The 192,641-nt window shown below is 61.4% G+C and carries 181 protein-coding genes, 2 rRNA genes and 2 riboswitches (2 of these 185 running past the window's edge); of the genes, 116 read left to right on the top strand and 67 right to left on the bottom strand.

Annotated elements, in window-relative coordinates; all coding sequences use genetic code 11:
* Positions 1–804: ribosomal RNA gene (locus tag AC097R_RS19310) — 23S ribosomal RNA — on the top strand; it begins 2,077 nt to the left of the window's first position.
* A 160-nt stretch (positions 805–964) separates the two neighbouring features.
* Positions 965–1,077 (top strand): 5S ribosomal RNA (rrf, locus tag AC097R_RS19305).
* A 147-nt stretch (positions 1,078–1,224) separates the two neighbouring features.
* Here the strand turns inward: rrf and AC097R_RS19300 are convergent.
* Together AC097R_RS19300 and AC097R_RS19295 are read right to left on the bottom strand one after the other, a co-directional pair.
* Positions 1,225–2,910: an AMP-binding protein gene (locus tag AC097R_RS19300; RefSeq protein ID WP_479599852.1), complete on the bottom strand. Its 1,686-nt coding sequence runs from the start codon at positions 2,908–2,910 to the stop codon at positions 1,225–1,227.
* A gap of 45 nt (positions 2,911–2,955) precedes the next feature.
* Positions 2,956–3,690, bottom strand: coding sequence for an FFLEELY motif protein (locus AC097R_RS19295; RefSeq protein WP_479599850.1), 735 nt, complete (start codon positions 3,688–3,690; stop codon positions 2,956–2,958).
* A gap of 115 nt (positions 3,691–3,805) precedes the next feature.
* Here AC097R_RS19295 and AC097R_RS19290 point away from each other — a divergent pair, with 115 nt between their 5' ends.
* The 8 genes from AC097R_RS19290 to AC097R_RS19255 all read left to right on the top strand — a co-directional run bounded on the left by AC097R_RS19290 (position 3,806) and on the right by AC097R_RS19255 (position 12,473).
* Positions 3,806–4,534 (top strand): N-acetyltransferase family protein, encoded by a 729-nt coding sequence (locus AC097R_RS19290; RefSeq protein ID WP_479599849.1) that lies wholly within the window; start codon positions 3,806–3,808, stop codon positions 4,532–4,534.
* A gap of 57 nt (positions 4,535–4,591) precedes the next feature.
* The gene (locus AC097R_RS19285) at positions 4,592–5,464 is read left to right on the top strand and encodes an HlyC/CorC family transporter (protein WP_479599847.1); all 873 of its coding nucleotides are present in this window, start codon (positions 4,592–4,594) and stop codon (positions 5,462–5,464) included.
* Positions 5,461–7,032: an apolipoprotein N-acyltransferase gene (gene lnt, locus AC097R_RS19280; RefSeq protein ID WP_479599845.1), complete on the top strand. Its 1,572-nt coding sequence runs from the start codon at positions 5,461–5,463 to the stop codon at positions 7,030–7,032. The genes AC097R_RS19285 and lnt overlap by 4 nt, the downstream gene beginning before the upstream one ends.
* A gap of 83 nt (positions 7,033–7,115) precedes the next feature.
* Positions 7,116–8,021, top strand: coding sequence for a glycine--tRNA ligase subunit alpha (gene glyQ, locus AC097R_RS19275; protein ID WP_479599844.1), 906 nt, complete (start codon positions 7,116–7,118; stop codon positions 8,019–8,021).
* An 11-nt stretch (positions 8,022–8,032) separates the two neighbouring features.
* Positions 8,033–10,192, top strand: coding sequence for a glycine--tRNA ligase subunit beta (glyS, locus tag AC097R_RS19270; RefSeq protein WP_479599843.1), 2,160 nt, complete (start codon positions 8,033–8,035; stop codon positions 10,190–10,192).
* Positions 10,189–10,737 carry a D-glycero-beta-D-manno-heptose 1,7-bisphosphate 7-phosphatase gene (gmhB, locus tag AC097R_RS19265; protein ID WP_479599841.1) on the top strand — a complete coding sequence of 183 codons (549 nt, stop codon included), beginning with the start codon at positions 10,189–10,191 and terminating at the stop codon, positions 10,735–10,737. The genes glyS and gmhB overlap by 4 nt, the downstream gene beginning before the upstream one ends.
* A gap of 53 nt (positions 10,738–10,790) precedes the next feature.
* Positions 10,791–11,534, top strand: coding sequence for a lysophospholipid acyltransferase family protein (locus tag AC097R_RS19260; protein WP_479599890.1), 744 nt, complete (start codon positions 10,791–10,793; stop codon positions 11,532–11,534).
* Between the two features lie 24 nt (positions 11,535–11,558).
* Positions 11,559–12,473, top strand: a complete 915-nt coding sequence (locus AC097R_RS19255; RefSeq protein ID WP_479599839.1) for a M48 family metallopeptidase — start codon at positions 11,559–11,561, stop codon at positions 12,471–12,473.
* Positions 12,474–12,531: 58 nt separating this feature from the next.
* Here the strand turns inward: AC097R_RS19255 and AC097R_RS19250 are convergent, their stop codons facing one another.
* The 3 genes from AC097R_RS19250 to AC097R_RS19240 form a co-directional block, all read right to left on the bottom strand.
* Positions 12,532–13,227 carry a glutathione binding-like protein gene (locus AC097R_RS19250; RefSeq protein WP_479599838.1) on the bottom strand — a complete coding sequence of 232 codons (696 nt, stop codon included), beginning with the start codon at positions 13,225–13,227 and terminating at the stop codon, positions 12,532–12,534.
* Positions 13,228–13,258: 31 nt separating this feature from the next.
* Positions 13,259–14,470, bottom strand: coding sequence for an MFS transporter (locus AC097R_RS19245; RefSeq protein WP_479599836.1), 1,212 nt, complete (start codon positions 14,468–14,470; stop codon positions 13,259–13,261).
* A gap of 93 nt (positions 14,471–14,563) precedes the next feature.
* Positions 14,564–15,625 (bottom strand): MBL fold metallo-hydrolase, encoded by a 1,062-nt coding sequence (locus tag AC097R_RS19240; RefSeq protein ID WP_479599835.1) that lies wholly within the window; start codon positions 15,623–15,625, stop codon positions 14,564–14,566.
* A gap of 105 nt (positions 15,626–15,730) precedes the next feature.
* On the opposite strand from AC097R_RS19240, the gene AC097R_RS19235 reads away from it, so the two are divergent.
* The 12 genes from AC097R_RS19235 to AC097R_RS19180 all read left to right on the top strand — a co-directional run bounded on the left by AC097R_RS19235 (position 15,731) and on the right by AC097R_RS19180 (position 29,272).
* Positions 15,731–16,177, top strand: a complete 447-nt coding sequence (locus AC097R_RS19235) for a MerR family transcriptional regulator (protein ID WP_479599834.1) — start codon at positions 15,731–15,733, stop codon at positions 16,175–16,177.
* Between the two features lie 45 nt (positions 16,178–16,222).
* Complete coding sequence (locus tag AC097R_RS19230) at positions 16,223–17,404, top strand: isovaleryl-CoA dehydrogenase (protein ID WP_479599833.1); 1,182 nt, start codon at positions 16,223–16,225, stop codon at positions 17,402–17,404.
* A gap of 4 nt (positions 17,405–17,408) precedes the next feature.
* On the top strand, positions 17,409–19,427 hold the full coding sequence (locus AC097R_RS19225; protein ID WP_479599832.1) for an LTA synthase family protein: 2,019 nt from the start codon (positions 17,409–17,411) through the stop codon (positions 19,425–19,427).
* Between the two features lie 8 nt (positions 19,428–19,435).
* A complete protein-coding gene (gene can / locus AC097R_RS19220; RefSeq protein WP_479599830.1) occupies positions 19,436–20,101 on the top strand; it encodes a carbonate dehydratase in 666 nt (221 codons plus the stop codon).
* A gap of 66 nt (positions 20,102–20,167) precedes the next feature.
* Positions 20,168–22,003, top strand: coding sequence for a bifunctional isocitrate dehydrogenase kinase/phosphatase (gene aceK / locus AC097R_RS19215; RefSeq protein ID WP_479599829.1), 1,836 nt, complete (start codon positions 20,168–20,170; stop codon positions 22,001–22,003).
* A 28-nt stretch (positions 22,004–22,031) separates the two neighbouring features.
* Positions 22,032–22,391, top strand: a complete 360-nt coding sequence (locus tag AC097R_RS19210; protein ID WP_479599827.1) for a 5-carboxymethyl-2-hydroxymuconate Delta-isomerase — start codon at positions 22,032–22,034, stop codon at positions 22,389–22,391.
* A 58-nt stretch (positions 22,392–22,449) separates the two neighbouring features.
* A riboswitch (TPP riboswitch) is annotated at positions 22,450–22,550 on the top strand.
* Between the two features lie 86 nt (positions 22,551–22,636).
* Positions 22,637–24,538, top strand: a complete 1,902-nt coding sequence (thiC, locus tag AC097R_RS19205; protein WP_479599825.1) for a phosphomethylpyrimidine synthase ThiC — start codon at positions 22,637–22,639, stop codon at positions 24,536–24,538.
* Positions 24,539–24,540: 2 nt separating this feature from the next.
* Complete coding sequence (locus AC097R_RS19200) at positions 24,541–25,587, top strand: FAD-dependent oxidoreductase (protein WP_479599824.1); 1,047 nt, start codon at positions 24,541–24,543, stop codon at positions 25,585–25,587.
* On the top strand, positions 25,584–25,811 hold the full coding sequence (thiS, locus tag AC097R_RS19195) for a sulfur carrier protein ThiS (RefSeq protein ID WP_479599822.1): 228 nt from the start codon (positions 25,584–25,586) through the stop codon (positions 25,809–25,811). Before AC097R_RS19200 ends, thiS begins: the two co-directional genes overlap by 4 nt.
* A gap of 133 nt (positions 25,812–25,944) precedes the next feature.
* A complete protein-coding gene (locus AC097R_RS19190) occupies positions 25,945–26,709 on the top strand; it encodes a thiazole synthase (protein WP_479599889.1) in 765 nt (254 codons plus the stop codon).
* Between the two features lie 79 nt (positions 26,710–26,788).
* On the top strand, positions 26,789–28,234 hold the full coding sequence (gene thiD / locus AC097R_RS19185) for a bifunctional hydroxymethylpyrimidine kinase/phosphomethylpyrimidine kinase (protein WP_479599820.1): 1,446 nt from the start codon (positions 26,789–26,791) through the stop codon (positions 28,232–28,234).
* A gap of 129 nt (positions 28,235–28,363) precedes the next feature.
* A complete protein-coding gene (locus AC097R_RS19180) occupies positions 28,364–29,272 on the top strand; it encodes a hypothetical protein (RefSeq protein WP_479599818.1) in 909 nt (302 codons plus the stop codon).
* 31 nt (positions 29,273–29,303) lie between these two features.
* Here AC097R_RS19180 and AC097R_RS19175 read toward each other — a convergent pair whose 3' ends face one another.
* Positions 29,304–30,782 (bottom strand): Do family serine endopeptidase, encoded by a 1,479-nt coding sequence (locus AC097R_RS19175; protein ID WP_479599817.1) that lies wholly within the window; start codon positions 30,780–30,782, stop codon positions 29,304–29,306.
* A 79-nt stretch (positions 30,783–30,861) separates the two neighbouring features.
* Positions 30,862–32,010 carry a hypothetical protein gene (locus AC097R_RS19170; RefSeq protein ID WP_479599816.1) on the bottom strand — a complete coding sequence of 383 codons (1,149 nt, stop codon included), beginning with the start codon at positions 32,008–32,010 and terminating at the stop codon, positions 30,862–30,864.
* A 145-nt stretch (positions 32,011–32,155) separates the two neighbouring features.
* Here AC097R_RS19170 and AC097R_RS19165 point away from each other — a divergent pair, with 145 nt between their 5' ends.
* From AC097R_RS19165 to AC097R_RS19015, 31 genes are all read left to right on the top strand, one after another.
* On the top strand, positions 32,156–33,337 hold the full coding sequence (locus AC097R_RS19165; protein ID WP_479599814.1) for an acetyl-CoA C-acyltransferase: 1,182 nt from the start codon (positions 32,156–32,158) through the stop codon (positions 33,335–33,337).
* 43 nt (positions 33,338–33,380) lie between these two features.
* Complete coding sequence (locus tag AC097R_RS19160) at positions 33,381–34,049, top strand: SDR family oxidoreductase (protein WP_479599888.1); 669 nt, start codon at positions 33,381–33,383, stop codon at positions 34,047–34,049.
* 24 nt (positions 34,050–34,073) lie between these two features.
* Entirely contained in the window at positions 34,074–35,204 is a 1,131-nt protein-coding gene (locus AC097R_RS19155; protein WP_479599813.1) for an acyl-CoA dehydrogenase family protein, read from the top strand.
* A gap of 90 nt (positions 35,205–35,294) precedes the next feature.
* Positions 35,295–36,056, top strand: coding sequence for a substrate-binding periplasmic protein (locus AC097R_RS19150; protein ID WP_479599812.1), 762 nt, complete (start codon positions 35,295–35,297; stop codon positions 36,054–36,056).
* 15 nt (positions 36,057–36,071) lie between these two features.
* Complete coding sequence (locus AC097R_RS19145) at positions 36,072–36,983, top strand: MBL fold metallo-hydrolase (RefSeq protein ID WP_479599811.1); 912 nt, start codon at positions 36,072–36,074, stop codon at positions 36,981–36,983.
* Between the two features lie 30 nt (positions 36,984–37,013).
* Positions 37,014–37,421 (top strand): YchJ family protein, encoded by a 408-nt coding sequence (locus tag AC097R_RS19140; RefSeq protein ID WP_479599810.1) that lies wholly within the window; start codon positions 37,014–37,016, stop codon positions 37,419–37,421.
* Complete coding sequence (locus tag AC097R_RS19135; RefSeq protein WP_479599809.1) at positions 37,418–38,068, top strand: HAD family hydrolase; 651 nt, start codon at positions 37,418–37,420, stop codon at positions 38,066–38,068. The genes AC097R_RS19140 and AC097R_RS19135 overlap by 4 nt, the downstream gene beginning before the upstream one ends.
* 51 nt (positions 38,069–38,119) lie before the next feature.
* Positions 38,120–39,742, top strand: coding sequence for a carboxyl transferase domain-containing protein (locus AC097R_RS19130; protein ID WP_479599808.1), 1,623 nt, complete (start codon positions 38,120–38,122; stop codon positions 39,740–39,742).
* Positions 39,743–39,745: 3 nt separating this feature from the next.
* On the top strand, positions 39,746–40,915 hold the full coding sequence (locus tag AC097R_RS19125) for an alpha/beta hydrolase family protein (protein WP_479599807.1): 1,170 nt from the start codon (positions 39,746–39,748) through the stop codon (positions 40,913–40,915).
* Positions 40,916–40,946: 31 nt separating this feature from the next.
* Positions 40,947–42,971 (top strand): ATP-binding protein, encoded by a 2,025-nt coding sequence (locus AC097R_RS19120; RefSeq protein WP_479599806.1) that lies wholly within the window; start codon positions 40,947–40,949, stop codon positions 42,969–42,971.
* A 20-nt stretch (positions 42,972–42,991) separates the two neighbouring features.
* Positions 42,992–43,921: a 2-hydroxyacid dehydrogenase gene (locus AC097R_RS19115; RefSeq protein WP_479599805.1), complete on the top strand. Its 930-nt coding sequence runs from the start codon at positions 42,992–42,994 to the stop codon at positions 43,919–43,921.
* Positions 43,922–43,936: 15 nt separating this feature from the next.
* Positions 43,937–44,845, top strand: a complete 909-nt coding sequence (locus tag AC097R_RS19110; protein WP_479599804.1) for a hydroxymethylglutaryl-CoA lyase — start codon at positions 43,937–43,939, stop codon at positions 44,843–44,845.
* A 9-nt stretch (positions 44,846–44,854) separates the two neighbouring features.
* The gene (locus AC097R_RS19105; protein ID WP_479599803.1) at positions 44,855–45,355 is read left to right on the top strand and encodes a YbaK/EbsC family protein; all 501 of its coding nucleotides are present in this window, start codon (positions 44,855–44,857) and stop codon (positions 45,353–45,355) included.
* Complete coding sequence (locus AC097R_RS19100) at positions 45,352–45,594, top strand: DUF1289 domain-containing protein (protein ID WP_479599802.1); 243 nt, start codon at positions 45,352–45,354, stop codon at positions 45,592–45,594. Before AC097R_RS19105 ends, AC097R_RS19100 begins: the two co-directional genes overlap by 4 nt.
* Positions 45,591–46,247, top strand: coding sequence for a 2-hydroxychromene-2-carboxylate isomerase (locus AC097R_RS19095; RefSeq protein WP_479599801.1), 657 nt, complete (start codon positions 45,591–45,593; stop codon positions 46,245–46,247). The genes AC097R_RS19100 and AC097R_RS19095 overlap by 4 nt, the downstream gene beginning before the upstream one ends.
* A 167-nt stretch (positions 46,248–46,414) precedes the next feature.
* Positions 46,415–48,175 carry an MFS transporter gene (locus AC097R_RS19090; protein ID WP_479599800.1) on the top strand — a complete coding sequence of 587 codons (1,761 nt, stop codon included), beginning with the start codon at positions 46,415–46,417 and terminating at the stop codon, positions 48,173–48,175.
* Positions 48,176–48,270: 95 nt separating this feature from the next.
* Complete coding sequence (locus AC097R_RS19085) at positions 48,271–48,432, top strand: hypothetical protein (protein WP_479599799.1); 162 nt, start codon at positions 48,271–48,273, stop codon at positions 48,430–48,432.
* A gap of 67 nt (positions 48,433–48,499) precedes the next feature.
* Entirely contained in the window at positions 48,500–48,976 is a 477-nt protein-coding gene (locus tag AC097R_RS19080) for a hypothetical protein (RefSeq protein ID WP_479599798.1), read from the top strand.
* An 87-nt stretch (positions 48,977–49,063) separates the two neighbouring features.
* Positions 49,064–55,219 carry an excinuclease ABC subunit UvrA gene (uvrA, locus tag AC097R_RS19075; protein ID WP_479599797.1) on the top strand — a complete coding sequence of 2,052 codons (6,156 nt, stop codon included), beginning with the start codon at positions 49,064–49,066 and terminating at the stop codon, positions 55,217–55,219.
* Positions 55,216–55,968: a hypothetical protein gene (locus tag AC097R_RS19070; RefSeq protein WP_479599796.1), complete on the top strand. Its 753-nt coding sequence runs from the start codon at positions 55,216–55,218 to the stop codon at positions 55,966–55,968. Before uvrA ends, AC097R_RS19070 begins: the two co-directional genes overlap by 4 nt.
* Positions 55,969–56,052: 84 nt before the next feature.
* Entirely contained in the window at positions 56,053–56,688 is a 636-nt protein-coding gene (locus tag AC097R_RS19065) for a DUF2239 family protein (protein WP_479599795.1), read from the top strand.
* A gap of 12 nt (positions 56,689–56,700) precedes the next feature.
* On the top strand, positions 56,701–58,080 hold the full coding sequence (locus AC097R_RS19060) for an MATE family efflux transporter (protein ID WP_479599794.1): 1,380 nt from the start codon (positions 56,701–56,703) through the stop codon (positions 58,078–58,080).
* A 94-nt stretch (positions 58,081–58,174) separates the two neighbouring features.
* A complete protein-coding gene (locus AC097R_RS19055; protein ID WP_479599792.1) occupies positions 58,175–58,945 on the top strand; it encodes a MipA/OmpV family protein in 771 nt (256 codons plus the stop codon).
* Between the two features lie 111 nt (positions 58,946–59,056).
* On the top strand, positions 59,057–59,539 hold the full coding sequence (locus AC097R_RS19050; protein WP_479599791.1) for a Spy/CpxP family protein refolding chaperone: 483 nt from the start codon (positions 59,057–59,059) through the stop codon (positions 59,537–59,539).
* A 6-nt stretch (positions 59,540–59,545) separates the two neighbouring features.
* Positions 59,546–59,845 carry a hypothetical protein gene (locus tag AC097R_RS19045; RefSeq protein ID WP_479599789.1) on the top strand — a complete coding sequence of 100 codons (300 nt, stop codon included), beginning with the start codon at positions 59,546–59,548 and terminating at the stop codon, positions 59,843–59,845.
* Positions 59,846–59,850: 5 nt separating this feature from the next.
* A complete protein-coding gene (locus AC097R_RS19040) occupies positions 59,851–60,546 on the top strand; it encodes a response regulator transcription factor (RefSeq protein WP_479599788.1) in 696 nt (231 codons plus the stop codon).
* Positions 60,547–60,569: 23 nt separating this feature from the next.
* The gene (locus tag AC097R_RS19035; RefSeq protein WP_479599787.1) at positions 60,570–61,901 is read left to right on the top strand and encodes a sensor histidine kinase; all 1,332 of its coding nucleotides are present in this window, start codon (positions 60,570–60,572) and stop codon (positions 61,899–61,901) included.
* A gap of 3 nt (positions 61,902–61,904) precedes the next feature.
* Entirely contained in the window at positions 61,905–62,618 is a 714-nt protein-coding gene (locus AC097R_RS19030) for an alpha/beta fold hydrolase (protein ID WP_479599786.1), read from the top strand.
* 69 nt (positions 62,619–62,687) lie between these two features.
* On the top strand, positions 62,688–63,119 hold the full coding sequence (locus AC097R_RS19025; RefSeq protein ID WP_479599887.1) for a PPC domain-containing DNA-binding protein: 432 nt from the start codon (positions 62,688–62,690) through the stop codon (positions 63,117–63,119).
* A gap of 7 nt (positions 63,120–63,126) precedes the next feature.
* Positions 63,127–64,167 carry a histone deacetylase family protein gene (locus AC097R_RS19020; protein WP_479599785.1) on the top strand — a complete coding sequence of 347 codons (1,041 nt, stop codon included), beginning with the start codon at positions 63,127–63,129 and terminating at the stop codon, positions 64,165–64,167.
* A gap of 48 nt (positions 64,168–64,215) precedes the next feature.
* A complete protein-coding gene (locus tag AC097R_RS19015; RefSeq protein WP_479599784.1) occupies positions 64,216–64,890 on the top strand; it encodes a hypothetical protein in 675 nt (224 codons plus the stop codon).
* Positions 64,891–64,908: 18 nt separating this feature from the next.
* On the opposite strand, the gene AC097R_RS19010 is transcribed toward AC097R_RS19015, so the two are convergent.
* The 4 genes from AC097R_RS19010 to AC097R_RS18995 all read right to left on the bottom strand — a co-directional run bounded on the left by AC097R_RS19010 (position 64,909) and on the right by AC097R_RS18995 (position 70,630).
* Positions 64,909–66,102: an MFS transporter gene (locus AC097R_RS19010; RefSeq protein ID WP_479599783.1), complete on the bottom strand. Its 1,194-nt coding sequence runs from the start codon at positions 66,100–66,102 to the stop codon at positions 64,909–64,911.
* Positions 66,099–66,932, bottom strand: a complete 834-nt coding sequence (locus AC097R_RS19005; protein WP_479599782.1) for an HAD-IIB family hydrolase — start codon at positions 66,930–66,932, stop codon at positions 66,099–66,101. The genes AC097R_RS19010 and AC097R_RS19005 overlap by 4 nt, the downstream gene beginning before the upstream one ends.
* Positions 66,933–66,956: 24 nt before the next feature.
* On the bottom strand, positions 66,957–68,909 hold the full coding sequence (locus AC097R_RS19000; RefSeq protein ID WP_479599781.1) for a bifunctional 2',3'-cyclic-nucleotide 2'-phosphodiesterase/3'-nucleotidase: 1,953 nt from the start codon (positions 68,907–68,909) through the stop codon (positions 66,957–66,959).
* 89 nt (positions 68,910–68,998) lie between these two features.
* On the bottom strand, positions 68,999–70,630 hold the full coding sequence (locus tag AC097R_RS18995; RefSeq protein WP_479599780.1) for a peptide chain release factor 3: 1,632 nt from the start codon (positions 70,628–70,630) through the stop codon (positions 68,999–69,001).
* Between the two features lie 17 nt (positions 70,631–70,647).
* Here AC097R_RS18995 and AC097R_RS18990 point away from each other — a divergent pair, with 17 nt between their 5' ends.
* The 4 genes from AC097R_RS18990 to metF all read left to right on the top strand — a co-directional run bounded on the left by AC097R_RS18990 (position 70,648) and on the right by metF (position 75,324).
* The gene (locus AC097R_RS18990) at positions 70,648–71,778 is read left to right on the top strand and encodes a substrate-binding domain-containing protein (RefSeq protein ID WP_479599779.1); all 1,131 of its coding nucleotides are present in this window, start codon (positions 70,648–70,650) and stop codon (positions 71,776–71,778) included.
* 46 nt (positions 71,779–71,824) lie between these two features.
* Positions 71,825–71,932: riboswitch (S-adenosyl-L-homocysteine riboswitch) on the top strand.
* A gap of 76 nt (positions 71,933–72,008) precedes the next feature.
* Positions 72,009–73,526: an adenosylhomocysteinase gene (ahcY, locus tag AC097R_RS18985; protein WP_479599778.1), complete on the top strand. Its 1,518-nt coding sequence runs from the start codon at positions 72,009–72,011 to the stop codon at positions 73,524–73,526.
* 12 nt (positions 73,527–73,538) lie between these two features.
* Positions 73,539–74,426, top strand: coding sequence for a TlyA family RNA methyltransferase (locus AC097R_RS18980; protein WP_479599777.1), 888 nt, complete (start codon positions 73,539–73,541; stop codon positions 74,424–74,426).
* A 43-nt stretch (positions 74,427–74,469) separates the two neighbouring features.
* Positions 74,470–75,324 (top strand): methylenetetrahydrofolate reductase [NAD(P)H], encoded by an 855-nt coding sequence (gene metF / locus AC097R_RS18975; RefSeq protein ID WP_479599776.1) that lies wholly within the window; start codon positions 74,470–74,472, stop codon positions 75,322–75,324.
* 30 nt (positions 75,325–75,354) lie between these two features.
* Here the strand turns inward: metF and AC097R_RS18970 are convergent, their stop codons facing one another.
* Positions 75,355–76,245, bottom strand: coding sequence for a 23S rRNA (adenine(2030)-N(6))-methyltransferase RlmJ (locus tag AC097R_RS18970; protein WP_479599775.1), 891 nt, complete (start codon positions 76,243–76,245; stop codon positions 75,355–75,357).
* 109 nt (positions 76,246–76,354) lie between these two features.
* On the opposite strand from AC097R_RS18970, the gene AC097R_RS18965 reads away from it, so the two are divergent.
* The 6 genes from AC097R_RS18965 (at position 76,355) to erpA (ending at position 80,734) form a co-directional block, all read left to right on the top strand.
* On the top strand, positions 76,355–78,040 hold the full coding sequence (locus AC097R_RS18965; RefSeq protein ID WP_479599774.1) for a serine/threonine protein kinase: 1,686 nt from the start codon (positions 76,355–76,357) through the stop codon (positions 78,038–78,040).
* A 176-nt stretch (positions 78,041–78,216) separates the two neighbouring features.
* Positions 78,217–78,687, top strand: a complete 471-nt coding sequence (gene rplM, locus AC097R_RS18960) for a 50S ribosomal protein L13 (protein WP_310344953.1) — start codon at positions 78,217–78,219, stop codon at positions 78,685–78,687.
* On the top strand, positions 78,684–79,076 hold the full coding sequence (gene rpsI / locus AC097R_RS18955; RefSeq protein ID WP_094477218.1) for a 30S ribosomal protein S9: 393 nt from the start codon (positions 78,684–78,686) through the stop codon (positions 79,074–79,076). The genes rplM and rpsI overlap by 4 nt, the downstream gene beginning before the upstream one ends.
* 88 nt (positions 79,077–79,164) lie before the next feature.
* On the top strand, positions 79,165–79,893 hold the full coding sequence (locus AC097R_RS18950; protein ID WP_479599773.1) for a DUF6776 family protein: 729 nt from the start codon (positions 79,165–79,167) through the stop codon (positions 79,891–79,893).
* A gap of 18 nt (positions 79,894–79,911) precedes the next feature.
* Positions 79,912–80,307 (top strand): bactofilin family protein, encoded by a 396-nt coding sequence (locus AC097R_RS18945; RefSeq protein WP_479599772.1) that lies wholly within the window; start codon positions 79,912–79,914, stop codon positions 80,305–80,307.
* A 61-nt stretch (positions 80,308–80,368) separates the two neighbouring features.
* Positions 80,369–80,734, top strand: coding sequence for an iron-sulfur cluster insertion protein ErpA (gene erpA / locus AC097R_RS18940; protein ID WP_310344961.1), 366 nt, complete (start codon positions 80,369–80,371; stop codon positions 80,732–80,734).
* A gap of 20 nt (positions 80,735–80,754) precedes the next feature.
* Here erpA and AC097R_RS18935 read toward each other — a convergent pair whose 3' ends face one another.
* A complete protein-coding gene (locus tag AC097R_RS18935; RefSeq protein ID WP_479599771.1) occupies positions 80,755–81,870 on the bottom strand; it encodes an anhydro-N-acetylmuramic acid kinase in 1,116 nt (371 codons plus the stop codon).
* A 16-nt stretch (positions 81,871–81,886) separates the two neighbouring features.
* Complete coding sequence (locus AC097R_RS18930) at positions 81,887–83,257, bottom strand: peptidoglycan DD-metalloendopeptidase family protein (RefSeq protein WP_479599770.1); 1,371 nt, start codon at positions 83,255–83,257, stop codon at positions 81,887–81,889.
* Positions 83,258–83,379: 122 nt separating this feature from the next.
* Here AC097R_RS18930 and tyrS point away from each other — a divergent pair, with 122 nt between their 5' ends.
* The gene (tyrS, locus tag AC097R_RS18925) at positions 83,380–84,624 is read left to right on the top strand and encodes a tyrosine--tRNA ligase (protein ID WP_479599769.1); all 1,245 of its coding nucleotides are present in this window, start codon (positions 83,380–83,382) and stop codon (positions 84,622–84,624) included.
* Between the two features lie 9 nt (positions 84,625–84,633).
* Positions 84,634–85,098 (top strand): D-aminoacyl-tRNA deacylase, encoded by a 465-nt coding sequence (gene dtd, locus AC097R_RS18920; RefSeq protein ID WP_479599768.1) that lies wholly within the window; start codon positions 84,634–84,636, stop codon positions 85,096–85,098.
* A gap of 243 nt (positions 85,099–85,341) precedes the next feature.
* Here dtd and ybeY read toward each other — a convergent pair whose 3' ends face one another.
* Together ybeY and AC097R_RS18910 are read right to left on the bottom strand one after the other, a co-directional pair.
* Positions 85,342–85,788 (bottom strand): rRNA maturation RNase YbeY, encoded by a 447-nt coding sequence (gene ybeY, locus AC097R_RS18915; protein ID WP_479599767.1) that lies wholly within the window; start codon positions 85,786–85,788, stop codon positions 85,342–85,344.
* Entirely contained in the window at positions 85,788–86,801 is a 1,014-nt protein-coding gene (locus AC097R_RS18910; RefSeq protein WP_479599766.1) for a PhoH family protein, read from the bottom strand. The genes ybeY and AC097R_RS18910 overlap by 1 nt, the downstream gene beginning before the upstream one ends.
* Positions 86,802–86,890: 89 nt before the next feature.
* On the opposite strand from AC097R_RS18910, the gene ruvA reads away from it, so the two are divergent.
* Entirely contained in the window at positions 86,891–87,463 is a 573-nt protein-coding gene (gene ruvA, locus AC097R_RS18905) for a Holliday junction branch migration protein RuvA (protein WP_477885596.1), read from the top strand.
* 51 nt (positions 87,464–87,514) lie between these two features.
* Here the strand turns inward: ruvA and AC097R_RS18900 are convergent, their stop codons facing one another.
* Complete coding sequence (locus tag AC097R_RS18900; protein ID WP_479599765.1) at positions 87,515–88,525, bottom strand: carbonic anhydrase; 1,011 nt, start codon at positions 88,523–88,525, stop codon at positions 87,515–87,517.
* 15 nt (positions 88,526–88,540) lie between these two features.
* Entirely contained in the window at positions 88,541–88,687 is a 147-nt protein-coding gene (locus AC097R_RS18895) for a hypothetical protein (RefSeq protein ID WP_479599764.1), read from the bottom strand.
* Between the two features lie 15 nt (positions 88,688–88,702).
* Here AC097R_RS18895 and ruvB point away from each other — a divergent pair, with 15 nt between their 5' ends.
* Together ruvB and AC097R_RS18885 are read left to right on the top strand one after the other, a co-directional pair.
* A complete protein-coding gene (ruvB, locus tag AC097R_RS18890) occupies positions 88,703–89,770 on the top strand; it encodes a Holliday junction branch migration DNA helicase RuvB (protein WP_479599763.1) in 1,068 nt (355 codons plus the stop codon).
* A 242-nt stretch (positions 89,771–90,012) separates the two neighbouring features.
* Positions 90,013–91,095 carry a S1 family peptidase gene (locus AC097R_RS18885; protein ID WP_479599762.1) on the top strand — a complete coding sequence of 361 codons (1,083 nt, stop codon included), beginning with the start codon at positions 90,013–90,015 and terminating at the stop codon, positions 91,093–91,095.
* Between the two features lie 9 nt (positions 91,096–91,104).
* Here the strand turns inward: AC097R_RS18885 and AC097R_RS18880 are convergent, their stop codons facing one another.
* The 8 genes from AC097R_RS18880 to AC097R_RS18845 all read right to left on the bottom strand — a co-directional run bounded on the left by AC097R_RS18880 (position 91,105) and on the right by AC097R_RS18845 (position 97,189).
* The gene (locus AC097R_RS18880; RefSeq protein WP_479599761.1) at positions 91,105–92,841 is read right to left on the bottom strand and encodes a lysoplasmalogenase family protein; all 1,737 of its coding nucleotides are present in this window, start codon (positions 92,839–92,841) and stop codon (positions 91,105–91,107) included.
* A 70-nt stretch (positions 92,842–92,911) separates the two neighbouring features.
* Positions 92,912–93,370: a hypothetical protein gene (locus AC097R_RS18875; protein WP_479599760.1), complete on the bottom strand. Its 459-nt coding sequence runs from the start codon at positions 93,368–93,370 to the stop codon at positions 92,912–92,914.
* Positions 93,371–93,393: 23 nt separating this feature from the next.
* Positions 93,394–94,044 (bottom strand): histidine phosphatase family protein, encoded by a 651-nt coding sequence (locus tag AC097R_RS18870; RefSeq protein WP_479599759.1) that lies wholly within the window; start codon positions 94,042–94,044, stop codon positions 93,394–93,396.
* Positions 94,044–94,634 (bottom strand): DUF4136 domain-containing protein, encoded by a 591-nt coding sequence (locus AC097R_RS18865; RefSeq protein ID WP_479599758.1) that lies wholly within the window; start codon positions 94,632–94,634, stop codon positions 94,044–94,046. The genes AC097R_RS18870 and AC097R_RS18865 overlap by 1 nt, the downstream gene beginning before the upstream one ends.
* Before the next feature lie 12 nt (positions 94,635–94,646).
* Entirely contained in the window at positions 94,647–95,603 is a 957-nt protein-coding gene (ttcA, locus tag AC097R_RS18860; RefSeq protein WP_479599757.1) for a tRNA 2-thiocytidine(32) synthetase TtcA, read from the bottom strand.
* A gap of 26 nt (positions 95,604–95,629) precedes the next feature.
* Positions 95,630–96,016 carry a dihydroneopterin aldolase gene (locus AC097R_RS18855; protein ID WP_479599756.1) on the bottom strand — a complete coding sequence of 129 codons (387 nt, stop codon included), beginning with the start codon at positions 96,014–96,016 and terminating at the stop codon, positions 95,630–95,632.
* Positions 96,009–96,410: a dihydroneopterin aldolase gene (locus AC097R_RS18850; RefSeq protein WP_479599755.1), complete on the bottom strand. Its 402-nt coding sequence runs from the start codon at positions 96,408–96,410 to the stop codon at positions 96,009–96,011. The genes AC097R_RS18855 and AC097R_RS18850 overlap by 8 nt, the downstream gene beginning before the upstream one ends.
* Positions 96,407–97,189 carry an SDR family oxidoreductase gene (locus AC097R_RS18845; protein ID WP_479599754.1) on the bottom strand — a complete coding sequence of 261 codons (783 nt, stop codon included), beginning with the start codon at positions 97,187–97,189 and terminating at the stop codon, positions 96,407–96,409. The genes AC097R_RS18850 and AC097R_RS18845 overlap by 4 nt, the downstream gene beginning before the upstream one ends.
* A gap of 75 nt (positions 97,190–97,264) precedes the next feature.
* Here AC097R_RS18845 and AC097R_RS18840 point away from each other — a divergent pair, with 75 nt between their 5' ends.
* The 8 genes from AC097R_RS18840 (at position 97,265) to AC097R_RS18805 (ending at position 105,819) form a co-directional block, all read left to right on the top strand.
* Positions 97,265–98,386 (top strand): class I SAM-dependent methyltransferase, encoded by a 1,122-nt coding sequence (locus AC097R_RS18840; protein WP_479599753.1) that lies wholly within the window; start codon positions 97,265–97,267, stop codon positions 98,384–98,386.
* A gap of 108 nt (positions 98,387–98,494) precedes the next feature.
* Positions 98,495–99,478 carry an ROK family protein gene (locus AC097R_RS18835; protein ID WP_479599752.1) on the top strand — a complete coding sequence of 328 codons (984 nt, stop codon included), beginning with the start codon at positions 98,495–98,497 and terminating at the stop codon, positions 99,476–99,478.
* Between the two features lie 176 nt (positions 99,479–99,654).
* Positions 99,655–100,905, top strand: coding sequence for an ABC transporter substrate-binding protein (locus AC097R_RS18830; protein WP_479599751.1), 1,251 nt, complete (start codon positions 99,655–99,657; stop codon positions 100,903–100,905).
* A gap of 96 nt (positions 100,906–101,001) precedes the next feature.
* Complete coding sequence (locus AC097R_RS18825) at positions 101,002–102,264, top strand: ABC transporter substrate-binding protein (protein WP_479599750.1); 1,263 nt, start codon at positions 101,002–101,004, stop codon at positions 102,262–102,264.
* Positions 102,265–102,269: 5 nt separating this feature from the next.
* Positions 102,270–103,148, top strand: coding sequence for a carbohydrate ABC transporter permease (locus AC097R_RS18820; protein WP_479599749.1), 879 nt, complete (start codon positions 102,270–102,272; stop codon positions 103,146–103,148).
* Positions 103,149–103,164: 16 nt separating this feature from the next.
* Positions 103,165–104,019, top strand: a complete 855-nt coding sequence (locus tag AC097R_RS18815; protein WP_479599748.1) for a carbohydrate ABC transporter permease — start codon at positions 103,165–103,167, stop codon at positions 104,017–104,019.
* 3 nt (positions 104,020–104,022) lie between these two features.
* Positions 104,023–105,096, top strand: coding sequence for an ABC transporter ATP-binding protein (locus AC097R_RS18810; RefSeq protein WP_479599747.1), 1,074 nt, complete (start codon positions 104,023–104,025; stop codon positions 105,094–105,096).
* A gap of 177 nt (positions 105,097–105,273) precedes the next feature.
* Positions 105,274–105,819, top strand: a complete 546-nt coding sequence (locus AC097R_RS18805) for a hypothetical protein (RefSeq protein WP_479599746.1) — start codon at positions 105,274–105,276, stop codon at positions 105,817–105,819.
* A 211-nt stretch (positions 105,820–106,030) separates the two neighbouring features.
* Here the strand turns inward: AC097R_RS18805 and AC097R_RS18800 are convergent, their stop codons facing one another.
* The 10 genes from AC097R_RS18800 to AC097R_RS18755 all read right to left on the bottom strand — a co-directional run bounded on the left by AC097R_RS18800 (position 106,031) and on the right by AC097R_RS18755 (position 114,783).
* Positions 106,031–106,294 (bottom strand): hypothetical protein, encoded by a 264-nt coding sequence (locus AC097R_RS18800; protein ID WP_479599745.1) that lies wholly within the window; start codon positions 106,292–106,294, stop codon positions 106,031–106,033.
* A 49-nt stretch (positions 106,295–106,343) separates the two neighbouring features.
* Positions 106,344–106,664 carry a hypothetical protein gene (locus AC097R_RS18795; RefSeq protein ID WP_479599744.1) on the bottom strand — a complete coding sequence of 107 codons (321 nt, stop codon included), beginning with the start codon at positions 106,662–106,664 and terminating at the stop codon, positions 106,344–106,346.
* A gap of 137 nt (positions 106,665–106,801) precedes the next feature.
* A complete protein-coding gene (locus AC097R_RS18790; RefSeq protein WP_479599743.1) occupies positions 106,802–107,539 on the bottom strand; it encodes a hypothetical protein in 738 nt (245 codons plus the stop codon).
* Between the two features lie 160 nt (positions 107,540–107,699).
* A complete protein-coding gene (locus AC097R_RS18785; RefSeq protein ID WP_479599742.1) occupies positions 107,700–107,954 on the bottom strand; it encodes a DUF1488 family protein in 255 nt (84 codons plus the stop codon).
* Positions 107,955–108,080: 126 nt separating this feature from the next.
* Positions 108,081–108,326, bottom strand: coding sequence for a hypothetical protein (locus AC097R_RS18780; protein WP_479599741.1), 246 nt, complete (start codon positions 108,324–108,326; stop codon positions 108,081–108,083).
* Between the two features lie 240 nt (positions 108,327–108,566).
* A complete protein-coding gene (locus AC097R_RS18775; RefSeq protein WP_479599740.1) occupies positions 108,567–109,943 on the bottom strand; it encodes a sensor histidine kinase in 1,377 nt (458 codons plus the stop codon).
* Positions 109,940–110,641 carry a response regulator transcription factor gene (locus AC097R_RS18770; protein ID WP_479599739.1) on the bottom strand — a complete coding sequence of 234 codons (702 nt, stop codon included), beginning with the start codon at positions 110,639–110,641 and terminating at the stop codon, positions 109,940–109,942. The genes AC097R_RS18775 and AC097R_RS18770 overlap by 4 nt, the downstream gene beginning before the upstream one ends.
* A 53-nt stretch (positions 110,642–110,694) precedes the next feature.
* Positions 110,695–111,978: a multifunctional CCA addition/repair protein gene (locus tag AC097R_RS18765; protein WP_479599738.1), complete on the bottom strand. Its 1,284-nt coding sequence runs from the start codon at positions 111,976–111,978 to the stop codon at positions 110,695–110,697.
* A 10-nt stretch (positions 111,979–111,988) separates the two neighbouring features.
* The gene (locus tag AC097R_RS18760; RefSeq protein WP_479599737.1) at positions 111,989–112,672 is read right to left on the bottom strand and encodes a glutathione S-transferase family protein; all 684 of its coding nucleotides are present in this window, start codon (positions 112,670–112,672) and stop codon (positions 111,989–111,991) included.
* A gap of 98 nt (positions 112,673–112,770) precedes the next feature.
* Positions 112,771–114,783: a lytic transglycosylase domain-containing protein gene (locus AC097R_RS18755; protein ID WP_479599736.1), complete on the bottom strand. Its 2,013-nt coding sequence runs from the start codon at positions 114,781–114,783 to the stop codon at positions 112,771–112,773.
* A 9-nt stretch (positions 114,784–114,792) separates the two neighbouring features.
* Here AC097R_RS18755 and AC097R_RS18750 point away from each other — a divergent pair, with 9 nt between their 5' ends.
* On the top strand, positions 114,793–115,392 hold the full coding sequence (locus AC097R_RS18750; RefSeq protein WP_479599735.1) for a 5-formyltetrahydrofolate cyclo-ligase: 600 nt from the start codon (positions 114,793–114,795) through the stop codon (positions 115,390–115,392).
* 49 nt (positions 115,393–115,441) lie between these two features.
* Here the strand turns inward: AC097R_RS18750 and AC097R_RS18745 are convergent, their stop codons facing one another.
* Entirely contained in the window at positions 115,442–115,870 is a 429-nt protein-coding gene (locus AC097R_RS18745; protein WP_479599734.1) for a TfoX/Sxy family protein, read from the bottom strand.
* 15 nt (positions 115,871–115,885) lie between these two features.
* Positions 115,886–116,794 carry a DUF6279 family lipoprotein gene (locus AC097R_RS18740; protein ID WP_479599733.1) on the bottom strand — a complete coding sequence of 303 codons (909 nt, stop codon included), beginning with the start codon at positions 116,792–116,794 and terminating at the stop codon, positions 115,886–115,888.
* 90 nt (positions 116,795–116,884) lie between these two features.
* Here AC097R_RS18740 and glmU point away from each other — a divergent pair, with 90 nt between their 5' ends.
* Positions 116,885–118,264, top strand: coding sequence for a bifunctional UDP-N-acetylglucosamine diphosphorylase/glucosamine-1-phosphate N-acetyltransferase GlmU (gene glmU, locus AC097R_RS18735; protein ID WP_479599886.1), 1,380 nt, complete (start codon positions 116,885–116,887; stop codon positions 118,262–118,264).
* An 11-nt stretch (positions 118,265–118,275) separates the two neighbouring features.
* Positions 118,276–119,016, top strand: coding sequence for a sensor histidine kinase (locus AC097R_RS18730; protein WP_479599732.1), 741 nt, complete (start codon positions 118,276–118,278; stop codon positions 119,014–119,016).
* Between the two features lie 96 nt (positions 119,017–119,112).
* Here the strand turns inward: AC097R_RS18730 and AC097R_RS18725 are convergent, their stop codons facing one another.
* Complete coding sequence (locus tag AC097R_RS18725; RefSeq protein ID WP_479599731.1) at positions 119,113–119,310, bottom strand: hypothetical protein; 198 nt, start codon at positions 119,308–119,310, stop codon at positions 119,113–119,115.
* Positions 119,311–119,514: 204 nt separating this feature from the next.
* Here AC097R_RS18725 and AC097R_RS18720 point away from each other — a divergent pair, with 204 nt between their 5' ends.
* Positions 119,515–120,477: a LysR family transcriptional regulator gene (locus tag AC097R_RS18720; RefSeq protein WP_479599730.1), complete on the top strand. Its 963-nt coding sequence runs from the start codon at positions 119,515–119,517 to the stop codon at positions 120,475–120,477.
* Here AC097R_RS18720 and AC097R_RS18715 read toward each other — a convergent pair.
* A complete protein-coding gene (locus AC097R_RS18715; RefSeq protein WP_479599729.1) occupies positions 120,463–120,945 on the bottom strand; it encodes an Lrp/AsnC family transcriptional regulator in 483 nt (160 codons plus the stop codon). The two genes, AC097R_RS18720 and AC097R_RS18715, sit on opposite strands and share 15 nt — an antisense overlap.
* A gap of 135 nt (positions 120,946–121,080) precedes the next feature.
* Here AC097R_RS18715 and glmS point away from each other — a divergent pair, with 135 nt between their 5' ends.
* The 9 genes from glmS to queC all read left to right on the top strand — a co-directional run bounded on the left by glmS (position 121,081) and on the right by queC (position 131,997).
* The gene (gene glmS / locus AC097R_RS18710; protein ID WP_479599728.1) at positions 121,081–122,976 is read left to right on the top strand and encodes a glutamine--fructose-6-phosphate transaminase (isomerizing); all 1,896 of its coding nucleotides are present in this window, start codon (positions 121,081–121,083) and stop codon (positions 122,974–122,976) included.
* Between the two features lie 93 nt (positions 122,977–123,069).
* A complete protein-coding gene (locus AC097R_RS18705; RefSeq protein WP_479599727.1) occupies positions 123,070–124,092 on the top strand; it encodes an iron ABC transporter substrate-binding protein in 1,023 nt (340 codons plus the stop codon).
* 7 nt (positions 124,093–124,099) lie between these two features.
* Positions 124,100–125,668, top strand: a complete 1,569-nt coding sequence (locus AC097R_RS18700) for an ABC transporter permease (RefSeq protein ID WP_479599726.1) — start codon at positions 124,100–124,102, stop codon at positions 125,666–125,668.
* Positions 125,665–126,732, top strand: a complete 1,068-nt coding sequence (locus AC097R_RS18695; RefSeq protein WP_479599725.1) for an ABC transporter ATP-binding protein — start codon at positions 125,665–125,667, stop codon at positions 126,730–126,732. Before AC097R_RS18700 ends, AC097R_RS18695 begins: the two co-directional genes overlap by 4 nt.
* Before the next feature lie 229 nt (positions 126,733–126,961).
* Positions 126,962–128,239, top strand: coding sequence for an NRAMP family divalent metal transporter (locus AC097R_RS18690; RefSeq protein WP_479599724.1), 1,278 nt, complete (start codon positions 126,962–126,964; stop codon positions 128,237–128,239).
* Between the two features lie 21 nt (positions 128,240–128,260).
* Positions 128,261–128,863, top strand: coding sequence for a DUF4337 domain-containing protein (locus tag AC097R_RS18685; RefSeq protein ID WP_479599723.1), 603 nt, complete (start codon positions 128,261–128,263; stop codon positions 128,861–128,863).
* A gap of 164 nt (positions 128,864–129,027) precedes the next feature.
* On the top strand, positions 129,028–130,473 hold the full coding sequence (locus AC097R_RS18680) for a DUF4139 domain-containing protein (RefSeq protein ID WP_479599722.1): 1,446 nt from the start codon (positions 129,028–129,030) through the stop codon (positions 130,471–130,473).
* 320 nt (positions 130,474–130,793) lie between these two features.
* The gene (locus AC097R_RS18675) at positions 130,794–131,138 is read left to right on the top strand and encodes a hypothetical protein (protein WP_479599721.1); all 345 of its coding nucleotides are present in this window, start codon (positions 130,794–130,796) and stop codon (positions 131,136–131,138) included.
* Between the two features lie 118 nt (positions 131,139–131,256).
* The gene (gene queC, locus AC097R_RS18670) at positions 131,257–131,997 is read left to right on the top strand and encodes a 7-cyano-7-deazaguanine synthase QueC (RefSeq protein WP_479599720.1); all 741 of its coding nucleotides are present in this window, start codon (positions 131,257–131,259) and stop codon (positions 131,995–131,997) included.
* On the opposite strand, the gene AC097R_RS18665 is transcribed toward queC, so the two are convergent.
* The 6 genes from AC097R_RS18665 to gspF all read right to left on the bottom strand — a co-directional run bounded on the left by AC097R_RS18665 (position 131,952) and on the right by gspF (position 139,172).
* On the bottom strand, positions 131,952–133,742 hold the full coding sequence (locus AC097R_RS18665) for an ABC transporter ATP-binding protein/permease (RefSeq protein ID WP_479599719.1): 1,791 nt from the start codon (positions 133,740–133,742) through the stop codon (positions 131,952–131,954). The genes queC and AC097R_RS18665 overlap by 46 nt on opposite strands.
* Positions 133,743–133,835: 93 nt before the next feature.
* Positions 133,836–134,066 carry a hypothetical protein gene (locus tag AC097R_RS18660; protein WP_479599718.1) on the bottom strand — a complete coding sequence of 77 codons (231 nt, stop codon included), beginning with the start codon at positions 134,064–134,066 and terminating at the stop codon, positions 133,836–133,838.
* 84 nt (positions 134,067–134,150) lie between these two features.
* Positions 134,151–135,428 (bottom strand): DUF1501 domain-containing protein, encoded by a 1,278-nt coding sequence (locus AC097R_RS18655; protein ID WP_479599717.1) that lies wholly within the window; start codon positions 135,426–135,428, stop codon positions 134,151–134,153.
* Positions 135,429–135,435: 7 nt separating this feature from the next.
* Positions 135,436–136,956 (bottom strand): DUF1800 domain-containing protein, encoded by a 1,521-nt coding sequence (locus tag AC097R_RS18650; protein ID WP_479599716.1) that lies wholly within the window; start codon positions 136,954–136,956, stop codon positions 135,436–135,438.
* 85 nt (positions 136,957–137,041) lie between these two features.
* The gene (locus AC097R_RS18645) at positions 137,042–137,947 is read right to left on the bottom strand and encodes a 5'-nucleotidase (protein ID WP_479599715.1); all 906 of its coding nucleotides are present in this window, start codon (positions 137,945–137,947) and stop codon (positions 137,042–137,044) included.
* Positions 137,948–137,954: 7 nt separating this feature from the next.
* The gene (gene gspF / locus AC097R_RS18640) at positions 137,955–139,172 is read right to left on the bottom strand and encodes a type II secretion system inner membrane protein GspF (protein ID WP_479599714.1); all 1,218 of its coding nucleotides are present in this window, start codon (positions 139,170–139,172) and stop codon (positions 137,955–137,957) included.
* A gap of 247 nt (positions 139,173–139,419) precedes the next feature.
* Between gspF and AC097R_RS18635 the strand changes: the two genes are divergently transcribed.
* The 3 genes from AC097R_RS18635 (at position 139,420) to AC097R_RS18625 (ending at position 143,778) form a co-directional block, all read left to right on the top strand.
* Positions 139,420–140,337, top strand: coding sequence for a lipase family alpha/beta hydrolase (locus AC097R_RS18635; protein WP_479599885.1), 918 nt, complete (start codon positions 139,420–139,422; stop codon positions 140,335–140,337).
* Positions 140,338–140,340: 3 nt separating this feature from the next.
* The gene (locus AC097R_RS18630; protein WP_479599713.1) at positions 140,341–141,315 is read left to right on the top strand and encodes a lipase secretion chaperone; all 975 of its coding nucleotides are present in this window, start codon (positions 140,341–140,343) and stop codon (positions 141,313–141,315) included.
* Positions 141,316–141,462: 147 nt separating this feature from the next.
* A complete protein-coding gene (locus AC097R_RS18625; RefSeq protein WP_479599712.1) occupies positions 141,463–143,778 on the top strand; it encodes an AbfB domain-containing protein in 2,316 nt (771 codons plus the stop codon).
* 71 nt (positions 143,779–143,849) lie between these two features.
* Here the strand turns inward: AC097R_RS18625 and AC097R_RS18620 are convergent, their stop codons facing one another.
* A complete protein-coding gene (locus AC097R_RS18620) occupies positions 143,850–144,407 on the bottom strand; it encodes a DUF4148 domain-containing protein (protein ID WP_479599711.1) in 558 nt (185 codons plus the stop codon).
* 201 nt (positions 144,408–144,608) lie between these two features.
* Here AC097R_RS18620 and AC097R_RS18615 point away from each other — a divergent pair, with 201 nt between their 5' ends.
* Positions 144,609–145,541 (top strand): LysR family transcriptional regulator, encoded by a 933-nt coding sequence (locus tag AC097R_RS18615; protein ID WP_479599710.1) that lies wholly within the window; start codon positions 144,609–144,611, stop codon positions 145,539–145,541.
* On the opposite strand, the gene AC097R_RS18610 is transcribed toward AC097R_RS18615, so the two are convergent.
* From AC097R_RS18610 to gspG (AC097R_RS18560), 11 genes are read right to left on the bottom strand one after another with little or no spacing between them, the layout of a single operon-like run.
* The gene (locus tag AC097R_RS18610; protein WP_479599709.1) at positions 145,538–146,926 is read right to left on the bottom strand and encodes a GspE/PulE family protein; all 1,389 of its coding nucleotides are present in this window, start codon (positions 146,924–146,926) and stop codon (positions 145,538–145,540) included. The two genes, AC097R_RS18615 and AC097R_RS18610, sit on opposite strands and share 4 nt — an antisense overlap.
* Before the next feature lie 8 nt (positions 146,927–146,934).
* Positions 146,935–148,395, bottom strand: coding sequence for a hypothetical protein (locus AC097R_RS18605; protein ID WP_479599708.1), 1,461 nt, complete (start codon positions 148,393–148,395; stop codon positions 146,935–146,937).
* A 28-nt stretch (positions 148,396–148,423) separates the two neighbouring features.
* Positions 148,424–150,490, bottom strand: coding sequence for a type II secretion system secretin GspD (gene gspD, locus AC097R_RS18600; protein WP_479599707.1), 2,067 nt, complete (start codon positions 150,488–150,490; stop codon positions 148,424–148,426).
* Between the two features lie 58 nt (positions 150,491–150,548).
* The gene (gspN, locus tag AC097R_RS18595) at positions 150,549–151,367 is read right to left on the bottom strand and encodes a type II secretion system protein N (protein WP_479599706.1); all 819 of its coding nucleotides are present in this window, start codon (positions 151,365–151,367) and stop codon (positions 150,549–150,551) included.
* A 16-nt stretch (positions 151,368–151,383) separates the two neighbouring features.
* The gene (gene gspM / locus AC097R_RS18590; protein WP_479599705.1) at positions 151,384–151,857 is read right to left on the bottom strand and encodes a type II secretion system protein GspM; all 474 of its coding nucleotides are present in this window, start codon (positions 151,855–151,857) and stop codon (positions 151,384–151,386) included.
* Complete coding sequence (gene gspL, locus AC097R_RS18585; RefSeq protein WP_479599704.1) at positions 151,854–153,038, bottom strand: type II secretion system protein GspL; 1,185 nt, start codon at positions 153,036–153,038, stop codon at positions 151,854–151,856. Before gspL ends, gspM begins: the two co-directional genes overlap by 4 nt.
* Positions 153,039–153,072: 34 nt before the next feature.
* Positions 153,073–154,035, bottom strand: a complete 963-nt coding sequence (gene gspK, locus AC097R_RS18580) for a type II secretion system minor pseudopilin GspK (RefSeq protein ID WP_479599703.1) — start codon at positions 154,033–154,035, stop codon at positions 153,073–153,075.
* On the bottom strand, positions 154,032–154,721 hold the full coding sequence (locus tag AC097R_RS18575) for a PulJ/GspJ family protein (RefSeq protein ID WP_479599702.1): 690 nt from the start codon (positions 154,719–154,721) through the stop codon (positions 154,032–154,034). The genes gspK and AC097R_RS18575 overlap by 4 nt, the downstream gene beginning before the upstream one ends.
* Positions 154,721–155,089 carry a type II secretion system minor pseudopilin GspI gene (gene gspI / locus AC097R_RS18570; RefSeq protein ID WP_479599701.1) on the bottom strand — a complete coding sequence of 123 codons (369 nt, stop codon included), beginning with the start codon at positions 155,087–155,089 and terminating at the stop codon, positions 154,721–154,723. Before gspI ends, AC097R_RS18575 begins: the two co-directional genes overlap by 1 nt.
* Positions 155,086–155,520, bottom strand: coding sequence for a GspH/FimT family pseudopilin (locus AC097R_RS18565; RefSeq protein ID WP_479599884.1), 435 nt, complete (start codon positions 155,518–155,520; stop codon positions 155,086–155,088). Before AC097R_RS18565 ends, gspI begins: the two co-directional genes overlap by 4 nt.
* A complete protein-coding gene (gene gspG, locus AC097R_RS18560) occupies positions 155,514–155,945 on the bottom strand; it encodes a type II secretion system major pseudopilin GspG (RefSeq protein WP_479599700.1) in 432 nt (143 codons plus the stop codon). Before gspG (AC097R_RS18560) ends, AC097R_RS18565 begins: the two co-directional genes overlap by 7 nt.
* A gap of 117 nt (positions 155,946–156,062) precedes the next feature.
* On the opposite strand from gspG (AC097R_RS18560), the gene AC097R_RS18555 reads away from it, so the two are divergent.
* The gene (locus AC097R_RS18555) at positions 156,063–156,659 is read left to right on the top strand and encodes a type II secretion system protein N (RefSeq protein WP_479599699.1); all 597 of its coding nucleotides are present in this window, start codon (positions 156,063–156,065) and stop codon (positions 156,657–156,659) included.
* Between the two features lie 45 nt (positions 156,660–156,704).
* On the opposite strand, the gene ilvA is transcribed toward AC097R_RS18555, so the two are convergent.
* A complete protein-coding gene (gene ilvA, locus AC097R_RS18550; protein ID WP_479599698.1) occupies positions 156,705–158,327 on the bottom strand; it encodes a threonine ammonia-lyase, biosynthetic in 1,623 nt (540 codons plus the stop codon).
* A 124-nt stretch (positions 158,328–158,451) separates the two neighbouring features.
* Between ilvA and AC097R_RS18545 the strand changes: the two genes are divergently transcribed.
* A complete protein-coding gene (locus AC097R_RS18545) occupies positions 158,452–158,901 on the top strand; it encodes an OsmC family protein (protein WP_479599697.1) in 450 nt (149 codons plus the stop codon).
* Positions 158,902–158,918: 17 nt separating this feature from the next.
* Here AC097R_RS18545 and coq7 read toward each other — a convergent pair whose 3' ends face one another.
* Positions 158,919–159,536 carry a 2-polyprenyl-3-methyl-6-methoxy-1,4-benzoquinone monooxygenase gene (gene coq7, locus AC097R_RS18540; RefSeq protein ID WP_479599696.1) on the bottom strand — a complete coding sequence of 206 codons (618 nt, stop codon included), beginning with the start codon at positions 159,534–159,536 and terminating at the stop codon, positions 158,919–158,921.
* A gap of 243 nt (positions 159,537–159,779) precedes the next feature.
* On the opposite strand from coq7, the gene AC097R_RS18535 reads away from it, so the two are divergent.
* Both AC097R_RS18535 and AC097R_RS18530 read left to right on the top strand, forming a co-directional pair.
* Complete coding sequence (locus AC097R_RS18535; RefSeq protein ID WP_479599695.1) at positions 159,780–160,754, top strand: porin; 975 nt, start codon at positions 159,780–159,782, stop codon at positions 160,752–160,754.
* A 303-nt stretch (positions 160,755–161,057) separates the two neighbouring features.
* Positions 161,058–162,140 (top strand): porin, encoded by a 1,083-nt coding sequence (locus AC097R_RS18530; protein WP_479599694.1) that lies wholly within the window; start codon positions 161,058–161,060, stop codon positions 162,138–162,140.
* A 120-nt stretch (positions 162,141–162,260) separates the two neighbouring features.
* On the opposite strand, the gene AC097R_RS18525 is transcribed toward AC097R_RS18530, so the two are convergent.
* Both AC097R_RS18525 and zwf read right to left on the bottom strand, forming a co-directional pair.
* Positions 162,261–163,109 carry a MurR/RpiR family transcriptional regulator gene (locus AC097R_RS18525; RefSeq protein ID WP_479599693.1) on the bottom strand — a complete coding sequence of 283 codons (849 nt, stop codon included), beginning with the start codon at positions 163,107–163,109 and terminating at the stop codon, positions 162,261–162,263.
* 70 nt (positions 163,110–163,179) lie between these two features.
* Complete coding sequence (gene zwf, locus AC097R_RS18520; RefSeq protein ID WP_479599692.1) at positions 163,180–164,646, bottom strand: glucose-6-phosphate dehydrogenase; 1,467 nt, start codon at positions 164,644–164,646, stop codon at positions 163,180–163,182.
* Between the two features lie 142 nt (positions 164,647–164,788).
* Between zwf and tal the strand changes: the two genes are divergently transcribed.
* Genes tal through AC097R_RS18500 form a run of 4 tightly spaced genes read left to right on the top strand, consistent with a single transcriptional unit; the run spans position 164,789 to position 169,206 of the window.
* Entirely contained in the window at positions 164,789–165,736 is a 948-nt protein-coding gene (tal, locus tag AC097R_RS18515) for a transaldolase (protein WP_479599691.1), read from the top strand.
* Positions 165,737–165,738: 2 nt separating this feature from the next.
* On the top strand, positions 165,739–167,307 hold the full coding sequence (gene pgi / locus AC097R_RS18510) for a glucose-6-phosphate isomerase (protein WP_479599690.1): 1,569 nt from the start codon (positions 165,739–165,741) through the stop codon (positions 167,305–167,307).
* Between the two features lie 10 nt (positions 167,308–167,317).
* Positions 167,318–168,559, top strand: coding sequence for a winged helix-turn-helix domain-containing protein (locus AC097R_RS18505; RefSeq protein ID WP_479599689.1), 1,242 nt, complete (start codon positions 167,318–167,320; stop codon positions 168,557–168,559).
* Positions 168,556–169,206, top strand: a complete 651-nt coding sequence (locus tag AC097R_RS18500; RefSeq protein ID WP_479599688.1) for an HAD family hydrolase — start codon at positions 168,556–168,558, stop codon at positions 169,204–169,206. The genes AC097R_RS18505 and AC097R_RS18500 overlap by 4 nt, the downstream gene beginning before the upstream one ends.
* Before the next feature lie 129 nt (positions 169,207–169,335).
* Here AC097R_RS18500 and groL read toward each other — a convergent pair whose 3' ends face one another.
* The 3 genes from groL to AC097R_RS18485 form a co-directional block, all read right to left on the bottom strand.
* Complete coding sequence (gene groL / locus AC097R_RS18495) at positions 169,336–170,982, bottom strand: chaperonin GroEL (protein WP_029707088.1); 1,647 nt, start codon at positions 170,980–170,982, stop codon at positions 169,336–169,338.
* 134 nt (positions 170,983–171,116) lie between these two features.
* Positions 171,117–171,407, bottom strand: a complete 291-nt coding sequence (groES, locus tag AC097R_RS18490) for a co-chaperone GroES (RefSeq protein WP_477885426.1) — start codon at positions 171,405–171,407, stop codon at positions 171,117–171,119.
* Between the two features lie 755 nt (positions 171,408–172,162).
* Entirely contained in the window at positions 172,163–173,146 is a 984-nt protein-coding gene (locus AC097R_RS18485) for a hypothetical protein (RefSeq protein WP_479599687.1), read from the bottom strand.
* 605 nt (positions 173,147–173,751) lie between these two features.
* Between AC097R_RS18485 and AC097R_RS18480 the strand changes: the two genes are divergently transcribed.
* From AC097R_RS18480 to AC097R_RS18470, 3 genes are all read left to right on the top strand, one after another.
* Complete coding sequence (locus AC097R_RS18480; RefSeq protein WP_479599686.1) at positions 173,752–175,146, top strand: hypothetical protein; 1,395 nt, start codon at positions 173,752–173,754, stop codon at positions 175,144–175,146.
* A gap of 91 nt (positions 175,147–175,237) precedes the next feature.
* Complete coding sequence (locus AC097R_RS18475) at positions 175,238–175,966, top strand: hypothetical protein (protein WP_479599685.1); 729 nt, start codon at positions 175,238–175,240, stop codon at positions 175,964–175,966.
* 153 nt (positions 175,967–176,119) lie between these two features.
* Entirely contained in the window at positions 176,120–176,719 is a 600-nt protein-coding gene (locus tag AC097R_RS18470) for a hypothetical protein (RefSeq protein WP_479599684.1), read from the top strand.
* Between the two features lie 192 nt (positions 176,720–176,911).
* On the opposite strand, the gene AC097R_RS18465 is transcribed toward AC097R_RS18470, so the two are convergent.
* Positions 176,912–177,268 (bottom strand): H-NS histone family protein, encoded by a 357-nt coding sequence (locus AC097R_RS18465; RefSeq protein ID WP_479599683.1) that lies wholly within the window; start codon positions 177,266–177,268, stop codon positions 176,912–176,914.
* Positions 177,269–177,692: 424 nt separating this feature from the next.
* Here AC097R_RS18465 and AC097R_RS18460 point away from each other — a divergent pair, with 424 nt between their 5' ends.
* The 12 genes from AC097R_RS18460 to AC097R_RS18405 are packed head-to-tail and all read left to right on the top strand — an operon-like array spanning position 177,693 to position 191,967.
* Positions 177,693–181,682 (top strand): Ig-like domain-containing protein, encoded by a 3,990-nt coding sequence (locus AC097R_RS18460; RefSeq protein WP_479599682.1) that lies wholly within the window; start codon positions 177,693–177,695, stop codon positions 181,680–181,682.
* 49 nt (positions 181,683–181,731) lie between these two features.
* Positions 181,732–182,679 carry an RHS repeat-associated core domain-containing protein gene (locus AC097R_RS18455; protein WP_479599681.1) on the top strand — a complete coding sequence of 316 codons (948 nt, stop codon included), beginning with the start codon at positions 181,732–181,734 and terminating at the stop codon, positions 182,677–182,679.
* Positions 182,676–183,320 carry an SMI1/KNR4 family protein gene (locus tag AC097R_RS18450; protein WP_479599680.1) on the top strand — a complete coding sequence of 215 codons (645 nt, stop codon included), beginning with the start codon at positions 182,676–182,678 and terminating at the stop codon, positions 183,318–183,320. Before AC097R_RS18455 ends, AC097R_RS18450 begins: the two co-directional genes overlap by 4 nt.
* Positions 183,320–183,748 (top strand): type II secretion system major pseudopilin GspG, encoded by a 429-nt coding sequence (gspG, locus tag AC097R_RS18445; RefSeq protein ID WP_479599679.1) that lies wholly within the window; start codon positions 183,320–183,322, stop codon positions 183,746–183,748. Before AC097R_RS18450 ends, gspG (AC097R_RS18445) begins: the two co-directional genes overlap by 1 nt.
* A 13-nt stretch (positions 183,749–183,761) precedes the next feature.
* The gene (locus AC097R_RS18440) at positions 183,762–185,030 is read left to right on the top strand and encodes a type II secretion system F family protein (RefSeq protein ID WP_479599678.1); all 1,269 of its coding nucleotides are present in this window, start codon (positions 183,762–183,764) and stop codon (positions 185,028–185,030) included.
* Positions 185,030–186,721, top strand: coding sequence for a GspE/PulE family protein (locus tag AC097R_RS18435; protein WP_479599677.1), 1,692 nt, complete (start codon positions 185,030–185,032; stop codon positions 186,719–186,721). Before AC097R_RS18440 ends, AC097R_RS18435 begins: the two co-directional genes overlap by 1 nt.
* On the top strand, positions 186,708–188,078 hold the full coding sequence (locus AC097R_RS18430; protein ID WP_479599676.1) for a hypothetical protein: 1,371 nt from the start codon (positions 186,708–186,710) through the stop codon (positions 188,076–188,078). The genes AC097R_RS18435 and AC097R_RS18430 overlap by 14 nt, the downstream gene beginning before the upstream one ends.
* Positions 188,079–188,119: 41 nt before the next feature.
* A complete protein-coding gene (locus AC097R_RS18425) occupies positions 188,120–188,695 on the top strand; it encodes a hypothetical protein (RefSeq protein ID WP_479599675.1) in 576 nt (191 codons plus the stop codon).
* Entirely contained in the window at positions 188,692–189,240 is a 549-nt protein-coding gene (locus tag AC097R_RS18420) for a hypothetical protein (protein WP_479599674.1), read from the top strand. The genes AC097R_RS18425 and AC097R_RS18420 overlap by 4 nt, the downstream gene beginning before the upstream one ends.
* Positions 189,237–191,096 carry a FecR domain-containing protein gene (locus tag AC097R_RS18415; protein ID WP_479599673.1) on the top strand — a complete coding sequence of 620 codons (1,860 nt, stop codon included), beginning with the start codon at positions 189,237–189,239 and terminating at the stop codon, positions 191,094–191,096. Before AC097R_RS18420 ends, AC097R_RS18415 begins: the two co-directional genes overlap by 4 nt.
* A complete protein-coding gene (locus AC097R_RS18410) occupies positions 191,093–191,584 on the top strand; it encodes a type II secretion system protein (RefSeq protein WP_479599672.1) in 492 nt (163 codons plus the stop codon). Before AC097R_RS18415 ends, AC097R_RS18410 begins: the two co-directional genes overlap by 4 nt.
* The gene (locus AC097R_RS18405; RefSeq protein WP_479599671.1) at positions 191,578–191,967 is read left to right on the top strand and encodes a type II secretion system protein; all 390 of its coding nucleotides are present in this window, start codon (positions 191,578–191,580) and stop codon (positions 191,965–191,967) included. Before AC097R_RS18410 ends, AC097R_RS18405 begins: the two co-directional genes overlap by 7 nt.
* A 617-nt stretch (positions 191,968–192,584) precedes the next feature.
* Here the strand turns inward: AC097R_RS18405 and AC097R_RS18400 are convergent.
* Positions 192,585–192,641, bottom strand: partial view of a hypothetical protein gene (locus tag AC097R_RS18400; RefSeq protein WP_479599670.1) — the 3' portion only. It continues 1,431 nt past the right edge of the window; the window shows 57 of its 1,488 coding nt (coding positions 1,432–1,488); its start codon lies beyond the right edge, outside the window; it ends in the stop codon at positions 192,585–192,587.

Genomic DNA, 192,641 nt, shown 5'->3' with positions numbered 1-192,641 from the left:
GAACAGATCTGTGTAGGATAGGTGGGAGGCTTTGAAGCGGTGCCGCTAGGTATCGTGGAGCCAACGTTGAAATACCACCCTGGTGTGTTTGAGGTTCTAACCTAGGTCCATTATCTGGATCGGGGACAGTGCATGGTAGGCAGTTTGACTGGGGCGGTCTCCTCCCAAAGCGTAACGGAGGAGTTCGAAGGTACGCTAGTTACGGTCGGACATCGTGATGATAGTGCAATGGCATAAGCGTGCTTAACTGCGAGACTGACAAGTCGAGCAGATGCGAAAGCAGGACATAGTGATCCGGTGGTTCTGTATGGAAGGGCCATCGCTCAACGGATAAAAGGTACTCTGGGGATAACAGGCTGATACCGCCCAAGAGTTCATATCGACGGCGGTGTTTGGCACCTCGATGTCGGCTCATCTCATCCTGGGGCTGTAGCCGGTCCCAAGGGTATGGCTGTTCGCCATTTAAAGAGGTACGTGAGCTGGGTTTAAAACGTCGTGAGACAGTTTGGTCCCTATCTTCCGTGGGCGCTGCAGATTTGAGGAAGCCTGCTCCTAGTACGAGAGGACCGGAGTGGACACACCTCTGGTGTATCGGTTGTCACGCCAGTGGCATTGCCGAGTAGCTAAGTGTGGAAGAGATAACCGCTGAAAGCATCTAAGCGGGAAACTCGTTTCAAGATGAGATCTGCCGGGGCCTTGAGCCCCCTAAAGAGTCGTTCAAGACCAGGACGTTGATAGGTCAGGTGTGGAAGCGCAGTAATGCGTTAAGCTAACTGATACTAATTGCTCGTGCGGCTTGACCCTATAACTTTGATCTACGAAAGTAGCTTGAAGGAAGTTATGCCAAGTTGACGCATTCAAAATCCTACCCGTGTACAAAATCACCGGTAGGTGTCGTAAAAGACAAGCTGATTAGCTCTATAAATTGGTCGCCTTGACCTAGTCAAGGTGGCAACAAGTTATGCCTGACGACCATAGCGACTTGGTACCACTCCTTCCCATCCCGAACAGGACAGTGAAACGAGTCAGCGCCGATGATAGTGCGGATTCCCGTGTGAAAGTAGGTCATCGTCAGGCTATTACAAGCCGAAAAAGCCCCACCTAAACAGGTGGGGCTTTTTTTTGTCTGTACGTTTTGAGTCTGATTCAACGCATATAAAAAAGCCTCGCATGGCGGCGAGGCTTTCAGTCGAATGGGCTCCAGCATCGCCCCGGCGTACGGCATTATTTCTCCGTGCGCAATTGCCTTCTCAGGATCTTTCCGACATTGGACTTGGGCAGCTCGTCCCGGAATTCGATGTACTTGGGGCGCTTGTAGCCTGTGAGATTGGCATCACAGTATTTCAGTACGTCCGACTCCGACAATGTTGGAGAGTTGCGCACAATGAACACCTTGATCGCTTCGCCCTGTTTGGCATCTGCAACACCGATCACCGCGCACTCCAGAACACCTTCACACAAGGAGATGACATTCTCCAGTTCGGATGGAAATACGTTGAAGCCGCTAACCAAGATCATGTCCTTGATGCGGTCCACGATGCGCGTGTAACCACGTTCGTCCATGATGCCCACATCGCCGGTGCGCAAGAAGCCATCGGCCGTAAAGGCCTTGGCATTCTCCTCAGGCTGTTGGTAATAGCCCGTCATGACGTTCGGTCCGCGGATACAGATTTCACCGGAAGAGCCCGGGGACAGGGAATTTCCCGCTTCGTCTTTGATGGCTATATCGATGCTGGGCAAAGGCAAGCCAATCGTTCCCGAGAACGCCTTGGAGTTCACGGGGTTGTTGGTACCGATTGCACAGGTTTCGCTCATGCCCCAGCCTTCCACCATGGGGCAGCCGGTAGTGTCCATCCAGTGCTTTGAGGTGCCTTCTGACGCTGCCATACCACCGGCCTGGGTGACACAGAGGTTGGAAAAATCCAGGGTTTTGAATTGAGGCTGTTGCAGTAACGCATTGAACAAGGTGTTCACTGCCGGCAGGATGTGGAAGGGACGCTTCTTCAACACCGCAACAAATTTGGAGAAATCCCGGGGGTTGGGGATCAGCGTCATGTGAGCGCCAAACCGTATGGACAGCATGCACAGACCGAGCGCGAAGATGTGATACAGGGGCAGGGCCGCGATCAGGTTGAGTTTGCTGGCATCGCCTACACGCAACAGCGCGGGTTTGAACCAGGCCTCTGACTGCAGAATGGATGCAACGATGTTACGGTGGGTCAACACGGCGCCCTTGGAGAGGCCGGTGGTGCCGCCCGTGTATTGGAGGAATGCGATGGAATCCATGCTGACCGACGCGCTGCTCAGACTCATCTTGCTGCCTTCTGCCAAGCACCGATTGAATGCCGTGACGGAGCGGCCGGCGGGCAAGGCGAACTTGTAGGCAGGAACCATTTTGGCCAAGTGTCGGATGGCGAAGGTGATCCAGTTGCCGTACCAAAAGCCGAGCAAATCGCCCATGGAGGCGACCACCACATGCTGGATCTGCGTGCGGTCGATCACTTCCTCCAGCGTGTGGGCGAAGTTCTCCAAGATGATGATGGTGCTTGCGCCAGAGTCTTTGAGTTGGTGCTCTAGCTCGCGCGCGGTGTAGAGCGGATTGACGTTTACACAGGTGTAGCCGGCGCGCAGAATGGCGGCCATGCTGACGGCAAACTGGGGGATGTTGGGCAGCATCAGCGCCACGCGTGCGCCAGGCTCAAGCCCTTTGCTTTGCAGCCACGCGCCAAACGTGCTCGACAGCTCATCGAGCTGGCCGTAGCTCATCCAGCGGTCCATGCAAACTGAAAATGGATTCTTGGCGTTGCGCCGGAAGGACTCTTCCAGCAGTTGGGTCAGCGACTTGAAAGGGGAGAGGTCAATCTCGTGGGGGACGTCGTCGGGGTAGCTCTTCAGCCAGATTTTTTCCATGGGTGCTCCTGTTCAAACCATTGTGCCGATGGCCGCACAAGGGGTTCACAGGGCTTTTCCTAGGCACTGGTGCAATTTGGTCTCGCAGGCGACAACCGGCGTGTTGAACAGGGCCTCTATCCAATGGGTTTCGCGCTGTGCGATGGTGTTGAGGAACTCGCGCGCTTGCGCACCCCTGCCACCCATGCCAGCGAAGGTATCAAAACCGGCTTCCAGAAAGGCTTGCAGCGAGGCCAGCCCGGCCACTTTGGCAGGGCCACGCATCATCCGCAAAGTCATGCGCAGGCCTGGGGTTCGCGTCAACCGGTCCAACTGCGCACCAATGTCCAATACCGCCTGTAGCTGCGCTTGCCTTACGGGCAGCGATGCCACGGAACGCCAGGCTTTGAGGTACCGGGGCACGTCGTCACCGCCTAGCGCACACCAGGCCTGTGCCATCATCAGGTCCAGAGCTTCGGTCTGGGCGTGCAACTCAGCCAACGCCACGGCCGTGGATACCACTTGCGCGGGAAAGAAGGTTTGTAACGCGCCCGCAATGCGCGCAAACTGTTGGTCCCGATCAGAGAAATCGCGCTCGCTGTACAACTCGTGCAGGAAGAAGTGGGTAGGTGCCGCGAAGGCCTTGGTGGCCAGCAAATCCCCATAGGTGCCCGCAAAACGCTGCGCCTGCAGCCGTTTGATGGCCTTCAGGCCTTGTAGCAGGCGGGTATCCCCCGCCGCTTCGCTACGCAGGGCGGCAACACGGTCCAGGGCGTGACGAATGGTGTCTGCGGCGGTCATAAGGTGTTCAATGAGCCCGAGTGTATCGGGCGGGATGGAGCCTCTCGCCGCGGGTAGGCTAGGGGCTTTACACGATTGAGGTGAAAATACTAGGGAAAACCCTTATATTCATGCCATGGTTGATACAAAAAGTCTGATCAGAGCTTCGTTGGAGGCTGGCCGCGAGTTTTTGCGCCCGCCTTCGGAATCTGACGACACCGGCACGCCCCGGGCTACCCCCACACTGGTGCCCATCCGTTCGCTGGGCGAAAACCACCGTGGGCGCATCGCCCTGCATTTGCTGGCCCTGGAGCCGCAGGACCGTTATCTGCGCTTTGGCCAGTGGACGCGGGATGAGCAAATCCACCAATACGTGAACGCGCTGGACTTTGAGCGCGACGAGATCTTTGGTATTTACAACCGCAAGCTCGAACTGCTTGCCGTGGCGCACCTGGCCTATGCCAAGGACCAGCGCTACGAGAGCTGTGCCGAGTTTGGTGTCTCCGTGCTGCCCGGCGCGCGCGGACGCGGCTATGGCGCGCGGCTGTTTGACCGCGCTGCCATGCACGCCAGCAACGATGGCGTGAGCCTGATGTTCATCCACGCGCTGACCGAGAACGCCGCCATGCTGAAGATCGCACGCAACGCCGGCGCGCGGGTGGAGCGGGATGGCTCGGAGTCCGAAGCCTACTTGCGCTTGCCCCCGGCGTCACTGGACTCGCGCATGACGGAAATGATTGAAGAGCAGATCGCGCAGACCGACTACCGGCTGAAGTCGCAGGCCAAAAGTTTCTGGAGTTTTCTGGCTGATATCCAGGAAATCCGCCGCAATGTGATTGATGCCAACCAGCGCAGTTCGCCCTGACATTCAAATCCGCTATCCTTAGCGCTCCGCAACCACGGCAGTTTCTGCCCTACACGAGTGTCCGACCCCCATCCCGCGCGTTTGTCTGATAAAGAGGATAAGCGCACCTTTCTCCAGAAACTGGCCGAATTCATCCACCCGGGCCCGGACTCCACGGCCGAGCTGATCGAGACGCTGGCCGAGGCGGAAGACAACAACATCATTGGCGCCGAGTCGCGGGTGATGCTGGAAGGGGTGATCCGGATGGCGGACATGACCGCTGGCGATGTGATGGTGCCCGCGACCCGCATGGACCTGCTGAACATCCAGGAGCCCCTGGATGCGCTGCTGCACATGGTCATCGACACTGCGCACTCGCGCTTTCCGGTGTTTGATGGGGAGCGCGAAAACATCATTGGCATCTTGATGGCCAAGGATCTTCTCAAGCTGCAGCGTGCCCCTGAGCTCAACATCCGTGCGCTGCTGCGCCCCGCCGTGTTTGTGCCCGAGTCCAAAGGCCTGAACGACCTACTGCGTGATTTCCGCGGTAACCGCAACCACCTGGCGATCGTGATTGACGAGTTTGGCCGCGTGGCCGGGCTGATCACCATTGAAGACGTGCTGGAGCAGATCGTTGGCGAGATCGAGGACGAATTCGACATTCCCGAAGACGAGGGCGATATCTTCGCCTTGGCTGACCGCACCTACCGCGTGAGCGGCGACACGCCACTGGAGCGCGTGAACGACGCCTTCTCGGTCACCCTGGCGGGCTCGGACCCCGAGAACCACTTCGACACCATTGGTGGCCTGATCGCCCACGAGATGGGCCATGTACCCAAGCGCGGCGAACGCCATACGCTGGGCGGCCTGGACTTTGTCGTGCTGCACACCAAGGGCGGCGCAGTCAAATGGTTCAAGGTGTCGCCTGTGCCCACCCACGCAGAGGCGTGAGCGCGCGACCTGCCATGTTTTTCCGGGTGCCGGATGCGCCCAGCGCCTTGCCATGGCTTGCTACGCTTTTCATAGCTGCTTGCGCACAATCGGCGGGGGTCTCCTGGCCATTTGATGTATTTTTTGCCAAAGGCACCACGCTGTGGTGGCTGCAGCTTGTAGCCCAAACGGTGCTGGTGGTTGCTGTGCTGCGGGCCCCGTCGGCGCGTGCCGCCGCCGGGCGCACCTGGTGGTTTGTCACCGTGTGGCTCAGCACCACGTTCTGGTGGCTGTTCATTGCCCTGCACACCTACGGCGGGCTGCCCGCACTGCTGGCCGTCGTCGCCATCGTGGCGCTGGCTGCCGCGCTGGGCCTGTACTACGCGGCTGCAGCCTGGGCGTTCTGGCGCTGGCGGCAGGTGCATCCCTTGGTGGCCGCGCTGGGCTTTGCCGCCCTATGGACCGCGGCGGAGCTGGCGCGCGGCACTTGGCTCACTGGTTTTGGCTGGGGCGCGGTGGGTTACGCACACCTGGACGGCCCGCTGGCCTGGTACCTGCCCTGGGTGGGCACTTATGGCGTGGGGCTGCTGGCGGCCTGGGGTGCGGCGTCCGTGGCGTTGTTGTCGTCGCGCCGTGGCTTGCTGAATTTCGGATTGGCGGCTTGCGTGTTCGCGCTCCCCCAGCTGGCTCCGTCGGGCTGGAACAACTGGACGCAGCCCAGCGGCATGCTGAGCGTGACCTTGCTGCAAGGCAATATCCCGCAGGACGAGAAGTTTGAGACGGGCAGTGGCGTACCCTTGGCCCTGCAGTGGTACGCCGAGCAACTGCAGCGCAGCAGCACGGCCCTGGTCGTGGCGCCGGAAACCGCCGTGCCCCTGTTGCCGCAGCAGCTACCTGAGGGTTACTGGTCTGCCCTGGAGCAGCATTTTGTGAATGGCAAGTCGGCCGCGATCATCGGCATTCCGCTGGGCAGTTACACCCAGGGCTATACCAATTCGGTGCTGGCTCTGACGCCCGGTCAGAAAGCCCCTTGGCGCTATGACAAGCACCATTTGGTGCCGTTTGGCGAGTTCATTCCGCCGCTGTTCAAGTGGTTCACCCGCATGATGAACATCCCGCTGGGCGACTTCAACCGCGGGCCCTTGGGCCAGCCGTCGCTGCCAGTGGCGGGCGAGCGCGTGGCGCCCAACATTTGCTACGAAGATTTGTACGGCGAGGAACTCGCCAGCCGATTCACCGACGCAGCGCTGGCGCCCACGGTGTTTGCCAACGTGAGCAACCTGGGTTGGTTCAACGACTCGGTGGCGCTAGACCAGCACCTGAACATCTCGCGCGCCCGGGCGCTGGAGTTTCAACGCCCCTTTGTGCGCGCCACCAACACGGGTGCCACGGCCATCCTGGACCACCAGGCCGTGGTGCAAAAAGAACTGCCACGCCTGACCCGTGGCGTACTGGTGGGCGAGGTGCAGGGCCGCACCGGCGTGACGCCCTTTGCCTGGTGGGCTGCGCGCTTTGGGCTGTGGCCCTTGTGGGTGGTGTGCCTGCTGCTGATCGCGGGCGCCTGGCGCTTGGGCCGTCGCACGCGCTAGGTGCCTGCAGCCCCGTAAAATGCGGGGTTTACTCGAACGAACGTTCTTGCCGCGGCACCCTGCCGCGCACCAGCCCACGCACCATGCTTACTTTTCAGCAAATTATTTTGAAACTGCAGTCCTATTGGGCTGACCAGGGCTGCGCCCTGTTGCAACCCTATGACATGGAAGTGGGCGCCGGCACCTCGCACACCGCAACCTTCTTGCGCGCCATTGGCCCCGAGCCCTGGAAAGCCGCCTATGTGCAGCCCAGCCGCCGCCCCAAGGACGGCCGCTATGGCGAGAACCCCAACCGCCTGCAGCACTACTACCAGTACCAGGTAGTCCTGAAACCAGCACCCAGCAACATCCTGGAGCTGTACCTGGGTTCCCTCGAAGCGCTGGGCTTTGACCTGAAGAAAAACGACATTCGCTTCGTCGAAGACGACTGGGAAAACCCGACGCTGGGCGCCTGGGGCCTGGGCTGGGAAGTCTGGCTCAACGGCATGGAGGTGACGCAGTTCACCTACTTCCAGCAGGTGGGTGGCATCGACTGCAAGCCCGCCACGGGCGAGATCACCTACGGGCTGGAGCGCCTGGCCATGTACCTGCAGGGTGTGGACAACGTCTACAACCTGACCTGGACCGACGGCCTGAGCTATGGCGACGTGTACAAGCAAAACGAGGTGGAGCAGTCCACCTACAACTTCGAGCACAGCGATGCGGACTTCCTGTTCACCGCGTTCAATGCGCACGAAAAGCAGGCCAAGCATCTGATGGAAAACCAACTGGCGCTGCCGGCGTACGAGCAAGTGCTCAAGTGCGCGCACAGCTTCAACCTGCTGGACGCGCGTGGCGCCATCAGCGTGACCGAGCGTGCCGCCTACATTGGCCGTATCCGCAACCTGGCGCGCAGCGTGGCGCAGAGTTATTACGAGAGCCGTGAGCGCCTGGGTTTCCCGATGGCGCCGCGTGCGTGGGTGGAACAGATGACGAAGAAGGCCGCGTGAGAGACATGACGATGACTAGCAAAAACCTTCTCGTTGAACTGTTTGTGGAAGAGCTGCCACCCAAGGCTTTGAAGAAGCTGGGTGAGGCGTTTTCGTCCGTGTTGGCGGATTCTTTGAAATCCCAAGGGTTGGCAAATTCGGACGCAGTGGTGACCCACTTTGCGTCGCCGCGTCGTCTGGCTGTGCACGTGACGGCTGTGGCCCCGCAGGCCGCAGACAAAGCCGTGTCGCAAAAGCTGATGCCCGTGGCCGTGGGTCTGGATGCTGCTGGCAACGCCACGCCCGCATTGCTCAAGAAGCTGCAAGCGCTGGGCGCCGATGCGTCGGCCGTCGCAGGCCTGAAGCGCGCACCCGATGGCAAGGCTGAAGCGCTGTTTTACGATAGCACCGTCAAGGGCGCGACCCTGGCCGAAGGTCTGCAAAAGGCCTTGCTGGACGCGATTGCCAAGTTGCCTATCCCCAAGGTCATGACCTACCAGCTGGAAAGCGGCTGCGAGCTGCCGGGCTGGAGCAGCGTGAGCTTCGTGCGCCCCGCGCACAGCCTGATTGCGCTGCACGGCGCCGACGTGGTGCCGGTGCAGGCTCTGGGCCTGCATGCGGGCAACAGCACGCAAGGCCACCGTTTTGAAGCGGCCGTCTCGCCCGTGGTGATCCCGGATGCCGATGGCTACGCGGCCATCCTGGCCATGGATGGCGCCGTGATTGCCAGCTTTGCCGATCGCCGCGCCGAGATCGTGCGCCAACTGGCCGCTGCGGCGGCCAAGGTGGGCGGTGGCTGCAAGCCGATTGATGACGACGCGCTGCTGGACGAAGTGACCGCACTGGTCGAGCGGCCCAATGTGCTGATCTGCGAGTTTGAAACCCAGTTTCTCGACGTGCCGCAGGAATGCCTGATCCTGACCATGAAGGCCAACCAGAAATACTTCCCGCTGCTGGACGCCAATGACAAGTTGACCAACAAGTTTTTGGTGGTGAGCAACATCAGCCCCGAAGACACGAGCTTTGTCATCGGCGGCAACGAGCGCGTAGTGCGCCCGCGCCTGGCCGATGCCAAGTTTTTCTTTGACCAGGACCGGAAAAAGACTCTGGCTTCGCGTGTCGAAGGTTTGGGCAAGGTGGTTTATCACAACAAGCTGGGCACACAAGGCGAGCGCGTGGAGCGTGTGCGTGCCATTGCGAAGGCCATCGCTCAACAACTGTTCGTCAACCAAGTGTCGAACCCAGAATGGTTCAAACATGTTGACCAAGCCGCGCAACTGGCCAAGACCGACCTGGTGACCGACATGGTGGGTGAGTTCCCCGAGCTGCAGGGCATCATGGGTGGCTACTACGCGCTCAACGACGGCCTGCCTGAAGCCGTGGCCCATGCGATCGAAGACCACTACAAGCCGCGTTTCGCCGGTGACAGCTTGCCGCGTAACGATGTGGGCGTGGTGGTGGCGCTGGCCGACAAGCTCGAAACGCTGGTGGGCATGTTTGGCATCGGCAACTTGCCTACCGGCGACAAGGATCCGTTTGCCTTGCGCCGCCATGCGTTGGGCGTGATCCGCATGCTGCTGGAGAAAGACCTGGGACTGGACGTGACACCACTCCTGCGCAACGCAGTGCCAGCCTTTGGCGACAAGATCGCCGATGCAACGGATCCTTTGGCTGACTTCATTTTCGACCGCCTGGCTGGCGCCCTGCGCGAGCAGGGTTACAGCGCGCAGGAGGTAGACGCCGTGCTGTCTCTGCGTCCGCAGCGTTTGGCCGACGTACCCAAGCGCTTGGCCGCAGTTCGCGCCTTCGCTAGCCTTCCCGAAGCCCCTGCACTGGCCGCTGCCAACAAGCGCGTGGGCAACATCCTCAAGAAGGCCGAAGGCACGGTGGAAACGTCGGTCAACGAAGCTCTGCTGGTCGAGTCAGCAGAAAAAGCCTTGTGGGACGCTCTCAAATCCGTGGTGATCAAGGCAAATTTGGCGTGGGACACAGGTGATTACGCTGCCAACCTGCAAGCGCTAGCTGCCCTCAAAACGCCTGTGGACGCGTTCTTTGAAGACGTGATGGTGAATGCCGAAGACCCTGCGCTCAAGGCCAACCGCCTCGGCCTGCTGGCGACCCTGCATGCCGCTATGAACCGCGTGGCCGACCTCTCCAAGCTCGCCGCCCAACCGGAACAAGGCCCGCCATGAAACTCTGCATCCTCGACCGCGACGGCACCATCAACATCGACAGTGCGGAGTTCGTCAAATCGCCCCACGAGTGGCGGCCACTACCCGGTGCGCTCGAAGCCATTGCCAAGCTCAACCACGCAGGCTGGCATGTGGTGGTGGCGACCAACCAGAGCGGTCTGGGCCGTGGCCTGTTTGACGTGGTGGCGCTCAACGCCATGCACGCCAAGATGCACACCATGCTGGCCGCGGTCGGCGGACGCGTTGACGCGATTTTTTACTGCCCGCATGCGCCCGATGACAACTGCCACTGCCGCAAGCCGGAGCCCGGATTGTTTGAGCAGATTGGCGAGCGTTTTGGTGTCGACCTGCGCGGTATGCCTGCCGTGGGCGACTCGGCGCGCGACCTGATTGCTGGCGCTGCCGTGGGCTGCGTGCCGCACCTGGTGCTGACCGGCAAGGCCGCAGCCTACAAGGGGCGTGAGCTGCCCGACAGCTTTCCCCCGGGCACCATCGTGCACGATGACCTGTCCGCCTTTGCCGACCACCTGGTGGCGCAGGCATGAGCGGCATGCCCCCCCTCTCCGGCGTGCCCGCGCAGAAGCGCCCCAATTGGCTGATGGCCGTGCTGCGTTCTTGCCTGCACATGCTGTGGATGCTGGTCACGGTGATGCCGTGGGCCATCATCATGCTGGTCGCGTCCATCCGCGTGCGCGGCAAGCCGCTGTGGTGGATGGCGGTGCGCTGGCTGGGCTGGGCCATTGGCGGCGCGCGCGTGCTGCTGGGCATTCGCACCCACGTGATTGGCTGGGAGAACCTGCCCACGGGCGACACGGCACCGGCCATTCTGTTGGTCAAGCACCAGTCCACCTTCGAGACGTTTTTGATGCCCACGCTGATGCCGCACCCGCTGGCCTATGTGTTCAAGAAAGAGCTGCTTTACGTGCCCTTCTTCGGCTGGGCCATGGGCCGGCTGGACATGGTCCACATCGACCGCAGCCAGCGCAACGAATCGTTTGCCAAGGTGGTGGAGCAGGGCAAGCGCCTGCTGGCGCAAGGCATCTGGGTCATCATGTTTCCTGAAGGCACGCGCATTCCGCGCGGGCAGGTGGGCACCTACAAGCTGGGTGGCACCCGCCTGGCCGTGGCCACCGGCGCGCCGGTGATTCCGGTGGCGGTGACCTCGGCCAAGTGCTGGCCGCGCAAGGCCTTCATCAAAACACCCGGTGTGGTGGAGGTGTCGATTGGCAAGCCTATTCCCAGCGAGGGGCGTGAGCCCAAAGAGCTGATGGAAGAGGTGCAGGCCTGGATCGAAGCCGAAATGCGCCGCCTGGACCCCGAGGCCTACGCGCCCCTGCGCTAGCGCCTGCCCGGCCCACCCAGCGCCATGCACCCGTTGCTACGCTACACCCTGGATCTCTTTGAGCCTTTTGGGGCTGTAGCCCCCGTCGCTCCTGCGCCAGCAGCTCCTAAAAACGTAGCAAGTCCGCAATCGAGCCAACCCTTTGTGGCGGGTCAGCCGCTGCACAACGCCATCGCCCCGGTGAACTATGCGCACCCCAAGGCCAACCGCGAGGCGCGGCTGGACGGTGCCGTGGTGGCCTACGCCTTTGCACGCGGCAAGCGCCGTACCATCGGCTTTGTGGTGGGGCCCGACGGCCTGAGCGTGCGCGCACCACGCTGGACGCCGCTGGTGGAGGTGGACGCGGCGCTGCAGGAAAAAGCCGGCTGGATTCTGCGCAAGCTGGACGAGACGCGCGAGCGCCAGACCCGCCAGGAGCATGCCCAGGTGGTGTGGCAAGAGGGCGCGGTGATTCCCTATCTTGGCAATTCCATTCGCATCGCACTGGATGGTGGTCACGGCTTTACCGCCAAGGGCGCGCAGCTGGACGCCGTGGCGCAGGACGACGGCGTCACCACCCTGCGCATCGCCCTGCCGCACACGGCCACCGAGGCGCAGATTCGCGATGCCGTGCAGGCCTGGCTCATGCGCCAGGCCAAGGCCAATTTTGTAGAGCGACTAGATCACTTTGCGCCGCAGCTGCAGGTGCGCTGGGCCAAGCTGAGCCTCAGCAACGCCGGCACCCGCTGGGGCAGCGCCAAGAGCGACGGATCCATCCGCCTGAACTGGCGCCTCATCCACTTCCGCCAAGCCGTGATCGACTACGTGGTGGCCCACGAACTGAGCCACCTGCGCGTGATGGACCACAGCCCCCGCTTCTGGGACACGGTGCGATCGGTGATGCCTGACTACGTGGAGCTGCGCGGCAGCTTGAAAGATCCGGCGATTCCCAAGTGGTGATGTTTGCTATGAAATCAGGAGCTGCCTGCGCATATTCCGCGGGGGCTAGGGGCTGTTTTTATTTGACGGTGCTCGCATCCTGCCCAAACAAAATCTTCTTGGCCGCCTCGTCCATGCCGGGGTTGCGGATGCCTTCGGCAATCGCATAGGCCTTGACCGTGGCGGGGCGGGCCGCTACGCGGGCAAACCAGGCGGCCAGGTGGGGGAAGTCTTCCAGCTTCTGGCCCTGGCGCTCGTACGGCACGACCCAGGGATAGCTTGCCATGTCGGCAATGCTGTACTCGCCGGCAATGTACTCACGGCCGTCGGCCAGTTGCTTGTTCAGCACGCCGTAGAGGCGTGAGGTTTCCTTGGTGTAGCGCTCGATGGCGTAGGGCAGCTTCTCGGGGGCGTATTGCGAGAAGTGGTGGTTCTGCCCGGCCATGGGGCCCAGGCCGCCCATTTGCCAGAACAGCCATTGCAGCGCCACGTTGCGGCCACGCAAGTCCTGCGGCACGAAGCGGCCAATCTTGTCGGCCAGATACAGCAGGATGGCGCCGGATTCGAACAGCGGGATCGGTGCACCGCCGTCGGCGGGCGACTGGTCCACGATGGCGGGAATGCGGTTGTTCGGCGCAATGGCCAGAAACGCGGGCTGGAACTGCTCGCCGCGGCCGATGTTGATGGTGTGCAGTTGGTAGGGCAGGCCGGCCTCCTCCAGAAACATCGTGATCTTGTGGCCGTTGGGCGTGGTCCAGTAGTACAGGTCAATCATGCGAAGCGCTCCCTTTGAAAGAGCGCAAACCTTAGCTGATTTGCTTTGGGCTTGCAGCGTCCCGCCCAATCCACAACACGGCCCCGCCGATCAGTCCCATGCCCAGCACCAGCACGGTGATCACGCCGCGCGCGTCCGCGCCCTGCGCACCCAGGCCTACCGCCAAGCCGGCCAAGGGCTGGGTCAGGTTGTTGAGCAGCACGACCACGCCGCTGGTTTTGCCAAAGTCTTGCGGCGGGATGATGCGCTGCCGACCGGCGCGGATGTAGACGCTAAACATCTTGTCAAACCCGATGACCAGCAAAAAACCCAGTGCATACACCGCGGGATGCACGGCCCAGGCCGTCATCAGCCCGCCCGCCAGCAGCAGGGTGTAGGACCACACGCCCAGTGCATGGCCACGCCAGTGCACACGCGCCACCCAGGCCAGTACCAGCACGGTGACCACCGCGCCTGCGGTTTGCAGTTGGGCGTATGCCGCATCACTTTGGGCCAGCAGGCCGGTCACCATGGCGGCGGCCGTGGCTTGCGTCACGCCCACCACCAGGTTGACGCCTGCAGCCAGCGCAATAAGCGGTTTGAGGCCGGGCAGCTGCACGATGTGGCGCAGAGCGGTGCGCAGCGGTACCCACCAGCTCTCACCCTGTGCGCTGCGGCCTTGGGGCAGGGCGCCGGTGTGCTGGCGCTGCCACCAGGCCAGCCCCGCATCGGCCAGCAGAAACAACAGGGCGCTGCAGCCCAGCACGCCTTGCCAGGGCCACAGCGCCAGAGCTGCGGCAGCCACGGCAGGGCCAGCCACCATGCCCAGTTGGTCGGCAATCTGGGCATGAGCTAGTACGCGCTCAAACCGCTCGCCGGTAAAGATGTGAGGCAGCAGCACCTCGCGCGCCATCACGCCCTGGGTGGTGAATACACCGCAGGCGGCTGACACCAGCACCAGTGCCACGAGCGCCGTTTGGCCATTCAGGGCAAAGCCCGCTGCCAGCCCGGCCGCACAGCTCAACGCCCGCAAGGCCTGGCTTTGGCGCAGCAGGCGCACGGGCGGGTGCCGGTCGCTCAGTACCCCGCAGATGGGGAAGGCGACAAAGCGGGTGAGCGTTTCCACAAAAAAAGCAATGCCGGTCCACGATGCGCTGCCGGTCTGCTGGTACACCACCAGCGGCACCAGAAACAGCAAGACCTGGTCAGCCAGGCGCGAGAGCAGCAAGGAGGCGTAGAAGGTAAGGCGGTGGGAGCGGGGCATGCCCTGCACTGTAGCGGCGGTGCGGGCTGCCGGCCGCACACTGCGGTGCGCTAGAGCGGCGTTCCGGTTTAGTAACTGACCAACGGTCGTGGGCTAGTGCGTTTCCACGGCAAACCGCAGTACACCGTCGTCTCCCCGCGTGCGCTGCAGTTGCCCCGCATACCAGAGCATGTGCAGGTGCGCCACTGCCTCACCCATGGCGAAGGTGATCTGGTGCAGGTCCAGCGCGCGCTTGAACAGCACGGGGATCACGTCGGCCGCGCTGCAGGGCTGTGCGGTGCAGGCCTCCAGCACCTCGGCCAGGCGGTCGCGGTGGTGGTCGTGCAGCTGCTGGATGCGTTCGTGCAGACCGGTGAAGGGCTTGCCGTGGGAGGGTAGTACCAGCGTGTCGGTGGGCAGCGGCAGAAATTTGTCGATGGAGTCCAGAAACAAGGCCAGCGCATTGGCCTCGGGCTCCTGTTCGTAGACGCTCACATTAGTGGAGATGCGTGGCAGCATCATGTCGCCGCCTATCAGCACGTTTAAGCCCTCGCAGTACAGCGCCATGTGCTCAGGCGCATGGCCGTAGCCACTGATGCAGCGCCAGGTGTGGGCGCCAATGCGCAGCGTCTGGCCATCCAGCAGGCGGTGGTACTGCTCGGGCACGGAGGGCACCAGGGACGGAAAGTAATTGGTGCGCGCTCGGATTTGCGCCACGGTGTCAGGATCGTTGAGGTCGTGCATGGCAAAGAAGTCGGCCGCACGTTCGCCGCCAAACGCCGTGGGGCCCATGCAGCCCCACTTGGCCACCTGGTAGTCCAGCGCGCTGATCCATAAGGGCACGTCCCAGCGCTGGCACAACCAGTGCGCCAGGCCGATATGGTCGGGGTGCATGTGGGTGACGATCACACGCAGCACGGGCAGGCCGTCCAGCTCGTTGGTGAAGATGTCTTCCCACTGGGCCTTGGCTTCGTTCTTATGGATGCAGCAGTCCACAATGCTCCAGCCCTGCACACCGTCGATCTCGTCGCGCAGCAGCCAAAGATTGATATGGTTCAGCGCAAACGGCAGCGCCATGCGGATCCACTTCACGCCGGGTGCGACCTCGATGCAACGGCCGCTCTCGGGCAGGGCGTCACCCAGGGGGTAGTGCAGGCGCTGTTCCAGGTCGTTCATAAGCCCCAATCGTTTTGCTTCATAATTGACGTTTACGTAAACGTCAACCTTGACGGCATTGTAGACAGGCACTGCCTGCCGCGGTGTCGCCATTTTTACCGCACCATGAGCACCACCTACAGCATCAGCGATCTGGCCCGCGAGTTTGACCTGACCACCCGTGCCATCCGGTTTTACGAGGATTTGGGCCTGCTGCAGCCCGAGCGCACGGGCCCCGGTGGGCGCAACCGCGTGTACAGCGGACGTGATCGTACCCGGCTGAAGCTGACGCTGCGCGCCAAGCGCCTGGGTTTGAGTCTGACTGAGGCGCGCGACATCATCGAGATGTACGACAGCCCGCGCGACACGGGTGCGCAGCTCAAGAAATTCCTGGACGTGCTGGCCGCCCACCGCAAGCAGGTGGAAGAGCAGATGGCCGACCTGCAGGCCAACCTGGACGAGATCAAGGTGCACCAGCGCGAGGCGCGTGCCCTGCTGCTGGCCAGCGAGAAAAAAGCGGCCGTGCCCGCGAGCAAGGCTGCCACCAAGACCACGGGCAAAAAAGCGGCCTGAGCCGCAGCCCCATTTCCCCCACAAGACCACCCGAGGAGACACACCATGAACAACTTACCCGGCCTGAACTTCCAACTCGGCGAAGACATTGATGCCCTGCGCGACGCGGTGCGTGAATTCGCCCAAGCCGAGATCGCCCCCCGCGCGGCCGAGATCGACAAGACCGACCAGTTTCCTATGGACCTGTGGCGCAAGATGGGTGACTTGGGCGTGCTGGGCATCACCGTGGGTGAGGAATATGGCGGTGCCAACATGGGCTACCTGGCGCACATGATTGCGATGGAAGAAATCTCCCGCGCGTCGGCATCCGTGGGTCTGAGCTACGGCGCCCACAGCAACCTGTGCGTGAACCAGATCAAGCGCAATGGCACGGACGCCCAGCGCGCCAAATACCTGCCCAAGCTGATCAGCGGCGAGCATGTGGGCGCCTTGGCCATGAGCGAGCCGGGGGCAGGTAGCGATGTGCTGAGCATGAAGTTGAAAGCCGAGGACAAGGGCGGCTACTACTTGCTGAACGGCAACAAGATGTGGATCACCAATGGGCCGGATGCCGACACGCTGGTGGTTTATGCCAAGAGCGAACCCGAACTTGGCGCGCGTGGCGTCACCGCTTTTCTGATCGAAAAGGGCATGAAGGGCTTTTCCATCGCGCAGAAGCTGGACAAACTGGGCATGCGCGGCAGCCACACCGGCGAGCTGGTGTTCAACAACGTGGAAGTGCCGCACGCCAACGTGCTGGGTCAAGTGAATGGCGGCGCCAAGGTGCTGATGAGCGGCCTGGACTACGAACGCGCGGTACTGACCGGTGGCCCGCTGGGCATCATGCAGTCCGTCATGGACAACGTCGTCCCCTACATCCACGACCGCAAGCAGTTTGGCCAGAGCATTGGCGAATTCCAGCTGATCCAGGGCAAGGTCGCCGACATGTACACCGTGTTGCAGGCCGGCCGTGCCTTTGCCTACACCGTGGCCAAGAACCTGGACCTGCTGGGCGTGGAGCACGTGCGCCAGGTCCGCAAGGATTGCGCCTCCGTCATTCTGTGGACGGCCGAAAAAGCCACCTGGATGGCGGGCGAGGGCGTGCAGATTTTCGGTGGCAATGGCTACATCAACGAATACCCGCTGGGCCGCCTGTGGCGCGATGCCAAGCTCTATGAAATCGGAGCGGGCACCTCGGAGATTCGCCGCATGCTGATTGGCCGGGAGCTGTTCGCTGAGACAATGTAGGGCTATGAACCCTGCCATTGCCCGCACCCTGACAACCCTTCTCCATGGTGCCCTGCGCGGCCTGCTGCGCGCTTGGGTTCTGGTCGTGCCGTTAGTCGTGGTGATGAGCCTGATCCGGTGGGGGCAACTGGCGTATTTCTGGCCCAGCGGTTACCACGCATCGGCCAGTGATCTCGCCGTGGTAGCACTGCAGGGATTCCGGTTTGACCTGAAGGTCAGCGCAATTGCCGGTTTTTTGCTCCTGCTGGTGTTCCCTTGGGCCTCGGGCAAGGCCTATGCGCGCATCGTGGCGGGGCTGGCGCTGCTCTATGTGATGCTGTCGCTGGTCAATCTGCACTACTTCGGCTTTTACAAGACCCCCATCGACTCGCTGGTGTTTGGCATCGTCGAAGACGACACCAACGCCGTGCTGCAAACCATCTGGCACGACTTCCCCGTGATCTGGACTCTGGTGCTGGCCGCAGCGCTGACGTGGGGTGCCATTGCGCTACACCGAGCGCTAGTGGGGTGGGTGCGGCCCGACGCTTTGCTGCAACCCCACCCTGCGCTCATCAAGATCGTGGTGATCGCCGTGGCGTTTTTCGCCCTGGTGTTCGCCGGCAAAGGCACCATCCGCGAGATGGCGCTGCAGCGCCAGCACTTGACCGTCACCACCTCGCAGTTTCTCAACGACATGGTGCCCAACGGCGTCATCGCCCTCAAATACGCGTGGGACAGCCGCCGCGAATCGCAAAACCTGTCTGACCCGCTAGTGGGCCTGAAGGCCATGGGCTTTGAGACCGCCCAGGCCGCTGCCCAAGCGCTGGGCCTGCCGCATGGCAGCGAGGCCGAGGTGAAAGCCTCGCTGTACCAGCACGACCCTATCCCCGCTGGCACGCCCAAGAAAAACCTGGTGTTCTTCCTCATGGAGTCGTGGAGCGCCGAGCCCATGCTCTACCAAAGCCCGACCTTCGATGTGCTGGGCCACATGGCACCTACGCTGACGGACCCCAGCAAGGCCTGCCACTTCTCCAACTTCGAATCCGCCCAGCCCGGCACCCACCCCTCGCTGGAGGCCATCCTGTTCTCCACGCCCATCACGCCGCTCACCATGGGTGACGCGGGCCGCAAGCCGCTGTCCTGGTCGGTAGCCCAGGTGGCCAAGCGCGCGGGCTATGACACCTTGTTTGTCACCTCGGCCCGCTCCGGCTGGCGCGACCTGAACCGCGTGCTGAAGATCCAGGGTTTTGACGAAGTCATTGACGCCAATAACCTGAAAGAGAGCTACCCCGATGCCGTGGTCGGTCTGTGGGGCGTGTGGGACAGCTATGTCTACAAGTACCTGGAGAAGCGCATGGCCGCGCAGCCCAAGGAGCGGCCGCTGTTCGTGTTTGTGCTCACCTCCACCAACCATCCGCCCTACGACCTGCCCAAGGACTACCAGCGCGTGCCGCTGGACATGAAGCAGTGGAGGGGCGAGACCAGCGAGGCCACGCTGGTGCCCAACCTGGACACCTACCGCTATGCGCACGACCTGCTGGGCGCGTTTGTGCAAGGGGTGCAGAAGGGCCCTTTCAAGGACAACACCATCGTTGCCGCCACGGGCGACCACAATGTGCGTTCCTTTGGCGTGTATGCCGACGCGCACCGCCGCTACCTGATGCGCCAGGTGCCCTTTGTGATTTGGGGCGATAAGTTGCAGTGCGGCAACCAGCTCACCCAGCCCGCCAGCCACCGCGACATGTTCAGCACCCTGTTCCCACTGGCGGGGATTGACGGCGGCTACGTGAACGCCGGGCGCAACCTGCTCAAACCGCTGCCCGCCCAGCCCGACCCGATGAATACGCCGCGCGGCCTGTTCTTCACGGGCGAAGCCCGCAACGCCCAGGGCATGTGGCAGCTGGGCAACCCCAAATCCTTTGTGTGCACCTCTGCGCACCTGGACAAAAACACGCCCTGCGAGTTCAACGCGCTGGACGATTTGCAGGAACGTGCCCGGTACGGACTTCTGGACTGGAATATTCGCGTCTCACTTAGGAAATAATCACGGCTATGACTGACAAACTCAACGACCTCTTTTCCCGCAACCGCGAATGGGCCGCCGAGATGGAGCGCAGCCGTCCCGGCTTCTTCACAGGGCTGGCCAACCAGCAAAAGCCCAAGTACATGTGGATCGGTTGCTCCGACAGCCGCGTGCCCGCCAACGAGATCATCGGCTTGGCGCCGGGTGAGATTTTTGTCCACCGCAACGTGGCCAATGTGGTGGTGCACTCCGATCTGAATGCGCTGTCTACCATCCAGTTCGCCGTGGAACGACTGAAGGTCAAACACGTGATGGTGGTGGGCCACTACGGCTGCTCGGGCGTGCAGGCTGCGCTGGAAGGCGCACGTATCGGCCTGGCTGACAACTGGCTGCGCCATATCCAGGACGTGCGGGACCGCCATCGCGACATCCTCGACGTCATCCCCGAACACAGCAAGGCCGCGGCCCTGTGCGAGCTCAATGCCATCGAGCAGGTGGTCAACGTGGCCCAGAGCACGGTGCTGCAAGACGCCTGGGCGGCCAACCAGGACGTGACGCTGCACGGTTGGGTCTACGGCGTGCACGACGGTCTGGTGCAAGACCTGCACATGACCGTGGGGCGCGAGGATGACCTCGCGCTGCTGTACCGCGAGGCCATCTCTGGCGTGCGCCTGGTGCCCCGACATCCAAGGTAAATAGGCCTCTGGCCCCCGTGAAATATGCGCGAGCAGCTATCAAAAACATAGTATCTGCTGCTCGCCATGTTCCCCACCCGCCTGGACTCCCCGCTCGCGCCCGACATCGCACGGGCGATGATGGATGGCTTCAACCGCCACTACCAGCTATTCCGCACCGAGAGCGCGCGCGCCAAGCACCGCTTTGAGACGGCCGACTGGCACGGCCAGCAGCGGGCCCAGCGCGAGCGCATCGAGTTTTACGACCTGCGCGTGAAGGAGTGCTCCAAACGGCTGGAGCGCGAATTCAAGGCGGGTGAACAAAGCATGGACGTGTGGCAGCAGATCAAGCTGCACTACATCGGGCTGCTGGTGAACCACCACCAGCCCGAGCTGGCCGAGACCTTCTTCAACTCGGTCACCACCAAGATCCTGCACCACAGCTATTTCCACAACGACTTCATCTTTGTGCGTCCCGCCGTCAGCACCGAGTACATCGAGAACCTGGTGTCCTCCGTGCGGCCCAACTACCGTCCCAGCTACCTCTGCTACTACCCCACGCAGGACGACGTGCAGGCCCAGCTGGTGCGCATGGTGCAGGACTTCGACCTGCGCGTGCCCTTTGAAGACCTGGCGCGCGATGCCCTGCGGGTGATGGAGGTAATGCGCGCCCAGCTGGGCGACGTGAAGCTGCGCGCCAACTTCCAGGTACAGGTGCTGTCCAACCTGTTCTTCCGCAACAAGGGCTGCTACATCATCGGCAAGCTCATCAACGGCTTTTATGAGCACGGTTTTGCACTGCCCGTGCTGCACGGCCCCAACGGCAAGCTGCGCATCGACGCCGCGCTGTTTGGCGAGGACGACCTGCTGCGCCTGTTCAGCTTTGCGCGCGCCTACTTCATGGTGGACATGGAGATTCCGAGTGCCTATGTGCAGTTTTTGCGCAGCATGATGCCGCGCAAACCGCGCAACGAGCTGTACAACGCGCTGGGGCTGGCCAAGCAGGGCAAGACCCTGTTCTACCGCGACTTTCTGCACCACCTGCAGCACAGCTCGGACAAATTCCGCATTGCCGCCGGCATCAAAGGCATGGTGATGCTGGTGTTCGACCTGCCCAGCTACCCCTATGTGTTCAAGGTCATCAAGGACCATTTCCCGCACCAGAAAGAGACTACGCGCGCGCAAGTTGAGGGCAAGTACCAGCTCGTCAAGCACCACGACCGCGTGGGCCGCATGGCCGACACGCTGGACTACAGCGAGGTGGCCTTTCCGCGTGCGCGCTTCAGTGACGAACTGATTGCCGAACTGCAGCAGTTCGCGCCCAGCCAGATCGAGATCAGTGACCGCGATGGCGACGGCCAGACCGAGGTCATCATCCAACACCTCTACATCGAGCGGCGCATGATCCCGCTCAATATGTTCCTGCAGGAAGCGTTTGATGCCGGCGGCGCCGACCCCGCCAACACCAGCCCGACCGCGCTGCGCGCCCGTGAGCAGATCACCCGCGCTGTCATCGACTATGGCTACGCCATCAAGGACATGGTGGCCGCCAACATCTTCCCGGGCGACATGCTGTGGAAGAACTTCGGCATCACGCGCAACAGCAAGGTCGTGTTCTACGACTACGACGAAATCGAGTACCTGACCGACTGCCACTTCCGCAAGGTGCCCGAGCCGCGTAACGAGGAGGAAGAGATGTCCGGCGAGATCTGGTACCGCGTCGGCCCCCACGACGTGTTCCCCGAAACCTTCGCGCCCTTCCTACTGGGCAACCCGCTGGTGCGCGAGGTCTTCATGCAGTACCACGCCAACCTGCTGGATCCGGTGTTTTGGCAGACGCAGAAGGAACGCATTGCGGCGGGCTATGTGCACGATGTGTTTCCGTATGAAAAAGAGAAGCGGTTTAGACTGCTCCCGCCCTAGTGCCTGTCGGGCCAATCCTGAAGAAAACATGCCACATCTCACCATTGAATATTCCGACAACCTGCCCCTGTTCGACGCCGACAAGGCGTTGATGGCATTGAACCAGTCGCTGGTTGCCTCTGGGCAGTTTGAAGAAATCGATATCAAGAGCCGCGCTGCGCGGCAGGGGACATTCCTGGTAGGCACTCAGCCAAAAGGTAGGGCGTATGTGCACGTCAAGCTAGCACTGTTGAGCGGTAGATCTGCAGAGACCAAGCACGCCGTGTCCCACAGCTTGCTCCACGCCTTGAACAGCCTTTGCGAGTGGCCTGTGGAGCTGCAGGTCCAGTTGTGCGTTGAAGTACAGGAGATCGAGCGGGCGTCCTACGCGAAGGCCAGCATCGGCTAACCGCCACGCTCATTTTTCGGACCCGGGCGAACCGTGGTTCGGCGCCTTGGCGTACACTCCGCCCTGCCCGGGGTGCGCAATGGTTGCGCTGAGATGGATACCGAACCCGCGAACTTGATCTGGTTCATACCAGCGTAAGAAGTGCAGCGCAGCCGACGGCCGAATGCCGTCCGGGCGGCGTCTTTTCTCATCAGTTTGCGGGGCAGGTGTCTTTTCTGTCTTCGGGTCTTAACCGGAGATATCCCGTGAACGCACCCGACAAACTCGCCCAGTTCATTCGCCTTACGCGCGAACCGCTTCCCGCCTCCACCAAACGCTACCTGCAAGGCAGCCGCCCCGACATCCAGGTGCCGCTGCGCGAAATCATGCAGAGCAATGGCGAGGCGATCACGGTGTACGACACCTCCGGCCCTTACACAGACCCGCGCGCCGATATCGACGTGCGCCAAGGCCTGCCGCTGGTGCGCCAGGGCTGGGTGGACGGCCGGGGTGACACCGAACTCTACGATGGCCGCAAGCCCTTCGCGTTGGATGACGGTCTGAAGAACGGCGAGACCGATGCACTGGCCGCCCTGCGCGCCCAGGCCGCCGGCCTGCAGCGCCAGCCACGCCGTGCACGCAGCGGTGCCAACGTGACGCAGATGCACTACGCCCGCAAAGGCATCGTCACGCCCGAGATGGAGTACGTGGCCCTGCGCGAAAACCAGAACCTGGAATGGCAGGCCCAGTACCTGGGCAACGCCGAGCGCGAAGCGCGCCTGGCGGGCAACAGCTTTGGCGCCAGCATCCCCAAGGTGGTGACGCCCGAGTTTGTGCGTGACGAAGTGGCGCGCGGTCGCGCCATCATCCCGGCCAACATCAACCACACTGAGCTGGAGCCCATGGCTATTGGCCGCAACTTCCTGGTCAAGATCAATGCCAACATTGGCAACTCCGCAGTGACGTCGAGCATCGAGGAAGAAGTGGAAAAGCTGGTCTGGTCCATCCGCTGGGGCGCAGACACCGTGATGGATCTGTCCACTGGCAAAAACATCCACACCACGCGCGACTGGATCGTGCGCAACAGCCCCGTGCCCATCGGCACCGTGCCGATCTACCAGGCGCTGGAAAAGGTGGGTGGCATTGCCGAAGACCTGACCTGGGAAATTTTCCGCGACACGCTGATCGAACAGGCCGAGCAGGGCGTGGACTACTTCACGGTGCACGCCGGCGTACGCCTGCCCTTCATCCACCTCACCGCGAATCGCGTGACTGGCATCGTCTCGCGCGGTGGCTCCATCATGGCCAAGTGGTGCATTGCCCACCACAAAGAGAATTTCATCTATACGCACTTCGATGAGATGACAGAGATCATGCGCGCGTATGACGTGAGCTACTCGCTGGGCGATGGCCTGCGCCCCGGCAGCGGCGCGGACGCGAACGACGAAGCCCAGTTTGCCGAGCTGCGCACATTGGGTGAACTCACGCACAAAGCCTGGCAACAGGACGTGCAGGTGATGATCGAAGGCCCTGGCCACGTGCCCATGCACATGGTGCAGGCCAACATGGCCGAGCAGCTCAAACACTGCGGCGAAGCCCCGTTCTACACCCTGGGCCCGCTGACCACCGACATCGCACCCGGCTACGACCACATCACCAGCGGTATTGGCGCCGCCATGATTGGCTGGTTCGGCACGGCCATGCTGTGCTACGTGACGCCCAAGGAACACCTGGGCCTGCCGGACCGCGAAGACGTGAAGGTCGGCATCATCACCTACAAGATCGCCGCCCACGTGGCCGATGTGGCCAAGGGCCATCCGGGCGTGCGGGCGCGCGACGACGCGTTGTCGAAAGCGCGCTTCGAGTTCCGCTGGATGGACCAGTTCAACCTGTCTCTGGACCCGGAAACCGCCAAGCAGTTTCATGATGAAACCTTGCCGGCAGAGGGTGCCAAGGTGGCGCATTTCTGCTCCATGTGCGGCCCCAAGTTCTGCTCGATGAAGATCACGCAGGAAGTGCGCGAGTACGCGAAAAACCTGGGTGTGAGCGAGGAGCAGGCGCTGCAGTCGGGCATGGATGTGATGTCCGATGAGTTCAAGAAGGTGGGCGGGGAAATCTACATCCCGATCAAACCTGTGCAGGCCAAAGCCGAAGACACCAAGGCCTGACCGTGACAGCGAAGCGCATCGGCATTGCCGGCGCGGGGGTGCTCGGGCGGCTGCTGGCGTTCACGCTCAGCCGCGCGGGCCACGCCGTGCAGGTGTTCGACCCCGCGTCCGGTCCCGGTCCGCGCGCCGACTCTGGTTCGCTGGCCGCGGGCTGGACGGCCGCAGGCATGCTGAGTCCGGTGGCTGAGTTGGAGCGTGCAGGGGCCGAGGTGTTTGCCCTGGGCCTGCGCTCCTGCGCGCTGTGGCCTGACATCGTTCAAAGCCTAGGGCAATCCGTGGACCTGCGCATGCAAGGCAGCCTGCTGCTGGCCCACCGCAGCGACGCCGGCGCCGCCCAGCGCGTGGTCGGGCTGCTGCAGGCCAAGGCGGATACGCCGTACCAGCCGCAACCCTTGACGCTGCAGCAACTGCGCGAACTGGAGCCCTCCGTCAGCGGCCCGGCACTGGCCTGGTTGCTGCCGTGCGAAGGGCAGATCCACCCGATTCAGGCACTACAGGCGCTGGCCACACAGGCTACCGCGCAGGGCGTCCAATGGCACTGGGGCTCGACCATCAGCGCGGTGGAGTCTGGCGCCTTGCAGGTGGGCGACGCGCAGCACCGCTTTGACCATGTCTTCGACGTGCGCGGTGTGGGCGCCAAGTCCGCGCTGCCGGTGCGTGGCGTGCGTGGTGAAGTGTTCTGGCTGCACGCGCCAGGCGTGCCGCTGCACCGCCCCGTGCGCCTGCTGCACCCGCGCCATTCGGTCTACCTGGTGCCCCGGCCCGGCGATGTCATCGTGGTCGGCGCCAGCGAGATCGAGAGCGAAGACCGCTCGCCCGTGTCGCTGCGCAGCACGCTGGAACTGCTGAGCGCCGCGCACAGCGCCATGCCCACATTGGCCGAGGCTCGCGTGCTGCACACCGAGACCAACCTGCGCCCCGCGCTGCCCGACAACCTGCCCGTGGTGCGCCACAGCGCAGGCACAACAGAAATCAACGGCCTCTTCCGCCACGGCTGGCTTATTGCCCCGGCCCTGGTGGAGCAGGCCCTGCAAGAGCTATCGCTATGAGCACCTCAGACACCGCACTGCACACCATCACCGTGGTGGTGAACGGCAACCCGGAAAGCACCACTGCCTCCAATCTGCAAGCCTGGGTAGAAGCGCGTGGCGTGCTGCCCGCGGCGGTCGCCACCGCCGTCAACGGCAACTTCGTGCCCCGCAGCCTGCGCGCCCAGCAGCCGCTGACGGAGGGCGACTTCATCTTGACCTTCCAACCTATTGAAGGAGGTTAACCAAATGTCCGCAACACAAAGAGACTGGGAGGCCGGGCGTTCTGCGCAGGTCAAGGAGGAGCCCGCGCAGCGGGCGGGGGACACGGAGCAAAGCGCTCAGGCCCCCTGTCGCCTCGATCAAAGCCAATGGCAAATAGGAGGCAGAACGCTAAGTAGCCGCTTCTTTCTAGGCACCGCCAGCTACCCGTCCCCGCAAATATTGCAGGACGCAATAGCTGCCTCCGGCGCACAGGTCGTCACCATGGGCCTGCGGCGTCAACTCGCCCACGGTGCCGAAGCGGGCGACTTCTTTGCACTCATCAAAGCCACTGGCGCCCACCTGCTGCCCAACACCGCCGGTTGCCACACCGCTCGCGAAGCCATCACCCTGGCCCACATGGCACGCGAGCTGTTTGACACCACCTGGATCAAGCTCGAAGTGGTGGGCGATGCGCACACCCTGCAGCCCGACCCGTTTGAGCTGCTGGCCGCTGCCACACAGTTGGTCAAAGACGGCTTCGAAGTCTTTCCCTACTGCATGGATGACCTGGTGAGCTGCCAGCGCCTGCTGGACGCGGGCTGCAACATCCTCATGCCCTGGGGCGCGCCCATCGGCTCGGGCCAAGGGCTGGTGAATCCCGGCGCGCTGCGCACGCTGCGTGCGCGCCTGCCGGGAGTGCCGCTCATCGTGGATGCGGGCATCGGCTCGCCGGCCGATGCGGTGCAGGCCATGGAACTGGGACTGGACGCCGTGCTGCTTAACAGCGCCGTGGCCCACGCGGTGGACCCGGTGCGCATGGCGCGCGCCTTCAAGCTCGGCATCGAGTCCGGTCGGCTCGCGTTTGAAGCCGGTGTCATGGCCCGCCAGGACATGGCCGTGGCTTCCACGCCTGTGGCAGGTCACCCCATTTTGCTCTGAGGTTGCTATGAAAAAAGAAGCTGCTCGCACAATGCCTATGCGGGCTAGAAGCACGTTGGGCGCTGAAGTTCGCCCGGTGATGCCTGAAAGCCGCCCCATTGTCTGGAGCATCGCCGGCTCCGATTCGGGCGCTGGTGCTGGCCTGCAGGCCGACCTCAAGGCGCTGCAGGCCTTTGGCGTGCATGGCTGCACAGCCGTGGCCGCCATCACCGCGCAAAACTCGGTGGCCGTCACCCGTGTGGAGCCGGTCAACGCCGAACTGCTGGATGCGCAACTGGCGGCGCTGGCGCAGGATATGCCGCCCCAAGCCATCAAGACCGGCCTGCTGGGCAGCGTGGACAACGTGCGCGTGGTGTGCCAATGGGTGGACCGCCTGCGCGCGCAGGGCCTGCCCTTGGCGCTGGTGGTAGACCCCGTTCTGGGTTCCACCACAGGCGCCAGCTTTGCGGGCGAGGCGTTGGTACAGGCCTATGTGCAGGAGCTGCTGCCACGCGCCACGCTGGTCACGCCCAACCGTGCAGAGGCCGAACGCCTGGGCCTGCGTGTGGGGCAGGCCTATGAAGTAGGGCGACCCTCGATGGTCATCACCGGTGGTGACGACGCGACAGCCAAGGGCTTGGCTAGCGACTGGTTCAGCAGCCCCCAGGCCTGCGGCTGGCTCAGCTTGCCGCGCGTGCAGACCCATCACCACCACGGCACCGGCTGCACCTTCGCGTCCACCGCCGCCGCCGCGCTGGCCGGCGGCTACTGCGTGGCCGACGCCGTGGTGCTGGCCAAGATGGCCACCACGCACGCGCTGCGCAACGCCTATGCCGCAGGGCAGGGCGCAGGCCCGGTGCAGGCGCTGCCGGACTTTGCGCAGCACGCCGACAACCTGCCTTGGCTGCAGGCGCAGCCCGGTGCGCAAAGCGCCTTCGCCGGCCTGAGCAACCCCGCCTTGGGCGTTTACGCCGTGGTCGATAGCGCCGCCTGGGTACGACGTGTGCTGGCCGCGGGTATCCGCACCGTCCAGCTGCGCATCAAGGACCCGGCCGAGCCCACACTGGCCGCGCAGATTCAGGAGTCGATCGCAGCAGCGCGCGCCACACCCGGCGCGCAACTCTTCATCAACGACCACTGGCAACTTGCCCTGGAGCATGGCGCCTACGGAGTGCATCTGGGTCAGGAGGATCTGGATACCGTGGACCTGGATGCCTTGCGACAAGCCGGTGTGCGCCTGGGCCTCAGCACCCACAGCTACTGGGAGGTGGCCCGCGCCTGGGCGCTACGGCCCAGCTACATCGCTTGCGGCCCCATCTTCGCCACGCAAAGCAAAGACATGCCCTGGATTCCTCAGGGGCTGGACAACCTGCGCTACTGGGCGCATGTGCTGCCGCTGCCTGTGGTGGGTATTGCGGGGATCGATGCCAGCAATGTGACGGAGGTTGCGGCCACGGGTGCTGCTAGCGCGGCGGTGATTTCGGCGATTACGAAAGCGGCCGCACCTGACCAGGCGTGCCTATCGTTAATAGCGGCATTTGGTTGATATCTTGCGTCGTATAGTGCTCGCTCAAAACATATCCAAGTAACAGGCGTTCATCCGTTCACCAACGCATGTCGCATGACTGATAAGTCGTTTTTAGACTTATTCTTTTGTGAAAGAAAGTCTTGAGAGATGCATCAACTGCGCGAAGTTACCTTTGAGGGGCACGTCTATCTTGATCATCACTACCCACCGGTCATTTGGAACATTGTTCGCGGTGGATTCAGTTCGGTGGATATGCTGCCCGAAAGCGAGCGCAATTTCGGTATTTCAATATCGTTGGCGTCAATGTTACAAAACTCTTCCGCAAATCGATTGGAAGCGGAACTTGCACTTGAAATAGCCAGACAGGCTGTCTCTCCCTCTAGTGTTTCCCGCTTGAAAGGGCTATTTGTCTTTGATGACGTCGAAAGCGTCTCTCAAATTTGGGAGAAGAACAGCTGGGGAACGCATTTCCAGACGGAATATCTGGCAGACGTTGGTGTCAACGCGCGAAATTCATCCAGAGTAGATGCAAATTGGATATCTGACGTGATAGCTGCGGATGGCTCTCTATTGCCAGAATGGTCGAACTCCGCAAAAAAATACTGGCTCGGATTACCCTACCCGTCCCGTGAGCCGATATGGGAGCGAATAGTTGAGGGCTCATTTTGTGTATGGTCCATGCACTCCAAATTGGCTGCTTTCAAAGAAATTCGGGCCATCTGGCCCGAGTCACTGGGGCTGCTTGCGCACAGCATTAATTGTTTCGGGGCAGGATCCTTAGATGGTCAGAGTTTTCCTGGGCTGACGGTGAATGATGGAGTGATAAGCGTCGAGTACTACCTGAGAATGGTGGATAGTTTGGATGGGGCGTTTGTTGATCGGCTATGGGATGAAATGGGTCGAAATCCAAAGAGATTTTCTGGCCATCCAGATCCCACGCGGATGAATTTACCTGACTTGACTGGCTATTCAGTGCACATTCCGGTAGACGAAAAATCAATAGCAGAGAGGATTTTGGCCACTCTGCATCGTATTCATGCCGGTTTCCCTCAGTGAGGCTAATGGACTACTCTCGCAATTTGACTACTCAGTGCTTGGGTTCAGCCGTCAGCTTCATCGCCACAAAATTCTTCTCCCCTCCATGCTGCACCAGCAGCGCCACCGACCCCTTGGCCTGTGCCAATAGCGTGCGGGCTTGCTCCACCGAGGTCACGGGCACATGGTTGATCGCCAGCAGGATGTCGCCCGGCGCAATGCCGGCCTTGTCGGCTTCTGGCTGCACGCCTTCCACCATCAAGCCATAGCGCGCATCGGCTGCGCGTTGCTCCACCGGCAACAGGGGGCGCACGGCCAGGCCGATGGGCGCAAGCACGGGGAGGTTGGGCATCGCGTTGGTTACGGATTTGCGCAGCGCGGGGTCATCCATGACGGCGCGGGTCTGCAGGGACTTGCCGTTGCGCAGCACGTCCACCAGCACCTGCTGGCCGGGCACGGCCATGGCCACCCACAATGGCAGGTCGTTGGCCGCCTCGATGGGGTGGCCATCAATGCCCACAATCACGTCGCCCAACTGTAAGCCGGCCTTGGCCGCTGCGCTGTCAGCGCGCACGTCCGCAATCAGTGCACCCATGGGCTTGGGCAGCTTGAACGCATCGGCCAATGCCTGCGTCACCTCTTGCGCCGAGACGCCCAACACGCCGTGCGATGCGTGGCCGGTGGCCACAATCTGGCGCTGTACCGACTGCGCCAGATCGATGGGGATGGCAAAGCTCAGGCCCTGGTAACCACCACTGCGCGTGTAGATCTGTGAGTTGATGCCCACGACCTCGCCGCGCGCATTGAACAGCGGGCCGCCGGAGTTGCCGGGGTTGATGGCCGCATCGGTCTGAATAAAGGGCACGGTGTAATCGTCGGGCAGGGTGCGGCTCTTGGCGCTGACCACGCCCGTGGTCACCGTGTTGTCCAACCCGAAGGGTGAGCCGATGGCCAGCACCCATTCGCCCACGCTCAGATCGGCCGGCTTGCCGATGGCGACGGTGGGCAGGTTGCTGGCTTCGATCTTCAGCACGGCCACATCGGTCTTGGCGTCGCTGCCCAGCACCTTGGCCGTGAACTCGCGCCGGTCCGTTAGCTTGACGATCACTTCGGTGGCATGCGCGATGACGTGGGCATTGGTCAGCACCAGGCCATCCGCACTGACGATGAAGCCCGAGGCGCGCGCGCTCACGGGTATCTGCATGCTGGCGCCAGTGGCGCCAAACTGCTCCTGGAATTTGCGCAGAAACAGCTGCGTGGGGTCTTCGCTGTCGGCGCCCTTGGCGTTGGTGTTGCTGTCCTTGCTATCGGCCGTGATGAGCCGCGTGCCGCTCACACTGATGTTGACTACGGCGGGGCCGTAGCGCTGCACGATCTGTGCAAAGTCGGGCGTGCCCAGCGTGCGTATGGCTGGCACTGGCGTTGTGGGGCTGGCGGTTTGTGCGTAGACCGTGGCCAGCAGGCAGGTGCTGGCGGCTGCAATAAGGAGGTGACGCGCAAGGCGCGGTAGAGAAGGGGAGAAGGCTTTCATGCAGCCCATGGTGCAGGCCACACATGAAGACGTGTATGCCGCGCGTGAAGCCGCGGTAAAGATGCCTAGGGTGGGCTGCTCAATGCGTGCGGCGCAGCAGGGCCCGGCCCAGGGCCCATTCCAGCACCGTGGCCGCCGCCATCAGTGCGGTACCCAGCAGCAGTACCCCGGTGGGCGTCCACTCCCGGATCAGCAGCCAGAACAAGCCCAGCGCCAGCAGGCGGAAGATGCCCAGCACCGTCTCGCGCACCACAATGCGGTCCGCCAGCGCACCGTGCAAGTCCATGGCGCGCTGGTTCAGCACCTGCTCACTGGCCTGCCAGAACGGCAGCACGCTGGCCAATAGCAACAGATGCAGCACATACAGCCCCGGGTGGAGCACGCTGGCCCCCAACAGCAGCTGGCCGCTGGCCATACCGACGCAGGCCAAACCCATCCAGCGCACGCGGTTGCCGCTGTGGCGCTTGCGCCGCAGCGCGAACAGGGCGGCCGCGCCCACCACCGTGGCCACGACGGACACCCAGCCATAGTGGCTGACCTGTCCCAATGCTTTGGAGGCGCCGCCAGCGCCCAGCACCATACCAATGCCCAGCATGCCGGACTCCAGAAAGTACAGCGGCAGGCAGGCCTTGAAGGCGGGCTGCTGCACCACGGCCAGCGGTTGCTCCCACTGCATCACCGGCGTGGCTGGCAGGCTGCGCGCGGCCCACAAGCAAGCCACGGTGGCCAGCACGGCATAGCTGCCATACACCGCCAGGGGCGCTTCGTCCATCAGGCTCAGCAGGGCGGACACCACCGCCGTGGTCAGCAGGCTGGCCACCACCCAGACTACAGTGACGTGGGCCGCGTAGCCATCGCGCTCGGTGTCTTGCAGTGCACTCAGCTCCAGCCAGTGGCGGGCCGCCCAGCTCCACCCCATAAAGCTGCCCATGGCCAGCGCCAGCACCATGGGCTGGCCATCGGCCCACCACAGGGCGATGGCGGGTACGGCAAAGCTCAGGCGCACTAACCGCTTGCCGCGCAGCCGCAGCGCACGCCCCAGCACAAAGGGGCTGAGGATGGACAGCATGGCAATGCCCAGCATCCACGCCGTGTACTGCACCGATGCGGCCATGCCGCCCTGGGTGTAGACCAGCAGCGCACCAAAACCGGCCAGGGTGGTAAACGCGCCCTGGAAGGCCACAAAGGGCAGCAGCTGGCGCTCTAGCGGGTGGAAGGTGGTGGACATGGCGGGGGAGGTTGCGGGGGAGATGGCAAGACGGGGGAAGACCCCGCATGCTACGTCCTGCCCAGACAAGGGTCTGGCACTTCTGTCACAATTGACGTTTACGTAAACGTCAATTGCGTTCAACCCCTGCCAACCGAGGAAGACCATGCCAGACACCATCGTGATCGTTAGCGCCGCCCGCACCCCCATGGGGGCTTTTCAGGGCGATTTCTCCAGCCTTTCCGCCCATGACCTGGGCGGTGCCGCCATCCAGGCCGCCGTGCAGCGCGCAGGCATCAGCCCGGAGCTGGTGACCGAAGTGCTGTTTGGTAACTGCCTGATGGCGGGCCAGGGCCAGGCGCCCGCGCGCCAGGCGGCGTTCAAGGGCGGCCTGCCCAAGAGTGCGGGCGCGGTCACCTTGAGCAAGATGTGCGGCTCCGGCATGCGTGCTGCCATGTTCGCGCACGACATGCTGCTGGCCGGCAGCCACGACGTGCTGGTGGCCGGTGGCATGGAAAGCATGACCAACGCGCCGCACCTGTTGCTCAAGGGCCGCAGCGGCATCCGCATCGGCCACGACCGTGTGATGGACCACATGATGCTGGACGGCCTGGAAGACGCCTACGAAGCCGGCCGCTCCATGGGCACCTTTGGCGAGGACTGCGCGGCCAAGTACAGCTTCACCCGCGAACAACAGGACAACTTTGCCACCGCCAGCGTGCAGCGTGCGCAGGCAGCTATCAAATCAGGAGCATTTGAGGCGGAAATCACCCCCGTGACCGTGAAGACCCGTGCCGGCGACGTGCAGATCAGCGTGGACGAAGGCCCCGGCAAGATCAAACTCGACAAGATCCCCACGCTCAAGGCCGCGTTCAAGAAGGACGGCACCATCACGGCCGCCAGCAGCAGCTCCATCAACGACGGCGCGGCCGCCTTGGTGATGATGCGCGCGGGCACTGCCGATGAACTGGGTTGCAAACCACTGGCCCGCATCGTGGCCCACGCCACCCACGCCCAAGAACCCAACTGGTTTGCCACCGCCCCCGTGGGCGCCACGCACAAGCTACTGGCCAAGGCCGGCTGGAAAGTGGAAGACGTGGACCTGTGGGAAATCAACGAGGCTTTTGCCGTGGTGCCCATGGCGCTGATGAAGGAGCTGAACATCCCCCACGACAAGGTGAACGTGAACGGCGGCGCCTGTGCGCTGGGCCACCCCATTGGCGCCTCCGGTGCGCGCATCATGGTGACGTTGATCCATGCGCTGCAAGCGCGTGGCCTCAAGAAGGGCGTAGCCACCCTGTGCATTGGCGGCGGTGAAGCGACCGCGCTGGCGCTGGAGTTGCTATAAGTTCAGTAGCTGCCTGCGCATATCGCACGCGGGCTAGGAGCCTATTTTGAATATATTTGTCATTGGCGCGTCGCGCGGTATTGGACTGGAGCTGGTACGCCAGTACCTGGCAGCGGGCGACCGTGTGATCGCCACGGCGCGCGACGAGGCCGGTCTGGCCCGCCTGCGCGATATGGGCGCCCAGGCCATGAAGCTGGATGTGGCCAACCCCGCCAGCGTCAGCGGCCTGAGCTGGCAGCTCGATGGCGAGAAGATTGACATTGCGCTCTATGTAGCCGGTGTCTATTCCAAGACCGGCGCGACGACACCGCCCACCCAGCAAGAGTTTGACCATGTGATGCACACCAACGTACTGGGTGCGATGCAGGCGATTCCGCAGGTGGCGCCCTGGGTGGAGGAGGCGAATGGCAAGTTCGCCTTCATCACCAGTGGCATGGGGCAAATTGGCGAAGTGGAGTCCAGCTTTGGTTGGACCTACCGCGTTAGCAAGGCGGCGTTGAACATGGCGGTGGCCGCGGCGCAAAACGACTACGCCAAGGCCACGTTCATCGCGCTGTGCCCCGGCTGGGTGCAAACAGACATGGGCGGCCCCAGTGCGTCGCTGACGGTGGAGCAAAGCGTGTCGGCAATGCGCAAGACGCTGTCCAAGATTACAAACAAAGACCGGGGCCGCTACCTGCACCACGACGGGCAGCCTTATGCGTCGTGGTGACCTCATGGTGAATCGGAGATTGATATGTTGTTGACCCAAGACCAGGAAATGGTGCGCGACGCGGTGCGCGACTTTGCACAAGCCGAGCTCTGGCCCAACGCCGCGAAATGGGACAAGGAGCACACCTTCCCCAAGGCCGCCCACCAAGGCCTGGCCGCGCTGGGCGCTTACGGCATCTGCGTGCCCGACCACCAGGGCGGCGCGGGGTTGGACTATGTGACGTTGGCCCTGGTGCTGGAAGAGATTGCCGCGGGCGACGGTGGCACCAGCACGGTCATCAGCGTGACCAACTGCCCGGTCAACGCCATCCTTATGAAATACGGCAACGCACAGCAGCACAAGCAGTGGCTGGAGCCGCTGGCGCAGGGGCAACTGCTGGGTGCCTTTTGCCTGACGGAGCCGCATGTGGGCAGCGATGCCTCCAGCCTGCGTACCACCGCCGTGCGCGATGGCGACGGCTACGTGATCAACGGCGTGAAACAGTTCATCACCAGCGGCAAGCATGGCGATGTGGCCATCGTCATCGCCGTGACCGACAAGGCTGCGGGCAAGAAGGGCATGAGCGCCTTTTTGGTACCCACCAACGCACCGGGTTATGTGGTGGCGCGCCTGGAAGACAAGCTGGGCCAGCACAGCAGCGACACCGCGCAGATCAACTTTGACAATTGCCGCATCCCCGCCGAGAACCTGATCGGCAAAGAGGGCGAGGGCTATGGCATTGCGCTGGGCGGGCTGGAGGGTGGGCGCATTGGCATTGCCGCGCAAAGCGTGGGCATGGCCCGCAGCGCGTTTGAGGTGGCCGTGGCCTACGCCAAAGAGCGCCAGAGCTTTGGTCAGCCCATCTTTAACCACCAGGCCGTGGGCTTTCGCCTGGCCGAATGCGCCACACAGATCGAGGCCGCGCGCCAGCTCATCTGGCACGCCGCCAGCCTGCGTGATGCGGGCCGCCCGTGTTTGAAGGAAGCTGCCATGGCCAAGCTGTTTGCCAGTGAAATGGCCGAGCGCGTCTGCAGCGCGGCCATCCAGACCCTGGGCGGCTATGGCTATGTGAGCGACTTCCCGGTGGAGCGCATTTACCGCGATGTGCGCGTCTGCCAGATTTACGAAGGCACGTCGGATGTTCAGAAAATCATCATCCAGCGCGCACTGGGATGACGGCAAAGGGTCTTCCTGCGCAGGGCTTGCACAGGGCGGCTGTTTGAGCGAGTATTTCCCCTTTGCAGGGGAGCGCGCCCAGGCGCGAAGATGATGTTCAACCGTCGGATTTGGTTCCTGGCCTGCGGCGTCTGCCTGTCGCTGGCCAGCATGGCACAAACCCCGGCGGAACTGCGTTTTTCGGGCGCCTCTGGCTGGTACCCGATCTTCCCCGCACAAGACAAAAAAATGGTGCTGCCCGCGCTGGGCCACGATGTGGCGCAAGAGCTGGCAAGGCGGCTGAACGTCAAAGCCAACTGGATCAAAGATGTGCCCTGGGCACGCCTGTGGGTGATGATGGACGATGGCGAGCTGGACCTGATTGTGGGCGGTGCCAACAACGCCGAGCGCAAGGAAAAATACCTGGTGCTGGAGCCCTTCATGACCAGCAGCTACCACGCCTATGTGCCCTGGGGCAAGCAGTTCAAGTTTGAAAAATTGGAAGACCTGCGCGGCAAGGCCGTGGCGCGCGGCCTGGGCTCCAAGTACGGCGACGAGTACGAAACCTTCCTCAAGGAAAGCAACTCCCCCGTACAGGACATCGGCGGTGGTGTGAAAGAAAACCTGTTCCCTATGCTGGCCGCGGGCCGCATGGACTACATCGTGCAAGACCCGGTGGACGCGAGCTATTGGCTCAAGCAAAACCACATAGAAGGCCAGTTCGTCCCCTTGCCCCGGCCCATCTGGACCTCGGACGTGTTCATCTTTCTGTCCAAAAAATCGCCTTGGGCCAAAGACGCGTCGCTGCTGCGCAAGACCCTGCAGGACATGAAGAAAGACGGATTTCTGGCCAGCGCATTGGCCAAGTACTGAAAGCCTTTTACCGACATGACATTGCCCGACAGCATCACCGTTTTTGAGCGCGGCTGGCTCTCCAGCAACAACATCCTGATCCGGGGCCGCGACAGCGCGGCACTGATCGACAGCGGCTACTGCACCCATGCCGAACAAACGCTGGCCCTGCTGGACGCCACGCTGGAAGGCCGGCCGCTGGACCTGCTGCTGAACACCCATTTGCACAGCGACCACTGCGGTGGTAACGCCGCGCTGCAGGCCCGCTACCCCGGGCTGCATACCCTCATTCCGCCCGGCCACGCCGAGTACGTGCGCGTGTGGGATGCCTATGCGCTGAGCTACACCCCCACGGGGCAGCAGTGCCCGCAGTTCCGCATGGAGGGCACGCTGCAGCCTGGCACAGAGACGCGTCTGGGTGATCTGCTCTGGCAGGTGCACGCCGCCCCCGGGCACGACCCGCATTCGGTCATCTTCTTCGAGCCCGCCAGCCGCACGCTGGTATCGGCGGATGCGCTGTGGGAGCGCGGCTTTGGCGTGGTGTTCCCCGAGCTGGATGGCGAGGGCGCGTTTGACGAAGTGGCCGCCACGCTGGACCTGATCGAGCACCTGAACCCCGCCACCGTGATCCCCGGCCATGGCGCGCCGTTTGCGGATGCGCCCGCGGCACTGGCGTTTGCGCGCCAGCGGCTGAATGGCTTTGTACAAAACCCCGCCAAGCACCTGCAGTACGCGGCCAAGGTGCTGCTCAAATTCAAGTTGCTGGAGGCCCAGCAGCTGGAGATGGACGCACTGCTGGCCTGGGCCGGGCGCGCACCCTTCTTCGCCTCCACCTTTGCCGCCGGTACGGCAGGGCTGGCCTTGGAAGAGGCCGCTGGCCAACTCGTCAAGGACCTGGTGCGCTCGGGGGCGGCCACGGTGCAGGGCTCGCTGGTGCTGAACGCCTGAACGCCGCGCCGCCAAGGCATGATGGCGGGCATGAAATCTCTGGACCCCCAAAAGCCGTGCCCCTGTGGCCGGTTGCATAACAAAAAGCCCGCGCCCTACGGCCAGTGCTGTGGCCGCTGGCTGGACACCGACACCTCCGCCCCTGATGCCGAAAGCCTGATGCGCAGCCGCTACAGCGCCTTTTGCCTGGAGCGCGCGCCTTACCTGCTGGCCAGCTGGCACGCCAGCCACCGCCCCGCCAGTATCGAATTTGAGCCCGGCGTGAAATGGCTGGGGCTGGAGGTGCGTAGCCACACGGTGCTGGACGCGACCCATGCCGAGGTGGAATTTGTGGCGCGCCAAAAGCCACTGGCTGGCCCCGCCGTGCGCCTGCACGAGCGCAGCCGGTTTGTGTTGGAAGGCGGCCGCTGGCTGTATGTGGATGGAGATGCCCTGTGAAGTTTGATGCCGTGTTGTTTGACTGCGATGGCGTGCTGGTGGACAGCGAGCCGATTACCAATAGTGTGCTGCGCGATATGTTGGAGGAGCAGGGTTGGTCCATGTCCCTGGCCGAGTGCATGCACCGCTTTGTGGGCAAGGCCGTGCTGGACGAGCGCGCCAGCATTGAGGCCCACACGGGCAGGCCGCTGACGCCGGAGTGGATGACCGAATTCCGCGCGCGGCGCAATGCGGCGCTGCAGGCCGATGTGGCGGCCATTGCCCATGTGCATGGCGCGGTGGAGCGCATCCACGCGGCCTACAGGGGGCGCATCGCCTGCGCATCAGGGGCCGACCTACCCAAGGTGCTGCTACAGCTGCGCAAGGTGGCGCTGCTGCAGTACTTTGAGGGCCGGGCCTTCAGCGGCCACGACACGCCGCGCTCCAAACCGTTTCCCGATGTGTACCTGGCTGCCGCCGCGGCGCTGGGTGTGGACCCGGCGCGCTGTGCCGTGGTGGAAGACACGCCCACGGGCATTGCGGCCGGTCTGGCCGCCGGGGCCACCGTGTTTGGCTACGCGCCGCAGGGCAATGCCGACGTCTTGCGCCAGGCCGGGGCGCACCAGGTGTTTGCCGATATGGCGGATTTGCCGGCGCTGTTGGTCTGAAATCTGCCACAATTGACGTTTACGTAAACGTCAATTCTTTTTGGGGTGTCCATGCCGGTTCTGGAATCCAAACTCAACCCCCGCTCTGCGGACTTTGTGGCCAACGCCACGGCCATGCGTGCCCTGGTGGCCGACCTGAACACCCAGATCAACAAAGCCGCGCTGGGCGGCGGTGAGGCCGCCCGCGCCAAGCACACGGCCCGCGGCAAGCTGCTGCCGCGCGACCGCGTGGGCATGCTGCTGGACCCCGGCACGCCATTCCTGGAACTGTCTCCACTGGCCGCGCTGGCCATGTACCCCGACCGCGATGGCACGGACAGCGCCCCCTGCGCCGGCGTGATCGCCGGCATCGGCCGCGTGAGCGGTGTGGACTGCATGATTGTGTGCAACGACGCGACCGTGAAGGGCGGCACCTACTACCCGCTGACCGTGAAGAAGCACCTGCGCGCGCAGGAAGTGGCGGCACAGAACAACCTGCCCTGCATTTACCTGGTGGACTCGGGTGGCGCCAACCTGCCGAACCAGGACGAGGTCTTCCCCGACCGCGACCACTTTGGCCGTATCTTTTTCAACCAGGCCAATATGAGCGCGCAGGGCATTGCGCAGATCGCCGTGGTCATGGGCTCGTGCACGGCAGGTGGTGCCTATGTGCCCGCCATGAGCGACGAGACCATCATCGTCAAGAACCAGGGCACCATCTTTCTGGGCGGTCCGCCGCTGGTGAAGGCGGCCACGGGCGAGGTGGTGACGGCGGAAGACCTGGGCGGTGGCGATGTGCACACGCGCCTCTCCGGTGTGGCCGACCACCTGGCGCAGAACGACCTGCACGCGCTGTCGCTGGCGCGTGAGGCCATTGCCCATTTGAACAAAAACAAGGTGCTAGCCCCTGCCACGCAAGCGCCGGTAGCTCCTAAATTTGCAGCAGACGAGTTGTATGGAGTGATCCCCACCGACACGCGCAAGCCCTTTGATGTGCGCGAAATCATTGCTCGCATCGTCGATGGCAGCGAGCTGCATGAGTTCAAGCCGCGCTACGGCACCACGCTGGTCTGTGGCTTTGCCCATGTGGAAGGCATGCCCGTGGGCATCATCGCCAACAACGGCATCTTGTTCAGTGAATCAGCGCTCAAGGGTGCGCACTTCATCGAGTTGTGTTGCCAGCGCAAGATCCCACTCGTGTTCCTCCAAAACATCACAGGCTTCATGGTGGGCCGCAAGTACGAGAACGAAGGCATTGCCCGCAACGGTGCCAAGATGGTGACGGCCGTGGCCACGGCCCAGGTGCCCAAGTTCACCATCATCATCGGTGGCAGCTTTGGCGCCGGCAACTACGGCATGTGCGGCCGCGCCTACAGCCCCCGCTTCCTCTGGATGTGGCCCAACGCGCGTATCAGCGTCATGGGTGGCGAGCAGGCAGCCAGCGTGCTGGCGACCGTCAAACGCGACGGCATTGAAGGCAAGGGCGGCGCCTGGAGTGCGGATGAAGAAGAGGCGTTCAAGGCGCCGATTCGCCAGCAATACGAAGTGCAGGGCCACCCCTACTTTGCGACGGCGCGCCTGTGGGACGACGGCATCATCGACCCCGCCGACACGCGCCGCGTGCTGGCGCTGGGTTTGTCGGCGTCGCTGAACGCGCCGATTCCGGATACCAAGTTCGGCGTGTTCCGGATGTAAGCCATGGGGCGTCTGCATTTCCGTTGGGTGGTCGCGCTGGTGGTGGGGATGGGCTGTGCCTGCGCGCTCGCTCAGACAGTGGCCCCCGCACCTGTCGAGGTACTGGCCAAGGACATGCGCGAAGAAATTCTGCGTACGCCGGTCACGGTCAAGGACATGTATGGCCGGCAGGAGACCAAGTCGCTGCCCATCACTGTGTACCGACCCCAGGGCGAGGGTCCGTTTCCGCTGGTGATCTTCAACCACGGCAGAGCCGTGACGGCCAAGCGCGCTACCCAGGGTCGTTCGCGCCCCGAGACCCTCGCCCGCTACCTGGTCGACAAGGGCTTTGTCGTGCTGGCGCCCACGCGCGTGGGCTACTGGGAAAGCTATGGCGACTTTGACCCCGAATTCACGGGCGCCTGTGGCAGCCCGCGGCTGGAGGCTGCGGCCCAGGCGGTGAGCGACCAGGTGCTGGCCACGGTGGCGTTGGCCAAGACCTTGCCCTATGTGGACACCAGCCGCTGGATCGTGGCGGGGCAGAGCGCGGGCGGTGCCGCGTCCGTGGTCACCGTGGCGCGTGCGCCAGCCGGGCTGCTGGGCGGCATCAACTTTGCGGGGGGCACGGGCGGAAACCCCGAAACCAGCCCGGGCAAACCCTGTAGTCCGCAGGCCATGGAGCGCTCTTGGGGTGACATGGCCAAGGGCGCCAAGGCTCCCATGCTGTGGCTGTACTGGCCCAATGACAAATACTGGGGTCCCGACGTGCCCAAGGCCTGGCACCAGGCTTGGGTGGCGGGCGGCGGCAACGCGCAGTTCGCCACCTTCGGGCCATCCGGCGACGAGGGCCACCATGGCCTGGACGAAGACATGGACCACTGGCTGCCCGTGGTGGACGGTTTCCTGCGCCAGCTGGGATTCACTGCGCCTGCCATCGTGGCGCGTCCGCCGCGCAGTGGCTTTGCGGATCTGCGAGATGTCGGCAAGGTGCCGGTGCGGGCGGATGGCCGAACCGCCTATGCCAAGTTTCTCGCGATGCAATCGCCGCGCGCATTTGCCGTGAGTGACCGGGGTGGCTACGGCTATGCCACGGGCGACTACGCCGTGGGACGCGCCTTGGGCAACTGCCGCCGCCATGTGCAGAACTGCACGCTGTACGTGGTGGACGATGACGTCGTCTGGCCTGGCAAATAACCGTCACCAAAAATACCCAAGAGAGACACGCATGTTCACCAAAATCCTCATTGCCAACCGTGGCGAAATTGCCTGCCGCGTAGCTGCCACCGCGCGCCGCCTGGCCATTCAAACCGTCGCTGTCTACTCCGATGCGGACGCCAACGCCAAGCACGTTGCCGCCTGTGACGAAGCCATCCACATCGGTGGCAGCGCGCCCAAGGACAGCTACCTGCGCTGGGAAAAAATCATTGCCGCGGCGCAGGCCACAGGCGCGCAGGCCATCCACCCCGGCTATGGCTTTTTGAGCGAGAACGAAGAATTCGCGCAGGCCTGCGCCAAGGCGGGGCTGGTGTTCATTGGCCCGCCCGCATCGGCCATCCTGGCCATGGGGCTGAAGGCCGAGTCCAAGCAGCTCATGGAGAAAGCCGGCGTGCCCCTGGTACCCGGCTACCACGCGGCCGACCAAGACCCCGCGCTGCTGCAGCGCGAGGCGGACCGCATTGGCTACCCCGTGCTCATTAAGGCCAGCGCGGGTGGCGGCGGCAAAGGCATGCGAGCGGTGGACAAGGCCGAGGACTTCGTAGCCGCGCTGGCCAGCTGCAAACGCGAGGCCATCAACAGCTTTGGCGACGACGCGGTGCTGATTGAGAAGTATGTGCAGCGCCCGCGCCATATCGAGATCCAGGTGTTTGGCGACACGCAGTGCAACTACGTGTACCTGTTCGAGCGCGACTGCTCGGTGCAGCGCCGCCACCAGAAGGTGCTGGAAGAAGCTCCGGCGCCCGGCATGACAGAAGCCTTCCGCCAGCAGATGGGCGAGGCGGCGGTGGCTGCGGCGCGCGCCGTGAATTACGTGGGTGCGGGCACGGTGGAGTTCATCGTGGAGCAGAAGCCCGATGGCAGCATGACCTTCTTCTTCATGGAGATGAACACGCGCCTGCAGGTGGAGCACCCGGTGACGGAGGCCATCACCGGGCAGGACCTGGTGGAGTGGCAACTGCGCGTGGCATCGGGCGAGCCGCTGCCGCTGCAACAGCACGAGCTGAAGATCCAGGGGCATGCCATCGAGGCACGCATCTGTGCCGAAAATCCCGACAACAACTTTTTGCCTGCCACCGGCATGCTGCAGGTCTACGGCCTGCCCGCACACGTGACGTTTGAGCGGGCCAGCCACGGCACGCGCGTGGACTCTGGCGTGCGCCAAGGAGACACCATCAGCCCGTTCTATGACTCGATGGTGGCCAAGCTCATCGTGCACGGAAGCACGCGTGAAGAGGCGCTGGCGCGCATGGATGCGGCGCTGGCGCAGACCCATATCGTCGGGCTGGCGACCAATGTGCAGTTCCTGCGCCACGTCACCACCAGCGCGTCCTTCGCCCAGGCCAATCTGGACACGGCGCTGATCCCGCGCGAAGCCGCCGTGCTGTTCCACCAGGACAAGGTGGGCCTGCCGCTGGCAGCTGCGGCGCTGGTGGCGAACACCTTGCAGGCCGAGCAGGCGCTAGCTGCGAAGCAAGACGCCCACGGCTGGCAAGACCCCTGGGCGCAGCGCGATGGCTGGAAGTCCCACGGCGCGCAGGTGCGCAGCTTTGCGCTGGAGTACGCGGGCGCACCACACACAGTGTTGCTCACGTCCGTGCGGGGCGGTGGCCTGCAACTGGCGGTGGCGGGCCAGACGCTGGCGTTGCATTGGGCCACGCAGGGCGACGCGCTGGACATCACGCTGGCGGACCAGCGTGCGCTGGTACGTGTGTATCGAAATGGCGATGTAGCCCACGTATTCACTGCGCAAGGTGCTACACAAATAGTAGCAATCGACGCGCTCGCCCACGCGGGCGATACCCAGAGCGAGGGTGGCCGGCTGACCGCGCCCATGCCGGGCAAGGTGGTGTCGTTTGCGGTGAAGGTGGGCGACGCGGTGACCAAGGGCCAGGCCCTGGCCGTGATGGAAGCCATGAAGATGGAACACACCATTGCCGCGCCCGCCGATGGCACCGTGGCCGAGCTGCTGTTTGCGCCCGGAGACCAGGTGACCGAAGGGGCTGAATTGCTGCGCCTGGAGACCGCGGCCTGACTTGCGGAGAGAATGGCCGCATGTCTTCTTTGAACGTTCTCTACTACTCGGCCGATATGGACGCGGCCTCCTGGATTCCCGGCCTGCAGGCGGCTTTGCCTGGGGCGTCGGTCACCCTGTGGGAGCCCGGCGCCCCCGCAGCGGACTATGCCGTGGTGTGGCGGCCGCCCCAACAATTGCTGGATGAGCAACCGGCCCTCAAAGCCATCTTCAACACCGGTGCGGGCGTGGATGCGCTGATGAAACTCAACCTTCCCCAAGGCGTGCCCGTGATCCGGTTGGATGACGCTGGCATGTCGGTGCAGATGGCTGAGTACGTGTGCCACACGCTGATCCGCCACTTCCGCGAATTCGATGGTTATGAGGCCGACATGGACCACGGCAAGTGGTCCTTCCGAAAGCCGCGTAGCCGACTGGACTACCCCGTGGGTGTGCTGGGCCTGGGTGTGTTGGGCGAGCGCGTGGCCAAGGCCGTGGCGCAGTTTGACTTCCCAGTGAACGGCTGGAGCCGCTCGCTCAAGGCGGTGCCCGGCATCCAGAGCTTTGCGGGCGCAGACCAACTGGACGCCTTTTTGGCCGCCAGCCGCGTGGTGGTGTGCCTGCTGCCACTCACGCCTGACACAGAAAACCTGCTGAACGCCGAGCGCTTGGCGAAGATCCGTACAGGCGGCTACCTCATCAACGTGGCGCGCGGCGCCCATGTGGTGGACGCGGACCTGCTCGCCGCCATCGACAGCGGCCACCTGGCCGGCGCCACGTTGGATGTGTTCCGCATCGAGCCGCTGCCCAAAGACCACCCGTTCTGGGCGCACCCCAAAATTACCCTCACGCCGCACACTTCCGCCCGCACGTTGCGCAGCGAGAGCATTGCTCAAATCGCCTTCAAGATCGGCGCGCTGCAGCGCGGCGAGGCCGTGGCGGGCCGCGTGGATGCGGTGCGCGGCTACTGAACCCGGAGACTCCCCATGGCATACCCCTCCCAAGTCAAGATCATCGATGTAGGCCCGCGCGACGGTCTGCAGAACGAGAAGCAACCCGTGCCCGCGGCCATCAAGGTGGAGCTGGTGCATCGCCTGCAGGATGCGGGGCTCAAGGACATTGAAGTCACCAGCTTTGTGTCCCCCAAATGGGTGCCACAGATGGCCGACAACGCCGAGGTGATGGCGGGTATCCAGCGCAAGCCGGGCGTGCGCTACTCGGTGCTCACGCCCAATATGCAGGGCTTTGATGCGGCCGTGCTGTCCCGGCCCGACGAGATCGTGGTGTTTGGCGCGGCCAGCGAGGCCTTCAGCCAGAAAAACATCAACTGCTCGATCGAAGAAAGCATTGAGCGCTTCCGCCCCGTGGCGGCTGCGGCCAAGGCGGCGGGCATTGCGGTGCGCGGCGCCATCTCCTGCGCCGTGGGCTGCCCGTACGAGGGCGAGATTGCGCCCGAGCGCGTGGCCCTGGTGGCACGCCTCATGAAGGACATTGGCGTCGAACATGTGGGCGTGGCCGACACCATTGGCGTGGGCACGCCGGTGAAGGTGCAGCGCGCGCTGGACGCGGCGCTGCAGCACTACAGCGTGGACCAGGTGTCCGGCCACTTCCACGACACCTATGGCATGGCGCTGGCCAACACGCTGGTGAGCCTGGAGATGGGCATCTGGCATTTCGACACCTCGTCCGCCGGCCTGGGCGGCTGCCCCTATGCCAAGGGTGCCACGGGCAACGTGGCCACCGAGGACGTGGTTTACCTGCTGCACGGCATGGGCATTGACACCGGCATTGACCTGGACAAGCTCATCGACGCCGGCAAGTTCATCAGCGACTTCCTGGTGCGCAAGCCGCATTCGCGTGCGGCCAATGCGCTGCTGACCAAGCGCCTGGGCTAGGGGCCAAGCATGTGTGGCGCTGAACTGTCTGCCCTGCCCGAAGGGGTGCAACGCGTGGCGGCTGCCCTGCAGGCGCAGAACCACCCGCATGGCCCGGTGATGCTGGACGGCGCGGCGCGCACCGCCCAGCAGGCGGCCGATGCGCTGGGCATTGCGGTGGGGCAGATTGCCAAGAGCATCATCTTCCGCCGCCTCGCCGACGACGTGGCCGTGCTGGTTGTCACCTCGGGTGACCGGCGGGTGGACGAGGCCAAGGTGGCCGCGCTGGTGGGGCCGCTGGGCCGTGCCAACGCCGCATTTGTCAAAGAGCGCACCGGGTTTTCGATTGGTGGGGTCAGCCCCATCGCTCACGCCACGCCCAGCGTGACGCTGATTGACCAGGATCTGTTTCGTTTTGACGAGGTGTGGGCCGCCGCAGGCCACCCGCATGGCGTGTTCAAGCTGGCGCCCCAGGATTTGCTGACCCTGGCCAACGCGCCGGTGGCCGACGTGGTGGAGGTGCCGGCATGAGTGCTATCAAAAGGCTAGCTACCCGCGCACTTTCCATAGGGGCTACAGCCGAAAATGTGCCTTCACCGTGCAGCTCGGTCTGCCGCATGGGCCCCAGCACCGGGCTGTGCGAAGGCTGTTTTCGCACGCTGGACGAGATCCGCGACTGGAGCGCCAGCACCGACGCGACCAAACAGGCTGTGTGGACGGCCATCGCCCAGCGCATCGCTGTGGCGCACCCCCAGGAGTTCCCCGCATGAAACAGATCACCTTCTACCTGGACTTCATCTCGCCCTACGCCTACCTGGCGTTTGAAGAGTTGCCGCTGGCGTTGCTAGGGCTGAGCTACCGCGTGACCTACAAGCCTGTGTTTTTGGGGGCGCTGCTCAAGCACAACGCGATGCTGGGCCCGGCCGAAGTGCCACCCAAGCGCCACTGGATTTACCGCCATGTGCAGTGGCTGGCCCACACCAAGGGCGTGGCGCTGGACATGCCGGCTTTGCATCCCTTCAACCCGCTGGGCCTGCTGCGCTTGGCCGTGGCCACGGATGCCGCTGGCCTGCCCAACCGCTATGTGTGCGAGACCCTGTTCCACCACGTCTGGCAAGGCGGCGCCGATGCCGCGGATGCCCAGCGCCTGGCCACGCTCACGCAGGCACTGACACCGGTGCAAGACCCGGCCGGTGCCGAGGTCAAGGCGCAGCTCAAGGCGCATGCGGACCAGGCCATTGCGGCCGGTGTGTTTGGGGTGCCTGCGTTTGAGGTGGATGGCAAAGTGTTCTGGGGGGTGGACGGGCTGCCCATGCTGCGCGCCTACCTCGATGGCGATGCCTGGTTCACCGACAGCGACGCTGACAGCCGCTGGAATGGGGTGCACGCCCATCCCTCGGGAATACCCTTGCGCGCTGGCTAAATTGCCGTGATGTGAAATGACCCTACAGGGTTAGACCTTAATCTGTCAGAGCCTAGTCAGTTTCGCGCAAGCCAGCGTTGGTTTCGCGTCAGAGCAGGGTCAGTGCTTACTCCAAGAATACGGCAAGCCTTCATGTCGGGGGCTGTACAACGATTGGAGACAAACACATGGCAACAACCGCCCCACGGCCGATGTCTGCGGAAGAGAAGAAAGTTATCTTCGCTTCCTCACTCGGCACCGTTTTTGAGTGGTACGACTTCTACCTGTACGGTTCTTTGGCAGCCATCATTGCCAAGCAATTCTTCAGTGGTCTGGACGAAGGCTCTGCCTTCATTTTTGCGCTGTTGGCGTTTGCTGCCGGCTTCATCGTGCGCCCCTTCGGTGCCATTTTCTTCGGCCGTTTGGGCGACATGATCGGTCGCAAGTACACCTTCCTGGTGACCATCCTGATCATGGGTTTGTCCACTTTCATCGTGGGTATCTTGCCCAACTACGCCTCGATTGGCGTGGCCGCTCCCGTGATCCTGATTGCCCTGCGCTTGCTGCAGGGTCTGGCGCTCGGTGGTGAGTACGGCGGTGCTGCAACGTACGTGGCGGAGCACGCACCGCACGGCAAGCGTGGTGCCTACACCTCCTGGATCCAGACCACAGCGACCTTGGGCCTGTTCCTGTCACTGATCGTGATTCTGGGTACACGCACGGCGATAGGCGAAGAGGCCTTTGCTGACTGGGGCTGGCGCATTCCGTTCATCGTGTCCATCCTGCTGTTGGGCGTGTCGGTCTACATTCGTTTGAGCATGAACGAATCGCCTGCCTTCACCAAGATGAAGGCCGAAGGCAAGACCTCCAAGGCGCCTCTGTCCGAGTCCTTCGGCCAGTGGAAGAACCTGAAGATCGTGATCCTGGCCCTGATCGGCTTGACCGCCGGCCAGGCCGTGGTCTGGTACTCCGGCCAGTTCTATGCCTTGTTCTTCCTGACCCAGGCGTTGAAGGTGGATGGTCCTACGGCCAACATCTTTGTGGCCGTGTCCCTGATCCTCGGCACACCGTTCTTTGTGATCTTCGGCTCCCTGTCTGACAAGATTGGCCGCAAGTGGATCATTTTGGGTGGTTGCGCATTGGCAGTAGTAACTTACTTCCCCGTGTTCACCGCACTGACCAAGGCTGCCAACCCTGACCTGGCCGCTGCACAAGCCGCTGCCAAGGTGACGGTCACTGCCGATCCTGCAGAGTGCTCCTTCCAGTTCAACCCCACTGGTACCAAGAAGTTCACTTCGACCTGTGACATTGCCAAGCAACGTTTGGCCAGCGCCTCCGTGTCGTATGACAACGTGGTGGCCGCAGCCGGTACGCCTGCTGTGATCAAGGTGGGTGAAACCGTGGTGAATGTGAAGTACAGCGCTGAAGACATCGCTGCTGCCAAGGCCAAGGCCGACGCCAAGCTGGCTGAGGTGTCTGCCGCCAACCCGGTGGATGAGAAGGCTGTCGCTGCTGCCAAGAAGTCGGTTGCCGACCTGGGCAACGAGAAGACTGCTGGCCCCACTTTGCTGGGTGCCAACCTGGGCGCGGCGCTGAAGGCCGCCGGCTACCCCACCAAGGCTGATCCAGCCAAAGTGGACAAGGTCATGGTGATCGTTCTGCTGACCTACCTGGTGCTGCTGGTGACCATGGTGTACGGCCCCATTGCCGCCATGCTGGTGGAAATGTTCCCCACACGTATCCGTTACACCTCCATGAGCCTGCCGTACCACATCGGTAACGGCTGGTTCGGCGGCTTGTTGCCCACTACTGCGTTCGCTATCGTGGCGCAGACCGGCAATATGTACAACGGCCTGTGGTACCCCATCATCATTGCGGGTGCAACCGTCGTCATCGGTGCCTTGTTCATCAAGGAAACCAAGGACGTGGACATTTACGCGAACGACTAAGTTGTTCGATTGACATTGAGTTAACGCCCCGGCCCTTCTGGCCGGGGCAATTTCCAAGCCCTCCTTGTGGGGGCTTTTTTTTTGAAAGAAATAGTATGTGGAAAATTGCAGTGGGTTTTGTGGTGTTTGCCGCAGTGGCCCTGTTCATCCTGAGCAAGGGTGGCGACATCGATATGAGTGGCGAGAAGCACGGCACCGAGGCCACGCACGCTGACGCCCCCGCCGCACCGGCCGCGGCCGCCAGCGCCGCCAAGTAGGGTTTACGTGAGGGGACAAACGCCACAAGCGCCCGCAAAACCCGGGCACGGACCCTAAAATGCCCGCATGAAATATGCAAAGACGGAGTCGGGGCAACAGGCGTTCAAGGAGCGCTCGCCCCTCTTCTCTGCAAAACAGCGCTCCACCTTCATCTTGTTCGACGGCAACAAGACGCTGGAACAGGTGTTGGCGGCCACCGCCGGCATGGGCGTAGTCGAAGCCGACGTGCAGCACATGGTGGAGCAGGGCTTTCTGGCGGAAGTCGCCCAGGCAGAGCCTGCACCAGCGGCCTCGGCCGAGATGATTCAAGACGCGGAAGACGCCGCAACGCCCCCCAGCAACCGCACCGCACAAGAGCGCTACAGCGATGCCAAGCCCATTGCCACCAAGCTCACCGCGGGCATGGGGCTGCGTGGTTTTCGTCTAAACCTGGCCGTGGAGTCTGCCGCGGGGTTTGACGACCTGTTGGTTTTGTTGCCCAAGATCCAGGAGGCCTTGGGCTCCAAAGCCTGCCGCGAATTGGAGCGCGCCCTGAAAGCGTAAGCAAAGGTATTTGCCAATTCCCCTCGACCCTGCCGGGCGGGGAAACCTCCCTAGAATGTCTCTCCTCCTCCAGAAGAGCATTCACTTATGTCCCAGGGAACCATCCGCATTCGCGGAGCGCGGCAGCACAACCTCAAGAACCTTGACCTGGACATTCGCACGGGCGAATTGACCGTAGTCACCGGGCCCAGCGGCTCGGGCAAGTCCAGCTTGGTGTTTGACACGCTCTACGCCGAAGGCCAGCGCCGTTACGTAGAAACCTTCAGCGCCTACGCGCGCCAGTTTCTGGACCGCATGGACAAGCCCGCTGTAGACAAGGTGGAGGGCGTGCCCCCGGCCATCGCCATCGACCAGACCAACCCCGTGCGCTCCAGCCGCTCCACCGTGGGCACGATGACGGAGCTCAACGACCACCTGAAGCTGCTGTTCTCCCGTGCCGGCAACCTGTTCGACAAAGACACGGCGCTGCCGGTGCAGCACGATACGCCCGAGACGATTTACGCCGAGCTGGTGCGCCGTGCGGTGGAAGCCTCGGGCCCTCGCCTGGTGCTGACGTTTCCGGTCGAGTTGCCTGCCACTACCACCCAAGAGGAAGTGACGCAGTGGCTCAGTGCCAGCGGTTTCACGCGGGTGCAGGCGGAGCGCGAGGTGGGTACGGTCAGCGGTCCGCGCAAGGTGCTCGATGTGGTGGCAGACCGCTTTCGCATTGACGGCGTGGAGAAGGCCCGCGTGCTGGAAGCCATTGAAGTCGCTTTGAAGCGCGGTAGCGGTCGGTTGAACGTTTATGTGTTAAATGAGGCTGCAGCCCCCGTAGACATTGCGCCAGCTGCTCCTGAAACTGTAGCGGCTGCGGCGCCCACGCTGTGGCGCTTCTCCACCGGCCTGCATTGCCCGCAAAGTGATCTGCGCTACACGGACCCGATTGCGTCCATGTTCAGCTTCAACTCCGCCGTGGGTGCCTGTGAAGCCTGCCGTGGCTTTGGCCGCGTCGTGGGGGTCGACTACGGGCTGGTGATTCCGAACGACAAGCTGACCCTGCGTGCGGGCGCCGTGAAACCTATGCAAACCCCCGCCTGGCAAGAGTGCCAGGACGACCTGATGCGCCATGCCGAGGCTGCTGGCATCCCACGCGATACACCTTGGTACAAATTAACCGAGGAGCAGAAGAACTGGGTCTACAAGGGCTCGCCCCACTGGAACGGCAAGTGGAACCAGCATTGGTTCGGTGTGGACCGCTTCTTTGAGTACCTGGAGAGCAAGGCCTACAAGATGCACATCCGCGTGCTCTTGTCCAAGTACCGCAGCTACACGCCATGTGGCACCTGTGGCGGTGCACGGCTGAAGACGGAGAGCCTGCTGTGGCGCATTGGCACCAAAGCACAGGCAGATGCCGTGTTGCCGCCATCCAAGCGCTTTATGCCCCAAGGCGTGAAGTGGACGCGCGCCCAGCTGGAGGCTTTGCCCGGGCTGTGTCTGCACGACATGATGCTGATGTCACTGGACAAGCTGAAGCGCTTTTTTGATTCGCTGCAGGTGCAGCTGGATACCCCCAACTCCGCGTTGTCAGCGGTGGCAACGTCCGAAGCCGAGCAGAAGACGCTCAAGCTTCTCTTTGAAGAAGTCGGCACACGCCTGAAGTACCTGTGCGACGTCGGCATTGGCTACCTCACGCTGGATCGCCAGAGCCGCACGCTCAGCGGCGGCGAAGTGCAGCGTATCAACCTGACCACGGCGCTGGGCACCTCGCTCGTTAACACCCTGTTTGTGCTCGACGAGCCCAGCATCGGCCTGCACCCGCGCGACATGAACCGCATCATCGTGGCCATGCAGCGCCTGCGCGATGCGGGCAATACGCTGGTGGTGGTCGAGCATGACCCGGCCGTGATGCTGGCCGCCGACCGCATGATCGACATGGGCCCCGGCCCGGGCGAGAAGGGCGGGCAGATTGTGTTCGACGGCACGACCGAAGCCCTGAAGGGTGCGGACACCATGACCGGTGCCTACCTGGGCGGCCGCAAGCAGGTGGGCATGGGTTTCAAGCGGATGGTGGCACCCAACACGCCGCGCCTGATTCTGGAAGGCGTGACCGAGCACAACCTGAAAAATGTGTCGGTGGAAATTCCGCTGCAACGCCTGGTCTGCGTGACCGGCGTGTCGGGCTCGGGCAAGTCCACGCTGATTCAGGACGTGCTGGCACCTGCGTTGCTGCGCCACTTTGGCAAGGCCACCGAGACACCCGGCGCACATACACGCCTGCTGGGTGCCGAGCAACTCAGCGAAGTGGTGTTTGTGGACCAGTCGCCCATCGGCAAGACCGCGCGCTCCAACCCCGTGAGCTATGTCGGCGCGTGGGACGCGATCCGCGAGCTGTTTGCAGGCGCGGCCCTGTCCAAGGAACGCAGCTACACGGCCAGCAAGTTCAGCTTCAACAGCGGCGATGGCCGTTGCCCGACCTGTGGTGGCTCGGGCTTTGAGCACGTGGAGATGCAGTTTCTGAGCGACGTGTACTTGCGCTGCCCGGACTGCGATGGCAAGCGCTACCGGCCCGAGATTCTGGAGGTGACGATTGAGCGCGGTACCGCAGGGCCCTCCGGTAGCCGCCGCCATGTGAACGTGGCCGATGTGCTGGACCTGACGGTCAGCGAAGCGGCCGACCTGTTCAGCGCAGACCGCGATGTGATCCGCGTGCTGCAACCCATTGTGGATGTGGGGCTGGAGTATGTGAAGCTGGGGCAACCCGTGCCTACGCTGTCGGGTGGTGAGGCGCAGCGCCTCAAGCTGGCCGGTTTTCTGGCGGAAGCCGCCAAGACCAGCAGTGCCAGCCGGCAGTTGGTGGCCAAGCGTGGTTCGCTGTTCATGCTGGACGAGCCCACCACGGGCCTGCACTTTGACGACATTGCCAAGCTGATGCGTGCGTTGCGCAAGCTGCTCGATGCGGGCCATTCGCTGGTGGTGATTGAGCACAACCTGGATGTGATTCGGGCTTCCGATTGGTTGATTGATTTGGGGCCTGAGGGAGGGGATGCCGGTGGCGAGGTGGTGGCGTATGGCACGCCAGAAGATTTGCTGCTGCATGCAACTTCGCATACGGGCAAGGCGCTGCGGGAGTATGCGGCGGCTATGGGGGTGGTGCATGAGGTGGCGGAGTCCTCTGCTGTGTACTCTTCACTTGCTGCGGCGGATGGGCTTGCGCCCAGTGCCTCATCTACTCGCTTCGCGATTAGCAAATCGGCACCGGGCACAAGCCCATCCACCTCCGAGGGCGGGCTCGCCTCCGGCATCGACACGTCGAATTCCATTCGCATCGTCAATGCCAAGGAACACAACCTGAAGTCACTGTCGGTGGACATTCCGCGTGGCAAGTTCAGTGTGGTGACGGGGGTGTCCGGGTCGGGCAAGTCCACGTTGGCGTTTGACATTCTGTTCAACGAAGGGCAGCGCCGTTATCTGGAGTCGCTCAACGCCTACGCGCGTTCCATCGTGCAGCCTGCGGGGCGGCCTGAGGTGGATGCGGTATATGGCATTCCGCCTACGGTGGCGATTGAGCAGCGGCTCTCGCGCGGCGGGCGTAAGTCCACCGTGGGTACGACCACGGAGGTCTGGCACTTCTTGCGCCTGCTGTACGTGAAGCTGGGCACGCAGCATTGCTACAAGGACGGCGCGGCGGTGGAGCCGCAGTCGGCAGACAGCATTGCTGCGCAGCTGCTGAAGAACTACCGTGGCCAACATATTGGGCTGCTGGCGCCGCTGGTCCAAGGCCGCAAGGGCGTGTACACCGAATTGGCAGACTGGGCGCGGCCGCGCGGCTATACGCATCTTCGCGTGGACGGCAACTTCCTGCCCACCACCAGCTTTCCGCGTATCGACCGATTCAAGGAACACAACATCGAGCTGCCGGTGGCGAGCCTGGATGTGACGCCCTCCAACGAGCCCGCGCTGCGCCAGGCGCTGGCCGATGCGCTCACGCATGGCAAGGGTGTGGTTTATGTGCTGAGCGACATCGATGGCCTGCGCGAGGCCATGGTGGCCGGCTCGCCTGCGGCGGGCATTGGCAAGGTGCAGGTGTTTTCCACCAAGCGCGCCTGCCCGGTGTGTTCCACCTCGTATGCCGAGTTGGATCCGCGCCTGTTCTCCTACAACAGCAAGCATGGCTGGTGCCCGGACTGCGTGGGCACCGGTGTTGCGCTGACCAAAGAGCAGCGCAAAGTGTTTGATGACTCCGTGAAGGACGACGACAACAAAGGCCGCGAGCAGACCTTTGCCGAGGCCGACATTGAAGACCTGCACGACGCGACTTGCCCTACCTGTAGCGGCACGCGCCTGAACGCCACCGCGCGCAACGTGAAGTTCGCTAATGTGGGTATCACCGACATTGCGCGCCTGAGCGTGACCGATGTGCGCAAGTGGGTGCAGACGCTGCAAGTGGCGGGTGGCATGACCACGCGCGAGGGTGACATTGCGCGCGACTTGGTGCCCGAGATCAAGAGCCGGCTGGAGTTTTTAGAAGAGGTCGGCCTGGGCTATCTGACGCTGGACCGTGGTGCGCCCACGCTCTCTGGTGGCGAGGCACAGCGCATCCGTCTGGCCGCGCAGTTGGGCAGCAATCTGCAAGGCGTGTGCTACGTGCTGGACGAGCCCACCATTGGTCTGCATGCGCGGGACAACAAGATTTTGCTGGGTGCCCTGCAGTCCTTAAGCGACAAGGGCAACACGCTGGTGGTGGTGGAGCATGACGAAGACACGATTCGCCATGCGGACCACATCATCGACATTGGTCCCAGCGCGGGCAAGCGCGGTGGGCGACTGGTGGCGCAGGGGTCGATTGAAGACGTGCAAAACGCAGCCGAGTCGCAGACCGGGCGTTACCTCTTGCATGCGATGAAACACCCCTTGGCCTTGCGCCGCTCGGTGTTTGCATTCGGTTCCGCCGATGACCTAGCCTCCCGCGCTGCGGCGGACGCCGAGGTGGCAGAGGGTGTAGCGACCAAACCAGCGAAGAAGTTGAGCGCCAAAGCGGCCAAGGCCGCGGTGGTGGCTGCGAATCTGGTTGCTAGTGCCAACGCCAATGCCGAGTTGGCGGACCGCACGCGTGTGGCGGCGGAGTACGCGGCCCTGGCCGATCGCTCCATGGCCAAGCTGTCGGTTGCTGCGGCCGGCGGCACCGCACCGCTGCTGGCGAAGATCGATTGGCTGACCGTCAAAGGCGCCAACCTGCACAACCTGCAAAACGTCACCGCCCACGTGCCCCTCAAGCGCCTGGTTGCCATCACTGGCGTCAGCGGCTCCGGCAAGTCCACGCTGGCGCGCGACGTGCTGTTGACCAACGTGCAGGTGGCCGTGCAGAAGCGCAGCACCAAGGCCGGCCGTGATGCGCTGGACGCGGGTGAAAAAATCCAATGGACGGGTTGCGAAGGCGTGGAAGGTTTCGAGACCGTGGACCGCGTGCTCGAAGTGGACCAAACACCCATTGGCAAAACACCACGCAGCTGCCCGGCCACCTACATCGGTTTCTGGGACACCATTCGCAAACTCTTTGCCGACACGCTGGAAGCCAAGGCGCGCGGCTATGCGTCCAACCGCTTTAGCTTCAACACCGGCGAAGGTCGCTGCCCCAGCTGCGAAGGGCAGGGCATCCGCACCATCGGCATGAGCTTTTTGCCCGATGTGAAAGTGCTGTGCGAAACCTGCAAGGGCGCCCGTTTCAACCCCGAGACACTGGCGGTGACCTGGCGCGGCAAAAATATTGGCGATGTGCTGCAGATGGAAGTGGACGAGGCGGTGGACTTCTTCGCCGCCATGCCCGTCATCGCCCACCCGCTGCAACTGCTGAAGGACGTGGGTCTGGGCTACCTCACGCTGGGCCAACCGTCACCTACCCTGAGTGGTGGCGAAGCCCAGCGCATCAAGCTGGTGACCGAACTCAGCAAAGTGCGCGACGATGTGGGCAAGCGCGGCAACAAGGCGCCGCACACGTTGTATGTGCTGGACGAGCCCACCGTGGGCCTGCACATGGCTGATGTGGAAAAACTCATCCATGTGCTGCACCGCTTGGTGAATGGCGGCCATAGCGTGGTGGTCATTGAGCACGACCTGGACGTCATCGCCGAAGCCGACTGGGTCATTGATCTGGGCCCGGACGGTGGCAACGGCGGCGGCCGTGTGGTGGCAGCTGCCAACCCCGAAGCAGTCGTGCAACTGGGTACCCATACGGGCAAGGCGCTGGAGGCGGTGTTGGCGCGATGAAGAGCGTGCGTCAACGTCTTCTGAAGCTAAGAGCCTTTGGCTTGATCGGATTTGCGCTGGCTGGTGTGCTGTTTTCTGCGGCTTGCTCAAAGGGTGGCAAGGACTCGCCTCCGGCAGCGGTTTCGCAGGGTGTTGAAAAAGTCGCACCCAAGGTCTGTATGGATGACTCTGAACTAAGCGCTTTCGGAACGCGCTTCGCGCGAAAGGATGTTTGGGACAAATTGCCTGATACCAAGACGCTAGGCGAAACCTTTGGGGACTACGCTTTGCAAGCAGTGGAGGTCACCAAGTTCGGCGTGATGGGTAGCTTAGGGTGGCACGAAGGCCCCAATGTTTGTGTTCAACATCGCGATGGCAAATTGTGGGCACAAGTGCTTGGCGCTGGAGATGCCAAGTGGGAAGGCCCTTTCATTGCGATCGACGCAAAGAGCGGTTTCGAGAGAGCCTATTTCAACCGTGTTTTTGGTGAGTCTTGCTACAAGACGGCGGATGCCGAGCAATGGTGCTTTGGTGACGGCACGATTCAAATTGGACAGCGTGTGCTGCAGGCGAAGATGCTTCTGGACCTAAGTGAGATGCCAGATTACGGCATCCCTGTCAGCGTTGAAGGCGAGCCCGTGGGATTCTGGATGTTTGTTCCTGTGCAGGGTGGATGGCATGTATTCAAAGATGAGGTCGTGACTCAAGAGGGCCATGTGGATATCGACCCTGAGCGATTCCCACCTTGGCGTGTACTCATGCCTAAGTAGCCAACGTTCGCGAAGGCGTCATGGCAGTTGCACTTTTAATTTACCCGGATATAATTTGCCAATCAATTAAATCCGGATAAATTTATGACATGGTTAGAGATGCCGTCTACGGCATTCGAAGGCAGCCGCTGCATTGCCAGTGGCACGTTGCGAGAGGTGGCATTGGCCACCAAGCCTGTGGTCGATGCTTGGGCCAGCAGCATCAGCCCGCCGCCCATCCTGATCTTTGAGGATGCGAGCAGCGAGGTGATCGAGCTGGACTGGCGCGGCACGTTGGCCGACTTTGCGGCACGGTTGGCCGCGCTTGACCCGGTGATGACCCAGGCCATGCCACCAGCGCCCGTGGAAGAGCCGCCTGCGGCGGCCGATGCACCGCGTGGACCAGGCAGGCCCAAGCTGGGCGTGTCGGCGCGTGAAGTCACGCTGTTGCCGCGCCATTGGGAATGGCTGGCGCGCCAGCCCGGCGGTGCCTCGGTTGCACTGCGCAAGCTGGTGGAAACCGCACGCCTGGCGTCTGAGACCAAGGACCGCGTGCGCCACGGCGGCGCCGTGACCTACAAATTCATGTCCACCATGGCCGGGCACGAGCCCGGCTTTGAAGAGGCCAGCCGTGCGCTGTTTGCCGGCGACCAAGCGGGCTTTGCTGCGCGCGTGGCGGCCTGGCCTGCCGATGTGCAGGCGCACCTGCTCAAAATATCAACCCACGCCTTTGCAGCGTGACCAGGGAGTCTTATGACCACAACCACAAGCACCCCCCCGCTGCGGACAGCAGCACCCCCCGCGCTCTGGAAAGGCTACCTGGCCTTTCTCGTGCCCATGATCATCAGCAACATCCTGCAGGCGCTGTCCGGCACGGTGAATAACATTTACCTGGGCCAGATGCTGGGCGTGAAGGCCATGGCGGCGGTGTCGGCGTTCTTTCCGGTGCTGTTCTTTTTGATTGCTTTCATGATCGGCCTGGGTGCAGGTGCCTCGGTGCTCATCGGCCAGGCGTGGGGCGCAAAAGAGCCTGAGCGTGTGCGCGCCATCACCGGCACTACGCTGACGGTGGGTATCTACTTCGGATTGTTTGTGGCGGTGTTTGGTGGCACGTTCACCGAATTCATCTTGCGCGGACTGGGCACACCGGCCGACATCCTGCCCGACGCCGTGGCCTATGCACGTATCAGCATGATCGCGGCGCCTGGCATCTTCGTCTTCCTGCTCATCACCTCCATGATGCGCGGCGTGGGTGACACCAAGACACCCCTCAAAACGCTGATCATTTCCACCGTGGTGGGGCTGGTGGTCACGCCGGCGCTGATCCAGGGCTGGTTGGGCCTGCCGCGCCTGGGCGTGTCCAGCGGCGCGTGGGCCTCTGTCCTGTCGTTCTTGATGGCGATTGCCTGGACCGCATGGCACATGCTGCGTGTGAACCATGCGATGGCCCCCAACGCGGCGTTCAGAAAACATCTACGCGTGGACCGCGCCATTCTGGCCAAGGTGCTGCGCATTGGCCTGCCTACCGGTTTGTCCATGATCACCATCTCGGTGGCTGAAATCGCTGTGCTGTTCCTCGTGAACCGTTTTGGGTCGCAGGCCACGGCCGCTTATGGGGCGGTGAACCAGATCGTGTCGTATGTGCAGTTTCCGGCGTTCTCGATTGCCATTGCGGCGTCCATTCTGGGGGCGCAGTCCATCGGTGCTGGGCGCACCCACCTGCTGGGTCAGATCGCCCGCACGGGGATCGTGTTGAACCTGCTGCTGACGGGCGCCTTGGTGCTGGTGTGCTACGTGTTTTCGCGCAGCATGCTGGGGTGGTTCATTACCGATATGGCGGTGGTGGATTTGGCCCAGACCCTGCTGCACGTCATGCTGTGGAGCGTCGTGATCATGGGCATGTCGATGGTGCTGTCCGGTCTGATGCGTGCCAGCGGCGTGGTGCTGTGGCCCACCGCCATCAGCATGTTTGCCATTGCCTGCGTCGAGGTGCCCGCGGCCTGGGTGCTGAGCCAGCGCTACGGTCTGAACGGTATCTGGGCGGCATACCCCATCACCTTCCTCGTGATGCTGGGCATGCAGACCGCCTACTACCGCTTGGTGTGGCGCAAGAAGCCCATCCGCCGCCTCTGAGCGCGTGAAATAAACCGATACAAACCGAAACTGCCCTGACACCCCGTGCCGGGCGGTGGCGGGCACCATCGCCTTCTTTTCTGAAAGTTTCCCCATGTTCCTCCGTGTATCCACCGTGCCCCTGTCGGCGCTGGCGTTGGCCAGTGCTGCGTTCATGCCCCTAGCCCACGCCCAACAGGCACCGAAAGACGGTGGCCGTGTTGGCCTGGCCGCCATTGGCACCTACGAGTACTCGGGCTCGGACGAAACGCGCAACCTGGTGTTGCCCGTGCTCGACTACGAGTGGGCCAACGGCTGGTTTGCCGGCTTCAACGGCGTGGGCCGCCAGTGGACCACGGGTGACCTGCAATACGGCGCCAAGCTCACCGTGGACCTTGGCCGGGAAGAGGGCCGCAGCACCGCACTGCGCGGGCTGGGCAATGTGGACCCCAGTGCCGAGCTGGGTGGCTTTGTGCGCTACGCCCTGGGCGGTGGTGTCGCCGCCAAGACCGGCCTGCGCGCAGGCTCTGGCGTGGGCAACAAGGGCGCGCTGTGGGATGTGGGGCTGGAGTTCGGCCGCCCGCTAGGTGCGGACTGGCGCGTGGGCGCCGGGCTGACGGTCACCTATGCCAACAGCGACTACCTGCAGTCCTACTACGGCGTGACACCCGCGCAGGCTGCCGCCAGTGGCTATGCGGTGTACACCCCCTCCGCCGGCCTGCGCGATGTGACGGCCAGGGTCTCGCTCACCTATCTGTTCACGCCGCGTGTGGCACTCACCGGCGTGCTCAGCCACACCAGCTTGATGGGCGATGCCAAAGACGCGCCCATGGTCCGTCGCACCAGTGCCGCGACGGGCTTGGTGGCATTGACGTACGCGTTCTAGGCCGCGACATAAAGCGAAACAAATCGCAACTGCCCTGACACCCTGTATCAGGCCTGCGCCGGCACCATTGCAGTCATCTTCAACACATCCTTCGGGATTCGAAAGGTCAGCATGAAACACTTCTTCCGCAGCACCCTTAAACGTACCCTCATCGGCGCACTGGGCGCCACCCTGCTTATCGGTGGCTTGTCCGCTTGCGGCCACCGTCCGCATGACTACGGCAGCAACATGAGTGCCGAGCAGTACGCACAAAAGCGCGACAAGATGGTCGACAAGGCCGCCAGCAAACTGGACCTGAACGAAGACCAGAAGAAGCGCCTGGCCACGCTGGGCGACAAGCTGTTTGAGCAGCGCACTGCGCTGATTGGCCAGACAAAAGACCCGCGTGCCGAGATCAAGGCCCTGGTGGCGGGCGACAAGTTTGACGCTGCCCGCGCCCAGACCCTGATCAACGACAAGACCGCAGCCGTGCAGGCCAAGAGCCCCGAGGTGATTGCCGCACTGGCCGATTTCTACAACAGCCTGAACCCTGCCCAGCAGCAAAAAGTGCGCGACTACATGGATGGTCGGGGTCACTGGTTCAACCGCGGATAAGCCACCATGGCCACAACTACCTTGAACGCGCTGGTGGCTCCGCTGCGGGCCTATGGCGCAGTGCTGTTCGAAGGATACGAGGAACCCCACGCCGAAGTGATGGCGCTGGTGTGGGGCCCGCGCTTTGACCGCGAGCACGCCCACACCCTGCTGGAGCGTCGCCCCGGTTACGTGCCGCAGGTGCTGCACACCGTGCAAAGTGCTGCCGACCAGTTTGACCAGCTGGCCGCCGAAGAGCAGCGGCGCGTGCGCCAACTGATCCTGCGCCACCGCAGCCGGTGGGACAATGCGCAGGCCACCCAATAACGCCTATGCACCGCATCCTGCTGATTGACGACGACACCCAACTGGGCCCGCCCCTGGCCGCCTACTTCGCGCGCTTTGACATGGTGCTGGAATGCGCCCTCAAGCCCAGCGAAGGGCTGGCTCGGCTGGCGCAGGGCGGGGTGGACGCTGCCATCCTCGATGTGATGCTGCCTGAGATGGATGGCTTCTCGCTGTGCCGCGCCATCCGCAAGGACAGCGACATTCCCATCATCATGCTCACCGCGCGTGGCGAGGTGATGGACCGTGTGGTGGGGCTGGAGCTGGGCGCGGACGACTATGTGCCCAAACCCTTCGAGCCGCGTGAGCTGGTAGCCCGGGTGCAAACCGTGCTGCGCCGCCGCCTGCCTGCAGTGGCCAAGCCGGTGGCGACGGACGCCAACACGTTTGTTTTCAACGGCCTGGTGGTCAACGGCACCACCCGCACCGTGCAGCGCCAGGGCGAGGCGGTGGACCTGACCAGCACCGAATTTGATTTTTTGTACTTGCTGGCGCGCGAGCCCGGCAAAGTGTTCAGCCGCGACGACATCCTGAACCAGCTGCGCGGCCATGAGGCCGAGCTCTACACCCGCGCGGTGGACATTGTGGTGAGCCGCCTGCGCAAGAAGCTGGAGCCGCTGGACTGCATCAAGACCCTGCGCAACGCGGGCTACACGCTGGCTCTGGCGGGCGCGGCCCCATGAGGCTTCACGGTTTCAAGGCGTGCATGCGCGCCAGCCGCCGCGCCAAAAAGGCGCTGGCCCATTCGCTGCGCGTACGCCTGGTGGCCATGTTTGTGCTGCTGGCCATGGCTATGGCCGCGTGCTTTCTGTTCGGCATGCAGTCGGCTTTGTCGGTGGGCTGGCGCGATGCGGCCAAACCTCTGGTGGTGGACTACATCGACAAGCTGGCCGCTGACATCGGCAATCCGCCCAGCATTGAGCGCGCACAGTCGCTGACGCAACGTTTGCCCCTCAGCGTGCGCATCAGTGGCCCGAATGTGAACTGGCGCAGCCATGTGGAATCCGAATACGGCCACGGCTGGATGGACGACAAACGCAGCCAGAGCGACGAGCTGCGCTTTTACGAGCGCACCACGGCCGACGGCCACCGCATCCAGTTTGGCGTGAGCGTGCAGGCCTGGCACGACCGGCCGCGCTTCATTGGCTGGGCCACGTTGGCTATTTTGCTGAGCCTTACCGCACTGGCCTATGTGCGCGTGCGCCGCATGCTGCGCCCGCTGGACGACATCCGCGCCGGCGCCCTGCGCTTCGGCCAGGGCGATTTTTCGCAGAAGATTGTGGTGCGCCACTTCCACCACCCCGATGAGCTGGGCGAACTGGCCCACACCATCAACACCATGGGCTCAGACATCCACCAGATGCTGGAGGCCAAGCGCACGCTGCTGCTAGCCATCAGCCACGAACTGCGCAGCCCGCTGACCCGCGCCCGCCTGAACACTGAGCTGCTACCCGAAACCGCCGAGGTGCAGCCCAGCCGCGAAGCCCTGCTGCGCGACCTGGCGCTGATGCGCGACCTGGTAACCGACCTGCTGGAAAGCGAACGCCTGGCCAACCCCCATGCGGCCCTGTACCGCGAGCCGGTGAACCTGGCCGCCCTGGTGCACGACGTGGTGTGCGAGCTGCAAGTGGCCCACGCCGCCGCACCCCATATCACCGTGGATGTGCAGGCCGGCTTGCCCAGCATGGCGCTGGACCCCACGCGCATCCGCCTGCTGGTGCGCAACCTGCTGGACAACGCATTGCGCCACAGCACCGGCGAGCCCGCCGCGCCGCAACTCAGCGTGCAGCGCCAGCCCAACGGCAGCATCGCCATCACCGTGCGCGACCACGGCCCCGGCGTGGCGGAGGCCCAATTGCCCAACCTGGGCCAACCGTTCTACCGGCCTGACGCCGCCCGCACCCGCGAAGGCGGTGGCGTTGGCTTGGGCCTGTACCTGTGTCGTCTGGTGGCGCAGGCGCATGGCGGAACCTTTGCCGTGCGCAACGCGCTGCCCGGGCTGGAAGTGCAGGTGGTCTTGCCAGACGCTACAGTCTGAGGCATGACCGACACCACCCTGGTTCTTCTCCCTGGCCTGATGTGTGACGCAGCGGTGTGGGCGCCGCAGGTGCAGGCGCTCGCATCCCACGCCACTTGCCATGTGCCGTCGTGGGGGCCGCTGGATACCCTCACCGCCATGGCCGAGCATGTGCTGGCCACCGCACCCGCGCGCACCTTTGTGCTGGCCGGCCACAGCATGGGCGGGCGTGTGGCGCTGGAAGTCATGCGCATGGCGCCCCAGCGCGTGGAGCGCCTGGCCCTGCTGGACACGGGCACGCCTGCATTGGCCGCAGGTGCAGCTGGCGCCAAAGAAAAGGACGGCCGCATGGCCCTGCTGGCGCTGGCACAAAGCCGCGGCATGCGCGCCATGGGCGCGCAGTGGGCCAGTGGCATGGTGCACCCCAGCGTGCTTGGCACCGCCTTGTTTGAACGAATTCTGGACATGCTGGAGCGCAGCAGCCCCGCGCAGTTCGCCGCCCAGATCCACGCGCTGCTGAACCGGCCTGACGCTGCGCCAGTGCTGCCCACCATCACTTGCCCCACGCTGGTCCTCACCGGCCGCGAAGACCTCTGGAGCCCACCCATCCAACACGAGGCAATCGCCAACACCATTCCCGGCGCCCAGCTGTGCATCGTGGATCAGTGCGGCCACATGAGCACCATGGAGCAGCCGGAGGCGGTGAACGCGGCGTTTGTCGCTTGGCTGGCAAGTTAAGGTGCTATTAAAAGAGAAGCTGCTGGCGCAATGAAGACGCGGGCTAGAGGCCAATTTGATATGCAACCCATAAGAACCTTCCCCATCCGTCTCACCCCAGGGCAAGACCTGCGTGCCGCATTGGAAGCCGCCGTGCAAAGCCAGAACTGCCGCGCAGCCTTTGTGTTGTCCGGCATCGGTAGCCTGTCCACGGCGGGCATCCGGCTGGCGGGCGCAGAGCAGCCCACGCGGCTAACCGAAAGCATGGAAATCCTCACGCTGTCTGGCACGGTAGCGGTGGATGGCGGCAAGACCAGTTCACATATGCACATGGCGATTTCCACCGCCACGGGCCAGGTGCTGGGCGGGCATGTGGCGCCGGGTTGCACCGTGCTCACCACGGCCGAGGTGCTGCTGGCCTTGCTGCCCGACTGGCAGTTTAGCCGTGAGCCGGACGCCCAAACCGGGTATGACGAACTGGTGGTGCGGCCGGCTGAACCGGACAAAGCTCCCTCACAATGAACACACCATGATCACTTTCTACAACCACCTCCACGCCCAGCACCAGGGCAAAGTCGAAATGTTTCGCGGCGCGCTGGTGCCGTGTTTTGAAGTGCCGGCGCGTGCCGACCATGTGCTGGCGGAGCTCAAGCGCCGCCAGCTGGGCACGGTGCAAAACCCGCACGCGTTTGACGACAGCGCGCTGACCGCCATCCACAGCCCGCGCTACCTGCACTTTCTGGCCACGGCCTGGGACCAGTGGGTGGCGCTGGACCCGGCCAACGCGGACAAGGACATCCTGCCCTCTGTGTGGCCCACGCGCACCTTCCGTACCGACATTGAGCCCGACAACTTTTCGGCCAAGGTGGGCTTGTACTCATACGACGCGGGTTCGCCGTTCACCAGTGGCACCTGGGTGGCGGCGCGTGCCGGTGCGCATTGCGCGCTCAGTGCGGCGCAGCAACTCGTACTGGGCGACCGCGCATCCTTCGCGTTGAGCCGCCCACCGGGCCACCACGCGGGCATGGATTTTTTTGGCGGCTACTGCTTCCTGAACAACGCCGCGCTGGCCGCGCAGCACTTGCGCAATGCAGGCATGAAGAAGGTGGCGGTGCTGGACGTGGACTACCACCACGGCAACGGCACGCAGGCCATCTTTTACGACCGGCCCGATGTGTTCTTCGCCAGCATCCACGGTGATCCGCGCACCGAGTACCCGTTCTACCTGGGCCATGCCGATGAAAAAGGGCAGGGCGCGGGGCTGGGCACCAACCTGAACCTGCCGCTGCCGCGCGGGACCGACTACGCCACTTGGGCGCAGGCGCTGGACACGGCGCTGGTAGCCATCCAGGCCTTTGGTGCCGAAGCGCTCGTGGTCTCCCTGGGCATGGACACCTTTGAGGGCGACCCCATCTCGGGCTTCACCCTGAAAAGCGATGACTACCTGCGCGTGGGCGAACGCCTGGCGAAGGCTGGTTTGCCCACGGCCTTTGTCTTCGAGGGCGGCTATGCGGTGGAAGAGGTCGGCATCAACGCCGTCAACGTGCTCCAGGGATTTACCGGCGATTAACAATTGCCCGACCGATGCCTCACCGCAGGCAAGCTAAGCTAGCGCCCCATGAAACGAGACATTTCCAAGTGGCTGGCCGCAGGCCTGCTGGGTGCGCTGCTCGCAGTGGCCGCCCCCGTGTCGGCGGCCACTCCCGCAGAACCCGCATCTTCCAGTCTGTTTACGGACGAATTGTCCGAACGGCTGGTGGCCGAATTCACGCCCTGGCTGGGCAGCCGGGAGGACACCGAGGCCCTGGTGAACACGCTGCGCAGCGGCCAGCCCACCCGCCCCAGCGGTGCGGCGGGCGTGGGCCCCGCCACTGGTGCCCTGGGCTATGGCGAAGCGCGCCTGGCGCTGAAGATGGCGCAGAGCACGCTGGCCCAGCAGGGCGTGCCCCAACCCAACACCGAACAGCTGCGCGCCGCCCTGCATGGCGGCGCGGCAGAGACACCTAGTGGGGTGCAAGAGTTGCCCGGGGTGCTGCCGCTGCGTGCCCAGGGTATGGGCTGGGCGGCCATCGCCCAGCGCTCCAATGTGCCGATCGAAGACCTGATGGTGCCGCCGCCGCGGCAGCCTCACCAGGCGCGCAGTGCCAAACACGGCAAGAAGCAGGGGCATGCGGGCAAGGGCAAGGCTTCCAAAAAGGCCACCGGCAAGACGTCTTCCAAGGGGGCCAAGTCTGGCACCAAAAAAACCGCCACCCACAAGGCAAGCCACCACAAGAAGAAGGCCCACGCCTAGGGCCAGCACGGTGGTGGCCTAGAACCTGCCCGCGCGTTGGGTGCGCAGCAGTGCTACCAAACCGATAGCAGCTACCGCAATGAGCACGAGGGGAAAGCCGATGTGGGGCGACCAGTCGATGAGCGCCCCCGATATGGCGGAGGCCACCAACCCGCCCAGCGTGTAGTTCAGCACCAGCACCGCGGTGCTGTTGACCAGCGCGATGCCCTGTTCGCGCGCACCAATGTCCGTCATGGACAGCGTGTACAGGCTGCTGCCCGCCGCGCCCAGCACGAAGACGATGGGCCATGCCAGCCAATGCACCTGCGCCACCAGCAGCAGCCCGCAGGCAGCCATCAGCGCGATGGCCACGCACACGGCCATCAGCGTGCGCCGCCCGCGCACCTTGTCGGTAAAGCGATCCGCCACCATGCCCACCGGAATGGCAATGATCGTGCTGCCCAGGCCGCTTACCGAAATCAACAGCGCGCCCGCCGCGGCACCCAGGCCCATGGCCAGCCCGTACAGCGGCAAGATAGAGGCCAGGCCCAGCTCAAAGAAGCCGCCGATGAAACCGGCCAGCATGATGATGGGGTGGCTGCGCACCGCCTGCCAAAGGCCTGCCAGCCCAACGCGTGCGTTGGCCGATTCGGCATGGGGCGGCACCACGGGAATCAGCGCCGTCCAGACCAGGCCCACGCTCAGCAGGGCAATTACCAAGCCCAGCGCAATGGGGCCGTCCGAGCCCACCCAGGCCAGCAGCGTGGGGCCGATGATGAAGGTGGCGCCCACCATGGTGGCGTAGATGCCGATGGTGCGGCCCAGCCGGTCCGGTGGGGAGAACTCGGCAATGAACGCTTCGGCAAGTACCCAGCGCAGCCCGCCTGCCACACCGGCCAGCAGCTCCAGCGCAAACCACAGCCACAGCGTGTCGGTGGTCAAGAAACCAATGGCCGCCAGCAGCGGCGCGGCCGATGCAAACCACATGGTTTTGCGCTGGCCCCATCGCCGGGTGAGCGCAGAGGCAAACGGTGTGACGATAAAGATGCCCAACCAGGTGGTGGCCGCAAACAGGCCGGCCACGGTGGTGGACACCTCGCGCTCTTTCAGCAGCACCAGCATCAGTGGCGAGAGCATGAACACGCCCGACAGCTGGAACAGCGTGGAACCAAACACGCTGAGCAGGCCCATCGGAGAGCCTGCGGAGCTGCGTTGTACGGTCGCGTCGCTCATAGGCCACGCGCCTGCAAAATCGCCTGCGCCACTTCGGCAAAGCCGGCGCCGCGCTCGGCCGTCGTCACATAGCCAGGCAGGTGGGCCAGCTGCGGCACAAAGCGCGCGATGTTGGCCACGCCCACGCTGTGCGTGAAGTGTTCAAACATGGCCTGGTCGTTGCCCGAATCGCCCACAAACACCCAGCGGTCCAGCTCACTGGGCAAGTCACGCCCCAGCAGTTCGCGCACAATCCAGCAGGCGCCCTGCCATTTGTTGAAGTCGCCAAAGCAGCCGTGGATGTGGATGCTGCTCACCGTCGTTTGCATGCCCGCGCGGCGCAACACGGCCAGCACTTTTTGCACGGTGTCGGGCGAGAGGCGTGCGAATTCGGCGTAGTCAAACGCCAGGTCGGTCTCGCGGCCCGCGCTGTCGCGGCTTAGCTGCACACCGGGCACTTCGGCCACCACCTGCGCGGCAATGGTCTGCATGCGGGCCTGGTTGGCGGCGCGGGTGGCTGCGTCCTGTTGATGCAGTTTTGATAGCGGCTTGCGCATATCCGACGGGGGCTGCAGGCCTTTTTGATGCACAAAGGCCACCGCGCCGTTCTCCGCCACCATGGCGTCCACGGGCCATGTCGCACCCTGCGTGCCGGCCATAAAGGGCTCGCACCAGCCAATGGGTCGCCCGGTGATGGGAATGACGACAAGGCCTTCCGCCTTTAGGTCGGCCAGCGCCTGCAGCGCATCAGGCGTGATGGCGCCGTCGGTGGTCAGCGTGTCGTCAATGTCGGTGAACACGCCCACCAGATGGCGGCGGGCTGCTTCGGGCCAGCGGGTCAGGGCTTGCATGCGTGCGTGGCTTGTTCTGTGGTGTTAGTCGGTCAATTCGTACAGGGCGGAGCCGTCGCCGTTGTCTTGCACCAGTTTGATGCTGGGGTGTTTATCCAGGAATTTGACCGCCGCGCTGCCGGAAAGAAAGCTGGGGTGCACGCCGGGGATGCGCGCAATGCGCCAGTTGGCGTCTGCGGACGGGTTGACGGTGTGGTTCGCCGCCAGCTTGTCCGACATGCGCAGGTATTCCACCAGGGCCTGGCGGTTTTCGTCGGGTGCATCCAGCACCATCTTGTCGGCCGTCAGACCAGGAAAGTTGCCGCCGCCGGATGCACGGTAGTTGTTGGTTGCGACCACAAAGCGTGCGGTGTCCACAATGGGTTTGCCGGCAAAGCGCAGGTCGCGGATGCGGTGGGCATCGGGGTTGGTGAGCTGGCCTTTGGCGTCGTAGCGCGCCGGTTGGGTCACGTCGATCTCGTACTGCACGCCATCGATCACGTCAAAGTTGTAGGACGGGAATGCATCGTTGATGAGCGGCTGGCGTGCCGGGCCCTGCGGGTCGATGCGCAGGAACTGGCCGGCCGACATTTCCAGCCATTCACGCACTTCCGCGCCAGTGATCAGCACGGCCTTGAGCGTGTTGGGGTAGACATAGAGGTCGGCCATGTGCTTGATGGCCAGGGGGCCGGCGGGAATGTCGGTGTAGTAGTTCCAACCTTGGCGCCCGCCCGCCTTGAACGGCGCTGCGGCCGAGAGCACTGGGTATTTTTCGTAGTCGGTGCCCTGCATGGCGCGCTTCACATAGGCGATCTGCGCGTTGGACACGATCTGGATGGACGGGTCGTCCGCCACCTGTGCGAAGTAGCTGTAGATGGGCGCACTGCTCACGGCCACCTTGTTGCGCACATAGTCCAGCGTGCGCTGGTGCTCCGTGGCAATGCGTTGCATCACCATGGGGTCTTCTGCCGCCAGTGATTGTTTGGCCGCGCGGTCAAAGATCGGGCGGATGGTGGCCTGGCTGCCCACCACCTTCCAGGCCCCACTGCTGTTGTCCAGCGTCAGGTCGATCACGCCGAGGTGGTCGCCCCAGCGGCCGGGCATGACGGCGGGCACACCGTTGATGGTGCCGCGCTCGATGTCCACCTTGGGATAGGCGGCAAAGGCCTTGCCTGGAAACTCCGCATGGGCATGGCCGAACAGAATGGCGTCGACCCCGGGCACTTCGGCCAGGCGCGACACGGCGTTTTCCGCAAAGCTGCCGACCTCACCCTTCTCGAACCCGGAGTGGGGAATGGCCACCACCAGTTGCGCGCCCTTGGCCCGCATCTCGGGCACATAGCGGCGGGCCATGTCCACCATGTCGCGTGTGACGACCTGGCCCTCTAGATTGGCCTTGTCCCACTGCATGATCTGCGGCGGCACAAATCCGATCACGCCCACGCGCAGCTGCTGCGCCTTGCCGCTGGCGTCCTTGAAGGTGCGGTCCAGCAGCACATAAGGGGTGAAGGCGTGGGTGGGCGTAGCGCTGTCCTGTTTGCCGTCCGCCAGCAGCACGTTGGCATTCACATAGGGGAAGCTGGCCCCGGCGATCGAGCGGCGCAGAAAGTCCAGCCCGTAGTTGAACTCGTGATTGCCCAGGTTGGCTGCGTCGTAACCCAGCGGGTTCATGACCTTGTAGGCAGGGTGCGTCTGGCCGGCCTGCAGCGGCGCCACGCGTGCCACCACATCGCCCAGTGGGTTCCCCTGCAACAGGTCGCCATTGTCAAACAAGAGGCTGTTCGGCACTTCGCTGCGCGCAGCCTTGATGAGGCTGATGGTGCGTGCCAGGCCGTACTGGTCGGTCGGTTTGTCCTGGTAGTAGTCGTAGCTCAGCAGGTTCATGTGCACATCGGTGGTCTCGAGGATGCGCAGCTTCAGTTGTTCGGCACCGGTGGCAGCGCCCAGGCTTGCAAGCAACAGCGCACTGACAAGGCGCAGGGAGGCGGGGAATGGCATGGGGTGCTCCTGTCCGGTGAAGCCATAAAAAAAGCCCGCTGGTACAGCGGGCTTTGGATCTTACTTCCGCCGGCGACGGGGCTAGCCCATTAGCCCGCGCTTTGCAGCGCCAAGCCCGCGTGCTCGCGCAGTGGGTGGAAGTGGATCTTGGGAAAGCGTTCTTGCGCCAGGCGCACGTCGTAGGGGCTGGTGCACAGGTAGGCCAGCGTGTCGGCCGCATCCTTGGCCATGCGCTGCGGGTAGGCGTAGACAAACTCGCGCAGTTCGGCCGGGGTGTCGGCGGTGATCCAGCGTGCGCCGGTGTACTGGCTGCCTTCCAGGCGGATGTCGGCGTCGTACTCGGCCTTCAGGCGGTGCTGCACCACTTCAAACTGCAACTGGCCGACGGCACCCAGCAGCATGTTGCCGCCCATCTCGGGGCGGAACACCTGGATGGCACCTTCTTCGCCCAGCTGGGCCAGGCCCTGTTGCAGCTGCTTGGTGCGCAACGGGTTTTTCAACACCACGGTCATGAACATTTCGGGCGCAAAGAAGGGCAGGCCGGTGTACATCAGGTTCACGCTGCCGTCGGTAATCGTGTCGCCCAATTGCACACCGCCGTGGGTGGTAAAGCCCACGATATCGCCCGCGTACGCCTCTTCCACCGCCTCGCGGCGCTGGCTCATGAAGGTCACCACGCTGGTGGGGCGCAGTTCTTTGCTGGTGCGCATTACTTTCAGCTTCATGCCCGGCGTGTACTTGCCGCTGGCCATGCGCACGAAGGCAATGCGGTCGCGGTGGTTGGCGTCCATATTGGCCTGCACCTTGAACACCACGCCGCTGAAGGCGTCGTCTTCGGGTTGCACTTCTTTCACCACGGGCTGGCGGTTCACCAGCGTGGTGCTGGTGCGGCTGCGCGGGCTGGGCGCCAGGTCCACCAGGGCGTCCAGCACTTCCATCACCCCAAAGTTGTTCACGCCCGAACCGAAGAACACGGGGGTTTGCTTGCCGGCCAAAAAGGCCTCCAAGTCCCAGGCGGGGGAGGCGCCGGTGGCCAGCTCCATGCTTTCCATGGCGGTGGTCCACTCGTGGCCAAAGCGCTGGGCCAGCGAGGCGGAGTCGTTCAATGGCACGGCATCAAAGTCCTGCGGGCGGCGTTCGCTTCCGGATTCAAACACCGTCATGGCCTGCGTGCGCAGGTTGACGATGCCGCCAAACAGCTTGCCCTGGCCCACGGGCCAGGTCATGGGCACGCAGGGCATGCCCAACTCGCGTTCGATCTCGTCCAGGATGTCCAGCGGCTCACGTACTTCGCGGTCCATCTTGTTCACAAAGGTGATGATGGGTGTGTCGCGCTGGCGGCACACCTCGATCAGGCGGCGTGTCTGCGCTTCCACGCCGTTGGCCGCGTCAATCACCATGAGGGCCGAGTCCACCGCGGTCAACACACGGTAGGTGTCTTCCGAAAAGTCCTTGTGGCCGGGCGTGTCCAGCAGGTTGATCACGTGGTCGCGGTAGACCATCTGCATGACGCTTGATGCCACCGAGATGCCGCGCTGCTTTTCAATTTCCATCCAGTCGGACGTGGCGTGGCGGCTGGCCTTGCGCGCCTTCACCGAGCCGGCAATCTGGATCGCGCCCGAGAACAGCAGCAGCTTTTCGGTCAGCGTGGTCTTGCCGGCGTCAGGGTGGGAAATGATGGCAAAGGTGCGGCGGCGGCGGGTTTCGGGGGCGTAGGTCACAGGGGGTCCAAGGTCGGGTGTGGGCAGCGCACAGGGGCGGGCCACCAGAGAGAAGCTCGGTATTTTACAGAGGGCGCCCGCAGCCTGCTTGCCCTTACACTCGCGCTCCAACAGCGAAACGAGCGGAGCAGCGTGTGAGCATCAAGCAACTGGCCAGTGCACTGGGGTTATCCACCTCCACGGTCAGCCGCGCCTTGAATGGCTACACCGATGTGAACGAGCAGACCCGCGAGCGCGTGCAGGCCATGGCGGCCACCATGGGCTACCGGCCCGATGCGGGCGCGCGTCGCCTGGTGCGTGGCAAGACCGATGCGGTGGGCATTGTCTATTCCGCCGCGGTGGAAAACCTGGGCAACCCGCAGTTCCTGGACATGGCCGATGGCCTGGGCGAACGCCTGCAAAGCAAACAGCTGGACCTGCTGCTGGCCGTGGCCAAGAATGAAACCGACCTGACGTTTTACGAGCGCTTGTTCCTGGGCGGGCGGGTGGACGCGGTCGTGGTACCCAACACCCGTGTGCACGACCCGCGCGTGGACTATCTGCTGGAGAAGGGCTACCCCTTTGTGGGCTACGGCCGCACGCATGCATGTGACGCGTACTCCTGGGTGGACTTTGACAACGACATGGGCAGCCGCCTGGCCGTGGAGCATTTGTTGGCGTTGGGCCACACGCGCTTTGCCTATGTGCACGCGCCGCTAGAGTTGAACTTTGCCTTCCAGCGCCACCGCGGTTTCATGGCCGCGCTGAAGGCACGTAACCTGGATTGCCCGGCCCACCACCGCGTGGGCGATGTGCAAGACCGGCGCAGCGGGCTGCAGGCGGTGCAGGCCCTGCTGGCCATGCACCCGCGGCCCACGGCCGTGCTGGTGGACAACAACCTGGGCGGCGTGGGCATCATCCGCGGGCTGATGGATGCCGGTTTGCGTGTGGGGCAAGACATTTCGGTCGTGGTGCATGGCGACATTCCGCAGGACACGTTGCTCACCGGCATGCCGGTGACCACGGTCACCCAGCCCACACCCCACACCACGGGCGAGGCGCTGGCGGACATGGTCTTCCAGGTGCTGCATGCGCCTGAAGACGGCCCCTACCACCTGCTGCGCCAGCCCGGGCTGCAGCTGGGCACCACCACCGGCCCGGTGCGATAAACCCCAAACTGTTGCCGCGGTCCGTGGCAACAGGCTAAAATGCGCCACTTCCGAGGAGCGTTGCAGCTCGCCTGATGCCCCCAGCGGCGCGGCGAGTGAGGCTCGGAAAACACGGCGTGCCCTGCGCTGTGCCTCCCAACGGCGCTCACCCACTGGTTTGTGTGCGGTGAGTTTTGCCTCTTGAATCCCCGCCCGCCAGTGTTTATTCAAATGAACTTTTGGAGTGAACCATGAGCGCTGTGTTGAAATTTTCCAAGACCCCCAAGGCTGTCAAGGCCGCCGTTAAATCCGTCGCCCCCAAGGCTGTGAAGGCTCCCGTGGCCAAGACCGAAGACTTCAAAATTGCCGACATCAGCCTGGCCGCTTGGGGCCGCAAAGAGCTGACCATTGCTGAGACCGAAATGCCCGGCCTGATGTCCATCCGCGAAGAGTTCGCCAAGGCCCAACCGTTGAAGGGCGCGCGCATCACCGGCTCGCTGCACATGACAATCCAGACCGGCGTGCTGGTCGAAACCCTGCAAGCCCTGGGCGCTGACGTGCGCTGGGCCTCGTGCAACATTTTCTCCACCCAAGACCACGCTGCAGCCGCTCTGGTGGCCGCCGGTACCCCCGTGTTTGCCCACAAGGGCGAGTCGCTGGAAGAGTACTGGGACTTCACCCACCGCATCTTCGAATTTGGACCCAAGGGCTCCAAGACCGAAGGCCCCAACATGATTTTGGATGACGGCGGCGATGCCACCTTGCTGATGCACCTGGGCGCCCGCGCCGAGAAGGACCTCAAGGTGCTGGCCAAGCCCGGCAGTGAAGAAGAAATCTGTCTGTTCAACGCCATCAAGGCCAAGCTGAAGGTGGACCCCACCTGGTACAGCCGCCGCCTGAAGGCCATCATCGGCGTGACCGAAGAAACCACCACCGGCGTGATGCGCCTGGAAGAAATGTCCGCCAAGGGCACACTGGCCCTGCGCGCCATCAACGTGAACGACTCTGTGACCAAGAGCAAGTTCGACAACCTGTACGGTTGCCGCGAATCCTTGGTGGACGGCATCAAGCGCGCCACTGACGTGATGATCGCGGGCAAGGTGGCCGTGGTCGCTGGCTACGGTGACGTGGGCAAGGGCTCTGCCCAGGCCCTGCGCGCGCTGTCTGCCCAAGTGTGGGTGACCGAGATCGACCCCATCAACGCCCTGCAGGCCGCGATGGAAGGCTACAAGGTCGTGACCATGGAATACGCCGCCGACAAGGCCGACATTTTCGTGACCACCACCGGCAACAAGAACGTCATCACTTACAAGCACATGGAGGCCATGAAAGACCAGGCCATCGTGTCCAACATCGGTCACTTTGACAACGAAATCGACGTCGCTTCGCTGGAAAAGCTGAAGTGGGAAGAGATCAAGCCCCAGGTGGACCATGTGATCTTCCCGGCCAAGGGCAAGAAGCCTGCCAAACGCATCATCCTGCTGGCCAAGGGCCGCTTGGTGAACCTGGGTTGCGGCACCGGCCACCCCAGCTTCGTGATGTCGTCCAGCTTTGCGAACCAGACGATCGCCCAGATCGAGCTGTTCACCAAGCCCAAGGAATACAAGGCCGGCAAGGTCTATGTGTTGCCCAAGCACCTGGACGAAAAAGTGGCCCGTCTGCACCTGAAGAAGGTGGGCGCCATGCTGACCGAACTGACCGACGAGCAGGCTTCGTACATCGGCGTCTCCAAAGCCGGTCCGTACAAGAAAAACACCTACCGCTATTAAGCCAAGGACTCCATGCGTATAGACCAACTGCTGGTACAGCGCGGGCTGGCCAGCACCCGCTCACAGGCGCAACGCCTGATCGCCGATGGCGTGCAGTGGCAGAAGATGGAAGCGGGCGGCGAGGTCTGGAAACGCGTGGTCAAGAATGGCGATGACGTGCCCGAGGACGCCCCCATCGAGCTGCTGGACGACTCCGAGGCACGCTATGTGTCGCGGGGCGGTTTGAAGCTGGAGGCCGCCCTCAAGCACGTGGGCCTGTCGGTGACGGGGCTGCGTTGCCTGGACGTGGGGCAGAGCACTGGTGGTTTCACCGACTGCCTGCTGCAAGCCGGTGCGGCCGCGGTGGTGGGGGTGGATGTGGGCAGTGCCCAGCTGCACCCCAGCCTGCGCGAGGATGCGCGTGTCTTGTGCGTGGAGAGCGTCAACGCCCGGACCCTGTCTGCTGCAGATTTGATAGCTGCTTATGCAGACAGCACGGGGGCTGATGGCCAATTTGACGTAGAAGAAGATGGCGAAACCTTCGAGGGCTTTGACGGTTCCGATGACAGCCGCGAGGAGGCCGACCTGGCCGCTTTGCCGCCCGAATTCGCGCCACCGTTTGACCTCTTGGTGGCGGATCTGTCCTTCATCTCGCAAACCCTGGTGCTGCCGGCGGCGGTGCCGTTGCTGCGCGAGGGTGGCACTTTGTTAACCCTGGTGAAGCCGCAGTTTGAACTGCAGCCCGGCCAGGTAGGCAAGGGCGGCATCGTCAAAGACCCGGACATGTACGCCATCGTCGAACAGCGCCTGCGTGAGGCCTGTGCCGAACTGGACCTGACGGTCACCGCGTGGTTCGACTCGCCCATTGAGGGTGGCGACGGCAACCGCGAATTTTTCATTTGCGCCCGCAAAGCGGGCTGAACGCAGGCCCCGCGTGTACGGGGCGTGTGAGATGGAGATGCTGATGTTTACCAACGACCGAATTCCGCTGAGCCTGGAATTCTTCCCCCCCAAAACGCCCGAAGGCGCGGAAAAGCTGCGGGGCGTGCGCCAGCAGCTGTATGCGCTGCGCCCCGATTTTTGCTCGGTCACCTTTGGTGCGGGCGGTTCTACGCAAGAGGGCACCTTCGGTGCGGTGCGTGAGATCCTGGCCGAGGGCGTGAGCGCGGCTTCGCACTTCTCGTGCATCGGTGCGACCAAAAACACGGTGCGCGAGCAGTTGGCCATCCTCAAAGCCATGGGCGTGAAGCGCCTGGTGGCTTTGCGTGGCGACTTGCCCAGTGGCTACGGTGCGGGTGGCGAGTTCCACTACGCCAGCGACCTGGTGGCCTTTATCCGCACGGAGACCGGCGATGACTTCCACATTGAAGTAGCGGCCTACCCTGAGGTGCACCCCCAAGCCAAGTCGCCGGCCCACGACCTGCAGGCCTTTGCCGCCAAGGTCAAGGCCGGTGCCAACTCGGCCATCACCCAGTATTTCTACAACTCCGACGCCTACTTCCGCTTTGTGGAAGAGGTGGATGCGCTGGGGCTGGAGGTGCCCGTGGTGCCCGGCATCATGCCCATCACCAGCTCCACGCAGTTGATGCGTTTCTCGGATGCGTCTGGAGCCGAAATCCCGCGCTGGATTCGCCTGCGCCTGCAAAGCTATGGTGACGATGTGGCCTCGATCAAGGCCTTTGGGCTGGAAGTGGTGACGGATTTGTGCGAGCAGCTGCGCGCCGGTGGCGCCCCCGCGCTGCACTTCTACACCATGAACCAGAGCGCAGCGACGCTGGCGCTGTGCCAAAACCTGGGGCTGGTGCCCACAGTGCAATAAGGCGAAATCGCTTTACCTAGAGAAGCGGCGTTAGCCGCCCGACTCCAGTGTGGACGTGGCATTGGCGTCTTGTTTGAGCAATTCCACCATCTGCGGCAAGGCGTCTTTCAATGCAGCTTTGAGGGTGTGGGGCGGGTTGATGAGGAACATGCCACTGGCCGGCAGGCCCGGGCGCACCATTTCACCTTCGGCGTCCTGCAGCAGCTTGCTGGACTTCACGGTCAGCGTGGCGTGCAGCCAGGACTTGCCCGATTTGTTGGCCAGGGTCTTGAGCTTTTTGGGCAGGTCATGTGCCTCGGGGCGCGGAATGATGGGGTACCACACGGCGTAGGTGCCGGTGACAAAGCGCACCATGGCATCTGCCACCATGGCCGTAACGCGGGCGTAGTCGTTCTTGACTTCGTAGCTGGGGTCGCACAGCACCAGCGCTCGGCGCGAGGGCGGCGGCAAAAACTTCTTCAGTCCTTCAAACCCGTCTTCGCGCAGGATGGCCACTTGGCGCCCCGCTTCGAGCTGGGCAATGTTGGCCATCAGGGTCTTGGTGTCGGTGGGGTGCAGTTCGAACAGCTTGAGCTTGTCGCGGTCGCGCAGCAAGCTCTGGATGATGAAGGGCGAGCCGGGATAAACGCTCCAGTGGTTAGTGCTGTTGAAGCCAGCCACCATGTCCACGTAGTCTTGCAGCGCGGGGGCAAACGGCGTGGCGGGCTTGGCGGCGACCAGTTTCAAAAAGCCCTGCGCGGCTTCCTCGCTGGTTTTGGCGAAATCGCCATCCAACCGGTACAAGCCGGCTCCCGCATGGGTGTCGAACACGTTGAGGGCGGTATCTTTTTGCGTCATATGACGCAACACCGCCAGCAATACGGTGTGTTTGAGGACGTCGGCATGGTTGCCGGCGTGAAAGGCGTGGCGGTAACTGAACATCCCCTATGATACCCACGCAAGGCCAGCCGCCACAGGGCGGGACGTTGGAAGCGCGGCCTGAAAATAATATTGTGTGGAGCCTGGAGCTCCTTCCTACTGTTGCCACTGCATGAGTGATACCACCTCCCAGCCCAGCGAGCCCTCGGCTTTGTCCCTGGGCCACATGGACGCATTGCCGCCCGGCACGATGCTGGGCGAGTTCGAGCTGCAGGCGTTGCTGGGCGTGGGTGGCTTTGGCATGGTGTACCGCGGTTACGACCACTCACTGCACCGCCCCGTGGCCATCAAGGAGTACATGCCGTCCGCACTGGTAGGGCGTGGCACCGATTTGTTGGTGTCGGCCCGCTCTACCGCCGACGCCAAGCCTTTCCACGCTGGTTTGCAGTCCTTCATTGCAGAGGCCCGCTTGCTGGCGCGCTTTGACCATCCTTCGCTGGTCAAGGTGTACCGCTTTTGGGAAGCCAACAACACGGCCTATATGGCCATGCCACTGTATGAGGGCATCACCCTCAAGGAAGCCCGCCGCCGCATGAGCGGCCCGCCTTCGGAAGAATGGCTGCGCCAGGTGCTGTGGTCGGTGCTGGAGGCATTGCGCGTGCTGCACGACAACGACACCCTGCACCGCGACGTATCTCCGGACAACATCTTTTTGCAGAACCTGGGCCCCCCGGTGCTGCTGGACCTGGGCGCCGCGCGCCGCGCGCTGATGGATTCCAGCCAAAAGCACACCGCCATCCTGAAGGTGAATTACGCGCCCATCGAGCAGTATGCCGATGCGCATGACCTGCGCGAGGGGCCATGGACGGATTTGTACGCCCTAGCCGCTGTGGTGCATGGCTGCCTGTGCAACGAGCCGCCGCTGCCCGCCACCTTCCGGGTGGTGCGAGACCGTATGCCCGCTTTTGCCCAAGTCGCCAAGACCGCAGAAACGCATTTTGGCCAGCTGTATTCGCAGGCGTTTGTAGAGGCCGTGGCGCGCGCCCTCACCATTGAGCCGGCGGGACGCCCCCAGAGCGTAGATGCCTTTGCACAGGAAATGGCGCTGCAGGTGCCAGCCGATATGGCGCGGTTCGACTGGCGCCTGGGTTTGGGGCCATCCATCACGCTGGAGGAGCGCGGAGTGGCCTCGGTGCCGTTGACTACTGCCTTGCTCACCACCCAGCCTGCTCCCCAGGCACACACCCAGCCACTGACCGCCACGACCTCGCGGGCAACGGCCAAAACGGTGCAGGTGACGCCAAGGCGCAAGCACAAACCCGAGGTCGCAGCGGCCGTCACGCCACGCAAGACGGCCCCCTCGGGGTGGTGGATTGCGGCTGTCGTGGCGTTGGTCGTCGGGGTGCTGGCAGCTGTCTTCACGGTAGGCATAGGCCATAAACCGACGCCCCAGGCGGCCATTGCGGAGCCGGAAAAATCCGAGGCACCAATGGGCATAGTGCCTGTAACGGAAGTTCCTGTTCCGTCAGCATCGCCTAGCGTCGGAGCCTCCGCTCCCACGTCTCGCAATGCACCTGTTGCAGTGGCCAAGCCTGCTACAGCGCCAGTCGCCACAGCGGTGGCCGGTGACAAGCCGGTCGTGGCCAAGCCCAGCCGAGTGGAGCCCAAGCCCCCCGTTCCCTCGGCACCCCTGGTGGTCCAAGCGCCGCCGGTCGAGCTGTGTGCCGATGCCACGGTCCTCACCAAAACCATGTGTGTTTACCGGGAATGCCAAAAGCCTGAGCACGCGCATTTGCCGGCTTGCATTGCCGACCGCAAGCGCTGGGAAAACCAGAACAACAAGTCCGTGCTCCCCTGAAAAAGGGCATATTTGCCGATTGGCGGGGCTTTTTGTATAATCGAGGGCTTCGCAGCGCTTTTGTGGCTCCGCGGCGAAGGCTTTTTACAAAGTACCCCCACCTAAGAGATTCCCATCAGAGGAACGCCGACCGTGGAAAAGAGCTCGCCAAACCAACTCCTTTTTAGGAAATTCTCATGTCTACTTTCAGCGCAAAACCCGCTGAGGTCGTGCACGAGTGGTTTGTGATTGACGCGACCGACAAGGTCCTCGGACGAGTAGCCAGCGAAGTTGCTCTCCGTTTGCGCGGCAAACACAAGGCCATTTACACGCCTCACGTCGATACCGGTGACTTCATCGTCATCATCAACGCAGCCCAGCTGCGCGTCACAGGGGCTAAAACCCTGGACAAGGTGTACTACCGTCACTCGGGTTACCCCGGCGGTATCACAGCCACCAACTTCCGCGACATGCAAGCCAAGCACCCCGGGCGCGCTTTGGAAAAAGCCGTCAAGGGTATGTTGCCCAAGGGTCCCCTGGGTTACGCCATGATCAAGAAGCTCAAGGTCTACGGTGGTGCTGAGCATCCCCATACCGCCCAGCAGCCCAAGGTTCTGGACATCGCTGGTATTTCTGCCAACGCAGTGAAGAGAGAGGCCGCCCAATGATTGGTGAATGGAACAATGGCACCGGCCGTCGCAAATCCAGCGTCGCCCGCGTGTTTCTGAAAAAAGGCTCTGGCCAAATCGTGGTGAACGGTAAGGCGATCGAAAAATTCTTCGGTCGTGCAACGTCCATCATGATCTGCAAGCAGCCCCTGCTGTTGACCAACCACGCTGAAACGTTTGACATCATGGTCAACGTCGCTGGCGGCGGTGAGTCCGGCCAGGCTGGTGCAACCCGCCACGGTATTACCCGCGCTTTGATCGATTACGACGCCACACTCAAGCCCGTCTTGAGCCAAGCTGGCTTCGTGACACGCGATGCGCGTGAAGTCGAACGTAAGAAGGTCGGCTTCCACGGCGCTCGCCGTCGCAAGCAGTTCTCCAAGCGTTAATCGCCGCAACATTGCGTTGCAAAGCAACAGCCGCCAGAGTGCAAATTCTGGCGGCTGTTGTCTTTTGGGCTGCTAGACTTCGCCCTCCATGAGATTCCGCCTCCTTCGCCGCCGCCTCACCATCAGTGCGCCACGCATGGCGGTACGCAGCGCATTGCCTTGGCCGTTTCGCTGGGCCATGCTGGCCATCGTGCTCGGTTTTTGCTCGGCCATCGGCCTGTGGGCATTTGAGTTTGGCAAAGACATTGCAGGGTTGGACAAAGGCTCCAAGGAAGAGCTGATGCAGCTGCGCACCGATGTCGCTACCCTGCGCGCCGAGTTGGCGGATGTTAAGACGGAGCGTGACCAGGCCCAGTCCATTGCCAACACTGCCGATACCCTGGTAACGACTGAGAAGGCTTCGCACGAAAAACTGCTAGCGCAGGTCAAGCAGCTGGAAGCAGAAAACCGGGGCTTGCGTGACGATTTGGGCTTCTTTGAAAAGCTGATTCCCGCGGGTGCTGTCGAAGGTTTGGCGATTCGCGGCCTGCAGGCGGAGCTCAGCGCGCCCGGAACGTTAAAATGGCAAGCGCTGGTCATGCAGCCGGGCCGCAATACGCAAGAGTTCACAGGTCGTTTGGAGTTAACTTTTGCGGGAACGGTGAATGGCAAACCCTGGTTCGCAACCTTGCCGGATGGGGCTATCCCCATCAAGATCAAGCAGTACGGACGTATGGAGGGCGAGTTGGCGCTTCCTCCTCAGGTGATTGTCAAAAGTGTGTCAGCGCGGGTTCTTGAAGGTTCTACGGTCAAGGCGACCCAGACCCTCAAGCTGTAGTGTTTACAGAGGTTCACCATGTTCAATAAGAAAAAGCAGCCCCCCATCAAGAGCCTGATTGCCGAGGGCACACAAATCGACGGCAATATGGCCTTTTCGGACGGCCTGCGGGTCGATGGCGTTATCGTGGGCAATGTGATGGCCAGTGATACCGTGGCCAGCATTCTGGTGATTTCCGATTCGGCCAGCGTGACGGGTGAAATCACCGCCGACCACATCATCATCAATGGCACGGTGAAGGGGCCAATTCATGCCCGCCACATGCTGGAGCTGCAGCCCAAAGCGCGCATCGAAGGGGATGTGGAATATGCCGCCCTGGAAATGCACCAAGGCGCCCTGATTGCGGGCCAGTTGCGCCCCCTGCTGGGCGCAGAAGAAAAGCCCACACTGAAACTAGCGGCAAATAACCAGTAAAAGAATTCCCGAGCGAATTCCTGTACTATTTGCAGCATCCTGATACCGACCGGAGTCCCCCATGAGCGCAGTTGCCGAAAACATCCAGACCGAAATGCCTTCCCCCATCCTGTTTACCGACAGCGCGGCGGCCAAGGTTGCGGACTTGATCGCCGAAGAGGGCAATCCTGACCTGAAGTTGCGTGTATTCGTGCAAGGCGGCGGCTGCTCTGGTTTCCAGTATGGCTTCACGTTTGATGAAATTACCAACGAAGACGACACCACCATGACCAAAAATGGCGTGTCCCTGCTGATCGACGCCATGAGCTACCAGTACCTGATGGGCGCAGAGATCGACTACAAGGAAGATCTGCAGGGTGCGCAGTTCGTGATCAAAAACCCCAACGCCACGTCTACCTGCGGCTGCGGTTCGTCTTTCTCGACCTGATGTCTGGCAAGCCCTGCGGTTTACGCAGGGTAAATTGCACCGAGTATGCGGGCGCCCTGGGCGCCCGTTACTTTTGGCAAGCTAGCCGTTTGATGCAAGCAAGCCTGGCGGGCCAACCAGGCAAAGGCGCTAGCCTCCACCTGCAGCGGGGGCAAGCCCCAAGCATCGGATGACTCTACGGCGCACCTTGGCAGGTGATGGGCCAGTCGCTGCATCAAATGGGTATTGAAGGCACCGCCACCACAGACCACCAGGGTATTGCACTGCGGTGCGACGTTGCGCAAGGCTTCGGCACACGACCGGGCCGTTAGCTCCGTCAACGTGGCTTGCACGTCTTGCGGCGAGACATCGGCCACCTCCGATAAACAACGTGCCAGCCACGCGGCATTGAACAAGTCGCGCCCCGTGCTTTTGGGTGGCGGTTTCGCGAAAAAGGGTTCATGGAGCAAACGCGCCAACAAGGCTGCGTGCACATGACCACTGGCAGCCCAGCGGCCAGTGTCGTCAAAGGCCTGCCCGGTGTGGGTCTGACACCAGCCATCCATCAGCGCATTCCCCGGACCACTGTCAAAGCCCCGCACGGGCGCATCGGCAGAGGGATCCAGCACCGTGATGTTGGAGATTCCTCCGATGTTCAGCACGGCCAGGGCGCGGCCGTCTTGCCCGAAAAAGGCTTGGTGGAAGGGGGGCACCAGTGGGGCGCCCTGGCCCCCGGCAGCGACATCGCGGCTGCGGAAGTCAGCCACCACGTCGATGCCACACAGCTCGGCCAGCAAAGCCGGCTGGTTCAACTGCAGGGTGTAGCCCGTGCCATCAAATTCTTGCGGACGGTGCCGCACGGTTTGTCCATGCGCGCCTATGGCTCGGACGGCGCTACGTGGGGTCTGGCTGGTTTGCAGCAAGTTGGCGACCACTTCGGCGTATACCCGCACCAAGCCGTTACCAGCCAGAGCGGCGCGGTGCAGCTCGTTGTCGGCCGCCGTGTTCAGTGCCAGCAGCTCTGCGCGCAGCACGGCGGGCAGCGGAGTGCTGCAGTGTTGCAGCACGCGCATGCGCCCTTGGGAAAAATCGGCCAGCACGCCGTCCACACCGTCCAGCGAGGTGCCGGACATCAGGCCTATAAATAGCTCGGACACAGCGGGGCGTGTGCGCTTACTCGGCGCTACCGGGGCGCAGCTGGGCCGCTGCGGCCAATTGGCTACGCATCGCGAGTGCGGCTTGGTCGAATTGGGGTTTGAGCGCCGCGGTGACGGGCACCGATTCGCTTTGGCGCGCAATGGTCAGCGGGTCGTGGTGTACGCCGTTGACGCGGAATTCAAAGTGCAGGTGCGGGCCTGTGGCCCAGCCAGTGGCGCCGACCGCCCCGATGTTCTGGCCCTGCGACACGCTCTGGCCTTTTTTGACGTTGATGCGGCTCAGGTGGGCATACACCGTGGTTTGGTTGTTGCGGTGCTTCACCATGATTACATTGCCAAAACCGTTTTGCACGCCGGCAAAGTCCACCACGCCATCGGCGACGGTGCGCACGGGGGTGCCGGTGGTGGCCGCGTAGTCCACGCCCAGATGGGCTTTCCAGGTTTGCAAAATGGGGTGGAAACGCATCTTGAAGCCGCTGCTGATGCGTGAAAACTCCAGCGGTGAGGCCAAGAAGGCGCGGCGCAGGCTTTCGCCGGACAGCGTGTAGTAGCTGCCCTTGGCTGGGCCGGCAACGGCAGCCGTGGGGTCGCGGAACCACATGGCCTGGTGGGCCTTGCCGGCGTTGACAAACTCGGCGCTCAGCACGCGGCCGGAGCGCAGGGGTTCGCCATCGCCTTCCAGCGTTTCGTACACCACGGAGAAGCGGTCACCCTTGCGCAGGGCGCGGTGGAAGTCGATATCGCCAGAGAAGATTTCGGCCATCTGCACGCCGATGGAGTCGGGCAGATGGGCATCGTCGGTGGCGGCAAACAGCGAGGTCTGGATCACGCCGCTGGCCAAGCGCGTGGTCGCCACCAGTGGCAGGGTTTCCAGCTGGGCCTTGAAGCCGGTGGCGTCCTTGGTCACGCTCAGGCGCTTGAAGGTGCCATCGTCGAGTGGACTCCAGCGCGCAGTGAGAGCGGTCAGACCCTGCAGTTCGTTCACTTCCGCCGTGACGTTGCGGCCCGCGCGGCCCAGCAACTGCTGCTGCACCTGGGGATTGGCACGCAAAAAGGCAGATGCTGCGGGGTCAAACACGCCCAGGCGCTTGAGCAGGCTGTCGGCGGTGTCGGTGGAGCGGGTGACTTCGGAGCGGTACAGGCGCATGGCCTGCTCGGGCAGCGTCAGGTCCAGCGGCGCTGCGGGCAGGGCCTGCACGGCCTCGACCACGGTGCGCACGGGCAAGTCGGCGGCATCGGGGGCCAAGGACGCTACGGCGAAGGTGGCGCCTGTGCCACCCACCAGGAGTGCGGCGATGGCGGCGGTGATGCGTTTGGGGTGGCGCTGGGCTAGGTCACGTGTGTACGCAAAGCAAGCCTCTACGGCTTGGGTCAATCCGTGTTTCAAAATCTGGAACTCCGATGGGTGGTGCGGCACGACTAAAATTCAGCCGCTGGCAACGAACACGTTGCAGGAGAGAGCCCGCAGTATAGCGGCGGCACCTCCCTCGGCAACCAGAAAAAACCCTTATGAATCAAGCCTCAAGCCCCTCTATTGTTGTAAGTGATCGTGTGCGCGAGGCCCTGGCGGTGACCCTGCGTGGTGTGGAAGAACTGCTCCCGCAAGACGAGTGGGTGAAAAAGCTCACCAAGTCGGAAGCCACCGGCACGCCGCTGCGCATCAAGCTGGGGCTGGACCCGACCGCGCCCGACATCCACATCGGCCACACTGTCGTCCTGAACAAGATGCGGCAATTGCAAGATCTGGGCCACACCGTGATCTTTTTGATCGGCGATTTCACCAGCATGATTGGCGATCCCAGCGGCCGCAACAGCACCCGCCCGCCGCTGACGGCCGAGCAGATCAAGGTCAACGCCGAAACCTACCGCGCCCAGGCCGACAAGATTCTGGACCCGACCAAGACCGAGTTACGCTACAACAGCGAATGGAGCGACCCGCTGGGCGCGCGCGGCATGATCCAGCTGGCCAGCCGTTACACCGTGGCCCGCATGATGGAGCGCAACGATTTTCACGACCGCTTCAAGGCCGGCACGCCGATCGCCGTGCACGAATTCCTCTACCCACTGATGCAGGGTTATGACAGCGTCGCCTTGAAGAGCGATCTGGAACTGGGCGGCACCGACCAGAAGTTCAACCTGCTGATGGGCCGCACGCTGCAGGCCGAATATGGCCAGGAGCCCCAGTGCATCCTGACCATGCCGCTGCTCGAAGGCCTGGACGGCGTCGAGAAGATGTCCAAGAGCAAGAACAACTACATCGGCATCTCAGAAGACCCGAACACCATGTTCGCCAAGGTGCTGTCTATCTCCGACGTGCTGATGTGGAAGTGGTACACGCTGCTGAGCTTCAAGAGTGAAGCCGAAATCGCTGCGCTGAAGGCCGAGGTCGACGGTGGGCGTAACCCCAAGGACGCCAAGGTGGCGCTGGCGAAGGAAATCACCGCCCGCTTCCACAGCGCGCAAGCGGCCGATGCGGCCGAGCAGGATTTCATCAACCGCAGCAAGGGTGGTGTGCCGGACCAGATCGACGAGATCACGTTGCCTTTGGGCGAAGGTGGCGCGGCGCTTGGCATTGGCGTCTTGCTGAAGTCCGCCGGCCTGGCGGCTTCCAGCGGTGAAGGCAACCGCCTGATCGATGGCGGCGGTGTGCGCATCGACAGCAACGTGGTGAGCGACAAGGGACTGAAGCTGGGTGCGGGCACCTATGTGCTCCAGGTGGGCAAGCGCAAGTTCGCCCGCGTGACCTTGGCCTGATCCCACGCGATGCTGGCTTTGGTGCAACGGGTGCGGCGCGCCCAGGTGACGGTGGATGAGGCGGTGGTCGGCAAGATTGGCCGCGGTCTGCTGGTGCTGATGTGTGCCGAGCAGGGCGATACCGAAGCACAGGCAGTCAAGCTTCTGGCCAAGCTGCTGAAGCTGCGCATCTTCAGCGACAGCGCGGGCAAGATGAACCTCGCAGTGCCCGATCTGGATGGTGCGGGCACGATGGGCGGCTTGCTGCTGGTGAGCCAGTTCACGCTGGCGGCGGACACCACTGGCGGTAACCGGCCCAGTTTCACGGGTGCTGCGGCGCCTGAAGACGGACGCCGACTCTACGACTACTTTGTGGCCCAGGCGCGGGTGGCGCACCCTATTGTGCAGACCGGCATTTTTGCGGCGGATATGCAGGTGGAACTGGTCAACGATGGGCCGGTGACCATTCCTATGCGGGTGGCGCCTGTTGCCTGATTGCTATTGATTTTGTAGCTGCTTGCGCAATATTGGCGGGGGCTAGGGGGTTGAAAGGCTTGTAAGTTTATGGGTTCGCGCGCGCGAGGGGACACCAACACACTAACCTTTGACGTTCGACGTTCTTGATACCCGCAGGAGTAGCCCCAGTGGGTGTTTTGCGCAGGTCAAGGAGGAGGCCGAAGGCCGGGGGACACGGAGCAAAGCGCCCACCGCGGCTGCTCCGGAGCGAACGCCAAAAACTCAGTACGGGTTCTTAAACCCCAGCCGAGCCATGATCTCCGTCTCGCGCAGCTCCATCACCTCCGCGTCCTCGTCCAGCTCATGGTCCCAGCCCTGCGCATGCAAGGTTCCGTGGACGATCATGTGGGCGTAATGCGCCTCCAGCGTCTTCTTCTGCTCCTTGGCTTCCTTGGCAATCACCGGTGCGCACAACACCAGATCGGCGGTCACCACGGGGTCTTGCGTGTAGTCAAAGGTCAGTACGTTGGTGGCGTAGTCCTTCTGGCGGTACTCGCGGTTTAGCGTCTGGCCTTCTTCCGCATCGACGATGCGCACGGTGATTTCGCCGTCCACTTCTAGCGTGTTGCGGATCCAGCGGATCACTTTGTGGCGCTTGAGCGCAGTGCGGTGTTTGTCGGCGTCTTTGAGCTTGCCGAATTGCAGGGAGAGAGAGAGTTCGGGCAGCATCAGCGGACCTTGGGTGTTCGGGTTTTGGGCAGGCCTACGCGGGGTAGTTCGGGTTCTGGTTCGGGGATGGCGATGCGCGGCAGGTCTTCCAGTCGTGCGGCATCGTAGGCGTCCACAATGCGGGCCACCAGCGGGTGGCGCACGATGTCGGCGCTGGTCAGGCGCGTGATGGCAATGCCGGGCGTACGGCGCAGGATGCGCTCAGCATCGACCAAGCCGCTCAGCTGGGTCTTGGGCAGATCGATCTGGCTCACGTCACCCGTGATGACCGTCTTGGTGCCAAAGCCCACGCGCGTGAGGAACATCTTCATCTGCTCGGGCGTGGTGTTCTGCGCTTCGTCCAGGATGACGAAGGCGTTGTTCAGCGTGCGTCCGCGCATGAAGGCCAATGGCGCAATCTCTAGCGCCTGGCGTTCGAAGGCCTTGTGCACTTGGTCATAGCCCATCAGGTCATAGAGCGCGTCGTACAGCGGGCGCAGGTACGGGTCCACCTTCTGGTTCAAGTCGCCGGGCAAAAAGCCCAGGCGCTCACCGGCTTCCACGGCAGGGCGCGTCAGCACAATGCGTTGCACTGCGGCGCGTTGCAGGGCGTCCACCGCAGCGGCCACGGCCAGATAGGTTTTGCCGGTGCCGGCGGGGCCGATGCCAAACGTGATGTCGAACTCGGCGATGTTGTCCAGGTAGACGGCTTGGTTCTGGCTGCGCGGCTTCAGATCGGCGCGGCGGGTGACCAGGCTGGGACCATCGGTCGCATCCATGCTGCCATCGCCGCTCAACATCAGTTGCACCGTGGACGGCTGGATGGGGCGGGCCGCGATTTCGTACAGCGCCTGCAGCATGTCCATGGCGCGCTGGGCCTTGAGCTTGGGGCCTTCGACCTTGAACTGCTCATGGCGGTGGGCGATGCGCACCTCCAACGCGACTTCAATCGTGCGCAGATGCTCGTCGGTGGGGCCGCACAGGTGGGACAGGCGCGTGTTGTTCAGCGGCGAGAAGGTGTGTCTGAGAATCAAGCTGATAATTCCGGGCGGGTGGAGCGTGAGCTAAGCCCCAATGATAGGCAACAAACTCGATTCACCCCAAGCACCGCAGGCACGCACCCATGATCGGCAAACTCACAGGCATCCTCAGCGACAAAAATCCCCCGCAGGTCATCGTGGACTGCGGTGGCGTGGGTTACGAGGTGCAGGTGCCCATGAGCACGTTCTACAACCTGCCAGCCGAGGGCCAGAAGGTCAGCCTGCTGACCCATTTTGTGGTGCGCGAAGACGCGCAAATCCTCTACGGTTTTGGCAGCAGCAGCGAGCGCGAGGCGTTTCGCGAACTCATCAAGATTTCGGGTGTGGGGCCGCGCACCGCGCTGTCGGTGCTGTCGGGCATGGATGTGGCGGACCTGGCGCAGGCGGTGACGCTGCAAGAAGCTGGGCGCCTGGTCAAGGTGCCGGGCATTGGCAAGAAGACCGCCGAGCGTTTGTTGCTGGAGCTCAAAGGCAAACTGGGCGCCGACATCGGCGCGCCACTGGGCGCGGCCAGCGATGCGCAGGCCGACATCCTGCAGGCGCTCCTGGCGCTGGGCTACAGCGACAAGGAGGCCGCGGCTTGCCTCAAGGCCTTGCCCAAGGATGTGGGGGTGAGCGATGGGATCAAGCTGGCGCTCAAATCATTGGCAAAATAGGCCACTAGCCCGCGTGGAATATGCGTGATAAGCTACTAAATCGATAGCGAATTATTGAGCCTCACGCACGGGGCGGCCGTTCAGCGCCTGCACGGGGCGGGCGTTGGCGGCGTAGAGCTGGGTGAACAGCTTGTACTGCGCGCGGCTGATTTGCATGGGCTGCTTCAGCACGGTCCACAGCACGCCCTCGGTACACGGCGGCGTGGTCAGCGAGCCCATGAACTGGTAGTAGCGCTGGTCGGTGGGGAGCAGCTCGTTGAGGTTGAGCAACTCGCGTGGCATGCGCACGCGGTCATTCACTTCCAGCGGCATATAGGTCCACACCTTGTCGATCAGCGGGTTGGCCACACCGGGTTCCAGCAGCACAGCCACCACGGCCAGTTGGCCGTCGTCGTTCTTGTGCACCAAGTGCGCCACCATGGCCGCACGCTTGCCGTTCACCTGTTCTTCGGAGGGTGTGTGGAAGTGAAACTGCAGCAGCTTGTAGCGCGTGCCGCGCACGGTGATGGTGTTGTCGCCCTGCACGTCCACCTGGATGGTGTGGCCGTTGTTGACCACGGTGCCGTTGCTGGCCGTGTAGTTGAACAGCAGTGGTTCTGCCGGGCCCTGCAGGGTGTTGCCGTCTTCGATGTTGATGGGGGACTGGCGCTTGCCCAGCGCGCAGACATTGAAGTCGGGCTTGAGCTTGCCCCAAGCCTGCGGCCCCATATCCCCTTCATAAGCCCAATGCACCTCGCCGCCATGGGTGTCCGCACCCATTTTGGCGGTCTGGCTGGCCATCGCGGCAGCACGGGCGGGTGTGCGGCGACTGGAGGAGGCTGCGCCCGCCGGCCCGGTACCGCTGACGGTGATGGTGAGTTTTTTCTTGGGGGCTACGCCCAGCGCGTCGCGCAATTGGTCGCCCACCTCCTTGGCGTTGGAGGCACTGCTGGCCTGGATATCGACGGCAGCGGGCTTTTTGGCCGCCGCGGGTTTGGTGGTGGGCACAGCGTCGTTGGCCCATACCGTGGCGGAGCCCAGCGCCAGGGCCAGCAGCAGAAAGTAGGGGGGGCGGGTGGGCATGGCTGGCGCTGCCTTTCAGTCGTGCAGAAACGTAAATCCAGGCCCGGGCGCGCCAGACAAGGAGGGGATATCTTGCATATCGGCACAGTGGCGGTGCTTCTTGAGCGCGGGCAGTGCCGCGCTATAGTGGGCACCCACCCCGGGTTTTGTGATTTTCTGCATGGATAGGCCTCTTTCGTGAGCATTCAGACCGACGATTTTTCTGTTCCACCCCCTGCCGCGCCGCGCATGGTGTCTGCCGCGCCGGTGTCCAGCAGCGAAGAGGCGATCGAGCGTGCGCTGCGCCCCAAGCTGCTGGACGAATACGTGGGCCAGGCCAAGGTGCGCGAGCAGCTGGAGATCTTCATTGGTGCGGCCAAAAAACGCAACGAGGCGCTGGACCACGTGCTGCTGTTCGGCCCGCCCGGCCTGGGCAAAACCACGCTGTCCCACATCATTGCGCACGAGCTGGGCGTGAACCTGCGCCAGACCAGTGGCCCGGTGCTGGAAAAGCCCAAGGACCTGGCGGCGCTGCTGACCAACCTGGAAAAAAACGACGTCCTGTTCATTGACGAAATCCACCGCCTGTCGGCCGTGGTGGAAGAAATCTTGTACCCCGCGCTGGAGGACTACAAGATCGACATCATGATCGGTGAAGGTCCCGCAGCACGCTCCATCAAACTCGACCTGCAGCCCTTCACGCTGGTGGGCGCCACCACCCGCGCCGGCATGCTGACCAACCCGCTGCGCGACCGCTTCGGCATCGTGGCGCGGCTGGAGTTTTACAGCTCCGAAGAACTGGGGCGCATCGTCAAACGCAGTGCGGGCCTACTGGGCGTGCCCATGGAAGAAGAGGGCGGGTTTGAAATCGCCCGCCGCTCGCGCGGCACGCCACGCATCGCCAACCGCCTGCTGCGCCGGGTGCGTGACTATGCCGAGGTGAAGGGCGACGGCACCATCACACTGGACATCGCCAACCGCGCCCTTGCCATGCTGGACGTGGACCCCCAGGGCTTTGACCTGATGGACCGCAAGCTGCTGGAAGCCGTGATCCACCGCTTTGATGGCGGCCCCGTGGGGCTGGACAACATTGCGGCCAGCATTGGCGAAGAGCGCGAAACCATTGAAGACGTGATCGAGCCCTACCTGATCCAGCAGGGCTACCTGCAGCGCACGCCGCGCGGGCGCATTGCCACGCTGGCGGCTTACCGGCATCTGGGCGTGACGGCGCCCGTAGCGCCAGCCGTAGACCTGCTGGGCGACTGAATCAGCGCCCGGCAACGGGTGCTTGACTCTGGAACTCCGCAGGCGCACGATGGTCCCAGGTCTATCCACCCTGGAGGTTGACCATGGACGCACTACCGACCCCAACGGAGTTGTTCCTACCCCGCACCCGCGGACCGTGGTCTGCGCCGGCAAGCCTTGCCCGGCCACCGGTATACAGGCCCGCGGGAACGTCAACCCGCGCTGACCGCGCGGCGCGCCGGCATTTGCGACGGGCGCTGTGGGTGGTTCTGTGTGTCGCGGCTGTGTTGGCGGGCATGGGCGTGCAAAGCCTGTACACGGCTGACCTGGCAGAGCGCCTGGAGCTGGCGCAAGCACGCGTGAACGATCTGGACCAAAACCTGCAGACTTTGCGGGCGCAAGCCTCCACACACGACGACGTGGAGTCGCTGCGCAGTGTCATGGGGCATGGCTTTGATGGCACGGCGGCCCGTGTCAGTGCGGTGGAGTCTGGCTCGGTGGCGCCCGTGGTGTCCCGGGTGGCCAATTCAGTGGCGCTGATTCAGGCGCGCTATGTGCTGATCGATCCGCCTACCGGCCGGCCTTTGCGGTTAGCAATGGCCAAGGGCAAACCACAAATGGGGGCTGACAACGAGCCTCGCCTCACGCTGGCCGGGCAAGGGCCTATCTACATGTTTCGCTCCACCGGCACGGCCTTTGTGGTGGATGCGCAGGGCACGCTGGTAACCAACCGTCATGTGGCCTTGCCCTGGGAGCAAGGCGTGGCGATGCATGCCATGCAGAGCTTTGGTGTGCGGCCCATGGTGTTGGAGTTGCGCGGTTTCTTGCCCGGTACGGTAGAACCCTTTGCCGTGTCGGTGGCGGGGGTCAGCACCACCCATGATCTGGCGCTGCTGCGTGGAACGGGTGCCGCCCTCACGGCGGAGCCGCTGACGATGTCCACGCTGGCGCCCTCGCCGGGCGACGCGGTGTTGGTACTGGGGTATCCCACGGGGCTGACGGCCTTGATCGCTCGGGCCGACAAGCGCTTTGTGACCGGCTTGCGCCAGCAGGCCGACATGAATGACCAGAAGGCGGCAGAGGCCTTGGCGCAGGCCGGGTTGATCCAGCCGCTGGTCAGCCGCGGCATCGTGGCCCAGGTGAGCGATGCTGCTGTGGTGCACGACGCCCAGACCACGTTTGGTGGCAGCGGCGGCCCGGTGCTCAATCTGCGCGGCGAGGTGCTGGCCATCAACCGATCGATCCTGGCGGGCTTTGGCGGCGCCAACATGGGCGTGCCAGTGGGGGTGGCCAGCGACATGCTGCTGGCCGAGAGCGAGGCCCGCAAGAAGGCAGAGCAGCCCTGAGGCCTTGGTTCAGTGGCGTTGTGTGCGTTGCACGTTGTGCACGATGAGCAATTGGGCCGCGTAGTAGGTCAGCAAAATCCAGAACGAAGCCAGTGGCACGGGTATGAGGAATTTGTTCACCGCAATCAGCGAGTCACTCAGCATGAACACGCACGCGCCCACGGCTACCCAGCGCGCGGCTGCATCACGTTGCGCGGTGGCGCGACCGATGGCCTGTGCCGCCATCAACGAAATCACGCAGACATAGGCCGCTACCGCCCCCTTGAGCACAGCGTCGCCCAGGCTGCCCCACAAGGTGGCGTACATCACCGCGCCAAAGGCCAGCACATAGACCAGCGCCGTACGGCTGGGGAACCAGGCCTGACCCTGGCGGAACAGTGCGATGTAAAACAAGTGCGCCATCAGGAACGCGGCCAGGCCGGGGATGAAGGTGTTGCCGGGCAGCATGAGGAACACGTCGCCTACCAGTGAAAACGCCAATGCACCGACCAGCAGCGCCGTAGATTTGGTGTCAAACAGGCCGCTAGCCCCCGTTGAATATGCGCGAGAAGCTACAAAAGCAATAGCAAGCACCATGGCTAGCGGTTTGGTGACGAGGTAGTAGGGCAGCAGGCCCATAGCCCCCAAGGTGGCGAGCGCTGCGGCCTCCACCACCAGCACCTCCAGCGCACCCAGGCGGTGCTGCATGAAGCGGCCCAGCGCCCACATGGCGGCCGAGAGGGCCACGCAGCCCGCGGCCGCGTCGGCAAAACTCAGCGAGTCGGCCACCCACAGGTAGCCAGCCACCGCGCCCAGCGCCAGCACAAACTGCAGGCTGGCAAACCATTGCTGGCCTCGGGTCAGCTGCGGGTCATAGGTTTGCACCTGGTCCAGGGTGAACGCAGGTTTTGGACGGGCGGCGGCCAGGTCTGGGGGTTGCCAGCCCGGTGGCTTGAACCAGATGCGCAGCTTGTCGGCCCAGCGCTGGGTGGCCCAACTGTCTTTGGCCAGGCCCCAGTAGACCTCGGCATTGGCCCACAGCGGGTCCCAGCTGTTGAGCGGGCCACGCGTTCCGTACACGCAGGGCTCCTTTTCTTCGGTGAAGGTGCCAAACCAACGGTCCCACAGCACCAGAATGCCGCCGTAGTTTTTGTCGATGTACGGGTCGTTCACCGCGTGGTGTACGCGGTGGTTGCTGGGGGAGCAAAACACGCGGTCAAACCAGCCCAGCTTGCCCACTTGTTCGGTGTGCACCCAGAACTGGTAGAGCAGGTCGATCAGGGCCACGATGCCAAAGATCAGCGGCGGCACACCGGCTACCGCCATGGGCAGGTAGAAGATCCAGCCGAAAAAGGTGCCACTGGAGGTCTGGCGCAGCGCGGTGGACAGGTTGTAGTGCTGACTCTGGTGGTGCACCACGTGTGCCGCCCAGAACAGCGCCACCACGTGGCCGGCGCGGTGCAGCCAGTAGTAGCAAAAGTCATAAAACACCAGTGCCAGCACCACGCCGTACCAGGTTTTCCAGAATTCCAGATCGGGATACAGCGCCACGACACCAAACACTGCGGTGTAAATGCCAATGCTGAGCACCTTGCTCAGCACCCCGCTGACCTGGCTCAGGATGCCCAGGCTGATGCTGTTGATCGCGTCGTTCAGCCGGTAGGCGCGCGCACCGGGCACGCGGGCGTTGGCGCGGCGGCTCCAGGCAAATTCCAGGGCGATCAGCAGCAGGAAAACGGGGGTGGCGAAAACGATGACTTTGCTCATTCTCGTATTTTTGCCGAGCAAGCGCTTGGTGCCGAGCGGGACAACCCTAGTCCGCCGTAGGGCGGGCTGACTAATTTGCGCGGAAATCGCGCCACTGCGCGCGCGTAAACCAGCCGCAGACAATCGCCAGTACGGCGTAGAACATCAGCGTGCCCCAGGCAATGTTGGGGTAGTCCCAGGCAAAGCCCAACACCGCGGTGACGCTGATGAGGAAGAGAAGACCCGAAAGCAGGGACCAAACCAGTGCCAACGCGCGCTCCACGCCGGAACGCAACGTCCCCATGGCCTGGTGCGTGTCTTGCCAGGCCTTCGCTGCATCGTCGAGCGGGCTGGCGTCTTGTGCGGCTAGGGCCTGCGCCACATTGGCATGGCTAGCCAGCGCGGCAAAGTCTCCACGTGCGGGCCGGGCGGCCCGCCTGCGCCACCAGAACACGAAAAACAGCAGGCCGATGGCTGCCACGATCATGGCTGCGTAGAGCAACTGGTCCTGCCAGGGGACCGAGGCGGCGTGCATCCAGTAGTGGCCCATTCGTGTGCTCCGTAGCGGGTGCTTTAGGCGGTAGATTCGTCCAGCGCGCTGTCGTCCAGGTGCCGGGTATCGGCCCAGCCCACCAGTGTGAGGGCATCAGGCGTCCACAGCAGGCGGTTGATGGCGGCATTGCCCAGTTCCCAGGTGCGCGCCGCATGCAGTTCTTGCTGGGTAGCCAGGCGGTAAAGGATGTCCATCACGCCGCCGTGTGCCACCAGCACGATGTGCTCGTCCAGGTGCTGTTGCGCAATCTCGTTCAGGGTCAGGGCCACACGCTCCCGCAGCTGCAGTGGTGTCTCTCCACCGGGGGGGGCAAAGTGGGGGTCGCGCTGGCGCCAGCGTTTGGATTCTTCGGGCCACTTTTCGGCAATGTCCGCCCAGGTCTGGCCCTCAAAACTGCCAAACCCGCGCTCGCGCAAACCACGGTGCAGCCGCACGGCACGGGCGTGGGGGTTGTGCGCATGGCGTGCAATGGCTTGGGCGGTGGTGTGGGCGCGTGCCAGGTCGCTGCTGTAGACATGGTCGATGGTTTCTTCCGCCAGCGCTGCACCCACGCGCTCGGCCTGCCACAGGCCCCGCTCGTTGAGCCCAATGTCCAGCTGGCCCTGGATGCGGGTGTCCACGTTCCAGGCGGTTTCGCCGTGGCGCACGGCGGTGATACGGGTGGCGGCCATCAGCGGTTGTCTTTGCCGGGTGCTGGCAACTCCACCACGACTTTGTGGGCGCCAGGTTGGGGGTAGTTTTTGAGGGCGGCTTCCAGCATGGGGGGCAGCAGGTTCAGCGTGTCGCCCCAGGGGCCTTCAAACACGGCCGACGTCTCATATGCCACCTGGCCGTTGGCGTTGTCGCGCAGCAGCAGGTGCACGCGGTGGCGCACCCACGGTGGGTCCAGTTCCATCAGCGGGCGCTCGTACCACAGGCCGTTGGTGCCCAGCACCAAGCCCACGCGGGGCGGGCGGGCGTAGGGGGTGCGCATGCCTTCCGCACCCACGCTCACCTGCACGAGGTAACGCGGGGCGGTGTCGCTGCGGTGCAGCCCCGCGTTGGCCAATGCCTCATCGGCCATGGCTTCGATGCGGTCCTGCACACCATTCGCGGCCTGCGACGGCAGGCGCTCAAACCGGTAACTGGCGCCGGTGACCGCAGGGGCGGTGCCGACAAAGCTCTGCACATCGCTGTCGATCATGCGCGACGTGGCGCAACCGACCAACAGCAATGCGACCAGAACGGGGCCCAAGCGGGCCAGAGCGGTGCGCAGTTGCATGATGACTCCTCGTTAAAGGCTAACCACTTGCAGACCCGGCAGGTTTGACAGTCCCGGCAATGCCGGCGCAGGGAATTCTTCTGCGTCAAACGCCTTGTCGCCATCCTCGTCAGCCACACCGGTCGTCGCAATGTTCTTGAAGTCGTGCTTGGTGTGGTCCATCAGGTGCGAGGGAACCACGTTTTGCAACGCCGTAAACATCGTTTCGGCCCGCCCGGGATATTGCTTCTCCCAGTCGCGCAGCATGTTGCCGATCTGCACACGCTGCAAGTTGGTCTGACTACCACACAGCGTGCACGGAATGATGGGGAACTGTCTGTGTGCTGCCCAACGAATCAGGTCCTTCTCTGCGACGTAGGCCAGGGGCCGAATGACGATGAATTCCCCGTTGTCACTGGCCAGCTTCGGGGGCATGCCCTTGAGCTTGCCGCCGAAGAACATGTTCAAGAAGAAGGTCTGCAACATGTCGTCGCGGTGGTGGCCCAATGCGAGTTTGTTGCAGCCGAGCTTGCGGGCTACGTTGTACAGAATGCCCCGGCGCAGGCGGCTGCACAGGCTGCACATGGTCTTGCCTTCGGGGATGTTCTTCTTGACGATGGAGTAGGTATCCTGCGTCTCGATGTGGTACTCCACGCCCAGGTTTTTCAGGTACTCGGGCAGGATGTGGTCGGGAAATCCTGGCTGCTTCTGGTCCAGATTCACAGCCACGATCTTGAAGTCGATAGGCGCGCGTTGCTGCATCTTCAGCAGGATGTCGAGCATGCCGTAGCTGTCCTTGCCACCGGACATGCATACCATCACGCGGTCGCCTTCCTCGATCATGTTGAAGTCCATGATGGCCTGGCCCACTTGTCGACATAGGCGTTTTTCGAGCTTGTGCGTTTCGCGCTCGATCTTCAGCTCTTTGTCCCGGTTGGACGCCGCATTTGTGGCCTCCGCGGTTTCATCTTCTACCCACACTGCACTCATAGTTTTCTCCATTGCACCATCCGCGCTCACCATTGGCCCGTTTCCATACGGATGGCCACTTCACAATCTTCAAAAATTTCCAGCTTCGCAATCTTCACGCGCACCCCCAGCACCCCCGGCAGTTGCATCAGGCGGTGCGAGAGTTTGCCAATCAGCGTTTCCAGCAAATTCACGTGCTCGGCCGTGCACTCGGCAATGATGATCTGGCGCACCTTGCGGTAGTCCAGCACATGGTTGATGTCATCGTCGTGCGGCAGCAGGGGCTGGGTGCCCAAGCTTAGTTCGGCATCCACCTGGATCGGCTGGGGCGCGGTTTTTTCCGACTCCAGAATGCCCAGGTTCGCGTCGAAACGCAGGCCCGTGAGGGTCAGGGTTTGGTGACCGGTGCTGGCCTTTATGCTCTCTTCACGCATTTACGCCTTTCATGCGAAATACTTCAACGCCTACGCCCGCACAGTCGGGGTACACATCGGGCTTGTGGGTGGACAGGCGCACCGCGCGCACCTGCGGGTGGGCCAGCAACTGGGCGGCCAAATCGTCGCACAGGGTTTCCTGCAATTCCACATGGCCCCGGGCAATGCGTGTGGCAATGACTTCGCGCACAAAGTCATAGTCCACCACCTCGGCCAGCTTGTCAGCCTTGGGCGTGGTGCTGGCGTACGGCACAAACAGCTCCACATTGAACACCAGGCGCTGGGTCACGCCCTTTTCAAAATCATGCGCCCCAATCTGCACCGGCACCACGTGGTCACGCAGGAACAGGCGGCGGCATTCCACGGCCAGGGAGTCAAACATGCGCTCGCTCATGGCGCGGCTCCGTTGGTGGCGGGCACCATGAACATCACGTCGCGCGCCAAAGGCACCAGGTGCTGTCCGTTGTCTACGGCAATGGTTACGCCGCTGATGCAGGGGTTCTGCGCCAGAAACACGCAGGTGGCGGCCACCTGGGCCGGGTCCAGCGCGCGCTGCATCAGGTTGACGCGTGCCGCCTGGTCAAAGTTGTCCTGGGTTTGCGGGCCGCTCAGAAACATCAGGCCTGGTGCCACGCCGCACACGCGGATGGCCGGTGCCAGCGCCTGGGCCTGCAGGGCCACGGCGCGCTCCAGTGCCAGCTTGGTCACGGTGTACGAAAAATAATCGGGGTTCAGGTTGAACACCTTCTGGTCCAGCACATGGATGATGCTGCGCGCACCGGATGTTTCCTGGGCATCGGTTTGCGCCATCAGGCTGGACAGCGACAAAGGCGCCAGCAGGTTCACCTCGATTTGGTGGCGGGCTCCGTCCACGTCCATGGCCTGGCCACTGTCGGGTTCGAAGCTGGAGGCGTTGTTCACCAGGCAGTGCAGTGGGCCGGATTGGGCTGCAATCTTCTGCACCATGGCGCGGCGGCTGTCTTCCTGGCCCAGGTCGGCCTGGATGGCATGCGCGGCGTGGCCCTGGGCGCGCAGGTTGGCGCACAGCGCCTGGGCCGCGTCGGCGCTGCGCTGGTAGTGGCACCATACCTCCCAGCCGGCTTGCGCAAACTGGGTGCAGAGCAACGCACCCAGGCGATGGGCGCCACCGGTGACGAGTACGCGTTTAAGCACCAAATAGTCCTTGAGCAGGGTGGGGATGAGGGGGCAAGATAATCCTTGGCTTTACCAAACACGAGACCGTTGTTCATGTTCACTGCCGAAAGCATTCCGGCCAGCCTGACCCGAATTATCGCGGATGCCATCGAAAAAGCCGGCGGATGGCAGGGTTTTGACGCGTTTATGGGCCAGGCCCTCTACACGCCGGGTCTGGGCTACTACGCCAACGGCCTGTCCAAATTCGGCCAGATGCCGCAGGGCCTGCGTGGTGCCGAGGGCGTGGCGGGGGCTGGCAGCGACTTTGTCACCGCGCCCGAAATGACGCCTCTGTTTGGCCAAGCGTTGGCGCGCCAGGTGGCGCAGGTGCTGCAGGCAACGGGCACCGACGAGGTCTGGGAGTTCGGGGCCGGCACGGGCGCCCTGGCCTCGCAACTGCTGGAGGCCTTGGGTGACCAGGTGCGCCGCTACACCATCGTGGACCTGTCCGATTCACTCAAAGAGCGGCAGCGCGCCGCCCTGGCGCCGTTTGGCGATAAGGTGGTGTGGGCCACGGAACTGCCCGCCGAGCTGCGTGGCGTGGTGGTGGGCAACGAGGTGCTGGACGCCATGCCCGTGCAACTGCTGGTGCGTAAGAGCGGCATCTGGCATGAGCGCGGCGTGGTGGCAGAGCAGGGCGCCTTGCAATGGAGCGATCGGCCCACGATGCTGCGGCCACCGGTGGAGATTGAGGGCGAGCACGACTACCTGACCGAAACGCACGCCCAGGGCGAAGCCTTTGTGCGTACCTTGGCTGATCGTCTGGTGCTTGGGGCAGTCTTGTTGCTGGACTATGGTTTCCCGGAGAGTGAGTACTACCATGTGCAGCGCCATATGGGCACGGTGATGTGCCACCGCGCCCACCAGAGTGATCCTGATCCATTGCAGGATGTGGGCCTGAAGGACATCACGGCCCATGTGAACTTCACCGGCATTGCGCTGGCCGCCCAAGACGCCGGGCTGGATGTGCTGGGCTATACCAACCAGGCCCATTTTCTGATCAACTGTGGCTTGGTCGAGGCCATGCAGGCCGCGCCACTGCCGGAACGCGTTGCCGCGCAAAAGCTGATTCTGGAACACGAGATGGGCGAGTTTTTCAAGGTGATTGCCTTGGGGCGCGGGGTGGAGGCCCCCTTATTGGGCTTTGCCCGCGGCGACAAAACCCACCGTCTGTGAGTGCCCGCCGCCCGTAACGGGGCTGTAACAGGGTGGGAGGCTTGCACGTTAGTATCAGCCGCCCGTTGTAATGACCTGCCGACGGCCCCTTTTTTGAACGAGACAACCATGCAAACAACCCCTTCGGAACTTTTGGTGAAACTGCCCCCTGGCGCGGCCCCGGTGGCTTGTGTGGACATTGGGGGCACCAAGGTCGCCGTCAATGTGGCCGACACCGAAGGTGTGCGTGGCAAGGTGTCGGAACCGACATGCAAGGAAGGCAATAACGACGCGCTGGCGCAGCAAATCATTCGCCTGATTGGTGAAAGCTGTGCACTGGCTGGCATTGCTGTGGCCGATATTTCTGCTGTGGGCGTGGCCACTTGCGGCCCGTTTGTGATCAACCAAGGCATGGTGGAATTGGCCGGCCCCAACATTTGCGGTGGCCTGGCTGGAAAGGCGCGTGGGCTCCCCAATGACTGGAACACTGCCCTGCTGGAAGCCCCGCTGAAGGCCGCCTTCCCCAATGTGCGGGTGGAAAACGACGGCGTGGGCGCGCTGGAGGCCGAGCGCCGCTGGGGGGCGCTGCAGGGGCTGGACAACTGCGCCTACGTCACCTGGAGCACTGGCATTGGCATGGGCCTGTGCGTGGATGGTCATATCCTGCGCGGCAAGAACGGCAATGCGGGCCACGCGGGCCATACCTTCGTGATCAGCAATGACGATGCCTTGTGCGGTTGCGGTCTGGTGGGGGACGTGGAAGGTCTGGTGGCCGGCAATGCCATCCCCCGTCGCTTCGGAGCCCAGGGTTTTTCAGATGCTGCTACGCTTTTTATAGCTGCTCGCGCAGGAGACGCGGGGGCTACAGCCATTGTGGATGATCTTTGTGCGGTGATGGGCCGTACCCTGTTCAACATGGTGGCCACATTGGACTTACAGCGCATCAGCGTGGGCGGCAGTGTGTTCTGGCACAACCGCGACTACCTGCTGCCCAAGCTGCAAAACTACCTCAAGGGCAAGCTCCCCGCCCTCACCAATGGGGTCGAAATCGTACCCGCCGGCCTGGGTGAAAAGGTGGGTGACTACGCCGCCTTGGCACTGGTGGTTCCCTGACATCTTGCGAGGGAGGGCGCCTTTTTGGGGCGACCTAGGGAAACTCCTAGTAGTTGAATGTTAAAAATTAATTAAAAATTAATTAATTCGAATTGGCATGGTGCTGGTCCGAATTCAACGTTGCTTCTGGCCCCCAGAGACCCGGGCCAGAAAGACAAAACTTTTTTGGAGACAAGATGTTGAAGCTTTCTAAACTCGCCACCGCAGTGGCACTCGTGGTTGCTGGTTCGGCCGCTGTGGCTGGTGAAGTGGAAGTCCTGCACTACTGGACATCCGGCGGTGAAGCCAAGTCGGTTGCTGAACTGAAGAAGATCATGCAAGCCAAGGGCCACGTCTGGAAAGACTTTGCTGTTGCTGGCGGCGGAGGTGACAACGCTGCAACCGTGCTGAAAAGCCGCGTCGTGAGCGGCAACCCCCCCGCAGCTGCCCAAATCAAGGGCCCTGGCATTCAGGAATGGGCAACCGAAGGCGTGTTGGCCAACCTGGACGCGACTGCCAAGGCTGAAAACTGGGACGCTCTGCTGCCCAAGGTCGTGGCCGACGTGATGAAGTACAAGGGCAACTACGTGGCTGCTCCTGTGAACGTGCACCGCGTGAACTGGATGTGGGCGAACTCTGCCGTGCTGAAGAAGGCCGGCGTGACGTCCACTCCCAAGACTTGGGACGAGTTCTTCAAGGCTGCTGAAGCAGTCAAGAAGGTTGGCCTGATCCCCGTGGCACACGGTGGCCAAAACTGGCAAGACTTCACCACCTTTGAGTCCGTGGCTCTGGGCGTAGGTGGCACCAAGTTCTACAACGACGCTTTGATCAAGCTGGACCAAAAGGCACTGACCAGCGCCACCATGACCAAGGTTCTGGAAACCTTCCGCAAGGTCAAGGGTTACACCGACGCAGCCGCTCCTGGCCGCGACTGGAACCTGGCCACTGCCATGGTGATCCAAGAGAAAGCCGCGTTCCAATTCATGGGTGACTGGGCCAAGGGCGAATTCACCGCTGCTGGCAAGGTTCCCGGTAAGGACTACATCTGCGCCGCTGCTCCTGGCACCGACAAGGCTTACACCTTCAACGTGGACTCGTTTGCCATGTTCAAGCTGAAGGACGCTGGCGCCCAAAAGGCCCAGGCGGATCTGGCTGCTTCCATCATGGGCACCGAGTTCCAGGAAGTGTTCAACCTGAACAAGGGTTCTATCCCTGTGCGTTTGAACATGAAGATGGACAAGTTTGACGATTGCGCCAAGGCTTCCGCCAAGGACTTCGTGGACACCGCCAAGACCGGTGGCCTGGTGCCTTCCGTCGCCCACGGCATGGCCATCAAGCCTGCTGCTGAAGGCGCGATCAAGGATGCCGTGTCCCAGTTCTGGAACGACGACAAGATCTCCATCGCAGACGGCGTTGCCAACATCGCCAAGGCAGCTGCCACCAAGTAAGTCACACTGACGCGCAAGCGTCAGCTGTTTCTAAAAGCCCCATCCCCGGTCGGGGGTGGGGCTGTTTTAAATTCAGGTTCCTGAAGGTGCCACTCCATGTCTATCCATTCCTCTTTGCGTTGCCTGTTGGCCGGGTTGGCCATGTGTGCTGGTGCGAGCCTGTGGGCTGGCGAGGTGGAGGTGCTCCACTACTGGACCTCTGGGGGGGAAGCCAAATCGGTGGCCGAACTCAAAGGCATGATGGCTGATCGCGGCCACAGCTGGAAAGATTTCACGGTAACGGGCGGTGGCGGGCAGAACGCCATGGCCGTACTCAAGCAGCGCGTGCTGGCAGGCAATGCCCCGGCAGCGGCGAACATCAAAGGCCCTGCCATTCAGGAATGGGCCGAGCTCAATGTGTTGACCAGCCTGGATGCCATGGCTTCCTTTGAGAAGTGGGACGAGGTGCTGCCCAAGGTGGTGGCCGACCAGATGAAATACAAAGGCCGCTATGTGGCCGTGCCGGTGAATGTGCACCGGGTGAACTGGTTGTGGGCCAACTCGGCCGTGCTGAAAAAAGCCGGCGTGGCATCCTTGCCCAAGACCTATGACGAATTTTTTGCCGCTGCCGACAAGATCAAGGCAGCCGGCTTTATTCCCGTGGCCCATGGTGGCCAGGACTGGCAGGACTTCACGGTGTTTGAGACCGTGGTGCTGGGCGTGGGCGGAGCGGCTTTTTACGACAAAGCGCTGGTCAAGCTGGACCGTGCGGCGCTGGCGAGCGACGAGATGCGCAAGTCCCTCGAAGTGTTTCGCCGCATCAAGAGCTACACCGATGACAAATCCTCTGGCCGCGACTGGAACGTGACCACCGAACTGGTGATCAACGGCAAGGCCGGTTTCCAGTTCATGGGTGACTGGGCCAAGGGCGAGTTCCTGGCCGCGGGCCAGACGCCGGGCAAGGACTTCACTTGCTCTGCTGCCCCCGGCACCGACAAGGCTTACACCTTCAACGTGGATTCGTTTGCCATGTTCCAGCTCAAGAGCTGGGAAGCGCAAAAGGCCCAGGGTTACCTGGCCTATCTGCTCATGGGTGAGAAATTTCAGGAGAAGTTCAATCTGCGCAAGGGCTCCATCCCCGTGCGCCTGGGCATGTCCATGGACAAATTTGACGAATGCGCCAAGACCTCGAGCAAAGACTTCGTGGCTACCTCGGCGGCCGGCACCCTGTTGCCTTCGGTCGCGCACGGCATGGCGCTGTCCTCGTCCAACCAGGCGGCTATGCGCGTGGTGGTGACCGATTTCTGGAATAACGACAAAGCCACGGTCAATGACACCGTGGGCAAACTGGTAGCGCTGAACTCTCCCAAGCAAAAATAGAACGTATGAAAACCTTTGAAAATGTACTCCCCAAGCTGGTGATAGCACCGGGCTTCGTGCTCGGCTTTGCTTTCATCTACGGCTTCATGATCTGGAACGGCGTGCTGTCGGTCACCGGCTCCCGCATGCTGCCCAATTACGAAGAATTTGTGGGGCTGGAGCAGTACGCGCGCCTGTGGGAGATGGACCGCTGGCTCGTGGCCCTGAAAAACCTGGGCATCTTCAGCGTGCTTTATGTGGGCGGCTCCATGGTGCTCGGCATGGGCCTGGCGATTTTTCTGGACCAGAAAATCCGTTTCGAAGGTGTGCTGCGCACCGTCTACCTGTACCCCATGGCGCTGTCGTTCATCGTGACTGGCACCGCCTGGAAATGGATCTTGAACCCCAGTCTGGGGCTGGAAAAATTGATGCACGACCTGGGCTGGACCAGCTTCCACTTCGACTGGCTGGTGCAGTCCGAGACAGCGATCTATTGCGTGGTGATTGCCGGCATCTGGCAGTCCGCAGGCTTTGCCATGGCCCTGTCGCTGGCCGGCCTGCGCGGCATTGACGACAGCATCATCAAGGCCGCCCAGATCGATGGCGCTTCGCTGCCTCGCATCTACTGGCGCATCATCTTGCCCATCCTGCGCCCCGTGGTGTTCTCCACCGTGTTGGTGCTGTCCCACTTGTCTATCAAGAGCTTTGACTTGGTGATGGCCCTGACCTCCGGTGGCCCCGGCTTCGCGTCGGATGTGCCTGCCACCTTCATGTATGTGATGAGTTTCACCCGCGGCCAGATTGGTCTGGGCGCTGCCAGCGCCACCATGATGCTGGCCACCGTGGCCGCCATTGTGGTGCCCTATCTCTACAGCGAATTGCGCGCCAAACCCCACGACCGCTAATTCACGACTGCCATTTATGTTGTCCAAAAATCTACCCCGTATCCTGATTTATGGCGTGCTGCTGCTCGCCGCTTTCTTCTTCCTGGCGCCGCTCTACGTGATGCTGGCCACCTCGTTCAAGGACGCTGAGCAAATCCGCTCTGGCAACTTGCTGAGCCTGCCCAACAGCCTGAACTTCGAGTCTTGGAAGCTCGCCTGGTCCACCGCCTGTACCGGCGTGGATTGCCGCGGCTTGCAGCCCTATTTCATGAACTCCATCGTCATGGCCGTGCCGGCCGTGTTGATCTCCACCGCCTGGGGCGCCATCAACGGCTACGTGCTGTCGATGTGGAAGTTCAAGGGCAGCGAAGTGCTGTTCGGTTTCATGCTGTTCGGCGTGTTCATGCCCTTCCAGGTGGTGCTGTTGCCCATGAGCCAGGTGCTCGGTTTCCTGGGCCTGTCCAGCTCGCTGGGCGGCCTGATCCTGGTGCACTGCATTGCAGGTTTGGCCGGTACCACGCTGTTCTTCCGCAACTACTACACCGCCATCCCGCGCGAGCTGGTGAACGCCGCACGCATTGACGGTGCAGGCTTCTGGCGCATTTTCTTCCGCATCGTGGTGCCTATGTCCACCCCCATCCTGATGGTGACGCTGATCTGGCAGTTCACCAACATCTGGAACGACTTCCTGTTTGGCGTGGCCTTCAGCGGCGCTGACAGCAAACCCATCACCGTGGGCCTGAACAACATGGCCAACACCTCCAGCAGCGTCAAAAGCTACAACGTCGACATGGCTGCGGCCGTGATTGCCGGTCTCCCCACCATGCTGGTCTATGTACTCGCAGGTCAATATTTTGTGAAAGGACTCACCGCCGGCGCGGTGAAAGGATAAAAAATGGCAGCTTCTCTTCAAATCGCAGGCATCCGCAAAGTTTTCGGCAAAGGTGAAAAAGCCGTCGAAGTTCTCAAGAAGATCGAAATTGACGTTGCCCCTGGCGAGTTCCTGATCCTGGTGGGCCCCTCGGGCTGCGGCAAGTCCACCCTGCTGAACATCATTGCCGGCTTGGAAGAACCGTCCGAAGGCGAATTGCGCATTGCCGGCAAAAACGTGGTGGGCGTGGCCCCCGCGCAGCGCGACATTGCCATGGTGTTCCAAAGCTACGCGCTCTACCCCACCATGAGCGTGGCCGACAACATCGGCTTCGCGCTGGAAATGCGCAAGGTGCCGCTGGAGCAGCGCAAGAAGCGCATTGCCGAAGTGGCTGCCATGCTGCAGATCGAGCATTTGCTGGACCGCCGCCCTGCGCAGCTGTCCGGTGGCCAGCGCCAACGCGTGGCCATGGGCCGTGCTTTGGCACGCGACCCCCAGCTGTTCCTGTTTGACGAACCGCTCTCCAACCTGGACGCCAAGCTGCGCGTGGAAATGCGTGCCGAAATCAAGCGCCTGCACCAGGTCTCCGGCATCACCAGCGTCTACGTGACGCATGACCAGATCGAGGCCATGACGCTGGGCAGCCGCATCGCGGTGATGAAGGACGGCATCCTGCAGCAAATTGGCACGCCCGACGACATCTACAGCCGCCCGGCCAACACCTATGTGGCAAGCTTCATCGGCTCGCCGACCATGAACCTGATCAAGGGCCATGTGGAGGCCGCAGGCGCCCAAGGCCGCTTTGTGTTCAACGGCAGCACCCTGCAACTGGACACCCCCGCCACGGGCGACGCCACCTTGGGCGTTCGCCCCGAGCACGTGCACCTGGTGGCCGACGCCTCTTGGCGCGGTGAGGTGATGGTGGTGGAGCCCACCGGCGCCGACACCTACGTGGTGGTGAAGACCGCCGCAGGTGACGTGACTGTGCGCACAGCCCCCAAGAGCCAGTGGAAAGCCGGCGACCAAGTGGGCCTGGAAGTCAGCGCCGCCAACGTCAATTGGTTTGGTACTGCGACAGGTGCGCGTCTGGAAGCCTAATTCAGCAGTCGAAAGACCAAAGCGCCGGGCTGTCCTTGTAGGGCAGCCCGGCGTTTTTTTATGTCTTTAAAAGACTGAAGACGGCATTTCGAACCTGCACCGTGCGCCGCAGATCTGCGGATAGACTTTGCTGCGTTCAGCACAGTGCTGACTGTCTTTTGCCGAGCCGCATCCACCATGAAATACCTTCGCCAGCTCCTTGTTCTTTTCGCCGCCGTCGCGTGCCTCCACGTTGGCGCGCAGACGACCAGCGCTGCGTCGCATGCCTCCATTGCGGCATCCAATGCGGCTGTTTTCAAGGCGTGCGCAGACGCTCCGGCCGTCAACGTGGCGTGTCCGCTGGATGCGACTTTCGGGCTTTTCAAGCTGGCTCCGAATAACGATGTGCTGGACTTCAAGGTTTCCAATACCATCCCTCTGGTGGTCAACCAAAACTACGGGTGGATCCTGAAACTCAACCAGATGACGGGCAAGGTCCGCGTTCTCGAACGCATGACATTGCCGCAAGCCCCGAAGATCTGGGGCACCGGTGGCCAGCCTTTCGGCACATCCGCGGATCGCAAGACGATGTCGCTGGATGTGACCCTGACGATTTACAACGGCACCATCTCCAAGTCTTGGGACGTGGCGAAGGGCGATCCTCCTGGCCACTACCTGATCAGCGCGTTCGTCGGAAATTCCGCACCGGTGCAGTTCGAGTTCGATGTGGTTGATCCGCGGTGACCAACCGCTGCAAACCTGTAGGTTGGGCATGTTTCTTATTACCGAATGCCGCGATCTCCACGACCTGAGCACACTCGAGAATCCTAACGCGCTGAGGCCGATCGTCCATCTCTCCGGCAGATATGCAAGCTCGGCGGTTTGTCGCGATCAAGCAAGATCGCGGCGTTCGCCGAGCTGCCGCTTTGCCGAGGCGTCTACAGACTGAAAGCGGTCATAGCCGTTTGGCATAGCGACTCAATATCCACAGCAACCAACAGGCCAATAGACTGACCAACAGAAAAACGCCAATTTCGCAGGCAATGGCTGTGGCGCCAAGTCCTTGATAGTCAGGGAGATCAGTGAGTTCTTGAACGCCATATTTTTGAAGAACACTCTGAACAAAAGTATCCCCTGCCAGAGTTGCACCCCAAAGCGCCAATGCTGTTCCGCTAAGCACAACAATAAAAACGCGGGCAATGAAAGCTACCTGCCTCATATGAATTCAGTACCTCAACAGACCGGCAGCGGTCATTCAGTCTAGAGAATCACTTCTGAACTGCCACCACAGGAGAAATTTCAAGCCGATGGTGCGGCTGAATTGGCCGGAATGAGCTCAATTCCTTCGTGCCAACAAAGAGCACGAAAGTGGGCTGCTCATCTGGGCCACCGTAACTGTAGATCGTTGTTCCTACCGGAATCAGTCCTTCTTGGCTTTGTTGTGATGCCAACAGGACAAGAGGCTCGGTTGTGACATAGCTGGAGCCTAGAAGTCGATGCTCCTGAAAAAGCTCGCCGGCTAAGAAGAGGAGTACTGACCAGACGACAAGAGCAGCTACTTGGATGGACCGACGAATTTTCATATTCATAAGGTAACTTAAGACTGAAAGCCGACTTCCATGTCGATCCGAAGCTGACACTCAAATATAGGTTTTACGTTTGAGGTAAGCCGCAGGTGTGAAGGGAACTAAAACGCCCCCTTGGGAGGTTCGATCAAATTTAGGCATCACTTACTTGCGGAGCCTGTTAATGCGGCCTCAAGTCGACCCCAATTTCCAGCATTGTGCAAGCGTTCACGTGCCTTTACGTATGGCGCTTCGTTCTGGGTGGTACGTCGCATTGGATCGGCACCAAGGCGCACCAATGCAGCAGTCGCCTTGATTGACTCTTCATCTGCAACCTGAGTTGTGTACTCGATTGCAAAGTGGCCTTCCGCTCCTTCCGCATTAACGTCGGCACCCTGCGATACAGCGATCTCAATACCAGGAACACACGTCGCCTTAGCTTGAGAGATCAAGAGGTGGTTGGAATTGGTAGCTCTGATGCCAAGACGCTCTAACTCGGCAAAAATTTGTGCCGCCTCCGCTGGATTGTTCCGGCAATTTGTCATTTTTTCAAAGAATTTATCAGGGAATCCTTTGCAAAGATTCGGCTTAGCTCCCTTTGCAACGAGCTCCTTGAAAATCAATGCATTGTTGAATGCGACAGCATGGATGAGGGGGCATTCGGATGGGTTTCCTATTGGAACGTTCGCGTTTTCACGCGTGACAGGCGAGTGGTCGCTGCGGCCACAATTTTCTCCTTGGAGGCGCAAAATAATTGGTGAGCCTCCGCAGCGCCCTCCCAACGCCTGGGTCTCCAAAAACAAAGTTCCATAAACAAGGATTGGCGCCCAGAACGGGGCAGAAAGAATGGCAGCTGCAATAGCAACCAGAATAATGATGGTCTGCGGTACCTTGCTCATCCTGCCGCCTAACGAATAATGTATGGAAGAGTTATCAACATCGTATCAAACGGAATCTTGCAGTGGGATGTCGGCTTCCGCCGCAAACGGGCGTTTGCCCGCGGCAAGTACAAGGTGCGCAAGGATGCGCCGCTGATTCCGTGGGGTGGGGGATGTGACTCTAAAAGTTTTCCAGTCGGAGAATGATCGGGTCCATGCTTGCATGGGACACATCCGTGTACTTCGCCGCGGTCTTTATCACCAGCAGGCGGAGCGATTCGAACGCCTCCAACAGAGCCTCGCCCTTCAAGCTCTCGACCTGCTTCAGGTCTTCCAAGGTTTCCCTGGACACCAAATACTTAAATTTTGTGCCGTTGGATGCACCGGTAAACGCGATGCCATCGGACCCGTCAATTCTGACGTTGGATATTTCCATGCAAGCCTCACCTTCAAAGCGCCAGTATGACAGCGCGACCAATTTCCGACACCAAGCTGGACCCGCGCCCATACATGTCCCTCAGCTTCCGCCGCTTTGCCGAGGCGTCTACAGACTGAAAGCGGACTAGCCAAAGAAATGTCTTTTAGCACCAAGGGCAATAAAAATAACTACGGTTAATCCGAGCAGTTGAAGTATCCCTTTGGCACTAACTGCGTATGCGGGCCGACTCTTTGCTTTGCGCTCCTTTTTAAAGTCGGAAAATGAAGCGAGGAGGTTTTTCTCGACCTCAATGAGAGCATCCACTTTGGCGCATTCATCAGGCTGGGCAGCTTCATCAAGCTCCACTCTTTGTTCTTCGAGTTTTGCCAAGCGTCTGCGTGAGTCTGCTATCGGCCCGGATAGAGGAAATATTGGCTTACTCATCGGTCGCGACATAACACAATGAAATAGTTCTGCTCGATATTCTGGACATTAGCGCTCCCTCCTTGAACGGTTTGCCGCTTTGTTGGCAACAGTATTCAGACGATTCTCTTTGGTCTACAAAGCTTTGAACATTCCCCATTCGGGTGGATTTCTCAACGGCCGCTTCCGCCGCAAAGCAGACTGCTATCACCCCTGCAGCGGCAACTGCAAGCTAATGGTCAACCCATGCGGCAGCGTAGTGCGCGCCGTGGCCGTGCCGCGGTGGCGTTGGGCAATCTCTGCCACGATGGACAGGCCCAGCCCGCAGCCGCCAGGTAGTTCGCTGGCGCGCCAGAAGCGCTCAAAGACCCGCTCCAGATGTTCCTGCGTCAGGCCGGGGCCGTTGTCTTCCACTTCCAGAAAACACAAGCCATCGCGCACCTCGGTGCGCAGGGTCACGTTGCTGCCCTTGCCTGCATAGCGCAGCGCGTTGTCGATCAGGTTGCTCAGCACTTCGCGCAGTAGCAGCTTGTCGGCCGGCACCACCACGGTGTCTTCGCCTTCGTAGCCCAGGTCCACGCCTGCCGTCATGGCGCGCGGTGTCCATTCGCGTGCCACCTCGCGCGCCAGCGCGGCAGCGTCTACCGAGTGGAGGGCCACCTCGGCCTCGGTGCGCGCCAGCGACAGCAGTTGGTGCACCAGGTGGGCACTGCGCTGGGCGCCGGTGTGCACCTTGGCCAGGCGCTGCTGCAGCGCTTCGGGGTCTTTTTCCTGCATGGCCAGCTCGGTCTGGCTAATCAGGCCCGCCAGCGGCGTGCGCAGCTGATGGGCGGCGTCGTTCAGAAAGCGTTTTTCCTGGCTCAGGCTGCGGCGCAGCGTGGTGAGCAACTGGTTCAGCGCATTGGCCAGCGAGTGCACTTCTTCGGGCGCCTGGGTCATCTCGATGGGCGAGAGGGATGCCGTGGTGCGGTGCGCCAGCTGGGCCTCCAGCCGCTCCAGCGGGGCCAGGCCGCGGCGGATACCCTCGTACACCAACACGCTGAGCACGGCGCCCAGCAGCAGCAGGGGGAACAGCACGTCGCGCACCAGCTCGCGCGCAATGCGCTGCTGCACCACCAGGCTCTTGGCCACCTGCACACGCATGCGCTGGTCGGTAAAGCCATCGCCGAAGCTCAGGTCCATGGACGCGACGCGCATGGGTTTGCCGTCCAGCACCACCTCGTAGAGCCGCGGCTCGTTGTCGGGCATGTAGAGGTCGGGCTGCATGGCAGGTATCTTGGTGTTGCCCAGCAAAAAGCTGCCGGGCGGCGAAGACACCATGTAGGCCACGCGGTCGCTGGGGTCCTGCTCCATGATGTCCTGCGCGGCGCGCGGAAAGTCGATCAGCAGGCCAGAACCCAAGGGCTTCACCTGGCGCGCCAGCGAACGCACGGATTGGGTCAGCGACTGGTCGATGGTTTTTTCGGCATAGGTCAGCGCCACCCGAAAGGCCAGCACCCCGCCCATGAGCCACAGCACCAGCTGGGGCAGCAGCAGCCACACCAGCAGCTGGCGCTTGAGCGAGAAGCGGCCCGTGGCGCTCATGCGCCGTCGGTTTCCAGCATGTAGCCCAGGCCGCGCACATTGCGGATGTTCAGGCCGCTGTCGGTCAGCTTGCGGCGCAGGCGGTGCACATACACCTCCAGCGCATTCGACCCCACGGCGGCGCCGTCTTGCGGCTGCGTTTGCCACACGGCCAGCACGTCTTCACGGCCCACCACCTGGCCCATGTTGTTCACCAGCAGCGACAGCAACGACCACTCACGCTGGGTCAGGTCCATGGGTTCCTCGCCCAGCCAGGCCAGTGGCAGCACCGGGTCCAGGCGCAGGTTGCCGTGGGTGCTGCTTTGCACCTCTAGCGAGCCGCCAAACGCTGGCAGGCGCGAGCGGCGCAGCATGGCCTGCAGGCGGGCCAGCAGCTCGGCCATGTTGAAGGGTTTGGTGAGGTAGTCGTCGGCGCCGGCGTTCAGGCCTTGCACGCGGTCGTCCACGCCATCGCGTGCGGTCAGCACCAGCACGGGGAGGGCGGTCAGCCGCTGGCGTATCCAGTGCAGCACGCTGATGCCGTCAATCAACGGCAAGCCCAGGTCCAGCACTACGCCGTCAAAGCGGTTGCCTTCCAGCAGGCTCTGGGCCTGCGCGCCATCGCTGGCGCTGCTCACGCTGTGGCCCGCGTGGACCAACTGCGCACACAGGCCGTCGCGCAGCAATTCGTCATCTTCAACAATCAGTAAATGGGCCATGGGCCGAGCATACCAAGGCAGCCGGCGCCACAGGGAGGGGGAAAGCGCGTGGTTTACAGACCTGCTGCCACGGCTTCCGTCCGTGCCGCCTGGATCATTTGGCCTATTTTTGGGCCGCTAGCCCCCGCAGATATTGCGCGAGCAGCTACCAAATCTGTAGCAACTGCCTGTGCGCGCTGCAGCGCGGCGGCCAGGCGGTCGGCCTGCGGGTAGGGGGTGTCCGTCATGCCCAGCCGGCCCTGCGCGTCGCACTGGCAGGCCTGCAGCACCTGGGCAAAGCGGGCAGGCTTGCGAAAGGCATCGCAGCGCTCCAGCAGGCGCACCACGGCCGCCGCATTCAGCTCGCCCGAACGGTGGATGTTGCCGTGCTCGCGCGCCACCACCTCGGCCAGCTCGGCGCAGTCGGTGGGCACGCGCAGGCGCTGACACAGGGTTTTGAGCAGGCGCACGCTGCGCTCCTCGTGGCCAATGTGGCGCGGCAGCACGTCCGCCGGGGTGGTGCCCTTGCCCAGGTCGTGGCCCAGGCAGGCAAAGCGCACGGCCAGCGATGCGCCCAGCTGGGCGGCGCGGTCCAGCACCAGCATGACGTGCACGCCGGTGTCCACCTCGGGGTGGTGCTGGGGGCTTTGCGGCACGCCCCACAGGCGGTCCAGCTCGGGCAGCAGTCGGGCGAGTGCGCCGCAGCTGCGCAGCACCTCGAACATTCGCGCGGGCTGGGCCTCCATGAGGCCGGTGGCCAGCTCTTGCCACACACGCTCGGGCACCAGGTGGTCCACCTCGCCCTCGGCCACCATGGTCTGCATCAATGCCATGGTCTCAGAAGCCACGGTGAAATCGGTAAAGCGAGCCGCAAAGCGCGCCAGCCGCAGGATGCGCACCGGGTCTTCGCGGAACGCGGGCGTTACATGGCGCAGCACGCGGCGGGCAAGGTCGTCCTGGCCGTGGAAGGGGTCTACCAGGGTTTGGGTATCAAATGGGCTGCTAGCCCCCGTGGAATGTGCGCGAGCAGCTATAGAATTAATAGTGAGGTCGCGCCGCGCCAGGTCCTCTTCCAGCGTCACGCCGGGTTCGGCGTGCACCGCAAAGCCGCGGTAACCAGGGGCGGTCTTGCGTTCGGTGCGGGCCAGCGCGTACTCCTCGTGCGTTTGCGGGTGCAGAAACACCGGGAAGTCGCGGCCCACGGCCACAAAGCCCGCGTCCAGCATGGCCTGCGGCGTGGCGCCCACCACCACCCAGTCGTGGTCTTTCACCGGCAGGCCCAAGAGCGCATCGCGCACGGCGCCGCCGACCAGGTAGGTCTGGCCGGGGATGGTGAGGGGCGGGCGGTCGGTGGGCATGGGCAGCCAGTCAGCGCGCCAGGCGGTAGGGCTCTTCAAAGTCCAGAAAGTCTTTTTCGGCCAGGGCTGCATCGGTCCAGGCCTTGACACCGGGCAGGGCCAGCACGCGGTCCACGTAGGCGGCTGCCTTGGGTGGCAGTGGCAGACCATAGGTTTTCAGGCGGGTGCAGACGGGCGCGAAGTAGGCATCGGCCACGCTGAACTGGCCAAACAGCAGCGGGCCGCCGTACTGGTCCAGCAGGCCTTCCCACATCGCAACCAGGCGTGCTACATCGGCACGCACGCCGGCCTTGTCGCGCCAGATCAGCGCGCCGGCGGTGGCCAGGTCGGCCTCCACGTTCATGGGGCAGTTGCCGCGCAGCGCGGTAAAGCCGGAGTGCATCTCGGCGCAGACGCTGCGGGCGCGGGCGCGAGCCGCCTTGTCTTGGGGCCAGAGCTGCTTGTCGGGGTAATGCTCGGCCAGGTACTCGGCAATGGCCAGCGTGTCCCACACGGCCAAATCGCCATCCACCAACAGCGGCACCTTGCCCGTGGGGGTGAGGTCACGCAGGGTAGCCTTGAACTGGGAGCTGCTGTCAAACGAGTCAAAGCGCACCATCACTTCGTCAAACGCAATGCCGGCCTGCGTGAGCAGCACCCAGGGGCGCATGGACCAGGAGGAGTAGTTTTTGTTGCCAATGTAGAGCTGGGGCATGGGTCACCTTGGTTGTGGGTCTGCCATCGTAAAAGACCCTGGCATTTTCATTGATGAAAAAAAGGGCGCCCATTGATGTGGGCGCCCTGGGCGCGGGTTCAGGGCAGTTCCAGGCCGGGGTCGGGTGTGGAGGTATCGCGCGGGCCCACGGTGCCCAAGCGTGCCTTGAGCGACTGGGGCTGGCCGGTGATCAGCGCGGCATACAGCGTGGTGTTGGCCAGCACCTTTTTCACATAGTCGCGGGTTTCGGTAAACGGCACGTTCTCGGCCCAGATGGCGGCTTCGACTGTCGGGCTGCCGGTTTGGCCGCGCCACAGGCGGGGGCGACCGGGGCCGGCGTTGTAGGCGGCGGCGGCCATGGCCATGGAGCCGCCAAAGTCGTCCAGCACCAGCTTGAGGTAGCCGGTGCCAATGGCGATGTTGGTGTCGCGGTCGGTGATCTGGTGGGCCTGGAAGTCGGTCAGGCCGATCTTCTTGGCGGTCCAGCGCGCGGTTGCGGGCATGACCTGCATGAGGCCAGAGGCGCCCACGCCCGATTTGGCGTCCATGATGAAGCGGCTTTCCTGGCGGATCAGGCCGTACACATAGGCGGGTTCCAGACCAATCATCTGGGTGCGGGCCATGACGGCAGACTTGAACGGCATGGGGAAGCGCTGCTCCAGGTCGATGACACCCTTGGTGCGCTCGCTGGTGTTGATGCAGCGGTCCCAGACTTCGTTTTTGCAGGCCAGGTCGGCAGCGGCCAGCAGGCCGCGGTCGTCCATGCCGCCGCGGGCGTGCAGGTTGGTGGTGTAGTTCCACTCGCGCACGCCCTCGGTACGCAGGCCGATCTGGATGGCGTAGAGCGCACGCGCCAGGCCGGGGTTGCTCTTGGCGGTGTCCTTTTCTTCCAGCGTTGGGGGCAAGGGCCGGGCTGGGGTGACCACCTTGTAGCCCAGCTCTTCCAGTGCCAGCATTTCGTAAAAGCCTTTGACACTGGCAATGCTTTCCAATGGGCGCAGTGCCTCGGCGCGGGCCACGTCGGTGGTGGCGCGGGCCAGCTGGGCGCGGGCGCGCCAGTAGACCCAGGTGGGGTCGTTGCGCAGACCATCCGGCATGGCGGCGATGGCATCAGCCACCTGGGCCCAGCGCCCGGCGCGCAGCGCGGCGCGTGCGGCCCAGACCAGGTGGTCTTCATGCATCTGCGGGAACTGGCCCTTGGCGAAGTAGCCCAGCGCATCGTCCGAGAGCCGTTGTGCGGCGCGCTTGCCGATCACGCCCCAGATCCAGCTGCGCTCTTCCTGCGTGAGCTGGGCTTTCCAGCGCAGTTTTTCCACTTCCACCGCGGCGTCCAACGGCTCCAGGAAGGCCTGGCGAATCAGCGCCAGCGACACCAGCTCGCGCGTCTGCGGGCGCAGCGCGGTGAGCTTGTCGTTGAGGTATTTGCCGGGGTTCAGGTAGATAGAGTTGACAGTCTTGACCCAGTCCGGGTCCATCAGCGCCACGGCCTGGGTGGAAATGCGCAGTTTGTCGTTCTCCATGCCCAGGCGGGCGCGCACCCAGGCCACGTGGGTGTTGAGCTTTTTGTCCTTGATCAGTTGGCCGGCCGCGCTGGCGCAGGCTTCGTCGGCGTCTTTGAGCGAGAGCCAGGTGTCCTGCACGGCATTGGTGACGTCCGCGCCCTGGGTGGTGTAGCTGGCCAGCAGACCGTAGCAGCGCACCGAGCGGTCGTCGCCCATGCGGTACAGCGGGTACTCGCGGTTGAACGTGTCCCAGTCGCGGTTGCGGCCCAGCTGCAGCAGCCATTCGGCGCGCAGTCGGTCTTCCTGGTAGGTGCCGCTGTGGCGGTTGAAAAAGTCCTGGATGTCGTTGGGGTTGGCATCGTCGAGCCGGGCCGACAGTTCCCAGTAGGCGGCCCAGGGTTCCAGCGGATGGGTGCGCAGCTGCGGCAGCAGGGCGGCCAGGCGCTTGCGGTCGCGCTGTTTGTAGGCTTGCGCCATGTCCAGCACCACTTCGTCAGCGCGGGTGGGATCACGGGGAAGGTCACGCGCCTGGGCGTATGCTGGAGCGAGAACGGAGGACATCACAGCGCCAGTGAACGCCAAGGATGTCAGAATGACTGAAAACTGCATGTGGGGATTATGGACAACTCAGACGATAGCAAAGCCGCGCAAAAGAAAGCCCTTCGCAAGGCGCTTCTGGAACAACGCCTGAACCTGCCCGACCGCCTACAGCGCGCCGATTTGTTACAGCGTGTCATGCGTATCTGGTTGGTGGGCCGGCCCGACGCGGTGATTGGTGCCTACTGGCCCATCAAGGGCGAGTTTGACCCGCTGCCCGCCCTGCACCGTTGGAAGGAGGACGGCGAACTGATCGACCAGCCACAGCCGCGCCGCATTGGCCTGCCCGTGGTGAACCGCGAACACAAAACCATGACCTTCCACGCCTGGTACCCGGGCTGCCCCATGGAAGAAGATGCCTATGGCATTCCCAAGCCCAAAGATACCGAACTGATCGTGCCCACGCTGCTGTTTGTGCCCTGCGTGGGCTACAGCGCAGGCGGCTACCGGCTAGGGTATGGTGGTGGTTTTTACGACCGCATGTTGGCCAGCCTGAGCCCCAAGCCATTTACCGTGGGACTGGGGTTCGGTACCGAGTTTGTGGATGACTTTGAGCCCGAGCCGCACGATATGCCGCTGGACACCATCCTCAACGACCACGGGATTGTTTGGCCAATCTAATGTGGCCCCCACGCTCCGCCGCTATGCGGGTCGCTGCCCCCCGTGGGGGCTAACCCGCCTTGGGGCGGCCCGGCGGCGGGTTGCGCTTTGGGACGATTTTTTTCTTGGCGGGCGCCTTGGGCCGAGGCGGCGGTTTCTTGGCCTGCAGGGCCGCCTGCATCGCCAGCCGGGCCCAGGGCAGCATCAGCGCAGGCGACTCCATCGCGTCGGCGGGGGCCCCGTAGTAGTTGATGCCGCGCGTGCCGGTCTTGGAGCCATAGCTGAAGCGTGGGCAACCTTCGGCTTCAAACTGCGCCTGTGTATCGGCGCTGGCCTTGAGCCACAGCGTGTCACCACTGCCCAGGTTGGCCAGAATGGCCACGGTGAGCCCGTCCACACTGATGCCCCAACCCCCAAACATGCGCTTGGCGACACAGGGGCCCAATCCGCTCAGCAATTCACAGGCGTAGTCGGCAAAGTCGGGGTTTTGGATGGCCATGGTGGTGCTCGGGGGTTAGGTGCGTGCCATCAGTGCGCGCACATCGGCTTCGTAGCCTTGCAGGGTCTGCTGCAGCTTGCTGCGCTGGTTGGCACTGGTGCTGTTGTGGAAGGCCGCAATGGCGGCGCAGGCCTGGGTGCGCACGCGTTCGGTGTACTGCTTGAACACGGGGTCAGGGGACTGCAGGCTTCGCTCCACCAAAGCGCGTACCTCGGCTTGCACATGGATGTCTGCGGCGTTACTGTTGCGCAGGGCGCGCAGGGTTTGCAGCACATCTTGCTGGCGACGCAGGATTTCGCGGTACTGCAGGCTGGCATCAAAGGCCGAGGTGTCCAGCTGACTTTGCAACAGCGCACGCTGCTCGTCGCTGAGGCGGCCATAAAAGCCCTCGGCGCGCTCTACCAGTTTTTTCAGGCGGCGGTCGTTGCGCTGCTCTGGGGTGCCGTCCAGCCACTCTTCGCGCCATTCGCGGTTGCGCTTGTCCAGCGCGCGGGCCAAGTGGTCCAACTGCGCCACGGTCAGGCTGGGCGCTAGCGCGACGGCGGTGGGGGCGGCGCGGTCCAGTACGTTTTGTAGGCGCTCTTCCAGGTACGTGGAGAGTTTGCAGACTTGCTCGGGCGCCACGGGTTGCGGGGCCGCGGAATTCAGGTTTTTGAGTGTCTCGGCCAGCTGGGGCAACTCTCCCTGGCGGTGCCAGTCTTGCAGGCTTTTCAAGTCGTTGCGCAGGCGCACACTCTGGGCACCGTCGAAATCAAAGTAGCCGTCCAGCCACCAGTAGGTGAAGTCGGGCGCATTGTTGTAGGCCAGGCGCACCGCGCTGCAGCCACCCAGCACCAGCGACGCCATGAGCAGCCCGATAATGGCGCACCAGCGGCGGCCGTTGATACGCAACGGCTGGCGGCTATCGTTTGGCAATGCAGACATCAGCAGGGGCATGTTGTGACTTCAAGTTTTCAGGTTTCGGGGCAAAGTTCTGGGCAAGAGGCCCCGCGTGCCGCAGTGGACGTGGTCATTATGGCGGCGGGCAAAGGCACGCGCATGAAGAGCAAGACGCCCAAGGTCCTGCACACGCTGGCCGGGCGCCCGCTGTTGCAGCATGTGCTGGACACCACCGCCCAGTTACTGGCCCGCAAGGTGGTAGTGATCACCGGCCACGGTGCTATGAAAGTAGAAGCAGTCTGCGCAGTAAATACGGGGGCTACAGCCGATTTTGATTTGAATTTTGTGCGTCAGGAACCCCAGTTGGGCACGGGCCACGCGGTGCAGCAGGCGGTGCCCGCGCTGGCCGACGACGGTGTGGTGGTCGTGCTGTCGGGCGATGTGCCCTTGACCCAGCCGGACACCTTGTTCCACCTGATCACCGCCTGCGGCGGCGACAGGCTGGCGCTGTTGACGCTGGAGCAGCGCGACCCCGCGGGTTATGGCCGCATCGTGCGCACCGGCGATGCGGTGCAGGCCATCGTGGAGCACAAGGATGCGTCGGATGCGCAGCGGCAGATTACCGAGATTTACAGTGGCATCATGGCCGTGCCCGCGGCCCAGCTCAAGCGCTGGTTGGCGCGGCTGGACAACCAGAATGCGCAGAAGGAGTACTACCTGACCGACATCGTGAAGTTCGCGGTGGCCGATGGGGTAGGGGTGGTGGCGCACAAGATTGACGACGCCGTGCAGGTGGCTGGCGTCAACAGCCCGGTGCAACTGGCCGAGCTGGAACGTGCCTACCAGCTGCGCCAGGCGCACCGCCTGATGGAAGAGGGCGTGCGCCTGGCCGACCCGGCGCGCATCGATGTGCGCGGTGACCTGCTCTGCGCGCACGACGTGAGCATTGATATCAACTGCATTTTCCAGGGCCAGGTGAGCCTGGGCGAGGGGGTGTCCATCGGCGCGCACTGCGTGATTGCGAATGTGGTGATCGAGGCGGGTGCGGTGATTCATCCCTTCACCCATATCGATGGTGAAAAACTCGGTGTGACCGTGGGGGCTGGTGCGCTCATTGGTCCCTTTGCCCGGCTGCGTCCTGGGGCCAAGCTGGGGGCTGAAGTGCACATTGGCAACTTTGTGGAAGTAAAAAACTCTACGCTGGCCAAGGGCGCCAAGGCCAACCACCTGGCGTATTTGGGCGACGCCACGGTGGGCGAGCGCGTCAACTACGGCGCCGGCAGCATCACCGCCAACTACGACGGGGCCAACAAGCACCGCACGGTGATTGAGGCCGATGTGCATGTGGGTAGCAACTGCGTGCTGGTGGCGCCGGTCACCATCGGTGCAGGCGGCACCGTGGGCGGCGGCTCCACCATCACCAAGAACACCGAACCCGGCGCCCTGAGCGTGGCGCGGGGCAAGCAGGTCAGCATCCCCAACTGGGCGCGGCCTGCCAAAAAGCCTAAGGCGTGATTTCTAACCGTATGTCGGACCTTCAGTCACGCATTGCCGAACTCGAAGCTGAACTCGCCGCCGTGCGGCGCGAGATGCAGGACTTCACCTATGCGGTGTCGCACGATCTGCGGGCGCCACTGCGCCACATCGTGTCCTATGCCCACTTGGTGCAGGAAGATGCCGGGCCGCAGTTCCCAGTAGAGCTACAGGGATTTCTGACAACCATCGCCGATTCTGCCAACCACTTGGGGGCCATGCTCGATGGGCTGCGCGAGCTGTCGCGGGTTGGGATGTTGCCAATGGTGCTGGAACCAGTGCCCTTGCGGACTGCTCTGGACGATGTGCTTACCGAACTGGCGCAAGACCATGCGCCACGACAGCTGAGACTAGAAGTGGATGTACCCGAGGTCTTCCATATGGTTGTGGATGCGACTCTGCTGCAGGTAGTGCTGCGTGAGGCTCTGGACAACGCCTGGAAATTTACGGCCCTGCTGCCAGAGGCAGAGGCTCGTGTCTGGGTGCAGGCACGGCAAGACGCCTCGGGTGCCTGGACGCTGGAAGTGCGAGACAACGGAGCAGGTTTTGTGGCTAGGGAGCCTTACCTGGCGTTGCGCCCTTTTGGGCGTTTGCATGGGGCTACCCCATTTCCGGGGCTGGGAATGGGACTGGCTTTGGCTGCCAAAGCGATACAGCGGATGGGGGGGGCGGTGCATCTGGCTTCGGCAGTGCCAAAGGGGTGTGTGGTCACCTTGTCTTTCCCCCAACGGTAGCCAGTAGACCATTCTGCCTGCGGCGCCCATGAAAAAAGCCCGGACATGCCGGGCTTGTTGGGTACGCAGGTCACTGCATAGCTGCAGCGCCGGTGCTTACCACTTCTTGATTTTGTCGTATTCAGCGAAAGCGTCTGCCGATGCCTTGCCTTGGGTTTCCGTGGCGGGCTTGGTGGCGGCTGCTGCCACTTGTTGGTCTGCCTTTGTGTCGGTTGTTTGGTCTGCGGCCATGGCTTGACCTGCCACCAAAGTTGTCAAAGCGATAGCGATAGCGGCAAAAGATGTCTTGTTCATGATGAATTTCCTTTCAAGTGTTAAAGAATCCGCTCTGGCGGGCATCACACCGTCTGAACAGCATCGATGGGGCGTTTAAAACATTCGTCTCGTCGATGGGATGAACTGTAAAATTTCTAATTCAAAAGATAAACAGCATGTGCAGCACATGCATATTGCTGTTTTGGCAATAATGATTGTCTTGATATCGTTTTGGAGTGCCCCATGGACCGACTACTTTCGATGCGCGTATTTCAGCGGGTGATCGATGAGGGAGGCTTCGCAGCGGCGGCGCGGGCGCTGGACATGTCGCCTGCGGTGGTCACGCGCTTGGTGGCGGATTTGGAAGAGCACCTAGGTACCCGCCTTTTACACCGTTCTACTCGCCGCATCTCGTTGAGTGAGGCAGGCGAGTCTTATCTGGGGCGGGTACGCGCGATTCTCCAAGACATCGATGAGGCCGACATTTTGGCCAACCAGCACACCAAGGAGCTCTCCGGTGAGTTGCATGTACTGGCGACGCCCGTGCTGGCCACCTATGTGCTGGCCCCACTGATTGCAGGATTCAGGGGCCTGTACCCCAAGATCACTCTGAATCTGCAGGTGGAGTCCTTCATGGAACCTCCCATCGAGGGGCATGACGTGACCCTGTTCACCGCGAATGAGGCGTATGACGGCGATGTGGTGGCTCGCAAAATTGCGACCACCCAAGCCGTGTTCGTGGCCTCACCTGAGTATCTGAAGCGCCGCGGCACCCCATTGCAGCCTGCGGAACTGAGTCAGCATGATTGTCTGGGCATTCGCGGTAGTGCCTTGGGTTTGCGCCAATGGCGACTTAAGCATGGCGAACGCCCAGAGGAGCACGTGGATGTTCCGGTAACTCCCGTGGTTTGGTCAAACCACATCGAAACCCTGATCCGAGCTACCTTGGATGGTGCCGGCATTGCCCCCGCCACTGTGGAACTGGTCGCCCCCTTTTTAGCGACGGGTGAGCTGGTGCGGGTGATTTCACCTTGGATTGCCGGCCAACTGCTACTGTATGCGGCATTGCCCAGTCGCCAATTCATGCCCCGACGTACCCGCGTGTTTTTGGACTACCTGACGGAGCAGACGCGCCTACTGCTGGCAAATGCCATGGACACCGGTGGGAGTGGTTGCAGTTCAGCGGCGGTGCTATACCAGCGGTAGCTCCGCACCAAACTTGCTGCGCTTGATGCTGAAGAAGGCTTTGACATTGCGAACATTGGCATCACTGTTGAACAGCCGCTGTGTCAGCGCCTGGTAGCTGGGCATGTCGCTGGCGTGCACCACCAGACAAAAATCTGGCCCCGGGGAGACGCGGTAGCACTGCTGCACGGCCGCGTCATTCGCCACGCGGGCTTCGAACTGCGCCAGGGCTTCGGCGTCTTGTCGGTCTAGCGTGATCTCCACAATGGCAGTCAGCCCGTGGCCCACCACCGCGGCTAGGCGCTCGGGCTGCAAGATGGCCACCTGCTTTTCGATCAGGCCGGCATCACGTAAGCGCTTGACCCTGCGCAGGCAGGTGGGTGGAGAGGTGTGCACCCGTTCGGCCAGCTCTTGGTTGTTGAGGCTGGCGTCGCGTTGCAGCTGACGCAGTAACAAAATATCGATCGCATCGAGAGAGATTGATTCCATATTTTGTTTATATATGGAATAAAAAATCTATTCAATGAATTTGTGAAATAAAAATTCATTTCTTAGAAAATTAAGAACAACTATTTTCCGTGGCTATGCCTACCATGCAGTCCATTGCTTGATTGGAGACTGTCTATGTGTGGCATCGTCGGCGCGGTATCGACCCGCAACATTGTTCCTGTGTTGGTGCAAGGCCTGGAGCGGCTGGAGTACCGTGGCTATGACTCCTGCGGTGTCGCGGTCTATGCCCAGGACGGCAAACCGGGCTTGCGCCGTGCGCGCAGCACGTCCCGTGTGTCAGAGCTCGCGGCCCAGGTTGCCAGCGGATCGCTCGAAGGCTTGCTGGGCATCGCCCACACCCGCTGGGCCACGCACGGAGCGCCCGTTGTCCACAACGCCCACCCGCATTTCAGCCACGGCAGCGGTGCCGACGCGCACCAACGCGCTGGGCGCATCGCCTTGGTGCACAACGGCATCATCGAAAACCACGATGAGTTGCGTGCCGCGCTCAAAGCCAAGGGCTATGTGTTTGTCAGCCAGACCGATACCGAAGTCATTGCGCACTTGGTGGACAGCCTGTACGACGGCGATTTGTTCGAGGCGGTCAAAGGCACGGTGCGCCAGCTGCACGGCGCCTACGCCATCGCCGTGTTCTGCAAGGACGAACCGCACCGCCTGATCGGCGCGCGTGCCGGTTCGCCGCTGATTCTGGGCGTGGGTAAAGACGGGCAAGAACATTTCTTGGCCAGCGATGCCATGGCCCTGGCCGGCGTGACCGACCAGATCGTTTACCTGGACGAAGGCGATGTGGTGGACGTGCAATTGGGCAAGTACTGGCTGGTGGACAAAGACCACAAGGCCGTGGCGCCGGCCCAGCGCCCGGTCAAGACCGTGCTGGCGCACAGCGGCGCGGCCGAGCTGGGCCCCTACCGCCACTACATGCAAAAGGAAATCTTTGAGCAGCCGCGCGCCATTGCCGATACGCTGGAAGGCGTGGAGGGCATCGTGCCCGAGCTGTTCGACGCGCAGATGAACCACGCACCCGGCAGCAATGCGGCGCGTGTGTTCCAGCAGATCGACAGCGTGCTGATCCTGGCATGTGGCACCAGCTACTACAGCGGTTGTGCAGCCAAGTACTGGATCGAGAGCATTGCCAAGGTGCCCTGCAATGTGGAAGTGGCCAGCGAATACCGCTACCGCGATTCGGTGCCCAACCCGAACACGCTGGTCGTCACGATTACCCAAAGCGGTGAGACCGCTGACACGCTGGCCGCGCTGCGCCATGCACAGTCCCTGGGCATGAAGCACACATTGACGATCTGCAACGTGGCCACCAGTGCCATGGTGCGCGAATGCAGTTTGGCCTACGTCACCCGCGCGGGGGTTGAGATTGGCGTGGCCTCTACCAAGGCCTTCACAACCCAGCTGGCCGGACTGTTTCTGCTCACCCTGTGCCTGGCCCAGGCCAAGGGCCGCCTGAGCGATGCCGAAGAAGCCCGCCATCTCAAGGCCATGCGCCATCTGCCTGCTGCGCTGCAGGCGGTGCTGGCGCTGGAGCCCCAGCTCATTGCGTGGGCGGAAGACTTTGCCAAGAAGGAAAACGCGTTGTTCCTGGGCCGCGGCCTGCACTTCCCGATTGCCATGGAAGGCGCCTTGAAGCTCAAGGAAATCACCTACATCCACGCCGAGGCCTATGCCGCCGGTGAACTCAAGCACGGCCCGCTAGCGCTGGTCACCAGCGAGATGCCTGTGGTGACCGTGGCGCCCAACGATGCGCTACTGGAAAAACTCAAGAGCAATCTGCACGAAGTGCGCGCGCGCGGTGGTGTGCTGTATGTGTTGGCCGATGCCGACACCCGCATTGAGAGCGGCGAAGGCCTGCATGTGATTCGCATGCCTGAGCACTACGGCGAGTTGTCGCCACTCTTGCACGTGGTGCCCTTGCAGCTGTTGGCGTACCACACGGCCTGCGCGCGCGGCACCGATGTGGACAAACCGAGAAATTTGGCAAAGAGCGTGACGGTGGAGTGAGCGCGGGGCGGATTACAATACAAATGCGAATTATTGTTATTTGCGTTGTAATCACAACGTCCATGCCACTTCCTCTTGATCCAGGCTTGCCTCATGAAAAATACACTGTCGTTTCCGTTGGTACGCGCTGCGGCGCTGGCTGTTAGTTTCTTTGTTGCTTCCTTCAGTGCCTCTGCGCAAAGCGCACCTGAGGGCATCGTGGTGTACAACGCCCAGCATGCCAGCCTGACCCAGGCCTGGGTGGACGGCTTCACCCGTGAAACCGGCATCAAGGTCACCGTGCGCAACGGGGGTGACACCGAGTTGGGCAACCAATTGGTGCAAGAGGGTGCGAATTCGCCGGCTGACGTGTTTCTGACCGAAAACTCGCCTGCCATGGCGCTGGTCGACGGTGCAGGCTTGTTCGCACCGCTGGACCCTGCCACCTTGGCACAAGTGGCGCCCAACTACCGCACAGCCCACGGCCGCTGGGTGGGCATTGCGGCCCGCAGCACTGTGTTCGTCTACAAAAAAACCAAGTTCACCCCAGCACAGCTGCCCAAGTCCATGCTCGACTTGGCCAACCCGGAGTGGAAAGGCCGTTGGGGTGCCGCCCCGGCAGGAGCCGATTTCCAGGCCATTGTCAGCGCCTTGCTGGAACTCAAAGGCGAGGCCGTCACGGCTGCCTGGCTCAAGGGCATGAAAGAAAACGTCGTGCCTTTCAAGGGCAACAGCATTGCCATGAAGGCCGTGAACGCCGGACAGGTGGACGGTGCGCTGATTTACCACTACTACCATTTTGGCGATATGGCCAAGACCGGTGAGAACAGCGAGAAAACTGGGCTGCACTACTTCCGCAACGAAGATCCGGGTGCCTTTGTCAGCATTTCGGGCGGCGGCGTGCTGGCGTCCAGCAAGCACAAATCGGAAGCCCAGGCCTTTGTGAAATGGATCACCGGCAAGGGTGGCCAAGAGATTTTGCGCACCGGCAGCTCGTTTGAATACGCCGTGGGAGCTGGTGCCCAGTCCCACCGCAGCCTGGTGCCACTGGCCGAGTTGCAGGCACCCAAGGTTGAGCCCTCCAAGCTCAACAGCAAAAAGGTCTCTGACCTGATGACCCAGGCTGGTCTGCTCTGACCCTGCCTTGACCGCCTCTTCGATCCGCGTCACTACGCCCTTGCTGCGCATTGCGCGGCCAGGGCGTTGGTCTTGGGTGACCGTTGCCGCGGTGCTGGTAACGCTGGCTGCCCTGCTGCCACTGGGTTTTGTGGCGTGGGTGGGTATTCAGTCTGGCTGGACCACAGTGTCTGCATTGGTGTTCCGTCCCCGTGTGGGTGAACTGCTGGTCAACACCGGTTTGCTGGTGCTGGTGACCGTGCCCATCTGCGTCGTATTGGCCGTGGCGCTGGCCTGGTTGACCGAACGCAGTGATTTGCCCGGGGCGCGCACTTGGGCCTGGCTCGCCGCGGCCCCCTTGGCCGTGCCGGCCTTTGTGCACAGCTATGCCTGGATCAGCCTGGTACCTGGCCTGCATGGCCTGGGTGGTGGCGTGCTGGTGTCCGTGGTCGCGTATTTCCCGTTTCTGTATCTGCCGGTGGCAGCAGCCTTGCGCAGGTTGGACCCCGCGATGGAAGACGCTGCGGCCTCGCTGGGCGAAGGTCCCTGGGAAGTGTTTTTCCGTGTGGTGTTGCCGCAATTGCGCTTGGCGATTTGGGGCGGTGCCTTGCTGGTGGGCCTGCATCTGCTGGCCGAGTACGGCTTGTACGTGACGATCCGTTTTGACACCTTCACCACGGCCATCGTGGACCAGTTTCAGTCCACCTACAACGGTCCCGCGGCCAATATGCTGGCGGGGGTGTTGGTGGTGTGTTGCTTTGTGCTGCTGGGCTTCGAGTCGGGAACCCGCGGGCACGAGCGCTATGCCCGTGTCGGCTCCGGCTCTGCGCGGCAGCCACAGCGCAGCCGATTGGGGCGCCTGTCCACGCTGTGCCTGCTGCTACCCGTGGTGACCGCCGTGCTGTCTCTGGGCGTGCCCTTGGTCACGCTGGCGCGCTGGTTGGTGGCCGGTGGCGCCAGCGTGTGGAATCTGCCCGAGCTGGGTCCCGCGTTGTGGCAAACCCTGATGCTGGCTCTGGCCGGAGCGGTGTTGACCACGGTGGTCTCAGTGCCCATGGCTTGGCTGTCTATTCGCGCACCAGGGCGCATCCAGCGCCTGCTGGAAGGCGGCAATTATTTGGCCGGTTCCCTGCCGGGCATTGTGGTGGCGCTGGCGCTGGTGACCATCACGGTGCGGGTGGCACTGCCCATTTACCAAACCGTGGTCACCGTATTGTTGGCCTATGTGTTGATGTTCCTGCCGCGCGCACTGGTCAGTCTGCGCGCAGGCATTGCCCAAGCACCGGTGGAACTGGAGCAGGCCGCACGCAGCCTGGGCCGCTCGCCCACCCAGGCTCTGTGGCAGATCACCATGCGGCTGGCGGCTCCTGGCGCGGCCTCGGGCGTGGCCATGGTGTTTTTGGCCATTACCAACGAACTCACCGCTACGCTGTTGCTGTCGCCCAATGGCACGCAGACGTTGGCCACCGCTTTCTGGTCCCATAGCAGCGAGATCGATTACGCGGGTGCAGCGCCCTATGCGCTGATCATGGTGCTGCTGTCGCTGCCCCTGACCTGGCTGCTTTACCTTCAATCCAGACGCATTGCCGGACGATGACTACCCTTGACTTGCACGCAGTGCACAAAACCTACGGCGCCGTTACCGCACTGGCAGGCATTGACCTGCAAGTACGTGAAGGCAGTCGCACCGCCATCGTCGGCCCCTCGGGGTCGGGCAAGACCAGCCTGCTGCGCATCATTGCGGGCTTTGAGGCGCCCGATGCGGGCCGGGTGGTGTTGGGAGACCAACTGCTGGCCGATGGCCCGGCCATCGTGCCGGCGCACTTGCGCGGTATTGGCTATGTTCCGCAAGATGGGGCCTTGTTCCCCCACCTGAGCGTGGCTGACAACGTGGGCTTTGGCTTGCCACGGCATACGCCCCAGCGCGCCCAACGCATTGACGAATTGATGGAGATGGTGGCGTTGGACAGGGCCATGCTGCAGCGCCGCCCGCACGAGCTGTCGGGTGGCCAGCAGCAGCGTGTGGCACTGGCACGCGCGCTGGCCTTGCGGCCGCGGCTGATGCTGCTGGACGAGCCCTTTTCCGCACTCGACACCGGTTTGCGTGCGGCCACACGCAAGGCCGTGGCCCAGCTGCTGCAGTCCGCAGGCATCACCACCATTCTGGTCACCCATGATCAGGCCGAGGCCCTGTCATTTGCAGACCAGGTCGCCGTGATGCGTGAGGGCCGTCTGGCCCAGGTGGGACGCCCGCTGGACCTGTACTTGCGCCCCTCGGACCCGGCGACTGCCAATTTTCTGGGTGAGGCCGTGGTCTTGTCTGCGCAGCTGTCCGCCGGTTGGGCTGAGTGCGCGTTGGGCCGCATTGCCACCCACGAAGTGCAGCGCAGTGGGACCGGCCAGATCATGCTGCGCCCTGAGCAACTGCAGCTGACCGAGGTGGCCAGCGATGGTTCGGATGCCGATGCCAACGCCTGCTTGGGCGTGGTGCTAGAAGCCGACTTTTGCGGCCCGGTGTCTGAACTCACCGTGCGCCTGCTGTCCGATGAGGGCAGCACGCCGCTGCTGGTGCGTAGCCCCGGCCTGCACGCACCTGCGGTGGGCGCCACCGTCAGTATCTCGGTGCAGGGCCACGCGCATGTATTTGCGCCAGGTGCTTGAGCTGCGGAGTCTATCGCCCAACTTCTGGCCGCTCCTTTACCCCGTCTTTACACGGGTAGGCGCATGAAAGTTGCGCAGGCTTTCTAGAATCGCGCTCGTCATTCACTACCGGCCAATGCCATGGACCCACACAGTTCCGGGCCTTCGTCCGAGTTGAGCACCGCATAGCTTCTTTCTGCATGCGCCGCAAGCCAACTGGCGTTCACGCCAGTTGCCAAAAGAGGTTTCCATGGTGACCCAAACCGCAAAAGAATTTGTCCGCAGGCTCGGCCCGGGCCTGATCACAGGGGCTGCAGACGATGACCCCAGCGGCATCGCAACCTATTCCCAGGCGGGTTCACAATTTCGCTTTGGGTTGGTCTGGACTTTGCTGCTCACCACCCCGCTGATGATTGGCATCCAGATGCTGTCGGCCCGCATCGGCTGGGTCACAGGCGAGGGGCTGGCAGCCAACATCAACAAGATGTTCCCGCGCTGGTTGACCACCGGACTGGTTGCGCTGCTGGTATTGGCCAATACCATCAATATTGCGGCGGACATTGGCGCGATGGGCGAGGCCCTGCGCCTGTTGGTAGGCGGGCCGCTGGCGCTGTATGTGCTGGGCTTGGGCCTGGTGTGCGTTGCCACCCAGGTCTTCTTTTCTTACGAGCGTACGGTGCGCATTCTCAAATGGCTCACGCTGGTGCTGTTCGCCTATTTCGCAGTCATCCTCACAGTGCATGTGCCCTGGCGCAAGGCCTTCACGGAGTCGCTGCATCCCTGGCAGTTTTTTCCTTCGGGCGTGTCGCTCAAGGATTACGCTGCCATGGTGGTGGCAGTGCTGGGCACCACCATCAGCCCCTACCTGTTCTTCTGGCAAGCAGCGCAAGAGGTGGAAGACAACCACCGCAGGCCCGACGCGCAAGCACTTCGGCTGCACCCCGAGTACGCAGCCGAGCATTTGTCCCGCATCAAGCAAGACACCTTTGTGGGCATGACCTTCTCCAATGTCATCGCGCTGTGCATTGTGGTGGCCACGGCTGTGACGCTCAATATGCAAGGCGTCACGTCCATCCAGACCTCGGCACAGGCTGCAGAGGCGCTGCGGCCCGTGGCGGGCGAGTTCGCTTTTGCGGTGTTTGCACTCGGCATCATTGGCACGGGGCTGTTGGCGGTGCCGGTGCTGGCGGGCTCGGCCGCCTATGCGGTGAGCGAGTTGTATGGCTGGAAGGCTGGGCTTTCGCACGACTTCCATGAGGCCAAGGGCTTCTACCTGATCATCGTGGCGGCCACCGGCATCGGTACCCTCATTGGGTATCTGGAAGTAGACCCCATGCAGGCCTTGGTCTGGAGCGCCATCGTCAATGGTGTGATCTCGGTTCCTATCATGGCAGCGCTGATGTGGATAGGTCAGTCGTCCCGTTTGATGGGCCGGCATACCATCAGCCGCAAACATCGGTGGCTGGGCTGGACCGCGACGGTGGTGATGGTGGCTGCAGTCATCGTGATGGTGGCCACCAGTTTTTAGCTGTGCATACAAGGAAACGACATGGGCATTGATCCACTGGAGATAGTTGAAACGGCCCAATCGGGCGCAGGCAAGCCGCGTGCGGCCTGGTTGAATCCGGCTGTGGCCATTACCGTAGCGCTGCTGGCCACCTTCATGGGCATTTGCAAGGTCAAGGACGACAACATCGTTCAGGCCATGCAGCAGGCCCAGGCCGACAAGCTGGACCACTGGCAGTTCTACCAGGCCCGCAATATCCGCGAGGAAGTGGCCAAGTCCACCCTGGTGCAACTCCGTGTGCAGGCGCTGGCGGCCACCCCTAAGCAGCAAGCTGCGTATGCAGAGAAAATCCAGGCCTATGAAACCCTGGCCAAAGAGCAGAACAGCAAGAAGGACGAGCTCAAGCGCCAAGCCGAAAAGGACCAGGCCAACTACGACGCGTTCAATTACCGCGACGATCAGTTCGACCTGTCCGATGCGTCCATCGCGATTGCCATCTCTCTGCTGGCTGTGGCCTCGCTCACGCAGCTGCCCTGGCTGTACCTGTTGGCATTGCTGCCGTCGGGGTTTGGGTTCGTGATGGGTGCCGCAGGCTTGGCGGGTTGGGCGCTGCATCCCGACGGGCTCATCAAGCTGCTGAGTTGAACGCGCATCTTCACCGAGTGGGCTGCAGGAGGTAACACTCTGCAACACAGTCAGCGTGTGGAGGGGGCCTCGCGTTGCATGGAGGCTGGGCACAGGCGCTATGCTGCCTGTGCCCAGCAGCCTTATGGCTACCAGCCCCTTCACCGTTTTGCAGAAAGCCCTACATGCGTACTGTCTCCGCCCCTTTTGCCCTGGCCGCCTTGGCGCTGTTGGCCCAGGCCACCCTGGCCCAAACCACCGAGCAGCGCAGCACGCTGGCCGACCAGCAAGAGGTTGCCGTCACTATCTACAACGAGAACCTAGCCCTGGTAAAAGACCAGCGGCGCGTTTCGCTCAAGCCTGGCGCAACGGCGCTGGCGTTTCGTGATGTCAGCGCGCGCATGCGGCCCGAGACGGCGCAGCTGCGCAGTGTGAGTGCACCCGGCAGCTTTAGCGTGCTGGAGCAAAACTTTGACTTTGATTTGCTCACGCCCCAGAAGATGCTGGAGAAGTACGTGGGCCAAACCGTGAATGTGGTGCGTACCAACCCTGCAACCGGGGTAGAGACCAGCGAAGTCGCCACCGTGCTCTCGGCCAACAATGGTGTGGTGCTGAAAATTGGACAGCGCATTGAGACCGGCATTCCTGGGCGTTTGGTATTTGGCGATGTGCCTGCCAACCTACGCGACCGCCCCACGCTGGTGATGGCGCTAGACAATACGGGCGCGGCCCAGCAAGACGTGGAGCTCAGCTACCTGACTGGCGGACTGGCGTGGAAGGCCGATTACGTGGTGGAGCTCAACGCGACCGACGACAAGCTCGACATTTCCGGCTGGGTCACGCTCACCAACACCAGCGGTGCCAGCTACCGCAATGCCAAGCTGCAACTGGTCGCCGGCGATGTGAACCAGGTCGCGCCGGAAATGCTCAGAGGCCGGGTGCAGACGATGGCGGCTCCCGCCATGGCCATGGCCAAGGATTCGCGCATGGCAGAAGAGTCGCTGTTTGAATACCACCTGTACACCCTGGGCCGCCCCACCTCCATTGCCGAGAACCAGACCAAGCAGGTCGCACTGCTGTCAGCCACTGGCGTGCCAGCCCGCAAAGAACTGCTGCTGCAGGGCAACGACTATTACTACCAGGGCGCCTCGGGCGAGCTGGGCCAGAAGATCAAGGTGGGGGTGTTCGTCGAGTTTGACAACAAGGAGAGCGCGCACCTGGGTATGCCTCTGCCCAAAGGCGTGGTGCGGGTGTACAAAAAAGACGGCGCGGGTAATGCACAGTTTATTGGCGAGGACCGCGTGGACCACACGCCGAAGAACGAGAAAGTGCGCCTCAAACTGGGTGACGCGTTCGACGTGACCGCCGACAAAAAGCAGACCGATTTCAAAAAGCTCAGCGGCACCAGCAAATACAACTACGTGTTTGAAAGCGCGTACGAGCTGGTGCTGAAGAACGCTAAAAAAGAAGCGGTGACCGTCACCGTCCAAGAGCCCGTGCCCGGCGACTGGCAAATTGTGAGCAGCAGCCACACCCACACCAAAGGCGCCGCCAATACCGCGGTTTGGAAGGTCAATGTGCCTGCGGAAGGCAGTACTGTTTTGACTTATCGCGCACTGGTCCGCTATTGATGTTGGGTCTTTGCACTGTTTTGGTGCATTCCGGAGGATCTGCCTGCCCGGCGCGCGAACATTTCTTAAATATTTCAAAAATAGGCCTAAATAACCCCCTAAATCTGCCGTTAAGAAACGTACGTCAACTCCTAAAAGTAACCGGAGGGGCCGAAAGGCCTACCAAAATGCAATTGCCATCCATTGATCGAAACCCGCATGTGCGCCCCTCAGGCGTAGATGCGGCTTCGTCTGGGGCAAATAGGGTTATCCCAGTTGCGCCGGTGAATCCCTCTGTCAGCCCCAGCCCGTCTGTTGAGCGCAGTCCAGGTGTGATCGACATGGTCAATCCCGCCTTGAAACCGCAGGAAGCCGGCGGTCCCTACAGCAGCGTACCCGACCCCATTGGCCACACGGTGGAAGCGGTGGCGACCCAAAAAGACTGGACCATCCATCGGCCGGTGCCGCAAAAAGTGGAGGATCCTCCACCCAAGCCCATCTCGCAGGTGCTGATGGATCATCTCAAAACAGTCTGGACCGCCAGCGCCAGTGCCATCCAGATCGAGCAGGTGAAAGACCAGCTGACACCGTCGGTGGCGACCCTGCCCACCGAAGTGCCCGGAGAGTTGGCCAAACAAGCGCTGGTGTACACCCCCAGCAAGATCAAAAAGACCGAAAACATCTGAAAGGATGGGGCACCCACGCTCCGCCGCTGCGCGGGTCGCTGCCCTCCGAGAGGGCTAATTTTTCTTGGGGCGGCCCCGGCGAAAAATTGGCTTTCGGCACAGAGCTAATATTCGGGCCATGCATACCACCGCACTCGTACTCTTTTCCGGCGGGCAAGACTCCACCACCTGCCTAGCCCATGCCCTGGCGCGCTACGAGCGCGTCGAAACCATTGCCTTTGACTACCGCCAGCGCCATAGCGTGGAGCTGGACGCGCGGCTCAATGTCCTGCGTGAAATCCGTGCCCACTTCCCACAATGGGCGGCCAAACTGGGCGAAGACCATTTGTTGGACCTGGCCGTGCTGGGCGAGGTGAGCGAAACCTCACTCACGCGCGACACCGCCTTCCAGATGGAGGCCAATGGCCTGCCCAACACCTTTGTGCCTGGGCGCAACCTGCTGTTCATGACACTGGCCGCCGCCCTGGCCTACCGGCGCGGGCTGCAGGTGATCGTCACCGGCGTGTGCGAAACCGATTTTTCGGGCTATCCCGATTGCCGCGACGACACCATGAAGGCCTTGCAGCTGGCCCTGTCGCTGGGCATGGACAAGCGCTTCCTGATCGAAACCCCGCTGATGTGGATCGACAAGGCGCAGACCTGGGAGCTGGCCTATGCGCTGGGCGAGCAGTCGGGCGTGCCCGGTGGCGGCGAGGCGTTGGTGGATCTGGTCGTGGAACACACCCACACCTGCTACCTGGGTGACCGCACGCACCGGCAAGCCTGGGGCTACGGCTGCGGCAGCTGCCCGGCCTGCGAGCTGCGGGCCAAGGGTTACGCGCGCTTTTCAGACAAGGTGAACAAGGCCCCTTCGCCCTGACGGGGCGTCAGCACCCACTGCCGGGTGTGGAAGGCTGCGACCGCGGGCCGGTGGGCAATCGACACCATGCCACCACCGCGCCGGGTCACCAAATCGCTCAAGCGCTGGTACAGCGTGGCTTCTGCCGCTTCGTCCAGCGCGCTGGTGGCCTCGTCGGCAAAAATCCATTGCGGCTGCTTGAGCAGCACGCGGGCAATTGCCAAACGCTGCTGCTCGCCGCCCGACAACTTCTGGCTCCAGGCATCCACGCGGTCCAGTTCGCCTGCCAGCTGGGGCAAGAGCGCGTCCACTAGAGCCTGCTGCAGTTGTGCATCGGTGTACGCACCGGGAGGCTGCGGATAGGCCAGGGCCTCGCGCAGCGGGCCATTGGGAAAGTAGGGGCGCTGAGGGATGAACATGGTGTCCGACGGTGCCTGCACGGCGCCATGGGCAAAGGGCCAGATCCCGGCGACAGCGCGGAACAGCGTGGACTTGCCACTGCCCGAGGGGCCTTGCAGCAGAATCCGGTCGCCGCCCTGGGCCTGCAGGTCGGTGTGGGCCAGCAGCTGGGTGCCGTTGGGCAGCGACAGGTCCAGGTTCTGAACCGACAGGTCATTGGCGTTTGCTATGGATTCAGGAGCTGCTCGCGCAGTGTCTATGGGGGCTAGAGCCTTAAATGATGCTTCAAAGCTGGTCAGCCGGTCGGTGGTGGCGCGCCAGGTGGCCAGGCCGCTGTAGCTGTCCACAAACCAGCTCAGCGCGCCCTGCACCTGACCAAAGGCACTGGAGATTTGCATCAACTCCCCGAGTTGGATGGCGCCACTGAAAAAGCGTGGTGCGGCCACGACGAAGGGGAAGACGACGGCGGCCTGGCCGAAGAAGCTGGTGAACCAGACCAGGTTCTTTTGCGCCTTGATGAGCGCCAGGTAGTTACCGAGGACCTGGCCAAAGCGCTGTTGCAGTTGCTGTCCTGCGACGACTTCTCCCTTGTCCAGCGCAATCGATTCACTGTATTCGCGCACCCGCATCATGTTGTGCCGGAAATCAGCTTCGACACGTTGCTGCTCAAAGTTCAGTGGAATCTGGCGGCGACCCACATAGTGGGTGATGACACTGCCCACTGAGCAATACAACACGGCCATCCAGACCATAAAGCCAGGGATGCTGTAGTCACTGCCGCCCAGCGTGAAGGCAAAACTCCCGGAAAGGCCCCAAAGAATGCCCACAAAACTGACAAATGTGACCACGGCGTTAAGCAGTCCCATAGATAGCGCGATCGTATCGGCGGTGAATTGGTTGATATCCACTTGAATACGCTGGTCCGGGTTGTCCGGGTTGGCCGTCGTGTTGGCGGCTTGTGTGAAGCGCGCAAGCTCCAGACGGTAATAGGCCTGACCTTTGAGCCAACGCTGGAGGTAATGGCGGGTCATCCAGGCACGCCAACGCATTTGCAGCAATTGCGTCAGATAAAACCTGTAGACCGAAATGATGATGAAGATGAACGCGAGGTAGGTGAAGCGGCCCAACTGCGCCCAAAAGACGGTGGCGTTCTTGTCCTGCAATGCGTCGTAGAACAGCTTGTTCCAGTCGTTGAACAACACGGCCATGTACACCAGGGCCAGGTTGAGCGCAACGATGGCGGCCAACATGCCACGGCCTTTCCATTTTTCCTCAGACGAGAAGTAGGGTGTGGACAGGGCCCACACGCGCTGGATCATTTGTCGGAACGACGCCAGCTTGGCGCCCACAGCAGTCATCAAAGCCATCGGATTCCTCGGTTAAAAACGCGGCACGGGGCCGACTTCACACCCTGGGTTGCACAGGGCGCATGGTAGTCGGTGTGGCCACCGGGAAATCGCTCAGAGGTCTTGGTAGGCGCTGTCGGACAGCTCATCGTCTTCGCGCTCGCGCTGCAAGGCAGCGGGCTGGGTGGCGCGCACCTTGGCGGCGGTGTGGCCATAGCCCTTGAGCGCCAGTTGGCGCCAGGCCTCGGCATTGGCGGACAGCTGGGCGTGGTGGTGCGCCATCTCCGCGCGCCGGCTTTCGTCGGCGGCGGAAGAGGGGGGCGGTGTGAGCATCACGTTGCGCATGGAACCAGCATAGCCAGCGCTGGAGCGGCTGTCAGCCGCTTTTACACAGGTTTACCAAATGCATACGTAAAGCTACGTTGTGGCTCAGGCGCGCATGAGCCCGTCGAGCTTGGCGTCCCACGCAAAACCGGGGAACAGCGCGTCCAGCCCTTGGGCGTTGATCCCCTGCGTGCTGCGCAGCACCTGGGCCAGCACCGCACGGAAATCATGGTGCACCGGCAGGTCGCGCCCTTCGTGCAGATTGCCTTGCGCCAGGCCGTCCCAGCGGCCATGCCAGCGCCCGCCTTGCACGCGGTTGCCCATGAGCCACAGCGCATTGCCGTGGCCGTGGTCGGTGCCGCGGGTGCCGTTCTCGCCGCTGGTGCGGCCAAATTCACTGACCACGGCCACCACATCGTTGGGCCGCGAGAACTCGCGGCGCAGCTGCACCAGCGTGGCTGCCAGGCTGCCGAGGTTGTTGGCCAGCGCGCCGCTGGCGTTGCCCTGGTTGGCATGCGTGTCCCAGCCGCCGGCCGAGAGGAAGCCCAGGCGCAGTGCGCGGTTCTGCCGCATCAGCGTGTTCAGGTGCTGGGCGTCCAGCAGCAGGCCCTTGGCGCTGCCGGCGCCGTTGTCGGCAGCGGCCATCTCCTTGCGGTTCGCCATGGCACCGCCGGCCATGTCCTGCGCCTGCATCTCGTCGTCGCTGAGGGCCTTGGCGGTTTCCATACGGCTCTCGGCCCCGGCGCGGAAGGTCTTGGACAGCGCATCGTTGCCCGCGTAGAGGTTCATCACCGCGTCCCGCGTGCGTGGGTTGCCCAGCGCGCCTTGTTTGGTAGCGGCCTCACCCTTGGGGACCAGTTGCACCTGGGCACTGCCAGCCAGGATCAAGGGGTTGGCCTCGCCCACACCCAGGGCCTCCACCTTGCGCTGGCCGGCCAACGTGTTCAACCAGCCGGGGGCGGCGCTGTTCTTGCCGGGAATGCCGATTTCCCAGTGGTGCTGCGCTTCGAAGTGTGAGCGGGTGGCATCGGGCGAGCCCGCACAGGGAATGGCGGCCAGCACGCCTTGCTGCCACAGCGGTTGCAGCGGCACTAGCGCAGGGTGCAGGCCAAAGGTGGCGTCCAGCGCCAGCGTGGTCTGCGCGCTGCCATCGGGTGCGGCAATGGCGATGTTGGGGCGCAGGCGGTAGTAGTTGGCGTCGCTGTGCGGCACCAGGGCCGAGAGGCCGTCGTAGGCGCCGCGCAAAAACACCACCACCAGCCGGGCGTCGTCGCCCGCATTGGTGCGGCTGGATTGGGCCCAGGCCTGGGGGGCGGCCCAGGCGGCCACGCCGCCCAAGGTGGTGGCCAGCAGGCTGCGGCGGTTCAAGAGGTGTTGGGTCATGGGGTGCTCACTTGCGCATGAAATCAGGGCTGGCCAGCATCAGGCCGCTGCGCAGCGCGGGGCGTTCTTGATTGATGCTGGCCAGGGTGGTGGCGCTGAGGAATGGTGTGAGAAAGCTGGTGTCTGCGGGCCGCACGATGCTGAGCGCAAAGTCGGCGCGCCGCGTGAGCGCCTCGGGCACCAGCCAGGTGGCGGCGTCGAACGCGTAGCCGTCAGGCGTTTGCCAGCCATGCAGGGGCTGGCCCGCGTTGGACAGAAAGCCGGCGGCCAGGAACAGGTTGCGGTTTTCCCGCGCGCCCTGGGTAGCGGTGAGCACCGAACAGGCGTAGTCCATGGGGGTTTTGAACAGCGTGTTCTCGGCCTGCCAGAAGTCGGGCAGTTGCAGCAGCGTGCGCATCACTGCACGCAAGTCACCACTGGTGGAGGAGAACGTATCTACGAGCTTTTTTACTGCAACCGGGCTGGGCTGGTCGGCAATGAAGAACTGCGCCAGGCGCAGGCACACGCGCTGTGCAGTGCTGGGATGGCGCGCCAGCAGGCGGATGGCGTCCACGCCTTCCTGCTCGCCGCCGCCGAATGAGATACCTGAGTAGTGCTGGCCTAACACGTTCTTGCTGCCCGTGTCGTGCAGGCGTGGCACAAAGCGGAAGCCCGAGCTGTCCTGCGGCCCCACGGTCCAGCCCGTGAGAACGCGTGCCATCTCGCGCACATCGGTCTGCCTGTAGCCGCCGTTTACGCCCAGGGTGTGCAGCTCCATGAGTTCTCGGGCGTAGTTTTCGTTCAGGCCGCGCGATTTGCCCATGGCGCCACGCCCGTTCTCGGCCACGCTCTGCGCCTGGTCCAGGTAGGCCAGCATGGCGGGGTGGCGTGCGCTGGCCAGCAGCAGGTCTTCAAACTTGCCCAACGCGTGGCCGCGCGCCACATTGATGAGGTAGTGGCCCACAAAGGGGCGCACCGCGCCCTTGCCGCTGTAGACGTTGAAGTGGTTGAACCAGAACTCGGTCAGGCGGGCCAGCAAGGGGTTTTCGGTTTCGGGCTCGCTGCAGCTGGTCAGATGCCAGGCCGCAGACTGCAGCGCGATGGAGCGGCTGAAGTACTCCGGGTCACCGGCCAGCAGCTCTTGGCGGCTGGGCTTGTCGTCCTTGTCCTTGGGCTTTTTCTCTTTGCCTTTGCCGCGCTCTTCGCGTTCCTGGCGGAACTTGGCAAAGATCTCGGGCAGCGGGGCGTTGATGCCCGCCCATTCGGGCGCAATGCGCGGTGCCTGTTGGCTGGCGGTATACGCGGCATCCACCTGCGCCAGCGCCCAGTCGCGCGGGGTGGGCGCGCTTTGCACGGCTTGCACCAGCGCGGCGGTGGGGCCGTAGCCCACGCGGGACAGCACGCGCCAGGTTTGCGCGTTGGTACTCAGCGGGGCAGTGTTGCCCTGCGCCCAGGCTTGACGCACCAGGCCGCTGCCGCCCAGCAGGGCCATGGTGGTCAAGGCGCGCAGGGCATTGCGGCGAGGCAAGGGGCGGGATGGAATATGCATGCCCTGCACAACGCCAGGATGCGACGCTAGGCCTACGGGTTAGCCCGCGCTCTCACGGGCTTTACAAAGCTTTACGGCTGGCGCGTCAGCCACGTGGGGTGTTGCTTACGCCGCTGGCCACATGGCCGGCAGGCACGTGGCGTGCGGCGGATTCGATGTGGCCGGTCTGGTCGTCAAAGAAGAAGTCCGGCTCGAACTCGCGCAGGAACTCGCCCTTGTCCAGCCCGCCCAGGAACATGGCCTCGTCCACCTCGATGTTCCAGTCCATCAGTGTGCGGATGGCGCGCTCGTGCGCCGGGGCGCTGCGCGCGGTGACCAGCGAGGTGCGGATGCGCATGTGCGGAATGGCGGCCTGCTGCATGCGGTGCAGGGCCACCAGCAGGGGTTTGAACGGGCCGTCGGGCAGGGGCTGGGCCACGTTGTCGGTTTCATGTTTCTGAAACGCCGACAGGCCGCCGCTTTGGTAGACCTGCTCGGCCTCGTCGCTGAACAGCACGGCGTCACCGTCAAAGGCAATGCGTACTTCGGCCGGGTGGGCGTTACTGGCATGCGCGCTGTGCGGGTACACCTGCGCCGCAGGCACGCCGGCCGCCAGGGCGGCGCGCACATCGCTCAGGTGGGTGCTCAGAAACAGGTTGGCGTGCAGCGGCTTGAGGTAGCGCCAGGGCGCCTCGCCACGCGTAAACGAGCAGCGGATGATGGGCAGCGCGTAGTGCGCGGCGCTGCGCATCACACGCAGGCCACTGACCGGGTCGTTGCGCGAGAGGATGACCACCTCCACGCGCTGCGACGGCGTTTCGTTGAAGGCCAGCAGCTTTTGCACCAACGAGAACGCCACGCCGGGCTTGGCCGGAATATCGAGCCGGTCGCGCTGCAGCTGCATGTAGGCGCGGTCGTCGCCCTGCTCGAAGATCTGGTTCTCTTCTTCAAAGTCAAACAATGCGCGGCTGGAGATGGCGACGACCAGTTTGCCGTCGAGGGTGAGTGCCATGGAATGTTTACTTCACTAATTGGTTCAATTGGATGATGGGCATGAGCACGGCCAGCACGATGAGCATGACCACCAAGCCCATGGCCACGATGAGCAGCGGCTCCAGCAGCGTGGCCAGTTGCAGGGCGCGGCGCTGCACCTCGGTGCGCAGCTGCAGAGCGGCGCGGTCCAGCATGTGGGGTAGGCGGCCGGTCTGCTCACCCAGACGGGCGAACATGGCCAGCAGTGGCGGAAAACGTTTTTCATGCGCCAGTGCGCTGGCCAGCGGCGCGCCCTCGCGCACCAGCACCAGCGCCTGCAGCGCGTCCTCGCGCATGGCGCGGTTGGACAGCGTGTCGGCCGCGGCCTGCAGCGCCTTGAGGATGGGCACACCCGCAGCGGCCAGCATGGCCAGCGTGCTGGCAAAGCGCGCGGCGTTGTAGCTGCGCGCCAGCCGGCCCAGGATCGGCAGGCGCAGCCATGCGGCGTCCACCTTCAAGCGAAAAGCGGCCCCAGCCCACGCCAAACGTGCGCCACCAGCTACTAAAACAATAGCAATCAGCGCCACCCAACCATACGAACGCACCGCAGCGCTGATGCCCAACATGACGCGCGTGATCAGCGGCAAGGCCTGCTTGGAGCCTGCAAATACATTGGCCACCTGCGGCACCACATAGGCCAACAGGAACATCACGATGGCCAGCGCCACCACGCTGACCACACCGGGGTACAGCGCCGCGCCCAGCAGCTTAGACTGCAGCGTGTGCTGCTCTTCCAGTTCGTCGGCCAGGCGCTCCAGCACCAGACCGAGTTGGCCGCTGTGCTCGCCCGCGCCAATCACTGCCACATAGATATTGGAGAACTCACGCGGGTGCTGGGCCAGCGCCGCACCCAGGGTGGAGCCACCGTTCACTTCCGACCGCAGCGTGGCCACCACATCGCGCTGGGCCGGGGTTTCGGCCTCGTCGGCCAGCGAGGTCAGGGCCCGCTCCAGCGGTAGGCCGGCAGACACCAGGCCGGCCAGTTGGCGCGTCCACACCGCACGCTGGGTGGTGGTGAAGGCGCGGCGCCCATCGCGCATGCCTGCGGTGCTGGCTTGCGCTTCAGTGCCCAGCACCTGCACGCTGAGTGGCACGAGATGCTGCGCCCGCAGCTGGCTGCGCGCGGCGCGCGGCGCGTCGGCCTCCAGCACGCCGGTGCGGGTTTTGCCTTCGGCGTCCAGGGCAGCGTATGAGTAGGCGGGCATGGCGCAATGGTAGCGGCAGCGTGGTTCGCGGGTTTTCCACCATGACAAGAATTGCCCCGGCCTTTATGCTCACATAAAAGCACGATCGTGCTATTTAAGAGCTCCATCCACCGACACAAGCGTTGGGCCACAGCTCTCCCGCGACAGCGCCCCCACCCCAGAGGTCGCACTGGTTGTATCGACGTATCCCCCTTCAACCCCATCGCCCCTCAGAGGGCCCGAGGAGACATTTGTGAAGAGAATCGTGATGACCTGGCTGGCCGCGTGCGCGCTGGCCCTGTGCCTGTTCCCTGCCACCGCATCCGCGGCCGGCTACACCCAGACCAAGTACCCCATCGTGCTGGTGCACGGCTTGTTTGGCTTTGACAACATCGGCCCCGTGGAATATTTCTACGGCATCCCATCGGCCCTGCGTGCAGACGGCGCCAAGGTCTATGTGGTGCAGGTGGCGGCCGCCAACAGCACCGAGGTACGCGGCGAGCAGTTGCTCACCCAGGTGAAGCAGATCCTGGCCGCTACGGGCGCCGCCAAGGTGAACCTCATGGGCCACAGCCATGGCGGGCCCACCGCCCGCTATGTGGCCTCGGTGCGGCCTGACCTGGTGGCTTCGGTCACTTCGATCGGCGGTGTGAACAAGGGCTCGGCCGTGGCCGATGTGTTGCTGGGTGTGGCGCCTGCGGGTAGCCTGAGCAACACCGTGCTGGTGTCCATTACCAATGGGCTGGGCACCATCATCAACTTCCTGTCCGGTGGTGGTGGTCTCACGCAAAACTCGTTGGCCGCTGCGCAGTCGCTCAGCACCGCGGGCACGGCCAAGTTCAACGCAGCCCATCCCCAGGGCGTGCCTACCACTGCCTGCGGTGAAGGAGCCTACAGCGTGAACGGCGTGGCCTATTACTCTTGGAGCGGCGCCCAGCCCTATACCAACGTGCTGGACATCATTGACCCCGGGCTGGCGCTGACATCGCTCGCGTTTGCCGGTGCCAAGAACGACGGCCTGGTGAGCAGCTGCTCCTCGCGCCTGGGCAAAGTGATCCGCGATGACTACGCGATCAACCACCTGGACGAAGTGAACCAGACCGTGGGCCTGACCAACCTGTTTGAGACCAGCCCGGTCACGCTGTTCCGCCAGCAGGCCAACCGCCTGAAGAACGCGGGGCTGTAAGCCTTGCTGCAGTCGACCCCAGGGCGGGTGGGCGCTAGCCTGCTTGGCGTGTCGGTGCTGGCGCTGGCTCTGTGGGCCAGCCGTCCGGCGGATACCGCGCAGGCATCCGCCGTCCTGCCGTCCGCCGCCACATCGGTGGGCGCCCGTTCCCTGCAAGGCACGGTGCCCGATGGCTTGCCAACCCCTAATGCGCTAAACGCACTGCCCGGTGCCACGGCCACAGGTGGGCTGGCCTATGGTGAGCTCAAGCGCCTGTTTGACTACTACCTGAGCACGGTGGGCGAACAATCGGTGGACACCATTGCACAGCAGATCCGCACGGAGCTGGACAAGACTCTGGACGCCACGCGTGCCGAAGCGGCCAAGCGCTTGCTGGGGCGCTACCTGAATTTCAAACGCGAGCTGGTGACGCTGGAAACGCAGTTTGCCAAGCAACCGCCTGGGCCCAAAACCCTGCGCCTGCGCTTTGATGCGATGCAAACCCTGCGCACCCGCTTCTTCAACGCCGAGGAAGAGCAGGCCATGTTTGGTCTGGAAGACGCGGCCGACAGGGACGCCCTGGCGCGGCTGGACATTGCCAACAACCCGCAGCTCAGCGCGGCGCAAAAGCGCGAGCAACTGGCCACGCTGGACACTGCCATGCCCAAGGCGCTGCGCGAGGACCGCGAGGCGCCGCGCGCCGTGATCCGCCTGGACGAGATGGCCCAGGCCCTGCGCGCGCAGGGCGGCAGTGAGGACGATGTGTTCCGCCTGCGTGCCAAGGCACTGGACCCGGCTGCTGCCACACGGTTGGCCGAAGTGGACCGCGATGAACAGGCCTGGAAGGGCCGCATTGCCACCTACCTGGCCGAACGGAACCGCGTGCTGCAGTCGCTGGCCAACGCCAGTGAAGCCGAGCGACAGACTGCGTTGGACACGTTGCAAGAGACGCAGTTCAGCGCCAGCGAACGGCCGCGTCTGGCCGCGTACACGCCATAGTTGCGGCCCGCTTTCTAGGCCAAACAAGCCTCTTTTTGATTAGTGATAACCCGCATAGTATTAGTAATTATTACTAATACTATGCGAATGCCCCCTGCGTTGCGACAGGCGCGGACGGGACTCCACAACCACAAAAAGAGACACGCCATGAAACTCAAACATGCATTTTTCTCGACCCTCCTGTTGTTCCTGGGAACGGCGGCATTCGCCCAGACCTGGACCAACTACGGGGGCACCTGGACCCACACCGGGGTCAACCACACGGTGAACTCCGGCTTGGGCAGCAAGACCATGATCGCCGGCACCAGCTACCAAAGCTCGACCATGGAGGCCGATATCTCTGTGGGCGCCGGGGGCGACGCGGGCTTTGTGCTGCGCGCCAGCAACCTCGGTACGGGGGCCGACGCGTATTCGGGCTACTACGTGGGCCTGAGCACGCTGAACAACTCGGTGGTGCTGGGCCGCGCCAACAACAACTGGACGGAGATGATCCGTTACCCGTTCACCGTCAACGCCAACACCAACTACCACTTGAAAGTGGTGTCGCTGCACAAGAACATCGAGGTGTACGTGAACAACGTGCACGTGCTCAGTGCAGGCGACGACATCTACCTGTCGGGTGCCACCGGCCTGCGCGTGATGGGCGCGTCCGCCAATTTCTCCAACGTGAGCGTGGTGGACAACGGAACCGTGGCCATTCCCACCTACAACTTCTCGGGCATCAAGGGTGCGGTCTACAGCCCCACCAACACGGTGAACTACCTGGAGTGGTGGCAGAACTACGATGCCACCTACGTGAACCGTGAGCTGGCCTATGCCCAGACCTACGGCATCAACACCGTGGCCATCTACCTGCATTACCTGCACTGGGAAAACAACGCGGCCGACCTGCTGAACAAGTTTGAAAACTTCTTGCAGCTGGCCAATGCCCACGGCATGAAGGTCACGCCCATCTTCTTTGATGACTGCTGGGACCCCAACCCCCACCTGGGTGACCAGGGCGCGCCCATTGCCGGCCGCCACAACAGCCGCTGGGTACAGTCGCCCGGTGCCCCTGTGAAGGATGCGTACTACACCACCTACAAAGCCAAGGTGCGCAACTACGTGCAAGACGTGGTGAACGCGCACAAGACCGACAACCGCATTCTGTTCTGGGAGCAACAGAACGAGCCCGGCTGCAATTCCGGCGGCGCGCAGAAAGCCATGAACGTGATCCTGATGAACGATGCGCGCATCGCCATCAAAGACACCGGGACCACCATACCCGTGGGCTCGCCTTCGGTGCAGCAGTGGGAGCCTTGGTACTTCTCGGACTTCTTCTCGTTCCACCCCTATGACGCAGCCTACTCTGGCCCCTATGGCCCGACCGTGGTGAACTCGGAGAGCATGAACCGTGGCTCGCAAACCGTGCCCGGCATCGTGAGCAACTACGGCGGCCGCAACACCGGCTACATCATGTGGGAATTCGGCATTGGTCGCAGCAACACGCGCTTCCCCTGGGGCAGCCCGGACGGTGCGCCTGAACCCACCACACCGTTCCACGGCATCGTCTATCCCGATGGTCACCCCTGGGCAACGGCCGACGTGGTGGCGCTGAACGGCCCGGTGGCCAACATGCCCGTGTTCAGCGTGGACTACTACAACGGCAACTTCACTACGCTGAAGAAATCGTCCATCACCCCGCTCATCGACTTTGACCTGAACACCGAGCGTGGCACCGCCTCGCCCGATGCGTCTGCCGGCGTGGCCGAGACCAATTATTCGATCCGCTGGAACGGTGTCATCCGCCCCACGGCGACCAATACCTACACCTTCTACGCCGACAGCGACAACATCGCCCGTGTCTGGGTGAACAACGTGCAGGTGGTGAACAAGACCGCGGGTGGACGCGCTACGGTGCAGGGCAATATTGCGCTAACGGCCAACACGAACTACCCGGTGAAGGTGGAGTATGTGCACGGCACGGGCGCATCGAATATGCACGTCACCTGGTCCACCCCGACCATGGCGCGCAAGCCACTGACCGTGATCCCCGCGGCCTTCCAGGCGGCCAACAACCGCTTTGCGGCCTCGGCGCTCAGCACGCTGTTCATTCGCCATGTCAACAGCCGCGCCCGCATCGATGCGAACGTGAGCCCGGTTGCCGATTCGCAATGGCGCATGGTGCCGGGCTTGGCCGATCCGCTGGCGGTGTCGTTTGAGTCCATCAACTTCCCCGGCCAGTACCTGCGCCACCGCAATGGCGAGATCTGGAAGGATGCGCGGGATGGCACCGCGCTGTATGACAAGGATGCGACGTGGATGGTGCGCACCGGTTGGGCCAATGCCAACCAGGTGTCGTTCGAGTCCATCAACATCCCCGGCAACTTCCTGCGCCACCGCGATTCGCTGCTCTACAGCGAACCCATCCTGCCCACCTCGTCCGCGCTGGACAAGGCAGATGCGACATTCATTGTGAACTGATCGTTTCTAACAACGTTAAAAAAGGCCCTCGGAGCGCTTCCGCTCCGAGGGCCTTTGCATTCGCTCAACGCTTAGTTAGTGCGCACGGGGTAGAGGTTGGGGAACACCTCGTTGAGTTTGCGACCAGCACCAGAGACGAATTCGTCGACGCCCACGTCTTTACTGGCGATGATGTCACCTGTGCGCTGGGCTTCTGCCAGTTCAGCGCGCACTTGCTCTCGGGACTTGCCTGCCACTGCGGGTTTTGCTGGGTAGGCGGCAGGGTTCAACTCATTGAGTTTACGGCCCGTGCTAGGTGTGAATTCGTCAAATCCCACGTCCTTGTTGGCAGCGATATCGCCGGTACGCTGGGCTTCTGCCAGTTCAGAGCGCACTTGCTCGCGGGACTTGCCTGCCACTGCGGGTTTTGCTGGGTAGGCGGCAGGGTTCAACTCATTGAGTTTACGGCCCGTGCTAGGTGTGAATTCGTCAAATCCCACGTCCTTGTTGGCAGCAATATCGCCAGTACGCTGGGCTTCTGCCAGTTCAGCGCGCACTTGTTCACGGGTCTTGCCAAGGTCGGTGGCTTGGGCGTGGCCTGTGACCAATGCGGCGACTGCCAATGCGATAGATACGGTTGCGTATTTCATAATTCAAATCCTTCTCTAGGTGATTGATTCCGTTCGCAGGACACAGCGTTCTGAAAACGGTATCGAGGCGGCGTTTCAGGTTCGTCTCATCGATGGGTTGGACTTTAGAGAAGGCTGCGCATTTAAAAAATACCTCGTCAAGCAGTGGTGTATTACGTGGTTTGAAATAATCCAGACCTTGATTTGAGAAGAAAGAACTCCATGGATCGATTGACGTCAATGCGGGTATTCCAGAAGGTGATCGACGAAGGTGGTTTTTCTGCAGCGGCACGCGCGCTGGACATGTCGTCGGCAGGTGTCACGCGGCAGATCGCCGACCTGGAGGACTACCTGGGCACACGCCTGCTGCACCGTACGACGCGCCGCGTGTCCCTGAGTCCTGCGGGAGAGACCTACCTGGGCCGCGTGCGCACCATCCTGCAGGACATTGACGAAGCGCATGAAGTCGCCAGCTCCCAGACGCATGGCTTGACCGGTGAACTCCGCGTGCTGGCCCCACCAGTGCTGGCCACGCACGTGCTGGCGCCGCTGCTGGCGGGCTTCGGCACAGAGTACCCGCACATTACGCTGAACATTGATGTGGAGTCCTTCCGCGAGCCTCCAATCGAGGATTACGATGTCACGCTGCTGCCTACAGAAGGTTTTTTTGATGCCGATGTGATCGCGCGCAAGGTGTCCACGACGCAGGCGGTGCTGGTGGCGTCACCAGACTATTTGAAGCGCAAGGGCACGCCTAAAGACCCCACCGAGTTGCTGCAACACGATACCTTACGGCTCAAAACACCGAGTGCGGTCTTTAGCCAATGGCGCCTGCTCAATGCGGAGCGCAACGATGCCCCCGCCGATTTTGAGGTCAAGCCCAAGCTCTGGGCCAACCACACCGACACGCTGCTCAAGGCTGCGATTGATGGCGCAGGTATTACCTCCGCGGCCGTGGATCTGGTGGCTCCTTTGTTGAACCGTGGTGCCCTGGTGCGCGTCTTGTCCCCGTGGATTGCGGGTCGCCTGTCGCTGTACGCCGCTTTGCCCAGCCGCAAGTTCATCCCTGAGCGTACGCGCGTATTTCTGGAGTACTTGACCGAGCAAACGCGCATGCAGACAGACGCTGCCATGCGTGCCTGCACGCACTGTTAGTCCCGCACCACCCGCAGCGCTTCCTCGCGGCTGGTAGTGCCGTTTTGCACCAGACGTTCGCAGTCGTCCCGCAGTGGCACCATGCCGTCTGCCAAGGATGTACTGCGAATTTCCGCTTCTGAAGCGCTGTGGTGCACCAGCTCCGCAATCGTGTCCGTCATTACCAGCAGCTCAAACACGCCAGTGCGCCCGGCGTAGCCGGTTTGGCCGCATTGCGCGCAGCCCTTGCCGCTGCAGTGGGTGCACAGCTTGCGCACCAGGCGCTGGGCCAGCACGCCGCGTAAGGAAGAACTGAGCAGGAACGGCTCCACCCCCATGTCGATCAGGCGCGTCACGGCGCTGGCCGCATCGTTGGTGTGCAGTGTGGCCAGCACCAGGTGGCCGGTCAGGGAGGCCTGGATGGCGATTTGCGCTGTTTCGAAATCGCGGATTTCGCCCACCATGATCACGTCCGGGTCCTGGCGCAGGATGGCGCGCAAGGCCTTGGCAAAGGTGAGTTCGATCTTGGCGTTGACCTGGGTCTGGCCCACGCCGGGCAGCTCGTATTCGATGGGGTCTTCCACCGTCATGATGTTTTGCCGCGCCGCATCCAGCCGCGAGAGCGAGGCATACAGCGTGGTGGTCTTGCCCGAGCCCGTGGGCCCTGTCACCAGAATGATGCCGTGGGGCTGGGCAATCAGGCCCTCAAAGCGTTGCAGCACCGAGCCCTGCATGCCCACGGACTCCAGGCTGCGTTGGTCCTGGCTCTTGTCCAGCAAACGCAGCACGGCGCGCTCGCCATGTGCACTGGGCAGGGTGCTCACCCGCACGTCTACGGCACGTGTGCCGATGCGCAGGCTGATGCGTCCGTCCTGCGGCAGGCGCTTCTCGGAGATATCCAGGTCGGCCATGATCTTGAGGCGCGAGATCAGTGCCGCATGCAGCGCGCGGTGCGCCTGCACCACCTCGCGCAGCGTGCCGTCCACCCGAAAGCGCACGCTGCTGTGGCGCTCATAGGGTTCGATGTGGATGTCACTGGCGCCATCGCGCGCGGCCTGGGTCAACAGCGCATTGAGCATACGGATGATGGGCGCGTCGTCCGCCGTCTCCAGCAGGTCTTCCACCGCCGGCAGCTCCTGCATCATGCGGGAGAAATCGGCCTCACCCTGCACCTCGCTCATCACCGTGGCGGCGCTGGATTCGCCCTGCGCATAGGCCACGCTGATGCGCTGCGTGAGCGTGGCCGCATCCTGCGTCTGCACACTGTGTACCGCGTACTTGCGCAGCGTCTCCCCTACGGCCGACGGCGGCGTGGCCGCATGCACCCACAGGGTCAGGGTGCTGCCGGCCTCTTCCAGCAGCAGCTGCTGGGTACGGGCGAAGGCGTAGGGCAGGGGGTAGCGCATGGGCCTGATCAGTCCACCAGGTCAGGATAGGGAGGAAAGCTGGAGGATTTACCGTCGAGGTAGGCTTCCATCGTGTCCTTGCTCTTGTCCAGCCAGGTGCGCACGGCCTTGAGGTACTTCCCGTCGGGGCTTACCTTGGTGGGCTGCGCAGCATAGAAGGTGAACAGCAGGCGGCGTGTTTCATTGGCGCCTACGCGTAGCTCCAGCCAGGTATGGGCGTCGGGCAAGCCTTCCGCGTAGGGAAGCAATGACGCGAGGTTGCTCTTGTCCCAGTCAGTGCCCGTGGTCTTGGCATTGAGCACGCGTTCACGGAAGCTTTTGGGAAATGCATTGGCCATGGCGCAAGATGCCACACGCGACTCCGGCGTTGTGCCGTAGCTCTCCACAATAGGGGCAGACTTGCTTTCGCATTTGGTGGAGGCCTGAGAACTGAAATAGGGTTTGCTGTCGTAGACCAGCCAGGCGGCAGCCAAACTGGCGTTGGCGTCCAGATTGCGCAGCGTCAGGTAGACACGGCTGGACTTGTCCGCGCTGGCTGTAGACGGGTGTACCTCGCGACGACCGGCTACTTTCCATTGGCCCGGAGGCAGTGGCAGGGCAGGGCCGCTCTCGTCGAGCTTTATGGAGCCCGGGAGGGTCTTGCCGGGCAGTGTGATCTCCACTGCGTTGTCCAGCTTCTTGGCCACTGCTTCCGGACTGTCGCTGGATGCTGTGGGAAAGGGCGTGATGGCGACCGCTTTATTCTGCAGGGCGGCCTGGATCGCCAATCCGGTTTCGTGGGCCCAGGCCTGGGTAGCCAAGTCAAAGGCATTGCCTTGTAGCATGTTGGATGGCGCGCGCGCGTGCAACTGATAAGTGGCGCGGCGACCTCGGTCAACACTGAAGGTCATGAGCAGCATCGCAGCACTTTCGCTGATGGTGTTCAGGTAGGGAACGAAGCCCGCGTAGCGCGCGCTGCTGCTCTCGGCGTGTGCCAGGTTGTCTACATTTCTGCGATTGCCTTTTGCATAGAACCCCTTCGCGCAGCCATAGACCAGGCTACTGGGCAAAGTGCCGAAATCGTCTTTGAAGGGGGCACCGGCGCCCCCCACCAAGGGAGTACAGGCCGGGCTGCGCCAGACAATGGGCACGGAGTCTGGTGTGAAGGTGACGAGCAGCAGTTCGACGGGGTTACCTTCATCCGTGCTTTTGAGGCTCACCGTTACTTCGGGGGCAGAGCTCTGAACGTCGGAGCGCCCGCCCGTAAGATTCACCTTAGATTCGGCCTTCCCAACAACCAGCCAATCGCCGGGTGGCAGTGGCAAAGGGGCAGCAAAGCTACTCAAACTGATGCCCTTGTTAATCTGGACCCCGATATCTAGCTTGTCGTAGGCGGTCTGGGTTTGGCCGACGGCGCCAAGGGCCAAGCCGGCTGTCAGTGCGGTGGCCTGCAATGTGCGGATCAATGGACGCTGAAACGTACGCTTCATTCTGAAAAACTCCCTGGGTTGGTTATGGTTATGGTTGTGGTTGTAGTTGTGGTTGTGGTTGTGGTGATGGATTCGTTGGCGCCGGCTTAGCCGGCAATGCAGGCAGCACTGCTGCCTCGTTGATCTGCACCAGGCTGCTGGCTTCCGGTTGGGCCACCAGTTGGCCGCTGCGCATTTGTTCGTAGCGGTCATTGGACAAGCGGTCCACGGCGGCGGCGTCGCGCACCACCACGGGCCGCAGGAACACCATCAGGTTGGTCTTCTTGCGGCTGCGGGCTTCGCTCTTGAACAGGTTGCCAAAGAAGGGCACGTCGCCCAGGCCGGGCACCTTTTCCTGGTTGCCGGCGTATTCGTCTTGCAGCAGGCCACCCAGCACCACCACGGCGCCGTCTTCCACCAGCACGTTGGATTCAATCGTGCGCTTGTTGGTGGTGGGGCCGTTGGTGGCGTTGGCGGTGGAGGCCAGCACGCTGGACACCTCCTGGTAGATGGCCAGCTTGACGGTGCCGTTTTCGCTGATCTGGGGCTTGACTTTGAGGGTCAGGCCCACGTCCTTGCGCTCGATGGTCTGGAAAGGGTTGACCGTGCCGTTGCTGCCGCCGGTGTTGGTGAACTGGCCGGTCACAAAGGGCACGTTTTGGCCGATGACGATCTTGGCCTCTTCGTTGTCCAGCGTCAGCAGGTTGGGTGTGGAGAGCACGTTGCCGCTGCCCGACTCTTCAAGAAAGCGCGCCAGAAAGCCCAGCACATAGACCCCATTGGTCTTGGTGGCTGCGCCCAGGTTGAAACCGCGTGAGGGCGACACGGTGCCCGCAGCACCCTGCGTGGCCAGGCTGATGATGTTCTTGCCGCCGCTGCCAAAGTTGGTGCCCAACAGGCCAATCACGCCGTCGCCGGCATTGCCCAGCGCGCCCTGCCACTGGATGCCGAATTCGGCCGCCTTGTCGGCGCTGACCTCGGCAATCAGGCTCTCCACGTAGACCTGGGCGCGGCGTGCGTCCAGCTTGTCGATGACGGCGCGCAGCTGGCGGTACTGCGGTTCGCTGGCGGTGATGATCAGCGAGTTGGTGCTGGGGTCGGCCTGGATCTGACCACCTGTGCTGGGCACATTGGCGGCGGCTGCGTTGGCCACGCCGTTGCCCGCGGGTGCAGGCGTGGTGGCCGCGGCAGGCGCACGCGCTTCGTTGCTGATGGCGGCGCGCAGCGTGGTGGCCAACTGGGTGGCGTTGGCGTTCTTCAGGTAGACCACATAGATGTTGCCGGCCGCACCGTTGCCACCTGCGGTGGGCTGGTCCAGCTTGCTGATGAGGGAGCGGGCCAGGGCCAGGCGCGCCTGGTTGGCGGCGCGCACGATCAGGGCGTTGCTGCGCGGCTCGGCCAGCACGGCGGTCTTGAAGCTCGCATCGGCCTGGCCAGTGCCCACCGTGCCGCTGCTCTCCAGCAGGCGCAGCACCAGCGGCGCCAGGTCGCTGGCGTTGGCGTGCTTGATGGGGATGACTTCCACATCGGTGGCATTGGGCACGTCCAGCGCGGCCACCACACGGGCCAGGCGGCGCAGGTTGTCGGCGTAGTCGGTGATCACCAGCGAGTTGGTTGCCGGGTTCACGTTGATGGGGTTGTTGGGGTTGATCAGTGGGCGCAGCACGGCCACCAGGTTGTTGGCGTTCTCGTACTGCAGCTTGATGATCTGCGTGACCAGCTGGTTGCCGCCTGCGCCGGGGCTGCCCGACTCGGTGGATGACACGCCGCCACCCTGCAGCTTGGCATCGGCCTCGGGCACCACCTTGTCGATGCCATCGACCTGCACCACCGTGAAGCCCTGCATGCGCAGCGTGGCCAGGAACAGGTTGTAGGCACGCGCCGGGGAGGCTGGAGTGTCCGTGGTCAGCGTGATGTTGCCCTTGACGCGCGGGTCCACCACCACGTTGCGCCCGGTCAGCGTGGCCATGGTGCGGGCCACGGCCTCAATGTCGGCATTGCTGAAGTTCAGCGTGATGGGTTCGCCGCGCTTCACCGGGGTCGTCTGCGCCCACACTTGCGTGCCAATCAGGCCGCTAGCCCCCATGAACAGTGCGCAAGCAGCTAGCAAATGCATAGCAAGCCGGCGACCGCCCGGGGCGGGTAACGAAGGAGAAGGGGACTGGTGCATGCGGTTATCCCACGTGGATGATGGAGCGCGCGCCGTCGCGCCGTCCAATGATATTGAGCAGATTGGCCAGCGCGTCTTCCCGCCCTGCGGCAGCGCGCGCCTCGCCATCAAATTGCAGCCGGCCCTGGTGCCACTGGCCGTGGCCCTGCAGTTGCAGGGCGCCGTCCAGCGTCTGCAGCGCCAGCGTGGGTGCGTCGCCACCGAGCAGTTCAATCCGGTAGCTGCCCACGGGTTGCAGCGGGGTCAGGCGCGTGCTCATCTGCAGCGCGTCAATCTGCAGGCGGCCTTGCAGGGCCAGTGCGCCTTGCTGCCACTGCAGGGCCAGGCCTTGGGGCTGCAGCGCCAGCGTGCCTTGCAGCTGGATGGTGTTCCACGGCGTGCCCAACCCGGCCAGCAGCGCGCTGGGCAGGCGCAGGGCCTGCGCGGCGTTCAGGTCTGAGGTGTGCAGTTGCACCGCACTGGCGGAGGCGTTCAGTGTCAGGTCCCACGGCGTGGTCATGCAGCAGGGCGCGTGCAGGCGCAGGGCCGCGCCCAGCCATTGCGGGCGCAGCTGCCACTCCAGACGCCCGGGCAGCGCGGTGGCGACAGTGGGGTCGGCCCCCAGCACCAGCTGGGCGCTGCCGTGCCACACCGTGCCTTGGGGTTGCAGCAGCTGCACGCGCTGCTGGCTGGCCTCCGCCAGGCCCCAGGCCAGCCAGCGTGCGGGTGCAAAGAGGGCGGCGGCGATGAGCCCACCGGCCAGCACGCCCGCCACCGTCCACGCCCAGGGCGCGCCGCGCCAGGGTGTGGCAGCCAGGTGGGTGGGGGCGAGCAAGGTGGCCATGGTGGGTGGTCGATGTTCAGTTGCCGGGCAAGGGCAGTTGCAGGGTGCCGTTCCAGCCGCCCTTGGCATCGCGGCTCAGGTTGGCCTGGCTGGGGGCCAGGCGCGCCTCGGTGCGCGCGCGGGCCAGCCATTGGGCCAGGGCTTGTGGGCTGGCGCCGCGCAGGGTCACGGTGGCCAGTGTGCCTTGCACCACCACGTTGCCACTGTTGCCCAGCGCACCCAGTGTGCTTTGCAGGGCCTGCTGGGCGGCAGCGGTCGATAGCGCGGGCTGGGCCTGCAGGCTCCGCGCCTCGGCTTGCAGGCCGCGCATGGTTTGCAGCTGGGCTTCCAGCCGCGGGGCCTGGGCTTCCCACTGGCGCAGGCTGCGCAGGGCCGGGGCCACGCCTAGCCACCACAGCAGGGCCAGGCCGACCAGGGCCATTGCCATGCCAAGCATGCGCTGCTCACGCGGCGCGCGTTGGCCCCACCATTGGCGCAGCGACGTACTCATGGCGTGCTCCGCGGGCTGAGCAGGAGCGTGTCGCCATCCAGCCGGGCGCTGTAGCCACGCGTGTGTAACTGGTTTTGCAACGCGGGTAGCTGTTCGGGACCTGCGGCCAGGCCACGCACGCGCATCTCGCCTGCTACAAAATCAATAGCTGCTGGCGCAGATTTGGCGGGGGCTAGAGCCTCAAAACCTTCCAAACTCCCGAATGCAGCCAGCAAACTCTCCAGGTCGCGCGCCGAGGCGCTGCCGCTGGCCTGGCGCAGCCCGGCCACGCCGCGCTCCATCTGCAGCGGTGCATCGACGACCACGGGGGTATTGGGGAATGTGGCCAGCAGCGTGGCGTGTAGCGCACTGCGCTGCTGTGCGAGCTGGCTATTCGCCTGCCAGGCCGCCACGTTGAGTCCCAGCAGCTGCACACCCAGCAGCGCCACGGCGGCCCAGCGCGCGGGGCGCCATTGCGGTGCCAGCCACAGCGCGGCGGCGGCCTGCTGCAGGCGGCGCGTGGCCGGATGGCGGCGCGCCATGTCGCCCTGCGCTAGGTCCCAGTCGCTTTGGGCGCATTGCTGCAGGCGTTCCTCGCGCGACAGCACCTGCACCTCGCCGCGGTGCAGAGCCTCGGCCAGGCCGGCCACGGCAGGTTCGGCCTGCACGGCCCGTGGGTGCCAAGATTCGGGAACGGCGGTAGATGCGGCTTGGCCTGACAGTAGCGGGCGCAGGTGCACGCCTTGGCTGTCTACCCACACTGCCTGGGCCACATCGGCATCGCCGGTGACCCACAGCGTGTCGGCGTCGGTCTGTGGGGCCCACTCGGGCACCACGGCGCCTATCTGGTAGCCCGCTTGCTCCAGCGCCAGTAGCGCCTGGCGCAACCAGTCGCGCGCGCAGGCGGCCACCCACACCGGGCTACCGGCGTTCAGAGCGGGCTGCAACGCAAAGTGCATGTGGGCGGGGTCGTCCAGCAGCTGGTCTTCCAGCAAGCCTTCCAGCACGGCGCGCAACCGTGGGCCCTGGCGCTGCACGCCCACGGGCAGCTGCACGCGGTGCCAGGACAACGCTTGCGCGGGCACCACGACCGTGACATGGCCAGCGCGCGCTGCACCACCCGCACCCACCCATTCCCACTGCGCCAGCGGGGTGGCAGGCGGGTCGGCAGGCAGCGGCAACAGGACGAGCGGCGGGTTCATGCGTGGGGTGTAAGAGGGCGCCTTTGTGGGCGATTCATTGTAAGGACGCCACCTCGGGTGCCAGGCGCTCTTTCCATAGGGGTTTTACCAGCAGGCCCTCGCGTTGCACCACCGTGCGCTCCTGGGTGTCCAGTGTGCCCAGGCGCAGGCGTGCGCGCACCTCGAAATAGCGCGAGTTCACGCTGTGCTGCGTGTCCATCGTGGCCAGGTTTGCCAGGCCCGAGGCCTGCACCACTTCGGCCAGTGTCTGGAAGTGGTTGAGCGCGCGCGCCGCCACCAAGCGCTGGGCCCCCGCAGCGTCCAGGCCCGGCAGGCAAGCCTGCAGCAGCACGGCGGGGGCGGTGTTCAGGTTCACTGGCGTGCGCTCGGGCAACAGCACTACATAGGGCTGCAGCAGGCGCACGGTGGCGGGTGACAGACCCAGCCAGCCCAGTTGGTCCGCGCTGCGCGGCAGCAACGGATGGGGCTGGTTGGTCGAGGTCGGGGTGTCGGAGGGCTCCAGTGCCAGCTGCAGGTTGCTTACCAACAGTTGCAATTCAGTGGGCGGCAAGTGCAGCGCATCGAACAAGCGGGTGATGGCCTGCAGCGTGGCGGGGTGGGGGCGCCCCTCCTGCACCAGGTTCAGCAGGTTCAGGCGCGCCTGCAGGTCGTTGATCTGGCCTGACAGGCTGGCCTCTTGCAGCGCATCCAGCGCCGCATCGCCGCCACCCTGGCTGGCTAGAAAGGCGGAGAGTTTGGCGTCCTGCAGCGGCACGGCCCAGGGCTCGGCCAGGTGGTCGGTGGCGCCGGTGCGGGCGTCTTCGCGCAAGATCAGCCGCGCCCAGTCGACCGCGCCCTGCAAGATCCAGCTGGCCTGGGTGCGCTGGCGCTCGGCGGTTTCCACCTCCAGTGTGCGCCACTGCTGCCACAGCGCGGCGGCACTCAGCGCCGCCACCAACGTGACCAACAGCATGGCCGTGAGGATGGCCGCACCACGCTGGCGCTGCGGGGTCGTCATGGCGTGCCTCCCGTGTTGGCGCGGGCCCAGTCGCGCACCACTGCACCGGCCAAGGGGTGGGGTGGCGACACGGTCAGCACCAGGCGTACGCCATCAGGCACGTTGGCTGCAGGCTCGGCACCCACGCCAGTGCTGCCGGCGCTGGAGAGCGGGTTGCTCCAGGCGCCGCCGCGGTAAAAGTACAGCTGCCATTGGTCCAGCGCGGCGATGCGCACCTCGCGCGTGCGCACGCCGTTGACGCTGTCAGCACCGGCGCCTTGCAGCCAGGCATCGGCTGCGGCCCAGGCGCTGGTCCATTCCTCACGGGTGCGTAAGGGGGTGGATTGCCAGCGCAGCCACTGCGCACGGCCGTCGCGCTCGGCGCGCGTCCAGGCCACCACCTGCACCCCAGCGCTGTCGCCCGCAGCGGCACGGCGTGTCAGGCGCAGGGCGCGGCCATCCCACTCCAGCGTGCGGGTTTGCGGTAGCTCGGTCAGCGCCTCGAGGTCGGTGGTCCATTGCGACAGGCCAGCGTCCAACGCCAGCACGGCATCGGCGTGTTCGCGGTTGCTGTCCATGGCCTGCTGCATGCCGGCCAGTGCGCGCCAGCCCATCACGGCCATCAGCGCCATCACGCCCAGCGCCACCAGCAGCTCGATGAGCGTGAAGCCGCGGCTGCGGCTGGGAGTGCGCGGGATGGCGTGCATCAGTAGCGCCCCACCACAGTGCCCAACTGCAGCAGCGGCACGCCGTCCAGCGTCACGCGTGCCTCTACGCGGCGGAAGTTGGGGTTGGGTGTGGGCTGCACCAGCAGGCGCAGGTCCAGCGTGCGCCCGGCCTGTTCGCAGGGGCGGGTGCTGTCGCCCACATCGGGCAGTTGGCGCGACAGGCGCACCTGGGCCAGCGCGTTGTCAGCGCACAGCTGGGCCAGCACGCGTTCGGTCTGGCGGCTGGTGTTGCGCGTCATGGACGAGGTGGCCCGCAGGCCCGCAATCAGCGTCACGGCCACGATGGCCAGCGCCACCAGCACCTCAATCAGGGTGAAGCCCTGCTGCCTGTGGCGCGCAGTGGTCATGGTGCGCTGCTACGCACGGCAAAGGGCCGCACGCCATCGGAGGCCACCCACAGGCTGCGTTCGGGGCGGTCCTGCTTCCACAGTCGCACGGCCTGGGGCGCCAGCAAGGGGTCGGGGCCCAGCAGCACGGTCTCGCTCTGGCCTTGGGTGCCGGCGGTCTGCCAGGTGGAGGGCAGGGTTGGTGCGTCTTTTGCCGGGGCCAAGCCTTCAAACACAAAGCCCTGCGCCGTGGTGTGCCAGCGCACGGGGCGGCCGCTGGCACGGGACTGGGCGCGGGCAGACTCCAGCAGCGCGGCCAAGCGCTGGGCCTCCTGGTCCAACTGGGACTGTGCGGCATCGCGCAACGCAAAGGCCACCCCCGCTGCGGCTACCCCCACGATGGCGACCACCAGCAGGAGTTCGAGCAGGGTGAAGCCGCGCGGTCTCACCAGTTCCCGATGTCGGCGTCTTTGCCGTCGCCGCCTGCTTGGCCATCAGCGCCAAAGCTCATCACGTCAATCTCGCCCTTGAGGCCAGGGCTCAGGTACAGGTAGGCGCGGCCCCAGGGGTCATTGGGCAGCTTGTCCAAGTAGGGGCGCCAGTTGGGGGGCAGCGCGCCGGTCGTGGGCTTGGCCACCAGGGCTTGCAGGCCCTGTTCGCCGCTGGGATAGCGTTGGTTGTCCAGCTTGTAGAGCTTGAGCGCCTGGCTGAGGTTGGCAATGTCGGTTTTGGCGGCGGCCACGCGCGCGTCGTCCGCCCGGTCCAGCACATTGGGCACGATGAGCGCGGCCAGCACACCAATGATGACCAGCACCACCATCAGCTCGATCAGGGTGAAGCCGCGGGCAAGTGCAAAAGGGCGGGTAGCAATGCGCATGGTGGGAGGGCCAGGGTGGTGAGCGTTGAACGGGGCGCCTGCCGGGGCAGGGCGCATGGGCCTTCCATGATAATGCGCTGAATGGTTCTGTCTGCCCCTTCCCCGTGGTGGCCGCGATTGGCGGCATTCGTTCTAGCGGCGCTTGCGGCCGCCAGCGCGGCAGTTTGGGGACTGCGTGTGGCCGCACCGGTGCAGGCCAGCAGCATTGCGGCGGTGGCCGTGCCCGCGGTGCCGCCCGATGCGGTGGCCGTGGCGCGCGCGCTGGGTGGCGCTGCGGCAGTGGGCGACACCCCGGTTGCGACTCAAGCAGCGCCTGTGCTGGAGTCGGCGCGCTTTGCGCTGATGGGCGTGGTGGCGCAGCCCAATGCGAAGGGTGCTGCGTTGCTGTCGGTGGACGGCAAGCCCGCCAAGCCCTACACCGTGGGTGCCGTGGTGGTGGATGGCTGGATGCTGCAGTCGGTACAAGGGCGCCGTGCCACGCTAGCCCGCAATGGCGCGGAGATGGTGCTGGAGTTGCCGGCGCTGGTGCCCGCGACCACCCTGCCTGTGGCCGCTACACCCCTGGCAACGTCACTGTCCTCAAAAGCGCCGTCTGCACCCGTTGCCATGTCCATGGCGGCCACCGTGGCTGCCGCCCAGTCGGCGTCGGGCAAGTCTGCAGACCCGGTGGCCAAGGGGCCTTCCATGGACGTCAAAGGGAAAATGGCGCCCTAGCCCGCGCAGACAATGCGCGAGCAGCTACTTTTTTGGTAGCAACCCTCAGCGCTGCAGGAACATGCGGTACACCGGATTCGCGGTTTCTTCCACATAGGGGTAGTTCAGCGTTTCCAGAAATTGCGCAAATGCCACGTTGTCCGCCGCAGGCACCTGCAAGCCCACCAAAATGCGGCCGTAGTCGGCGCCCTGGTTGCGGTAGTGGAACAGGCTGATGTTCCAGCCCGGGCGCATCAGGCTCAAAAATTTCATCAAGGCACCCGGCCGCTCGGGGAATACAAAACGCAGCAGGCGCTCGTCTTGCGCCAGGCTGGAGATGCCGCCCACCATGTGGCGGATGTGCTCCTTGGCCAACTCGTCGTGCGTGAGGTCCAGCGTCTGGAAGCCGTGCTTGGTAAAGCTCTTGGCAACCTTGCCGGACTCGCCTTTGTTCTGCGTGGTCAGGCCGACAAACACATGGGCCTGGGCCGCGTCGCTGATGCGGTAGTTGAACTCGGTCACGTTGCGCGTGCCGCCGGGCAGCTCGCCAATCAGCTCGCAAAAACGCTTGAAACTGCCGCGCTCCTCGGGAATCGTCACGGCGAACAGCGCTTCGCGCTCCTCGCCCACCTCAGCGCGCTCCGCCACAAAGCGCAGCCGGTCGAAGTTCATGTTGGCACCGCACAAAATGGCCGCGTAGGTCTCGCCCTTGGTCTTGTGCGTGGCCACGTACTGCTTGATGGCCGCCACGGCCAGCGCGCCTGCAGGTTCCACGATGGAGCGCGTGTCTACGAAGATGTCCTTGATGGCCGCGCACACCGCATCGGTGTCCACGGTCACATAGTCGTCCACCAAGTTGCTGGCGATGCGGAAGGTCTCCTCGCCCACCAGCTTCACGGCGGTGCCGTCGGAGAACAGGCCCACATCGGACAGCGTCACGCGCTGCTTGGCGCTCACGGACTGGATCATCGCGTCGGAGTCGTTCATCTGTACGCCAATGACCTTGACGCCTGGCGCCACCGCTTTGATGTAATTGGCCACGCCCGAGATCAAGCCGCCACCGCCAATGGCCACAAACACGGCGTCCAGGCCCGGACCGGTTTTGCTGCCGGTTTTGTGGCCCGACTTGGCCGCCTTGTCGGCACCCAGCGTCTGCACCTGGCGCATGATTTCCATCGCCACCGTGCCCTGACCCGCGATCACATCCGGGTCGTCAAAGGGGTGCACAAAAGTCAGGCCCTCTTTTTTCTGCAGGGTCACGGCGTGGCCGTAGGCGTCCGAATAGCTTTCGCCAAACAACACCACCTCGCCACCAAAGCCGCGCACTGCGTCCACCTTGAGTTGGGGCGTGGTGGTCGGCATCACGATCACCGCGCGCACGCCCATGCGACTGGCGGACAAGGCCACGCCTTGGGCATGGTTGCCGGCAGACGCGCAAATCACTCCCTTGGCAATCTGCTCGGGGGGCATCTGCGCCATCTTGTTGTAGGCACCGCGCAGCTTGAAGCTGCGCACGGGTTGCTGGTCTTCGCGCTTGAAGAGCACGGTGTTGTGCAGGCGGCGGCTCAAGGTGCGGGCAGGCTCCAGCGCAGTCTCATTGGCCACGTCGTAGACGCGTGCGGTCAGAATTTTCTTGAGGTAGTCCGCCGGGGTGAGGTGGGGGGCGGGGGGCTGCTTAGGGGAACTCACGGGGCTACACTCCGATATGAATATGCGAAAAGGCAATTGGACAGCTCCGCGCGGGGCTGCTAGATTGCATTGTAGCGAACTGTTTTTGGCCCCGCGCGGGGCAATTTATTGAAGGATGAGAACCATGGAATGCACAGTGAGCTGGACCGGCGGCTTGAATACCCGCTCTGGCATGGGCTTTGTGGCCGAGACCGGTAGCGGCCATATTTTGACGATGGATGGCGCCCCCGATGCGGCCAAGCCCGAAAACGGCGGCCAAAACCTCGCGCCACGGCCTATGGAAACCGTGCTGGCCGGCACCGGTGGCTGTACCGCCTACGACGTGGTGTTGATTCTCAAGCGCGGCCGCCATGACATCCGTGGCTGCACGGTCAAGCTCACCACCGAGCGCGCCGAGGTGGACCCCAAGGTATTCACGAAGATCCACATGCAGTTCACCGTGACCGGCAAGGGCATTCCCGCCAGCGCCGTGGAGCGTGCCATCGCCATGAGTCACGAGAAGTACTGCTCCGCCAGCATCATGCTGGGCAAGACCGCCGAAATTACGACCGGGTTTGACCTGATCGAGGCGTAAATAGTCCTATATCAGCCCTAAATCCGCTCTGCCACGGTGGTCATCACCTTGGCGGCGGAGCGCATCAGCGCCTTGACGGGTGGGGGCAAGTCCACCCCGCCCGCTGCCTGGGCCTCGTCCGCGTGGCGCAGCTCGTCGTCATGCATTTGCGCCACGATGGCGCGTGAGGCGTGGTCGCCTTCGGGCAGCAGCTCCAAGTGACTTTTCAGGTGGGCACCCACCTGCTTCTCGGTTTCCACCACAAAGCCCAGGCTAATGGCATCGCCCATGCGGCCGGCCAGCAGCCCCAAGCCAAACGCCCCGGCGTACCACAGCGGGTTCAGAAGTGAGGGCCGTGCGCCCAATTCCTCCAAGCGCTGCGCTGTCCATGCCAAATGATCTGTTTCTTCCAGAGAAGCCTTTGTAAAGTGCGTCCGCAGACCGGCGTTGGGGGTGGCCAGGGCCTGGGCGGTGTACAGCGCCTGGGCGCAGACCTCTCCCACGTGGTTCACCCGCATCAATCCCGCCGCTTTGCGTTTTTCGTCTTCTGACAGCGCCGTAATGTGTTCTGGCACTGTAGGGCAGGCGTGCGCCGCGTGGGGCTGGGCAAACAGGGTGCGCAGGGCTGTATCTGCAGCAGTGAAGAATGCGTCCATGAGAGGTCTTTCGAGTGTGGGTGGAGTCTAGCGGGGCTGACGTTAAGGTGAGCTTGATGACAGTCAAACAAGTTGTTGCAACCCAACAACGGTAACCCGTAAGAACCCTAATCTTTTGCCTGTTTTCTTTGCCAAAGCCCGTGGTGTCTGGTGCAATACCATCCAACTTCCTGAATAGGAGGTTGGCCCGGAGTTCCGAACAATCGGTCCGGAGCTCTATGTTTAACCTTGGAGTATTTCTACATGAAAAAGACTTTGATCGCTTTGGCCGTTCTGGCTGCTTCCGGCGCTTCCTTCGCTCAAGCTACTATCTCTGGCGCTTACGCTGCTGGTTACCGTGCTTCTTCAGCTCCCGCTGGTGATACATCCGGTCTGGGTATCGACACATCTTTGGTGACTTTCACCGCTAAAGAAGATCTGGGTGGCGGTTTGACGGCTACTGCAGAAATGAAGATCGACGGCCTGAGCCGCGGTGGCATTTCCGGTGGCGATTCCTACTTGGCATTGGCCGGTGGTTTCGGTAAGTTCACCCTGTCTACCGGTCGCGGTTCTGACTACCTGTCTGGCGGCATTTCTGGCGTGGGCGGTGTTGGCTTTGATGGCAAAGTGTTTTCCGCACTGACTGCTGGCGACGCTGTTGCTTACTCTACTCCCAGTTTCAGCGGCTTTACCTTTGGTATTTCCCATGACGAGTCCGCAACTACTCAAGCTGGCGAAACTGCTTCTCCCGTTGGTCTGGGTGTCGGTGCAGCCGGAACCCCCTCCGGTGCCGACTATCAGCGTGGAACTAACGTGAGCGGTACTTACGCTGCAGGCCCCTTGGCAGCTAACTTGAGCTTCAAGGTTTGGGATCAGGCTGGCAACACCGCAGGTAACTCCAAGAACCGTACAAGCATTCAAGCTTCGTATGATCTGGGCGTAGCTAAGTTGGGTGCTGGTTACCGCAACACTCAACGTGTTGACGGTACGCGTCAAGACACATTCTTGGCCGTCGGTGTGCCTTTGGGCGCTTTGACTCTGGGTGCTGATTGGGGTAGCCGTGTTCACAATGATACGACTGCAACTGCCGTTGGTACCCGTACCGGCTTTGGTCTGAGCGCTGCTTACGCTCTGAGCAAGCGTACTTCGTTGATCGCTAACTACGCACGTTGGGACGCAACTGTTGGCGCAGCTTCTGCTAACACCGAAACCAACCTGTTGGTTTCCCACTCCTTCTAATCGTCCGCTGGCGTAAGCCAGCTTGAGGTTAGAAATGAAAAGCCCGCCGCAGCAATGCAGTGGGCTTTTTTTATGGCAGTAGATTCGAAATTCATAATGCGAAACAAATTATGTTGTTGGTGCTAATACAACAAAATGGGGGTTTTGATGCGACTACCTATTATTTGTCCCTTCAGTTACATGACGCCGATGTGAATTTTTGTTTCAATACAAGCTACTTCTGAATTAAGAAGTAGGAGTTGCAGTCGCTGTTCCTAAGGACAGGGCCTGCTTACCATCTAACTCAAATTGAAGAGACATTCCATGAAAAAATCGCTCATCGCTTTGGCAGCTCTGGCTGCGTCTGGTGCTTCCTTTGCACAAGTTACCATTACCGGAAATTTGACTACTGGCTACAAGGCCAGCACGACAGCGGCTAGCACTGTTGCAACGGGTTCCACACTGAATCAGCAGGTTACGCAAGGTATTGCTGGTGGTAACGCTGGGAACGCAACAGGTGATGCCTCGGGTCTGGGTATTGATACTTCGTTGGTGACCTTCACTGCCAAAGAAGATTTGGGTGGGGGAATGAGCGTTGCTGCGGAAATGAACATTGATGGTATGAACCGCGGTGGCATCTCCGGTGGTGACTCTTCTTTGAAACTCACTACCTCGGTGGGGCGCCTAACATTGCAAACCTACAAGCCTGTTGACTATCTGTCGGGTGGTATTTCTGGCGTGGGTGGAACGGGAATGGACAACAAAGTATTCCCCTCGCGCGGTTTGAAAGACGCAGCGGGTTTTGATACAAAGTTGGGCCCTGTTTTTGTGGGTATTGCGCATATGGAGCAAGCTTCGGTCAGCTCTAGCACCACTTCTGGTGTAGGCGCAGGTTTGGGTGCTGGTGGTGCCGGTGCTGCTGGTACTACAGGCCAGCGACTCAATAGCTTGTCCGCAACTTATGTGGGTGGTGCTTTGATTGCTAACGTGAACTACCTAGTTTACGATGGTCGTACAGACAACGTGAATACCTCCTACAAAGACGTGATTCGCACAGCAGCTTCCTATGATTTTGGTGTCGCCAAGCTAGGCGCTGGTGTGTCCGTGTTGACCGTGACTGGTGGTGGAACATTGACTGATTCGCTGATTGCAGTGTCCGTACCAGTAGGTGCGTTGACTTTGGGTGCCAACTTTGCGCAAGAGACTTATAGCGGTACTGTTGTGCAGGCCGCGATCGGTGTAACAACAGCAGGACAGCTTGACCAAACCCGCAACGGTTACGGTTTGTCTGCCACTTACGCGTTGAGCAAGCGCACAAGCCTCATTGCAAGCTACGCAAACTGGCTGCCTTATGCTGGTGCAACTCGCAACAGCGAAACCAACCTGCTGGTTTCCCACTCCTTCTAATCCCCTGCTGGCGTGAGCCAGTTGGTGGTTTAGATAAAAAAGCCCGCTGTAGCGATACAGCGGGCTTTTTACTTGGAAACACTACTTTTTAGTAGCACATAGATCGCGTCTGGAGAGAAATTAGGCGTATCGCTTATTCCGCAGGTTGTGCTTCATCTCGCGCAGCAGAGGTTGCAGCTTGTTGCTGCCGATGCGCAGGGCCACGCAAGTGGCGAGGATGTCGATGATCATCAGGTGCAGCAGGCGCGAGACCATGGGGCTGTAGCGGTCGAAGCCTTCGGGGTGATCGGCGCTCAGGTGGATGTGACCTGCGCTGGCGAGAGGTGAGCCGCTGGCGGTGATGACGATGGTGGTGGCGCCGTTTTTGCGTGCGATGTCACAGGCGTCCATGAGGTCGCGAGTGCGGCCGGAGTTGCTGATGACGACTACGCAATCACCAGGCCCCAGGATGGAGGCGCTCATGACTTGCATGTGGCCGTCGCTGTAGGCCGTGGTGTTGATGCCCAGGCGGAAGAATTTGTGCTGTGCGTCTTGCGCCACGATGCCGGAGTTGCCCACACCGAAGAACTGGATCTGCCGGCCCGCGCTGTAGGCGTCTACCAGCGCCAAAACAGCCTTTTCAATCGCCAAGGTGGATGCGTCATTGCGGTAGCGCAAAAACGCGGCGACGGTGTTGTCGATCACCTTGACCATCACGTCGCCGGTCTTGTCGTCGGCATCCACGCTGCGGTGAATGAAAGGTACGCCTTCATTCACGGTGCCTGCTAGCTTCAGCTTGAAATCCGAAAGGCCGTCGTAGCCCACACTGCGGCAAAAACGCACCACGGTGGGCTTGCTCACATGGGCGCGGTCGGCCAACTCGCTGACGGGCAGTTTGGCAAACGCACGGGGGTCGGCCAAGCACAGCTTGCCCACCCGTTGTTCGGCGGGGGCTAGGGATGGCAGTGAGGCTTTGATTCGGTCCAACATAGTCACAGTTCCTCAGGTAGCAGCCTGCGGCGGGAGGCCGCAGCGCTGCCACACAACACAGCTCAACAGTTCAGGACTCTTCGCTCCAGCAGAAGCCGTCCCGCGCAATCATGGCGCTCGATGCGCTGGGGCCCCAGGTGCCGGCCGCATACAAACGAGGGCCTTGCGTGTCCGCGGCCCAGTGTTCCAGCATGGGTTCGACCCAGCGCCAGGCTTCTTCCTGCTCGTCGCTGCGCACGAACAGGTTCAAGCGGCCGTCAATCACGTCCAGCAGCAGGCGCTCGTAAGCCCCCACGCGTTCGGAACCGAAGCGTTTGTCAAAGTCCAAGTCCAGTTGCACGGGGGCCAGCGTTTGCGATGCCACGCTGCGTGATTGGCGGTTTTCCTGGCCCTGGGCCAGCAAATGCAGCTCCAGCCCATCCTTGGGTTGCAGGTTGATGATGAGGCGGTTGGCCGCGCCTTCGTTGGAGTCGTAGATGGCGTGGGGCGTGGGGCGGAAGTTGATGACGATGCGTGCATCGCGACCCGCCAGGCGCTTGCCGGTACGGATGTAGAAGGGCACGCCGGCCCAGCGCCAGTTGGCGATTTCGGTGCGCAGGGCAACAAAGGTTTCCGTGTTGCTCTTGGGGTTGACACCGGTTTCTTCGCGGTAGCCCGGCACCTTGTTGCCGCCGCTGGTGCCCGCCGAATATTGGCCGCGCACCACGTCCTGTTTCAGTGTCTCTGCGGTCCATGGCTTGAGCGAACGCAGCACCTTGAGTTTTTCGTCACGGATGGCATCGGCGTGTGAGTTGATCGGAGGTTCCATCGCGATCGCGCACAACAGTTGCAGTGCGTGGTTTTGCACCATGTCGCGCAGCGCGCCCGTGGTCTCGTAGAACGCGCCACGGCTTTCCACGCCCAGGTCTTCTGCGATGGTGATCTGGATGTTGGCGATGTGTTCACGGCGCCACAGCGGTTCAAACAGGGCGTTGCCGAAGCGCATGGCAAACAGGTTTTGTACCGAGGGCTTGCCCAGGTAGTGGTCGATGCGGAAGATCTGCTTTTCTTCAAAGAACTGGCGCACGGTCTGGTTGATCGCGCGGTTGGAGGCCAGGTCATGGCCCAGCGGTTTCTCCAGCACGACGCGGGTTTTGGGCGTGTTCAAACCGGCGGCGGCCAGCTGTTCGCACACATTGGTAAACAGGCTGGGTGCGGTGGCCACATAGATCACCACGCTGTCCGCGTTGCGGGTGTTCAGTGTTTCGGCCAGGCTGGCGTAGTCGTCCGGCTTGGACAGGTCCATGCGCTGGAACTCGAGTATGGCGGCAAAGCGGGCAAACTCTTCGGCGCTGGGGCGCTTGGCCAGCTCCACTTTTTCAAAGCGGGACTGGATCAGCGCGCGGTACTGCTCGTGGCTCAGGTTGTCACGGCCTACGCCAATAATGCGCCCACCTTCGGGCAGGGAGCCATGGCGAAACGCCTGGAACAATGCGGGCATCAACTTGCGCCAGGCCAAATCGCCGGTGCCGCCAAACATGACTAGATCAAAGCTCATAAGACAGGTGGTACGTTTAAGAGTTACATGAAAGATGACGTTGTAATGTAACTTTGTTTCATTGATAATTCAAGGGGACAAACCACAAGAAATTGCTGGTTTACCCTTAGCCTTCAACCTTGGCCTTTGGCCCGCGCCCACCATGAACCAACTCGACGCACTCAAACAATTCACCACCGTGGTGGCTGACACCGGCGACTTCAAGCAGCTCGACGCCTTCAAGCCCCAAGACGCGACCACCAACCCCTCGCTGATCCTCAAGGCGGTGCAAAAGGCCGACTACGCCCCGCTGGTGAAAGACACGGTGAACCAGTTCCGCAGTCGCCCCATGGACGAGATCGTGGACCGCCTGCTGGTGCGTTTTGGTTGCGAAATTCTCTCCATCATCCCCGGCCGTGTGTCCACCGAAGTGGACGCGCGTTTGAGCTTTGACACCAATGCCACCGTGGCGCGTGGCGAACGCCTGATCGAGCTGTACCAGGCGCAAGGCATCCATTCGGACCGCGTGCTGATCAAGGTCGCCTCTACCTGGGAAGGCATCAAGGCTGCCGAGCAGCTGGAGCGCAAGGGCATCCGTACCAACCTGACGCTGCTGTTTGCGTTCTGCCAGGCCGTGGCTTGCGGCCAGGCCAAGGTGCAGCTGATCTCGCCGTTTGTGGGCCGCATTTACGACTGGTACAAAAAGAACGCCGGTGCCGCCTGGGTGGAAGCCGACAACGCGTTGGCCAACGACCCCGGTGTGAAGTCCGTGGCGCAGATCTACAACTACTACAAGAAGTTCGGCATCGCCACCGAGGTGATGGGTGCGAGCTTCCGCAACGTGGGCCAGATCACGGCCCTGGCCGGTTGCGACCTGCTCACCATCAGCCCCGACCTGCTGGCCATCCTGGCCGCGACCGACGCGCCGCTGACCCAGGCCCTGAAGGCTGACACCGCCAAAGACCTGGCGCTGGAACACGTCAGTTATGACGAAGCCAGCTTCCGCCTGGCGCTGAACAACGACGCCATGGCGACCGAGAAGTTGGCTGAAGGCATTCGCGCGTTCTGCGTGGATGCTGTGAAGCTGGAACAGCTGCTGCTGGCTGCGTGACCATGGCACGTACCCGCTGTGACCGCACGCCCGCCTGGGCTGCCCTGCAAGCCGCTTATGACGCCACCGGCAAGGCGCTGGATGTGCGTGAGGCCTTCAAGGCCGACGCCCAACGCTTTGGCCGCTTCAGCCAGGAGGCGCCCTATGTGTTTGCCGACCTGTCGAAGAACCGCATCGACGCGGCAACGGAAGCCTTGTTGTTCGACCTGGCACGCCAAAGCGGCGTGCTGGAACACCGCGACGCCATGTTCGCGGGCCAGAAGATCAACAACACCGAGCAGCGCGAAGTCTGGCACGTTTTGTTGCGTAATCCTCCCGGAGCCCCCGTCAAATATGCGGGAGCAGCTGCAGAATTTATAGCAGGCGAGCAAGCCAAGGTGCACACCACGCTGGACGCCATGCTGGCCTACGCCGAAAAGGTGCGTGCCGATGAGGCCATCACCGACGTGGTGAACATCGGCATTGGCGGCTCCGACCTGGGCCCGCAAATGGCGGTGCTGGCGCTGGATGCCTTTGCCACCACCGGCAAGCGCCTGCACTTTGTCAGCAATGTGGACGGCCATGAACTGGCCGCCAAGCTGCCGCACTTGAAGGTGGAAAGCACGGTCTTCCTGATCGCCAGCAAGACCTTCACCACCATCGAGACCATGACCAACGCCGCCTCGGCCAAGGCCTGGTTCGAATCGCAGGGTGGCACCGACATTGCACGGCACTTTGCCGCGCTGACCACCAATGTGCCCGCAGCCAACGCCTTTGGCATCACCACCACCTTTGGCTTCTGGGACTGGGTGGGTGGCCGTTATTCCATGTGGTCGGCCATTGGCCTGCCCTTGGCCATCGCCATCGGTGCTGCGGGCTTCCGTGAATTTCTGGCCGGCGCGCATGCGATGGACGAACACTTCCGCACCGCGCCTCCGGAGAGCAACCTGCCGGTGCGCCTGGGCCTGCTGGACGTCTGGTACCGCAACTTCCACGGCTTCACCAGCCGTAGCATTGCGCCGTACCACAGCGCCCTGCGCCGCGTGCCGGCCTACCTGCAGCAGCTGGAGATGGAAAGCAATGGCAAGCGTGTGGACGCCTCGGGCGAAGCGCTGCCCTTTGGCACCTCGCCCGTGCTGTGGGGCGAGCCTGGCACCAACGGCCAGCACGCTTACTTTCAGATGCTGCACCAGGGGACCGACGTGGTGCCCATGGAATTCATCGCCGTCAAGAAGGCGCGCCATGACCTCAAGGGCCACCAGCCGCTGCTGCTGGCCAATGTGCTGGCGCAAGCCCAGGCCCTGCTGCAGGGCAAGAGCGACGCCGGCGGCCACAAGCACTTCACCGGTAACCGCCCCAGCACCTTCCTGTTGCTGGACGACCTGACGCCCGCTGCATTGGGCGCCCTGATTGCACTGCAGGAGCACCGCGTGTTTGTCAGTGGCAGCCTGTGGGGCATCAACAGCTTTGACCAGTGGGGTGTAGAGCTGGGCAAGGTGCTGGCCAAGGAGATAGAGCCGCGCCTGGCCAGTGGCGACACCACCGGGCTGGATGGCTCCACCGCCGGGCTGCTGGCCCGCCTGCGCGCCTAAGAGCTTGCCCTTGCTGAGCCTGGCCCAAGCCCGCGCGCTGCACCTGGCTGCGCAGGGCTTGCTGCAGCCGCCCACGCGCGCGGCCAAGCGGGCCGACGTGGCGGCCTGCATCCAGCGCATGGCGTTGCTGCAGATCGACACCATCCACGTGGTCTCGCGCAGCCCGTATCTGGTGCTGCATTCCCGCTTGGGTGACTACCCCCGGTCCTGGCTGGAAGAGACGCTGGCTGCGGCCCAGGTGTTTGAAACCTGGGCCCACGAGGCCTGCTTTGCGCATGTGGAAGATCTGCACATCCACCGCACCTACAACCGCCACACGCGCCGCCACTGGGGCTTGGCCAAGGCGGCCCAAAGCCACGCGGCGCAGCGCCCGCACCTCGACAAGCTGCTGGAGCACATCCGCAGCAACGGGCCCGTGAAGTCGTCCGACTTTGAGCGTCCCGAGGGCAAGGGCGGCGCATGGTGGGGCTGGAAGGACGAAAAGCGTTGGCTGGAAGCCCTGTTTGCCTTGGGCGAACTGATGATTGCGCGGCGCGAGAACTTCCACCGCGTCTACGACCTCAGCGAGCGGGTGGCACCTCAGCTGCTGAAGCAGACGCCCCAGCACAGCGAAGCCACGCTGCACGCCCAACTCATCGAAAAAGCCATTGCGGCACTGGGCATCACCCAGGCGCGCTGGGTGAACGATTACTTCCGCACCAAGCCGCGCTTCAAAGATGTGGACCTGGACGCGCTGGTGGACGCCGGCACCGTGCAGCGCGTGGCGGTGGAGGGCTGGGACGCCCCGGGCTATGTGCACGCCAGTCATGCTGCGCTGCTGAAAAAGGCCAGCGCCGGCAAGCTGCAGGCCACGCACACCGCGCTGCTCTCGCCATTCGACCCCGTGGTGTGGGACCGGGAGCGTGCCTCGACATTGTTCGATTTTGACTACCGGCTGGAGTGCTACACGCCCGAAGAGAAGCGCGTGTATGGCTACTTTGTGCTGCCCATCCTCCGCCGCGGCGAACTGATTGGCCGGCTGGACGCCAAGGCGCACCGGGCCGAGGGCGTGTTCGAAGTGCGTGCGCTCTATGCCCAGCCCGGCCTGGTGTGGACCGACGTTCACCTGGCCGATGTGGCCCAGGCCATCCAGCGCAGTGCGGACTGGCATGGCACGCCGCAAGTGCGCATCACGCAGACCCAACCGGCCAAACTGGCGGCCGCACTGCGGCGCGCCCTGAAGAATCTGAAACTTGAAAGACCTGACGCATGAATGTGGTGTTTGACTTTGGCGCGGTGCTGTTCACCTGGCGCCCGGTAGATTTGGTAACCGAATGCTTTCCCGACCGCGCGCCCACACCGGCGCTGGCAGGCCATCTCGCGCACGAGGTGTTTGGCCACGCCGACTGGCAGGGCTTTGACCGCGGCACGGTGTCGATGCCCGAGGTGATTGACCGCACCGTGGCCCGCCTGGGGCTGGACCGCGCGGCGCTGACCACGCTGGTGGAGAGCATTGGCGAACGCTTGGTGCCCCTGCCGGAGTCGATTGCGCTGCTGAACCGGCTGGACGCGCTGCGCACCCAGCAGCAGGCCAACGGTGGTGAGCCACTGCACCTGTACTTTCTGTCGAACATGCCCGTGCCCTATGCGCGCACGCTGGAGCACCTGCATCCGTTTTTGCTGAACTTCGACGGCGGCATTTTCTCGGGCGATGTGCTGCTCATCAAACCCGAGCCCGCCATCTACCAGCTGCTGCAAAGCCGCTACGCGCTGGAGCCCGCCAAGACGGTGTTCATTGACGACCTGCTGGGCAACATCGAAGCCGCGCAGGCGCAGGGGTGGCACGGCATCCACTTCAAGAACGCAGCCCAGGTCACGCAGGCGCTGCAGGCCGTGGGTTTGAGCGAAATCGGCCTCTAGCCCCCGTATCCATTGCGCCAGCAGCTATTAAAAACATAGTGAAGCAAACGTAAAAAAGCCCCGCAAGGCAAAACCTTGCGGGGCTTTTTATTGGCTGCAAGAGGGCTTGCGCCCTCAGGCAAGGCGCAATTACATGCCCATGCCGCCCATGCCGCCCATGCCACCCATGTCAGGCATACCGCCGCCGGCAGCGTCGTCCTTGGGGGCTTCAGCAACCATGCACTCGGTCGTCAGCATCAGGGATGCCACGGATGCCGCGTTCTGCAGTGCAGTACGTGTCACCTTGGTGGGGTCCAGGATACCCATTTCGATCATGTCGCCGTAGGTTTCGTTCGCAGCGTTGTAGCCGTAGTTGCCCTTACCGGCCAACACCGCTGCCACCACCACGGAAGCTTCGCCGCCGCCGTTGAACACGATCTCGCGCAGGGGCGCTTCGATGGCCTTCAGCACCAGCTTGATACCGGCTTCCTGGTCAGCGTTGTCACCCTTGATGGCGCCAGCAGCTTGCTTGGCGCGCAACAGTGCAACACCGCCGCCAGCCACAATGCCTTCTTCCACCGCAGCGCGGGTAGCGTGCAGGGCATCTTCCACGCGGGCTTTCTTTTCCTTCATTTCGACTTCGGTGGCAGCGCCCACCTTGATCACGGCAACACCGCCAGCCAGCTTGGCCACGCGCTCTTGCAGTTTTTCACGGTCGTAGTCGGAAGTGGCTTCTTCGATTTGCACGCGGACTTGTTTCACGCGGGCTTCGATGTCAGCAGCAGCGCCAGCACCGTCGATGATGATGGTGTTTTCCTTGCCCACTTCGATGCGCTTGGCGGAACCCAGGTCAGCCAGAGTCACTTTTTCCAGCGACAGGCCGATTTCTTCGGCGATGACCTTGCCACCGGTCAGGATGGCGATGTCTTCCAGCATGGCCTTGCGACGGTCACCGAAGCCAGGAGCCTTCACAGCCACCACCTTCAGGATGCCGCGGATGGTATTCACCACCAAAGTTGCCAGGGCTTCGCCTTCGACATCTTCAGCAATGATCAGCAGGGGACGGCCAGCCTTGGCGACTTGTTCCAGGGTAGGCAGCAGGTCACGGATGTTGCTGATCTTCTTGTCGAACAACAGCACGAAGGGGTTGTCCAGCAAGGCAGCTTGCTTTTCGGGGTTGTTGATGAAGTAGGGGGACAGGTAGCCGCGGTCGAATTGCATGCCTTCAACGACATCCAGTTCGTTTTGCAGGGACTTGCCGTCTTCGACGGTGATCACGCCTTCTTTGCCGACCTTGTCCATCGCGTTGGCGATGATTTCGCCGATGCTGGAGTCAGAGTTGGCGGAGATGGAACCCACTTGGGCGATCTCTTTGGAAGTGGTGGTGGCCTTGGAAGCCTTCTTCAGCTCTTCGATCAGGGCAGTCACTGCCTTGTCGATACCGCGCTTCAGGTCCATGGGGTTCATGCCGGCGGCAACGTATTTCATGCCTTCGCGCACGATGGCTTGTGCCAGCACGGTAGCGGTCGTTGTACCGTCACCAGCGTTGTCAGACGTCTTGGAAGCGACTTCCTTGACCATCTGCGCGCCCATGTTTTGCAGCTTGTCTTTGAGTTCGATTTCCTTGGCCACGGACACACCGTCCTTGGTCACGGTAGGGGCGCCGAAAGAACGCTCCAGAACCACGTTACGGCCTTTAGGGCCCAGGGTCACTTTGACCGCGTTGGCCAAAATGTTCACGCCTTCAACCATGCGTGCGCGGGCTTCGCCGCCGAAAATTACGTCTTTTGCTGCCATGTTATGACTCCAAATTTAAGTGAAATATGCCGCTAGCCCGCGTGAATATTGCGCAACCAGCTATGAATTTAATAGTGAAAGTCTAATCAGTTGGGGACAGAGCGGCGCTTCGCTGGGTCTGTCCCGCAAACCAATTATTTTTCAACCACTGCGAACAGATCGTCTTCCTTCATGACCAACAGCTCATCGCCATCGATCTTGACGGTCTGGCCGCTGTACTTGCCGAACAGGACGCGGTCGCCCACTTTCACGGACAAAGCCTTGGTTTCACCCTTGTCGTTGGTCTTGCCAGGGCCCACAGCCAGCACTTCGCCTTGATCGGGCTTTTCCGCCGTGTTGCCGGGCAGCACGATGCCGCTGGCGGTCTTTTCTTCCGCTTCGAGGCGTTTAACGATCACGCGGTCAGCCAATGGACGCAGTTTCATGAGGAATCTCCTAGGGTTTGAAACAGAAAGGGAACAGGTGCCCACCGGGGGTGAACACACTTGAACTTGTGGGATGGGTGCTGTTAGCACTCAACCCCAACGAGTGCTAATGATAAGGGCTTTTGGGGTGCTTTCAAGAGCACCAATGAAAACGCCATCTGTCGATTCTCAGCTAACTTAGAACGGTTCTCAGATAACTCTGAATTGTGGTGCTAGCCAGCTAGGAATCACTAAGGGGGAGTTTGCGAAGAGAGCTCATTAAAGAGCGCGCTCGCCACCTGTCAGTTTCTCTCGGTGACTTGCCATATGACGAGCATCTGAGAATTGACTCTGAGACAGAGAAATCGGCCAACACCCATTCCGGCAATGTAATCATTGAAGGGCGATATCTACATTGGGTGTTGAGTCGAGTTCAAACAGGCGTTTGCCTAATCGAGATCGACTGCAGCGATATCGTGCGCGTAGAGCGCTGGGCAAAGCGATCAAATGGCAGTATCGGTCGGAGCGAACTCACCCATATGGATGCAGCGGACCAAGACTTCACTTTGAAGATGTACGGTCTTGTAGCACCACTCCAATCGGGGTTGAAGATAGACACGACGTCACTCGATTTAGATCAATGTGTTCAACAGATATTGGGTTGGCTCGCCATATCGAATATGACCAGCGACAAATAGACGCCGGGCTCAGCCTATCTAGTTGTTTCAGCTGAACGCCACACTGTTAAGCCAATCGCCACCAGCGCCTACATGCAATCAGCGAGCATGCATCTCGGCCGCAATGGCAACAAGTTGTGCGGCAATTTGCGATGCGTTCTCGGCAATTTTGGGGATTGACATGGTGCCGCTGGAGGCACCGCCATAGACTACTTCAGCAAAGTGTGCGAACCCTTCAGGGACTGAAGTAGCCTCTTTTCTAATGGCCTCCTCAATGGAAGAGTAATGAGAGGGTTCTGTAACCTCCACTCCACCACTGAGCACACCTACACGGTAGAGCCCTGATTGAACTTGGTCGATTTCAAAGGACAACGGACGGCTCGATCTGACTGGCTGAGCTTGCTTGTCGCTTGATGACAGCACGGTGCCCCCTTGCATGGTGGAAAGCACCACTTGGCCATCGACCCGAATTTCGGGGACTTCACTGATGTCGATGAACTTTCCGCTCAGCCAGACATGGGTGGGTGGGAAGAACGAGAGTTGCTTGATCTGTTTGTAGGCCTCCTCAAGGGAGGCGGGAGTGATCGCACCCAAGTAACGAAAGAAACTGTAGTTATGTAGGTCATCCAATGCAGTGCTAAGCAACTCTTCTGGCGGCTGCTCCTCGAACAGAGTAGTGCCCGTTTCGTCGTCACGATAGTGAATGAGCCCTTTCCATAGGTCTCTGGCAGCGAGATACCAACCATCGCCACACTCAACGTACTCTGGATCCAAGGAAAGATCCTGAGCATCCTTCACGTCCATGGCGAAAACAAAGCCTTGGGCGAAAGCCTTCTGTGACTCGACCGATGCAGGGTCGTGTTTGGCAGCCCGGTCAAGATAGTCCGTCAGTGAGTCGGGAAGCGGTTTGAGACTGATTGTCTGCTCACAGCAGATAATTACGTGCTTCCAGTGCTCGTAACCGTACTGCTTCGCAAGAGTATCGAGTGCGACCGCGAGCGATGTACCGGTGGTTTTACGAAGCTTCTTGGCTTCTCGTTTGAGCTTTTCGGCTGCGGTAGCCGTGGTGGAAATGAATGCCATAGCGCGTTCCTTCATGTTGCCGCGGATCTACCCGGTGCTCACTGCCGTGCTCCACGAAACATAGGAAGCTTAGACTAAGGTCTTCAAGTCGTCCCAGCGAACCGGGTGGGCCATGGTGAGCAGCAGGCGTCGACGAACGCACAGCGGAATTCTACGACAAGATGCGACGCGATTCTGCTTCCAGTGCCCCCGCCTATGGGCAACCGCTACTGATTAACGGGCTGATCACTGCTGATGACCACTGAAATGCACTGCTCAATTCAATCAATCTGGTCAGCGACTTCCAGAATGGTGGTTACGATTTTCAGTGTAGGTAGTCAGGGTTTGGAATGGAATCAGTGGAGAAGTCCAACGGGATATGCACTTAGGTAGCACCATTTCGAAACGAGTGACGCATCGAATTTGTAGGCTGCGTGCGTCTAGCGAATTGAGGATACGGAATACCGTGCAGAGCGTGCTCAGGTGGAGTTACGTACGAACTTTGGCAACCAGATCGCAGTTGCAGTATCTTTTGCGAACTCGCCAAGGTGTCAACTTTTTCGTCGTTCTCGCGTTATCAAAAACAATGATCCCAGGCCGGACTCTGCTGTGGAGATAACCTTGCAATGAATTTAATTGCCACTTTTTTCAAACCCTATGTATTTTTTCTCGCCGGTGCGGCTTATAACATTCAACAAACCCTCGAAGGTTTGAGCCTTGATGAAAGAGTTCTGGAGTCACGGTTTGACGCGGGGCATCTTGTATCAATCATCGGCTCGACAGCAGCAAATCCATTCGGGATACTCATCGGTATCTCATTGATCTTAATCATTGCCACACTTTTCGCATTGCGAGTGCTTGTCAACTGGAAAGCGGTCTCCATCGGTTTGTTTATTCTTGTAGCGCCTGGGATATTTGCACTGTGCGGGATTAGCAGCAGTATTGATTGGGTGCCTAATGAATACCATCTTGCACCAGGTTTTCTGGGCAGTCCATGGGGCATGTTCTCAATACTTCTGCTTGTATTCATGGCTGGATGGGCAAGCACTATTCTTATTGCCACAAGATTGAGTTTGACCGACAGGTTTTGGCATGGATACGACCATGTCTGGTGTGTCATGGGTATTGCCACGGCAGTTTTCTTTGTGGCAGATCTTGGGGCAAATCAGCGTAGAGAAAGTCTCCGCGATAGTGTGCGTATTACGCAAGGTGCGAGTGCATATCTTTTGCAACAGGTTCGCAGCATCGAGTTGCAGTGCAAAGCTGGTCTTCTCACGTCGCCAGTCATATGTACATGGGCGAGAAAATCACAGCGGGATTTGTCCGAATATTCTTACGAGGATGAGCACCTGTTTTGGCAGTTTGGGCCACGGAGCGAAGCCGATATTTACTCCATTGATGACTCAAGTACAGATGCGCTTCGCATCCGAGATCTGAGAAACGCATTGCTGCAATACAACAATTCTCGGTGTCCAGTACGAACATTGGGGCCGGGTGTGCGACAACACTCCGCGATTTCCGCAACATGCATGGCGCCTCCAAGCCCTTACTGCGGACCATTTTCAGCTGTTCCGTTGGACGGAGTAGACCGTTTGGACTTACTAAGTATTCCTAATGCGATCGCCAATGAATGTGTCATACCTAAGCTGGTCGTGGAAAGAGCTCGACAGGAGCGACTCGCTGTTGTCGTTGCCTCAGATGAGAGAAATCGGCATCTGCGTTGGCTTTTCTTTCTTTTCTTCGCCATGCTGGCTGGTGGCAAGGTCGCAAACGCATCGTTGCGCTTTTTCAGCGTCGCTGGACGCAGTAGCGACACAGCTTCTGGAAAACAAAAGGTGCAGTCAGAGGTGTCGGAATCCCATGCCAGTGGGACGGCTCAAGATGAGGCTCTTCGTGAAGTCGATGAAACTCGGAATAGCCGGTGCCGTCAACGGAGGTTGAGTTTCAACTCCACGGTGCGCGGCCAGAAAGTGAAAGCAAAATTGCAAGGGATTAGGTTCTTGGCAGCAAGACGACTCTAGATTTGAGCGCGCGAGAGTGTCATTTCAAACAAGTTCGAAATCATTAGCAGTCAGCATTATGATAAGACGAGAGTAGGAGAGGTAACACATTATGAATGGGACAAATGAAGCCCCTGCTGATGGTCTTCGAAACGTAGATGAATTGGTCTCTTCCGATGTGCGCATGCGTTATCTCTCCTTACGTGAGGGAGGGACTTTCAGGCCGCTAACCCAAACGGACAGGCACGCTTCGATCTCCATGCTTTCTCTCGATGCGGCTGTTCCTGAGGACATACGAGTCCATTTCGACACAGCCAGGAACGCCTATCTCTATGCTTGGTTTGTCTATCGTTTTCACGTTGTAGCAGAGCAGTACGCATTGAGTTCACTTGAGCTCGCTCTACGGACGGCACTCTTGCATAGAGGGTTAATTGGAGGTACTCAGTCTGCAACCAAATCAGACAAAAAGAGAAAGCGAGAGCCGAGTGGATTGCGCCAGCTTTTGGATCTAGCTGCTAAGAACAATGTTATCGGAAACGACAAGCTGCCGTTACGTGAGCAATGGGCACTTGATATGGCAAGTCATCGCATCTCGCTCGAACAGATCAACTACATGAGCGAAAACGGACTCAAGGAGATGGTTGTGCAAGTTGAAACCCCGGTGCCAACTGAAGCTGAACTTAACTTTGATTGGATCGGTCACTACTGTGAGGTATTGCCTCAAATTCGAAACATCTATGCCCATGGGAGTACCAACCTTCATGCGAGCGTCTTGAGGACCTTTGCCGTGGTCTGGTCTTTGGTGAACCAAATGTTCGTTGCGGACGAAATCTTGAACTAGGTCTGAAGTTGGGCGAAATTTGCCGGCAAACTGCCAATTAATGGCATTTGAAATCTTTCGTCGGTATTCAAAGTCGCTACCGCCAGCTGTACATATTTGGGTGAGCGTTGATGGGCCAACGGGAAATATTTAACTCAATTGTTGGAGAAATCAATGGAGCCAGCCGAAATCGCAGCACTAGCCAGTATCTCTGCGGCGCTAATTGCGCTAACTGGCGCTATCTTCAACCGTCGCAAGACAGAAGAATGCGCTGAACGAACACGTCTCGCCAATGAAGTTCTTAGCAAGCGTTTGAAGAAGCTGGAACAATTGCAGCAAGCGAATCTCGCATCATTTAAGAGTGAGTTGGACAGAATCACGTTTGCCGTAAATGCCAATTATTCCAAACGAGTTGAGACGCTGACTGACGCTTACTCAAAGCTTGCTGAACTCAAACTCTTGTTAGAGAGTTTCTCCGTTCCGATATTTGGGCACTCCGTCACCGGCAACCCACAAACCCTTAGAGAAGCCGCTGAAAAATTTGAAGAACTGTACAAGTTTTGTTCGATGAGGGCGGTTTTTTTTAGCCCCCAATCGCAATTTATGAGCGGGCTCAGCCAAATATTGGGCCACATTAATCAAATGTTTAACAATGTCAGCGACTCTGAGAACGCCTCTTGGGCGCAACAGGCAAGCATCGTTATTTCTGGCGTAACTCCAGTTCTCGCTCAAATTAGAAATGAAGTCCGCCAAGAACTCGGGCTTGACCACTAACCCTACTGTCGCATGAAGGTGGTGAAATCAAACCGGAGCTGAGTCTTCGCATGAACATCCACCTACGCAAAGGGGGGGGGGGCGCGCAAGCAAGCTCAATCCGATGGGTGTTTATAAAAGTGAAAAGGGCATTCAATTGAATGCCCTTTTAAGCGATGCTTGAGCTGCTACGAGGTAGCAGTTAATTCACGACTATTCAGCAATTGAAGCAGGTATCAAGAAAGACTCTTTAGTCTGGCCCTGTGCAACTAATGTGGAAAGCCACTTTGGTATGAGACCACGTCCAGACCACAACTCACCTGCGGGACCACGGTATTTTGCTGCGACGGTTGTTCGCTGTGCCTTTGGTTTGGGTCCTTTGGGCTTGGTCTCGCGCATTGCTTTTGACTTTCCTTTTTGCGGTTGCTGGAGATCCTTCACGGTTATCCCAAACGCTGACATGGTCGCCAGAATATCTGCAACTGTTGCATCAAACTCTTTCGCACGAATTGCATTCGCTTGAAGTTGCAGTTTCTCAATTTGCTGTTGTAGCTCGGTTAGTTTTTGCACAGCGATCCTTTAGGTATTAATTCGGATTCTAAGAGAAGAGTGAATGTGCGACGCGGAGCGATGACCGCTATGGCCAAATTCGAGCGGTTTCAGCAAAACCAAGGCCAGTCGTCGCGTCCAGGTTTGAGGTCAGGATTCAGGAGTAGCCTCCAAATTGGATCGATTGGCAGAGCCCGCTTGCTCAGTCACGCAATGAATGACGAATTCAAGTGAAATTCACCCGAATGGGGGATAGACCCGGACAACAGATGGCGTTTATATTGCGCTGCCTGATCAGCTACAGGCTAGTGGCCAAAACTTAGAGCCAAGTGCATGAAGAGGGTCTGACCATTGGTCTCGCCGTCGTGTAGCGAGACCAAGTAGATCAATCGTTGCCAAGATCGCCGCGATTGCTTTAATTTGAAGTGAGTAAGGGAGTGAATAAATGAGAAGGTCCAATTTTCTGTTGGCCGGAACGAAGCTCGTCTGCAAATTTGCGGCTGCGCTCTTGGTCCTTTCAGCCGCAGTCGTATCAGCCCAGGAAGTCATACCTGACTTCTACCGCGAGCCCGGTTTGTATCCAAATCGGAGTTACGTAAATCAAGGATTCAATGAACACATTGACCCGTTTACAGGGTCTCTGCAGCAGCATTACGTTGACCTTTCCATTCCAGGTAATGGCGGTTTTGACCTCAAAGTCGTTCGCTCCTACAACAGTGCCTCGGTAGATCCACTCAATCCAGCAGCATATGAATCTCTGGCAGGCCTGGGTTGGACAATCCATTTTGGCCGGGTATTGAAGTCCAAGGAGACAACGATTTGTCTCAATAAGAATGCGCTGACAGTTACCGACAATCCAGTACTCGAATTGCCAGATGGGAGTCGTCAACTCTTGGCGTTTACAGGCAGTACTTCACCTCTAATGCTGACAACGCAGCGTTGGCGAGCCGATTGCCTCGGAGCTGGAACGGGACTCTCGGTTTATTCGCCTGACGGAACCCAATATGACATGACCCAATTGGTCAATGTCGGGTCCGGTGTGAATCCAGTCTACGCATGGTTCACGACCAAGATAACTGACAAAAACGGGAACTACGCAAACATAAATTATGCTTCCGGGTCCACTCCTGAAATCACAAGTGTCACAACCAGTGATGGGCGCTCCATTACGTTCAGCTACGCTGATAGTGGTCTCGGCAGTCGGCGCCTGACTTCTATTAGCGGTGCCGGCCAAACATACAGCTATGGCTATCAAGCTGTTGCTGGTGTTGCTGAGCGATATTTCCTAACGTCAGTGACTCGGCCTGGTGGCACAACCTGGCAATACAGCTACAACGGCAACCTGAACACAACTGCGGGAAGCTACATCATGAGTCAAACGACTCATCCCGAGGGCGGGAGCATTAGCTATGGATATAGCTTTGTTTACTTTGATTCGCAGGCCAATCCCAACAGCAGATCAACTGTAGTCACCAGCAAGACGCGCAGCGCCGGTGGAACTTGGTCGTTTAGCTACTCACCTGGCAGTCTCAACGCATACGACACCACGACGGTAGGGACGCCTACTGGCACAGTCGTCTACCGCCATATTGGACCAAACTATTCCAGTTCAGGTACCGTTTGGATGGTCGGTTTGTTAATGTCCAAGACGATCGGCTCCTTGCAGACGGAGACTTACACCTGGGACAAGCAGAAAATTTCCAGCGAAAACAACGCGCGGCCTGGAGCATTTGTTACCAAGGTGGACTCGGGAGAGACAAATGCGCCAGTGTTGACTCAACGTGTTATCAATCGTGATGGCGCTACCTATACGACAAGCTATTCAAACTTTGATACTTATGGAAATCCCGCGAGCATTTCCGAGTCAGGTACGTCGGGGGGCGCTCGGACTACAAGCCTAACTTACTACGTCAATACCTCAAAGTGGATCGTGAATCAGGTTCAGAACGAAAGCTTTACCGGTTCTTCAATTTCCAGGAGTTTCGATGGCAACGGAAATTTAAGCTCGCTCACGCGGGATGGCGTGACCACAGGCTATACCTACGATAGCCAAGGAAATATTGCATCGACTTCGTTTCCGCGTTCCCTAACTCACAATTATTCCAACTATAAGCGCGGTATTGCGCAAACTGAATCACAACCAGAAGGTGTGTCAATCACGCGTGTTGTTAGTGACTCAGGCAACGTAATCTCTGAAACCAATGGGGATGGAAAAACTACATCTTTCGGATATGACGGGCTGAACCGTGTCACTTCAATTGGATACCCAGTTGGAAGTGGGGTGTCCATTTCATACGGCACCGCCTCTAAAAGCGCCACAAGAGGTGCTTTAACGGAAAGCACAAGTTACAACGGGTTTGGTCAGCCTACGAATGTGACGCTTGGTGGAATTTCCCGTACTTTCAGCGTAGATGCGTTGGGACGGAAGACCTTTGAGTCAGACCCGGCAAGCGCATCAGGAACTAGTTACCAATACGACATCTTGAATCGGGTTACACGTATCGACAATGCCGATGGGACATTCAGTACTGTTTCTTACGGCGCGGGGGCAAAGACAGTCGTAGATGAGCGTGGCAAGACGACGAGCTTTGCATATCGCGCTTACGGAGATCCAGAGCAGCAATTTCTTATGAGCATTACTGCTGCCGATGCAGCTGCAAATGTATCTTTTGTCCGAAATACAAGAGATTTAATTACATCTGCAACCCAGGCTGGCTTGACTCGCAGCTACGGATACAACGCAAATTATGCGCTGATATCGGTTACGAACCCCGAGACAGGGACTACGAGTTATGGAAGAGATGCCGCAGGAAATATGACTTCTCGCGCAGTGGGAGCATCCGCAACTGCAAACTTCAGTTACGACGGGCAGAATCGTTTGATCTCCTCCGTCTATCCCAATGGAACACCTTCCATTTCCAATACCTACAACAAAACCAACAAAATACTAACAGCGACTTCTAGTACTGGGACGAGAGGCTTTTCTTACGATGGCAATGGTAACCTCACTAGTGAATCCTTAGTTATTGATAGTCAGACTCTTACTGCATCTTATGCGTATAACAATCTCGACCAACTTAGTTCGATAACTTATCCAATATCCAACTCAGTTGTTAGCTATGCACCTGATGTCTTGGGGCGACCAACTGTCGTGTCTGGATACGTTAATTCGGTGACCTACTGGCCATCCGGCCAAATCAAGCAAATTAACTACGCGAATGGCACGGTGTCGAACTACGGCCAGAATTCACGCCTTTGGCCCAGTTCATTCAGTACGGCCAAAAATGGTGGGGCGACTTACATTAGTAGCGGATATGTATACGATGGAGTTGGAAATTTAACAAGCATCAGCGATACAGTTGATGCGACTTATAACAGAACTCTCGGATATGACAATATTAATCGACTAAGCAGCATCAGCGGCCCTTGGGGTTCGGGAACCATTGCCTATAACGGAGCAGGAAATATTCTTAGTCAGGTTCTTGGTAGTTCAAGTCTCTTCTATAACTACGATGCATCTAACAGATTAAGTAGTGTTTCAGGTATTAGAGCCACCAGCTATGGCTACGATGCCTACGGCAGCGTAGTTAGCGGGATGGGAAATATCTATGCGTACGATGATGTGCCTAGTTTGCGCTGCGTAAATTGCACTGACCCTACAAGCAAAATTGAATATACCTATGATGGAACGAATCGACGTTCTTCAGTAACCAAGGCTGGGTTTAAAACCTATGAAATGTTTGGTTCTACTGATGTTCTTCTGACCGAATTTACACCTACTCAATCCAATAAATTAGTTGAGCACATTTATTTGGGAGGAAAGCGCATTGCCCAAAGGCAACCAACAATTACCTCTACCAGTCTTTCTGCTACTCCAGATGCCGCATTGGGCAATCGGCAGCCCACGCTCTCAGCAACAGTTACTGGTGCGAACCCTAGCGGTATCGTTACGTTTAAGGATGGGGGAAGCGTAATAGGTACAGCTACGTTAAGTAACGGAACGGCCACTTTGGTAGCAAGTTTAGCAACTGGTGTGCATTCGATAATAGCTAGTTATGGTGGTGATGCAGTAAATACTTCTAGCGTTTCCACACCACTTAGCTTGACTGCTCCAGTTCAAACTACAACATCAATGACGCTGGGATACGGAACGCCTCCTTGTGCTCCAGGCAAGGCATGCAACCAAATGGAGATGGGAAAGATCTCTGTTCAAGTAACGGGAAATTCTGTAACGGGAAGCGTTACCGTCAAGAAAGACGGCAATCCTTACTTTACCGGCATATCGTTGACCAACGGTGCTGTTGATATGTACGTTGAAAACGTAAACGCCGGAATAAGTATTTGGCAGGCTTTTTATAGTGGAGATGCAAATAATCTTCCTAGTAATTCTTCTGGACAGACTTTTCCAGCTGGCGGTGGAGTAAAAGGAAAATAAATCTATCCTTTTAAGGGCTAAAAACTGGTCTGTCCAATGAAAGATAAATATGTTAACTAGTATCTGGAAAAAGTTTGGTGTGTTGCTGCTTGGTGCGCTGATTGGCACTGGAGTAGCTGCGCAGGCAATTACATATTTCCATAATGACGTCTCTGGTAGCCCTATGGCGGCCACGGATGCCAATGGAGATTTGGTATGGAAAGAGAACTATCGCCCTTATGGCGATCGACTGAATAATGCAGCGGCTAGCGCATCAAACAAGATTTGGTTCGCAGGACGTCCCTACGACAACAACACAGGGTTGTCGTATATGGGGGCGCGCTACTACGACCCAGTTTTGGGGCGATTCGTAGGAGTGGACCCTAAAGGCTTCGATCCCGATAACCTGCACAGTTTTGGTCGATATTCGTACGCCAACAATAATCCCTACAAGTTTGTAGATCCGGATGGGCATAGTCCTATCGACGTTGCCTTCTTGATCTATGACGTGGGCAAATTGGGCGTTGCTATATATTCTGGTGCGGGTGTTGGTGCCGCCGCATTTGACGTAGCCCTCAGCGTTGTCGGTGTTGCCAGTCCAATCCCTGGGACGGGGCAGGCACTTAAGGCTGCGCGTGCGGTGGAGCATGGAGTTGGAACGGCCAGAGCAATTAACGCGGCAAATGAGGCTAAAAAAGTTGCGGAAATTAGCCGAGCTAAGTTTCCGGAAGCAGCAAAACACATTGAAGATGCGATTGCTGCTGGCAAGCCTTCTGTACTGACCGTGGGTGAGAAGGGAAGCAATGTGGCGCGTCGAAGAGCTTCTCTGAAGGGCACAAAAAGCAAGGCCGGGAAGGATCGAGATGAATATCCGCCTGCTATGTTTGAAGAAGGTGGTGCTGGTGCTTCGATTCGCGATATAGCAGCTAAAGACAACCGAGGTGCCGGTGCCTGCATAGGCAATCAATGTCGAGGTTTAAATCCAGGAGACAAAGTGCAAATCAAGGTAACGGAATGAGTTCTACTATTGAAGAGTTGCTGAGGAAGTCCTCGGAAGGGCTGAGGGCTCCTGTCACTTTCTCTGATGCGGAAAGTCAACTGTTGGCGATGGGGATCTCCCCCCATCGCGCGATCGAGCTCGCATCAATCTACTCTTTAAAGAATGGTGTTTTTGCTTTTGAATCTGCTCTGTGGATTTATGAGCTAGATGAAAAACAAATCCACTCAATTCAAAATATCAATGCTATTGATAATTCAAAAGTGTATGACTTGCTTTCCGAGGGAGGTATTTGCTTCGGATCCGATGCGATCGGCAATCAGTTCGTAGTCAATTCGACTGGCTATTGGTTGTTGGATATGGAGAGCGGAGAAACTGAATTCATTTCAGATTCTCTGCTGACTTGGGCTGCAGAAATACTTGAAGATATTGACTATAGAACATGTTTCCCCTACGCGCATGACTGGCAGCGGTCAAATGGCGCTCTTAAAAAAGGCATGCGTTTAGGTGCCAAAGTTCCATTTATTTTAGGAGGGAATTTTGATGTCGATAATTTATACGATTTAGATATAGTTAAACTAATTCAATTTCGAATTAATTTGTTTAATCAAATAAAAGATGCACCTGCCGGGACGCAGATAGAAATAAGAACTATCGAATAATGTCTAAATATTTTGAAAGGAATGAATTCAGTCGTGGATTTACTCTTCTTGAACTTTTAGTTGTGATTGTCATCATCGGAATGCTGGCCGCATATGTTGGTCCTAGATACTTCTCCCAGTTAAGCAAGTCTGAAACTAGTGTTGCAAAGGCACAAGTTGAGGCTTTGGGACGCGCCTTGGACGCATATCGGCTAGATACCGGCCACTATCCAAGTTCCGAGCAAGGTTTGGAAGTTCTCGTGTCTCGCGGAAACGGAGAGGTCAAGTGGAATGGGCCTTATTTGCAGAAAGCTGTCCCACTGGACCCATGGGGTCGACCGTATTTGTACAAGATGCCTGGCCAGAGCGGTGAGTTTGATCTACTAACTCTTGGGAAAGACGGAAATGTCGGCGGTGAAGGTAGTGATTCGGATGTGAGCTATCGTTGATTTTGATGGAATCATGATCAATTCCGATCCGCTCGTTGACAACAGCCGAGCCGCTAGTTCTACACTGGAAGGTAGCCAAAACGCTCATCTTCGATTCCGCCTTAATGTTCACCATACTTATGGTGGCGAGCAATGGGTGGAATTGGTCGCTGCATCAGAGGCGGAAGCGATTCGTAAAATGGCTGCGCAGGGGTTGCGAATTATCGCAGTCGAAACGATCTTGAGTAACGACGAAGCTACTTACCCCAGTACAGGCTCCGTTAAATTCAATTTACTAGTGTTTAGCCAAGAACTGTTGGCACTACTGGAGGCAGGACTCAATCTTACCGAAGCACTGATAACTCTCCATGCCAAGGAGCGGAGGCGGAATGTGCAACAGGTATTGGCCGACATTTTGTCTGCGCTTCAGCAAGGAAGAAATTTTTCGGATGTGCTTGGCCTTCTGCCTGCGCATTTTCCGGTTGTGTATGTTGCCACCGTCCGTGCGTCAGAGAGGACAGGGGACTTGCCGCAGTCCCTCAAACGCTACATTGCCTACCAAATTCAATTTGAGCAAATCCGCAAGAAACTGATGTCTGCGGCCATATATCCGGCACTATTGTTGTTTGTCGGTGGCCTGGTCACACTATTTCTGATGGGGTATGTTGTACCCCGCTTTGCTCTTGTATATGAGACCTCGGGCCGTGAAATTCCGTGGATGTCCGCGGCACTGTTGGCCTTCGGCAAGTTTGTTCATCAGCATGCGGAGTGGTCGTTAGGTGGTGGTTTGGCCGTTTTGATATTGATTACCTGGGGCCTTTCGTTGCCGGTCGGCCGGTCGTGGTTAGTGGCCCAGGTACTGCGTCTTCCATGGTTGTCCGAAAAAGCAAGTGAATTCCAACTTGCCCGGTTCTATTGGGCTGTTTCATTGTTACTTGCTTCGGGAATTGCATTGCCTCGTGCAATGAAGATGTCTACCGCACTGCTTGGGAAAGCTCAGCAAGCCAGGATGTCTCAGTGCCAAGTAGCTGTAGAAGAGGGGCAGCGCCTCTCAGTTGCATTGACCCACGTGTCACTAGCGACCCCTGTGGCGCAGTCTCTGATTGCAGTTGGGGAGCGTTCCGGTCAAATGGCAGAAATGCTTGAGCGCACGGCTCGCTTCGCTGACGATGACTTTGCGCGTTGGGTTGACTGGGCTTCAAAGTTGCTCGAGCCTATTTTGATGATGATTATTGGCCTTGTCATTGGGGCTGTAGTTGTTCTCATGTACATGCCCATATTTGAGTTAGCTGGCAGCTTGTAATGACACTCTCCTCTCGTGAACTCGCGCTGCAGATTACGCCTGCAGCACTAAAGATGGCGCGAGAAGCTTGCTTGCTGCGTAACATCCCCATGTCAGATGCACTGGTCGAAGCACTTTCATGCTCTCCGGCGTTGTTGATTGAAGCATTGGGCATTGTCTTTAACTACCCAGTGCTGCAAATGACGGATTTGCATGTTCTGGAACCTCGATTTGACGTCATTTCGTATGTCCAATGTCTTCAACGAGGACTGCTATTGGCAAGTGATGAGTCCGATTCATTGTGTCTAGTACAAATTGATCCGTTTGACGGCATGAACGAGGATTGGGCCTTACGCCAATGCGGCGCATATGGCGTAGTACCCAAGATCGTGTTGGCGCTCTCCGCTGAGTTTGAAGCCTGCTTGGCGCAGCTTGAGCGACAGTTGAAGGCAATGGACGGTTTCGACGCGCATAGTTCGCAGGAAATCGACGAGGACGTGGCGGCCGTCATTACCCTCTCCTCTATCAGTGACGATCCAAGTCCCGTCGTAAGACTAGTCAATTCAACAATTTATGACGCGCTGAAACTGCAAGCCAGTGACATCCATCTGGAGTGTGATGCGGGTAGTCTGCATGTGCAGTACCGCATTGATGGCGTGCTGATCCCCATCACCCAAGTCCAGGGAAAAGATACTGCCGAGCAGATCATTTCGAGAGTGAAGGTGATGGCTGACCTGGATATTGCGGAGAGACGGACGCCGCAAGACGGGCGATTTAAGGTTCGGGTCAATGGACGGGAAGTTGATTTTCGCGTCTCGGTGATGCCCAACATCTTCGGTGAAGATGCCGTTTTACGTTTACTGGATCGACAATCACTCACTGAAGAACAGAAATCACTGCGTCTTGAAAATCTCGGCCTGGATCGCAACACAATCGCCGCCATTCGCAAGTTGGCGAGCAAACCACATGGCATGTTGTTGGTCACCGGGCCAACAGGTTCCGGGAAAACAACCACGCTGTACGCTGCGATAACGGAAATTCAAGGCGGTGGTGACAAGATCATCACCATAGAGGATCCTGTCGAATATCGCTTACCCCGTGTTTTGCAGATACCGGTCAATGAAAAAAAAGGACTGACCTTTGCCCGTGGCCTGCGATCTATCTTGCGCCATGATCCTGATCGGATCATGGTTGGTGAGATCCGTGATGACGAAACAGCTCAAATCGCTGTACAGGCGGCTCTTACTGGGCACCTTGTCTTTACGACAGTTCACGCAAATAACGTGTTCGACGTGCTAGGTCGGTTCCTGCACATGGGAGTGGACCCGTACAGTTTCTCGGCGGCGCTCAATGGCGTAGTGGCTCAACGTCTTGTACGTTTGAACTGCGCTCAATGCGCGAAACCAGAAATCCCTGGTGATGAAGAGTTAGTGTCTGCTGGTTTAGAGAGCGCAGACCTACAAGGTTGGAACTTCCTGGCGGGCCAGGGATGCGGGCACTGTCGAGGTGTTGGATACAAAGGGCGCAGGGCTGTTGCGGAGGTCTTGATCATCGACGACACCTTGCGAGAAATGATTACGACGAGGGCGCCGATTTCTGTCTTGAAACAGTATGCGACCCAAGCTGGTTTACAAACGCTAAGAGATGTGGCCATGCAATGGGTCTCAAGAGGAGAAACGACTCTGTCGGAGGTGCTTCGTGTCGTCGGTTGAGAAATCCTATGGTGACGGAGAACTCCACATCGTCGTCGCAGCGAGATATGTCCATTGTTCAGTTCACAGAGATGGTGCATGGACAGACCATACATATAAAAAGCAAGATATTCACGGAGAGCCAGGGAAGGCGTCTGTTGAGAGTGCCCTGACAGCTGCCATTGACGGTTTGCGCAGCGAACTCCTTGCTTCAGGCGTACGCGCAAAGCGGATCGTGGTGTTAATTTCTGAGCTGTGGTTGGGGACTGTGGTTGTTCCTTGGAGGGGTGGGCACCGGGCAGCATTGCCGTCCGACGCTACTGTGCGGCAGTATCTTGCCAATCAAGGGTTCGAAGTAGCAACAAAAGACACTGTTCGTTGGGAGTCGGCCCCCTATGGACAACCACGAATTGTCGTTGCCTATCCGGGCCTAGTTCTTGAGAGTCTGCATCGACTCGCTTCGGATATTGGTGGTGTTCTTACGTCGGTACTTCCAACCGGGATTGCTGCATGGCTCAAACTGCGGAAGGAAAGTTCTTTGCAGATTCTGTCGGTTGTTGATGAAGGTTGGCTTCAGCTGCTGCAAAGCATTGACGGAAAACATTTGTCGGGTGTCAGTGCGCGGAGAGTGGAAGGACACGGCATTAACTTGTTACCCGCGCAATGGCAGCGTTGGCGCATGCAGGATCCATCGTTGCTCAGTGTTGAAAAACTGAGTGTCACCAATCTAGCCACTTGCACCATCGCGGCGGGAAGTATTGATAGAAGCTTTGAGTTAATAGATGTGAACTCGAGTGCTTCACCCGGTATGCATCCCGATCTCCACCTATGCTTGGAATCGACCCGGATACCAAAGGTATTGAATGCACTTCCCCGAAGAAAAATCCTCACGATTTTGCAGCTATCGATCTGTGTACTCGCTCTATTCTTCGTTGCAATTTTTGCGATCAACACATTGTCAATTCATTCGGAATTGAGATTGTTGCGCTCTAAATGGAGTGAACAAGAAAAACTTGCAATCACGAAGCCCAGCACGAATGTCTTCTCAAATGAAGATAAAACACGAATCCTAGAGATCAATCAGGCAATACGTGAATTAAATATCCCAATTGAAAAACTCCTCTTCGGATTACAGCCGCCACAAGATATTCATGTTGAGATATTAAATATCGATCTGCAAGCGGCTTCGGCAGAAACTTCGCCGGTGATCAAAGTTCTGGCAAAAGCAAAAAGCAGCGATGACATGATGTTGTACGTGGGTTTCTTGGGGTCGCATAAACCTTTTTCAAGTGCCTATCTAACGCGGCATGAAGTTCTTGAAACAGAAGTCGGAGCACCAATTCAGTTCAGGGTAGAAGCGCCATGGGTGGACCAATGAGACGGAGTTTGCAGCGTCAGATACTTCGGTGGGACTGGGAAATGAGGCGAACTCTCTCATCGCTCCATGCCCAAATTGGCTTCACAGGGCTATTTTTGCTAGGGAGCGCTTTTATCTCCCTTTCGCTATGGCAAATGGAACGTAACGGGATCGAGCAGCTTGCAGCTTTGAATGGCAAATTGACATCTTTGGATGGTCAATTGGATGCTTTCAAGAAGCTCGCCAATTCAAATGTTGTAAGTGGTACTTCGGAATTCGAAAAAATACTACCGGCTGATTCCGAAATCCCATTCGCGGTTCAGAGTCTATTGAGTTTGGCAAACAAGAACGGCCTTACTATTCTGCGCGGCGATTACCGGAAACAGATAAATAATCAAGGGAGATTTCAACAGTATCAGATCACGTGGCCAATAAAAGGACCAGCAGGCTCTGTGTATCAATTCATTAGCAGCACCCTCCGAGATCAAAGGAGCCTGGCATTGCGAAATCTCCAGTTCAAGCGCGAGAAGATAGATGGTGCAAATGTTGAAGCCAAGCTTGAACTGGTGTTGTATACCCAGCTCCCATCATTGCGGTCTGATGTTTCATCTCCCAATGCCACAGTGGCCGCGCCATGAAAATGAAGAGATTTCATGTGCTGCTGGCGGTAACTTTATGCGCAACGCTGGTGTTGGCTTGGTTTGCACCAAATGATTCTGGCGCTGGAGTAGCAATTGCGATGCATTCTTCGCCGGAAGGTCGCGGTACACCTGCCATTACACAAGCACTAAAAAATCCGCACGTGGAAGCCTCCATGGGAGACACACAAGTTCTGGCTATCCATAATCGAACAGATGGCGCAGATAAAGAATTTTCACTTTTTCCGCAAAAAGTTGTTGATTTGAAACCGCCTCTGCCGCAGCACGCTGTTGCGCAGATTACAGCTCCAATTCCACCCGCCCTCCCTCAAGCACCGCCACTGCCTTTTCGAAGTGTTGGACGGTATTCCGACGGTACTGTGGATGTATTTTTTCTGCAGCAGGGAACTCAAAATCTCGCCGTGCGAATCAACGAGGTGATAGATCAAACCTACAAAGTAGAAAGTTTCGATGGAAGTGCATTGAGTTTTCGGTACATACCGTTGAACCAGCTGCAGACACTTGAATTAGGGACAACAAATTGAAAATAAAAATGATGGGTGAAGCTGCGAGAAGCTGGTCGCAAGATATCTTCTTAAGAAGACTGGCCACAGTGTTTCTGAGCATCACATTGATGGGATGCGCAGGCTCACAGGCATTTCGCGAAGGAAATGTACTACTTGCGGAAGGTAGGGTCCAGGACGGACTCGGAAAACTGCAGGAGGCGGTTCGATTGGAGCCCAAAAATGCTGAATACCGAATCGCCTTAGCCAACCAACGTGCTTCCTTGATCAATCGATTTGTAGCTTTGGCGGAGGTCGCTCGTCGTGAGAACCGATTGGATGACGCTGACACGGCTTTCAAGCAGGCCTTGGTGATTGACCCTGAGAACCTTATCGTGAAACAGGGGCTTGGTGTGATCGCCAGTGACCGTAGACACGCGTCGTTGATCTCGCAAGCTCGCAATCAATTCATGAAGGATGGGCCGACTACAAGCAATGAAGTGCTTGAGAGTGTTCGCACCGTCCTTATAGAAAACCCGCAGCACAAGGAAGCCCTTGCACTTAAGTCCCAGATCGACGAGAGCCGAGCAGCCGAGTTTCGCCGTGAAACGGCTCTTTCATCCGTATACCGGAAGCCAATTTCCTTGCAGTTTCGAGATGTCCCTCTGAAGTCCACGTTTGAGTATTTGTCTCAAGTATCTGGATTGAACTTTTTCTTTGACAATGATGTACGTCCAGACTTGCGAGTTACCTTGAGTGCGAAGGACACCAGTCTGGAAGATGTCATGCACTTGCTGATGACGACAAACCAGTTGAAGTACAAAGTCTTGAATGAAAACTCTGTGCTGATCTATCCCAATACACCACAAAAGGTAAAAGACTACCAGCCGCTATCTGTCCGCAGTTTCTTTTTGGCAAACGCTGACGTCAAGGTAATCGCAAACAGCATCAAGACGATCGTCAAGACTCAAGACATCGTAGTAGATGAACGTTTGGGGATTCTTATCATTCGTGACACACCCCAGGCGATTCGGATGGCTGAGCGCATTGTTGCACTCCAAGACCTCGGCGACCCAGAGGTGATGCTTGAGGTAGAAATTCTTGAAGTAAAGCGAACGCGTTTACTGGAGCTTGGTGTTCAGTGGCCCAGTCAGTTGGCACTTGCCCCTCTTCAGATTGGGACAACGCCTCTGACTTTACAAGCGCTGAAAGACATGAATGCCTCGACTACCCAAGCTACCTTGGGTAGTCTCAATATTAATGCCCGTAAGGAGGACCAGAACGCCAATCTATTGGCTAATCCTCGAATACGTGTGCGAAATAAAGAGAAGGCGAAGGTGTTGATTGGGGATCGTGTCCCAGTCATAACAACGACGTCGACGGCAACCGGGTTTACAGCAGAGTCGGTGAATTACATAGATGTGGGCTTGAAATTGGAAGTCGAGCCTACGATTTATCTAGACGATGACGTTGCCATCAAGGTCAGCCTTGAGGTCTCCAGTTTGGTTAAGGAAGTTCTGAGCAAAGCTGGGTCGCTGTCCTACCAAATAGGCACTCGTGGGGCGAACACCGTATTGCGGCTCAGGAACGGAGAAACGCAAATTTTGGCGGGCCTGATCAGTGATGAAGACAGGTCCACTTCGAATAAGGTACCAGGTGTGGGTGAGATGCCAATCCTAGGACGCTTATTTGGAAGTCAGAAGGATGACAACCAGAGAAGCGAGATTTTGCTGTCGATCACCCCAAGGGTTGTGCGTTCGATTCGTCGTCCTGATCTGCTGTCCGCCGAATTTGAGTCGGGCACCGATTCGAGCATTGGTGATAAGCCTTTGTCCATAAAGGCCGTCCGGCAATCAGAGCCTAGTCCAACAACACCGCAATCTGCCACGACGCCATGAATGAAGTGCGCTTGCGTCGCAGCCGGCAAGGATTCTCGTTCGTTGAATTGATGACATCTTTGGCAATCATGGCTGTGCTTGTCTTGATGGCTGCGCCCATGACGCAGGTGCTCATTCAGCGGCACAGGGAGCACGACCTTCGCATGGCACTAATTGAAATTCGTGGGGCCTTGGACGCGTATAAACGAGCATCAGAGCAGGGGCGTATTCTGCTCAAAATAGGGCAAAGTGGTTATCCACCTAGTCTTAACATTCTGGTGGAAGGCGTAGTCGATCAACGGAGTCCGACAGGCCAGAAGTTGTACTTTCTTCGACGCTTGCCTGCAGATCCATTGTTTGAGCAAGAGGTGAGCAATCCCGAACTAACTTGGGGGTTGCGAAGCTATGTCTCACCACCTGATGCCCCCTCTCCGGGCGCAGATGTATTTGATGTCTATTCGCACTCGGACAAGGTGGGACTTAACGGAGTCCCATATCGATCATGGTGAAAAGTTTCCGCAGGTTCGCCAAGGGTTTCACCCTAATTGAGATGCTGGTCGTCTTGGCTATTGTCGCGTTGCTACTAACCGTGGCACTACCACGCTATTTTGGCTCTCTTGGGAAGTCGAAATCAATAGTGCTCAAGCAGAATCTACAAGTTGTACGAAGATCCATCGACCAGTTTCAATCCGACAAAGGGCGCTATCCGACAACGTTGGAGGAGCTAGTGGAGCTTCAGTATCTGCGCTCAATGCCAGTCGATCCAATAACCGAATCCAGTAGGACTTGGGTACTATTGGCGCCTCCTGTGAGTGGGAAAAGCGGTGTGTACGACCTTCGAAGTGGTGCGCAAGGGACCGCTGAAGACGGGATACCGTATGCCCAGTTCTGATTTCTTAATGCGGAGATCAAACCTGCAACTAGGGTTCGCTTATTTATGGTTGCTGATTAGTGTGGCCTTAGTAGGCTTGGCATTGTCTACAACCATGCAACTTGACTCCCTCGCAATGCGACGCGACCAAGAAAAAGAACTAATCGCGATAGGAAAACAATTTAGATTTGCGATCCGCAGCTACCGTGAACGCCCAGGGTTGCCAGCGGGATTAGAGGGCTATCCCGCTAGCCTGCAAGATCTGACAAGTGACTCGCGTTCTAACACGACACAAAGACACCTCCGAAAAGTTTTTACGGATCCCATTACTGGGCGAACTGATTGGGGTCTGGTACTGCTCAACGGGAGAATCGTGGGTGTGCACTCCTTGTCATCGATGAAACCTATTAAGGAGGAAGGATTCGATGAGGAAGATGCAATCTTCAAAGGGGCACAGAGTTACTCACAATGGGTTTTCTCCTCAGTTGTGCCCTAAAAACCGTGCCTGTGCTGATCTGCCTCCGGTGTGCTCCTGCCTCCTATCGAATGTGACTTTCCGTCCAAATTGGATAGCGCCTTGCAGGGGACGCGCCGCCTAATGGTCATCAAAGCTCAGCATGACGGCTACATAGTTCCACTCACAGCAGGTTTAGTCCGCGAATGCGCAGTCTAAAGACAGTCGCCAATGTCATCAA

This window comes from Rhodoferax sp. ZS1R25, assembly GCF_056521335.1.
The sequence above is the reverse complement of the archived record's forward strand: the minus strand, read 5'-3'. Positions and strand labels throughout refer to the sequence as shown.

Bases quoted from the DNA above. Each gene is read 5' to 3' on its own strand.
- AC097R_RS19300 (WP_479599852.1), bottom strand. From the start codon at position 2,910: ATGGAAAAAATCTGGCTGAAGAGCTACCCCGACGACGTCCCCCACGAG.
- AC097R_RS19295 (WP_479599850.1), bottom strand. From the start codon at position 3,690: ATGACCGCCGCAGACACCATTCGTCACGCCCTGGACCGTGTTGCCGCC.
- AC097R_RS19290 (WP_479599849.1), top strand. From the start codon at position 3,806: ATGGTTGATACAAAAAGTCTGATCAGAGCTTCGTTGGAGGCTGGCCGC.
- glyQ (WP_479599844.1), top strand. From the start codon at position 7,116: ATGCTTACTTTTCAGCAAATTATTTTGAAACTGCAGTCCTATTGGGCT.
- glyS (WP_479599843.1), top strand. From the start codon at position 8,033: ATGACTAGCAAAAACCTTCTCGTTGAACTGTTTGTGGAAGAGCTGCCA.
- gmhB (WP_479599841.1), top strand. From the start codon at position 10,189: ATGAAACTCTGCATCCTCGACCGCGACGGCACCATCAACATCGACAGT.
- AC097R_RS19260 (WP_479599890.1), top strand. From the start codon at position 10,791: ATGGCCGTGCTGCGTTCTTGCCTGCACATGCTGTGGATGCTGGTCACG.
- AC097R_RS19255 (WP_479599839.1), top strand. From the start codon at position 11,559: ATGCACCCGTTGCTACGCTACACCCTGGATCTCTTTGAGCCTTTTGGG.
- AC097R_RS19250 (WP_479599838.1), bottom strand. From the start codon at position 13,227: ATGATTGACCTGTACTACTGGACCACGCCCAACGGCCACAAGATCACG.
- AC097R_RS19245 (WP_479599836.1), bottom strand. From the start codon at position 14,470: ATGCCCCGCTCCCACCGCCTTACCTTCTACGCCTCCTTGCTGCTCTCG.
- AC097R_RS19240 (WP_479599835.1), bottom strand. From the start codon at position 15,625: ATGAACGACCTGGAACAGCGCCTGCACTACCCCCTGGGTGACGCCCTG.
- AC097R_RS19235 (WP_479599834.1), top strand. From the start codon at position 15,731: ATGAGCACCACCTACAGCATCAGCGATCTGGCCCGCGAGTTTGACCTG.
- AC097R_RS19230 (WP_479599833.1), top strand. From the start codon at position 16,223: ATGAACAACTTACCCGGCCTGAACTTCCAACTCGGCGAAGACATTGAT.
- AC097R_RS19225 (WP_479599832.1), top strand. From the start codon at position 17,409: ATGAACCCTGCCATTGCCCGCACCCTGACAACCCTTCTCCATGGTGCC.
- can (WP_479599830.1), top strand. From the start codon at position 19,436: ATGACTGACAAACTCAACGACCTCTTTTCCCGCAACCGCGAATGGGCC.
- aceK (WP_479599829.1), top strand. From the start codon at position 20,168: ATGTTCCCCACCCGCCTGGACTCCCCGCTCGCGCCCGACATCGCACGG.
- AC097R_RS19210 (WP_479599827.1), top strand. From the start codon at position 22,032: ATGCCACATCTCACCATTGAATATTCCGACAACCTGCCCCTGTTCGAC.
- thiS (WP_479599822.1), top strand. From the start codon at position 25,584: ATGAGCACCTCAGACACCGCACTGCACACCATCACCGTGGTGGTGAAC.
- thiD (WP_479599820.1), top strand. From the start codon at position 26,789: ATGCCTGAAAGCCGCCCCATTGTCTGGAGCATCGCCGGCTCCGATTCG.
- AC097R_RS19180 (WP_479599818.1), top strand. From the start codon at position 28,364: ATGCATCAACTGCGCGAAGTTACCTTTGAGGGGCACGTCTATCTTGAT.
- AC097R_RS19175 (WP_479599817.1), bottom strand. From the start codon at position 30,782: ATGAAAGCCTTCTCCCCTTCTCTACCGCGCCTTGCGCGTCACCTCCTT.
- AC097R_RS19170 (WP_479599816.1), bottom strand. From the start codon at position 32,010: ATGTCCACCACCTTCCACCCGCTAGAGCGCCAGCTGCTGCCCTTTGTG.
- AC097R_RS19165 (WP_479599814.1), top strand. From the start codon at position 32,156: ATGCCAGACACCATCGTGATCGTTAGCGCCGCCCGCACCCCCATGGGG.
- AC097R_RS19155 (WP_479599813.1), top strand. From the start codon at position 34,074: ATGTTGTTGACCCAAGACCAGGAAATGGTGCGCGACGCGGTGCGCGAC.
- AC097R_RS19150 (WP_479599812.1), top strand. From the start codon at position 35,295: ATGATGTTCAACCGTCGGATTTGGTTCCTGGCCTGCGGCGTCTGCCTG.
- AC097R_RS19145 (WP_479599811.1), top strand. From the start codon at position 36,072: ATGACATTGCCCGACAGCATCACCGTTTTTGAGCGCGGCTGGCTCTCC.
- AC097R_RS19140 (WP_479599810.1), top strand. From the start codon at position 37,014: ATGAAATCTCTGGACCCCCAAAAGCCGTGCCCCTGTGGCCGGTTGCAT.
- AC097R_RS19130 (WP_479599808.1), top strand. From the start codon at position 38,120: ATGCCGGTTCTGGAATCCAAACTCAACCCCCGCTCTGCGGACTTTGTG.
- AC097R_RS19125 (WP_479599807.1), top strand. From the start codon at position 39,746: ATGGGGCGTCTGCATTTCCGTTGGGTGGTCGCGCTGGTGGTGGGGATG.
- AC097R_RS19120 (WP_479599806.1), top strand. From the start codon at position 40,947: ATGTTCACCAAAATCCTCATTGCCAACCGTGGCGAAATTGCCTGCCGC.
- AC097R_RS19115 (WP_479599805.1), top strand. From the start codon at position 42,992: ATGTCTTCTTTGAACGTTCTCTACTACTCGGCCGATATGGACGCGGCC.
- AC097R_RS19110 (WP_479599804.1), top strand. From the start codon at position 43,937: ATGGCATACCCCTCCCAAGTCAAGATCATCGATGTAGGCCCGCGCGAC.
- AC097R_RS19105 (WP_479599803.1), top strand. From the start codon at position 44,855: ATGTGTGGCGCTGAACTGTCTGCCCTGCCCGAAGGGGTGCAACGCGTG.
- AC097R_RS19100 (WP_479599802.1), top strand. From the start codon at position 45,352: ATGAGTGCTATCAAAAGGCTAGCTACCCGCGCACTTTCCATAGGGGCT.
- AC097R_RS19095 (WP_479599801.1), top strand. From the start codon at position 45,591: ATGAAACAGATCACCTTCTACCTGGACTTCATCTCGCCCTACGCCTAC.
- AC097R_RS19090 (WP_479599800.1), top strand. From the start codon at position 46,415: ATGGCAACAACCGCCCCACGGCCGATGTCTGCGGAAGAGAAGAAAGTT.
- AC097R_RS19085 (WP_479599799.1), top strand. From the start codon at position 48,271: ATGTGGAAAATTGCAGTGGGTTTTGTGGTGTTTGCCGCAGTGGCCCTG.
- AC097R_RS19080 (WP_479599798.1), top strand. From the start codon at position 48,500: ATGAAATATGCAAAGACGGAGTCGGGGCAACAGGCGTTCAAGGAGCGC.
- uvrA (WP_479599797.1), top strand. From the start codon at position 49,064: ATGTCCCAGGGAACCATCCGCATTCGCGGAGCGCGGCAGCACAACCTC.
- AC097R_RS19070 (WP_479599796.1), top strand. From the start codon at position 55,216: ATGAAGAGCGTGCGTCAACGTCTTCTGAAGCTAAGAGCCTTTGGCTTG.
- AC097R_RS19065 (WP_479599795.1), top strand. From the start codon at position 56,053: ATGACATGGTTAGAGATGCCGTCTACGGCATTCGAAGGCAGCCGCTGC.
- AC097R_RS19060 (WP_479599794.1), top strand. From the start codon at position 56,701: ATGACCACAACCACAAGCACCCCCCCGCTGCGGACAGCAGCACCCCCC.
- AC097R_RS19055 (WP_479599792.1), top strand. From the start codon at position 58,175: ATGTTCCTCCGTGTATCCACCGTGCCCCTGTCGGCGCTGGCGTTGGCC.
- AC097R_RS19050 (WP_479599791.1), top strand. From the start codon at position 59,057: ATGAAACACTTCTTCCGCAGCACCCTTAAACGTACCCTCATCGGCGCA.
- AC097R_RS19045 (WP_479599789.1), top strand. From the start codon at position 59,546: ATGGCCACAACTACCTTGAACGCGCTGGTGGCTCCGCTGCGGGCCTAT.
- AC097R_RS19040 (WP_479599788.1), top strand. From the start codon at position 59,851: ATGCACCGCATCCTGCTGATTGACGACGACACCCAACTGGGCCCGCCC.
- AC097R_RS19035 (WP_479599787.1), top strand. From the start codon at position 60,570: ATGCGCGCCAGCCGCCGCGCCAAAAAGGCGCTGGCCCATTCGCTGCGC.
- AC097R_RS19030 (WP_479599786.1), top strand. From the start codon at position 61,905: ATGACCGACACCACCCTGGTTCTTCTCCCTGGCCTGATGTGTGACGCA.
- AC097R_RS19020 (WP_479599785.1), top strand. From the start codon at position 63,127: ATGATCACTTTCTACAACCACCTCCACGCCCAGCACCAGGGCAAAGTC.
- AC097R_RS19015 (WP_479599784.1), top strand. From the start codon at position 64,216: ATGAAACGAGACATTTCCAAGTGGCTGGCCGCAGGCCTGCTGGGTGCG.
- AC097R_RS19010 (WP_479599783.1), bottom strand. From the start codon at position 66,102: ATGAGCGACGCGACCGTACAACGCAGCTCCGCAGGCTCTCCGATGGGC.
- AC097R_RS19005 (WP_479599782.1), bottom strand. From the start codon at position 66,932: ATGCAAGCCCTGACCCGCTGGCCCGAAGCAGCCCGCCGCCATCTGGTG.
- AC097R_RS19000 (WP_479599781.1), bottom strand. From the start codon at position 68,909: ATGCCATTCCCCGCCTCCCTGCGCCTTGTCAGTGCGCTGTTGCTTGCA.
- ahcY (WP_479599778.1), top strand. From the start codon at position 72,009: ATGAGCGCTGTGTTGAAATTTTCCAAGACCCCCAAGGCTGTCAAGGCC.
- AC097R_RS18980 (WP_479599777.1), top strand. From the start codon at position 73,539: ATGCGTATAGACCAACTGCTGGTACAGCGCGGGCTGGCCAGCACCCGC.
- metF (WP_479599776.1), top strand. From the start codon at position 74,470: ATGTTTACCAACGACCGAATTCCGCTGAGCCTGGAATTCTTCCCCCCC.
- AC097R_RS18970 (WP_479599775.1), bottom strand. From the start codon at position 76,245: ATGTTCAGTTACCGCCACGCCTTTCACGCCGGCAACCATGCCGACGTC.
- AC097R_RS18965 (WP_479599774.1), top strand. From the start codon at position 76,355: ATGAGTGATACCACCTCCCAGCCCAGCGAGCCCTCGGCTTTGTCCCTG.
- rplM (WP_310344953.1), top strand. From the start codon at position 78,217: ATGTCTACTTTCAGCGCAAAACCCGCTGAGGTCGTGCACGAGTGGTTT.
- rpsI (WP_094477218.1), top strand. From the start codon at position 78,684: ATGATTGGTGAATGGAACAATGGCACCGGCCGTCGCAAATCCAGCGTC.
- AC097R_RS18950 (WP_479599773.1), top strand. From the start codon at position 79,165: ATGAGATTCCGCCTCCTTCGCCGCCGCCTCACCATCAGTGCGCCACGC.
- AC097R_RS18945 (WP_479599772.1), top strand. From the start codon at position 79,912: ATGTTCAATAAGAAAAAGCAGCCCCCCATCAAGAGCCTGATTGCCGAG.
- erpA (WP_310344961.1), top strand. From the start codon at position 80,369: ATGAGCGCAGTTGCCGAAAACATCCAGACCGAAATGCCTTCCCCCATC.
- tyrS (WP_479599769.1), top strand. From the start codon at position 83,380: ATGAATCAAGCCTCAAGCCCCTCTATTGTTGTAAGTGATCGTGTGCGC.
- dtd (WP_479599768.1), top strand. From the start codon at position 84,634: ATGCTGGCTTTGGTGCAACGGGTGCGGCGCGCCCAGGTGACGGTGGAT.
- ybeY (WP_479599767.1), bottom strand. From the start codon at position 85,788: ATGCTGCCCGAACTCTCTCTCTCCCTGCAATTCGGCAAGCTCAAAGAC.
- ruvA (WP_477885596.1), top strand. From the start codon at position 86,891: ATGATCGGCAAACTCACAGGCATCCTCAGCGACAAAAATCCCCCGCAG.
- AC097R_RS18900 (WP_479599765.1), bottom strand. From the start codon at position 88,525: ATGCCCACCCGCCCCCCCTACTTTCTGCTGCTGGCCCTGGCGCTGGGC.
- AC097R_RS18895 (WP_479599764.1), bottom strand. From the start codon at position 88,687: ATGCAGAAAATCACAAAACCCGGGGTGGGTGCCCACTATAGCGCGGCA.
- AC097R_RS18880 (WP_479599761.1), bottom strand. From the start codon at position 92,841: ATGAGCAAAGTCATCGTTTTCGCCACCCCCGTTTTCCTGCTGCTGATC.
- AC097R_RS18875 (WP_479599760.1), bottom strand. From the start codon at position 93,370: ATGGGCCACTACTGGATGCACGCCGCCTCGGTCCCCTGGCAGGACCAG.
- AC097R_RS18870 (WP_479599759.1), bottom strand. From the start codon at position 94,044: ATGGCCGCCACCCGTATCACCGCCGTGCGCCACGGCGAAACCGCCTGG.
- AC097R_RS18865 (WP_479599758.1), bottom strand. From the start codon at position 94,634: ATGCAACTGCGCACCGCTCTGGCCCGCTTGGGCCCCGTTCTGGTCGCA.
- ttcA (WP_479599757.1), bottom strand. From the start codon at position 95,603: ATGAGTGCAGTGTGGGTAGAAGATGAAACCGCGGAGGCCACAAATGCG.
- AC097R_RS18855 (WP_479599756.1), bottom strand. From the start codon at position 96,016: ATGCGTGAAGAGAGCATAAAGGCCAGCACCGGTCACCAAACCCTGACC.
- AC097R_RS18850 (WP_479599755.1), bottom strand. From the start codon at position 96,410: ATGAGCGAGCGCATGTTTGACTCCCTGGCCGTGGAATGCCGCCGCCTG.
- AC097R_RS18840 (WP_479599753.1), top strand. From the start codon at position 97,265: ATGTTCACTGCCGAAAGCATTCCGGCCAGCCTGACCCGAATTATCGCG.
- AC097R_RS18835 (WP_479599752.1), top strand. From the start codon at position 98,495: ATGCAAACAACCCCTTCGGAACTTTTGGTGAAACTGCCCCCTGGCGCG.
- AC097R_RS18830 (WP_479599751.1), top strand. From the start codon at position 99,655: ATGTTGAAGCTTTCTAAACTCGCCACCGCAGTGGCACTCGTGGTTGCT.
- AC097R_RS18825 (WP_479599750.1), top strand. From the start codon at position 101,002: ATGTCTATCCATTCCTCTTTGCGTTGCCTGTTGGCCGGGTTGGCCATG.
- AC097R_RS18820 (WP_479599749.1), top strand. From the start codon at position 102,270: ATGAAAACCTTTGAAAATGTACTCCCCAAGCTGGTGATAGCACCGGGC.
- AC097R_RS18815 (WP_479599748.1), top strand. From the start codon at position 103,165: ATGTTGTCCAAAAATCTACCCCGTATCCTGATTTATGGCGTGCTGCTG.
- AC097R_RS18810 (WP_479599747.1), top strand. From the start codon at position 104,023: ATGGCAGCTTCTCTTCAAATCGCAGGCATCCGCAAAGTTTTCGGCAAA.
- AC097R_RS18805 (WP_479599746.1), top strand. From the start codon at position 105,274: ATGAAATACCTTCGCCAGCTCCTTGTTCTTTTCGCCGCCGTCGCGTGC.
- AC097R_RS18800 (WP_479599745.1), bottom strand. From the start codon at position 106,294: ATGAGGCAGGTAGCTTTCATTGCCCGCGTTTTTATTGTTGTGCTTAGC.
- AC097R_RS18795 (WP_479599744.1), bottom strand. From the start codon at position 106,664: ATGAATATGAAAATTCGTCGGTCCATCCAAGTAGCTGCTCTTGTCGTC.
- AC097R_RS18790 (WP_479599743.1), bottom strand. From the start codon at position 107,539: ATGAGCAAGGTACCGCAGACCATCATTATTCTGGTTGCTATTGCAGCT.
- AC097R_RS18785 (WP_479599742.1), bottom strand. From the start codon at position 107,954: ATGGAAATATCCAACGTCAGAATTGACGGGTCCGATGGCATCGCGTTT.
- AC097R_RS18775 (WP_479599740.1), bottom strand. From the start codon at position 109,943: ATGAGCGCCACGGGCCGCTTCTCGCTCAAGCGCCAGCTGCTGGTGTGG.
- AC097R_RS18770 (WP_479599739.1), bottom strand. From the start codon at position 110,641: ATGGCCCATTTACTGATTGTTGAAGATGACGAATTGCTGCGCGACGGC.
- AC097R_RS18765 (WP_479599738.1), bottom strand. From the start codon at position 111,978: ATGCCCACCGACCGCCCGCCCCTCACCATCCCCGGCCAGACCTACCTG.
- AC097R_RS18760 (WP_479599737.1), bottom strand. From the start codon at position 112,672: ATGCCCCAGCTCTACATTGGCAACAAAAACTACTCCTCCTGGTCCATG.
- AC097R_RS18755 (WP_479599736.1), bottom strand. From the start codon at position 114,783: ATGCAGTTTTCAGTCATTCTGACATCCTTGGCGTTCACTGGCGCTGTG.
- AC097R_RS18750 (WP_479599735.1), top strand. From the start codon at position 114,793: ATGGACAACTCAGACGATAGCAAAGCCGCGCAAAAGAAAGCCCTTCGC.
- AC097R_RS18745 (WP_479599734.1), bottom strand. From the start codon at position 115,870: ATGGCCATCCAAAACCCCGACTTTGCCGACTACGCCTGTGAATTGCTG.
- AC097R_RS18740 (WP_479599733.1), bottom strand. From the start codon at position 116,794: ATGTCTGCATTGCCAAACGATAGCCGCCAGCCGTTGCGTATCAACGGC.
- glmU (WP_479599886.1), top strand. From the start codon at position 116,885: ATGGCGGCGGGCAAAGGCACGCGCATGAAGAGCAAGACGCCCAAGGTC.
- AC097R_RS18730 (WP_479599732.1), top strand. From the start codon at position 118,276: ATGTCGGACCTTCAGTCACGCATTGCCGAACTCGAAGCTGAACTCGCC.
- AC097R_RS18725 (WP_479599731.1), bottom strand. From the start codon at position 119,310: ATGAACAAGACATCTTTTGCCGCTATCGCTATCGCTTTGACAACTTTG.
- AC097R_RS18720 (WP_479599730.1), top strand. From the start codon at position 119,515: ATGGACCGACTACTTTCGATGCGCGTATTTCAGCGGGTGATCGATGAG.
- AC097R_RS18715 (WP_479599729.1), bottom strand. From the start codon at position 120,945: ATGGAATCAATCTCTCTCGATGCGATCGATATTTTGTTACTGCGTCAG.
- glmS (WP_479599728.1), top strand. From the start codon at position 121,081: ATGTGTGGCATCGTCGGCGCGGTATCGACCCGCAACATTGTTCCTGTG.
- AC097R_RS18705 (WP_479599727.1), top strand. From the start codon at position 123,070: ATGAAAAATACACTGTCGTTTCCGTTGGTACGCGCTGCGGCGCTGGCT.
- AC097R_RS18695 (WP_479599725.1), top strand. From the start codon at position 125,665: ATGACTACCCTTGACTTGCACGCAGTGCACAAAACCTACGGCGCCGTT.
- AC097R_RS18690 (WP_479599724.1), top strand. From the start codon at position 126,962: ATGGTGACCCAAACCGCAAAAGAATTTGTCCGCAGGCTCGGCCCGGGC.
- AC097R_RS18685 (WP_479599723.1), top strand. From the start codon at position 128,261: ATGGGCATTGATCCACTGGAGATAGTTGAAACGGCCCAATCGGGCGCA.
- AC097R_RS18680 (WP_479599722.1), top strand. From the start codon at position 129,028: ATGCGTACTGTCTCCGCCCCTTTTGCCCTGGCCGCCTTGGCGCTGTTG.
- AC097R_RS18675 (WP_479599721.1), top strand. From the start codon at position 130,794: ATGGTCAATCCCGCCTTGAAACCGCAGGAAGCCGGCGGTCCCTACAGC.
- queC (WP_479599720.1), top strand. From the start codon at position 131,257: ATGCATACCACCGCACTCGTACTCTTTTCCGGCGGGCAAGACTCCACC.
- AC097R_RS18665 (WP_479599719.1), bottom strand. From the start codon at position 133,742: ATGGCTTTGATGACTGCTGTGGGCGCCAAGCTGGCGTCGTTCCGACAA.
- AC097R_RS18660 (WP_479599718.1), bottom strand. From the start codon at position 134,066: ATGCGCAACGTGATGCTCACACCGCCCCCCTCTTCCGCCGCCGACGAA.
- AC097R_RS18655 (WP_479599717.1), bottom strand. From the start codon at position 135,428: ATGACCCAACACCTCTTGAACCGCCGCAGCCTGCTGGCCACCACCTTG.
- AC097R_RS18650 (WP_479599716.1), bottom strand. From the start codon at position 136,956: ATGCATATTCCATCCCGCCCCTTGCCTCGCCGCAATGCCCTGCGCGCC.
- AC097R_RS18645 (WP_479599715.1), bottom strand. From the start codon at position 137,947: ATGGCACTCACCCTCGACGGCAAACTGGTCGTCGCCATCTCCAGCCGC.
- gspF (WP_479599714.1), bottom strand. From the start codon at position 139,172: ATGCCCGCCTACTCATACGCTGCCCTGGACGCCGAAGGCAAAACCCGC.
- AC097R_RS18635 (WP_479599885.1), top strand. From the start codon at position 139,420: ATGACCTGGCTGGCCGCGTGCGCGCTGGCCCTGTGCCTGTTCCCTGCC.
- AC097R_RS18625 (WP_479599712.1), top strand. From the start codon at position 141,463: ATGAAACTCAAACATGCATTTTTCTCGACCCTCCTGTTGTTCCTGGGA.
- AC097R_RS18620 (WP_479599711.1), bottom strand. From the start codon at position 144,407: ATGAAATACGCAACCGTATCTATCGCATTGGCAGTCGCCGCATTGGTC.
- AC097R_RS18615 (WP_479599710.1), top strand. From the start codon at position 144,609: ATGGATCGATTGACGTCAATGCGGGTATTCCAGAAGGTGATCGACGAA.
- AC097R_RS18610 (WP_479599709.1), bottom strand. From the start codon at position 146,926: ATGCGCTACCCCCTGCCCTACGCCTTCGCCCGTACCCAGCAGCTGCTG.
- AC097R_RS18605 (WP_479599708.1), bottom strand. From the start codon at position 148,395: ATGAAGCGTACGTTTCAGCGTCCATTGATCCGCACATTGCAGGCCACC.
- gspD (WP_479599707.1), bottom strand. From the start codon at position 150,490: ATGCATTTGCTAGCTGCTTGCGCACTGTTCATGGGGGCTAGCGGCCTG.
- gspN (WP_479599706.1), bottom strand. From the start codon at position 151,367: ATGGCCACCTTGCTCGCCCCCACCCACCTGGCTGCCACACCCTGGCGC.
- gspM (WP_479599705.1), bottom strand. From the start codon at position 151,857: ATGAGTACGTCGCTGCGCCAATGGTGGGGCCAACGCGCGCCGCGTGAG.
- gspL (WP_479599704.1), bottom strand. From the start codon at position 153,038: ATGAACCCGCCGCTCGTCCTGTTGCCGCTGCCTGCCGACCCGCCTGCC.
- gspK (WP_479599703.1), bottom strand. From the start codon at position 154,035: ATGACGACCCCGCAGCGCCAGCGTGGTGCGGCCATCCTCACGGCCATG.
- AC097R_RS18575 (WP_479599702.1), bottom strand. From the start codon at position 154,721: ATGCACGCCATCCCGCGCACTCCCAGCCGCAGCCGCGGCTTCACGCTC.
- gspI (WP_479599701.1), bottom strand. From the start codon at position 155,089: ATGACCACTGCGCGCCACAGGCAGCAGGGCTTCACCCTGATTGAGGTG.
- gspG (WP_479599700.1), bottom strand. From the start codon at position 155,945: ATGCGCATTGCTACCCGCCCTTTTGCACTTGCCCGCGGCTTCACCCTG.
- AC097R_RS18545 (WP_479599697.1), top strand. From the start codon at position 158,452: ATGGAATGCACAGTGAGCTGGACCGGCGGCTTGAATACCCGCTCTGGC.
- coq7 (WP_479599696.1), bottom strand. From the start codon at position 159,536: ATGGACGCATTCTTCACTGCTGCAGATACAGCCCTGCGCACCCTGTTT.
- AC097R_RS18535 (WP_479599695.1), top strand. From the start codon at position 159,780: ATGAAAAAGACTTTGATCGCTTTGGCCGTTCTGGCTGCTTCCGGCGCT.
- AC097R_RS18530 (WP_479599694.1), top strand. From the start codon at position 161,058: ATGAAAAAATCGCTCATCGCTTTGGCAGCTCTGGCTGCGTCTGGTGCT.
- AC097R_RS18525 (WP_479599693.1), bottom strand. From the start codon at position 163,109: ATGTTGGACCGAATCAAAGCCTCACTGCCATCCCTAGCCCCCGCCGAA.
- zwf (WP_479599692.1), bottom strand. From the start codon at position 164,646: ATGAGCTTTGATCTAGTCATGTTTGGCGGCACCGGCGATTTGGCCTGG.
- tal (WP_479599691.1), top strand. From the start codon at position 164,789: ATGAACCAACTCGACGCACTCAAACAATTCACCACCGTGGTGGCTGAC.
- pgi (WP_479599690.1), top strand. From the start codon at position 165,739: ATGGCACGTACCCGCTGTGACCGCACGCCCGCCTGGGCTGCCCTGCAA.
- AC097R_RS18500 (WP_479599688.1), top strand. From the start codon at position 168,556: ATGAATGTGGTGTTTGACTTTGGCGCGGTGCTGTTCACCTGGCGCCCG.
- groL (WP_029707088.1), bottom strand. From the start codon at position 170,982: ATGGCAGCAAAAGACGTAATTTTCGGCGGCGAAGCCCGCGCACGCATG.
- groES (WP_477885426.1), bottom strand. From the start codon at position 171,407: ATGAAACTGCGTCCATTGGCTGACCGCGTGATCGTTAAACGCCTCGAA.
- AC097R_RS18485 (WP_479599687.1), bottom strand. From the start codon at position 173,146: ATGGCATTCATTTCCACCACGGCTACCGCAGCCGAAAAGCTCAAACGA.
- AC097R_RS18480 (WP_479599686.1), top strand. From the start codon at position 173,752: ATGAATTTAATTGCCACTTTTTTCAAACCCTATGTATTTTTTCTCGCC.
- AC097R_RS18475 (WP_479599685.1), top strand. From the start codon at position 175,238: ATGAATGGGACAAATGAAGCCCCTGCTGATGGTCTTCGAAACGTAGAT.
- AC097R_RS18470 (WP_479599684.1), top strand. From the start codon at position 176,120: ATGGAGCCAGCCGAAATCGCAGCACTAGCCAGTATCTCTGCGGCGCTA.
- AC097R_RS18460 (WP_479599682.1), top strand. From the start codon at position 177,693: ATGAGAAGGTCCAATTTTCTGTTGGCCGGAACGAAGCTCGTCTGCAAA.
- AC097R_RS18455 (WP_479599681.1), top strand. From the start codon at position 181,732: ATGTTAACTAGTATCTGGAAAAAGTTTGGTGTGTTGCTGCTTGGTGCG.
- AC097R_RS18450 (WP_479599680.1), top strand. From the start codon at position 182,676: ATGAGTTCTACTATTGAAGAGTTGCTGAGGAAGTCCTCGGAAGGGCTG.
- gspG (WP_479599679.1), top strand. From the start codon at position 183,320: ATGTCTAAATATTTTGAAAGGAATGAATTCAGTCGTGGATTTACTCTT.
- AC097R_RS18440 (WP_479599678.1), top strand. From the start codon at position 183,762: ATGATCAATTCCGATCCGCTCGTTGACAACAGCCGAGCCGCTAGTTCT.
- AC097R_RS18435 (WP_479599677.1), top strand. From the start codon at position 185,030: ATGACACTCTCCTCTCGTGAACTCGCGCTGCAGATTACGCCTGCAGCA.
- AC097R_RS18425 (WP_479599675.1), top strand. From the start codon at position 188,120: ATGAGGCGAACTCTCTCATCGCTCCATGCCCAAATTGGCTTCACAGGG.
- AC097R_RS18420 (WP_479599674.1), top strand. From the start codon at position 188,692: ATGAAAATGAAGAGATTTCATGTGCTGCTGGCGGTAACTTTATGCGCA.
- AC097R_RS18410 (WP_479599672.1), top strand. From the start codon at position 191,093: ATGAATGAAGTGCGCTTGCGTCGCAGCCGGCAAGGATTCTCGTTCGTT.
- AC097R_RS18405 (WP_479599671.1), top strand. From the start codon at position 191,578: ATGGTGAAAAGTTTCCGCAGGTTCGCCAAGGGTTTCACCCTAATTGAG.